General features: G+C 63.8%; 225 protein-coding genes, 2 tRNA genes, 1 other RNA gene, 3 pseudogenes and 1 riboswitch (1 of these 232 running past the window's edge). Of the genes and pseudogenes, 126 read left to right on the top strand and 105 right to left on the bottom strand.

The genetic code is table 11. The features are described from left to right. Positions 1-137: the 3' portion of a hypothetical protein gene (locus LB520_RS08165; protein ID WP_224637108.1), read on the top strand. The gene continues 160 nt to the left of window position 1, outside the view; the window shows 137 of its 297 coding nt (coding positions 161-297); its start codon lies beyond the left edge, outside the window; it ends in the stop codon at positions 135-137. A gap of 62 nt (positions 138-199) precedes the next feature. Here the strand turns inward: LB520_RS08165 and msrB are convergent, their stop codons facing one another. From msrB to LB520_RS08145, 4 genes are all read right to left on the bottom strand, one after another. After that, a complete protein-coding gene (msrB, locus tag LB520_RS08160) occupies positions 200-604 on the bottom strand; it encodes a peptide-methionine (R)-S-oxide reductase MsrB (RefSeq protein WP_224528136.1) in 405 nt (134 codons plus the stop codon). A gap of 93 nt (positions 605-697) precedes the next feature. Beyond that, entirely contained in the window at positions 698-1,888 is a 1,191-nt protein-coding gene (locus LB520_RS08155; protein WP_224637106.1) for a vWA domain-containing protein, read from the bottom strand. A 7-nt stretch (positions 1,889-1,895) separates the two neighbouring features. Further along, the gene (locus LB520_RS08150; RefSeq protein WP_224637105.1) at positions 1,896-2,342 is read right to left on the bottom strand and encodes a GNAT family N-acetyltransferase; all 447 of its coding nucleotides are present in this window, start codon (positions 2,340-2,342) and stop codon (positions 1,896-1,898) included. Between the two features lie 78 nt (positions 2,343-2,420). Continuing rightward, positions 2,421-3,260 (bottom strand): AAA family ATPase, encoded by an 840-nt coding sequence (locus tag LB520_RS08145; protein WP_224637104.1) that lies wholly within the window; start codon positions 3,258-3,260, stop codon positions 2,421-2,423. A gap of 161 nt (positions 3,261-3,421) precedes the next feature. On the opposite strand from LB520_RS08145, the gene ssrS reads away from it, so the two are divergent. The 6 genes from ssrS to LB520_RS08115 all read left to right on the top strand — a co-directional run bounded on the left by ssrS (position 3,422) and on the right by LB520_RS08115 (position 6,612). Continuing rightward, positions 3,422-3,577, top strand: a non-coding RNA gene (ssrS, locus tag LB520_RS08140) — 6S RNA. A gap of 145 nt (positions 3,578-3,722) precedes the next feature. Continuing rightward, entirely contained in the window at positions 3,723-4,304 is a 582-nt protein-coding gene (locus LB520_RS08135) for a 5-formyltetrahydrofolate cyclo-ligase (RefSeq protein ID WP_224637103.1), read from the top strand. A 59-nt stretch (positions 4,305-4,363) separates the two neighbouring features. After that, positions 4,364-4,630 (top strand): BrnT family toxin, encoded by a 267-nt coding sequence (locus LB520_RS08130; protein ID WP_224637102.1) that lies wholly within the window; start codon positions 4,364-4,366, stop codon positions 4,628-4,630. 25 nt (positions 4,631-4,655) lie between these two features. Beyond that, positions 4,656-4,943: a helix-turn-helix domain-containing protein gene (locus tag LB520_RS08125; RefSeq protein ID WP_224637101.1), complete on the top strand. Its 288-nt coding sequence runs from the start codon at positions 4,656-4,658 to the stop codon at positions 4,941-4,943. Continuing rightward, positions 4,940-5,764 (top strand): YmdB family metallophosphoesterase, encoded by an 825-nt coding sequence (locus LB520_RS08120; protein WP_095767248.1) that lies wholly within the window; start codon positions 4,940-4,942, stop codon positions 5,762-5,764. The genes LB520_RS08125 and LB520_RS08120 overlap by 4 nt, the downstream gene beginning before the upstream one ends. A gap of 80 nt (positions 5,765-5,844) precedes the next feature. Continuing rightward, a complete protein-coding gene (locus LB520_RS08115) occupies positions 5,845-6,612 on the top strand; it encodes a TerC family protein (protein ID WP_095767249.1) in 768 nt (255 codons plus the stop codon). A 25-nt stretch (positions 6,613-6,637) separates the two neighbouring features. On the opposite strand, the gene LB520_RS08110 is transcribed toward LB520_RS08115, so the two are convergent. The 4 genes from LB520_RS08110 to LB520_RS08095 are packed head-to-tail and all read right to left on the bottom strand — an operon-like array spanning position 6,638 to position 8,438. After that, positions 6,638-7,102 carry an SRPBCC family protein gene (locus LB520_RS08110; protein ID WP_224633575.1) on the bottom strand — a complete coding sequence of 155 codons (465 nt, stop codon included), beginning with the start codon at positions 7,100-7,102 and terminating at the stop codon, positions 6,638-6,640. 23 nt (positions 7,103-7,125) lie between these two features. After that, positions 7,126-7,488 (bottom strand): hypothetical protein, encoded by a 363-nt coding sequence (locus tag LB520_RS08105; protein WP_224633576.1) that lies wholly within the window; start codon positions 7,486-7,488, stop codon positions 7,126-7,128. Between the two features lie 30 nt (positions 7,489-7,518). Next, a complete protein-coding gene (locus tag LB520_RS08100; protein WP_224637100.1) occupies positions 7,519-7,911 on the bottom strand; it encodes a VOC family protein in 393 nt (130 codons plus the stop codon). A gap of 44 nt (positions 7,912-7,955) precedes the next feature. Beyond that, positions 7,956-8,438: an SRPBCC domain-containing protein gene (locus tag LB520_RS08095; RefSeq protein WP_224637099.1), complete on the bottom strand. Its 483-nt coding sequence runs from the start codon at positions 8,436-8,438 to the stop codon at positions 7,956-7,958. 51 nt (positions 8,439-8,489) lie between these two features. On the opposite strand from LB520_RS08095, the gene LB520_RS08090 reads away from it, so the two are divergent. From LB520_RS08090 to LB520_RS08080, 3 genes are all read left to right on the top strand, one after another. After that, entirely contained in the window at positions 8,490-8,813 is a 324-nt protein-coding gene (locus LB520_RS08090) for an ArsR/SmtB family transcription factor (protein ID WP_224637098.1), read from the top strand. 204 nt (positions 8,814-9,017) lie between these two features. Next, the gene (locus tag LB520_RS08085; RefSeq protein ID WP_140841722.1) at positions 9,018-9,767 is read left to right on the top strand and encodes a YebC/PmpR family DNA-binding transcriptional regulator; all 750 of its coding nucleotides are present in this window, start codon (positions 9,018-9,020) and stop codon (positions 9,765-9,767) included. 18 nt (positions 9,768-9,785) lie between these two features. Then, a complete protein-coding gene (locus LB520_RS08080; RefSeq protein WP_224637097.1) occupies positions 9,786-10,094 on the top strand; it encodes a SelT/SelW/SelH family protein in 309 nt (102 codons plus the stop codon). A 60-nt stretch (positions 10,095-10,154) separates the two neighbouring features. Here LB520_RS08080 and LB520_RS08075 read toward each other — a convergent pair whose 3' ends face one another. Continuing rightward, a complete protein-coding gene (locus LB520_RS08075) occupies positions 10,155-10,631 on the bottom strand; it encodes a DUF1772 domain-containing protein (RefSeq protein WP_224637096.1) in 477 nt (158 codons plus the stop codon). A 127-nt stretch (positions 10,632-10,758) separates the two neighbouring features. Between LB520_RS08075 and LB520_RS08070 the strand changes: the two genes are divergently transcribed. Then, positions 10,759-11,400: a TetR/AcrR family transcriptional regulator gene (locus LB520_RS08070; RefSeq protein WP_224637095.1), complete on the top strand. Its 642-nt coding sequence runs from the start codon at positions 10,759-10,761 to the stop codon at positions 11,398-11,400. A gap of 294 nt (positions 11,401-11,694) precedes the next feature. Here LB520_RS08070 and rpmE read toward each other — a convergent pair whose 3' ends face one another. Further along, positions 11,695-11,916 carry a 50S ribosomal protein L31 gene (gene rpmE, locus LB520_RS08065; protein ID WP_027166741.1) on the bottom strand — a complete coding sequence of 74 codons (222 nt, stop codon included), beginning with the start codon at positions 11,914-11,916 and terminating at the stop codon, positions 11,695-11,697. 206 nt (positions 11,917-12,122) lie between these two features. On the opposite strand from rpmE, the gene LB520_RS08060 reads away from it, so the two are divergent. Further along, the gene (locus LB520_RS08060) at positions 12,123-13,925 is read left to right on the top strand and encodes an ABC transporter transmembrane domain-containing protein (protein WP_224637094.1); all 1,803 of its coding nucleotides are present in this window, start codon (positions 12,123-12,125) and stop codon (positions 13,923-13,925) included. Positions 13,926-13,958: 33 nt separating this feature from the next. Here LB520_RS08060 and LB520_RS08055 read toward each other — a convergent pair whose 3' ends face one another. Next, complete coding sequence (locus tag LB520_RS08055) at positions 13,959-15,443, bottom strand: carboxypeptidase M32 (RefSeq protein ID WP_224637093.1); 1,485 nt, start codon at positions 15,441-15,443, stop codon at positions 13,959-13,961. 144 nt (positions 15,444-15,587) lie between these two features. Between LB520_RS08055 and LB520_RS08050 the strand changes: the two are divergent. Beyond that, positions 15,588-15,939, top strand: a pseudogene (locus LB520_RS08050) (DUF1304 domain-containing protein). A 91-nt stretch (positions 15,940-16,030) separates the two neighbouring features. Here LB520_RS08050 and LB520_RS08045 read toward each other — a convergent pair. The 8 genes from LB520_RS08045 to LB520_RS08010 all read right to left on the bottom strand — a co-directional run bounded on the left by LB520_RS08045 (position 16,031) and on the right by LB520_RS08010 (position 23,113). After that, positions 16,031-16,459 (bottom strand): hypothetical protein, encoded by a 429-nt coding sequence (locus LB520_RS08045; RefSeq protein WP_224627888.1) that lies wholly within the window; start codon positions 16,457-16,459, stop codon positions 16,031-16,033. Positions 16,460-16,710: 251 nt separating this feature from the next. Then, positions 16,711-17,739, bottom strand: coding sequence for a peptidoglycan -binding protein (locus LB520_RS08040; RefSeq protein ID WP_140841706.1), 1,029 nt, complete (start codon positions 17,737-17,739; stop codon positions 16,711-16,713). 1 nt (position 17,740) lies between these two features. Continuing rightward, on the bottom strand, positions 17,741-18,763 hold the full coding sequence (locus LB520_RS08035) for a MotA/TolQ/ExbB proton channel family protein (protein WP_095767261.1): 1,023 nt from the start codon (positions 18,761-18,763) through the stop codon (positions 17,741-17,743). 110 nt (positions 18,764-18,873) lie between these two features. Next, positions 18,874-19,566 carry a PAQR family membrane homeostasis protein TrhA gene (trhA, locus tag LB520_RS08030; RefSeq protein ID WP_224637091.1) on the bottom strand — a complete coding sequence of 231 codons (693 nt, stop codon included), beginning with the start codon at positions 19,564-19,566 and terminating at the stop codon, positions 18,874-18,876. A gap of 213 nt (positions 19,567-19,779) precedes the next feature. Further along, positions 19,780-20,580, bottom strand: coding sequence for an inositol monophosphatase family protein (locus tag LB520_RS08025; RefSeq protein ID WP_224602199.1), 801 nt, complete (start codon positions 20,578-20,580; stop codon positions 19,780-19,782). 23 nt (positions 20,581-20,603) lie between these two features. Next, positions 20,604-21,170 carry an elongation factor P gene (gene efp, locus LB520_RS08020; protein WP_095767538.1) on the bottom strand — a complete coding sequence of 189 codons (567 nt, stop codon included), beginning with the start codon at positions 21,168-21,170 and terminating at the stop codon, positions 20,604-20,606. A gap of 130 nt (positions 21,171-21,300) precedes the next feature. Then, positions 21,301-22,464 carry a tetratricopeptide repeat protein gene (locus LB520_RS08015; RefSeq protein ID WP_224637089.1) on the bottom strand — a complete coding sequence of 388 codons (1,164 nt, stop codon included), beginning with the start codon at positions 22,462-22,464 and terminating at the stop codon, positions 21,301-21,303. A 1-nt stretch (position 22,465) separates the two neighbouring features. Further along, positions 22,466-23,113, bottom strand: a complete 648-nt coding sequence (locus tag LB520_RS08010) for a thiamine phosphate synthase (RefSeq protein ID WP_095767264.1) — start codon at positions 23,111-23,113, stop codon at positions 22,466-22,468. Positions 23,114-23,341: 228 nt separating this feature from the next. Between LB520_RS08010 and LB520_RS08005 the strand changes: the two genes are divergently transcribed. Continuing rightward, positions 23,342-24,112, top strand: coding sequence for a sulfite exporter TauE/SafE family protein (locus LB520_RS08005; protein WP_224637087.1), 771 nt, complete (start codon positions 23,342-23,344; stop codon positions 24,110-24,112). Between the two features lie 160 nt (positions 24,113-24,272). On the opposite strand, the gene LB520_RS08000 is transcribed toward LB520_RS08005, so the two are convergent. Then, positions 24,273-24,824, bottom strand: a complete 552-nt coding sequence (locus LB520_RS08000; protein ID WP_224637086.1) for a DUF2269 family protein — start codon at positions 24,822-24,824, stop codon at positions 24,273-24,275. A gap of 553 nt (positions 24,825-25,377) precedes the next feature. On the opposite strand from LB520_RS08000, the gene LB520_RS07995 reads away from it, so the two are divergent. The 7 genes from LB520_RS07995 (at position 25,378) to LB520_RS07965 (ending at position 31,982) form a co-directional block, all read left to right on the top strand. Then, entirely contained in the window at positions 25,378-25,908 is a 531-nt protein-coding gene (locus LB520_RS07995; protein ID WP_140841690.1) for a DUF1465 family protein, read from the top strand. 287 nt (positions 25,909-26,195) lie between these two features. After that, positions 26,196-27,260, top strand: coding sequence for a glycosyltransferase family 2 protein (locus tag LB520_RS07990; RefSeq protein WP_140841685.1), 1,065 nt, complete (start codon positions 26,196-26,198; stop codon positions 27,258-27,260). A 104-nt stretch (positions 27,261-27,364) separates the two neighbouring features. Next, positions 27,365-27,874, top strand: coding sequence for a crossover junction endodeoxyribonuclease RuvC (ruvC, locus tag LB520_RS07985; protein ID WP_224608830.1), 510 nt, complete (start codon positions 27,365-27,367; stop codon positions 27,872-27,874). A 10-nt stretch (positions 27,875-27,884) separates the two neighbouring features. Then, positions 27,885-28,505: a Holliday junction branch migration protein RuvA gene (ruvA, locus tag LB520_RS07980; protein WP_224637084.1), complete on the top strand. Its 621-nt coding sequence runs from the start codon at positions 27,885-27,887 to the stop codon at positions 28,503-28,505. Positions 28,506-28,744: 239 nt separating this feature from the next. Then, positions 28,745-29,869, top strand: a complete 1,125-nt coding sequence (locus LB520_RS07975) for an RNA ligase (protein WP_224637083.1) — start codon at positions 28,745-28,747, stop codon at positions 29,867-29,869. 45 nt (positions 29,870-29,914) lie between these two features. After that, the gene (gene ruvB, locus LB520_RS07970) at positions 29,915-30,946 is read left to right on the top strand and encodes a Holliday junction branch migration DNA helicase RuvB (RefSeq protein ID WP_224637082.1); all 1,032 of its coding nucleotides are present in this window, start codon (positions 29,915-29,917) and stop codon (positions 30,944-30,946) included. 133 nt (positions 30,947-31,079) lie between these two features. Further along, positions 31,080-31,982, top strand: coding sequence for a metallophosphoesterase (locus LB520_RS07965; protein ID WP_224637081.1), 903 nt, complete (start codon positions 31,080-31,082; stop codon positions 31,980-31,982). Positions 31,983-32,006: 24 nt separating this feature from the next. Here LB520_RS07965 and LB520_RS07960 read toward each other — a convergent pair whose 3' ends face one another. Further along, the gene (locus LB520_RS07960; protein ID WP_224637080.1) at positions 32,007-33,257 is read right to left on the bottom strand and encodes a glycoside hydrolase family 5 protein; all 1,251 of its coding nucleotides are present in this window, start codon (positions 33,255-33,257) and stop codon (positions 32,007-32,009) included. 129 nt (positions 33,258-33,386) lie between these two features. Here LB520_RS07960 and ybgC point away from each other — a divergent pair, with 129 nt between their 5' ends. The 10 genes from ybgC to ftsH all read left to right on the top strand — a co-directional run bounded on the left by ybgC (position 33,387) and on the right by ftsH (position 43,846). Continuing rightward, complete coding sequence (gene ybgC / locus LB520_RS07955; protein WP_224627873.1) at positions 33,387-33,860, top strand: tol-pal system-associated acyl-CoA thioesterase; 474 nt, start codon at positions 33,387-33,389, stop codon at positions 33,858-33,860. Positions 33,861-34,166: 306 nt separating this feature from the next. After that, positions 34,167-34,877, top strand: coding sequence for a protein TolQ (gene tolQ, locus LB520_RS07950; protein ID WP_224637079.1), 711 nt, complete (start codon positions 34,167-34,169; stop codon positions 34,875-34,877). A 9-nt stretch (positions 34,878-34,886) separates the two neighbouring features. Further along, a complete protein-coding gene (gene tolR / locus LB520_RS07945; RefSeq protein WP_411967501.1) occupies positions 34,887-35,348 on the top strand; it encodes a protein TolR in 462 nt (153 codons plus the stop codon). A 7-nt stretch (positions 35,349-35,355) separates the two neighbouring features. Then, complete coding sequence (locus LB520_RS07940) at positions 35,356-36,510, top strand: energy transducer TonB (RefSeq protein ID WP_224637078.1); 1,155 nt, start codon at positions 35,356-35,358, stop codon at positions 36,508-36,510. A gap of 68 nt (positions 36,511-36,578) precedes the next feature. After that, complete coding sequence (tolB, locus tag LB520_RS07935; protein WP_224528395.1) at positions 36,579-37,871, top strand: Tol-Pal system beta propeller repeat protein TolB; 1,293 nt, start codon at positions 36,579-36,581, stop codon at positions 37,869-37,871. A gap of 52 nt (positions 37,872-37,923) precedes the next feature. Further along, a complete protein-coding gene (locus LB520_RS07930) occupies positions 37,924-38,301 on the top strand; it encodes a four helix bundle protein (protein ID WP_140841666.1) in 378 nt (125 codons plus the stop codon). Positions 38,302-38,543: 242 nt separating this feature from the next. Further along, positions 38,544-39,050, top strand: coding sequence for a peptidoglycan-associated lipoprotein Pal (gene pal / locus LB520_RS07925; protein WP_095767281.1), 507 nt, complete (start codon positions 38,544-38,546; stop codon positions 39,048-39,050). Positions 39,051-39,282: 232 nt separating this feature from the next. Then, positions 39,283-40,437, top strand: a complete 1,155-nt coding sequence (gene ybgF / locus LB520_RS07920; RefSeq protein ID WP_224637077.1) for a tol-pal system protein YbgF — start codon at positions 39,283-39,285, stop codon at positions 40,435-40,437. Further along, the gene (gene tilS, locus LB520_RS07915; RefSeq protein WP_224637076.1) at positions 40,431-41,789 is read left to right on the top strand and encodes a tRNA lysidine(34) synthetase TilS; all 1,359 of its coding nucleotides are present in this window, start codon (positions 40,431-40,433) and stop codon (positions 41,787-41,789) included. The genes ybgF and tilS overlap by 7 nt, the downstream gene beginning before the upstream one ends. A 122-nt stretch (positions 41,790-41,911) precedes the next feature. Continuing rightward, positions 41,912-43,846, top strand: coding sequence for an ATP-dependent zinc metalloprotease FtsH (gene ftsH / locus LB520_RS07910; protein WP_095767284.1), 1,935 nt, complete (start codon positions 41,912-41,914; stop codon positions 43,844-43,846). 196 nt (positions 43,847-44,042) lie between these two features. On the opposite strand, the gene LB520_RS07905 is transcribed toward ftsH, so the two are convergent. Both LB520_RS07905 and LB520_RS07900 read right to left on the bottom strand, forming a co-directional pair. Next, positions 44,043-44,501, bottom strand: coding sequence for a hypothetical protein (locus LB520_RS07905; RefSeq protein ID WP_224528015.1), 459 nt, complete (start codon positions 44,499-44,501; stop codon positions 44,043-44,045). 241 nt (positions 44,502-44,742) lie between these two features. Continuing rightward, a complete protein-coding gene (locus tag LB520_RS07900) occupies positions 44,743-45,591 on the bottom strand; it encodes a hypothetical protein (RefSeq protein ID WP_224549289.1) in 849 nt (282 codons plus the stop codon). A gap of 368 nt (positions 45,592-45,959) precedes the next feature. Here LB520_RS07900 and glmM point away from each other — a divergent pair, with 368 nt between their 5' ends. The 5 genes from glmM (at position 45,960) to serA (ending at position 52,361) form a co-directional block, all read left to right on the top strand. Further along, positions 45,960-47,312 (top strand): phosphoglucosamine mutase, encoded by a 1,353-nt coding sequence (gene glmM, locus LB520_RS07895; RefSeq protein WP_224637075.1) that lies wholly within the window; start codon positions 45,960-45,962, stop codon positions 47,310-47,312. A gap of 218 nt (positions 47,313-47,530) precedes the next feature. Then, positions 47,531-48,346: an outer membrane protein gene (locus LB520_RS07890; RefSeq protein WP_140841634.1), complete on the top strand. Its 816-nt coding sequence runs from the start codon at positions 47,531-47,533 to the stop codon at positions 48,344-48,346. A gap of 202 nt (positions 48,347-48,548) precedes the next feature. After that, complete coding sequence (locus tag LB520_RS07885; protein ID WP_224637074.1) at positions 48,549-49,325, top strand: outer membrane protein; 777 nt, start codon at positions 48,549-48,551, stop codon at positions 49,323-49,325. Between the two features lie 194 nt (positions 49,326-49,519). Beyond that, positions 49,520-50,695 carry a phosphoserine transaminase gene (locus LB520_RS07880; RefSeq protein WP_224637072.1) on the top strand — a complete coding sequence of 392 codons (1,176 nt, stop codon included), beginning with the start codon at positions 49,520-49,522 and terminating at the stop codon, positions 50,693-50,695. 64 nt (positions 50,696-50,759) lie between these two features. Continuing rightward, the gene (gene serA / locus LB520_RS07875; RefSeq protein ID WP_224637070.1) at positions 50,760-52,361 is read left to right on the top strand and encodes a phosphoglycerate dehydrogenase; all 1,602 of its coding nucleotides are present in this window, start codon (positions 50,760-50,762) and stop codon (positions 52,359-52,361) included. Between the two features lie 94 nt (positions 52,362-52,455). On the opposite strand, the gene LB520_RS07870 is transcribed toward serA, so the two are convergent. After that, positions 52,456-53,355 (bottom strand): DMT family transporter, encoded by a 900-nt coding sequence (locus LB520_RS07870; protein ID WP_224549297.1) that lies wholly within the window; start codon positions 53,353-53,355, stop codon positions 52,456-52,458. A gap of 322 nt (positions 53,356-53,677) precedes the next feature. On the opposite strand from LB520_RS07870, the gene LB520_RS07865 reads away from it, so the two are divergent. Together LB520_RS07865 and LB520_RS07860 are read left to right on the top strand one after the other, a co-directional pair. Continuing rightward, the gene (locus LB520_RS07865; protein WP_224637068.1) at positions 53,678-54,976 is read left to right on the top strand and encodes an adenylosuccinate synthase; all 1,299 of its coding nucleotides are present in this window, start codon (positions 53,678-53,680) and stop codon (positions 54,974-54,976) included. Between the two features lie 69 nt (positions 54,977-55,045). Further along, positions 55,046-56,866 carry a hypothetical protein gene (locus LB520_RS07860; protein ID WP_224637066.1) on the top strand — a complete coding sequence of 607 codons (1,821 nt, stop codon included), beginning with the start codon at positions 55,046-55,048 and terminating at the stop codon, positions 56,864-56,866. Positions 56,867-56,898: 32 nt separating this feature from the next. Here LB520_RS07860 and LB520_RS07855 read toward each other — a convergent pair whose 3' ends face one another. From LB520_RS07855 to LB520_RS07840, 4 genes are read right to left on the bottom strand one after another with little or no spacing between them, the layout of a single operon-like run. Then, positions 56,899-57,198, bottom strand: a complete 300-nt coding sequence (locus LB520_RS07855; protein ID WP_095767294.1) for a CcdB family protein — start codon at positions 57,196-57,198, stop codon at positions 56,899-56,901. Further along, positions 57,198-57,440 (bottom strand): type II toxin-antitoxin system CcdA family antitoxin, encoded by a 243-nt coding sequence (locus LB520_RS07850; protein ID WP_224637065.1) that lies wholly within the window; start codon positions 57,438-57,440, stop codon positions 57,198-57,200. The genes LB520_RS07855 and LB520_RS07850 overlap by 1 nt, the downstream gene beginning before the upstream one ends. A gap of 55 nt (positions 57,441-57,495) precedes the next feature. After that, positions 57,496-59,310, bottom strand: coding sequence for an ABC-F family ATP-binding cassette domain-containing protein (locus LB520_RS07845; protein WP_224637064.1), 1,815 nt, complete (start codon positions 59,308-59,310; stop codon positions 57,496-57,498). A 1-nt stretch (position 59,311) separates the two neighbouring features. Further along, positions 59,312-59,956 carry a thiamine diphosphokinase gene (locus LB520_RS07840; protein ID WP_224527976.1) on the bottom strand — a complete coding sequence of 215 codons (645 nt, stop codon included), beginning with the start codon at positions 59,954-59,956 and terminating at the stop codon, positions 59,312-59,314. 135 nt (positions 59,957-60,091) lie between these two features. Beyond that, positions 60,092-60,197, top strand: a riboswitch (TPP riboswitch). A 45-nt stretch (positions 60,198-60,242) separates the two neighbouring features. Here LB520_RS07840 and thiB point away from each other — a divergent pair. The 4 genes from thiB to LB520_RS07820 all read left to right on the top strand — a co-directional run bounded on the left by thiB (position 60,243) and on the right by LB520_RS07820 (position 65,513). Further along, entirely contained in the window at positions 60,243-61,253 is a 1,011-nt protein-coding gene (gene thiB / locus LB520_RS07835; protein WP_224637063.1) for a thiamine ABC transporter substrate binding subunit, read from the top strand. Positions 61,254-61,485: 232 nt separating this feature from the next. Then, positions 61,486-63,108 (top strand): thiamine/thiamine pyrophosphate ABC transporter permease, encoded by a 1,623-nt coding sequence (gene thiP / locus LB520_RS07830; protein ID WP_224637062.1) that lies wholly within the window; start codon positions 61,486-61,488, stop codon positions 63,106-63,108. Then, positions 63,105-63,893, top strand: coding sequence for a thiamine ABC transporter ATP-binding protein (thiQ, locus tag LB520_RS07825; RefSeq protein ID WP_224637061.1), 789 nt, complete (start codon positions 63,105-63,107; stop codon positions 63,891-63,893). The genes thiP and thiQ overlap by 4 nt, the downstream gene beginning before the upstream one ends. Positions 63,894-64,046: 153 nt before the next feature. After that, positions 64,047-65,513, top strand: a complete 1,467-nt coding sequence (locus LB520_RS07820; RefSeq protein WP_224637060.1) for a M48 family metalloprotease — start codon at positions 64,047-64,049, stop codon at positions 65,511-65,513. Positions 65,514-65,682: 169 nt separating this feature from the next. On the opposite strand, the gene LB520_RS07815 is transcribed toward LB520_RS07820, so the two are convergent. Both LB520_RS07815 and LB520_RS07810 read right to left on the bottom strand, forming a co-directional pair. After that, positions 65,683-67,824 carry a caspase family protein gene (locus LB520_RS07815; RefSeq protein WP_224637059.1) on the bottom strand — a complete coding sequence of 714 codons (2,142 nt, stop codon included), beginning with the start codon at positions 67,822-67,824 and terminating at the stop codon, positions 65,683-65,685. A gap of 167 nt (positions 67,825-67,991) precedes the next feature. Further along, positions 67,992-68,855, bottom strand: a complete 864-nt coding sequence (locus tag LB520_RS07810; protein WP_095767541.1) for an RNA polymerase factor sigma-32 — start codon at positions 68,853-68,855, stop codon at positions 67,992-67,994. A 303-nt stretch (positions 68,856-69,158) separates the two neighbouring features. On the opposite strand from LB520_RS07810, the gene LB520_RS07805 reads away from it, so the two are divergent. The 4 genes from LB520_RS07805 (at position 69,159) to LB520_RS07790 (ending at position 72,916) form a co-directional block, all read left to right on the top strand. Then, entirely contained in the window at positions 69,159-69,932 is a 774-nt protein-coding gene (locus tag LB520_RS07805; protein WP_140544634.1) for an amino acid ABC transporter substrate-binding protein, read from the top strand. 160 nt (positions 69,933-70,092) lie between these two features. After that, positions 70,093-70,773 (top strand): ABC transporter permease subunit, encoded by a 681-nt coding sequence (locus LB520_RS07800; RefSeq protein ID WP_140841602.1) that lies wholly within the window; start codon positions 70,093-70,095, stop codon positions 70,771-70,773. Beyond that, positions 70,770-71,540: an amino acid ABC transporter ATP-binding protein gene (locus LB520_RS07795; protein WP_224637058.1), complete on the top strand. Its 771-nt coding sequence runs from the start codon at positions 70,770-70,772 to the stop codon at positions 71,538-71,540. Before LB520_RS07800 ends, LB520_RS07795 begins: the two co-directional genes overlap by 4 nt. A gap of 83 nt (positions 71,541-71,623) precedes the next feature. Continuing rightward, positions 71,624-72,916, top strand: a complete 1,293-nt coding sequence (locus LB520_RS07790) for an ATP-binding protein (RefSeq protein WP_224637056.1) — start codon at positions 71,624-71,626, stop codon at positions 72,914-72,916. Positions 72,917-73,181: 265 nt separating this feature from the next. Here the strand turns inward: LB520_RS07790 and LB520_RS07785 are convergent, their stop codons facing one another. From LB520_RS07785 to LB520_RS07760, 6 genes are all read right to left on the bottom strand, one after another. Then, positions 73,182-73,763: a CarD family transcriptional regulator gene (locus tag LB520_RS07785; RefSeq protein WP_040991750.1), complete on the bottom strand. Its 582-nt coding sequence runs from the start codon at positions 73,761-73,763 to the stop codon at positions 73,182-73,184. A 371-nt stretch (positions 73,764-74,134) separates the two neighbouring features. Beyond that, entirely contained in the window at positions 74,135-74,473 is a 339-nt protein-coding gene (fdxA, locus tag LB520_RS07780; protein ID WP_095767304.1) for a ferredoxin FdxA, read from the bottom strand. A 202-nt stretch (positions 74,474-74,675) separates the two neighbouring features. Further along, on the bottom strand, positions 74,676-75,062 hold the full coding sequence (locus LB520_RS07775; protein ID WP_224602227.1) for an RNA-binding S4 domain-containing protein: 387 nt from the start codon (positions 75,060-75,062) through the stop codon (positions 74,676-74,678). Positions 75,063-75,213: 151 nt separating this feature from the next. Next, positions 75,214-78,522 carry a helicase-related protein gene (locus tag LB520_RS07770; protein ID WP_224637222.1) on the bottom strand — a complete coding sequence of 1,103 codons (3,309 nt, stop codon included), beginning with the start codon at positions 78,520-78,522 and terminating at the stop codon, positions 75,214-75,216. 719 nt (positions 78,523-79,241) lie between these two features. Further along, positions 79,242-79,964, bottom strand: a complete 723-nt coding sequence (locus LB520_RS07765; RefSeq protein ID WP_224637054.1) for a beta-ketoacyl-ACP reductase — start codon at positions 79,962-79,964, stop codon at positions 79,242-79,244. Between the two features lie 119 nt (positions 79,965-80,083). Further along, positions 80,084-81,271 (bottom strand): acetyl-CoA C-acetyltransferase, encoded by a 1,188-nt coding sequence (locus tag LB520_RS07760; RefSeq protein WP_095767307.1) that lies wholly within the window; start codon positions 81,269-81,271, stop codon positions 80,084-80,086. 304 nt (positions 81,272-81,575) lie between these two features. On the opposite strand from LB520_RS07760, the gene phaR reads away from it, so the two are divergent. Next, positions 81,576-82,169: a polyhydroxyalkanoate synthesis repressor PhaR gene (phaR, locus tag LB520_RS07755; RefSeq protein WP_095767308.1), complete on the top strand. Its 594-nt coding sequence runs from the start codon at positions 81,576-81,578 to the stop codon at positions 82,167-82,169. A gap of 253 nt (positions 82,170-82,422) precedes the next feature. Here phaR and LB520_RS07750 read toward each other — a convergent pair whose 3' ends face one another. Then, a complete protein-coding gene (locus LB520_RS07750; RefSeq protein ID WP_224637053.1) occupies positions 82,423-83,568 on the bottom strand; it encodes a citrate synthase family protein in 1,146 nt (381 codons plus the stop codon). 89 nt (positions 83,569-83,657) lie between these two features. On the opposite strand from LB520_RS07750, the gene LB520_RS07745 reads away from it, so the two are divergent. The 7 genes from LB520_RS07745 to LB520_RS07715 all read left to right on the top strand — a co-directional run bounded on the left by LB520_RS07745 (position 83,658) and on the right by LB520_RS07715 (position 92,982). Beyond that, entirely contained in the window at positions 83,658-84,758 is a 1,101-nt protein-coding gene (locus LB520_RS07745; RefSeq protein ID WP_224637051.1) for a citrate synthase/methylcitrate synthase, read from the top strand. A 490-nt stretch (positions 84,759-85,248) separates the two neighbouring features. After that, positions 85,249-86,379 (top strand): patatin-like phospholipase family protein, encoded by a 1,131-nt coding sequence (locus LB520_RS07740; RefSeq protein ID WP_224637050.1) that lies wholly within the window; start codon positions 85,249-85,251, stop codon positions 86,377-86,379. A 123-nt stretch (positions 86,380-86,502) separates the two neighbouring features. Next, positions 86,503-87,924, top strand: coding sequence for a coniferyl aldehyde dehydrogenase (locus LB520_RS07735; protein ID WP_224637049.1), 1,422 nt, complete (start codon positions 86,503-86,505; stop codon positions 87,922-87,924). Positions 87,925-87,986: 62 nt separating this feature from the next. Beyond that, complete coding sequence (locus LB520_RS07730; RefSeq protein ID WP_224627849.1) at positions 87,987-88,205, top strand: hypothetical protein; 219 nt, start codon at positions 87,987-87,989, stop codon at positions 88,203-88,205. Between the two features lie 86 nt (positions 88,206-88,291). Then, positions 88,292-89,476 carry an efflux RND transporter periplasmic adaptor subunit gene (locus tag LB520_RS07725; RefSeq protein WP_224637048.1) on the top strand — a complete coding sequence of 395 codons (1,185 nt, stop codon included), beginning with the start codon at positions 88,292-88,294 and terminating at the stop codon, positions 89,474-89,476. Positions 89,477-89,550: 74 nt separating this feature from the next. Continuing rightward, a complete protein-coding gene (locus LB520_RS07720) occupies positions 89,551-92,727 on the top strand; it encodes an efflux RND transporter permease subunit (protein ID WP_224637047.1) in 3,177 nt (1,058 codons plus the stop codon). A gap of 96 nt (positions 92,728-92,823) precedes the next feature. After that, positions 92,824-92,982, top strand: a complete 159-nt coding sequence (locus LB520_RS07715; protein ID WP_040991775.1) for a DUF3309 family protein — start codon at positions 92,824-92,826, stop codon at positions 92,980-92,982. 51 nt (positions 92,983-93,033) lie between these two features. On the opposite strand, the pseudogene LB520_RS07710 reads toward LB520_RS07715, so the two are convergent. Next, positions 93,034-93,249 (bottom strand): annotated as a pseudogene (locus LB520_RS07710) (oxidoreductase); the annotation flags it as partial. A 3-nt stretch (positions 93,250-93,252) separates the two neighbouring features. On the opposite strand from LB520_RS07710, the pseudogene LB520_RS07705 reads away from it, so the two are divergent. Continuing rightward, positions 93,253-93,429 (top strand): annotated as a pseudogene (locus LB520_RS07705) (LysR family transcriptional regulator); the annotation flags it as partial. Here the strand turns inward: LB520_RS07705 and LB520_RS07700 are convergent. The 3 genes from LB520_RS07700 to LB520_RS07690 all read right to left on the bottom strand — a co-directional run bounded on the left by LB520_RS07700 (position 93,387) and on the right by LB520_RS07690 (position 96,085). After that, complete coding sequence (locus tag LB520_RS07700) at positions 93,387-94,568, bottom strand: MFS transporter (protein ID WP_140841577.1); 1,182 nt, start codon at positions 94,566-94,568, stop codon at positions 93,387-93,389. The pseudogene LB520_RS07705 and the gene LB520_RS07700 sit on opposite strands and share 43 nt — an antisense overlap. Positions 94,569-94,955: 387 nt before the next feature. Continuing rightward, the gene (locus tag LB520_RS07695; RefSeq protein WP_095767315.1) at positions 94,956-95,264 is read right to left on the bottom strand and encodes a DUF1244 domain-containing protein; all 309 of its coding nucleotides are present in this window, start codon (positions 95,262-95,264) and stop codon (positions 94,956-94,958) included. Between the two features lie 23 nt (positions 95,265-95,287). Next, complete coding sequence (locus tag LB520_RS07690) at positions 95,288-96,085, bottom strand: N-formylglutamate amidohydrolase (RefSeq protein WP_140841575.1); 798 nt, start codon at positions 96,083-96,085, stop codon at positions 95,288-95,290. 205 nt (positions 96,086-96,290) lie between these two features. Here LB520_RS07690 and LB520_RS07685 point away from each other — a divergent pair, with 205 nt between their 5' ends. Then, positions 96,291-96,809, top strand: a complete 519-nt coding sequence (locus LB520_RS07685; protein WP_224637046.1) for a DUF1036 domain-containing protein — start codon at positions 96,291-96,293, stop codon at positions 96,807-96,809. Continuing rightward, positions 96,806-98,233 carry a pyruvate kinase gene (pyk, locus tag LB520_RS07680; RefSeq protein WP_095767318.1) on the top strand — a complete coding sequence of 476 codons (1,428 nt, stop codon included), beginning with the start codon at positions 96,806-96,808 and terminating at the stop codon, positions 98,231-98,233. Before LB520_RS07685 ends, pyk begins: the two co-directional genes overlap by 4 nt. Positions 98,234-98,306: 73 nt before the next feature. Here the strand turns inward: pyk and LB520_RS07675 are convergent, their stop codons facing one another. The 3 genes from LB520_RS07675 to ykgO all read right to left on the bottom strand — a co-directional run bounded on the left by LB520_RS07675 (position 98,307) and on the right by ykgO (position 100,382). Beyond that, a complete protein-coding gene (locus LB520_RS07675) occupies positions 98,307-99,368 on the bottom strand; it encodes an alpha/beta fold hydrolase (RefSeq protein WP_224637045.1) in 1,062 nt (353 codons plus the stop codon). Between the two features lie 119 nt (positions 99,369-99,487). Then, positions 99,488-100,111: a tetratricopeptide repeat protein gene (locus LB520_RS07670; protein WP_224637044.1), complete on the bottom strand. Its 624-nt coding sequence runs from the start codon at positions 100,109-100,111 to the stop codon at positions 99,488-99,490. A gap of 145 nt (positions 100,112-100,256) precedes the next feature. Further along, complete coding sequence (gene ykgO / locus LB520_RS07665) at positions 100,257-100,382, bottom strand: type B 50S ribosomal protein L36 (RefSeq protein ID WP_040974291.1); 126 nt, start codon at positions 100,380-100,382, stop codon at positions 100,257-100,259. 244 nt (positions 100,383-100,626) lie between these two features. On the opposite strand from ykgO, the gene LB520_RS07660 reads away from it, so the two are divergent. Beyond that, positions 100,627-101,049, top strand: a complete 423-nt coding sequence (locus LB520_RS07660; RefSeq protein WP_224637043.1) for a lysozyme inhibitor LprI family protein — start codon at positions 100,627-100,629, stop codon at positions 101,047-101,049. Positions 101,050-101,053: 4 nt separating this feature from the next. Here LB520_RS07660 and LB520_RS07655 read toward each other — a convergent pair whose 3' ends face one another. The 8 genes from LB520_RS07655 to LB520_RS07620 form a co-directional block, all read right to left on the bottom strand. Continuing rightward, positions 101,054-102,130: a 5-(carboxyamino)imidazole ribonucleotide synthase gene (locus LB520_RS07655; RefSeq protein WP_224637042.1), complete on the bottom strand. Its 1,077-nt coding sequence runs from the start codon at positions 102,128-102,130 to the stop codon at positions 101,054-101,056. After that, positions 102,127-102,624: a 5-(carboxyamino)imidazole ribonucleotide mutase gene (purE, locus tag LB520_RS07650; protein WP_224637040.1), complete on the bottom strand. Its 498-nt coding sequence runs from the start codon at positions 102,622-102,624 to the stop codon at positions 102,127-102,129. The genes LB520_RS07655 and purE overlap by 4 nt, the downstream gene beginning before the upstream one ends. Before the next feature lie 79 nt (positions 102,625-102,703). Further along, positions 102,704-103,909 carry an aminotransferase class V-fold PLP-dependent enzyme gene (locus LB520_RS07645; RefSeq protein WP_224637039.1) on the bottom strand — a complete coding sequence of 402 codons (1,206 nt, stop codon included), beginning with the start codon at positions 103,907-103,909 and terminating at the stop codon, positions 102,704-102,706. Positions 103,910-103,928: 19 nt separating this feature from the next. After that, complete coding sequence (locus LB520_RS07640; protein WP_140841559.1) at positions 103,929-104,390, bottom strand: RidA family protein; 462 nt, start codon at positions 104,388-104,390, stop codon at positions 103,929-103,931. A 37-nt stretch (positions 104,391-104,427) separates the two neighbouring features. After that, positions 104,428-105,219: an amino acid ABC transporter ATP-binding protein gene (locus LB520_RS07635; RefSeq protein WP_224637038.1), complete on the bottom strand. Its 792-nt coding sequence runs from the start codon at positions 105,217-105,219 to the stop codon at positions 104,428-104,430. Positions 105,220-105,222: 3 nt separating this feature from the next. Further along, complete coding sequence (locus LB520_RS07630) at positions 105,223-105,873, bottom strand: amino acid ABC transporter permease (RefSeq protein WP_140841555.1); 651 nt, start codon at positions 105,871-105,873, stop codon at positions 105,223-105,225. Position 105,874: 1 nt separating this feature from the next. Next, complete coding sequence (locus tag LB520_RS07625; protein WP_140841553.1) at positions 105,875-106,540, bottom strand: amino acid ABC transporter permease; 666 nt, start codon at positions 106,538-106,540, stop codon at positions 105,875-105,877. 117 nt (positions 106,541-106,657) lie between these two features. Continuing rightward, positions 106,658-107,530, bottom strand: a complete 873-nt coding sequence (locus tag LB520_RS07620; RefSeq protein ID WP_411969864.1) for a transporter substrate-binding domain-containing protein — start codon at positions 107,528-107,530, stop codon at positions 106,658-106,660. 122 nt (positions 107,531-107,652) lie between these two features. Here LB520_RS07620 and LB520_RS07615 point away from each other — a divergent pair, with 122 nt between their 5' ends. After that, entirely contained in the window at positions 107,653-108,453 is an 801-nt protein-coding gene (locus LB520_RS07615) for an IclR family transcriptional regulator (RefSeq protein WP_224637037.1), read from the top strand. A gap of 18 nt (positions 108,454-108,471) precedes the next feature. On the opposite strand, the gene LB520_RS07610 is transcribed toward LB520_RS07615, so the two are convergent. Continuing rightward, a complete protein-coding gene (locus LB520_RS07610) occupies positions 108,472-108,675 on the bottom strand; it encodes a YdcH family protein (protein WP_040985243.1) in 204 nt (67 codons plus the stop codon). Positions 108,676-108,914: 239 nt separating this feature from the next. Here LB520_RS07610 and LB520_RS07605 point away from each other — a divergent pair, with 239 nt between their 5' ends. The 5 genes from LB520_RS07605 (at position 108,915) to LB520_RS07585 (ending at position 112,968) form a co-directional block, all read left to right on the top strand. Then, a complete protein-coding gene (locus LB520_RS07605) occupies positions 108,915-109,094 on the top strand; it encodes a YdcH family protein (RefSeq protein WP_042641511.1) in 180 nt (59 codons plus the stop codon). A 238-nt stretch (positions 109,095-109,332) separates the two neighbouring features. Then, complete coding sequence (ispG, locus tag LB520_RS07600) at positions 109,333-110,583, top strand: flavodoxin-dependent (E)-4-hydroxy-3-methylbut-2-enyl-diphosphate synthase (RefSeq protein WP_140841545.1); 1,251 nt, start codon at positions 109,333-109,335, stop codon at positions 110,581-110,583. A 4-nt stretch (positions 110,584-110,587) separates the two neighbouring features. Beyond that, positions 110,588-111,448, top strand: coding sequence for a lytic transglycosylase domain-containing protein (locus tag LB520_RS07595; protein ID WP_224637036.1), 861 nt, complete (start codon positions 110,588-110,590; stop codon positions 111,446-111,448). A 66-nt stretch (positions 111,449-111,514) separates the two neighbouring features. Further along, positions 111,515-111,697 carry a phosphotransferase-like protein gene (locus LB520_RS07590; RefSeq protein WP_224637220.1) on the top strand — a complete coding sequence of 61 codons (183 nt, stop codon included), beginning with the start codon at positions 111,515-111,517 and terminating at the stop codon, positions 111,695-111,697. A 161-nt stretch (positions 111,698-111,858) separates the two neighbouring features. Continuing rightward, the gene (locus tag LB520_RS07585) at positions 111,859-112,968 is read left to right on the top strand and encodes a sterol desaturase family protein (RefSeq protein ID WP_224637035.1); all 1,110 of its coding nucleotides are present in this window, start codon (positions 111,859-111,861) and stop codon (positions 112,966-112,968) included. 235 nt (positions 112,969-113,203) lie between these two features. On the opposite strand, the gene LB520_RS07580 is transcribed toward LB520_RS07585, so the two are convergent. The 3 genes from LB520_RS07580 to LB520_RS07570 form a co-directional block, all read right to left on the bottom strand. Further along, positions 113,204-115,537, bottom strand: a complete 2,334-nt coding sequence (locus tag LB520_RS07580; RefSeq protein ID WP_224637034.1) for a response regulator — start codon at positions 115,535-115,537, stop codon at positions 113,204-113,206. Between the two features lie 182 nt (positions 115,538-115,719). Next, positions 115,720-115,938, bottom strand: a complete 219-nt coding sequence (locus LB520_RS07575) for a hypothetical protein (protein WP_224611154.1) — start codon at positions 115,936-115,938, stop codon at positions 115,720-115,722. A 14-nt stretch (positions 115,939-115,952) separates the two neighbouring features. Further along, positions 115,953-116,276 (bottom strand): hypothetical protein, encoded by a 324-nt coding sequence (locus LB520_RS07570; RefSeq protein WP_224545567.1) that lies wholly within the window; start codon positions 116,274-116,276, stop codon positions 115,953-115,955. Between the two features lie 95 nt (positions 116,277-116,371). Here LB520_RS07570 and LB520_RS07560 point away from each other — a divergent pair, with 95 nt between their 5' ends. Then, positions 116,372-118,375: a PAS domain-containing sensor histidine kinase gene (locus tag LB520_RS07560; RefSeq protein WP_224633406.1), complete on the top strand. Its 2,004-nt coding sequence runs from the start codon at positions 116,372-116,374 to the stop codon at positions 118,373-118,375. Here LB520_RS07560 and LB520_RS07555 read toward each other — a convergent pair. Next, positions 118,366-118,965, bottom strand: coding sequence for an HXXEE domain-containing protein (locus LB520_RS07555; RefSeq protein ID WP_224637033.1), 600 nt, complete (start codon positions 118,963-118,965; stop codon positions 118,366-118,368). The two genes, LB520_RS07560 and LB520_RS07555, sit on opposite strands and share 10 nt — an antisense overlap. A 244-nt stretch (positions 118,966-119,209) precedes the next feature. On the opposite strand from LB520_RS07555, the gene LB520_RS07550 reads away from it, so the two are divergent. Then, on the top strand, positions 119,210-120,184 hold the full coding sequence (locus tag LB520_RS07550) for an alpha/beta fold hydrolase (protein ID WP_224637032.1): 975 nt from the start codon (positions 119,210-119,212) through the stop codon (positions 120,182-120,184). A 76-nt stretch (positions 120,185-120,260) separates the two neighbouring features. On the opposite strand, the gene LB520_RS07545 is transcribed toward LB520_RS07550, so the two are convergent. After that, complete coding sequence (locus LB520_RS07545) at positions 120,261-120,479, bottom strand: tautomerase family protein (RefSeq protein ID WP_224611148.1); 219 nt, start codon at positions 120,477-120,479, stop codon at positions 120,261-120,263. 209 nt (positions 120,480-120,688) lie between these two features. Beyond that, positions 120,689-121,606 (bottom strand): polyprenyl synthetase family protein, encoded by a 918-nt coding sequence (locus tag LB520_RS07540; protein ID WP_411969863.1) that lies wholly within the window; start codon positions 121,604-121,606, stop codon positions 120,689-120,691. 76 nt (positions 121,607-121,682) lie between these two features. On the opposite strand from LB520_RS07540, the gene LB520_RS07535 reads away from it, so the two are divergent. The 3 genes from LB520_RS07535 to LB520_RS07525 all read left to right on the top strand — a co-directional run bounded on the left by LB520_RS07535 (position 121,683) and on the right by LB520_RS07525 (position 123,549). Continuing rightward, entirely contained in the window at positions 121,683-122,441 is a 759-nt protein-coding gene (locus tag LB520_RS07535; RefSeq protein ID WP_224637031.1) for a transglycosylase domain-containing protein, read from the top strand. 294 nt (positions 122,442-122,735) lie between these two features. Next, positions 122,736-122,918, top strand: a complete 183-nt coding sequence (rpmF, locus tag LB520_RS07530; protein ID WP_006203806.1) for a 50S ribosomal protein L32 — start codon at positions 122,736-122,738, stop codon at positions 122,916-122,918. 229 nt (positions 122,919-123,147) lie between these two features. Further along, on the top strand, positions 123,148-123,549 hold the full coding sequence (locus LB520_RS07525) for a hypothetical protein (protein ID WP_140545089.1): 402 nt from the start codon (positions 123,148-123,150) through the stop codon (positions 123,547-123,549). Here the strand turns inward: LB520_RS07525 and LB520_RS07520 are convergent. Continuing rightward, positions 123,541-124,059 carry a winged helix-turn-helix transcriptional regulator gene (locus tag LB520_RS07520; RefSeq protein ID WP_224637029.1) on the bottom strand — a complete coding sequence of 173 codons (519 nt, stop codon included), beginning with the start codon at positions 124,057-124,059 and terminating at the stop codon, positions 123,541-123,543. The genes LB520_RS07525 and LB520_RS07520 overlap by 9 nt on opposite strands. 87 nt (positions 124,060-124,146) lie before the next feature. Here LB520_RS07520 and LB520_RS07515 point away from each other — a divergent pair, with 87 nt between their 5' ends. The 4 genes from LB520_RS07515 (at position 124,147) to LB520_RS07500 (ending at position 126,566) form a co-directional block, all read left to right on the top strand. Continuing rightward, positions 124,147-124,974 carry an alpha/beta fold hydrolase gene (locus tag LB520_RS07515; protein ID WP_224637027.1) on the top strand — a complete coding sequence of 276 codons (828 nt, stop codon included), beginning with the start codon at positions 124,147-124,149 and terminating at the stop codon, positions 124,972-124,974. Positions 124,975-125,067: 93 nt separating this feature from the next. Then, complete coding sequence (locus LB520_RS07510) at positions 125,068-125,718, top strand: glutathione S-transferase family protein (RefSeq protein ID WP_224637025.1); 651 nt, start codon at positions 125,068-125,070, stop codon at positions 125,716-125,718. A gap of 6 nt (positions 125,719-125,724) precedes the next feature. Further along, positions 125,725-126,060, top strand: coding sequence for an ArsR/SmtB family transcription factor (locus LB520_RS07505; RefSeq protein WP_224637023.1), 336 nt, complete (start codon positions 125,725-125,727; stop codon positions 126,058-126,060). 11 nt (positions 126,061-126,071) lie between these two features. Continuing rightward, complete coding sequence (locus LB520_RS07500) at positions 126,072-126,566, top strand: SRPBCC family protein (protein ID WP_224637022.1); 495 nt, start codon at positions 126,072-126,074, stop codon at positions 126,564-126,566. A 61-nt stretch (positions 126,567-126,627) separates the two neighbouring features. Here the strand turns inward: LB520_RS07500 and LB520_RS07495 are convergent, their stop codons facing one another. From LB520_RS07495 to LB520_RS07485, 3 genes are all read right to left on the bottom strand, one after another. Further along, positions 126,628-126,903, bottom strand: a complete 276-nt coding sequence (locus tag LB520_RS07495; protein ID WP_140841513.1) for an ArsR/SmtB family transcription factor — start codon at positions 126,901-126,903, stop codon at positions 126,628-126,630. Positions 126,904-126,935: 32 nt separating this feature from the next. Beyond that, positions 126,936-128,183, bottom strand: a complete 1,248-nt coding sequence (locus LB520_RS07490) for an MFS transporter (RefSeq protein ID WP_224637019.1) — start codon at positions 128,181-128,183, stop codon at positions 126,936-126,938. A gap of 81 nt (positions 128,184-128,264) precedes the next feature. Continuing rightward, positions 128,265-128,459 (bottom strand): DUF1192 domain-containing protein, encoded by a 195-nt coding sequence (locus tag LB520_RS07485; protein WP_095767348.1) that lies wholly within the window; start codon positions 128,457-128,459, stop codon positions 128,265-128,267. A gap of 215 nt (positions 128,460-128,674) precedes the next feature. On the opposite strand from LB520_RS07485, the gene LB520_RS07480 reads away from it, so the two are divergent. The 3 genes from LB520_RS07480 to LB520_RS07470 all read left to right on the top strand — a co-directional run bounded on the left by LB520_RS07480 (position 128,675) and on the right by LB520_RS07470 (position 131,128). Further along, positions 128,675-129,685, top strand: a complete 1,011-nt coding sequence (locus tag LB520_RS07480; RefSeq protein WP_224637018.1) for an NAD(P)H-quinone oxidoreductase — start codon at positions 128,675-128,677, stop codon at positions 129,683-129,685. 355 nt (positions 129,686-130,040) lie between these two features. Next, positions 130,041-130,181 carry a DUF1127 domain-containing protein gene (locus tag LB520_RS07475; protein WP_095767350.1) on the top strand — a complete coding sequence of 47 codons (141 nt, stop codon included), beginning with the start codon at positions 130,041-130,043 and terminating at the stop codon, positions 130,179-130,181. Between the two features lie 254 nt (positions 130,182-130,435). Next, entirely contained in the window at positions 130,436-131,128 is a 693-nt protein-coding gene (locus tag LB520_RS07470; protein WP_224532567.1) for a DUF1013 domain-containing protein, read from the top strand. 167 nt (positions 131,129-131,295) lie between these two features. Here LB520_RS07470 and LB520_RS07465 read toward each other — a convergent pair whose 3' ends face one another. From LB520_RS07465 to LB520_RS07460, 3 genes are all read right to left on the bottom strand, one after another. Then, positions 131,296-132,015 (bottom strand): helix-turn-helix transcriptional regulator, encoded by a 720-nt coding sequence (locus LB520_RS07465; RefSeq protein ID WP_095767352.1) that lies wholly within the window; start codon positions 132,013-132,015, stop codon positions 131,296-131,298. Between the two features lie 18 nt (positions 132,016-132,033). Next, complete coding sequence (locus LB520_RS29115) at positions 132,034-132,159, bottom strand: hypothetical protein (protein ID WP_263483645.1); 126 nt, start codon at positions 132,157-132,159, stop codon at positions 132,034-132,036. A gap of 208 nt (positions 132,160-132,367) precedes the next feature. Next, on the bottom strand, positions 132,368-132,532 hold the full coding sequence (locus LB520_RS07460; protein WP_095767353.1) for a hypothetical protein: 165 nt from the start codon (positions 132,530-132,532) through the stop codon (positions 132,368-132,370). A 185-nt stretch (positions 132,533-132,717) separates the two neighbouring features. Between LB520_RS07460 and LB520_RS07455 the strand changes: the two genes are divergently transcribed. Continuing rightward, entirely contained in the window at positions 132,718-132,897 is a 180-nt protein-coding gene (locus tag LB520_RS07455; protein ID WP_224637229.1) for a hypothetical protein, read from the top strand. 41 nt (positions 132,898-132,938) lie between these two features. On the opposite strand, the gene LB520_RS07450 is transcribed toward LB520_RS07455, so the two are convergent. The 6 genes from LB520_RS07450 to tkt form a co-directional block, all read right to left on the bottom strand. Continuing rightward, entirely contained in the window at positions 132,939-133,679 is a 741-nt protein-coding gene (locus tag LB520_RS07450) for a DUF899 domain-containing protein (protein WP_224637016.1), read from the bottom strand. Positions 133,680-133,832: 153 nt separating this feature from the next. Then, positions 133,833-134,858, bottom strand: coding sequence for a class I fructose-bisphosphate aldolase (locus tag LB520_RS07445; RefSeq protein ID WP_224637015.1), 1,026 nt, complete (start codon positions 134,856-134,858; stop codon positions 133,833-133,835). 117 nt (positions 134,859-134,975) lie between these two features. Continuing rightward, positions 134,976-136,172 (bottom strand): phosphoglycerate kinase, encoded by a 1,197-nt coding sequence (locus tag LB520_RS07440; RefSeq protein ID WP_224637014.1) that lies wholly within the window; start codon positions 136,170-136,172, stop codon positions 134,976-134,978. Positions 136,173-136,332: 160 nt separating this feature from the next. Next, positions 136,333-138,222 (bottom strand): potassium/proton antiporter, encoded by a 1,890-nt coding sequence (locus LB520_RS07435; RefSeq protein ID WP_224637013.1) that lies wholly within the window; start codon positions 138,220-138,222, stop codon positions 136,333-136,335. A 262-nt stretch (positions 138,223-138,484) separates the two neighbouring features. Further along, positions 138,485-139,495: a type I glyceraldehyde-3-phosphate dehydrogenase gene (gap, locus tag LB520_RS07430; protein ID WP_095767356.1), complete on the bottom strand. Its 1,011-nt coding sequence runs from the start codon at positions 139,493-139,495 to the stop codon at positions 138,485-138,487. Between the two features lie 144 nt (positions 139,496-139,639). Continuing rightward, positions 139,640-141,631 (bottom strand): transketolase, encoded by a 1,992-nt coding sequence (gene tkt / locus LB520_RS07425; protein WP_224637012.1) that lies wholly within the window; start codon positions 141,629-141,631, stop codon positions 139,640-139,642. Between the two features lie 260 nt (positions 141,632-141,891). Here tkt and LB520_RS07420 point away from each other — a divergent pair, with 260 nt between their 5' ends. The 3 genes from LB520_RS07420 to LB520_RS07410 all read left to right on the top strand — a co-directional run bounded on the left by LB520_RS07420 (position 141,892) and on the right by LB520_RS07410 (position 143,379). After that, positions 141,892-142,164, top strand: coding sequence for a DUF4164 domain-containing protein (locus LB520_RS07420; protein WP_023763725.1), 273 nt, complete (start codon positions 141,892-141,894; stop codon positions 142,162-142,164). Positions 142,165-142,168: 4 nt separating this feature from the next. Next, positions 142,169-142,534 carry a cell division protein ZapA gene (locus tag LB520_RS07415; protein ID WP_095767358.1) on the top strand — a complete coding sequence of 122 codons (366 nt, stop codon included), beginning with the start codon at positions 142,169-142,171 and terminating at the stop codon, positions 142,532-142,534. A gap of 185 nt (positions 142,535-142,719) precedes the next feature. Then, positions 142,720-143,379, top strand: a complete 660-nt coding sequence (locus LB520_RS07410; protein WP_140847021.1) for a peroxiredoxin — start codon at positions 142,720-142,722, stop codon at positions 143,377-143,379. 260 nt (positions 143,380-143,639) lie between these two features. Here the strand turns inward: LB520_RS07410 and rpoH are convergent, their stop codons facing one another. Further along, positions 143,640-144,551, bottom strand: coding sequence for an RNA polymerase sigma factor RpoH (gene rpoH / locus LB520_RS07405; RefSeq protein ID WP_224637011.1), 912 nt, complete (start codon positions 144,549-144,551; stop codon positions 143,640-143,642). Positions 144,552-144,766: 215 nt separating this feature from the next. Beyond that, positions 144,767-145,837 carry an RluA family pseudouridine synthase gene (locus tag LB520_RS07400; protein ID WP_224637010.1) on the bottom strand — a complete coding sequence of 357 codons (1,071 nt, stop codon included), beginning with the start codon at positions 145,835-145,837 and terminating at the stop codon, positions 144,767-144,769. Positions 145,838-145,863: 26 nt separating this feature from the next. Here LB520_RS07400 and LB520_RS07395 point away from each other — a divergent pair, with 26 nt between their 5' ends. From LB520_RS07395 to LB520_RS07370, 6 genes are all read left to right on the top strand, one after another. Further along, on the top strand, positions 145,864-146,247 hold the full coding sequence (locus LB520_RS07395) for a fimbrial protein (RefSeq protein ID WP_140693096.1): 384 nt from the start codon (positions 145,864-145,866) through the stop codon (positions 146,245-146,247). Continuing rightward, positions 146,244-146,657 carry a VOC family protein gene (locus LB520_RS07390; RefSeq protein ID WP_224637009.1) on the top strand — a complete coding sequence of 138 codons (414 nt, stop codon included), beginning with the start codon at positions 146,244-146,246 and terminating at the stop codon, positions 146,655-146,657. The genes LB520_RS07395 and LB520_RS07390 overlap by 4 nt, the downstream gene beginning before the upstream one ends. A gap of 86 nt (positions 146,658-146,743) precedes the next feature. Beyond that, a tRNA-Glu gene (locus LB520_RS07385) sits at positions 146,744-146,818 on the top strand. Positions 146,819-146,961: 143 nt separating this feature from the next. Beyond that, the gene (locus tag LB520_RS07380) at positions 146,962-147,543 is read left to right on the top strand and encodes a VOC family protein (RefSeq protein WP_224602285.1); all 582 of its coding nucleotides are present in this window, start codon (positions 146,962-146,964) and stop codon (positions 147,541-147,543) included. Positions 147,544-147,566: 23 nt separating this feature from the next. After that, complete coding sequence (locus LB520_RS07375) at positions 147,567-148,415, top strand: glutathione S-transferase family protein (RefSeq protein ID WP_224637008.1); 849 nt, start codon at positions 147,567-147,569, stop codon at positions 148,413-148,415. Between the two features lie 291 nt (positions 148,416-148,706). Continuing rightward, entirely contained in the window at positions 148,707-149,069 is a 363-nt protein-coding gene (locus LB520_RS07370; protein WP_224637007.1) for a hypothetical protein, read from the top strand. Between the two features lie 152 nt (positions 149,070-149,221). Here LB520_RS07370 and LB520_RS07365 read toward each other — a convergent pair whose 3' ends face one another. Both LB520_RS07365 and LB520_RS07360 read right to left on the bottom strand, forming a co-directional pair. Beyond that, on the bottom strand, positions 149,222-149,443 hold the full coding sequence (locus tag LB520_RS07365) for a hypothetical protein (RefSeq protein ID WP_224637006.1): 222 nt from the start codon (positions 149,441-149,443) through the stop codon (positions 149,222-149,224). A 177-nt stretch (positions 149,444-149,620) separates the two neighbouring features. Beyond that, positions 149,621-149,968 carry a hypothetical protein gene (locus LB520_RS07360; RefSeq protein WP_224637004.1) on the bottom strand — a complete coding sequence of 116 codons (348 nt, stop codon included), beginning with the start codon at positions 149,966-149,968 and terminating at the stop codon, positions 149,621-149,623. A 200-nt stretch (positions 149,969-150,168) separates the two neighbouring features. On the opposite strand from LB520_RS07360, the gene LB520_RS29110 reads away from it, so the two are divergent. The 7 genes from LB520_RS29110 to phoB all read left to right on the top strand — a co-directional run bounded on the left by LB520_RS29110 (position 150,169) and on the right by phoB (position 159,206). Beyond that, positions 150,169-153,513: a response regulator gene (locus tag LB520_RS29110; protein ID WP_263483644.1), complete on the top strand. Its 3,345-nt coding sequence runs from the start codon at positions 150,169-150,171 to the stop codon at positions 153,511-153,513. A 494-nt stretch (positions 153,514-154,007) separates the two neighbouring features. Next, positions 154,008-155,066 (top strand): phosphate ABC transporter substrate-binding protein PstS, encoded by a 1,059-nt coding sequence (gene pstS / locus LB520_RS07340; protein WP_095767366.1) that lies wholly within the window; start codon positions 154,008-154,010, stop codon positions 155,064-155,066. Between the two features lie 64 nt (positions 155,067-155,130). Continuing rightward, positions 155,131-156,117, top strand: coding sequence for a phosphate ABC transporter permease subunit PstC (gene pstC, locus LB520_RS07335; RefSeq protein ID WP_095767367.1), 987 nt, complete (start codon positions 155,131-155,133; stop codon positions 156,115-156,117). A gap of 3 nt (positions 156,118-156,120) precedes the next feature. Beyond that, positions 156,121-156,972: a phosphate ABC transporter permease PstA gene (gene pstA, locus LB520_RS07330; RefSeq protein WP_095767368.1), complete on the top strand. Its 852-nt coding sequence runs from the start codon at positions 156,121-156,123 to the stop codon at positions 156,970-156,972. Further along, positions 156,969-157,772, top strand: coding sequence for a phosphate ABC transporter ATP-binding protein PstB (gene pstB, locus LB520_RS07325; protein WP_095767369.1), 804 nt, complete (start codon positions 156,969-156,971; stop codon positions 157,770-157,772). Before pstA ends, pstB begins: the two co-directional genes overlap by 4 nt. 20 nt (positions 157,773-157,792) lie before the next feature. Further along, the gene (gene phoU, locus LB520_RS07320) at positions 157,793-158,500 is read left to right on the top strand and encodes a phosphate signaling complex protein PhoU (RefSeq protein WP_224602296.1); all 708 of its coding nucleotides are present in this window, start codon (positions 157,793-157,795) and stop codon (positions 158,498-158,500) included. Positions 158,501-158,516: 16 nt separating this feature from the next. Beyond that, positions 158,517-159,206 carry a phosphate regulon transcriptional regulator PhoB gene (phoB, locus tag LB520_RS07315; protein WP_010911896.1) on the top strand — a complete coding sequence of 230 codons (690 nt, stop codon included), beginning with the start codon at positions 158,517-158,519 and terminating at the stop codon, positions 159,204-159,206. 332 nt (positions 159,207-159,538) lie between these two features. Here the strand turns inward: phoB and LB520_RS07310 are convergent, their stop codons facing one another. Continuing rightward, complete coding sequence (locus LB520_RS07310) at positions 159,539-160,780, bottom strand: ROK family protein (protein WP_224633384.1); 1,242 nt, start codon at positions 160,778-160,780, stop codon at positions 159,539-159,541. A 268-nt stretch (positions 160,781-161,048) separates the two neighbouring features. Between LB520_RS07310 and xylF the strand changes: the two genes are divergently transcribed. The 4 genes from xylF (at position 161,049) to LB520_RS07290 (ending at position 166,256) form a co-directional block, all read left to right on the top strand. Further along, positions 161,049-162,089 (top strand): D-xylose ABC transporter substrate-binding protein, encoded by a 1,041-nt coding sequence (xylF, locus tag LB520_RS07305; protein WP_095767551.1) that lies wholly within the window; start codon positions 161,049-161,051, stop codon positions 162,087-162,089. Positions 162,090-162,320: 231 nt separating this feature from the next. Next, positions 162,321-163,673 (top strand): sugar ABC transporter permease, encoded by a 1,353-nt coding sequence (locus LB520_RS07300; protein WP_140545901.1) that lies wholly within the window; start codon positions 162,321-162,323, stop codon positions 163,671-163,673. A 27-nt stretch (positions 163,674-163,700) separates the two neighbouring features. Beyond that, positions 163,701-164,501 carry an ATP-binding cassette domain-containing protein gene (locus LB520_RS07295; RefSeq protein WP_224637002.1) on the top strand — a complete coding sequence of 267 codons (801 nt, stop codon included), beginning with the start codon at positions 163,701-163,703 and terminating at the stop codon, positions 164,499-164,501. Between the two features lie 132 nt (positions 164,502-164,633). Next, a complete protein-coding gene (locus LB520_RS07290; RefSeq protein ID WP_224637001.1) occupies positions 164,634-166,256 on the top strand; it encodes a CHASE domain-containing protein in 1,623 nt (540 codons plus the stop codon). 77 nt (positions 166,257-166,333) lie between these two features. Here LB520_RS07290 and LB520_RS07285 read toward each other — a convergent pair whose 3' ends face one another. The 5 genes from LB520_RS07285 to LB520_RS07265 all read right to left on the bottom strand — a co-directional run bounded on the left by LB520_RS07285 (position 166,334) and on the right by LB520_RS07265 (position 169,551). Then, a complete protein-coding gene (locus LB520_RS07285) occupies positions 166,334-166,579 on the bottom strand; it encodes a YMGG-like glycine zipper-containing protein (protein WP_095767375.1) in 246 nt (81 codons plus the stop codon). Between the two features lie 257 nt (positions 166,580-166,836). Continuing rightward, complete coding sequence (locus LB520_RS07280) at positions 166,837-167,007, bottom strand: hypothetical protein (RefSeq protein WP_224636999.1); 171 nt, start codon at positions 167,005-167,007, stop codon at positions 166,837-166,839. Between the two features lie 220 nt (positions 167,008-167,227). Then, entirely contained in the window at positions 167,228-168,253 is a 1,026-nt protein-coding gene (locus tag LB520_RS07275) for a sensor histidine kinase (RefSeq protein ID WP_224636998.1), read from the bottom strand. Positions 168,254-168,422: 169 nt separating this feature from the next. After that, the gene (locus LB520_RS07270; RefSeq protein ID WP_018429836.1) at positions 168,423-168,587 is read right to left on the bottom strand and encodes a DUF1328 domain-containing protein; all 165 of its coding nucleotides are present in this window, start codon (positions 168,585-168,587) and stop codon (positions 168,423-168,425) included. A gap of 169 nt (positions 168,588-168,756) precedes the next feature. Next, positions 168,757-169,551 (bottom strand): response regulator, encoded by a 795-nt coding sequence (locus LB520_RS07265; protein WP_224636997.1) that lies wholly within the window; start codon positions 169,549-169,551, stop codon positions 168,757-168,759. Positions 169,552-169,770: 219 nt separating this feature from the next. Here LB520_RS07265 and LB520_RS07260 point away from each other — a divergent pair, with 219 nt between their 5' ends. Then, positions 169,771-169,974, top strand: a complete 204-nt coding sequence (locus LB520_RS07260) for a NepR family anti-sigma factor (protein ID WP_224527505.1) — start codon at positions 169,771-169,773, stop codon at positions 169,972-169,974. A gap of 3 nt (positions 169,975-169,977) precedes the next feature. Then, positions 169,978-170,529: an RNA polymerase sigma factor gene (locus LB520_RS07255; protein ID WP_040985057.1), complete on the top strand. Its 552-nt coding sequence runs from the start codon at positions 169,978-169,980 to the stop codon at positions 170,527-170,529. A 153-nt stretch (positions 170,530-170,682) separates the two neighbouring features. Here the strand turns inward: LB520_RS07255 and LB520_RS07250 are convergent, their stop codons facing one another. Further along, on the bottom strand, positions 170,683-171,066 hold the full coding sequence (locus LB520_RS07250; RefSeq protein ID WP_224636996.1) for a response regulator: 384 nt from the start codon (positions 171,064-171,066) through the stop codon (positions 170,683-170,685). A 149-nt stretch (positions 171,067-171,215) separates the two neighbouring features. On the opposite strand from LB520_RS07250, the gene LB520_RS07245 reads away from it, so the two are divergent. The 3 genes from LB520_RS07245 (at position 171,216) to LB520_RS07235 (ending at position 172,838) form a co-directional block, all read left to right on the top strand. Next, a complete protein-coding gene (locus tag LB520_RS07245) occupies positions 171,216-171,968 on the top strand; it encodes a Crp/Fnr family transcriptional regulator (protein WP_224636995.1) in 753 nt (250 codons plus the stop codon). Between the two features lie 72 nt (positions 171,969-172,040). Further along, positions 172,041-172,367, top strand: coding sequence for a YqjD family protein (locus LB520_RS07240; RefSeq protein WP_095767382.1), 327 nt, complete (start codon positions 172,041-172,043; stop codon positions 172,365-172,367). A 6-nt stretch (positions 172,368-172,373) separates the two neighbouring features. Next, entirely contained in the window at positions 172,374-172,838 is a 465-nt protein-coding gene (locus LB520_RS07235; protein ID WP_224636994.1) for a phage holin family protein, read from the top strand. Positions 172,839-172,853: 15 nt separating this feature from the next. Here the strand turns inward: LB520_RS07235 and LB520_RS07230 are convergent, their stop codons facing one another. Continuing rightward, a complete protein-coding gene (locus LB520_RS07230; protein WP_224636993.1) occupies positions 172,854-174,380 on the bottom strand; it encodes a sensor histidine kinase in 1,527 nt (508 codons plus the stop codon). A 157-nt stretch (positions 174,381-174,537) separates the two neighbouring features. Between LB520_RS07230 and LB520_RS07225 the strand changes: the two genes are divergently transcribed. Beyond that, positions 174,538-174,741, top strand: coding sequence for a hypothetical protein (locus LB520_RS07225; protein ID WP_224527187.1), 204 nt, complete (start codon positions 174,538-174,540; stop codon positions 174,739-174,741). Between the two features lie 8 nt (positions 174,742-174,749). On the opposite strand, the gene LB520_RS07220 is transcribed toward LB520_RS07225, so the two are convergent. After that, positions 174,750-175,670 carry a diacylglycerol/lipid kinase family protein gene (locus tag LB520_RS07220; protein ID WP_224527190.1) on the bottom strand — a complete coding sequence of 307 codons (921 nt, stop codon included), beginning with the start codon at positions 175,668-175,670 and terminating at the stop codon, positions 174,750-174,752. 243 nt (positions 175,671-175,913) lie between these two features. On the opposite strand from LB520_RS07220, the gene LB520_RS07215 reads away from it, so the two are divergent. Then, positions 175,914-177,272, top strand: coding sequence for a PRC-barrel domain-containing protein (locus LB520_RS07215; RefSeq protein WP_224637215.1), 1,359 nt, complete (start codon positions 175,914-175,916; stop codon positions 177,270-177,272). Between the two features lie 135 nt (positions 177,273-177,407). On the opposite strand, the gene LB520_RS07210 is transcribed toward LB520_RS07215, so the two are convergent. Beyond that, positions 177,408-178,961 (bottom strand): alkaline phosphatase family protein, encoded by a 1,554-nt coding sequence (locus LB520_RS07210; RefSeq protein ID WP_224636992.1) that lies wholly within the window; start codon positions 178,959-178,961, stop codon positions 177,408-177,410. Positions 178,962-179,174: 213 nt separating this feature from the next. Here LB520_RS07210 and LB520_RS07205 point away from each other — a divergent pair, with 213 nt between their 5' ends. The 4 genes from LB520_RS07205 (at position 179,175) to LB520_RS07190 (ending at position 182,395) form a co-directional block, all read left to right on the top strand. Continuing rightward, on the top strand, positions 179,175-180,107 hold the full coding sequence (locus LB520_RS07205; RefSeq protein WP_224636991.1) for a VOC family protein: 933 nt from the start codon (positions 179,175-179,177) through the stop codon (positions 180,105-180,107). Between the two features lie 4 nt (positions 180,108-180,111). Then, complete coding sequence (locus LB520_RS07200) at positions 180,112-180,741, top strand: alpha/beta hydrolase (protein ID WP_224636990.1); 630 nt, start codon at positions 180,112-180,114, stop codon at positions 180,739-180,741. A 1-nt stretch (position 180,742) separates the two neighbouring features. Then, a complete protein-coding gene (locus LB520_RS07195; protein ID WP_095767389.1) occupies positions 180,743-181,042 on the top strand; it encodes a GNAT family N-acetyltransferase in 300 nt (99 codons plus the stop codon). A gap of 294 nt (positions 181,043-181,336) precedes the next feature. Beyond that, a complete protein-coding gene (locus tag LB520_RS07190) occupies positions 181,337-182,395 on the top strand; it encodes a dipeptidase (RefSeq protein WP_224636989.1) in 1,059 nt (352 codons plus the stop codon). A 7-nt stretch (positions 182,396-182,402) separates the two neighbouring features. Here LB520_RS07190 and LB520_RS07185 read toward each other — a convergent pair whose 3' ends face one another. The 4 genes from LB520_RS07185 to LB520_RS07170 form a co-directional block, all read right to left on the bottom strand. Next, positions 182,403-182,660, bottom strand: coding sequence for a hypothetical protein (locus LB520_RS07185; protein ID WP_224527205.1), 258 nt, complete (start codon positions 182,658-182,660; stop codon positions 182,403-182,405). A 1-nt stretch (position 182,661) separates the two neighbouring features. Beyond that, positions 182,662-183,891: an aminomethyltransferase family protein gene (locus LB520_RS07180; RefSeq protein WP_224636988.1), complete on the bottom strand. Its 1,230-nt coding sequence runs from the start codon at positions 183,889-183,891 to the stop codon at positions 182,662-182,664. 211 nt (positions 183,892-184,102) lie between these two features. Continuing rightward, entirely contained in the window at positions 184,103-185,677 is a 1,575-nt protein-coding gene (locus LB520_RS07175) for a phytoene desaturase family protein (RefSeq protein WP_224636987.1), read from the bottom strand. Continuing rightward, on the bottom strand, positions 185,664-187,283 hold the full coding sequence (locus LB520_RS07170) for a phytoene desaturase family protein (RefSeq protein WP_224636985.1): 1,620 nt from the start codon (positions 187,281-187,283) through the stop codon (positions 185,664-185,666). The genes LB520_RS07175 and LB520_RS07170 overlap by 14 nt, the downstream gene beginning before the upstream one ends. 199 nt (positions 187,284-187,482) lie before the next feature. Here LB520_RS07170 and LB520_RS07165 point away from each other — a divergent pair, with 199 nt between their 5' ends. The 4 genes from LB520_RS07165 (at position 187,483) to LB520_RS07150 (ending at position 191,421) form a co-directional block, all read left to right on the top strand. Next, complete coding sequence (locus LB520_RS07165) at positions 187,483-188,277, top strand: class I SAM-dependent methyltransferase (protein ID WP_224636983.1); 795 nt, start codon at positions 187,483-187,485, stop codon at positions 188,275-188,277. Positions 188,278-188,283: 6 nt separating this feature from the next. Further along, positions 188,284-188,970: a transcriptional regulator BetI gene (betI, locus tag LB520_RS07160; protein ID WP_224527215.1), complete on the top strand. Its 687-nt coding sequence runs from the start codon at positions 188,284-188,286 to the stop codon at positions 188,968-188,970. A 73-nt stretch (positions 188,971-189,043) separates the two neighbouring features. Then, entirely contained in the window at positions 189,044-190,126 is a 1,083-nt protein-coding gene (locus LB520_RS07155; RefSeq protein WP_224527217.1) for an ABC transporter substrate-binding protein, read from the top strand. Beyond that, complete coding sequence (locus LB520_RS07150; RefSeq protein WP_224636982.1) at positions 190,123-191,421, top strand: flavin monoamine oxidase family protein; 1,299 nt, start codon at positions 190,123-190,125, stop codon at positions 191,419-191,421. The genes LB520_RS07155 and LB520_RS07150 overlap by 4 nt, the downstream gene beginning before the upstream one ends. Here LB520_RS07150 and LB520_RS07145 read toward each other — a convergent pair. The 3 genes from LB520_RS07145 to LB520_RS07135 are packed head-to-tail and all read right to left on the bottom strand — an operon-like array spanning position 191,385 to position 194,231. After that, positions 191,385-192,458 (bottom strand): ABC transporter ATP-binding protein, encoded by a 1,074-nt coding sequence (locus LB520_RS07145; protein ID WP_224637214.1) that lies wholly within the window; start codon positions 192,456-192,458, stop codon positions 191,385-191,387. The two genes, LB520_RS07150 and LB520_RS07145, sit on opposite strands and share 37 nt — an antisense overlap. 37 nt (positions 192,459-192,495) lie before the next feature. Beyond that, positions 192,496-193,317 carry an ABC transporter permease gene (locus LB520_RS07140; protein WP_140842946.1) on the bottom strand — a complete coding sequence of 274 codons (822 nt, stop codon included), beginning with the start codon at positions 193,315-193,317 and terminating at the stop codon, positions 192,496-192,498. Next, positions 193,314-194,231, bottom strand: coding sequence for an ABC transporter permease (locus LB520_RS07135; RefSeq protein WP_224636981.1), 918 nt, complete (start codon positions 194,229-194,231; stop codon positions 193,314-193,316). The genes LB520_RS07140 and LB520_RS07135 overlap by 4 nt, the downstream gene beginning before the upstream one ends. A gap of 292 nt (positions 194,232-194,523) precedes the next feature. On the opposite strand from LB520_RS07135, the gene LB520_RS07130 reads away from it, so the two are divergent. Continuing rightward, entirely contained in the window at positions 194,524-195,942 is a 1,419-nt protein-coding gene (locus LB520_RS07130; RefSeq protein ID WP_224636980.1) for an aminotransferase, read from the top strand. Positions 195,943-195,986: 44 nt separating this feature from the next. On the opposite strand, the gene LB520_RS07125 is transcribed toward LB520_RS07130, so the two are convergent. After that, positions 195,987-197,189, bottom strand: a complete 1,203-nt coding sequence (locus LB520_RS07125; protein WP_224636979.1) for an aromatic ring-hydroxylating oxygenase subunit alpha — start codon at positions 197,187-197,189, stop codon at positions 195,987-195,989. A gap of 479 nt (positions 197,190-197,668) precedes the next feature. Between LB520_RS07125 and LB520_RS07120 the strand changes: the two genes are divergently transcribed. Next, the gene (locus LB520_RS07120; protein WP_224633360.1) at positions 197,669-198,079 is read left to right on the top strand and encodes a hypothetical protein; all 411 of its coding nucleotides are present in this window, start codon (positions 197,669-197,671) and stop codon (positions 198,077-198,079) included. Positions 198,080-198,351: 272 nt separating this feature from the next. Here the strand turns inward: LB520_RS07120 and LB520_RS07115 are convergent, their stop codons facing one another. Together LB520_RS07115 and LB520_RS07110 are read right to left on the bottom strand one after the other, a co-directional pair. Further along, positions 198,352-200,454 (bottom strand): ATP-binding protein, encoded by a 2,103-nt coding sequence (locus tag LB520_RS07115; protein WP_224636978.1) that lies wholly within the window; start codon positions 200,452-200,454, stop codon positions 198,352-198,354. A 153-nt stretch (positions 200,455-200,607) separates the two neighbouring features. Next, on the bottom strand, positions 200,608-201,336 hold the full coding sequence (locus LB520_RS07110) for a response regulator (protein WP_224545631.1): 729 nt from the start codon (positions 201,334-201,336) through the stop codon (positions 200,608-200,610). A 93-nt stretch (positions 201,337-201,429) separates the two neighbouring features. Here LB520_RS07110 and LB520_RS07105 point away from each other — a divergent pair, with 93 nt between their 5' ends. Next, positions 201,430-202,131 (top strand): response regulator transcription factor, encoded by a 702-nt coding sequence (locus tag LB520_RS07105; RefSeq protein WP_224636977.1) that lies wholly within the window; start codon positions 201,430-201,432, stop codon positions 202,129-202,131. A 75-nt stretch (positions 202,132-202,206) separates the two neighbouring features. Here the strand turns inward: LB520_RS07105 and LB520_RS07100 are convergent, their stop codons facing one another. Continuing rightward, complete coding sequence (locus LB520_RS07100) at positions 202,207-202,371, bottom strand: hypothetical protein (protein WP_095767405.1); 165 nt, start codon at positions 202,369-202,371, stop codon at positions 202,207-202,209. Between the two features lie 31 nt (positions 202,372-202,402). Continuing rightward, on the bottom strand, positions 202,403-202,735 hold the full coding sequence (locus LB520_RS07095; RefSeq protein ID WP_140842958.1) for a hypothetical protein: 333 nt from the start codon (positions 202,733-202,735) through the stop codon (positions 202,403-202,405). A 348-nt stretch (positions 202,736-203,083) separates the two neighbouring features. Between LB520_RS07095 and LB520_RS07090 the strand changes: the two genes are divergently transcribed. Beyond that, positions 203,084-203,539: a L,D-transpeptidase gene (locus LB520_RS07090; RefSeq protein ID WP_224636976.1), complete on the top strand. Its 456-nt coding sequence runs from the start codon at positions 203,084-203,086 to the stop codon at positions 203,537-203,539. Positions 203,540-203,676: 137 nt separating this feature from the next. On the opposite strand, the gene LB520_RS07085 is transcribed toward LB520_RS07090, so the two are convergent. Then, the gene (locus LB520_RS07085) at positions 203,677-206,760 is read right to left on the bottom strand and encodes an efflux RND transporter permease subunit (RefSeq protein ID WP_224636975.1); all 3,084 of its coding nucleotides are present in this window, start codon (positions 206,758-206,760) and stop codon (positions 203,677-203,679) included. After that, entirely contained in the window at positions 206,757-208,109 is a 1,353-nt protein-coding gene (locus LB520_RS07080; RefSeq protein WP_411969867.1) for an efflux RND transporter periplasmic adaptor subunit, read from the bottom strand. The genes LB520_RS07085 and LB520_RS07080 overlap by 4 nt, the downstream gene beginning before the upstream one ends. Positions 208,110-208,203: 94 nt before the next feature. Here LB520_RS07080 and LB520_RS07075 point away from each other — a divergent pair, with 94 nt between their 5' ends. Both LB520_RS07075 and LB520_RS07070 read left to right on the top strand, forming a co-directional pair. Continuing rightward, a complete protein-coding gene (locus LB520_RS07075; protein ID WP_224602348.1) occupies positions 208,204-208,737 on the top strand; it encodes a TetR/AcrR family transcriptional regulator in 534 nt (177 codons plus the stop codon). 135 nt (positions 208,738-208,872) lie between these two features. Further along, positions 208,873-210,483 carry an inorganic phosphate transporter gene (locus tag LB520_RS07070; protein WP_224636973.1) on the top strand — a complete coding sequence of 537 codons (1,611 nt, stop codon included), beginning with the start codon at positions 208,873-208,875 and terminating at the stop codon, positions 210,481-210,483. Between the two features lie 151 nt (positions 210,484-210,634). Here the strand turns inward: LB520_RS07070 and LB520_RS07065 are convergent, their stop codons facing one another. The 3 genes from LB520_RS07065 to LB520_RS07055 form a co-directional block, all read right to left on the bottom strand. Next, entirely contained in the window at positions 210,635-211,471 is an 837-nt protein-coding gene (locus tag LB520_RS07065) for an MFS transporter (protein ID WP_224636972.1), read from the bottom strand. A gap of 185 nt (positions 211,472-211,656) precedes the next feature. Further along, positions 211,657-212,817 (bottom strand): patatin-like phospholipase family protein, encoded by a 1,161-nt coding sequence (locus tag LB520_RS07060; RefSeq protein WP_224636971.1) that lies wholly within the window; start codon positions 212,815-212,817, stop codon positions 211,657-211,659. Next, complete coding sequence (locus LB520_RS07055; RefSeq protein ID WP_224636970.1) at positions 212,810-213,598, bottom strand: acetoacetate decarboxylase; 789 nt, start codon at positions 213,596-213,598, stop codon at positions 212,810-212,812. Before LB520_RS07055 ends, LB520_RS07060 begins: the two co-directional genes overlap by 8 nt. A gap of 247 nt (positions 213,599-213,845) precedes the next feature. On the opposite strand from LB520_RS07055, the gene LB520_RS07050 reads away from it, so the two are divergent. The 8 genes from LB520_RS07050 to LB520_RS07015 all read left to right on the top strand — a co-directional run bounded on the left by LB520_RS07050 (position 213,846) and on the right by LB520_RS07015 (position 221,571). Continuing rightward, the gene (locus tag LB520_RS07050) at positions 213,846-214,634 is read left to right on the top strand and encodes a 3-hydroxybutyrate dehydrogenase (protein WP_224636969.1); all 789 of its coding nucleotides are present in this window, start codon (positions 213,846-213,848) and stop codon (positions 214,632-214,634) included. Between the two features lie 162 nt (positions 214,635-214,796). Next, positions 214,797-215,612, top strand: coding sequence for a chromate resistance protein ChrB domain-containing protein (locus LB520_RS07045; RefSeq protein WP_224636968.1), 816 nt, complete (start codon positions 214,797-214,799; stop codon positions 215,610-215,612). After that, positions 215,612-217,000 carry a chromate efflux transporter gene (gene chrA, locus LB520_RS07040; RefSeq protein ID WP_224636967.1) on the top strand — a complete coding sequence of 463 codons (1,389 nt, stop codon included), beginning with the start codon at positions 215,612-215,614 and terminating at the stop codon, positions 216,998-217,000. The genes LB520_RS07045 and chrA overlap by 1 nt, the downstream gene beginning before the upstream one ends. 246 nt (positions 217,001-217,246) lie before the next feature. Continuing rightward, positions 217,247-217,456 carry a hypothetical protein gene (locus LB520_RS07035; RefSeq protein WP_224602362.1) on the top strand — a complete coding sequence of 70 codons (210 nt, stop codon included), beginning with the start codon at positions 217,247-217,249 and terminating at the stop codon, positions 217,454-217,456. Between the two features lie 43 nt (positions 217,457-217,499). Then, a complete protein-coding gene (locus LB520_RS07030) occupies positions 217,500-218,042 on the top strand; it encodes a sigma-70 family RNA polymerase sigma factor (protein ID WP_224636966.1) in 543 nt (180 codons plus the stop codon). Further along, the gene (locus tag LB520_RS07025; protein ID WP_224636965.1) at positions 218,029-218,943 is read left to right on the top strand and encodes an anti-sigma factor family protein; all 915 of its coding nucleotides are present in this window, start codon (positions 218,029-218,031) and stop codon (positions 218,941-218,943) included. The genes LB520_RS07030 and LB520_RS07025 overlap by 14 nt, the downstream gene beginning before the upstream one ends. 199 nt (positions 218,944-219,142) lie before the next feature. Further along, on the top strand, positions 219,143-220,033 hold the full coding sequence (locus tag LB520_RS07020; RefSeq protein WP_224636964.1) for an adenylate/guanylate cyclase domain-containing protein: 891 nt from the start codon (positions 219,143-219,145) through the stop codon (positions 220,031-220,033). A 131-nt stretch (positions 220,034-220,164) separates the two neighbouring features. Beyond that, positions 220,165-221,571, top strand: coding sequence for an NAD(P)-dependent oxidoreductase (locus LB520_RS07015; protein ID WP_224636962.1), 1,407 nt, complete (start codon positions 220,165-220,167; stop codon positions 221,569-221,571). A 43-nt stretch (positions 221,572-221,614) separates the two neighbouring features. Here LB520_RS07015 and LB520_RS07010 read toward each other — a convergent pair. Both LB520_RS07010 and LB520_RS07005 read right to left on the bottom strand, forming a co-directional pair. After that, positions 221,615-221,691 (bottom strand) — tRNA-Arg (locus LB520_RS07010). A 138-nt stretch (positions 221,692-221,829) separates the two neighbouring features. After that, entirely contained in the window at positions 221,830-222,993 is a 1,164-nt protein-coding gene (locus LB520_RS07005; RefSeq protein WP_224527310.1) for a M20 aminoacylase family protein, read from the bottom strand. Positions 222,994-223,165: the final 172 nt, after the last annotated feature.

Raw genomic sequence — 223,165 nt, 5'->3', positions numbered from 1 at the left:
TGCATTTCCTCCCTGTTCCCTACACCATTTTTCTGACGGTCGCTGTCTGGCGGACCGCGGAGAAGGCCGGGGGTTTCAAGGCGCAGCTGATGATGCTCGGTTCCGCGCTCTGGCTGATCACAACGGTCATTGTGTAGAGCCGGATGGAGCATGAAAAAGGGCGGCCGAGGCCGCCCTTTGCGAAGACTGGAAGCCCAGATCAGACCGCAGGCTCGAAGCGCAGCGCCACGCCATTGATGCAGTAGCGCAGGCCGGTCGGCGGCGGGCCGTCCTCGAAGACATGGCCGAGATGGCTGCCGCAGCGAGCGCAATGGCATTCGGTGCGGACCATGCCGTAGCTGCGGTCGACGGTGGTCTCGATCGAGCCCGGGACCGGATCGTTGAAGCTCGGCCAGCCGGTGCCGCTCTCGAACTTCAGCTTGGATTCGAACAGCGGCTGGTCGCAGCCGACGCAATAGAAGGTGCCGGCGCGCTTTTCGTAGAGCAGGGCGCAGCTGCCGGGGCGCTCGGTGCCGTGATTGCGCATCACGGCATATTGCTCCGGGGTCAGCCGGGCGCGCCACTCGGCATCGGTGCGGGTGACGGGATAGGCATGGGTGTCCATGAAATCTCCTCGGCCTTGGCGGCTCGTTGTTGCTTGCAACGGTTATTCGCACAAACATAGGCATCTGTTACAAATGCCGCCAGTGAAAGCGAGCTAGTGCTTGCGCGACAACTGCCTGGTCGCAGCTTCAAGCCCGGCCAATGTCAGCGGGAACATGCGGCCGCCGAAGATGTCGCTGATCAACTGGATCGAGTGCGTGTAGCGCCAGTTCTTCTCAGCTTCGGGATTGAGCCATATCGCGTTCGGCCATTGCTGCAGCAGGCGGGCCAGCCACACACTTCCGGCCTCGGGATTCCAGTGCTCGACCGAGCCGCCGGGGTGGGCGATCTCGTAAGGGCTCATCGAGGCGTCGCCGACTACGATCACCTTATAGTCCGGCCCGTATTTGTGGATGAGATCGAAGGTCGGGATTGTCTCGGCCAGCCGCCGGTGATTGTCCTTCCAGACGCGCTCGTAAAGGCAGTTGTGGAAGTAGAAATATTCGAGCTGGCGGAACTCGGCGCGCGCGGCGGAAAACAGTTCCTCGACGCCGCGTATATGGTCGTCCATCGAGCCGCCGACATCGAAAAACATCAGAAGCTTCACGGCATTGCGCCGCTCGGGCCGGGTCTTGACGTCGAGATAGCCGTGCTCGGCAGTGGCGTGGATGGTGCCGGGCAGGTCGAACTCCTCCTCGGCGCCCTCGCGCACCCAGCGGCGCAGCCGCTTCAGCGCCACCTTGATGTTGCGGGTGCCGAGCTCGACGGTGTCGTCGAAGTTCCGGAATTCGCGCTTGTCCCAGACCTTCACCGCGCGGCGATGCCGGCTTTCATGCTGGCCGATGCGAACCCCTTCGGGGTTGTAGCCATAGGCGCCGAAGGGCGAGGTGCCGCCGGTGCCGATCCATTTCGAGCCGCCCTGATGCCGGCCCTTCTGCTCCTCGAGGCGCTGCTTCAAGGTCGCCATCAGCTTCTCGAAACCGCCAAGCGCTTCGACCAGCTTCTGTTCCTCCTCGCTCAGGTGCTTTTCCGCCAAACGGCGCAGCCATTCCTCGGGGATGTTGACGACATCGACGGCATCGGGGCTGCCGAGTGCCTCGACACCCTTGAAGACATGCGCGAAGACCTGGTCGAAACGGTCGATATGGCGTTCATCCTTCACCAGGGCCGAGCGCGCGAGGTAATAGAAAGCCTCGACGTCATAATCGACCAGCCCGGCCTCCAGCCCTTCCAGCAGCGACAGATATTCCCTGAGCGAAACAGGAACCCGCGCGGCTTTCAGTTCTAGGAAGAAGGGGATGAACATCAGTCCCTTATAGCAAATCGTACTCGATGAATCCGGTCCGCCGCGCCACATGGTCGTAGAGCCGGCGCGCCGTGGCGTTGGTCTTGTGCGTCATCCAGTAGACATTCTTGACGCCGATCTTGCCGGCCTCGTCCCGCACCGCTTTGATCAGCGCCGCGCCCACGCCTTTGCCGCGCACCTCCGGATCGGCGAACAGATCCTGCAGGTAGCAGTTGTTGACCAGTGACCAGCAGGAGCGATGGTAGAGGTAGTGGGTCAGCCCAACCGCCTTGCCGTCGAACGTGGCGATGAAACCTTTCGGCTCGAATTCGCCTGCCGTGAACAAACGCTTCCAGGTGACGTCGTAGACCTCGTCCGGCAGCTTGGTCTTGTAGAAGGTGAGGTAGGCAGTCCACAAGCGCCGCCAGTCGGCGTGGTCGGACTGCGCGAACGGGCGAATGGCGATCTCGGACATCTTTTCTCCTCCAGTGCTTTCGGTCCGAAGCTGCGGCAGCGACCGATTGCCGGCAACGGTCCACGGACGGGGAAAGCGCTATTGCTGCCGTCTGGCCATGAAGGCCAGCCGCTCGAACAGGTGCACGTCCTGCTCGTTCTTGAGCAGCGCGCCATGCAGCTTCGGCAGCATGTTCTTCGGATCGGCGCGCAGATCCTCGGGCGCGATGTCGTCGGCGACCAAAAGGCGGATCCAGTCGAGCGCTTCGGAGGTCGACGGCTTCTTTTTCAGGCCCGGCACATCGCGGATCTCGTAGAACTGGCTCAGTGCCGCCCGCACCAAATTCTGCTTGATTCCGGGGTAATGCACCTCGACGATCCGGTGCAGCGTGTCGATGTCGGGGAAGCGGATATAGTGGAAGAAGCAGCGGCGCAGGAAGGCGTCCGGCAGCTCTTTTTCGTTATTCGAGGTGATGATGACGATAGGCCGGAACTCGGCGCGGATCGTCTCGCCCGTCTCGTAGACGAAGAACTCCATCCGGTCGAGCTCCTGCAGGAGGTCGTTGGGGAACTCGATGTCGGCCTTGTCGATCTCGTCGATCAACAGCACAACCTTCTTTTGCGCAGCGAACGCATCCCACAGCTTGCCGCGCTTGATGTAGTTGGCGATGTCGTTGAAGCGCTCGTCGCCGAGTTGGCTGTCGCGCAGCCGCGAGACGGCGTCATATTCGTAGAGGCCCTGTTGCGCCTTGGTGGTCGATTTGACGTTCCATTCGATGAACTCCAGCCTGAGCGCCGAAGCCACCTGGCGGGCAAGCTCGGTCTTGCCGGTGCCGGGCTCACCCTTGACCAGCAAGGGCCGCTCCAGCGCAATCGCGGCGTTGACCGCAACCATCAGATCCTTGTCGGCAACGTAAGCCGCAGTGCCTTCGAAACGCATCTTTTCTCCTGTCCGTGCGGCGGACCGTAAGGAGGCTGGACGGGCCGCGCAAGGGCGGTTGCCGGACAGCTTCCCATGGGGACGGTCCGCAAGACGAATTATGCGCAAATGGTGACCCGTTTCTCTGGCGCACGGCTAATCATCGGCCTATATTTGTTGACGGCGGTCTGCGCTTCCCGGCAGGAGAAACTTATCCCCGGGGCCTTATCGATCCTTAGGGAGCTGTCCCTGGGAAGACCCGTGGGTTTTCTCACACGGCGCCCACCTACTTTGTAGGCACCCGGGATCGACCTCTCCACCGGTTGTGTGGATCGTCGCTCTCCCGTTTTGGGAGACAAGCGCCTTCTCTCCGTTTTGACGCAATTCCGGACGGAAAAACCGCGGCGCACTTTTTCTGGAATTGCGCTAGAAAGCGTCGCTCCTAAATCTCCATCCAAATCTGACCCTTTCTAGCGTCGGCGCATGTCACCTTCCAAAGACCTGAAAAAACAGCTTCGCAAGGAGGCGCTGGCGCGCCGCGATGCGCTCGACGAGTTCTGGCGCGTCGAGATCGCGCTCGAAATGGCCGAGACCGCGAAGGAAAAAATCGACTTTGAACCCGGCCGGGTCGTCTCCGGCTTCTGGCCGATGCGCTCCGAGGTCGATGTGCGGCCGCTGATGTTCGCGCTGCGCGAGAAGGGCGCAAGGCTCTGCCTGCCGGCGATCATCGACAAGACCACGATCGTCTTTCGCGAGCTGGTGCGCGGCGCACCGATGGTCGAGATGGGATTCGGCACGGTCGGGCCGCATGAAGAGGCGGAAGTGCTCGACCCGACGCTCATGCTGGTGCCGCTCGCCGCCTTCGACGGCCGCGGCCACCGTATCGGCTACGGCGCCGGCTATTACGACCGCGCCATTGCCAGGTTGGCCGACAAGGGCATCGCGCCGAGGCTGATTGGCATCGCCTTCGATTGCCAAGAAGTCGAGCGGGTGCCGGATGAGAACCATGACGTCATCATTCCGGAAATACTGACCGAGAGCGGGTTGCGCCGGTTCGCGACTTGACGCGGGCGCCACCTGGCAAATACTACTGAAATCCAGTAGGCTGGCATGCTTGAATTCGAATGGGACGACCAGAAGGCGACGAGCAATCTTGCCAAGACGGTGTGGCATTTGCGGATGCCAAACGCCTGTTCGACGACATCCGTGCTCTGCATTATTCGGATCGCTCCATGAATTACGAAGAGGAGCGCTTCATTGGCATCGGAATCGTCAATGGATTGGTGCTGACGGTGGTTTACACCGAACGCGGCGACCTAATAAGACTGATCTCCGCCAGAAAGGCGACGCGCCATGAGCAGAAAGCATATGATCAAGCACGCAGGGGCTGAATCCGATTGGGAGCGTCTGCGTAGCATGAGCGACGCGGAGGCGGAGGCCGGCGCTTTGGGGGACAAGGACAATCCACCGCTCAGCACGGATCGGCCGGGCATGGCGCGTGTCGCGCGTGTCAAAGTGATCCGCCGGGCCTTGCATCTTACCCAGGAGGAATTTTCCGTCCGCTATCGCATTCCGCTAGGCACGCTTAGAGACTGGGAGCAAGGAAGAACCGAGCCGGACCAAGCGGCACAGGCCTATTTGCAGGTCATCGCCAAGGAGCCGGATACGGTGTCGCGGGCGCTCGGTACGCGCAGCGCCGCATGAGACTTCTCTTCCTCGGCGACATGGTTGGCAAAACGGGGCGCACGGCAGTCTGGGAGCAGCTGCCGGGGCTGATTTCCGACTTCAAGCTGGACTTCGTCATCGTCAATGGCGAGAACGCGGCCGGCGGCTTCGGCATCACCGAAGAGATCTTTCGCGAGACGCTCGCGGCCGGCGCGGATGTCGTCACCACCGGCAACCATGTCTGGGATCAGCGCGATGCGCTGATCTTCGCGCCGCGCGAGGAGCGCTTCCTGCGTCCCTCCAATTTTCCCAGGGGCACGCCGGGCCGCGGCTCGGGCGTCTACATCGCCCGCAATGGCGCGCGCGTGCTGGTCGCCAACATCATGGGCCGCGTCTTCATGCATCCCGAGCTCGACGACCCTTTCCAGGCCGGCGAGCGTGAGCTTGCCGCCTGCCCGCTCGGCGAGCAGGCCGATGCGGCCATCATCGATTTCCACGCCGAGGCGACCTCGGAGAAGATGTGCTTCGCGCATTTCGTTGATGGTCGCGCCAGCCTGGTGGTCGGCACGCATACGCATCAGCCGACCGCCGACCATCAGATCCTCAATGGCGGCACCGCCTATATTTCAGACGCCGGCATGTGCGGCGATTATGATTCCTCGCTCGGCATGGACAAGGAAGAGCCGCTGAACCGGTTCCTTTCCAAGGTGCCGAAGGGCCGTTTCGAGGCGTCCTCAGGGCCCGCGACGCTCTGCGGCGTCGGCGTCGATATTTCGGACCGCACCGGGCTTGCCGAAAAAATCGCGCCGTTTCGTCGCGGGCCGCGGCTGGAAGAGACGGCTCCGTCCTTCTGGTCGTGACATTGATATAAGCGAGATCAATACCTAACTGGCGACGAAACCCGCGAAAACTGCTCTAGATCGTAGAGGGGACGACCTTCATGCAGCTTGTCGAATTTCTGGCGCCGCACTTTCATTTTGTTTCCGATCCGACCGCATGGGTCGCGCTTTTGACCCTGGTGGTGCTCGAGATTGTGCTCGGCATCGACAATCTGATCTTCATCTCGATCCTGACCAACAAGCTGCCGGAGGCGCAGCGCGCCCGCGCACGCCGGCTGGGCATTTCGGCGGCGCTGATCATGCGACTGATCCTCCTCGCCACGATCTCGATCATCGTGCAATTGACGACGCCAGTGTTCACCGCCCTCGGCCACGGCTTTTCCTGGCGCGACCTGATCCTGATCGCCGGCGGCCTGTTCCTGGTCTGGAAGGCGACCAAGGAAATCCATCACACGGTCGACCCGCAGGATCATCAGGACACGATGGTCGGCGGCACGCTGCAGATGAGCCTTGCCGGAGCGATCTTCCAGATCCTCCTGCTCGACCTCGTGTTCTCGATCGATTCCATCATCACTGCCGTCGGCATGACCGACGAGATCGCCATCATGTATATCGCGGTAATCGTGGCGGTGAGCGCGATGATGCTGGCGGCGACGCCGCTTGCCAATTTCATCGCCAGGAACCCCTCTATCGTTATGCTGGCGCTCGGCTTCCTTTTGATGATCGGCATGACGCTGATCGCCGACGGCATGGGCTATCATGTGCCCAAGGGATACATCTACGCCGCCATGGGGTTTTCCGCGCTGGTCGAAGGCCTCAACATGCTGGCGCGACGGCGTAAGAGGCAGGGGTCGGGCGAGGGGCACTGAGGCTCGCCACCACGCCGGCGAGCCGCTAGGCCGAAACACCCTTCGGGTGACGGTCGCCGATCAGGCCGAGCGTCAGGCCCTGTTCTAGCCAGGCCTTGGCGCCGGCAAGCACCAGCGCGAAGCCGCCGGTGGATTCGACCGCCTGCTTGACCTGTTCGTCGGCGGAACCGGCGAAGCCGAAATTGCGGATTTCGAGGAAGGTCGCTTCATCCGGCATCTCGGTGAATGCCCAGACGACGGTGGTCGGCGGATCGCTCCACTGCATGACGATCTTCTCGTTGGGGACGATCTCGCTCACCTCGACCTTGGTCGAGACGCCATACATGCGCCATTCCCATTCGACCAGCTTGCCCTCATTCAGGCGACCGCTGGAATGCGTAAACCAGAATTTCGTGGTGACCGCCGGATCGACGATCGCTTCGAACACCTCGGCGACCGGCCGACGGATCAGCATGGCGGTTTCGGCGATGGGAGATTCTCTGAGCTCCATACGGTTCTCCTTTCCGGCAGGATTCACCACGCGTCCGGCTCCCGCACCAGGTGAATGATGTTGGCCGGGTTGGTGATCCAGCCGCCACGAAAGCCTTCACTCAGAGGTTCTATTGCGTCGCAGCGCACGACACCGGCCCTGGCAAGATGCGAAGCCGCGCTCTTGAAGTTCGGTGTGAAAAGCTCCAGCCAGATTTCGGCCTGGCTCATCATCGGCGCCTCGTCGATCCAGAGGCGATTGGGACCGAGCTCGAAGCCGACCGCCGGCGCCTTGGCGGTGAACGGCTTCAGGCCGATGACGTCGCGATAGAAGGCGATCGTTGCCTCGTATTGGTGCGAGGGCACCTTCATGGCGATGTTGATGCCGCCGGTGATCTCGGTGTCCATTGCCGATCCTCTTGATTGCGTTGGATGCCGTTACGGCAGGTTGATCTGCCAGGAGACGCCGAACCGGTCGTTGAGCCAAGCGAAACGCTGGCTGAAGCCGTAATTGCCGGTCGGCATCAGGAAGCCGCCACCCACGGAGAGAACGCCGACGATCCGCTCGAGCTCCTCTTCCGACGAGCAGTCGACAAAGAAGGAAAAGGACGGCGTGAAGGTAAAGGCGTGGTGGACGGGGCTGTTGTAGATCCTGACCTCGACGCCGCCGATCAATGCGCGCGCCAGCTTGAGCGTTCCTTCCGCCCCGTCCTCGCCCGAGCCATGGCGCGTGATGTCGAGCACACGGCTCTCCGGAATGGTCTCGCAATAGAGCGTCACGGCCTCCTCGGCCTTTCCCTCGAACATCAGGAATGGCGTTGCTTTCGTCATCGGGCGACCTCCTCCTGCCGAATATCGGGACCTGAATGTCGGCCTCAGATGTTGGTCTCGTTGGCCGGCTCGCCGCGCAGCTCGCTGCGGTAATAGCCGTCGCGCAGATTGATGCCATATTCGAGATAGGCCTTCATACAGGCCAGCATCTGCGACCAGCCCTCGCAGTTGAGGTAGGATTTCTTCAGGCCGGCCTCGCCTTCGTGCCAACCTTCTTCAGCGATGGTGACGAAAGTGCCGCCGTCCTCAAGCGGCTCGAAATTCATCTCGATGCGGGTCTTGTAGGCGGGCTTGCCGTCGGCGTCTGTCGCGTCCCAGCGCAGCACGATGCGCTTGTCCTTCGTTACCTCGTCGACCTCCACCGGCACGGCCTTCCACCACGTGACGGTGGTGCCGGTGACAAGCGGAGCCGAGGCGCCGCCGATGGTGGTGAAATAGCCGCTGAGCTTTCTCGGATTGACGACCGCGTCGAAGACTTCGGCGACCGGTTTGCCGATGCGCCCGGAAATCCTGAAACCAAGGGACATATCCACAGCTCCTTCCTTGCTGCTTGAAACGATATGTTATAGAAATATAACATGTCAAGTCAAACCTCCGACGACCATGTTTTCAAGGCCTTGGCGCATCCGCGCAGGCGTGAATTGCTGGATCGTCTGAAGGATCAGCCGCAGACCACCGGCGCGCTGTGCGAGGCGTTCCCAGACATGGACCGCTGCACGGTGATGATGCACCTGAAAGTCTTGGAGGAGGCCGATCTGGTGGTGGCGAAGCGCGAGGGACGCGAGCGCTGGAACCACCTCAATGCGGTGCCAATCAAACAGATCCACGACCGCTGGATCAGCCAGTATGCCGGCCACGCCATCAGCATTCTCGATCGGCTGAAGTCCGATCTGGAGGGGTGAACGGCTCTCTTCGGCCTTGGCGTGATGGCGCGTCTGGACGAATTGAGCCGATTTATCTATAAGCCGGCCATTCCGACAAAGAGCGCCACGTGCCTTCGCAGGCATGCTTGGAGCGTTCTAAAAGATTGAATTCGAGCATTTTGCCGAAGACGCGGTGACGACACCTCGCTTCGAAATGCTCTAGCCGAACACGACAGGGGTGCCATGGCTGGCCATTCGCAGTTTAAGAACATCATGCACCGCAAGGGCCGCCAGGACGCGGTGCGGTCGAAAATGTTTTCCAAGCTGGCGCGCGAAATAACCGTCGCCGCCAAGACCGGCACGCCGGACCCGGCGATGAACCCGAGGCTGCGGCTTGCCGTGCAGAACGCCAAGGCGGTGTCGATGCCGAAGGACAACATCCAGCGCGCCATCAACAAGGCTTCCGCAGGCGACGCCGAAAATTACGAGGCCGTGCGCTATGAGGGCTACGGCCCCGGCGGCGTGGCGCTGATCGTGGAAGTGCTGACCGACAACCGCAACCGCTCGGCCTCCAATGTGCGCGCCGCCTTCACCAAGGCCGGCGGGGCGCTCGGCGAAACCGGCTCGGTGTCGTTCATGTGGAACCGTGTCGGCGAGATCTATTATCCGGCCTCGGCCGGCAGCGCCGACAAGGTGATGGAAGCAGCGATCGAGGCCGGCGCCGACGACGTGGAATCGGACGAGGAAGGCCACACCATCTATTGCGCCTTCGAGAATCTCGGCGAGGTTTCGAAGTCGCTCGAGGCGGCGCTCGGCGAGGCGGAATCGGTCAAGCCGATCTGGCAGCCGCAGAACAACGTCCCGGTCGACGAAGAGCGGGCGCAGTCGCTGATGAAGCTGGTCGCCACCCTCGAGGACGATGACGACGTGCAGAGCGTCTACGCCAATTTCGAGGTCGACGACGAGACGATGGCCAAGCTCAGCGCGGCCTGACCGGCCACGCGATACGATATGAGCGAGAAGCCGCTGCCCATCATCCGCATCACCTATTGCACGCAGTGCCAGTGGCTGTTGCGGGCCGGCTGGATGGCGCAGGAGCTGCTCTCGACCTTCGGCACCGATCTCGGCGAAGTGACGCTGGTGCCGGCCACCGGCGGCATCTTCACCATTTCCTGCAATGACGTGCTTGTCTGGGAGCGCAAGCGCGACGGCGGTTTTCCGGAGGCGGCAAGGCTCAAGCAGCTGGTTCGCGATGTCATCGATCCCGACCGCGACCTCGGCCACGCCGATCGCAAGGATCGCAAAAAAGACCCAGCCTGATTGAACTGACCCCCGAAAGTTGGACACAACCTTCGAGGTTGCATTCGCGGGCCGCGGTCTTCAGATCAATGCCATGATGAAGCAAGCCATCGCCACGATCGCAGTGACGGTGCGGACGTGATTCCACATCACCCACTCGCTCAGATGGTTTGCCCACACGGCGGCGCCGTTGGCGCTGGCAGGATCGACGGCGGCTAAGGCGTCATTGAGCGGCACGTTGAAGACCATGGTCACGATCGGATTGCCGACGAAATAGATCATGGCACCGGCAAGCAGCCAGTAGGAGCCGGACTGGCTCCAGCCGAAGAAAACGCTGGCAATCAGCACGAGGCAGATGAGGCCGGTGCCGAACAGCGCCGTCATGAAGGTCGGCGTGATCACAGTGACGTTGATCGAATTCATCGCGGCGATGCCGCTTGGGACGGGCAGCCGGGCAAGTGCTGCCATGACGAAATTCGAGAAGGCGAAGAAGACGCCGCCGACGACGCCGGAGCCGATCGCGGCGACAAAGGTGAGGGCGGGAAGAAGTTTCATCATCTCAGTTGCTCCAGATGCCGGGTTTTGCTCGATTTCAAAATGCGAGTAATCCTCACATTTGCAAAACGTGATAAACCCTCGTATTTTGTGAGTCAAGCCGGGTTCGGAGAATCGCCTGGAGAGAACCATGGATGAGAAAACCGCCGCGAGGCCAAACCAGGCGGATATTGCTTCGCCGCGCCGGACGCCGAGCCAGCAACGCAGCCGCGAGCGGGTCGAACGCATGCTCTCCGCCGCCTCGGCGCTAATTGCCGAGCAGGGCAGCGGCGCCATGCGCATGGGCGAGGTGGCGGAACGGGCCGGGGTGTCTATCGGCTCGCTTTACCAGTTCTTCCCGGACAAGCGGGCGATCGTCTGGGCGTTGGCCGAGCGCTACACGGCAGAGAGCCAGGCCTGCATTTCCGCGGCGCTGAAGGATGTCAGCGATGCTGAAGGCCTGCGCAGGTCGTTTTCGGAACTGGTCGATATCTATTATCGGCTGTTCCTGGCCGAGCCGGTGATGCGCGACATCTGGTCGGGCACGCAAGCCGACAAGGCGCTGCGCGAATTGGAGCTCGCCGACAGTCGCGCCAATGCCGGTTTCCTGGTCGCGGTGCTGAAGCGGATTCGCCCCGATGCCGATCCGATCGAATTGGAGACGGCCGCGTTTCTCGTCTGGCAGATGGGCGAGGCGGCGGTGCGGCTGGCTATCTCGGTCGAGCGGGACGAGGGCGACAGGCTGGTTGAGGCCTACAAGCGAATGGCGCTGAGAGAGCTGGTGGGCGAGTAGGAACGATTCCGCAGCGTCGCAAGACTTGGGTTCCTCGCCCCCGCCAGGGGCGGGGGAGAGGTGTCCGCGAAGCGGACGGAGCGGGGGCCTTCGTAGGGCGCTCCCCTCTCCGTCTCGGCTTCGCCGAGCCACCTCTCCCCACTTCGTGGGGCGAGGAACCTTGAACTTTCAAGCGCCGGCGCTGCCCCTCATCCGCCCTTCGGGCACCTCCCGTAGAACGGGGAGAAGAACGAAACTGGCAACAAAAAACCCGCCTCGAAGGCGGGTTTCTCGAAATCTGCCGATGTATCCGGCTTAGAGGCCGAAACCCTCGAAACGCTTCTTGAACTTCGACAGGCGGCCGCCGCGGTCGAGCAGGGTCTGCTGGCCGCCGGTCCAGGCCGGGTGGGTGGTAGGGTCGATGTCGAGGTTCATCGTGTCGCCTTCCTTGCCCCAGGTCGAACGGGTCTGGTATTCGGTGCCATCGGTCATGACGACCTTGATGGTGTGGTAGTCGGGATGGATATCGGCCTTCATTGTCGTGTTTCCTGGCTGCCGGCGCTGGCAACGGGCCTGAAGGCCTGCGTCGATGCGCCCCTTTTTAAAACTCGAAGCCGCAGCTAATGAAAAGCCACGGCTTCTAAAACGGTCGGCGAGCCTATACATCAGCCGGAATTGAATCACAAGGCCGCGGCGGGCGCATATTGGAGCGCGGTCCCGCCAAGCGGCCAGAGGAAACGCTCATGGCGGAAATCGGTGGCAGCGCAAGCGAGCGCAGACGCTCGGTCCGGCCGCTCCGCAGCCTCTTTCCCTACGTTACCCGCTACCGGAAGCTGGTAATAGGCGCCGTTATCTCGCTGATCGTGGCGGCGGTGACGACGCTTGCCTTGCCGATGGCCGTGCGGCGCATGATCGACCATGGTTTCCAGGCCGCTAGCTCCACCTTCATCGCGGAATATTTCGCGGCGCTGGTTCTGATGGCGGCTTTGCTGGCTGCCGCTTCGGCCAGCCGCTACTATTTCGTCATCACGCTCGGCGAGCGGGTCGTGGCCGACATTCGCCGCGACGTCTTTTCGCATGTCACCACGCTGTCGCCGGCGTTTTTCGATCGCGCGCATTCGGGCGAGATCGTGTCGCGGCTGGCCGCCGACACCACGCAGGTGAAGTCGGCGGTCGGCGCAACCGCCTCGGTCGCGTTGCGCAATGTCATTCTCGGCCTCGGCGCGGTGGCGATGATGGTGGTCACGAGCCCGAAACTTTCCGGCCTGGTGATTGCAGCCATTCCGGTGATCGTGCTGCCGCTGGTCGCCTTCGGCCGCTCGGTGCGGCGCAAGTCCCGGCAAGCGCAGGACACGCTCGCCGAGGCCACCGCCTATGCCAGCGAGCAGATCGGCGCGGTGCGCACGCTGCAGGCCTTCACCAACGAAAAGCTCGTCACCGGCCGTTTTGCGGACGCTGTCGACGCCGCCTTCGAGGCGGCGCGCGCATCGGTGTTCGCGCGCTCGTTCCTGACATTCTTCGCCATCTTCATGATCTTCTCCTCGGTAGTCGCGGTGCTGTGGTTCGGTTCGCGCGACGTGCTTGCCGGCACGCTGTCGCCGGGCACGCTCGGCCAGTTCCTGCTCTATTCGGTGTTTGCCGCCGGCGCGCTCGGCGCGCTGTCGGAGGTCTGGAGCGAGCTGTCGCAGGCGGCGGGCGCCGCCGAGCGGCTGACGGAGATCCTGGCAGAGACGCCGGCGATCCGGCCGCCGGTCGATCCGCTTCCCTTGCCGGCAACGGCCAAGGGCGCGATCAGCTTCGACAACGTGTCCTTCTCCTATCCGGCGCGGCCGGACCGAGCCGCGGTGCATGGCCTCAGCTTCCAGGTGAAGCCCGGCGAGACGGTGGCGATCGTCGGGCCCTCGGGCGCGGGAAAAAGCACCGTCTTCTCGCTGATCCTGCGCTTCTACGATCCCGAGACCGGCCGCGTCGTCATTGACGGCGTCGACGTGCGCGAGGCCGATCCGGCCGCGATCCGCCAACGCACCGCGATCGTGCCACAGGACGTGACCATCTTCGCGGCGAGCGTCCGCGACAATATCGGCTTCGGCAGGCAGGGCGCCAGCGGTGCCGAGATCGAGGCCGCGGCCAAGGCAGCGCTTGCCGACGAATTCATCGCCAGGCTCGACAAGGGCTATGACAGCCAGGTCGGCGAGCGCGGCGTGACGCTGTCCGGCGGGCAGCGCCAGCGCATCGCGATCGCCCGCGCCATTCTGCGCGACGCGCCGATCCTTCTGCTCGACGAAGCGACCTCGGCGCTCGACGCCGAGAGCGAGACGCTGGTGCAGAGAGCGCTGGAGCGGCTGATGCGCGGCCGCACCACCATCGTCATCGCGCACCGGCTGGCGACAGTGCTCAAGGCCGACCGCATTCTGGTCATGGACGGCGGGCGCATCGTCGAGGAAGGCACGCATCAGAGCCTGGTCGCCAAGGGCGGCATCTACACGCGGCTCGCCAAGCTGCAGTTCGAGACCGGAGCCAGCGCCTTCAAGGGCGCGGCGGAGTAGGCACGCCGCACCCAGCTGGTTTCGACCCGTGGGTCAGTTGCCGTAGCGCCTGCTCAAGTGCTCGGTGAAGTAAGCAGCGTTGAGCTTCTCGCCGGTGGCGCGTTCAAGCAGGTCGGGCGTCGACCAGCGCGAGCCCTGCGACCAGATCTTTGCGCGACGCCACTCGTTGATGGCGCTGAAATCGCCCTTGGCGAGATCCTGATCGGCGGACGGATGCTCCCTGGTCAGAGCCGCCCATTGCTGCGCGGCCATCATGGCGCCTAGCGTATAGGAGGGGAAATAGCCGAAGGCGGCACCCGGCCAATGCACGTCCTGCATCGGGCCGTCAGCCGGATTATCGATGGTCGAGAGCCCGAGATAATCGCGCATCTTGGCATCCCAGGCCTGGGGCAGGTCGGCGACCTCCAACTGGCCGGACACGAGCTCCTGTTCGAGTTCGTAGCGCAGGATGACATGCAGCGGATAGGTGACTTCGTCGGCGTCGACGCGGATCAGGCCGCGCTTGACATGGTGGACATGCGGCAGGATGTCGTCGATCGACCAGGCTTCGCCGAGATGTTTCTCGACCACCGGCAGCGCCCAGCGCCAGAAGGCCGGGTTACGGCCGATCTGCTTTTCGACAAACAGGCTTTGGCTCTCATGCACTGCCATGCCGCGCGCCTTACCGAGCGGCCAGTGCGACCAAGCCTTCGGCAGGTTCTGCTCGTAGAGGGCGTGGCCGGTCTCGTGCAGCACGCCCATCAGCGCCGACAGGAAGTCGGAGGTCTTGTATCGGGTGGTGATGCGCACATCGGTCGGCACGCCGCCGCAGAAGGGATGATGCGATACCGAGAGCGAGCCGTGGGTGAGGTCGAAGCCGACGGCCGCCATCATGGCAAGGCCAAGCTCGCGCTGCCGGTCAATGGCGTAGCTGCCGGAGAGCGGCTTCAGCGGGTGCTTCGCCAGCCGGGCATCCTGCACGGCCAACGCATGCGGCAGGAAGTCGCGCAGGAAGGCCTTCAGCTCCGCAAACACCGGCGTGATGTCGGCGGCGCGGTTGCCGGGATCGTACTGCTCCATCAGCGCGTCATAGGGGGCTAGGCCGAGCGCGTCGGCGCGCAGCGCCGCTTCCTCGCGCACCAAGGTCACGACGCCTTCCAGCGCCGGCAGGAAGCCGGCCCAGTCGTTCTTGGCGCGCAGGTCGCGCCAAAGCTGCTCGGAGCGCATGCGCGCCACCGTCTGGCGCTCGACGAATTCGACCGGCAGACAAGTGAGATTGGTGTATTGGCGGCGCAGTTCCCGCACCGCCGCCTGCTGCTCTTCGCCGAGCGGCTCGGCTTCGGCCGCTGAAATCCAGTCGCCGATCTCGGGCGCGGTGGCTTGGCGGTGCAGCATGCCGGCAAGCGAGGACATCGCCTCGGCGCGCTTCTCGCCGCCGCCGACCGCCATGTGCGTCGCTTCGTCAGCGCCGAGAATGGCTAAGGCGTGCTCCAGCGCTTCGAGCTTGTGGCCGAGTTGGTCGAGTTTCTGGAAGGACATGGCTGGTTCCGGCTGCAAAGGGGCTGGCGCGAAAAGATACCAAGGCGCGAAGCTTGGCAACCCTGGTTGGCGAGGCAGGGTCAGCCTATCTTGCGCGGCGGCGTCGACGTGTGGTCAATGCTTGTCCGAAGGGCGGAGGGGACAATGGTCGGCGATATCCTGGTCGGGCTGGTGGCGCTGATCCACTGCTATATCGTCTATCTGGAGATGGTGCTGTGGGATACGCCGCGCGGCCGCAAGGCGTTCAGCCTGACGCCGGAATTCGCCAGCGCCTCGAAGATGCTTCGCCAACCAAGGCCTCTATAACGGCTTTCTCGCCGCGGGCCTGATCTGGGGCCTCTATCTCGGCGCTGGCGGGTTCCAGATCAAGATGTTCTTCCTGCTCTGCGTCGCCATCGCCGGCCTCTACGGCGCCGCGACCGTCAGCCGCAAGATCCTGTTCATCCAGACGGCGCCGGCGGTGCTCGCCATCGTCGCGCTTTGGCTCGGTCTGTAATCGAAGCAGGGCGCGATCGAAAAAGGGCGCCCTCGGGGCCAGGTCCCGCGGGCGCCAGGTCGTCCCTTCCTCTGCGATCGGAGCAAATGCTCTAGCCGTTCGGGTAATTCCCGCCGTCGGAACCGTCGCCCATCATGAAGCTGCTGCCGGTGTCGTTCATCAGTCTCTGGTCGACATTGTCGAGCCTGCGCAGCAGCTCATGGTATTGCGGGGACGGTATCCTGCCGTGATCCGAAGCCGCGACATGTTCCGCGGCCTTGCTGATATGCGCGGCGCGCATATGCAGGTGCTGCGCTTCCGAGGCCGAGATGCTGTTCGCTTCGCGGGCGTCGGTGATGCCCTGGTTCACGCCCTGGATCTGCTCGATCAGGCTCGTCACGCGTGGTCCGGTCATAACGGTCGGATCGGGCGTGTCCAGGGCGCCGCCCCTGTGATGTCCGGCCGCATAGGCGCCGGCGAGCGGAGCCGCGATCAGAACCGCAGCGAGGGTTGCAGTCTTGAGAGATGTTGAAACGCGCATGGCGGCGCATCCTCCTACCAGGAAGAGAGCGGCCGCGCCGCTTCGTCTTCCGACCTTACGGGCCGTCCAGTTCCGTCGCGTCGCGATGCGGGGCATCGCCGGCGGACCCCGGCCCTGCGCGGCAAGTTAGGTGCGTCGATTTGCGATGTGTAATTAAAAAAAGATAATGTTTTCGGCGCTTGTCGCGGCGACTTGGTGCTCTAAGTATTCAGCCGACGAACAACTTCCCGTGACTTGGCGTGATAATTAGCTCACCGTTCGGTGAGCTTCAGTTCAATGCGGCGATTCTTGCTGCGCGCCTCATCAGTGTCGGCGGGATCAAGCGGCTGGAACTCTCCGAAGCCGGCGGCCACCAGCCGGTTGGCCGGCACGCCGTTCTCGATCAGGAACTTCACCACCGAGGTAGCGCGGGCGGTCGACAGCTCCCAATTGTCGCGATAACGGCCGGTGCCGGACAGCGGCTTGTTGTCGGTATGGCCGTCGACGCGCAGCACCCAGCTGATCTCGGGCGGGATTTCCTTCTGCAATTCGATGATGGCGTCGGCGAGCTTCTTCATCTCGACCTTGCCGGCGTCGTTGATCACGTCGGAGCCGGTCGGGAACAGCACCTCCGACTGGAAGACGAAGCGGTCGCCGACGATACGGATGTTCTCGCGGTCGGCGAGGATCTCGCGCAGCCGGCCGAAGAAGTCGGAACGGTAGCGGTTGAGCTCCTGCACGCGCTGCGCCAGCGCGACGTTCAGGCGGCGGCCGAGATCGGCGATCTTGGTGTTGGAGTCGCGGTCGCGCTGCTCGGAGACGTTGAGCGCGTCTTCCAGCGCGCCGATCTGCTTGCGCAGCGCCGCGATCTGCTGGTTGAGGATTTCGACCTGGCTCAACGCCTGCTGGCTGATCTGGCGCTGGTTGCTGAGCTCGCCCGAAAGCTGGTCCGCTCGTTTGTTGGCCGCGTCGCCGGCGCCGGCGCCCTGCGCCAGCAGTTGTTCGAGGCGGCTCTTTTCGGCTTGCGCCGCTGACAGCGACGCCTGCAGGTTGGCGAGCGAATCCTCCTTGTCCTGGCTGTTCGTGCGTTCCAGGGCGAGCAGCTGGGTCAGCTCGTTGATCTGCGAGTTGAGGCGGTTCAGCACCGCGTCCTTGCCGGAGATCTCGCGGCTGAGCAGGAACTGCGCCAGCACGAAGACGGTAAGCAGGAACATGATCGCCAGCAGCAGCGTCGACAAAGCGTCGACGAAACCCGGCCAATAGTCGATGCGGCGGTCGGCGCGCCGTCTTGCCAGCGCCACGTCAGTGGACCCCTTGCTTCTTCAGCGCGTCGGCGATCTTTTCCAGCGTGTTGCGCATGGCCTTCTGCTCGTCGGACTGGGCTTCGACCCAGTCGCGCATGATCTGCTGCTCGGAGCGCATGTTCTTCACCAGCCCCGAGATGCCGTCGGCAAGATTGGCCATGGCGGTGGCGACGCGCGGATTGGAGCCGCCGCCATTCTCCTGCAGGCTGCGCAGCCGCTCCGACAAGAGCCGGATGTCCTCGGAGGATTCGGCTGCTTTCGACGTCTCGGACACAACTATGTCCGACGACAGATCGGTGACCGAAGACAGCCAGTTCTCAAGCTCGGTGTAGAAGCGGGTCTGGGCGCGGCCGGCCTGCAGGTCGAGGAAGCCGAGCACCAGCGAGCCGGAAAGGCCGAACAGCGAGGACGAGAACGCGGTGCCCATGCCGGCGAGCGGCGCCGACAGGCCTTGCTTGAGCGCGTCGAGCACGGCGGCAGCATCGCCGGTGCCCGGGTCCAGCGCCTCGATCGTCTCGCGGATCGAGGCTATGGTGTTGAGCAGGCCCCAGAAGGTACCGAGCAGGCCGAGGAACACAAGCAGGCCAACCAGATAGCGCGAGGTGTCGCGGCTCTCGTCGAGCCGGGTGGCGATGGAGTCCAGCATGGTGCGCATCGACGAGGTCGAAAACGCGATCGTCGACGAGCGGCCGATCATCGCCTTCATCGGCGCCAAAAGCACCGGCTCGGTGGTTTCGGAGCCGGCGCGGAAGGAATTGACCCAGCGCACCTCGCGAAACAGCCGCCCGACCTGGGCGAAGGCAAGCAGGATGCCGACCGCGAGCACGCCGACGATCAATCCGTTGAGGCCCGGATTGCTGGAGAAGGCGGTCGAGATCTGGCGGGTGAGGATGGCGGCGATGAAAGCGACGATGATCAGGAAGATCACCATGGTGAGCAGGAAGACCTGCGGGCTCGACAGCTTGTGCGGATCATAGACCAGGACGTCCGATCGCCTGCCGAAGGATCTGAGAAAAGCCATCCGTGCCCCGTTTCCGATGCCACCGCCGCAGAATTGCCGCGACTCTAAACGGAATTGTGACCAAATTGAATGGCGCTTGGCAATATGGCCGATAGGCCCGCGCCACAGGGCTAAAACCGGTTAACGACGAGGCAGTCAACCATGGCGGCCAGATGGAAGCCGGCGCCGGCGACGACGAAGCCGTGCCAGACGGCATTGTGAAAGCGCAGGCCCTTCCAGGCGAAGAAGACGACGCCGCAGGAATAGACGATGCCGCCGGCGACGAGCAGCGCGACCGAGGTCGTCGGCAGCGTCGCGACCAGCGGACCGGCCAGCACGACGCCGCTCCAGCCGATGGCGAGATAGAAGACGATCGCCAGCCGGTCATACCGGCCGGGCAGGAACATCTTGATGGCGATGCCGGCCGCTGCCGCGCTCCAGACGATAACGATCATGGGGAGCGCCAGCGGCGAGTTGTCGAGCTGGGCGAGGAAGGGCGTGTAGGTCGCGGCGATCAGGAGATAGATCGCGGCATGGTCGAAGCGGCGCAGGATCCATTTCGCCGGCCACGAGACCGGCCACAGATTATAGGCCAGCGAAACCGAGAGCACGGTGAGCAGCGACACCACGTAGAACACCGCGGCGACATATTCGCCCGGGCCGGAGTGGAAGGCGGCCAGGGCCAGGAAAGTCGAGCCGGCGGCGATCGCCAGCACGATGCCCACCGCGTGAACGATGCCGTCGGCGATCATTTCGGCGCGCGAATAGTGCCAGCGCCCGACAAAGGGGATCTCAAGCTTTGTATCTGGATGCGCGTCGTTCATGAATGATCCTGCAACGCCTAATCTGGGCAGTCGCGGACCAGTATTTCAAGCTTCGGTTGCGGTTTTGCGACCAAAGCCGCGCGTCCTTTCGACGCAAAGAACGCCCTAAAGCGCGTCGCGCTGGACCGGATTGAGGCGACGCGCTCTAAGTTTTTGTTTTGATGCATGTCGTTGTCCCAGAACCGCTGCACACTTCTGGGCGACATGCATTGGTCAGCGAGCAGCCAATGGCTTCTTCACGGTTTTCAGCAACGCGCGCTGGATGAGCTCGTTGCCGGCGACGACCTCGCCGCTGTCCAGCATGCCCTGTCCGCCATCCATGTCGGAGACGAAGCCGCCGGCTTCGCGCACCAGAAGGATGCCCGCGGCGACGTCCCAGGACGACAGGCCGGTCTCCCAGAAACCATCCATGCGTCCGGCCGCAACATAGGCAAGGTCGAGCGCCGCCGAGCCCAGGCGGCGGACGCCGGAGACTTCGGCCATGACGTTGCGCAGCTCGATCAGGAAATTGCCGTGCTGGCCGCGGCCGAGATGCGGCACGCCGCAGCCGATCACCGCGTCGGTCAGCTTGGAGCGGCCGGCAACACGCAACCGCCGGTCGTTCATGAAGGCGCCGCCGCCGCGCTCGGCCGTGTAGAGCTCGTCCATCGCCGGATTGTAGACGACACCGGCGACGATCTGGCCCTGGCGCTCGAGCGCGATCGACACCGAGAAGAGCGGAATGCCGTGCAGGAAGTTGGTGGTGCCGTCGAGCGGATCGACGAGCCAGCGGTGCTGAGCGTCCTCGCCTTCGACGGCGCCGCGCTCCTCCATCAGGAAGGCGTAGCCCGGCCGCGCCTTGGAAAGCTCGGCGAAGACGATCTCTTCGGCCTTGCGGTCGGCCTGGCTGACATAGTCGCCCGGTCCCTTCATCGAGACCTGCAGGTTCTGCACCTCGCCGAAGTCGCGCGACAACGAGCGGCCGGCCTTCATCGCAGCCTGGACCATGACGTTGAGGAGAGCGGAACGCGCCATTTTTTCTTCCTGCTTTCTTGCCGTTAATCCGCGCGGCGCACGTAGGTGATTTCGTTGGTGTCGACGATGATGCGCTCGCCGGCCGAGATGAAGGGCGGCACCAGCACGCGGATGCCGTTCTCCAGCACCGCCGGCTTGTAGGAGGAGGCGGCCGTCTGGCCCCGCACCACCGGGTCGGCCTCCGTAATGGCCAGCGTCACCTGGTCGGGCAGCGAAATGCCGATCGGGCGCTCCTCGTAAAGCTGCACCGTCACCATCATGCCGTCCTGCAGGAAGGCGGCGCGCTCGCCGACGAAATCTTTCGCCAGCTCAAGCTGCTCGTAGCTTTCGGTATCCATGAAGACCAGCGCGTCGCCCTGCTCGTAGAGGAACGAAAAATCCTTCAGGTCGAGCCGGATCTGCTCGACGGTCTCGGCCGAGCGGAAGCGCTCGTTGAGCTTGGTGCCGTTGATCAGGTTCTTCAGCTCGACCTGATTGTAGGCGCCGCCTTTGCCCGGCTTGACGGTGTTGGTCTTGACCGCCACCCAAAGCCCGCCATCGTGCTCGATGACATAGCCGGGACGGATTTCGTTGCCACTGATCTTGGCCATGATGAACTGATCCGGAATGAGATTTTTCTGGCGCGGGTCGCGCTTTGGCGCCTCCAAGACCACAAATTGCACGTAGTAGCAAGGGAGGGAGCCCAAGGCGGTCCGGACATGCTGTCCGTGACGCCATGCGTCAAGGCAGACGATTTGCCTTCTGCAGCGCCTGCTTGGTCTGATCGTCGTCGAGGCCCTGCAGGAAATCGTCCATCTGCGGATCGATCAGCCCGGCGCGGCGGGCGACGATGTACCAGGCGCCGGCAAGGATCAGGTCCGGATCGGTGCCGATGCCGCTCATATAGAGCTTGGCGAGACGGTTCTGGGCGGCGACGTTGCCGCCTTCCGCCGCCCGTTTCATCCAGGCAAAGCCCGATTTCAGGTCGCGCCCGCCGCCGCGTCCCTCGATCATCCAGGCGGCGAGGTCGATCTGCGCGGTGTCGTAGTTCTGTCTCGCGGCCTGTGCCAGGAGAAGACGCGCCTGGGCGTCGTCATGCGGCTTGCCGCCGACGCCATTGGCGTAGAGCTGCGCCAGCGCATATTGCGCATCGGCAAGTCCGGTGGCGGCGGCGCGTTCGTAATAGGCGGCGGCCTTGACAAGGCCGTCGTCGCCGGGATCCTGCTGGACGAGCAACTGGGCGAAGTTGAACTGGGCAAGCCGGTTGCCGGCCTCGGCCGCGGCCTGCATCAGCGCGAAAGCGGCCTTTTCGTCCTTTTTCACATAGCGGCCGTCCAGCAGCGCCAGCGCATATTGGAACTGAGCCTCCGGCACGCCCTGTTCGGCGGCCAGCGCATACCATTTCGCGGCCTCGGCTGGATTGAGCGGCACACCCAGCCCGCGCGACAGGATTTCGGCCACGAGCGTCTCAGCCGCCGGATCGCCGTTTTTGGCTCGCTCCATGGCGAGGTTGTAGGCGGTCTTGTAAAGCCCGCGCTGGAAGGCGCCGTAGGCGGCGTCCGGCTGCTTGGCGCCGAAGCGGTCGGGATTGACGGCGTCGGCCGATGGCGGCGTCATGGTCGCCGGTTGCGGCAAGGCGTTTTGGATCGGCTTATCGATATGCGCGCCGGTGCCGAACCTGTTCGGATCCGGCGCGCCGGCGTCCGGCGCGGCTGTGTCCGGTTTGCCCTTATCCGGCGTGCCCTTATCCGGCGTGCTTGCATCCGGCTTGGTTGCGTCGGGTGCGCTCTTGTCAGGTGCGCTCGTCTCCGGCCGCGGCTGCGGCAGGGGGACGGTCTCAGCCGCCATCGCGGCCTGCGCAAACAAGCCGGCCAGAACCGTCAGGCAAAGGCCACGCAGGCGCATGTCAGTCCTCGAAACGCGGCGCGGTTTCATCGAGCAACGCGTTGGCGGCGGCGATCGCGGCGCGCGGGTCGCGTCCGTCGGCAAAGACGGCGCTGGACAGCGCCACGAACTCGGCGCCGGTCGCGGCCACCGTCTCGACGGAGGCAAGCTCGGAGCCGGCCATGACGATGCAGGGGATCGAAATCATCTCCGCCCACCATTCGCCCAGCGCGAGGTTGCGGTGGTGCGGCTCCGGCTTGTTGTCATAGCCGAAACGGCCGAAGAACATATAGTCGGGCCGCTCCTCGCCGAGGCCCAGCGCCTCGTCGCGCGTCTTGGCGCCGCCGGCGCCGACCATCATCTTGCCGGCCACGCGCTCGATCGTCTCGGCGAGTTCCGCGGGCTTCACTTCGACATGGATGCCATCGGCCTGGACGCGCCCGGCGATGCGGCTGTCGCCGGCGATGATGACGGCGACGCCGGCACTTTGAGCGATCGGCACGATCCTTTCGGCGAAGGCCTGGAAGGAGGCATCGTCCATGCCGTTGTCGGGAAGGATCAACGAGGCGACGTCGCCACCGTCGAACGCCGCGCAGATTTGCTCCGCCGGCACGAGCGGCGGCGCGATCAGCACGATGCGGCAGCGGTTGGGAGGAGTTGCTTCGTTCATTGGCCTTCGATCCCGGTTTCGCCTATGCCGGGCGAAGATGGTTGCATTGCGGCATAGAGCAAAGGGAGCGGCTTGAACAGTCGGCTATGCGGCGGATGAGGACTGGACGAGCATCGTCACGCACGTCGATATCGGGCCGGCAATAGCGGCGCCGGCATTAATGACTATCCCCGCGGCGCTGTTCTGCGCTATGGCTTAATTCCCGCCTTCTCCAACCTTCCTTTGCCGATGTCAGGCCTGCTCAGCGACCCGTGGTTCTATGCTGCCGCCATTCCGGCGGTGATCCTTGTCGGCCTGTCGAAAGGCGGCTTCGGCGGCGCTGTCGGTTTCGTCGGCGTGCCGTTGATGGCTCTGACCATCCGGCCGGTTCAGGCGGCCGCCATCCTGCTGCCGATCCTGTGCCTGATGGACGTGGTTTCAGTGTGGACCTGGTGGGGCGTCTACGACCGCAGAATGCTGGTTGACATGATGCCCGGCGCCGTCACCGGCATCGGGCTCGGCTGGCTGACCGCGGCGTTGGTCACAGAGGAGATGGTGCGGCTGATCGTCGGCGCCGTCGCGCTGGTGTTCGTGCTGCGCTGGATCTACCTGCAGTTCCGTCACGGCGCCGATCATGTGGCGGAACCGAACCGCATTGCCGCCGCTTTCTGGGGCGCTGTCGCCGGCTTCACCAGCTTCGTCGCCCATGTCGGCGGCCCGCCCTTCCAGGTCTATGCGCTGCCGATACGGCTCGATCCGAAAGTGCTGTCGGGAACGGCGGCGATCTTCTTTGCCGCCACCAATGCGCTGAAGCTCATCCCCTATTTCGCGCTCGGCCAGTTCGACACCGCCAATCTCACCGCTTCGGCGGTGCTGATGCCGCTGGCGCCGCTGTCGACCATCGCCGGTGCGTGGCTGGTGCGCCGCATGCGGCCGGAGATCTTCTATCCGTTCACCTACGCCACCGTCGCGGTGGTCGCCGTCAAGCTGCTGTGGGACGGCATTGCCGGCCTGATGTGAGGCGCGTCGATATTCAGGTGAGGCCGGCCTGCAAATGGCGATTTCCTGCGCTTCCGGTGCTCACGTACTTAAAGTACGCTCCGCTCCGGTTCTCGGAAATCACCACTTTCGACTCGGCCTGACCTGAATCTCAACGCGCCTTCGGGCGAGCGCCTTAATGTCACGCAGCGCTCGGCACCATCTGGCGGTTGCCGCCGAAGGCGAGCGCGGCGCCCAGCGCGACCATCATCGCCATGCCGGCAAGAATGCCGACGTCGTGCAGAGTGGGCTTCAGCACCATGTCGGCGATGATCACCAGCATCACCGCATAATCGAGGCGCGCCCAGTTCATCATGCGCTGGCCGATGGAGAGGGCGGCCGGCGTCACGCCCTGCTCGGCGATCATGGCGCCCATGCGCTCGCCGGTCGGCTTGAAGATCAGCATGCCGATCGAGAAGGTCGTGGCATAGCCGACGAGGCCGATGACGATCCACAGGTCGGCAAAGCCGACCCAGAAGCCGCACATGATGAGGCCAAAGACCAGCGTCAGCATCGACATCGGCGCGAAGAACCGGCCGCCGAGCTGTCCGCTGGCGCGTATAGCCAGCAGCTTGTTCTCGATGTTGCCGGCGCGCTCGGCCAGCACGCCGAGCAGGAACAGCACGAAGCCGCCGCCGACCCACAAAATAGCCGAGACGACGTGAAGAAATTTAACGATCGAATACCAATCCATGGTTTGCTCCGGATATCCTGCCTGATTTCAAGCGGCGCGGATTTGCGCGCCGCCTTTGTGGAGCGGCCTTTTGCGTGGCGCGTGTTTCGGAACGATGCCGCGGCAGCAGCAAACATGTTACGGCGCCATGATCGGCGCCCGAAATCCGGTGCTCGGACGATCCGGGCGGCGAAGCCGCTGTCCTGTTCCGGCACAGGAACGCGCGTTCGCTTAAAAAATCGCCGCCGCGTTAAGGGTTCATTAAGCTTTACAGGCGTTTACTACACCCATCCAGTTTTGCTGGATTCTTACCGAGTGGTTGGAGCCACTTTGTTTGACGCCTCCCTGTTAAACTCCTGAGAGCCGCCTTATCCGCGGCTCTTTTTTTATCCGCTGCCGGCTGGCTGATGCCATCCGCTTGCGGATGGCCGGAAGCGGCCCGGCGTTAACCGTTTGTTAAACATGCGCTTGCCTTCATTGGCATCGAAGCGCATTTTCAAGCCTCAGTCATTTAGGGTGCGGGCCGCGTCGGCAAGGATGCCGAATCGGCTTGCGGCAGTGCAGGGGCGTATCGATGAACGAGCCTTCGAAGGGCAGCGCGAAAACCATAAAACTGGCGGAGCGCCGGGTTTTCTCCCAATCCTTCAAGCCGCTTTACCAGGAAGGCATGGGGCTGGTCGAACAGGCCGCCGAATATCTTGATGGCAAGGGCAGGCTCGAAGCCAAGAAATTGTCGCGCACGGCGGCGACGCTCTATGCGGCCGAATCGATGCGGCTGACCACAAGGCTTATGCAGGTCGCCTCCTGGCTGCTTTTGCAGCGGGCGGCGAATTCCGGCGAGATGACGCGCGACCAGGTGGCTTCGGAGAAATCCAAGGTGCGTCTCGACACCGCCTCCGCGCATGACGAGGCGCTTGGCTGGAACGAGCTCCCCAAGGATTTTCTGGACCTCGTGACGCGCTCGCTGCGCCTGCAGTCGCTGGTGCGGCGCATGGACGAGGAAATCTATGGCGGCGTCATCAGCGAGACGCACGCGCCCGGTCGGCGTGCCAACCCGGTGTCCGACCAGATCAGCCTTTTGAATACGGCGTTCGCGCGCGGCTGAAACCGCGTTTGCAAAAAAACGATAGCGGTAGCGGCATATCCTTGATTGGGCGGTAATTTGGCCGTGGCTTTGGCTGCAGTTCAACGCTTGCGACTCCGGCCGCTCGTCGAACCTGCGGCAGCCATCGCCGTATTGAAGGCCATGCCGGCCTTCGCGGGAAAGATCACACTTGCCTTGAAGCGATAGGCCCCTAGTTGGAGCCGTTCGCCGCAGCCGGGTCGAGCCGAGCCGGTTCTGCAAGAAAACCACCGTCACTGTGACCAAAGCAGATTGCGAGGCTTGATCCCGTGCATTCGCCATTGGACCGCATCCCGGTATCGATCATCATCCCCAACTACAATTACGAACAGTTTCTAGGACGCGCCATCGACAGCGCGTTGGAGCAGGACCACCGAAATGTCGAGGTCGTGGTCGTCGACGACGCATCGACGGATGCATCGGTGGCCGTAATCGAATCCTACGGCGACAAAATCCGTCCGTGCCTGAGGCGCAGGAATGGCGGACATGCGGCTGCGTTCAATACCGGGTTCGAGGCGAGCACCGGGGAGATCGTCCTTTTCCTCGACGCCGACGACTATCTCTATCCGAACGCCGTTTCAGAGGTGTTGGACGAGTGGGATGCGGATGTCGCCCAGGCGCAATTCAGATTGCATCTCGTTGATGAGGACCAGCATATCAAGGATGTCTTTCCACCACCGGAACAGCCGTTCGATTCAGGCGACGTCGTGCCGGAATTGCTGCGCAAAGGGCGGTACCGTACGACGGTAACAAGCGGGCTGGCGTTCGACCGCGAAGCCCTGGAAACGATAATGCCGATGCCTGAAAGCGATTTCCGGCAAGGCGCCGACGGCTATCTCGCAACGCTGGCGCCGCTGCACGGAGAGGTGAAATCCATCGATACCTGCCTTGGCGCCTACCGCATCCACGGCTCCAATCATTCGATCTTTGCCGAAAAGCTTGCCGAGCGAGCGCGCTGGCGCGTGCAGCATGATTTCCGGCGCCTCGAGGCCTTGTCCGGCCGGGCGGCCGAGATCGGCTTGACCGTGCCGCCGGATGCCGGCCTTCGCGATCCAGTGCATCTGGAAGAGCGGCTGGCTTCGCTCTGCGTCGACGAGCCCCAGCATCCGGTCGCCACCGACTCCCGGCTGGGACTGGCAAGAGCGGGCGCCGCCGCCAGCCTGGAAATGAACGCATCCTGGCGGCGGCGGGCTGCTCTGGCGGCCTGGTTCCTTTGCATCGGAATCCTGCCGCGGCGCATGGGCAATGCAGTCCTGGCGTGGAAGCTGGTCGCATCGTCCAGGCCGGCATTTCTCACGCGGCTGTCGAAAACCATCCGCCGCGTGACGAATTAGGCATCTCGCTGTTTTACGGAAACGGCGCATAGCCGAGATTGCAATTGTTTCCGGTTTGTTCACATTTTGCTGGCATCGCTTGTCGCCACGGCTAGACTTGGCGCATGGGGGAAGCGATTCGCATCATCGGCATCGATCCGGGCCTGAGGCGCACCGGCTGGGGTATTATCGACAGCGTGGGCAATTCGCTGCGCTTCATCGCATCCGGCACGGTGCGGTCCGACGAGAAGGAGTCGCTGGCGACAAGACTCTGCCAGCTGCATGACGGCTTGGCCGAGGTGCTGCACCAGGCCATGCCACATGAAGCAGCGGTCGAGCAGACTTTCGTCAACAAGGATGCGACGGCGACGCTGAAGCTCGGCCAAGCGCGCGGCATCGCCATGCTGGTGCCGGCGCGCGCCGGGCTGGTGGTCGCCGAATATGCGCCCAATGCGGTCAAGAAGGCTGTTATCGGCGTCGGCCACGGCGAGAAGAAGCAGATCCACATGATGGTGAAGGTGCTGATGCCGAAGGCTGTCTTCGACACCGACGACGCCGCCGACGCTCTGGCCATCGCCATCTGCCATGCGCATCACCGCCCGAGCACAGCCTACCGCATGGCCGCGCTGGCGTGAGGGGACAATCATGATCGGCAAGCTGAAAGGCACGTTGGACGAGATCGACGAGGATAGCTGCCTCATCGATGTGCACGGCGTCGGCTATGTCGCCCATTGCTCGGTGCGAACGCTGGCCGCGCTGCCCTCGCCCGGCGAGGCGGTGGTGCTGTTCATCGAGACCTATGTGCGCGAGGACATGATCCGGCTCTATGGCTTCCAGACCGGGCTGGAGCGCGAGTGGTTCCGCCTTCTGATGAACAATGTGCAGGGCGTCGGCGCCAAGGTGGCGCTGGCCATCCTATCGACGCTGGCGCCGGCCGACCTCGCGAACGCGATCGCGCTGCGCGACATTGCCATGGTTTCCAGAGCGCCAGGCGTCGGCAAGAAGGTGGCGGAACGCATCGTCACCGAACTGCGCACCAAAGCGCCGGCCTATGCGGGCGCGGCCAGCGGTACGATCGGGCTCAAGCAGGAGCTTGGCGAAGGTGTCGCGGCCGCACCGATCACCGATGCGGTCTCGGCGCTCGTCAATCTCGGCTATTCGCGAGACATCGCGGCGAACGCGGTTGCCGCGGCGCTGAAATCAGCCGGCGAGGGTGCCGACGCTTCGAAGTTGATCCGCTTCGGCCTGAAGGAACTGGCGCGGTAAGTCTGTGAAACTCAGCGCCCGGATTGACTTCCAGAATAGTTTGGTTTCTTAAGTGCGCTTCTTTTTGCATGAGTAATCGACATGTGCCTTTTTGCGATCAATATCGAAGTGAACTCAGGATCGGTCGCGGCCGAGTCCGAACGTCGCGCGCGCTTGCGGCATTGTCGAAGATAGCTTCACACAGCAATCCACTCGTCAGGCCGCTTCATCGGGAGCGGCCTTTTTATTTGGAGCGAGCAATGTTCCCGGTAATCGAAACCGTAGCCGATGTTCTGCCGCACATTCAGGGGAACATCGGTTTCTTTCTGACCCGCTTCGATGACTATGACGTTATCGAATATGGATTTGTGGGCGACGATACGTTCCGCAGCCCGATGGCGCTTGAATGCCGTGGCTTGAAGTTTGACAAGGACGGGCGACTCATTGCCCGGCCGTTTCACAAATTCTTCAACCTTGGGGAGAGGCAGCGTCCGGAAGACATCGACTGGACAGTACCTCATGTCGTTTTGTCGAAGCTCGATGGCTCGATGGTTCACCCCTGCGTCGTTCGCGGTGAACTCGTGTTCATGACCCGAATGGGCGTCACGGCGCAATCGAGCGCCGCGTTGAAGCATGCCGACGAGGACATTCGCAGCCTCTCGAAATGGGCCGTCGAAGCAGGCATCACGGCGCTGTTCGAGTTCACGTCGCCCGAAAACAGGGTCGTCATCGCCTATGATCAGCCGTCGCTGACGCTGCTGGCCGCTCGTGACAACCGGACCGGGCGCTACTCAACCCATCAGGAGCTTCAATCGCTGGCCGATCAATTCGACGTGCCGCTGATCCCGTCGCTTCAGATGACGACTCCGACAAGGGATTTCGTTACGATTGCCCGAAGCGAAGAGGGCATCGAAGGCTATGTCATTGCCTTCGATGACGGTCATAGACTCAAACTCAAGACCGCATTCTATGCTTTACGGCACAAGGCGCTGTCTGGTCTTGCTTATGAAAAAAATATCCTTGCATGGGTGGCGGAAGGTGCTGTGGACGATGTGGTTCCGCTCCTTGCAGCCGACCTTGCCGAAGAGTTGAAAGCCTATCAGTTTGTGGTGGTCAGCGGGCTCAACAGGCACGTCGCCAATCTTGCAGCGTTCGTCGCCGAGTACTCTGGCCGGGAGCGGAAGGAATTCGCGGCGGCTGTCAGCTCCAATCTCGATAAGAGACTCCAGGGAGCCGCTTTTGCCATGTTCGATGGAAAAGACGGCAGCGAAGTGCTTAGGAAACAACTACTGTGGGCCAGCTACGGTGAGTCGCGGCTCGAGAGCATTCGCGATCTCTACGGGATGTCATGGAAGTCTCCTGCCGTGACCATCGAAGTCGGTTGACTGAAAGCGTTTGGCAATGCTCTGATTCAGGACGAGGATGGATTTGTGAACGACCGCCTCATTGCTCCCGACAAGCGCGGCGAGGATGCCGACCAGACGCTGCGGCCGCAGTCGCTCGATGAGTTCGTCGGCCAGGCGGCGGTGCGCGCCAATCTCAAGGTCTTCGTCGATGCCGCCAAGAGCCGCGGCGAGGCGCTTGACCATGTGCTGTTCGTCGGGCCGCCTGGGCTCGGCAAGACGACGCTGGCGCAGATCATGGCGCGCGAGCTCGGCGTCAATTTCCGCTCGACCTCGGGTCCGGTTATCGCCAAGGCCGGCGATCTCGCCGCGCTGCTCACCAATCTCGAGGAGCGCGACGTCCTTTTCATCGACGAGATCCATCGCCTCAATCCGGCGGTCGAGGAAATCCTCTATCCGGCAATGGAGGATTTCCAGCTCGATCTCATCATCGGCGAGGGGCCGGCGGCGCGCTCGGTCAAGATCGACCTTGCCCGTTTCACGCTGGTCGCGGCAACGACGAGGCTCGGCCTGCTGACCAATCCGTTGCGCGACCGTTTCGGCATTCCGGTCCGGCTCAATTTCTACACGGTCGAGGAACTGGAGCAGATCGTGCGCCGCGGCGCCCGTATCCTGTCGATGCCGCTCGGCGACGATGGGGCGGTGGAGATCGCGCGCCGCGCGCGCGGCACACCGCGCATCGCCGGCAGACTGCTGCGCCGGGTGCGTGATTTTGCTTCGGTCGCCGGGGCCGGTCATGTCGACAGGAGGATCGCCGACGAGGCGCTGACCAGGCTGGAGGTCGATGCGCTCGGCCTCGACGCGCTCGATCGCCGCTATCTGTCGATGATCGCGCGCAATTTCGGCGGTGGCCCGGTCGGCATCGAGACGATCGCGGCCGGGCTCTCCGAGCCGCGCGACGCGATCGAGGACATCATCGAGCCTTACCTGATCCAGCAGGGCTTCATCCAGCGCACGCCGCGCGGCCGCGTGCTGACCGCCAACGCCTGGCGCCATCTCGGCCTCGACCCGCCGAAGGATATCGCCCAGCAGCAGATCAGCCTGTTTCAGGAAGAGTAACGCAGATTTGTTCGCCGTTTCGGCGGCGCGATGGCCCATCTGCGCAGAATCTGCGCGCCTCGGCCCGACTGAGGGCGCAATTGCATCCTTTAAGATAGGCTATCTGACGCAATCCTAGGGCTTGGGGCGACCTATGATCACCAGACGCGCTTTCCTGCGCCTTGTCGGCGGCTCGGCCTTCGCCATGGTGTCGCTCAGCGCCTATGCGGTCGGCATCGAGCCGATGCTGCTCACCCATGTGAAGCGCTACACATTGACGCCGCCGCACTGGCCGGCCGGGCTCAAGCTGCGCGTCGTGGCGCTTGCCGATATCCACTCCTGCCGGCCCTGGATGACACCGGAACGGATCGCAGCGCTTGCCGAGGAGGCCAACGCGTTGCAGCCGGATCTGATCGTGCTGCTCGGTGACTATACCGCCGGGACAAAGCTGGTGACGGGCCGGGTGCGGGTGGAGGAGTGGGCCGAGGCATTGTCGGGGCTGAAGGCACCGCTCGGCGTGCTGTCGATCCTCGGCAATCACGACTGGTGGACCGATTTCTTCGCCCAGCGAGCGGAAGCCGGCCCGACCCAGTCGCGCAAGGCGCTCGAGCATGTCGGCATCCCGGTGCTGGAAAACGACGTCGTGCGGCTGGAAAAGGACGGCCATGGTTTCTGGATCGCCGGGTTAGCCGATCAACTCGCGCTGCTGCCGAACAAGGCCAAGGGACGCGACAGTTTCCAGGGCTTCGACGATCTCCCGGGCACCTTGGCCAAGATCCAGGGGAGCGAGCCGATCATCCTGCTTGCACATGAACCGGACATCTTTCCGAAGGTGCCCTGGCGGGTATCGCTCACCTTGTCCGGGCACACGCATGGCGGACAGGTGCGGCTGTTCGGCTATTCGCCGGTCGTACCTTCGGACTATGGCAATCGCTTCGCCTACGGCCATGTCGTGGAGAATGACCGCAACCTGATCGTGTCGGGCGGGCTGGGCTTCAGCATTCTGCCGGTTCGTCTCGGGGTGCGGCCGGAGATGCTGCAGATCGATCTGGGCTGAGGCGTGTCGCCCCGGCCCGCTGCCTCAGCGCAGCGACCTGATCACCTCCATCACGTCCGGCTCGGCCTTCTCGCCGTCGAAGGCGTCGATGACGCCGAAGGCGCCGCCATAGCTCCACACCGACCAGGAAAAGCCATGCGCCTCGGCGCGGGCGATCATGTCGTGCACATAGGCGGCGCGGTATGCGGCCGGCATGACGAAGCCGTTGCCGTATTCCTTGCGGATCATGCCGAATTCACCGAGCGTGATGTCCTGCGGCTTGATCCCGTTGGCCTTCGCCCAGGCGTCGACCGTCGCGAACGGCGCATCCATCACGCCAAGCAGCTTTTCAGGACTGTCCGTCGTCGCCACCTGCTCGTCGAGATAGCTAAGCAGGCCGCTTTGCCGCGCCCAGGGCGCCTCGGCCCTGATCCGGTCGCGGATCGCGTCCAGCGCCATGTCGAGTTGCGCCTTCGGGACAGCCGTCAACGGATAGGGCAGGCCGGTTGCGTAGGGGATGAAGTCGCCGGCCCAGCTTGCGCCCTGATGCGTCAAAAGGAACGGGTCGTAGGAATGGAAGGTCCAGATGATGTTGTCATCGGCGATCGTCTTGGGGTCGATCCTGGCCAGCGACTCCGCGTTCGAATAGCAGCCGCCGCTCAGCACCAGCGTGAGCCTGGTGGCGGAGGCGCGCGCGGCGGCGAACAGCTGCTTCTGGCGGTCGGGCCAAAGGTTGGTGCCGTTCGCCTCGCAATCGGCCAGCGGCTCGTTCATCAGTTCCAGCGCGACAAGCTTCGGATCCTCCTTGGCCAGCGTCCGCGCCATCTTGCGCACCAGCTCGGCATAGGCATCGAAGACGGCCGGGTCATGCATCACCTCGCTCATACCGATCTTGCGGTTGCCCCCGGCGGGGATCAGATGCAGGTCGACGATCACCTTCAGGCCGGCACGGTTGATCATGCGCGCGGAGGCCAGCACGCTGGCATAGAGGTCGTCGCGAAGGGCCGTGGTGCGGTCCGAAAAAAAGGGCGAGGGATCGACCGGCATGCGCAGGAAATCGAGACCGGCGCTCTTGAGCGCCTTGAGGTCGTCCTCCTTAAGGAACTTACGCCATTCCGGGTAAGGCAGGATTGCCTGGCGCTCGCCCCATCTGTCCTCGACCGGCCAGGTGACCCACTGGTCGAGATTGAGGCCGCGCTTCATCGAGAAGGTCGCCGCTGCGGCGGGCAACGCGAATGGGCCAAGCGCAAGCAGCGCGGCCATCAAGGTCTTGATCATCGTGCCCAACAATGCCATCCCGTTCCCGCGCGAAAACAGTGCGTGTCGCCTAAAAGTGTGCAGCGGTTTGGGACAACGACACGCACAGAAAAATGCCTAAAGCCCGAGGGCTTTAGGTGCCTGTTCGGGCCTGAAAAGGAAAGCGCGATGGACGATCATGGTGAATCGGCGGCGCTCGGCGCCGGGCTTTCCGGAGCGCTGACGGAGTTCGGCCACCGGCTGATGGCGAGGGTCTACTATGCCGACACCGATTTCTCCGGCGTCGTCTATCATGCGCGCTATCTCGAATTCCTCGAACGCGGGCGCTCCGACTATCTGAGACTGACCGGCGTCCACCACACCGAACTCCTGGACGGCAAGCATGGTGAGCGCATCGTCTGGGTGGTGCGGCGCATGGAGATCGACTTCCGTTCGCCGGCGCGTATGGACGATATCCTCACCATCGACACGCGCACCGACGATATTTCCGGCGCCCGCATCTTCATGGGCCAGCAATTGAAGCGTGGCGGCGATGTGCTGGTCGAGGCCAAGGTCGAAGCGGCGATCGTCGGCGAAAGCGGCCGGCCAAAGCGTTTCCCAAAGGAATGGATCGCGGCTTTCATGCCGAAGGCAAAAGCCTGAAGCTTCCACCCGAGGCCCATCTTGAAGGCTTCAACCGGACGGCTCCGGTTGCCGGCCGCCCCAGCCATGCGCGGCAATGCGTCGCGCCTGATCCCCTAACCCATCCTTAACCATAACGGTTCATGAAGGAATTGGCGAAGATTGGCGCAATCCGTGCGCCTTCCTTTCACCAATATTTGCCTCGAAAAGGCCGCGAAACGGTGCATTCGGGGCTATCCGCAAGCTTCTAGCTTCGCGCGATCGGACCAAAGGAATGCCCATGGGCCAGCCGCCAGCGATGCCCGGAAAATTTTAAGGACGTAAGTCATGGAAAATATCGCACTCGCCGAACCGGGCGCGCATCTGTCGCTCTGGGCCCTATTCATGCAGGCCGGCTGGGTGGTCAAGCTGGTCATGATCGGCCTGCTCTGCGCCTCGATCTGGACCTGGGCGATCATCATCGACAAGCTCGTCGCCTATAGCCGCATGCGGCTGGCGCTCAACCGCTTCGAGCAGGTGTTCTGGTCGGGCCAGTCGCTGGAGGATCTCTACCGCACGCTGGCCGATCGCAAAACCACCGGCATGGGCGCGATCTTCGTCGCCGCCATGCGCGAGTGGAAGAAGAGTTTCGAAAAGGGCGCGAAATCGGCGCTGGCGCTGCAGACCCGCATCGACAAGGCGATGGACCTGGCGCTGACGCGCGAGATGGAGAAGCTGGAGGGTCGCCTCGGCTTCCTCGCCACCACCGGCTCGGCCGCACCGTTCATCGGGCTGTTCGGCACCGTCATCGGCATCATGACTTCGTTCCAGGCGATCGCCGCCTCGAAGAACACCAGCCTTTCGGTTGTGGCGCCCGGTATCGCCGAGGCGCTGCTCGCCACCGCGATCGGCCTGCTCGCGGCCATTCCCGCGGTCATCGCCTACAACAAGCTGTCATCGGACGCGAACAAGCTCGGCATGCGCATGGAAGGGTTTGCGGACGAGTTCTCCGCCATACTCTCGCGCCAAATCGATGAAAAAGTAGCGCAGAAGGGCTGAGGATCGATCATGGGGATGTCTGCTGCAGGCGCAAGTGGCTCGGGGCGGGGCGGGCGCGGCCATAGGCGGCGTGGCCGTCACCATGCCCTGATGTCCGAGATCAACGTCACGCCGATGGTCGACGTGATGCTGGTGCTGTTGATCATCTTCATGGTCGCGGCGCCGCTGCTCACCGTCGGCGTTCCAATCGACCTGCCGGACACGCAGGCCAAGGCGATGAATGTCGACACGCAGCCGATCACCGTCTCGATTGACTCGACGGGCAAGATTTTCCTGCAGGAGACCGAGATCCCGATCGAGGAGCTGGTAGCCAAGCTGCAGGCGATCTCGAAGACCGGTTACGACGAACGCATCTTCATCCGCGGCGACAAGGCGACCGATTACGGCACGGCAATGAAGGTGATGGCCCGCATTTCGGCGGCCGGCTACAAGAATATCGGCCTGGTCTCGCTGCAGGAACAGGATCAGTAGACGCCAAATGCGGACCGGCCTCACCTCATCGGTGATCTTGCATACGGTGGCGCTGGCCTTCGGGCTGTTCACGCTGTCGTCGCCACCTGCCATGCCCGCGGCCGACGTGGAGTCGGTGGCGGTCGACATTGTGCCTATGGAAGCCGTGCCGCAGACGCTGCAGGGTGACAAGAAGTCGGTGATGCATGAAAAACCGGCGCCGCTGCCGACCAAGCGGCCGGACGTCGTGCCCAATGCACAGAAGGTCGGCGAGAACACCGTCGACACCGATAAGCCGGTGACGGACGAAGCCAAGCCGAAGCCGGTCGAGAAAACGGCGGCGCCGCCGCCCGCGCCGACGCCGACCGAGAAGCCGTCGGTCGAGGACGTGCCGAAGCCGCAGGAAAAGCCGAAGCCGACCCCGGCGACGGAAGTCGCGCCGACTCCGACGCCGAAGGAAGAGGTCAAGCCCGAGCCGGTCAAGCAGACGGAGCCCAAGCCGACGCCGGCCAAGCAGCCGACACCGACGCCGCCGAAGGACACGACCGCCGCTATTTCGAAGGACGAGGTGAAGCCCGACGCCGTCGCCGAGGCGATCGCCCAGCAGCAACCCACCGACGAGGCCAAGCTTCCGGACTCCGCGCCTGCGCCGGAAGCGCGGCCGAAGCCGCAGCCGGCCCAGGCCGAAAGCGCCAAGGCGCCGGACCGCAAGGACGCCGACAAGCCGGTGAAGGAAGCGTCTTCCAAGCCGAAGTCGGACGACAAGCAGTTCAATGCCGATGAGATTTCCGCCCTGCTGGACAAGCAGAAGCCGTCCGGCGGCGGCGCCAAGCGCTCGACGCAGCAGGCCTCGCTCGGCGGCGAAAAGGACCAGGGCCAGAAGCTGTCGAAGTCGGAGGAAGGGGCCCTGCGCGATCAGCTTGCGGGTTGCTGGACCTTCCCGGCGGGCATGGAAGCCTCGGACGATCTCATCGCCGTGATCTCGTTCAACCTCGACGCCTCAGGCAAGCTGGACGGCCGGCCTGTCGTCGAGAAATCGAGCGGAAACCGCCAGGTCGACGAAAGCGCGGTGCGCGCTATCCAGAAATGCAACATGGCCGGCCTGCAGGTTCCTCCCGGAAAACAGGACATCTGGGCGCAGATCAAGGTCACTTTCGATCCGAGGGAAATGCTTGGCCTCTGAGGCCTGCCCTCCGCACAATCAGCGAAGAGAAGCGAGAAGATATGAAATTCACCCTCAAGCCGCTCCTGATGGTCGCGACAATAGCACTGGGTTCTATCGTTGGCGCCGCCGCGCCGGCATGGGCTCTCGTCGAGATCAACGTCAACAAGGGCAATGTCGAACCGCTGCCGATCGCCATCACGGATTTTCAGTCGAATGATGCGCTGGGCGCGCAGATCACCGAGATCGTAACCGCCGACCTGAAGCGCTCCGGCCTGTTCGCGCCGATCGACAAGAGCGCTTTCATCGAAAAGATTTCCGGCCCGGACGCCACGCCGCGCTTCGACGACTGGAAGGTGATCAACGCGCAGGCGCTGGTCACCGGCAGCGTCGGCAAGGAAGCCGACGGCCGCATCCGCGCCCAGTACCGGTTGTGGGATACGTTTGCGGGCCAGCAGATGGCGGGCGAGCAGTTCTTCGCCAACGACGCCAACACCAGGCGCGTCGCCCATATCATCGCCGACGCCATCTATGAGCGGATCACCGGCGAAAAAGGCTATTTCGACACGCGCGTCGTCTTCGTCGACGAGTCCGGCGCCAAGAACGCCCGCAAGAAGCGTCTCGCCATCATGGACCAGGATGGCGCCAACATACGCTATTTGTCGGACGGTCGCGCGATCGTTCTGACGCCGCGTTTTTCGCCGAACCGGCAGGAAATCACCTACATGTCCTATGAAAGCGGGCAGCCGAAGGTTTATCTGCTGCAGATCGAGACGGGACAGCGCGAGCTGGTGGGCAACTTCCCCGGCATGACGTTCGCGCCGCGCTTCTCGCCCGACGGCCAGAAGGTGATCATGAGCCTGCTGCGCGACGACGGCAACTCCAACATCTTCGCCATGGATCTGAGGAGCCGCTCGACGACGCGGCTCACCGATTCGACCGCGATCGACACTTCTCCCTCCTATTCGCCGGACGGCTCGCAGATCGTCTTCACCTCCGACCGCGGCGGCGGCAGCGGCCGTTCGCAGATCTATGTCATGGGCGCGGACGGCTCAAATCCGCACCGCATCTCGTTCGGCGACGGCGTCTATTCGACGCCCGTCTGGTCGCCGCGCGGCGATCTCATCGCTTTCACCAAGCAGAGCGGCGGCGAGTTCCAGATCGGCGTCATGAAGACCGACGGCTCGGGCGAGCGCATCCTGTCCTCCGGCTTCCAGCAGGAGGGTCCGACCTGGGCGCCGAACGGCCGCGTGCTGATGTTCTTCCGCGACTCCGCCGGCGGCCCCAAGCTGGTCTCGGTCGATCTCACCGGCCGCAACGAGCAGCAGATTCCGACGGCGAACTATGCTTCGGACCCGGCTTGGTCGCCGTTGCTTGAGTGAGGGGGGCGGGGAACTGAGGAATTGAGGAATTGAAGAATTGAAGAATTGAAGGATGGAGAAAGAGGGTAGCTACATAAAGCGCGCGAAGGATCTGGAGGTCTATAGGCGTGCTTATGCAGTTTCCCTCGAGGTCCATAGAGCCACACTCGTTTTCCCGAAAATCGAGCAATACGCGCTGGCTGACCAAATGCGTCGATCCAGCAAGGCGATCTGCGCCAATCTGGCTGAGGGCTTCGCCAAACAGACCCATTCCAGGCCCGAATTCGCGCGGTTCATCTCGATGGCTCTGGGATCGTGCAGCGAAATGGAAACGTGGATTTCTTACGCGTTTGATCTTGGCTACATCACGCAGCGGCAACGCGACGAATGGCTGCAAGCCTATGCCCACATCTATGGAATGCTGGTGAATCTAAGGGAGAGATTGAAGTGACCCTTTTCGCCAATTCTTCAATTCCTCAATTCTTCAATTCCCCTTTTTCACAACCCGGTCGCGTTTTGGCCGCATTTCCGCCTAGGGTCCGCGCGCAGTGTCGCCCCTTCGTAAAGCGCGGGGCAAGCAGTCGCGGACGGCGGCTCGAAACCAAAAATTAACCGTGTTTCTTGAATGCCGGTTAACCCAAACGTGGTTACTGGGTGATCAACGAAATCACTCATATGCGAAGGAGAGGCGGCATGGGCCGTATCGCAGCACTTACCAGAAACCCAGCGATGATCGCTCTCGTGATGGCGCTCGCCATTACCGGTTGCGCCTCGAAGAAGACCCCGAACAGCGCGGCCGATCTCGGCCTCAACGGTGCCGGCGCCGCCACGCCCGGTTCGGCGCAGGACTTCACCGTCAACATCGGCGACCGCATCTTCTTCGATACCGATTCCTCGTCGATCCGCGCCGATGCGCAGACCACGCTGGCCCGCCAGGCGCAGTGGCTGAATCAGTACCGCCAGTATGCGATCGTCATCGAAGGCCATGCCGACGAGCGCGGCACGCGTGAGTACAATCTGGCACTGGGCGCCCGCCGCGCCGCCGCCACCCGCGACTTCCTTGTCTCCAAGGGCGTCTCCGCCGGCCGCCTGAAGACGATCTCTTACGGCAAGGAGCGTCCGGTCGCGGTCTGCGACGACATCTCCTGCTGGTCGCAGAACCGCCGCGCCGTCACCACGCTTTCCGGCGCCGGCTCCTGACGCATGATACCGAAGATCGGGGTCGATTTTCGGTAACGGCGCTCGGCGTCCCAGGCGACAAAAATACAACATCCCAAAAATGAAAGGCGGCCTCAGGGCCGCCTTTTTCCTTTGCAACAAACCGAAACAAAATTTGGCCGAAGTCTCGCGTCCTGCTATGAGCGCGAGGGCGCTTCCTCCCTTGTTTGATTTGGAAAGGCGCATCAGGCCAACACCCACCGCGAGAGACAGAATGCACTTCAGAACGGTCCTGAGCGGCACGCTTGCGCTGCTGCTCGTATCAAGCCTCCCAAGCCTTGCCGCGCCGGCCGACAGTGCCGGGCCGGCCGCCGACAGCGGGTTCACCTTCCATCTGCCCACGCTCGGCATCTTCGGCGACAAGAAGAAGCCGGAACAGGCGCAGGTCGCACAACAGGAGGGCGGCGCCGGCGTGACTGGTTTGGAAGACCAACTGCGCCAGCTGAACGGCAAGATCGAGGAGATGAATTTCCAGATCCTGCAGATGCAGGAACAGATCCGCAAGCAGCAGGAAGACAATGAGTTCCGTTTCCAGCAGCTGGAGGGCCAAGGAGGCGCCAAGCCGGCCGGGCAGAAGAAATCGGAAGCCGCGCCCCAGGACAACAATAACGGCAACACCAATCTCGGCGATGCCGGCACCGGTCAATCCGGCACCGGCGACGCCGGAGCCGACAATAGCGTTGCCCAGGCCCCGGCGACGCAGCCGCCGGCTGGCACCGGTGCGCAAAACGGCGGCAAAAGCGTTGGCGACGTCATCGTGGAATCGCAGACCGGCGATCCCGGCAAGCTGATCACCGGCGCGCCGCCGAAGAATTTCGGCACCATCACCGTCGACAAGAACGGCAACGTGGTCAATGCCGAGACCGGCCCGCAGGCCAGCGCGCCGGCGGAAGCTTCCGCGCCCACGGCAAGCGCTCCTTCCGCCGAAACGCCGGCCAAGAAGAGCAAGTCCGGCGGCACCGAAGTGGCGGCACTGCCGTCGACCAACAATCCCGACGAGCTCTATCGCAATTCCTACCAATTCATCCTGTCGGGCGATTATCCGACCGCCGAGCAGGGTTTTCGCGACCATATTTCCCGCTTCCCCAAGGACGCCAAGGCGGCTGATGCGCATTACTGGCTAGGCGAGTCGCTGCTCGGGCAGCAGAAATACCGTGACGCGGCCGAAGTCTTCCTCGCCGCCAGCAAGGACTATCCGAAGGCGAAGAAGGCGCCCGACATGCTGCTCAAGCTCGGCGTTTCGCTGGTCGGCCTGAAGCAGAACGACGTCGCCTGCGCCACCTTCAGTGAAATCGGCAAGCGCTATCCCGATGTTTCCGGCGCCCTCAAGGAACGCATCAAGCAGGAAAGGGCCCTGGCGTCGTGCTGACGCCCGACAGCAAACCTGACCTTTTGGACTGCCTTTTCTCCGACCTGGATCTTTCGACCGGCGCCATTGCTGCCGTGTCCGGCGGCAGCGACTCGACCGCCCTTCTCCTTCTCCTCAAAGATCACCTCGACCGGACGGCATCGGCCGCCAGGCTGCTCGCGGTGACCATCGATCATGGCCTGAGGCCGGACTCGGCCGCTGAGGCGCGGCTCGTTCAACGCTTCTGCGCCGAGCGCGGCATCGCGCATCGCATTCTTGCCTGGCGCGGCGACAAGCCCGCGACCGGTCTGGCGGCCGCCGCGCGCGAGGCGCGCTACCGGCTGCTTGCCGAAGCTGCCGGCGCCGAAGGCATCAAGCTGATCCTGACCGGCCACACTGCCGACGACCAGGCTGAGACGGTGCTGATGCGGCAGGCGCGCGACGATGAGGGCCGGGGCCTCGCCGGCATGGCGCCCGCCACGCTGTTCGACTGGCGGACATGGATCGTCCGGCCGCTACTTGGCACAAGGCGCGCGGCACTGCGCGAGATGCTGCGGGCTCGCGACATCGGCTGGATCGAGGATCCGACCAATGCCGATGCCCGCTTCGAGCGGCCGCGCGTGCGGGCGAAGCTCGCTCAGGGCGACGGCGAACAGCGTGTCGCGCAGGCGCTGGCACGAGCGGGCCAGGCGGCTCTCGAGCGCCGGGAAATCGGCCGCCGCGCCGCCATGCTCATCGACGCCTTTGCCGGCAGGCCGGTTCCGGGCCTCATCCGCCTCGATCGCAAGTTTGCCGGACATGAGGATGGCCAAGCCGCCATCCATGCGCTGCGCATCCTGTTGGCCACCATCGGCGGCGTCTCGTTTCTTGCCGACGAGACGCGCTGCGCTGCGCTGCATTCGCGCCTGCGGTCCGCTCCGTTTCGCGCCACATTGTCGCGGACGGTTATCGACGCGCGACGAACCGGCATTTTCCTTCGGCGCGAGAACCGCGACCTGCCTGCAGCCGCGCCACCGCAGCACAACCGGCTCTGGGACAATCGGCGGCGCATCACTTTGAAAGACGGGCCTGGCGATTTGGTGATCGCGCCGCTGGGGGCTGCCGCCGCCGGGAAAGCGCCCTTGAGTGAGGATATCCCGCCGAGCCTTTCGCGCGCCGCGCTTGCCGCGGAGCCCGCGCTGTGGTCCGCCAGCGAATGCCTTGGTTTTGCGGGCGGCAATGCCGGCTCGCGATCGGTCTCGATCGCTCCGGCGGTGGCTCCTTTCGAGCGCTTCCTGCCGTCCTTCGACATCGAGCCCGCCGCCGCCGCGGCGGCCCTGGTCGGCGCGCCGCCGTTGCCGGCACTGCCATTCCGCCGCCATGATGGTGGTTGAGGGTGGGCGAAAGCTTAACCGATACGTGCTGTTCTGCTTGGCAAGGGGGGGCGCTCTCCCTATGTTAGGCCCAAGCTAATCCATCATCGCGGGTCCGCGCGCGGACGCCAACGGGACAATAGATGAATCCGAATTATCGCAACCTCGCGCTCTGGGCGATCATAGCGGTCCTGCTCATAGCCCTGTTCAATCTTTTCCAGACGCCGCAGACGCGCGGCGCCACCACGGATATCGCCTATTCGCAGTTCCTGCAGGACGTCGCGTCGGGCCGGGTCAAAAGCGTGACCATCGCCGGCGCCCGCATCTTCGGCAACTACACGGACAACGCCAACGGCTTTCAGACCTATTCGCCCGGCGACCCGTCGCTAGTCTCCAGGCTGCAGGACAAAAACGTCACCATCACCGCAAAGCCCGAGACCGACGGCTCCAATTCGCTGTTCGGCTATCTGATCTCGTGGTTGCCGATGATCCTGATCCTCGGCGTGTGGATATTCTTCATGCGCCAGATGCAATCGGGCTCCGGCCGCGCCATGGGCTTCGGGAAGTCGAAGGCCAAGCTTTTGACCGAGGCGCACGGCCGCGTCACCTTCCAGGACGTCGCCGGTGTCGACGAGGCCAAGGAGGATCTCGAAGAGATCGTCGAGTTCCTGCGCGATCCGCAGAAGTTCCAGCGCCTCGGCGGCAAGATCCCGCGCGGCGTGCTCCTGGTCGGCCCGCCCGGCACCGGCAAGACGCTGCTCGCCCGCTCGGTTGCCGGTGAGGCCAACGTGCCGTTCTTCACCATTTCCGGCTCGGACTTCGTCGAGATGTTCGTCGGCGTCGGCGCAAGCCGTGTGCGCGACATGTTCGACCAAGCCAAGAAGAACGCGCCCTGCATCATCTTCATCGACGAAATCGACGCGGTCGGCCGCCATCGCGGCGCCGGCCTCGGCGGCGGCAATGACGAACGCGAGCAGACGCTGAACCAGCTGCTGGTCGAGATGGACGGTTTCGAGTCCAACGAGAGCATCATCCTCATCGCCGCCACCAACCGACCCGACGTGCTCGACCCGGCGCTGCTGAGGCCCGGCCGTTTCGACCGCCAGGTCGTGGTGCCGAACCCCGACATCGTCGGCCGCGAGAAGATCCTCAAGGTGCATGTGCGCAACGTGCCGCTGGCGCCCAATGTCGACCTCAAGGTGGTTGCGCGCGGCACCCCGGGCTTTTCCGGCGCCGATCTGATGAACCTCGTCAACGAATCCGCGCTGATGGCGGCGCGCCGCAACAAGCGGCTCGTCACCATGGCCGAGTTCGAGGACGCCAAGGACAAGATCATGATGGGCGCCGAGCGTCGCTCGTCGGCTATGACGCAGGCCGAGAAGGAGCTGACCGCTTATCACGAGGCCGGGCACGCGATCCTGGCGCTCAACGTGCCGTCGGCCGATCCGCTGCACAAGGCGACCATCATCCCGCGCGGCCGCGCGCTCGGCATGGTCATGCAGTTGCCGGAAGGCGACCGCTATTCGATGAGCTACAAGTACATGATCTCGCGGCTTGCGATCATGATGGGCGGCCGCGTCGCCGAAGAGTTCAAGTTCGGCAAGGAGAACATCACGTCGGGCGCCTCCTCCGATATCGAGCAGGCGACCAAGCTGGCGCGCGCCATGGTCACGCGCTGGGGCTTCTCCGACAAGCTCGGCCACGTCGCCTATGGCGACAACCAGGAAGAGGTCTTCCTCGGCCATTCGGTGGCGCGCACCCAGAACATCTCGGAAGAGACGGCGCAGATCATCGACGCGGAGGTGCGGCGCCTGATCGACGATGCCTATTCGACCGCCAAGACCATCCTGACCAAGAAGAAGAAGGAATGGATCGCGCTCGCCGAAGGACTGCTCGAATACGAGACGCTGTCCGGCGACGAGATCAAGCAGCTGATCGCGGGCAACAAGCCCGCCCGCGACCTCGGCGACGACACCCCGCCCAGCCGCGGCTCGGCCGTGCCGAAGGCCGGCACCGGCGGCCGCCGCAAGAAGGGCCCCGAGCCCGAGGGCGGCATGGAGCCGCAGCCGTCAAGCTGAGGTGGTGCGCGAAAGACTGATCGAGAAACGCCGCGGCTTGCTCCGCGGCGTTTTTGTTTGCATTGGAGACAAGACAAGGCTTCCCTCGTCCTGGCGCGTAGATATCGCCCAACAGCAGATCCCAGATACTCCCGAGGATGATGGCTCAACGTCTGCGGGAAAAACGGTGAACCGCTTTATCCGCCGTATTTGATTTTTATGATTCAGCTTTCAGCCGCGCATTGCAGAGGCTGTAGTAACCGCCGCCTTTCTGGATCCAGCGAAGGCCGTTCAACGTACCCGCTTCCTTGTTGTTGTGGTAACCCTGCAGGCAGGTCTTCATCCGGGCCTTAGCGGGCTTTTCGGTCTTGAACTCGGCGGCGAGGGTGGTTGGGAATGTCACGCCCGCCGGCGCTACCGTGGGGACGACCGCCGCGCTGGTTTCCGTTTTCTGCTGCTCCGCGGATGTGACCGGATCCGCGCTGACGCTCTCCGCGGCGGACGTCGCGCATTTCTCCTTGCGGAAAGCGGCCCAGTCCATGCCGTTCAGAGTGCCGCCTTCCTTGGCCGCCCGATAGGTCTCGCTGCATTCCTTCATCGTCAGCGCGCTCGCAGGTGAGGCGTTCCAAGCGACCAATGCCGTCACAGCCAACGCCGCCAATTTCAAACTGAACATTGAGACCCTCCTGATTGATGATAAGTTGGACATCTTTTGTATACTGTTTGTTCTCTATATGTTCAACCGGAATCTTTGCGAGCTCCCGACAAAACCTGGCGATGGGCAGTGTGGGCAAATTGACGATGCCGACAGTCCCGCCATATGCAGATGCGAGCAAGGCAGCGGGCGTCTTCGCCTGCAACAAAAGGCCCGCGCATCTTGCGACGCGCGGGCCTTTTCCCTTCGAATAATTAGGCGATCAGCTCTTCAGCTTGGCGTTGCAGAGGCTGTAGAAGCCGCCGCCTTTCTGGATCCACTTCAGGCCGTTCAGCGTGTTGGCATCCTTGTTGGCATAGTACTGCTCGAGGCAGGTATGCATGCGGCCCTTGGCCGGGGTCTCGTTGGCGAATTTCGGCGAGATGGCGGCCGGGAAAGTGACGCCCTTCGGAGCCGTCACAGTCGGCTTGGCCGGTTCCTTCGTGAAAGTCGCCTCAGTCGGCGCAGGCACGGTGTCGTCATCGTCGGCACCTGCGCCGCATTCGGCCTTGCGGAAGTCGTTCCACTTCATGCCGTTCAGCTTGTTGGCGGTCTTCGCAGCCTGGTACTTGGTGCTGCACTCGGCCATGGTCAGGCCCTTGCCGCCATCGGCAGCGGCGGTCGAGGTCTTGGTCGTCGTGGCGGTTTTGGTGGCGGGGGCGGTGGCAGCCGCAGCGGTTGCGCCAGGGCCGCACTCGGCCTTGCGGAAGTCGTTCCACTTCATGCCGTTGAGCGTGCCGGCGGATTTTGCGGCCTGGTATTTGGTGCTGCACTCCTTGGAGCTCAGGCCCTTGGCCGCGTCGTCGGCAGCGGCGGCCGCCTTCGTCTTCTTGGCGGGCTTGGTGTCGGCGGCCTTCGTATCGGTCGCGGCCTTGGTGTCGGTCGCGGTGGCGTCGCTGCCGCACTGGGCCTTGCGGAACTGGTTCCAGGTCTGGCCGGCGAGCGTTCCCGCATCCTTGGCCGCGTTATACTTGGTGCTGCACTCGGCCATGGTCAGCGCGTTGGCCGGCGCCGCCAGGAACAAGGTTGCGACGGCGATACCCGTCAAAGCTGCAAGTCTATGAATAAGCATGGCGTTTTCTCCCTTGCTGCCGCCAATAAGTGTCCCTATGCCAAATCAATAGCTCTCAATGTCCGGTTGCGCCAGATGCTTCCGGCACAGGCGCTCTCACAAAGTGTGTTATTCGCGATAAGGTGATGAATTGCCTGCCGGTTCGCCGCCAGCCAGGCTTTGCCGGGAACAGGGCGCCGACAAGCCTCGCACCGGCAGGTATAGCGCTGCCACGTCAAAGGTGGTGAAAGGCTGTCGAATCGCTTGCATCGCCCGCTACAATGTTTTTCTAAGAATTGGTAATATACAATCACGAAATTTGATGATCGGATGCGGCTCAATTTGTGGCAAAACGGGCGGCTGAAAAACCGACGGGGACTTTGAGACACATGGCAGGTCAGTATTTCGGCACCGACGGTATCCGCGGACGCGCCAACAAATTTCCGATGACGGCCGAGGTCGCCATGCGCGTCGGCATGGCCGCCGGGCTCTCCTTCCAGCGCGGCAATCATCGACACCGTGTCGTGCTCGGCAAGGACACGCGGCTTTCCGGCTACATGATCGAGAACGCCATGGTGGCGGGCCTGTGCGCCGCCGGGATGGACGTGTTCCTGCTCGGCCCAATACCCACGCCCGCCGTCGCCATGCTGGTGCGCTCGCTGCGCGCCGACATCGGCGTGATGATCTCGGCCTCGCACAATCCTTACTACGACAACGGCATCAAGCTGTTCGGTCCCGACGGCTACAAGCTTTCCGACGAGATCGAGGAACGCATCGAAGGCATGCTCGACAAGGAAATCGAGCTGGCGCTCGCCGATTCCGACGGGCTCGGCCGCGCCAAGCGCGTCGACGGCGTGCATGACCGATATATCGAATTCGCCAAGCGCACGCTGCCGCGCTCGATGTCGCTTTCTGGGCTGAGGATCGTCGTCGACTGCGCCAACGGCGCGTCCTACAAGGTGGCGCCCGAGGCGCTGTGGGAGCTCGGCGCCGAGGTGGTGGCGATCAATGTCGAGCCGAACGGCTTCAACATCAACAAGGAGTGCGGCTCGACCCATCCGGCCGGCCTGCAGAAGAAGGTGCACGAGGTGCGCGCCGATATCGGCATCGCGCTCGACGGCGACGCCGACCGCGTCGTCATCGTCGACGAGAACGGCACCATCGTCGACGGCGACCAGATCATGGCTCTGATCGCCGAGTCCTGGCACCAGAGCGGGCGGTTGGCCGGCGGCGGCGTCGTCTCCACCGTAATGTCCAATCTCGGGCTGGAACGCTTTCTTGGCGACATGAAGCTGCAGCTGCACCGCACCAAGGTCGGCGACCGCTATGTGGTCGAGCACATGCGCGCGCATGGCTTGAATGTCGGCGGCGAGCAGTCCGGCCATATCGTGCTGTCCGATTTCTCGACCACCGGCGACGGCCTGGTCTCGGCGCTGCAGGTGCTGGCCTGCATCAAGCGGCAGAACCGGCCGGTCAGCGAATTGTCGAAGAAGTTCGAGCCGGTGCCGCAGCTTCTGAAGAATGTCCGCATCTCCGGCGGCAAGCCGCTGGAGGAAGCTCCGGTCAAGGCGGCCATCGAGGATGCGCGCAACCGGCTTGGCAAAGCCGGCCGCCTGGTGATCCGTCCCTCCGGCACCGAGCCGCTCATCCGGGTCATGGCCGAGGGCGATGATCCGCAGCTGGTCGAAGCGGTCGTCAACGATATCGTCGGCATCCTGCAGGACACCCGCAGCGCCGCCTGAACGCCGTCCCGCAGTTCCTCTAAGTCCGCAAGCCCGCCGCCAGGCGGGCTTTTTGTCGCCGGGCGAGCAGATCGGACAACGGTGTTCGCTCTAAAATTGTATAGATTCGTGGTTAATCGGTACGGTTAAACGGCTTTTAACCTTTGCAATTCATTATCCAAACCCGAGGTCAATCATCTTCGGGCGATGTCGTCCCGAGGCTTCTTAGGGGTGACAGAATGTTCAAGACAGCAAGAATGGCATTGCTTGCCGCGCTGTTCGCGGGGATAGCCGGACCGGCTCTCGCCGCCGATCTCGCGGAACCGCAAATCGAAGAAGCTCCACCGCCGGTAGTCGAACCGCAGCCGATTGATGTCGGCGGCTGGTATATCCGTGGCGACATCGACTATCACAAGTCGACTTTGCGTGGCATCGACTACATCACGTACGGACCACCGCCCGGCACCAACGATTTCGATTTCGGCAAGCTAAAGGGTGGCTTCTCGCTAGGCGGCGGTGTCGGCTACAAAGTCAACGACTACTTCCGTACCGATCTGACTGCCGACTATTGGTTCAAATCGAACTTCAACGGCCAGACCTCGGACCTCACCACGACATCAACCGAAGTGTCGAGGATGAGCGCCCTGCTGCTGCTCGCCAACGCCTATGTGGATATTGGCACCTGGCACGGCATCACGCCTTACGTCGGCGCCGGCATCGGCGGCGCGCACATCAAGTGGGACACGGTCCACGATCCGAACACCACCGAGACCAATCCGGGGTCATCCAACTGGCGCTTCGCCTACGCTCTCATGGCGGGCGCTTCCTACTGCCTGACCGACAGGGTGATCCTCGATGCGGGCTATCGCTTCACCCACATCCAGGGCGGCCGCATGTTCGAGTTCGATTCGACCAGCTCCGGGCCGGGGTTCGATCATGGCATAAACACGCATGAAGTGCGCGGCGGCCTGCGCTACCAGTTCGGCGGCAACAATGGCTGCGCCGCACCAGTGGTCGCCTATCAGCCGGAACCGGAACCGATCTACACCAAGTAATCGCTTCCTGAATCCTGGAATTTCAAAGCCGCCCGGCGCTAGCCGGGCGGCTTTCGTTTATGCGTCGCCGATAAATGTTGATTGAAATCAATTCGGTAACCGGCCGTTATCCTTAACCGCCACTTAACCACTATGGTTAACAATGGCTCCTTGAAACGGCGCCCGCGTTCGCGGCTGGCGCCAATTTCAGGAGCCGGGGACCATGATATCAAGATCGCGTATCGCGTCAGCGCTTGCCGCAATCATCCTGTTGCCGATGACGCCGGCGCTTGCGGCCGACTACGATCCGCCGATCTATGTCGACCAGGCGCCGGACTACCAGCCGGTCGAGATCGGCTCGGGCTGGTACCTGCGCGGCGATGTCTCGTATCTGGCGAACAAGAGCTTCAAGAACGGGGATTTCACCTTCCCGTCGACGATCGCCAGCGAAAGTTTTAGCGAGAGCGAGGACGCGTATTTCGCGAGCATCGGCTTCGGATATCATTTCAACGATTACCTTCGCGCCGACATCAACCTCGGCTACCTGCCCGGCAACAAAGCCAGCTTCAGCTATGATGATTCAGGCGTCATTGCACCCGCAACAGTAGGAGATGGAAGCCTCAAGAACTATGCCTTCTCAGGCATATTGAACGGCTATGTCGACCTTGGCACATATGTCGGCGTCACGCCTTATGTTGGCGCAGGTATTGGTATCGTTCAAAGCAGATACAGTCTTTCGGCGGATTATTTCACCGACAACGGGGATGCAAGCGACGACTTCTCTCGGCGCAGCAGCAAAACAAAATATTCCTTGGCCTACACATTGAACGCCGGCCTTGCCTACCAGGTCTCGAAGAATGTTCTGATCGACCTTGGCTATCAGTATTTCTCCGCGCCCGAGGCCGAATATGTCACGGCCGCAAGCCTGAATTCCTTCCCTGTCCACAAGGGCATCAGCAATCATCAGATCAAGCTTGGGTTGCGTTACGATCTCTGGTGAGCCACGCAGGCTGAGAGGTTTCGACGGCGGGTCCTAAGGGCCCGCCGTTCTCCTTTCGGATCGAGCGCGAGTTGGAACGAATATCCCGTCCGCGACAAAAACTTTGCTCTTGACGCCGAAGCTCTGAGCGCATATCGCCGTCCGTGGGCCACCCCTCCCCAACGAGGGGCCACTATCTGGAAGGATAGACCACGATGACGACGCTTACCAAGCCCGGACTCCGTCCGGCAAACCCCAATTTCTCTTCAGGTCCCTGCGCAAAACGCCCCGGCTGGTCGGTCGAGGCGCTGAAAGCCGCCGCGCTTGGGCGCTCCCACCGCGCCAAGATCGGCAAGGCGAAGCTCGAGCAGGCTATCGAGCTGACGCGCGAAATCCTCAATGTTCCCGCCAGCTACCGCATCGGCATCGTGCCGGCGTCGGACACCGGCGCGGTTGAGATGGCGCTCTGGTCGCTGCTCGGCGAGCGCGGCGTCGACATGGTTGCCTGGGAAAGTTTTGGCTCCGGCTGGGTGACAGATGTCGTCAAGCAGCTCAAGCTCGCCGATGTCCGCAAGTTCGAGGCCGGCTACGGCGAGCTGCCCGATCTGGCGCAGGTCGACTTCGACCGCGACGTCGTCTTCACCTGGAACGGCACGACCTCGGGCGTGCGCGTTCCGAACGGCGATTTCATTCCGGCAAACCGCAAGGGTCTGACCATCTGCGACGCGACCTCGGCGGCGTTCGCGCAGCGGCTCGACTTCGAGAAGCTCGATGTCGTCACCTTCTCCTGGCAGAAGGTGCTGGGCGGCGAGGGCGCGCATGGCATGCTGATCCTGTCGCCCCGCGCCGTCGCGCGGCTGGAGACCTACAAGCCGGCCTGGCCGCTGCCGAAAATCTTCCGTCTGACCTCGGGCGGCAAGCTGATCGAGGGCATCTTCAAGGGCGAGACCATCAACACGCCGTCGATGCTGTGCGTGGAGGATTATCTCGATGCGCTCCGCTGGGCGAAGTCGATCGGCGGCCTGGAAGCGTTGATCGCCCGCGCGGACGCGAATGCCGCGGTGCTCGACCGGTTCGCTGAGAAGTCGACGTGGCTCGGCCACCTCGCCGTCGATCCGGCGACGCGCTCGAACACGTCAGTGTGCCTCTCCTTCACCGACGCGCAAGTGGCGGCGCTCGACGCCGATAGCCAGGCGGCCTTCGCCAAGGGGATCGTGTCCGCGCTCGACAAGGAAGGCGTCGCCTACGACATCGGCTCCTACCGCGATGCGCCGCCCGGCCTGCGCATCTGGTGCGGCGCCACCGTCGAGACCGCCGATCTCGAAGCGTTGCTGCCCTGGCTCGACTGGGCCTTCGCCACGCAGAAGGCGTCGCTCAAGGCAGCGGCCTGAGTTTCATGGCGGCCCGCGGGCCGTCAGTTCCCGACACATCCATTCCCACGTCAAGGAGGCCGCAATGGCGCCCCGCGTTCTCGTTTCGGATAAACTTTCCACCACCGCCGTGCAGATCTTCAAGGATCGCGGCATCGACGTCGACTATCTGCCCGATCTCGGCAAGGACAAGGAAAAGCTCGCCGAGGTGATCGGCCAATATGACGGCCTCGCCATCCGCTCGGCGACCAAGGTCACCGAGAAGCTGATCAATGCGGCAACCAGGCTCAAGGTCGTCGGCCGCGCCGGTATCGGCGTCGACAATGTCGACATCCCGGCCGCCAGCCGCAAGGGCATCATCGTGATGAACACGCCCTTCGGCAATTCGATCACCACGGCCGAGCATGCGGTGGCGATGATCTTCGCGCTGGCGCGGCAGATACCGGAAGCCAATGCCTCGACCCATTCCGGCAAGTGGGAAAAGAACCGCTTCATGGGTGTCGAGATCACCAGCAAGACGCTGGGCGTGATCGGCTGCGGCAATATCGGCTCGATCGTGGCCACGCGCGGCGTCGGGCTGAAGATGCATGTGATCGCTTTCGATCCGTTCCTGTCGGACAGCCGCGCCGAGGAGCTCGGCGTCCAGAAAGTCGAGCTCGACGAGCTCTTCGCTCGCGCCGACTTCATCACGCTGCACACGCCGCTGACCGACAAGACGCGCAACATCATCGACGCGGCGGCGATCGCCAAGATGAAGGACGGCGTGCGCATCATCAATTGCGCCCGCGGCGGATTGATCGTCGAGGCGGACCTGGTCGCGGCGCTGAAGAGCGGCAAGGTGGCCGGGGCCGGCATCGACGTGTTCGAGGTCGAGCCGGCCGAGAACAACCCGCTGTTCGGCATGGAGAATGTCGTGGCAACGCCGCATCTCGGCGCCTCGACCACCGAGGCGCAGGAGAATGTCGCGCTGCAGGTTGCAGAGCAGATGAGCGACTACCTAATCAAGGGCGCGGTCTCCAACGCCATCAACATGCCTTCGATCACAGCCGAGGAGGCGCCGCGGCTGAAACCCTTCGTCAAGCTTGCCGAAGTGCTCGGCGCCTTTGTCGGTCAGGTCACCGAGGATCCGATCAAGGAGGTCGAGATACTGTTCGACGGCTCGACCGCGACGATGAACACGCGCGCGCTGGTGAGCGCTGCCCTTGCAGGCCTCATCCGGCCGCAGGTCTCTGACGTCAACATGGTGTCGGCACCGATCATGGTGAAGGAGCGCGGCATCATCGTCGCCGAGGTCAAGCGCGACAAGTCGGGCGTGTTCGACGGCTATATCAAGCTCACCGTCAAGACCGAGCATATGACGCGCTCGATCGCCGGCACCTGCTTCTCCGACCACAAGCCGCGCTTCATCCAGATAAAGGGCATCAATCTCGATGCCGAGGTCGGCCAGCACATGCTCTACACCACCAATGCCGACGCGCCCGGCATCATCGGCCTGCTTGGCACGGTGTGCGGCGAGAACGGCGTCAACATCGCCAACTTCCAGCTCGGCCGCAACCGACCGGGCGGCGATGCGATCGCGCTGCTTTATCTCGATGCGCCCTTCCCGGAAAGTGTGCTGGAGCAGGTACGCGCGCACAAGTCGATCGACTCGGCAAAGCGGCTGCGCTTCGACGTCGGCAGCGAGTAACGTCCGGACGTGAAAACGCCCCGCTTGCATCAGCAGGCGGGGCATTCATGAGATGGCCGTCACCCGATGGCCGCTTGCCGGGAAGTTGAGATATTCACCCTGTCTGCAGCGCTGCTCGGCTGCCGCTGTACTCGGCAAGCGCAATGCCGCCGAGGACAAGCGCCAGCGCGAAGGCCTGATACGCCTGAAACTGCTCGCCGACGATCAGCACCGAAAGCAACGTGCCGAAGATCGGCACCAGATTGATGAACAGGCCGGCGCGGTTGGCGCCGATCAATTCGTTGCCCTTGATGTAGAGGACCTGCGAGACGACCGAAGCGCCAAGCGCCGTGTAGAGCGTGAGCGCCCAGCCACGGGCGTCCGGCACGATGACGCGGCCAGACGCGACCTCCCAGACGAAGAAGGGCAGGGAAACCAGCAGCGCGGCGATCGACAGCGCCAGCATGAAACTTTGCCAGCGGATTGCCGGCCTGAGGCGCAGTCCCACCGAATAGAGGCTGTAGCAAAGCACCGCCACAAGCATGATGGCGTCGCCGAAATTGAGCTCGAGCTTCAGCAGCTGGCCGAGGTCGCCATGACTTGCCGTCAGCGCGACGCCGGCGATGGTGAGCACGACGCCGACGATCTGCAGAGGCTGCACGCGCAGCCTGAACAGCACGAAATTGGCAAGGATGATGACGATCGGGATGGCTGCCTGCTCGATCGAGACATTGATGGCGGTCGTGTAGTTGAGCGCGGTGTAGAAGATGACGTTGAAGATGGTGAAGCCGCAAGCGCCGAGCCCGGCAAGCAGCCTCCAGTGCCTGCGCACTTCGGGCCAATCCTCGCGCAGCGTCCGCCAGCCGATGGGCAGCAGGATCAGCACCGCCATCACCCAGCGCAGGAACACCAGCGTCATCGGCGAGACATGGCCGACGGCAAGCTTGCCCGCCACCGAATTGCCGCCCCACAAGAGCATGGTCGACAGAAGGAACAGATAGGCGGCTCGGTGCATGGAGGTTCCGGCCCTGCGGGTGCTCGAGGGTTCGGCCCGGCCTAGAGTGGCGGCGGCGGCAAGTAAATGATGCGAAAGCCGGAATTTGTTGTGCCTGGACCAGGTTGACGTCTCGGCGTTGGCGTCATTTTGATCCAAGTCCTTGAGGGGCATGGTCACTTGCGGAAGCCGGTTCCCGCTTTTTGGGTTCGCCGACCTTCGGTTCGGGTCATGCTCCAACGATGGTTTCGGCGGCAAAGAAAGGGTCGCGCCAGCCTCCGCTTGACGCTATAGAGGCCTGTCGTTTCAGGCCGCCGGCGCGGCATTTCAAAGGGAAAAGAACATGGCCAATGTGGTGGTCGTCGGCTCGCAATGGGGTGACGAAGGCAAGGGCAAGATCGTCGACTGGCTGTCGGAACGGGCCGATGTGGTCGTGCGCTTCCAGGGCGGCCACAATGCCGGCCACACGCTGGTCGTCGACGGCAAGGTCTACAAGCTGTCGCTGCTGCCCTCCGGCGTGGTCAGAAAGGGCAAGCTTTCGATCATCGGCAACGGCGTGGTGTTCGACCCCCACGCCTTCGTCGCCGAAGCCAAGAAGCTCAAGGAGCAGGGCGTGGAGGTCACGCCGGAACGCCTGAAAATAGCCGAAAACACCGCGCTTATCCTGTCCCTGCACCGGGAGCTGGACGGATTGCGCGAAGACGCAGCCTCGAATTCAGGAACCAAGATTGGCACGACACGACGCGGCATCGGCCCCGCCTATGAGGACAAGGTGGGCCGGCGCGCGGTGCGGGTGATGGATTTGGCGGATCTGGAAACGCTGCCCTTGAAGGTCGACAGGTTGCTGACGCATCACAATGCGCTGCGCCGCGGGCTCGGTCATGCGGAAGCGACGCATGAGGCGATCATGCAGGAACTGACCTCGGTGGCCGCCGAGATCCTGCCTTATATGGACCGCGTCTGGAAGGTGCTCGACGACAGGCGTCGCGCCGGCGAACGCATCCTGTTCGAGGGCGCGCAGGGCACGCTGCTCGACATCGACCACGGCACCTATCCCTTCGTCACGTCGTCCAACACCGTGGCCGGGCAGGCCGCCGCCGGTTCGGGCGTAGGCCCCGGCGTCATCGGCTATGTGCTCGGCATCACCAAGGCCTACACGACGCGCGTCGGCGAAGGGCCGTTCCCGACCGAGCAGAAGAACGAGATCGGCGAGTTCCTCGGCACGCGCGGCCACGAGTTCGGCGTCGTCACCGGCCGCAAGCGCCGCTGCGGCTGGTTCGACGCCGTGCTGGTGCGCCAGGCCGTCGCTGTCAACGGCATCAAGGGCATCGCTCTCACCAAGCTCGACGTGCTCGACGGGCTCGACGAGATCAAGGTCTGCACGGGCTATCGCCTCGACGGCGAGACGATCGATTACCTGCCGGCCAGCCAGGGCGCGCAAGCGCGGGTCGAGCCCGTCTACGAGACGCTCGAAGGCTGGAAGGGAACCACGGCCGGCGCCAGAAGCTGGAACGATTTGCCGGCGCAAGCCGTCAAATATGTCCGCCATATCGAGGAGCTGATCGGTGCCCCCGTGGCGTTGCTCTCCACCAGCCCCGAGCGGGACGACACAATACTTGTGACCGACCCGTTTCAAGACTAGTTTCACAGCCCTTCCCGGCGCTATGGCTGATTTGCGGTCGGCGGGAAAAGAATGCAGGTCACCTGACGCATGGCAGATTTCGTTAGTGTTCTGAAAAAGCAGCTCGACAAGAAGGTCGACCCTTCGTTCGAGATGCGCAAGCAGATATACGACGGCGCCCGCGCGGTGCTGGCAAAGAAACTGGCCGAGTATTCCCCGCCGCTTGCGCCCGATGTCGTCAGCAAGCAGAAGCGCTCGCTGGAAGACGCCATTTCCAGTGTCGAGCGCGAGTATGTCAAAAGCGTTCCGGCCGAGGATCCGCTGGCGGAGCTGGAGCATATTTTCTCCTCCATCGACCGCAACAAGAACCAGTCGAGCCATTCCCGCCAGCCGGCGGCGCCGGAACCCGCCAAGCCGGATCCGTTCAAGTCCGAGCCGTTCAGGCCGTCGCCCGCGCCCGCCAGGACCGAACCAAGCTGGCAAAGCGGGCCGAAGGCGGAACCCGCGCGGCAAACCCCTGCGAAGGAAGAGCCAGTCTGGCAGAACACGGCAAGGACCGAGCCGAACTGGCAGACCGCGCCAAAGGCGGAACCAGCCTGGCAGAAGGCGCCGCCGCCGATGCCGTCGCCGCGCGAAGACGATGTAAGCCTGGCGGGCATGGACGATGCCGATGACGGCAGCGATGTCTTTGCGAATGACGAGCAGCCGGCGGCCGATACCTTCCAGCGCCTGCGGCCACAGCCGCAAAAGCGCAAGCGCAGCTATGGCGGCTTGATCGCCGCCGTCGTCGCGCTCCTGGTGCTGGCCGGCGGCGGCTACGGCATATGGCTGAACAAGAATGCGTTCGGGTCGCTCTTCGGCCTTGGCGGCGGTGGCAGCAAGACGGCCTCGACAGAGCCGCTGGTCAAGCCGGCTCCGGCCAAGCCGGCGACGGAGACGGCGGCCGCGCCGGCTGCGTCCGGCGGCGGCGAGGCGGCCGACACCAACAAGTTCACGCAACGCCTGACGCCCGAGGGCAAGGAGACGGATCCCGGCCCGGCCGGCGGACAGCCCACGATCGGCGAAGGCGAATCCGTCGCGGCGCTGACCTCGCGGCCGCCGGCGACGCCGGCGACGACCCCGCCTGCTCCGGCCACGCCTGCTCCGGCCACGCCGACGCCTGAGACGCCTGCCGCCGGGGCGCCGGCGACCGACGCTGCCAATCCACCGCCGCCCGCAGCCGGAACCACACCGCCGGCGGCTAACGCGGCAACACCGCCCGCGGCCGGCGCCACGCCGCCTGCGGCAGCGACAACGCCGCCGCCCGCGGGCACGACACCGGCTGCGCCGGCGCCTGCGACCGCCGAGGCAACGGTGCCAGTCGGGCAGAAGGCGATCTTCTATGAGGAGCGCACCAGCACGCAGCAGGGCACAGCTGAGCCTGGCAGCATCGTGTGGTCGCTCGTGCAGGAATCGCCCGGCGGCGACCTGCCGCCGGAACCGGCGATCCGCGCCGAGGCGACGATCCCGGGCAAGAATATCCAGCTGCGCATGACGATCCGGCGCAACACCGACCAGACACTGCCCGCCAGCCACATCATCGAGATGATCTTCCTGACGCCGGAAGGGTTCGATGGCGGCGGCGTCGACAATATCCTGCGCATCGCCATGAAGAGCTCCGAGCAGGACGCCGGCAGCCCGCTGATCGGCATCCCGGCCAAGATCGCCGACGGCTTCTTCCTCGTCGCGCTCAACGACACCAAGGCCGACGAGGACGCCAACCTGACGCTGCTGAGAGGCCAGGCCTGGATCGACGTGCCGGTGGTCTACAAGACCGGACGCCGCGCCCTGCTCACCATGGAAAAGGGCATCCCCGGCGAGAAGGTGTTTGACGAGGCGCTGAAGGCCTGGGCGGCGAAGACATCGGGGTGATGGCAGCAGCGGTGGCGCAATGGCGCCGCTGCTCAAAATCCCTGAAAAAGCATGTCGAGAGCGGCGACGATCTCGTCATGATGCCTGCCAAGGTTTCCTTCTGCCGCCCGCAATTCGGAAGCCGTCACAGCCGAAATGAACTGAGTGACCATAACGTGTTCCTTGCCATCGATCCTGAAGATCGGGTTCAGCCTGCGTGCCGGCAGCGGTGCGATGTTGGGGGGCAGAAGGGGAACGACGACGTTGGTATCGAGCTGTTCTAGTATGTCGGACTGGACATCGAGGAGATAACCGTCGCTTCCCGTGCTTCGGTAGAAATCGTAGCGAGCCATCAAAACAGCCGGTACTTGGCCAAAGGCAGACCGTTACGCTTGACGTATTCGTTAGAGCTTTCGAGCGCTTCCTTGTTCTCCTCCTGCCAGCGACGTGTCTTCTCGGCAGAAATCGCCTTGGCGATTCCTTGCTCCGCAGCACGGGACATGTTGATACCCAATGCCTTGGCCTCCTCGATCAATCTCGAATCGATCGAGGTGTTTACCGATTTGCGTTGCGGTTTCGCAGTTGATTGGAGCACGGCAGCCTCTCTATTCCATGCGCATAATATAAGCGCATAGAACGTGCAGGCAAGCCTACCCCTCCATCTCTTCGCGTAGCATCTCCAATTCCAGCCACTCTTCCTCGAGTGCCGCCAGCGTCGTGCGCTCCTTGTCGAGCGCGGCGATGGTCTTCTGGAACGAGGCCGGGTCGCGCTCGTAGAAGGACGGGTCGGCGATGTTGTTCTCCAGTCGCGAGATCGAGGCCGTCACCGCTTCGATCTTCTTAGGCAGCGAATCCAGTGCGAATTTCTGCTTGAACGAGAGCTTTTTCGCGGCGCCTTTGGGCGCCGCCGGTTCGGCTTTCGGTCCAGCCTCGCTCGCCTCGGTCTTGGACCTTGCCTTGCGGTCTTCCAGCCTGGAGCCGCCGCGCTGCGCCAGCATGTCGGAATAGCCGCCGGCATATTCGATCCAGCGGCCGCCGCCGTCCGGCGCGATCACGCTGGTGACGGTGCGGTCAAGGAAGTCGCGGTCGTGGCTGACCAGTATCACGGTTCCGGCAAAGCCCGCGACAAGCTCCTGCAGCAGCTCCAGCGTCTCCATGTCGAGATCGTTGGTCGGTTCGTCCAGCACCAGAAGGTTCGCCGGCCGGGCCAGCACGCGGGCCAAAAGCAGCCGCGCGCGTTCGCCGCCGGAAAGCTCGCGCACCGGCGTGCGGGCCTGCTCCGGCTTAAACAGGAAATCCTTCATGTAGGAGACGACATGACGCTGCTCGCCATTGACGACAAGGTTCTCGCCGCGTCCGTCGGTGAGGTAATGCGCCAGCGTCTCCTGCGGATCGACGGCCTCGCGCTTCTGATCGAGCGTCGCAATCTCGAGATTGACGCCAAGCCGCACCGTGCCGGCATCCGGCGCCAGCTCGCCGGTCAGCATCTTCAACAATGTCGTCTTGCCGGCGCCGTTCGGGCCGACCAGGCCGACGCGGTCGCCGCGCTGGATGCGGGTCGAGAACCCCTTGACCACGGTGAGATCGCCAAAGCTCTTGTCGATGTTCCTGGCCTCGATCACCAGCTTGCCGGACTCGGCGGCGTCGCTGGCCACCATCGTCGCGGTGCCCTCTGCGCCGCGATGGCTGCGGAAGCGCTGGCGCATGGTTTGCAACTCGCCGAGGCGGCGCATGTTGCGTTTGCGCCTGGCGGTCACGCCATAGCGCAGCCAATGTTCCTCGCGCACGATCTGGCGGCCGAGCTTGTGCTGGTCGCGCTCTTCCTCTTCCAGCACCTGGTCGCGCCATTCCTCGAAATGCGCAAAGCCCTTGTCCAGCCGCCGCGTCTGGCCGCGGTCCAGCCAGACAGTGGCGCGCGTGACGCGCTCGAGAAAGCGGCGGTCATGCGAGATCAGGATCACCGCGGAGGAGGTGCGGGCGAGCTCTTCTTCCAGCCATTCAATCACCGAAAGGTCGAGATGGTTGGTCGGCTCGTCGAGGAGCAGGATGTCGGGTTCCGGCGCCATGACGCGGGCAAGGGCGGCGCGGCGCGCCTCGCCGCCGGACAGGTCGTTCGGCCGCTCCTCGCCGGTCAGGCCAAGATGGTCCATCAGATAGGTGGCGCGATGCGGATCGTCGGCTGGGCCAAGGCCCGCCTCGACATAGGCGCGCACGTCGGCGAAGCCGTCCATGTCCGGCATCTGCGGCAGATAGCGGACCGTGGCCGAGGGCTGGCGGAACACCTCGCCATCCTGCGGCTCGATCATCCCAGCGGCGATCTTGAGCAGCGTCGACTTGCCCGAGCCGTTGCGTCCGACCAGCGCGATCTTCTCGCCGGCGGATGCGCTGAGCGCCGCGCCGTCGAGCAGCGGGGTGCCGCCGAAAGTCAGTTTAATGCCGTCGAGGTTGAGGAGTGGCGGCGCCATGTCAACTTTCTGGAAGAGGATAGGGGTGGGCCAGAAGCAGGGCCCGGCCGCGCTCCAGCGCGATGCCAAGCTGCCCTTTGACCTCATTTGATATAGTGAGCGAGGAACCGAACGCCACCTCGACGCGGTCGAGCGGCCATTTGGCGCCGGTGACCGTCAGGCCGGACAGGTCGGAAAAGCCGAGCACCGAAAACAAGGTGCCGTCGTCATAGTCGAAGCTGGCCTTGCTGGGCAGGATGGGAGCGCCTTCCTGCGCGCCACTGGTCAGCAGCACGGTCGTGCCAGCCTCGGCCAGCCGCACGGCCAGCGCCAGATGCAGGAAGGCATGGTCGGCGCGTTTGCCGCCAAAGGCGCCGGCCAGCACGAGGCTGGTGGCGCCACGCTGAAGCGCTTCCGCTATGGCCAGCTCGCCATCGGTCATATCCTTTTCGGCCGGAAAGACTTTTCGCGGCACGGCGGCGAGATCATCCGGCAGGTTCGCCGGCACCGAGTCGAAATCGCCGACCCAAAGTTCGGGGACAAGTCCAAGCATGCGGGCATGGCCGATGCCGGCATCGGCGGCGATGACGCGCGAGCCTTCGATCTGGCGTTCGAGCCGGGGCGTGCGGATAAGCTCGCCGCCAAGCAGGATGGTGAATGTGCCCATGGCCGTCGCCCTTACCAGCCCGTCGGGCGAAACGGAAGCGGGATGCCCAGCGCTTCTGTTGCGAGGCTACCGGCGACCATTAGCTGCCCGGCAAACTTCCGCTTGCGCGCCGCTTCGGCCGGGCCTATCTGTCGAAACGCTCTAACGGGGTGCCGGACGTGATCCGGCTGAGAGGCGATCAAGCCAACCCGCTGAACCTGATCCGGTTTGTACCGGCGGAGGGATTAGACGTTTCGGACCATCCGGCGCCTCAATTCCTTGTCACTCGAACGAAGGAGGCGCCGATATGCGCGCAATACTGTCCCATCTCATTCTCGCAACCGGCTTTGTTTCGCTTCTGGCGGGCGTAGCGCCTGCCGCTGCGAAGGACAAGCTCACCGTCTATACCTATGAAAGCTTTACCGCCGATTGGGGCCCCGGCCCGGCGGTGAAGAAGGAATTCGAGGCCGAATGCGGCTGCGATCTCGAATTCGTCTCGGTGGCCGACGGCGTGGCGCTCCTCAACCGCGTCAAGCTCGAAGGCGCCGGCACCAAGGCCGACATCGTGCTCGGCCTCGACACCAATCTCACCGCCGACGCCAAGGCGAGCGGACTGTTCGCGCCGCATGGCGAAGTCTCCGCCATCGACGTGCCTGGAGGCTGGAGCGACGACACTTTCGTGCCTTTCGACTACGGCTATTTCGCCGTCGTCTATGACACGCAGAAGCTTAAAGTCCCGCCGAAGAGCCTGAAGGAACTGGTCGAAGGCGCCGGCACGGACAAGATCGTCATCCAGGATCCGCGCACCTCGACGCCGGGCCTCGGCCTGCTCTTGTGGGTGAAATCGGTCTATGGCGACAAGGCGCCGGAAGCCTGGGCCAAGCTGAAATCGAAAGTGCTGACGGTGACGCCGGGCTGGAGCGAGGCCTATGGCCTGTTCACCAAGGGCGAGGCGCCAATGGTGCTTTCCTACACCACCTCGCCGGCCTACCACATGGTGGCCGAGAACACCGAGCGCTACCAGGCCGCCTCGTTCGAGGAAGGCGAATACCTGCAGATCGAGGTTGCCGGCATCACCACGACGGGCGCGAAGAACCCGCTGGCGCAAAAGTTCATCGCCTTCATGACCGGACCGAAATTCCAGGATGTCATTCCGGAAACCAACTGGATGTTCCCGGCCGCCAAGACCGACAAGCCGCTCAACCCGGCCTTCGACAGACTGGTGAAGCCGACCAAGACCTTGCTGTTCAGCCCGCAGGAGGTCGCCGCCAACCGCAAGGCGTGGGTGGATGAGTGGCTGGCGGTGATGAGCAAGTAGGAACGCTATTCGCGCAAGATGATCGCTCTACGGCGCCCCCCTCTGTCCTGCCGGACATCTCCCCCACAGGGGGGGAGATTGGCCGTCATCGGCGGTTTCGCCAACTGGCAACGTTGCAGTGATGAGCGAGGCGCGGGCGCTGCTGATCTCCCCCCTTGTGGGGGAGATGTCCGGCAGGACAGAGGGGGGCGCGAAGGAACGCGGCGTTTGCTGAATTCCACCACGGTGCAACGTGCAAGCCGCCGCGCACCCTGACTCCCGCATCACCGCCGGCGTCGTCGCGCTCGCGGCCATCGCCATCCTCATCGGCGGTGCCCTCGCCGGCCTCGCCGTCGAAGGCGCGCACGATCTCTCCGGCGCTGCCGCCGCCTTCGACAATTATCTCCTGCGCGTCGCCCGCTTCACGCTGTGGCAGGCGGCTCTCTCGACGCTGCTGTCGGTCGCGCCGGCGCTGCTCGTGGCGCGCGCCTTGTCGAGACACCCAAGTTTCCAGGGACGCCGCCTGATCCTGCAATTGTTCACCGTGCCGCTGGCCTTGCCGGCGATCGTCGCCGCGCTCGGCATTCTGGCGCTCTACGGTCGGGCCGGATATTTTGCCGGCGTCTTCGCCGGACTTGGCGGTGCGGATTGGCCGGGGATCTACGGCCTCTCCGGCATCCTTGTCGCTCATGTCTTCTTCAACCTGCCCTTGGCGACGCGCCTGTTCCTCGAGGCGCTGGGCACCGTTCCCGCCGACCAGTGGCGGCTGGCGAGCCAGCTCGGCATGGGTGCCTGGCCGGCCTTCCGGCTGATCGAATGGCCGGTGCTGCGCGCGGCCCTGCCGGGGATTGCCGGGTTGGTCTTCATGCTCTGCATCACCTCCTTCACCATCGTGCTGACGCTCGGCGGCGGTCCGGCCGCGACGACACTGGAAGTGGCCATCTACCAGGCGCTGCGCTTCGATTTCGATCCTACGCGGGCCGTAACACTGACGTTTCTTCAGATCGCGCTCACCTTCGTCGTGGTCGCAGCACTCACGCGGCTCGGCGCCAACACGGTCGGTGATGCCAATCTGCCGGTCGCGCCGCGCCGCTACCTTTCCGCGGGCCCGCTCGAAACCGTGCTGAATGCCGGCCTCATCGCGCTTACCCTGCTGTTCGTTGCCGGACCGATGGCGGCGACGCTGCTTTCAGGCCTGGAGGCCGATCTCGGCCGGCTGGCAGGCGAGGAAGCGGTGCGCCGCGCCACCCTCACCAGCGCGGGCCTTGCCCTGCTTGCAGCGCTTCTCAGCGTGACGCTGTCGCTGGCGCTGATCGCGGCACGGCGCGCGCTGGCCCTGCGGCGCCGAGCAGGCGGGGCCATGGGCCTGCTCGAATATGCCGCCGACACCGGCGCCGGCTTCGTGCTCGTCGTGCCGCCGATCGTGCTCGGCGCCGGCTGGTTCCTGGCGCTGCGCCACGTCACCGATGTCTTTGCCATCGCGCCGGTCATGGTCGTCGCCGTCAACGCGGTGATGGCGATGCCCTTCGCCATCCGCGCGATTCGCCCGGCCTATGACGCGGCGAGCGAACGCCATGAGCGGCTTTGCCTGGCGCTCGGCATAGCCGGCTGGAACCGGCTCAGCCTGATCGACTGGCCGTCGCTGAGGCGGCCCTTGGCCACCGGCTTCGCCTTCGCCATTGCGCTGTCGCTCGGCGATCTCGGCGTGATCGCGCTGTTCGGCAGCGATTCCGTGCAGACCTTGCCCTATCTGCTTTTGGCGCGCATGAGCAGCTACAGGACAGCCGACGCTGCGGGACTTGCCTTGCTGCTCGGCCTCGTCTGCCTGATGCTGGTGGTCGCCGCGGACTGGCTGGGGCGGGAAGGAAAGTCATGACGACGACCATCGACGGCACCGCCGCGCAAAAGGGCCTCGCCGTCGCGCTGAATGGCGTCTCGTTCAGCTATGGCGAGTCTTCGTTTCGCTTCGATGCCGAATTCGCGGCCGGCAGGATCACCGCCATCATGGGGCCGAGCGGTTCCGGCAAGTCGACGCTGCTCAATCTGATAGCCGGCTTCGAAGTGCCCGATGCGGGCAAGGTCCTGATCGGCGGCGTCGGTCTCGGAAACACGCCGCCTTCGACGCGGCCGGTGTCGATGGTGTTCCAGGAAAACAATTTGTTTGCGCATCTTTCCGTCGAAGCCAATGTCGGGCTCGGCCGCTCGCCGTCGCTGAAACTCGGCGACGCCGATCGCGCCGACGTCGCCGAGGCGCTGGCGCGGGTTGGTCTTGCCGGCAAGGAAAAGCGGCTGCCGCGCGAGCTGTCCGGCGGCGAGCGGCAGCGCGTGGCGCTGGCGCGCGTGCTGCTGCGCGACCGGCCCGTTTTGCTGCTCGACGAACCTTTCGCGTCGCTCGGCCCGGCGCTGCGCGACGATATGCTGGACCTTGTGGCTGGCATTCATGCCGAGCGCGAAATGACGGTGTTGTTCGTCACGCATCAGCCGGAAGATGCGCGCCGCATCGGGCAGGACGTGGCATTTCTCTACGAAGGCACGATCGCGGCAGCCGGGCCGGCCGAGGATTTCTTCGATCGGTCTGGACCGGATGCATTCAGACGCTATATCGGCGATCGAGGCGGCACCGTTGCCGGATCACAACATGTTGCCCGGAAGCGGACATAATTTATGGCCAAACCGGCAATGGGCGATCCGGCGTTTCCTTGCCTTGTCCGGGGGAGTATGGCTAGGTCCGGCCATGCTGGTCCGGATGGGCCGTGATTTGCCGAAAGATTTGGAAAGGAAGCCGACCTGTCGAGCGGCGCTGACAAGGTGTGGATGAAGCCGCTGGCACGATTTCTCGCGCTGGCGAGCGTCGCCGTGCTGGCGAGCTGCCAGATGTTCACGCCGCCGGACGTGCAGGAGAGCGGCTTCCAACCTTCCGACAAGCCGATCACCGTCGACAATGTCGTGGCCAACGCCAAGCTCGCAGAGATGGCGAAGGCGCAGCACCCGCGGATTCTCGCCACCTATGGCGGCGAATATTCCGACCCAAAGCTCGAACGCATGGTGGCCAAGGTCGTCGGCAATCTGACGGTGGTGTCGGCCAACCCGACCCAGACCTATCGCATAACCATCCTCAACTCGCCCAATGTCAACGCCTTCGCGCTGCCGGGCGGCTATCTCTATGTGACGCGGGGCCTGCTGGCGCTGGCCAACGATTCCTCCGAGCTTGCCGCCGTCATCGCGCATGAGATGGGGCACGTCACCGCGAATCACGGCCTGCAGCGGCAGCAGCTCGAAGCCGAGGAGGGCCTGGCGACCAAGGTGGTTTCCGATGTGCTCGGCGACAGCCCGACCGCCAAGGCGGCACTGATCCGCGGCAAGCTCAGGCTCGCGCAATTCTCGCGCAACCAGGAACTGCAGGCCGACGCCATCGGCATCAAGTCGATCGGCGAGGCGGGCTATGATCCCTATGCCGCCGGCCGCTTCCTGCAGTCGATGTCGGCCTATACGGATTTCCGCTCGGTGAGCGGCGCCACCGACGCCAGCCTCGACTTCCTGGCGACGCACCCGAACACGCCGCAGCGTATCGAGCTGGCGCAGCGGCTGGCGCGCAATTTCGGCCCGCCCGGCGTCGGCACGCGCGACCGCGACGCATTTCTGGCCGGCATAGACGGCCTGCTTTACGGCGACACGCCGGAAGAAGGCTATGTGCGCGGCCAGACCTTCATGCATCCCAATCTCGGCGTCTCGTTTACCGTGCCGGACGGCTTTGTCATCGACAATTCGGCGGCCGCCGTGACCGCGACCGGGCCGGGCGACATCGCCATCCGCTTCGACGGCGTGGCGATCGACAAGTCCGTGTCGCTCACCGATTACATCCGCAGCGGCTGGGTAGCGGGGCTGGAAGACGCCAGCGTGCGCCGGGACACGATCAACGGCAACGATGCGGCGACGGCGCATGCCAGCGCGCAAGGCTGGCAGTTCGACATCGCGGTGATCCGCGCCGGCGGCCAGGTCTACAGGCTGCTGACGGCCGCGCCCTCGGCCAGCACTTCGCTGGACCCGGTGGCGCGCTCGGTCAGCGGTTCCTTCCGCGTGCTGAGCCCAGCCGAGAAGGCGGCGCTGAAGCCGCTGCATATCAGGGTCGTCACCGTCCAGGCCGGCCAGACCATGGGCTCGCTCGCCGCGCAGATGGTCGGCGTCGACCGCAAGCTCGATCTGTTCCGGGTGCTCAACGCCATGTCGCCGGGCGCGACTGTGTCGTCCGGCGACAAGGTCAAGATCGTCACCGACAAATAATCCCGACGCCCCTTTCCGGCGGCTTCCGCTTGATGGTGATGGCGTTTCGTTGAATCGCCAGCACGATCCTTGTTGGAGCATGATGTCATCCGAAACCGGTTCCCACTTATCGGGATCATGCTCTCTCGACGCTGCCGTTCGGCTGGCTGCGTCCACGCCATCGCTGCTGCTATCTGATCCCGTCAGAGCCGCCGGTGCTGCCAGTATCAGTGCCGCCGGAATCAGTGCTGCCGGTGCTGCCAGTGTCGGTGCTGCCGGAGTCGGTGCTGCCGGGACTGCCAGTGTCGGTGCTGCCGGAGTCAGTGCTGCCGGTGCTGCCAGTGTCGGTGCTGCCGGAGTCGGTGCTGCCGGTGCTGTCACCGTCGGTGCTGCCGCTGTCAGATCCGCCGCCGCGGGGCTCGGGGTGATCGCCGCCATTGCCACGCCAAGATGCCGATCCGGTGCCGTTCGGTATGCGCTTGGCCGGTATCTTGGTGACCGGTGGCGGCGCTTTTGGCGCGGGGGTACGGACCACCTTTATCTTCGTGACCACTTTGGTCACCACCTTGGGCTTGCACACCGGGACCGTCTTTTCGCTTCGCTTGGGCGAGAGACCGAGAATGGCCATCGAATAAGCCTCCTGCCGGTCGATGCCGGCTCGGAGGAAAGCCAAGGCGCGGGCCGGGTCGGCGGGCACGCCGTTGCGGCCTTCCTTGAAGATCATCGCAAGGTCCTTGGTGGCATCGACATGCCCCATCGCCGCCGCCTGGAGCAGCAGGTCCAGTCCCTTGCCGGTGTCGCGCTGGACGCCGACACCGTCGAACAAAGCGCGCCCCAAGGCAGTCATGCCGTAGGGATCTCCCTTGTCCGACGCCTGCGCATAGAGACTGTTGGCTTTGGTCAAATCCGGAGCCGCGCTCATTCCGGATGCGGCGATGTAGCCGAGCTCGTACACGGCACGGACGTGCCCCTTATCGGCCGCCTCCTGGATCACATTCCTGGCTTCGTCAATCCGGCCCGACGCCAGCAGTGCCCGCCCCAACTCGTAGCGGAAGCGCGCAATGTCGGGATAGGACTTCACCGCTGCCTCGCAAGCTTCGACAGCTCCGCCGCCGATCTCGTTCGGCAAGCGGCCCGAGACAACGCCCTGCAGGTCGAGCGGCTCGCCGGCGGCTTGGTCGCAAGGGTCGACGCTCGGCGAGAGTTGCATAGTCGATCGCTTCGCGGCGCTGCCCGCGCGGATCTCGATGCCAACTTCGACGGGCGCGACCGAGCCGATCTGCGGCTCGTAGCGCAGTTTGTCGACCTCGGCGGCCGTCAACCTCGATTGCGGCGAAAGGACACGATCGGGCAGGGACAGCGTGCCGGCCGCCGGGTAGCTCGCAAGCTTAAGGCTGATAGAGGCATCCTTGGCCGGAAGCTCCAGTTTCAGCGGAACCGGACCGACGCCGAGCGGGACACGGATATCGAGACTTCCAATCGCTTCGGCGGCATCGGCGACTTGGATTCCGCGCTCCGCCACCTGCTCGTTCTGTTGCGTATCGGGCGATGGCGCTGGTTCCTCCGCCCGGCGCATCAGCACGACGTCGTCGATCAGCGAGGAGTTTTCCCACGGAACCTGCTTGCCGTTGGTGGCCTTGACCACGTCGCGGCGGACGGCCGCCATCACCGACCGTATCTCCTGGTCCGGCGTCAGCGCACGGCGGGAGAAGGACGACGAAAACGGGCTGAGGTCGCCGGACCCGTCATAGGCGACCGCCCCCGGCTCGGTGGCAAAGGCAATCAGCGTGTTCTGCGAACCCGTTACCTGCGCAAGACCGCCGCCGCCGGCGACGATCAACTGATCGCGCAGCCAATAGTCCTTGCGCGGGAAAGGATCGTTGCGGCAAGCGTCGAGGATGATCATCTGGACTTTCGATCTCGAGCGCAGCTGCCGCAATATGTCGTCGACCTTGATGGCCTGGACCTCCATGTCGGCCGCATCTTTCAGCGACGCATCGACCGGAATCAGGAAATTCTCTCCGCCGATCTGGAAGCCGTGTCCCGAATAATAGATGACCGCCAGATCGGCGCCGTCCGCCGCCGCCAGATAGTTGCGGAACCGCTCTTCGAACTGAAGCTTGGTCAGGTCCTTGGCGGCGAACACCTCGAAGCCGGCCAGCCGGAATGTCCTCGACACGTTTTCTGCGTCCTTGTCCGGGTTCTTGAGCGTCGGGATTTCGCGGTATTGCGAATTGCCGATCACAAGGGCAACCCTTCGCTCGGCATGCGCTTGAAACGTCGTGAGACCCACGAGGATCAAGAGTGCAATCAGCGCGCAGCATCGCAGCATGGCAAATCCCCCATGTGGTGTGATCTGGAGGAGTCAAAAAGCCGATTGCGGCGCAACAGTCTATTAAAGAGCTCACAATCCTAGTTATTACCGAGGAAAAATGGCCCCGATGACGGCGTGCTCTTATCAATAAAGTTCTTAATCTTTGAGCTTGGCCCGGACTAGCTTCAGGCGGCTTCCGCCAGGAATTCAGGATTTTGCTTCACCAGCGCCAGCTTCAGCTTTTCCATGGCGCGCGCCTCGATCTGGCGGACGCGCTCCTTGGAGATGCCGAGCTGCTCGCCAAGCGATTCCAGCGTGGCGCCGTCATCGCTCAGCCTGCGCTCCTCGATGATGCGGAGCTCCCGGGCATTGAGCGCGCCGAGCGCGCTCCGCAGCCAGATAGCGCGGCGCTGGACGTCGATCCTCTCGCCGACGATCTCGTCGGGAAGCGGGTCTTCGGAGACCAGGAAATCCATCCGCTCGGCAGCGCCGTTCTCGTCCGCCAAAGGCGCGTTGAGCGAGCTATCGGGGGAAGACAGGCGCGAATCCATCATCGCCACGTCGGCCTCCGGCACGCCCAGCGCCGCCGAGACCTCGCGGTAGAGCGAGGCATTGGAGAGCGGCTCGGCGCCGTTGGCGAGGCGCGCGCGCAGACGCCTGAGATTGAAGAACAGCGCCTTCTGCGCGGAACTGGTGCCGCCGCGTACGATCGACCAGTTGCGCAGGATGTAATCCTGCATCGAGGCGCGGATCCACCAGGTGGCATAGGTTGAGAAGCGTACTTCGCGCGCGGGTTCGAAACGGGCGGCCGCCTCGAGCAGGCCGACATGGCCCTCCTGAATCAGATCGCCGAGCGGCAGGCCGTAATGGCGGAATTTCGAGGCCATGGAGATCACAAGGCGCATATGAGCGACAGTGATCCTGTGCAGCGCGTGCTGGTCGTTCTCTTCCTTCCAACGAAGCGCAAGGACATGCTCCTCGTCGCGCTCGAGGTATGGAGCCTTCATTGCCGCCCGGACCAATGTCCGTCCTGCCGCGTCTTCGATCATGCCGGCTCCTTTTGCGACGATTGCGCGTATGGCGGTTGAAAAGATGCCGCCGCGCCCTACAACAGCCATGCAACGTGTCAGGCGCATGGATGGTTCCGCCGCCCGAGGGGGCAGATGGTGCCGGCGGAAACGTTCTGTTATCTACCGGGAAGGCCTTCTGGCGAATTCTCGGCGGTTTAGAGAATCAGATTTCTGGCAGAGCCGATTTTTGAAATCTGGTTCCTTATTTTGCTGCCTTCTATCTGCCAGTTTCCGGCTCGCACAATCGCGCCGGGACACCGGTCAAAACGGGATCACAGAAAAATGAAATGGCTCAAACCGCTTCTTATCGCCGGAACGCTGCAGGTTCTGGCGATCACCGCCGGCTATGCCGGCGCCAATCTCGACCAGATCAAGCAGGCCGGGGTGCTCAAGGTAGGCACTGAAGGCACCTATGCGCCCTTCACCTATCACGACGAATCCAACGCGCTGGTCGGCTTCGACGTCGAGATCGCCAAGGCCATCGGCGACAAGCTCGGCGTCAAGGTTCAATTCCTCGAAGGCAAGTGGGACGGCCTGATCGCCGGCCTCGACGCCAACCGCTACGACGCCGTCATCAACGAGGTCGGCATCACCGATGCGCGCAAGGCCAAGTATGATTTCTCCGATCCCTACATCGCCTCGAAGGCGGTGCTGATCGTGCGCGGCGACAACACCGACATCAAGACCTTCGCCGATCTCAAGGGCAAGAAGTCGGCGCAGTCGCTGACCTCCAATTTCGGCAAGCTCGCCGAGAAGAACGGCGCCGAGCTCGTCGGCACCGACGGGTTCGACCAGTCGATCCAGCTTCTGCTCACCGGCCGCGCCGACGCCACGATCAATGACAGCCTGTCCTTCCTCGATTTCAAGAAGCACAAGCCGGACGCCAATGTGAAGATCGCGGCGCAGGAAGAGAATGCCGATTATTCCGGCGTCATCGTGCGCAAGGGCGATCCGGAGCTGGTCGCGGCCATCAACAAGGCGCTGGCCGACATCAAGGCCGACGGCACCTACCAGAAGATCGCCGACAAGTATTTCGGCCAGGACGTTTCGAAGTAAGGCAATCGTCTCCTTGCTCGGATACCGGCGGGCCGTCTTCGACGGCCCGCTGTTTTTGCACGGCATTCATCGGGGTCGTCTTTGACGGCCCGCCGGTTTTTGCATGATAGTCGGTCCATACGGGGGACGCGCCGCCGTATCTGGAAGGGAGAAGCGCTTCGTGCCGCACTGGCTGCAATTGATGCTGGAATCGTTGCCGACGCTGTTGTGGGCGGCGCTGATCTTCACCGTGCCGCTGACGCTCCTGTCCTTCGCGCTTGGGCTCATCGCCGGACTGGTGACGGCGCTGATCCGGCTGTTCGGCCCGAAGCCGCTGGTCGCGATGGTGCGCTTCTATGTCTGGATTTTTCGCGGCACGCCGCTGCTCGTTCAGTTGTTCCTGATCTTCTACGGCCTGCCGTCGGTCGGCATTCTGCTCGATGCCTTTCCCGCCGCTCTGATAGGCTTCACGCTCAACATCGGCGCCTATACGTCTGAGATCATCCGGGCCGTCATCGGCTCGGTGCCGAAGGGGCAGTGGGAAGCTTCCTATTCGATCGGCATGACCTGGAGCCAGGCGATGCGGCGCACCATCCTGCCACAGGCGGGCCGCGTTGCCGTGCCGCCGCTTTCCAACACCTTCATCTCGCTGGTCAAGGACACCTCGCTCGCGGCGGCAATCACGGTGCCCGAGATGTTTCAGGCCGCGCAGCGCATCGTCGCGACCACCTATGAGCCGCTGATCCTCTATGTCGAAGCGGCCGCGCTCTATCTCGCGTTGAGCTCGGTGCTGTCGGCGCTGCAGGCGCGGCTGGAAGTGCGGCTCAACCGCTATGGCGGGTTCCTGGAGGCCAACGCATGATCGGCCTCAGCAACATCGAAAAGCGCTTCGGCGACAATCTGGTGCTGAAGGGCGTGACCGTCACCCTCGACGAGGGCAGCGTGACTGCGCTGGTCGGCCCTTCCGGCGGCGGCAAAAGCACGCTCTTGCGCTGCATCAACCTGTTGGAAATCCCGACGTCCGGTTCCCTGCGCATCGGCGACGAGACGCTTGCGTTCCATCCGGGCGGCAAGGTGCCGGCCAAGGATATTCAGCGCATCCGCCTGCAGACCGGCATGGTGTTTCAGAATTTCCAGCTCTTCCCGCATCGCACAGCGATCGAGAATGTCATGGAAGGGCTGGTGACGGTGCTGAAATGGCCTGAGCCGAGGGCGCGCGAGCGGGCGATGGCGCTGCTCGAAAAGGTCGGCATGGCTCACAAGGCCGATGACTGGCCGGCGACGCTGTCCGGCGGCCAGCAGCAGCGCGTGGCGATCGCCCGGGCGCTGGCGCCGTCGCCGCGCGTGCTGCTCTGCGACGAGCCTACCTCTGCGCTCGATCCGGAACTGGCGCAGGAGGTGGTCGACGTGCTCGGACAGCTCGCACGCGAAGGCACGACCATGGTGATGGCCACGCATGATCTCAGGCTCGCCTCCAAGATCGCGCAGGAGGTGGTGTTTCTGGACGCCGGCTCGATCGTCGAGAAAGGCCCGGCTTCGGTCGTGTTCGACAATCCGGAGCGCGAGCGAACCAAGCGCTTCATCGCCTCGCTCAGGCAAGAGGAGGCGCAGAAGGAAGCCGGCAGCTGAGCTCTTTACCTGAGGAGCGCTTCAAAAGCGTCTTGAAGAAGGTTGCGAAGTTACCCGTGCGTGAATTAGAGAAAAAGTGACACGTGAACGGGCGCACCCAAATGGCGGAAATTAAGGACCTCAAGTACAATCCGTTTCGACCCAACGATATTATCCATACGGGCATGTTTGTCGGTCGGATAGACGAACTAGATACGATCGAGAGATGCCTTTTCCAAGCTAAACACGGTAACCCCCTGCACTTTATCGCTCAAGGCGAGCGAGGCATTGGGAAATCGTCACTGCTGTTCATAGTGAAAATGCTTGCGAATGGCATGTTGCCTCCTGCGACTGCGGCGGAGCCGTTTCGGTTTCTCTCCGTCTCAGTAGACCTTGGTGGATGCTCCACTCAAATAGATGTCGTCAGAAAGATTGCTCGAGGTCTAAGGAAGGAGATCGCCTCCAGGCAAGTAATTAAAGAAAAGGCGAAGGCATTTTGGGATTGGATAACCAATTGGGAAGTGCTCGGAGTAAGCTACAATAAAGACTCTATCGCTTTCGACATGGAAGAGATCGTCGAGCAATTCGTAGAGAACATTGCTGTATTTTGCGATGCCGCTGAGTCGGATATCGATGGCATATTGTTCCTCATAGATGAGGCGGATAGGCCGCCTGTAGAGGCGGCGCTGGGCTCATACCTCAAGATGATTTCGGAGCGCCTGAAATGGCGCAGTTGCGAAAGGGTGATTTTCGGATTGGCGGGCCTACCAACTCTCCTCGGAAAGCTGAGAGAGAGCCACGAGTCGTCACCTCGTCTATTCCATACAATGCTCCTGGAGCCGCTGGAGATGGAGGAACGTAAGCGCGTCGTCCGCAACGGCATTGAGGAAGCCAACAAAAAGAATTCTATAGCGACAAAGATCACAGACGAGGCGGTCGATTTTCTCGCGGAACTCTCTGAGGGATACCCTCATTTCATCCAGCAGTTTGCATATTCGGCCTTCCAGCAGGATACGGACAACATTATCGATGACGAGGATGTTGGCAACGGCGCGTTTAAGGAAGGAGGTGCGCTGACGCAGTTGGGCGACAAATTCTTCAACGACATGTACCACGCTCGCGTGTCGTCCGAGGAATATCGACGGGTCCTAGATACGATGGCTGATCATGGCGATGGCTGGGTATCTCGAAAAACCATTATCAAAGAATCGGGCGTATCGGAGGCCAATGTAACGAATGCGTTAAGGGCCTTGAAAATGAAAGAGGTGATTATTCAAGACGAGTCTCAGCGCGGCTTATACCGCCTGCCTACCAACTCATTTGCCGCTTGGATAAACGCTATTCGGGCCGCTAGGGCTAAGAGTGATGTTGCGAAAGGTGCTCGATTCGAGGGCTAGGTTAATCAGAGTTCCATTAGCCTCCATTAGCTTCCATTAAGGTCCATTACGCTCCATTAGATGGTAGCATCCGCTGGGTCGGGCGATTTGCCCAAGCCGGATGGGCGAACGCCCGCTTGTAGAGGGGCGAGTCAACTACAGGAACCTGTAGTGGGTTTATTCATCTGGGCTTGTTGGAATAACCCCCATAGGGAAGGGTAGAGGGCTCAAAAACAAAAAACCCGGCGCGAGGCCGGGTTCTTCGTAAACTCAAAAGCGAAAAAGCTCAGGCAGCTTCTTCCTGCTCGGCTTCCTCGTTGTCGGCCTTGGCGCCGCGCTTCGGACCCTTGTTGAGGTTGACCTCGATGAGGCGCACCGCCTCGGTCTCCGACATGCGGTTCACCGCGGCGATCTCGCGGGCCATGCGGTCGAGCGCGGCTTCGTAGAGCTGGCGCTCGGAATAGGACTGCTCCGGCTGGTTGTCGGCGCGGTAGAGGTCGCGCACAACTTCCGAGATCGAGATCAGGTCGCCCGAGTTGATCTTAGCGTCATATTCCTGGGCGCGGCGCGACCACATGGTGCGCTTGATGCGGGCGCGGCCCTGCACGACCTTCAGCGCGCGGTCGACATAATCCTCTTCCGACAGCTTGCGCATGCCGATCGAGGTCGCCTTGGCGACCGGCACCTTCAGCCGCATCTTGTCCTTCTGGAAATCGATGACGAACAGTTCCAGCTTGTGACCCGCAACTTCCTGCTCGTCGATCGCCACGATCTGGCCGACGCCATGCGCCGGATAGACGATGAATTCGCCGGTCTTGAACCCGTGGCGAGCCGCGTTGGACTTCTTCTGCGGGGTGATCGTTGCCATTACGCCCTGAACTCCTTAAGTTGTGCAGCCGGCATCATGCCGACTCGAACCCACGAGGTCGGCAAAGCCGACCGTTAGCCGCGCACAGGATGAACCCACCGGAAAGCCAAGGGCCGGCATATCGCACGAATGCGACCGCCTGCCCCAGATCGCTCTGGTCCGGATCTAAAAGCTCACCTTTCAGTGATTTGGGGCGTTAGCGCCATAAATCGACGTTGTGTCACCGGCATGTTTCGTTGATGTAACACAAAAAGTCGGAAGAATCAAGGTTTTGCTGCATTCGCTAACGCCAAGCGGCAGCGCTGCCCGTCAAGACAGCAATTGTATCGGTCCGGTTACGCCGCGTCATGCCGGTGTTCCCGGCCGCTATATCAATCGCCTTCGCCGGGCTCCGCCGAGAAATATTTCTCGAACTTACCGGTCTCGCCGTCGAAGGTCTTGGCGTCCGCCGGCGGCTCCTTCTTGGCGGTGATATTGGGCCACTTCTCGGCGTATTCGGAATTGATCTGCAACCATTTGTCGAGGCCGCCCTCGGTGTCCGGCTTGATCGCGTCGGCCGGGCATTCGGGCTCGCAGACGCCGCAGTCGATGCACTCGTCAGGATGGATGACGAGCATGTTCTCGCCCTCGTAGAAACAGTCGACCGGACAGACCTCGATGCAGTCCATATATTTGCATTTGATGCAATTGTCGGTCACGACATAGGTCATTGCAGGCTCCGGAACGTCCCATTTTGCTGGGCTTTTCGGCTGAGGTAACGCCTTTGCCCGCCGCATGCAAGGGCAGGGATTGCAGGCGCAGCCGGTGTCGCGGAATGGAATTCCAGCCGGAAAGCTTCGGCCAAGTCCTCCAGCCCAACCGTTGCGCAGTTTTCCTGGAATTGCTGCAGCCGTGCCGCGGCCCGGCTATATCTCAGTCGTCGCCGAGCAGCCGGTCGGTCTGCCGCCGCTCGCGTTTGGTCGGGCGGCCGCTGCCGGCCTCGCGCAAGGCTGGAACGGCGTCCGGAACCGCCTCGCCTTTGGGTGTCGGCGCCGGCGACATGTCCTCGTAAAGCAGCCGCGCCTCGTCGGCCGGGCCGCGCCTGGCGCCACAGTTCAGCACCTTCCAGACGAGGATACGGCGCTCGAGCATGATGGTGAGCACGTCGCCGGGCTTGACCAGATCCGACGCCTGCGCTGCTTTGTCGCGATTGATGCGGACGCGTCCCGCGACGACGACCTTTGCCGCCAAGGACCGCGACTTCACCGCGCGCGAGAAGAACAGCCATTTGTCGATGCGCTGGCGGCCTTCTCCAACCATCGCGGCTAGCTTTGGTGGAGCATGATCTTATCCGAAAACCGGTTCCCACTTTTCGCTGACGCGGTCCTTCGGTTCGAGATCATGCTGGTTCTTTGATGGAGCATGATCTCGCCCGAAAACCGGGTCCCACTTTTCGGGATCATGCTCGAACCTATTTCTTCAGTTGGTCGCGCAAGGCGGCGAGCTTGGCGAAGGGCGAATCCGGATCGAAGCGCTGCGGGCGTTCCTCGCGCGGCTTGCCCTGGAAGGCTGGCTTGCCGCCCGGGGCGTTGCCCTTGCCGTCCTGCCTGCCGCCCTTCCAGTCCGGCCGGCCTTCGCGGCGTTCGCCTTGCGGCTTGCCTTCGCGCCGTTCAGCGCCCTCACGCCGGTCGCCCGTCTCGGGCCTCGGCTTGAACTTCGAGCGGTCGAAGCGCGGCTTGCCGGCGCCTTCGCGCTGCTCGCGGCGGCCTTCCTGGGCGGGCCGATCGCCGGGCTGACCGCTTGCGGCGCCTGCCTCGCGTGCGGGCTGGGCGCCGCGCGGGCGATTGTCGCGACGGTTGTCGTGGCGATGGCGCGGACGCTGATGGTCGAAACGCGCCTGGCGCCACAGGAGCACAGGTTTTGGTTCCTCGGCTTCGGCTGGCGCCTCGCCGCCGGCAGTACCCTCCACCTGGTGGTGGGGCGAGGTAAGAGCGTCGGCGCTTTCGGCCGGCTCGGGCGCTGCCGCAATGTCCACCGCTGCGGCGTCTTCCATAGCGGCGGCCTCTTCCGTAACCGCGGCCGGAGCTTCTGCCGGCTCTGCCGTGGCAGGTTCCACCGCCACTTCCGCGACGGCTTCGGCCGGAGCTTCGGCGGCAGCCGGCTCCGAGCCCTCGACGGTTACCTCCGCGACCGTATCAGTTGCCGCAGCTTGTGCCTCTGCCTCCCGCGCGGCGCGCGCGGCATTATCCGCGGCGAGCTTGGCCGCGGCCGCTTCGCGGGCGGCGTCGTCCAGCGCGTCGAGCTTCGCCTTAACCTCGGCAGCCGGCTTGGCCTCCGAGCGATAGCCGAGACCTTTCAGGATCTCCTCCATGTCGTCGGCCGTGGCGCCGAGGATCGACATCATCGGTGGCGTCACCATGAAGGCGTGGCCGTCATAGGCGCCGTCTGGACGCTGGCCGAGGCCGGGCTTCCAGTTGGTCGCCGGGCGGATGAGGTCGGCAAGCCGCTCGAGGATATCGACGCGCACGGCGCGACGGCCGAGATTGCGGTAGCCGGCGAGCTTGTAGAAGGTCTTGTCGAAGGCCGGGTCGATGACGACCGAAGTGCGGCCGGAAGCCAGCGCATGCACCACATCGCCGAAGCCGGGCTTGTCCTTGCCGTCGTTCTTCAGCGCCCACAGCAACGTCACCAGGCCAGCCGGCGCCGGCTTGATCAGCGCCGGCACGAAGACATGGTAGGCGCCGAAGCGGACGCCGAGGCGGCGAAGCGCTGCGCGGCCTTCCTGGTCGAGCGACTTCATCTCCTCCGCGATGTCGCGGCGATTGATCAGGCCGAAATGCTCGACCAGCTGGAAGGCGATGCCGCGGGCGATGCCGGCGAGCTGGTCGGCATTCTTCAGGTCGACCAGCGGCTTCAAAAGCGTTTCGATCTGGAAATTGACGAAACGCTCGGCGCGCGCCGCGACCTTGTCGCGGGCGGGGCCGGTCAGCTGCTCGTCGGCAAGCAGAACCAGGCGCGGTTTCAGCGCCTCGTCGGCGGCGACCAGCGTGCCGATCGGCGCGCCGATCCAGCGCAGGACGCCGTCCGAGCCCAAAGCCAGGTCGCCATTGGCGCAGGCGGCAAAGCGCTCGGCGCGCGCCTCGAACTCGGCCGCGAGCGCCTTCTGGGCGGCGGTGCGCACCGCCTTGGCGTCCTCGCCGCCGGCGCTCTGGTCGGCGGTGAAGCGGAACCCCTGCAACTCGCCGACGTGATGGCCTTCGACGAGGACGGTTCCGGACGGGCTGATTTCGGCTTCAGGCATGGTATTTTCTCTAAGGCGCCGCATGAGGACGGAAGTCCTGCGGTCTACGAAGCGTTTCGTCAACCGCTCATGCAGCGCATCCGACAATCTGTCTTCGATTTCGCGCGTCTTTTCCTGCCAGTGTAGCTGATCGGCCAGCCAGCCGGGGCGGTTGGAGACGAAAGTCCAGGTGCGGATCTGCGCGATCCGGTGCGACAGCGTGTCGATATCGCCTTCCGTCGTGTCGGCGCGCCGCACCTGCTCGGCCATGTAATTCTCATCGACATGGCCGTGACGCGCAAGGTCCATATAGATCGAGGCGATAAGATCGGCATGCTGTGCCGGCGCGATCTTGCGATAGTCGGGGAGCGCGCAGGCTTCCCAAAGCAGCGCCACGCGCTCCTTGCCGGTGGCCAAATCGCGGATGTCGCCGTCGCGCGACAGCTGTTCCAGCGCCTGCGCGTCGACGGTCGGCAGCGCGCGGGTCAAGCCTTCGACCGGCGCATTGGCCTCAATCGAGCGCTTCAGCGCATCGAGGCTGGAAAAGTCGAAATCGGCGGTGCGCCACTGCAGCACCTTCACCGGATCGAAATCGTGTCCCTCGATCTTGGCAACCAGTTCCTCGTCGAACGGGTCGACCTGGCCGGTGACGCCGAACGTTCCGTCGCGCAGGTGCCGGCCGGCGCGGCCGGCGATCTGGCCAAGCTCGGCGGCGGTCAGGTTGCGGTATTGATAGCCGTCGAACTTGCGGTTCTGAGCGAAGGCGACGTGATCGAGGTCGAGGTTCAGGCCCATGCCGATGGCGTCGGTGGCGACGAGATAGTCGACATCGCCGGACTGGAATATCTCCACTTGAGCGTTTCGGGTGCGCGGGGAAAGAGCGCCGAGCACGACGGCAGCTCCCCCCTGCTGGCGGCGGATCAGCTCGGCGATCGCATAGACCTCGTCGGCCGAGAAGGCGACGATCGCCGTGCGCCGCGGCAACCGGGTGAGCTTCTTCGAGCCGGCATAGGCAAGGTGCGACAGCCGCGGCCGCGTCACCACCGACACGCCCTTCAACAGGCGCTGCAGGATGCCATGCATGGTGGCCGCGCCCAGGAGCAGCGTCTCCTGGCGGCCGCGCAGATGCAGGATGCGATCGGTGAAGATATGGCCGCGCTCGAGATCGCCGGCGAGCTGCACCTCGTCGATGGCGACGAAGGCGGCGTCGGTCTCGCGCGGCATCGCCTCGACGGTGCAGACCGAATATTTCGCGCCGGCAGGCACGATCTTCTCCTCGCCGGTGATCAGCGCCACCTTATGGGCGCCGACCTTCTCGCAGACGCGCGCATAGACTTCGCGGGCGAGCAGCCTCAGCGGTAGGCCGATGACACCGGTTTCATGCGCGACCATGCGCTCGATGGCGAGATGCGTCTTGCCGGTGTTGGTCGGGCCCAGCACGGCCGTCACGTCGCGGCCCGAAAGGATCAGCGGGTGGGAGTGTTTCGGCTGGATGTTCATCGGCTCGGAAATAAGGTTTCTGCCGCCCGTAGTCTGAAGCACGGCGCTGCCGCCGCGTGTGACAGGCGACACATAGGGACTTCGGGCGTGAAGCGAAAGCGGAATGTTCCCTCGCGAACTGGCTATGCCGGAGGGAGCAGCCAAAATCGGCCGCTTGTTAACAGCTGGAACGAGTCTGGAACGAATCAGCGACGAATCGGTGACTCGTTCTGATTCAGGTTTTGTTCACGGCTATATGTGGATTTTTTGACGGTAAGTCTCACCACATGCTGAATCGCTGAACTGGCCCGATTCCTGCTTGGCCTCGGCCGGACCCGGGTCGTCGTTAACCTTTGCCGGGCAATGGTCAGATCCGACCTGAGCGCAGACTTCAACGGTATGAAATTGTTGATTTTTCTTAATCGCCTTTAATGAGTTCGGTGACGTTTGCACCGTCCACTGTTAACTTTCCGGCCAAAGCCGGAACGAATCGGCGACGAATCAGTGATCCGACGGTTTTCCCGGTTTGTTCACCCCTAGATATGGTGTTATCCACAGCTTGCCCACCGAGGATTCACAGCTTGTCGCAGCGGTTATGCACAGAGCGTGGCTGCGGCCGTTAACTTTTGCGTGCCGAATTGAGGCAAGGTGTCGCGCCGGCGTGCCGGCGAACAAAAAAGGCGGCTTCGGTGCCGGAGCCGCCTTTGGCGGTAAATGGTGTCGGGCGACCTACTGGGGTGTCAGGCGAAATACTGACCGCCATTGGCGGTGATGGTCGAGCCGGTGATGAAGCCGGCCTCATCGGAAGCCAGGAAGGCGACGCAGCGCGCGATCTCTTCCGGCTCGCCGAGGCGACCGACCGGGATCTGAGCGATGATCGACTCCCGTACTTTTTCCGGCACGGCCATGACCATGTCGGTGGCGATGTAGCCGGGGCAGACGACATTGACTGTGATGCCGGCGCGAGCCCCCTCTTGAGCCAGCGCCTTGGTGAAGCCGATATCGCCGGCTTTCGAGGCCGAATAATTGACCTGGCCCATCTGACCCTTCTGGCCGTTGATCGAGGAAATGGTGATGACGCGGCCGAACTTGCGGTCGCGCATGCCGCTCCACAAAGGATGCGTCATGTTGAAGACGCCGGACAGGTTGGTGTCGATCACTTCCTTCCACTGTGCGGGCGTCATCTTGTGGAACATGGTGTCGCGAGTAATGCCGGCATTGTTGACCAGCACGGAGACCGGGCCGAGATCGGCCTCCACCTGCTTGATGCCTGCGGCGCAGGCCTCGTAGTCGGCGACCGACCATTTGTAGACGGGGATACCAGTCTCGGCCTTGAATTTCTGGGCCGCCTCGTCATTGCCGGCATAGTTCGCCGCGACCGAATAGCCGGCGGTCTTCAAGGCGACCGATATCGCCGCGCCGATGCCGCGTGTTCCGCCCGTGACGATTGCTACTTTGGTCATGTGTGCTCCTCCCTGTTGATCGGAGGAGCGAATAGGGAGTAGCGAATAGCGAGTAGGGGATTGAAGCCTGCTGCGCCGACGCCGTTTTCCCTATTCGCTACTCCCTATTCGCTATTCGCTCAGTTCAGCGCTTCCACGCACATTGCAACGCCCATGCCGCCGCCGATGCACAGCGTGGCAAGGCCCTTCTTGGCGCCGCGGCGACGCATCTCGTAGACCAGCGTGTTGAAGACGCGGGCGCCCGAAGCGCCGATCGGATGGCCGATGGCGATGGCGCCGCCGTTGACGTTGACGATCGAGGGATCCCAGCCCATGCCCTTGTTGACGGCGCAGGCCTGCGCGGCGAACGCCTCGTTGGCCTCGACGAGGTCGAGGTCCTTGACCGACCAGCCGGCCTTCTCCAGCGCCCGCTTCGAAGCGGGAATAGGCCCCGTGCCCATGATTGCCGGATCGACGCCGGCGGTCGCCCAGGAGGCGATGCGCACCAGCGGGGTGATGCCGCGCCGCACGGCCTCGGCCTCGGTCATCAGCAGCGCGCCGGCGGCGCCGTCATTGATGCCCGACGCGTTGGCGGCGGTGACCGTGCCGTCCTTGTCGAAAGCAGGCTTCAGCTTGGTCATGGCGTCGAGCGTCGCGCCGTGCCGGATGTACTCGTCCTGGTCGACTGTTGTGTCGCCCTTCTTGCCCTTGATGGTGAAGGCGACGATCTCGTCCTTGAACTTGCCGGCCTTCTGCGCAGCCTCCGCCTTGTTCTGCGAGGCGAGCGCGAACTCGTCCTGGGTTTCGCGGGTGATCTGGAACTGGCGGGCGACGTTCTCGGCGGTGTTGCCCATATGGTAGCCATTGAAGGCATCCCACAGGCCGTCCTTGATCATGGTGTCGATCATCTTGTAGTCGCCCATCTTGACGCCGGCGCGCAGGTGCTCGGCATGCGGCGACATCGACATCGATTCCTGGCCTCCGGCAACGATCACCTTGGCGTCGCCGGTGGCGATCTGCTGCATGCCGAGCGCAATGGCGCGCAGGCCCGAGCCGCAAACCTGATTGAGGCCCCAGGCCGTGGTCTCCTTCGGCAGGCCGGCATTGATCGAGGCCTGGCGAGCCGGGTTCTGTCCTTGCGCAGCGGTCAGCACCTGGCCGAGGATGACCTCGTCGACTTCCGCCGCCTCGACGTTCGCGCGCGCCAGCAATTCCCTGATGACTACGGCGCCGAGTTCATGCGCCGGCGTGGCGGCGAAACTGCCGTTGAAGGATCCGACCGCGGTGCGAGCGGCGCTGGCGACGACGATGGAATTGGAAGCGGACATTTTCTTCTCCAGACTTCGAGGTGTCGTGTTCTAGGCTATCCTTGAAGACTTTCTTGCCGGTTCAGGCAGCCGAGTCAAACCGGAAATGGGCATGGCCGCCATGCGCGGCAAGCAGAGCGCGCGCCGGTTGTGGCAACATGACGTTGACCGCGCGGCGAATTTTGTCATGCCCTGCAGCATTAATTGATGCCGCAGTGCACAAACCGCTTGGAATTGTGAGGCTTTTGCGCGTATCCTCGATAAAGGGCGCAATCGTTACCGGCCGCTTACTCCTAGAGGTGCCGGTGTCCTGGGGAGGATACGGATGGCCGCAAAAGACGACCCGATCGTCATCAAGAAGTATGCCAATCGCCGGCTCTACAATACCGGCACGAGCACCTATGTGACGCTCGAGGACTTGGCCGAGATGGTCAAGAAGGGTGAGGAGTTCACGGTCCAGGACGCAAAGACCGGCGACGACATCACGCACCCGGTGCTGACGCAGATCATCTTCGAGCTGGAGAACAAGGACGGGCAGAACATGCTGCCGATCCCGTTCCTGCGCCAACTCATCTCCTTCTACGGCGATCAGATGCAGATGATCGTGCCGAGCTTCCTCGAACAATCGATGATCGCCTTCTCCAAGGAGCAGGAGCGGTTTCGCGAGCAGCTCAAGGGTACCTTCGGGAAAACGCCGATCGACATGATGAAGACGCCGATCAAGGCGCTCGAGGAACAGACGCGACGCAATGTCGAGATGTTCCAGAACGCCATGCGCATGTTCACGCCGTTCCCGCCCGCCGGCGGCAATTCAGCGCCGGCCGCCGAGCCCGCGAAGAAGGAAGAGAAGGGCGACGATCTGCAGGAATTGAAGGCGCAGATTGCGGCGATGCAGCGCAAGCTGGACACGATGTCCTGACGGGTGTGCCGCCGTTTGGCGGCGGTCGCGAACGCTGGAGATTGGCGCAAAGGCCCATCCCTTCGTCATCCTCGGGCTTGACCCGAGGATCCATTCCGTGACCGACGCCGTAGGGCGCAGCGGTGCAGAATTCTGTATACGTTGCAACGCCTTAGCGTCACGGAATGGATTCTAGGGTCTGCGCGCGTCGCTTCGCTCCTTGCTCCGCCCTAGAATGACGACCTCAAACGCGTTCCGGCTAATCTGCAAGTCATCATCCCGCGCTAATTGGCCCGTCGTAACGGGCGCGGGGCCTGATCGGCCTGTTGCTGGTCACCTGTTCGACGGCATGGGCCGTCCAACCGACGCTGCGGCCGAGCGCGAACAGGCGGAACGGCGCATCGGCCGGCAGGCTGAGGCTGCGCGTCATCGCGGCCAGCGCAAAATCGATGTTCGGATGCAGCCCGGTCGCGGCGAGCACGGCGTCGCGAAGATGGACGATCCCGTCATCGATCTCCAGGTCGGGCAGCAGTGCTTGCGCGCGCGGATCGCCTTCCGGGTAGAGCGGGTGGCCGAAGCTTGGCAGCGGCCGGTCATGAGCGAGCCAGCGTGCAATCGCCTCGTCCGGACCCAGCCGCCCGGCATCCTCGACAAGCGTGATCGCCGCCGCGCCGGCGCCGCCATGGCGCGGGCCGGTCAGCGTCGCAAGGCCTGCGAGCAGGCAGGCGGCGACCGGCGCGCCGGTGGAGGCCGCGACCCGGGCGGCGAAGGTCGAGGCGTTGAGCTCATGGTCGGCCAAAAGCACCAGCGCCTTGCGGATGAGATCGGCGCCGGCGGCTTCCACCGACCAGCCCTGCGCCAGCCTGATATGCACAGGTTCGGAGCCCGGCGACGCGCCGAGCGCGGTTGCCAGTGCGCTGGTCGCGGCGGCGCCATCCTGCTGCAGCATCGCCGGCCTGCGTCCGAGCGAGGACCAGCCTCCGGCGGCGAGCGCCGAAAGCCTGGCGAAGGCGGTGGGCGTGCCGCTTTGCCGGGCGGCCGAAGGGGTCAGCGAGGCGAACGATACCGGACGGGCGGAAGCCCACAGCAGTCCGGCGGTCTCCTCGAGCGTCGCCGTCGCCGAAAGCTCCACCGCGTCCCTGCCCCGATAGATGAGACGACCATGCAGCACCGTCGAGATCGAAGTGGGAATCGCCGGCTCGCCCCAGGCGATGGCGCTTTCGGCGATTGCCTGCGGGCTCCTTCCGCGGTCGCGGCGCGTGGCGAGCGCGGCGATGTCGTCGGCGCGGTACCGGCTGCGGCGCGGGTCTGCCTCGTCCGGCTTCATGCCGATGCGGCCGCGGCTGACATAGGCATAAAGCGTCTGCGGCCGGACGTTGAGCCGCTCCAGCGCCTCATCCCGGGTCAGCCATTCCGTCATTTGCCGCCTTACATTGATTATCTTGATCAAGATTGATGCATTGATTGCGCAGCATTAATTGTCATGCACCAAAGGTCAAGGAGACGATCATGGCAAATGGGCTCGATGATGTTGTGGCGGCAGACACGGTGCTTTCCGATGTCGATGGTGCGGGTGGGTACCTCACCATCCGAGGCCATTCGCTGATGGAACTGGCCGGCCGCCGGCGCTACGCGCAGGTGGTGCGTCTGCTGTTCGACGGCTTCTTCGACGACCTTCCGAGCGATGCCGAACTGGAGGAGGCGATCGGCAAGGCTCGGGTAGAAGTGTTCGATCGCGTCCAGCCGATGCTTGCCCAGCTTGCGCCGCTCGACGTCTACAGCGGCATGCGCGCCGGCATGGCCGTCCTGCCGGACGGCGACAGGCTTGCCGATGCGCTGCGGCTGGTCGCGGCGCCTGCGGTGCTGACGCCGGCCTTGCTGCGCCTTGGCCGGGGTAAGACGCCTATTGCTCCCGACGAAAAGGCCGATCATGCCGGCGACATGTTGCGCATGCTCTCCGGCTCCGCCTCGCCGGCGCTTGCCAAGGCGCTCGACAGCTATCTGGTGACGGTCTGCGACCACGGGCTCAACGCCTCGACCTTCGCGACCCGCGTGGTAGCCTCGACCCAGGCCGGACTGACCTCGGCGATCCTGGCCGGGCTCGGCGCGCTGAAAGGTCCGCTGCATGGCGGCGCGCCGGGGCCGGTGATCGAGATGCTGGACGCCATCGAGGCCAGCGGCGACGCCACGGCATGGCTGCGCAACGAGATCGCCCATGGCCAGCGCATCATGGGTTTCGGCCATCGCATCTACCGCGTGCGCGACCCGCGAGCCGACGCGCTGAAGACGGTCGTGCGGCAACTCGGTTCGCGCAACAAGACGAGCAGCAAGGAGATGGGTAGCAGGTTGGCCTTCGCCGAAACCGTGGAGCAGGCGGCGCTCGAGGTGCTCAGCATCGCCAAGCCGCAGCGCTCGATCCAGACCAATGTCGAATTCTACACCGCGCTCCTCCTGGAAGCGGTCGGCTTCCCGAAGGAGGCCTTCTCCAACGTGTTCGCCGCCGGCCGCGTTGCCGGCTGGATTGCGCACGCGCGCGAGCAGCAGGCGACCGGGCGGCTCATCCGGCCGCAGTCGCGTTATGTCGGGCCAGTGCCCGACCTGGTGGCTTGAGAGGTAGTTCCTCGCCCAACCTCGTCTACGGCATCCACCCATTTCCAAGCGGCTGGTCTTTGGCGATAGCGTGCATGGCAGCTTGGCGCATCCATTGTCTTATGCAGCGCTGGTCGACCCCCACTCCGTCTCGGCTGCGCCGAGCCACCTCTCCCCCGATCGACGGGGTAGAGGAAGGCGCCAAGCTTTTTGCCGTCAATGCTCGTCCAGCAACGCTCCTTCCTTTCCCTCCGGAGGGGGAAAGGTGGCGCTGCGAAGCAGCGACGGATTGGGGGAACCACCTGGCAATCAAGCTTCCCCTGATCAGTCGCGCCAGTCACAGCATGCCGTAGCCCACTTCGTGGGGCGAGGAAAATCCCATGATCACGCTTGTGTGTTCGTGTTCTTGCCTTGGTTCGCCCTTATATGCTGCGCTGCAACATAGGCTGACTGCGCCGTCTCCGTGCAAAATGAGGCAGCGGTAGGCCGGCGCATCGAGACAAGGAACGCCATGGCGAAGAACGGCAAGGCGGAGGAAAAGAAGAAGATCAACATCGCCCTCCAGGGCGGCGGTTCGCATGGCGCCTTTTCCTGGGGCGTGCTCGACCAGCTGCTGGAGGACGGGCGGCTGGAGATCGCGGCGGTGTCCGGCACCAGTGCCGGCGCCATGAACGCGGTGGCGCTGGCCGACGGCTTTGTCCGGGGCGGCGTGGAAGGCGCGCGCAAGAAGCTCGAGGACTTCTGGCGGGCGGTGGCCTCGAAGGGCCGTTTCAGCCCGGTGCAGCGCATGCCGTGGGACGTGGTCTGGGGCAATTGGTCGATCGAGAACACGCCCGGCTATGTCTTCTTCGACACGATGTCGCGGGTGTTCTCGCCCTATGTCGCCAATCCGCTCGGCCTCAACCCGCTGCGCGATGTGGTGGCGAAGGAGATCGACTTCGACAATGTGCGCGCCTGCAAGTCGATTGAGCTGTTCATCTCGGCGACCAATGTCGAAACCGGACAACTGCGCGTCTTCTCCGACGGCGAGATCGACCTCGACACAGTGATGGCTTCGGCCTGCCTGCCGCAATTGTTCCGCGCCGTCGAGATCAAAGGCGTGCCCTATTGGGACGGCGGCTATGGCGGCAATCCGGCGCTTTATCCGTTTTTCAAGACGGCGGCGACCGAGGACGTGCTTCTGGTGCAGATCAATCCGGTGGTGCGCGAAGGCACGCCGAAGAGCGCCAATGAGATCCAGAACCGCATCGACGAGATCACCTTCAATGCCGGGCTGCTGCGCGAATTCCGCTCGATCGCCTTCGTCAAGGAGTTGATCGCGGCCGGACGCCTGCCGCATGGCGAATATCGCGACATCCGCATGCACCGCATCGATGCCGACGAGGCTTTCAAGGACCTCTCCGCGTCGTCCAAGGTCAACGCCGAATGGGCTTTCATCGCCTATCTGCGCGACCTCGGCCGCAGTGCCGCCAGCGACTGGCTGGAAGAGAACTACGACGCCGTCGGCCAGAACGCCACGCTCGATCTTTCAGGCGAGCTAGACGACGGCTTCAAGCCACTGCGCGGCCCGGCACCCGGGCGTCGCGTCAAGGAGTTCCTGGCAGCGCACATCAAGCCGGAATCCGCGCGGCGGCGGGCCTGATGTCTTCCATACCTGTCAGCAAGTCCGCTCCGGCTGTCAGCATCTTCCCCAGCGGAACCGGGGCAATGCTGGATTCGGTTGTCGGGGCGATATAGCTTACCTGAACGTAAAGGGGAGGTCGCGATGCTGCAAACCAGACAAAACGCTCTCGGGGTCAGGTTTGAAGCGCAGTGCAGGGCCTTCGAGAAGGAGCCGTTCCCGACGCTGGACGTGCGCAAGGATCGGCTGAAGCGCCTGCTGGCGCTCACTGAAAAGCACGAGGCCGAGATCTGCGCGGCGATCGACAGCGATTTTTCCGCCCGCTCGGCTCAGGAGACGCGGCTTGCCGAACTGTTCGTCGTGCGCGCCGGCATCAGGCATGCGCTGTCGCATCTCGGCGCCTGGATGCGCGAGCGCCGCGTCGCCACCAGCCTGCCCTTCCTGCCCGGCCGCAACCGCCTCTTGCCGCAGCCGCTCGGCGTCGTCGGCATCGTCTCGCCATGGAACTATCCTTTCCAGCTCGCCATCGCGCCGGCGACCGCCGCTCTGGCCGCCGGCAACCGCGTGCTGATCAAGCCTTCGGAGCTGACGCCGAAATTTTCGGACCTGCTCGCCAGCCTGGTCGAAAAATATTTCGCCGCCGACGAGGTCAGCGTGGCGGTCGGCGACGCGGAGGTCGGCAAGGCGTTCGTGTCCTTGCCGTTCGACCACCTCCTGTTCACTGGCTCGACCGCCGTCGGCCGCCAGGTGGCACTGGCCGCCGCGGCCAATCTGACGCCGGTGACGCTCGAGCTCGGCGGCAAGTCGCCGGCAATCTTCGATCCCTCCTGCGATCTCGATGCGGCGGTCGCCAGCGTTGCCTACGGCAAATTGCTCAATGCCGGCCAGACCTGCATCGCGCCCGACTATCTGATGGTCCCGCAAGGCCAGGGCGCGGCGGTCGCGGCCAAGTTCGCGGCGGCAATCGCAAAGCTCTATCCGCGCCTCGGCGACAATCCCGACTATACGGCGATCGTCAGCGAGCGGCATCACCGGCGGCTGAGCGACATGATCGCCGAGGCGCGCGACAGCGGCGCCGACATTACCGAGATCAACCCGGCCAACGAGAAGCTCGGCATCAGCGACCGCAAGATGGCGCCGGTGCTGGTGCGCAATGCCGGCGAGACTCTGCGGCTGATGCGCGAGGAGATTTTCGGACCGGTGCTGCCGATCGTCGAATATGGCAGCGTGGACGAGGCTATCGATCATGTGAACCGGGGCGAGCGTCCACTGGCGCTTTACTGGTTCGGCAGCGACAGCGCCAATCGCCGCAGGGTCATGCGCGAAACCGTGGCCGGCGGCGTCACGGTCAATGACTGCATGATGCATCTGGCGCAGGAGCGGCAGCCCTTCGGCGGCGTCGGCGACAGCGGCATGGGCGCCTATCACGGCGAGTGGGGTTTTCGCACCTTCAGCAAGGAAAAGCCGATCTTCATCCAGTCGAAGCTCAGCGCCGGCGGCCTGCTGCGCCCGCCCTATGGCAAGACATTCGAGCGTCTTTTTCGGCTGCTGAAGCTCATCACTTGACAGCTTCAGTCCGGGAATGGCGGGGATGGGACCGCGGTCAACGCGGATGATCGGCGCTTCATATGGGAGCTTTCCGCATCATCCTGACGGCTGTTGCCAGTAACGTTAGGGAAGCCGTGGAAAACTATCGGCGCGCCGGAAAAAAGCGCAGCCGTCTGGCAGAAAAGCTTGGATTTGTCGAGGAACCACGTTCCACTTCGCAATGCTACCGCAACTTTTCCGACTATATTGCGCCGCAACTTTCAGGTAGAAGCTGCGCTTCGCCGATCACGGCAAATTGAACTAGGCCCCGCGCACACCCATATCGGCCGCGCGCCCGAAGTCGGAAGCGCCGACCTCGCCAGGTCCTGCAACGGAAAAAATGACGATGCCGAAAATCAGGTTTCACAAGCTTGCTGCCATTGTCGTGCTCATCGGATTCGCGGCCTGGATGGGCACGGGTGAGTTTTCGTCCGTCGGTAGCGCCGCCGACAAGTCGGTCGCCACCGACAAGCACGCCGACGCCGGCAAGCCCGCTCAGCCGGGGGCCACCAAGCCGGACGCCGCGCAAGCCGAGCCCAAGGCCGCGTTGCGCACGGTCGCCGTGGTGACGCCGCCGCGCAAGACCTATGCGCGCGCCATCCGCATCTCCGGCCTGACCGAGGCCGACAAGCGGGCCGTGCTGGCGACGCGCGTCGCCGGCGTCATCGAGAAGTTGCCGGTCAAGCAGGGCGATCGGGTCAAGACCGGCGACCTCGTGCTGATGCTCGCGGCCGAGGAGAAGATCTCCAACGTCGACAATGCCAAGCAATTGCTGGCGCAGCGCAAAGCCGAGCTCGATGCTGCCGAGCGGCTGGCCAAGACAGGCAATCTGCCGAAGCTGCAGCTCGATACCGCCCGCTCCAACCTGACGCTGGCGCAATCGCAGCTCGACACCGCGCAGGCGGAGCTCGACCGCAACGAGGTCAAGGCGCCGTTCGACGGCGTCATCGACCGCATCCCGGTGGAGCTCGGCAGCTCGGTGATGCAGGGCGGCGAGGTGGCGACAGTCCTGAAGCTCGATCCGGTCATCGCCCGGGGCGAGATCAGCGAGCGCGACCTGCGCTACGTCAAGATCGGCGACGAGGCCGATGTCCGCCTCGTCAACGACCAGAAGGTCACCGGCACCGTGCGCTACATCAGCCGCGATGCCTCGGCGCAGACCCGCACCTTCCGCGTCGAGGTGGCGATACCCAATCCCGACGGCTCCATCCCCGCCGGCATGACGGCCGAGATCGAGCTCAGCGCCGAGCCGACCAACGCGGTCATGCTGCCGCGTTCGGTGGTGACGCTGGGCGACAAGGGCGACCTCGGCATTCGCGCCGTCGGCAAGGACGACAAGGTGGCGTTCTTTCCGATCGACCTGGTCGACGACACGCCGCACGGCCTGGTGCTGGGCGGTATTCCGCAAGATGCGCGCATCATCGTCGCCGGCCAGGAGCTGGTGAAGGAAGGCGACCTGGTGAAGCCCGTCGAGGCCGACCAGGCGACCATCAACAAGCTGATCGGCGAAGCCACCGCCGGCACGCAGTAAAGCAGGACGCGTCCGTCGCCGGGCCAATCCGGCGATGGCAGTCCGCGGCCCCCGAAGCATAACAGGCCGAAGTCATGGATATCGTCAGACTCGCCATCAACAACGCTCGCCTCACCATATCGGCGCTGCTGTTCCTGGTCGTCGCGGGCTGGGTCGCCTACCAGTCCACGCCGAAGGAAGCAGAGCCCGACGTTCCGATTCCGATGATGTATGTCAGCCTGATCTATCAGGGCATCTCGCCGGAGGATTCCGAGCGCCTGCTGCTCAGGCCGATGGAAAGCAAGCTCAAGAGTCTCAAGGGGCTCAAGGAGATGCGCTCAGCCGCCTTCCAGGGCGGCGGCTATGTGCTGGTCGAATTCCAGCCGCAGACGGATCTCGCGACGGCGCTGCAGGATACGCGCAGCAAGGTGCAGGACGCCAAGGCCGACCTGCCGCAGGCGGCGGAAGAGCCGACCGTCAACGAGGTCAACGTCTCGGAATTCCCGGTTCTGGTCGTCACACTTTCCGGCGATGTGCCGGAGCGCGTGCTGACGTCGGCCGCGCGCGAGCTGCGCGACCGCATCGAGGAGGTGCCCGGCGTGCTCGAAGGCTCGCTGCAGGGCGCTCGCGACGACCTTGTCGAGGTGGTCGTCGATCCGGTGAAGCTTTCCTCCTACGGACTGCAGCTCGACCAGGTGATCCAGGGCGTCGCCTCCTCCAACAGCCTGGTCGCGGCCGGCAATCTCGAAGGCTCGGAAGGCAAATACGCGGTCAAGGTGCCGTCGCTGATCGAGACGCCCGAGGACGTCGCCAACCTGCCGGTGGTCGCCACGCCGAACGCCGTGGTCCAGGCCAAGGACATCGCGACCATACGCTCGACCTTCAAGGACGCCGAGACGGTCACTCGCCTCAACGGCAAGCCTGCGATCGCCATCGAAGTCAAGAAGCGCATAGGCGCCAACCTGATCGACACGTTGAACCACGTCAGGGAAGTGTCCGATACCTTTATCAAGACCATGCCCCAGGGCATGCATGTCACCTACACGCAGGACAAGTCGGTCTTCGTCAACCAGCTGCTGGGCGACCTGCAGAACCATGTGATGATCGCCGTCATCCTGGTGTTCATCGTCATCCTTTATGCGCTGTCGGGGCGGGCCTCGCTGCTCATCGGGCTTGCCATCCCGTCATCGTTCCTGATGGGCATCCTGCTGCTTGCCATGATGGGCTACACGATCAACATGATCGTGCTGTTCAGCCTGATCCTGGCCGTCGGCATGCTGGTGGATGACGCCATCATCGTCACCGAATTCGCGGAACGGCGCATGAGCGAGGGCATGCCGAAGGCGGATGCCTTCGCGCTGGCAGCCAAGCGCATGGCCGGCCCGGTCATCGCGGCGACGATGACACGCATCGCCGCCTTCTCGCCGCTGCTGTTCTGGCCGGGCATCATCGGCGACTTCATGAAATATATGCCGATCACGCTGATCGTGACACTGTCGGCCTCGATGCTCTACGCGCTGGTCTTCGCGCCGACTTTGGGCGCGATCTTCGCCAAGGCGCCGGAACATCACGAGGAAGGCAACCGCGACGGCTGGTACATGGCGGTGGTCAAGCAGGCGGTGCGCTTCCCGATCACGGTGATCCTGCTCACCGTCGGACTTCTGGTCGGCGTCGGCTTCGCCTATTCGAAATATGGCGCCGGCGTCGAGTTCTTCCCCAGCGTCGAGCCGGATTACGGCCTGCTCTATGTGCATGCCCGCGGCAATCTTTCGCTGGCCGAAATGGACGCCGCGACGAAGACGGCGGAGAACCGTCTGCTCGGCTGGCCCGGCGTGAAGTCGGTCTATACCCGCGTCGGCAAGACGCAAGGCGGCGGCCAGGACATTCCGGAAGACGTGGTCGGCGTCATCCAGTACGAGTTCGTCGATTGGCGCGAGCGCAAGTCTGCCAACCAGATCCTCGACGACCTGCGCGGCGTGATGGCCGGCATTCCCGGCGTCGATGTCGAAGTGCGCGTGCCGGAAGCCGGCCCGCCGACCGGCAAGCCGATCCAGATCAGGCTTTCGGCCGTCGACCCGGCCGGGCTCGACGATAAGGCGCGCGCGGTCGCGGCACGCATCGCCAAGATCCCCAATGTCATCGACATTTCGGACGGCCTGCCGCCGCCCGGCGTCGATTGGGCGATCGAGGTCGACCGCGCCAAGGCGGCGCAATACGGCATCAGCCCGACTTCGGTCGGCACGGTGGTGCAGCTGGTGACCAACGGCCTCAAGCTGTCGGAATACCGGCCGGCCGGCGCCGACGACGCGGTCGACATTCGGCTCCGCCTGCCCGAGGACCGGCGCACGCTGTCGACGCTCGACGAGCTCAGGGTGCAGACCTCGCAAGGGTCGGTGCCGATCTCGAACTTCGTCGTGCGCAAGCCGGAGCCGACCGTCGGCATCCTGAACCGCATCGACGGCGCGCGCACCGTGGTCGTGCAGGCCAATGTCAGCGCCGGCGCGCAGGTCGCGGCGGTGCAGGAGCAGGTGACCAAGGCCGTCAGCGATATGGATCTCGGCAGCGGCATCCGCTGGAAGCTCGCCGGCTCAAACGAGGACAGCGCGGAAGCCAGCGCCTTCCTCGGCAAGGCTTTCGGCGCAGCGATCTTCCTGATCTTCCTGGTGCTGCTTGCGCAGTTCAACAAATTCACCAGCGTGTGGCTCGTCCTGTCCTGCGTGATCATGGCGACGATCGGCGTGTTCCTCGGATTGCTTCTGACAGGCGAGGCCTTTGGCATCGTCATGTCGGGCATCGGCGTCATCGCGCTGGCCGGTGTGGTGGTGAACAACAACATCGTGCTCATCGACACTTACGACCGGTTGCGCGAGGAAGGCTGGGACAAGATGGATGCGGTGCTGCAGACCTGCCGCGAGCGCGCCCGTCCGGTGGTGCTGACGGCGGTGTCGGCCATTCTCGGCGTGCTGCCGATCGCCTTCGGGCTCGGTCTCGAAATCTTTCATCACGAGACGACGATCAACGCGCCGTCGACGCAATGGTGGATCTCGCTGTCCTCGGCGATCGTCTTCGGCCTGTCCTTCGCCACGCTGCTGACGCTGGTGGTGACGCCCTCGATGCTGATGGTGTTCACCCGCGCCAAGGTGAAGCCCGACCAGCGCCGCGGCTGGTTCAGCCGCCTGTTGCGGCGCGGCAAAGGCAAGGTCATGACCGACGAGCCGGACAGCGAGACGGGCGCGGGGCCGGCGGAGGCCTTCCCGAAAGCCGCGGAATAGAGCGTTTCACAACCCCAAGGAAAAAAGCCGCCCGGGAACAACCGGGCGGCTTTTTGCATTGTGCCTTCAAGTTCAACCAGACGGCGAGGGTTTCTCATGACGATCGGCACAATTCTCGTAATAATCTTGATCCTGATTTTGATCGGCGCGGTGCCGGCCTGGCCGCATTCGCGCTCCTGGGGCTACGGGCCGTCGGGGATCGTTGGCGTCATCCTGGTCGTGCTGTTGATACTCTTGTTGATGGGCAGGATCTGATCCAAACGAATTGCGGCCGGGCTTCAGCCCGGCCGGTTCATTTTGTCCTGATCAGGCGGCGAGGCGCGACGGCTCCGCGGCGACGCCGATATCCTGCAATGCTTCCTTCACCGCTTGGTCGAGCGGGGTGTGCGGGATTTCGCCGATGACCTCCTCCAGCCGCGTCGAGACCAGCCGGTGCGCTTCGAAGCGCAGATAGGACATCGAGACGATCTCGCGCCACATGGCCACGAACGGGCTGCCGGCGCGCAGCACCCACCAGGGCATGCCGATCCGAACCTGGAAAAACTGTTGCCCTATTTGCCCCCGCCGGTTCTGCCGGTCTGGCTTGCCATGCATCGAGACGTGCGCACCAGCATGCGCATCCGCCGCGTGGCGGATTTCCTGCACGAGGAACTGAAGCGCTATTCGGCTGGGACAGGTTCAGGTGCAAATTCGGCCCGGTGAGCGAGGCCGGCCATCAAGAGCACGACGACCAGCAGCGCGGACAGCGCGACGAAGATCGGGCCGAAGCTCGAATGCTCTGCGACGAAGCCGATTGCCGACGGCGCCACCAATATGCCGGAATAGCCCATGGTGGTGACGACGCTCATGCCGGTGCCGGACGACATGCCTTCCTGATTGCCGCCGGCCGAAAAGATGATCGGCACCATGTTGGCAATGCCGAAGCCGCAGAAAGCAAAGGCGGTTATGGCAAGGTAAGGCGAGGGCGAGAGGCCGGCGACCAGCATGCCGGCGGCGGCGACCAGCGCGGAGCCGCGCAAGGTCGACACCGCGCCGAAGCGGTTGCGCACGCCGTCGCCCAGGAAACGCATCAGCGCCATGACCCCGGAGAAGGCGGCATAGGCCAGCCCGGCGACCGCGAGATCGGCACCCAGCTCCTGGTGCAGGAAGAGCGCCGCCCAGTCGAGCACCGCGCCCTCCGAGATCATGGTGAGCAGCGCCATCAGCCCGACCAGATAGACGGCCATGTGCCGCGGCAGCGTGAACTTCTGGTGCTCGACCGCCTGCGGCCGGCCCTCGGCGATGAGATAACGAACGGCAAACGCGATGATGGCAAAGGCGATCACCGTCACCGCGACGGCATGGGCAAGATAGCCGTAATTCTGGATCGAGTAGCCGCCGAGCGCGCCACCGGCGAAGCCGCCGAGGCTCCAGAAGCCGTGCGACGACGACATGATCGCGCGCGAAAGCCGCCTTTCCACCACGACGGCATTCGAGTTCATCGCGACATCCATGCCGCCGATTGAGCCGCCGAAGACGAGCATGGCAATCGCCGCCAGCGGAACGTTAGGGGCGAGCGCCACGATCAGCAGGCCGAAGCTGCCGCAAACACCGAACCAGCGCGTCACGCTGCGCGAGCCGTGCCGGGAGATCAGATGGCCGCACCAGGTCATGGCGATGACCGCGCCGACGCCGAACAGGAGGATCAGCAGGCCGAGGGTGAATCGGGTGATGTCGAGCCGGGTGAGGAACACCGGGATCTGCGGCGCCCAGCTGCCGGTCAAGAAACCATTGGCGAGGAAAATACCGGCGACGGCCCAGCGGCCGCGCGCCGCGGCCTGCATCGTGGTTTGCACGCTCATCGTCTGAAATCCGCCATGCAAAGGATTCGCGCGGCAAATTAGATCGATTCAATTCGTAGTCAAGGACCGCAGCGGGGAAGTGCTTGGACCAAGGGCGCGATCGGGGGTCGGCGTCGTTCGCGGCAGGCTGCTGCTTTGACGATTGCTGCGACGCCTCTCCGTTCGTCATCCACGGGCGGAGCAAGGAGCGAAGCGACGCGCGTGGACCCGAGGATCCATTCCGTGACTTAGGAGCGCCGCTACCATGCAGAATGTTCCCGGGCGGCGCCGATGCGACGATATTCTGGATCGCCGTGCTCTTCGGCAGTCGTCACGGAATGGATTCCAGGGTCTCCGCTACGCTCCGCCCTGGAATGACGAAGTCGCGAAAGCGTGCGTCGTCGCTGCTTAGTGATCCTTTGGCCGTCGCGCCTCGAACTCGGCCTTCTTGGCTTCCGACGCCTCGGTCTGGTTGAGCGCCTGCCATTCGGCATAGGGCATGCCGTAGATGATCTCGCGCGCAGCGTCTTTCGACAATGCCACACCTTCGGCTTCGGCGGCTTCGCGATACCAGTTGGACAGGCAGTTGCGGCAGAAGCCGGCGAGGTTCATCAGGTCGATGTTCTGGACATCGCCGCGCTCGCGCAGATGCGCCACCAGCCGGCGAAACGCGGCTGCCTCGAAATCGCGTTTCTGGTCGTCGTTGAGCTCGGTCATGGGGAACTCCGCCGTCGGTCTCGTCACACAGGTCCGGTGCGCGAGCCGAACATTTTCACCTGATGAATATCGGGGCGCCGGTCGATGGCGTCAACGATCGGCGCCAAGCGTTCGGCCCAGGCCAAGGCGCCGGCGCGGTCGGCGATCAGGTCCTGACGGATTTCGATCAGAGCATGTGCGTAGCCGTTGACGATGGCATGGCGGAACATGGTGTCGCCGCGCAGCGCGCCGTCATAGGGTTCGTTGTCGCCGACGACGAGGGACTTGTCCTCGGCCAGCATGTCGATCAGCGGCCGCGCCACGCGGTCGTCTCGGTCCCACAGGACGCCGACATGCCAGGGGCGGACAAAACCCTGCATCGCCGGCGTGAAGGAATGCACGGAGAGGATGAACGGCGCCTTGCCCGAAGCATGGGCGACGGAGGCGATCATCGCCCCGACGGCGTCGTGATAGGGCTGGTAGAAACGGTCGAGCCGCCGCTCGCGCTCCTCCCGGGCAATCGGATAGTTTCCCGGCACCACGGTCCCGTCATAGAGCTGGCGGATCATGGTTGGGTCGTCCTCGCCCCGGTTGGGGTCGATCAGCAGCCGCGAGAAGCCGGCAAGCACCGCCGGCACGTCAAGCGCAGCGGCGAGCTCGCGCGTCACCGTCTCGACGCCGATGTCATAGGCGATGTGACGGTCGAATTCGGACGCCGGCAAGCCGAGACTGCCGTATTCGTCGGGGAGATCGCGGCGGGCGTGGTCGGCGAGAAGCACGACGCCTCTCTTGCGGTCGCCCTCGACTATGTCGAACGGCGTGAAAACTGTGGATCGGGTCATCGGCTGAAAAGGGGATGGCGGCTGCGATGTGCTATCGTCATTCCACGAAGAGGACGCCGGCGCAATGCCGTTGTTTGGCCAAGGTTTCCGCAAAAAATCCCCGACCGAGGGAGAATTTGCGCGACGGGCCCTTCTAAATCGATTGGAATTGAACAAAACGGCGCGTTGACATGCGCCCGGAGTTTGCTGAAAAGGGCTTCGAGAGATGCAAATGTGGTTCGCAAGGGGATCTGCGACGGGTTTTGCCGGTCGGTTGCGCAAGCGCCTGGCCGTGCCGTTGCTGATCGTCGGCGCGGGTTTTTTCGCGATAGCCGCGACCTCGCCGGCCCGGGCCGACTTCCGCGTTTGCAACGCGACGCAAAATCTGGTGGGCGTCGGCATCGGCTATCGCGCCAAGGCCGGCTGGATCACCGAGGGCTGGTGGCACATCGAAGGATCGACCTGCAAGACGCTGATCGAGGGTCCGCTGTCATCAAGGTTTTACTATCTTTATGCAGAAGACGCCGAACGTGGCGGGCGCTGGGACGGCCCGATCAACATGTGCGTCGCCGAAAAAGAGTTCAAGATAGCCGGCGTGAATGATTGCGTCGCCCGGGGCTTCCAACGCGCCGGATTTCAGGAATATGACACGGGCGAGCAGGCCAGCTGGATGGTCCAGCTGACCGACGAGCCCGCAACGGGAGGCGCGCCAGCGACCCCCGCTCCGGGAACAAACAGTCAATGAGACGTAGCCGCAAGGTCAAGATCCTCGCCACCATCGGTCCGGCTTCCTCCTCCGAGGAGATGCTGAGAAAGCTCTTCGAAGCGGGCGCAGATGTCTTCCGCATCAATATGAGCCATACCGACCACGAGCTGATGCGCACGCTGGTCGGCCGCATCCGCGCCGTCGAGGCGGCCGTCGGCCGACCGATCGGCATCCTGGCCGACCTGCAGGGCCCGAAGCTCAGGGTCGGCAAGTTCGCCAACGTCAAGGAAGCGCTGGCTGTCGGCCAGACTTTCACGCTCGACGACAATCCCGAAGCCGGCACGTCGAAGCGGGTATATCTGCCGCATCCCGAAATCCTGAGCTCGGTCGAGGCCGGTCACCGTCTTTTGATCGACGACGGCAAGCTGGAGCTGAAGGCGCTGAAGAGCGACGGCAAATCGATCACCTGCACGGTCGTCGCCGGCTCGGGCATTTCCGACAAGAAGGGCGTCAGCCTGCCCGACACCGACCTGCCGGTCGGCGCGCTGACCGAGAAGGACCGTGCCGATCTCGACGCGGTTCTTGCCACCGGCGTCGACTGGGTGGCGCTGTCCTTCGTGCAGCGGCCGGAGGACCTTGCGGAGGCCCGCAAGATCGCGCGCGGCCGCGCGCTGATCATGGCCAAGATCGAGAAGCCGCAGGCGGTGGCGCGGCTCCCCGAAATCATCGAGCTCTCCGACGCGCTGATGGTCGCCCGCGGCGATCTCGGCGTCGAGATGCCGCTCGAAGCCGTGCCTGGCATCCAGAAGCAGATCACGCGCGCGGCGCGCCGCGCCGGCAAGCCGGTGGTGATCGCCACGCAGATGCTGGAATCGATGATCACCGCGCCCGTGCCGACCCGCGCCGAGGTCTCCGACGTGTCGATCGCCGTCTTCGAAGGCGCGGACGCGATCATGCTTTCGGCCGAATCCGCGGCCGGCGCCTATCCAGTCGAGGCGGTCGCCATGATGAACCGCATTGCCACCAAGGTCGAAACCGACCCGACCTATGCCGGCATCATCAATGCGCAGCGCTCGGAGCCGGAAGCCACCGGCGCCGACGCCATCTCGCTGGCCGCGCGCGAGATCGCCGAAACGCTGAAACTGTCGGCGATCATCTCCTACACCGCGTCGGGCACCACCGGTTTGCGCGCCGCGCGCGAGCGCCCGCAGGTGCCGATCGTGGCGTTGTCGCCGATCGTCAACACGGCGCGCCGGCTGTCGCTCTTGTGGGGCACGCATTGCGTCGTCTCGCCGGACGCGACCGACCTCGACGACATGGTCGACCGGGCCTGCCGCATCGCGCTGGAGGAAGGCTTCGGCAAGCCGGGCGACCGCGTCATCATCACGGCCGGCGTGCCGCTGCGGACGCCGGGCTCGACCAACATGCTGCGGATTGCCTATGTGGGATCGGAGACTCACTAGAGCGTAGTCGATATTCGGGTGAGGCCGGCCTGACCCGAATCTCAACACGCCCTTGGCGCTTGAACCTCCGAGTTCAGCCCGGCGCGAGTTCTGCGTCTGGCACCCGGAGCTCAGGACATTTGCCGGCGCCCTGCGCGTCGCCGGCGATCCGGCCTTCCGCGGTCTTGGCGATCGCCTGCAAATCGATCTGCGCGCCGGCCACTTTCGCAATGGCGCCGACCACGAGGTCGGGCGCGATCCAGTCCGGCTTGTGGCCGAGATTGTGGATCCAGACCAGCTCGGCGCCGGGAATGTCGCGTTCCACGCCGATGGAATGGATTGTCGCGTAGACCACCTTGTCGCGATCGCCCGAGATGACGACCGTCGGCGCCTTGATTGCGCGATAGCCAGGCGAGGCGGCGCGAACATAGTCGTAGAGCTGGGCGACATCGCGGGCGTTGGCGCGGAAGGCGGACGGCCGCAGCACCAGCGGGATCGAGGCATTGTCGACGTAGGAGTCCGGCACAGCGTTCGGCGAGAAGACGCAAGACGTCGCGCCGCCGATCTGCAGCATGCCGGCCGGATAGGCGAGCGTTTCGGAAAACAGCCAGCCGATCGCCGGCGTGGCCGTGAGCTTGTAGTACCAGGCGGTCGCGCCGCCCGGCCAGGGATGCGTGGCGGGCGAAAGGAAGACGAGGCCAAGCGTTTTTTCCGGATGCTGACGGGCGAAGGCCGTGGTGATCGCGCCGCCGAAGGAATGGGCGACGATGACTGCGTCGCGGATTCCCAGCCGGTCCATCAGCGCGGCAATGGTATCCGCCTGCTTCGCCAACGTCTCATTGTCTCCGCGCTCCGACCAGCCGAGCCCCGGGCGGTCCAGGAACAGCATTTCGGCGCGACCCTCGAGGAGGGGCTTCAGCGGCAGCATCTGGTCCTTGAGATTGGCGCTGGCGCCATGGATGAAGACGACCGGCGGCAGGTCGGCGCCGGCGGGCGCCGGGATATGGACGTAATGGATGCGCGCGCCATCGATCTCGGCGAAGGCGCCGGCAGGCGGGCTGCGCCGCTCGACCAGCCAGACGCCGGCGCGGGTGACGCCGGCGAAGGCAAAGAGGAGAGCAACGAGGAAGAGGAGGGCGGCGCAGATGAGGTTCATGCGGGGAGATACGGGGTAGGGCGGAATTAGTTTAGGGCAGTAGGCAGTAGGCAGTAGGCAGTAGGCAGTAGGCAGTAGGTTGCTCTCTTTCCTATTGCCTACTGCCCAATTCCTACTGCCTAAATCCCCTCGCCGGCGAGCTCTTCCGAGAGCGTCGAGACCTGGTTCTGGGCGCTGCGCATCATCGGGTAGATCGCCAGCACCTTTTGCCAAGCCTCCAGCGCCGACTGCTTGTGGCCGGTTTCGGCCATGATCTGAGCGAGGCCCGAAAGCGCGCCGAAATGGCGCGGCTCGAGCTGCAAGGTGCGGTCGATGTCGGCCATCGACTTCCCGTAATTCTTCATCATGAAATGGACGGTGGCGCGGCGGTTCCAGCCTTCGGCATAGTCGGGCTGCAAGGTCACGACCTGGTCGAGGAAGTCGAGGGCGACGTCGAATTTCTGGTCTTCCGTCGCCTTCTGCGCCCATTGCATCATCAGGTCGATCGAGGCACTGCCCGACTGGTTCCACTCGTTCCAGATGCGGCCGGCGATGCGCTCGGCGGCCTTTTCATTGCGCTCGCGCTTCAGCTCGGTGAAGAGCTGGTCGAGGCGGCCCTGCTTGCTGGGAGCGGCCGGCGGGGGCGTGGCGGCGGCTGACGGCGCGGCATCTGGAGGCAGCGCACCGGGCACCTCTTCTGCTCCTGCAGGCAAAGCCGTGCCGGAAAGCAAAAAGGCGGTGAAAAATGCAAAAAGAATCCGCATCGCCGGAATCTAGTCCCGGACGGCGGATCGTCAAAGTGATTTTAGCGTGAGAGCGCCGGCGAACCGGCATTCGACATCAGCGCGGCCTGGTCTCCTTGCATGTCGCTTGCCTTTCGGGCGACATGCATCAGGCCGCGCGCAAGGCTCAGCCCTGGCGCGCCTTGTAGCGCGGAGCGGTCTTGTTGATGATGTAGATGCGTCCCTTGCGGCGAACCAGCCGGTTGTCGCGGTGACGCGCCTTGAGCGCCTTGAGCGAATTCTTGATCTTCATGGTCTTGCCTGTTCGGTCAGGGCCCGTCCCGGGCCGAATTTTAAAGGCGCGCCCGGAAAAAGCGCGCCCTTTTGAACTTGCGTGGCTCATAAACGAGGAGCCTTGCCCGTGTCAACCACATGCGCGTGGCCGAATGCCGCAAGTGGGCCGGCATATCAAATATTCGCCATCCCGGCGAAGCTGCATTGCGCGACTCAAGGGCGGCTGGAATGGTGCGATTTGCGCGAACGACCGGAGATTGCACATGCGCCGCCTGCTTCTGCCTGCCTGTCTGGTCTTGCTGGCGACGGCGCCGGCCGCTCGGGCGCAGGAATGCGACCGCAACGACGACAGCCAGTCGATGCTGAACATCTGCGCCGATGCCGACTACCAGGCGGCCGACGCCAAGCTCAATGCCGCCTATAAGAATATCGTCGGCAGCAACGATCAGGCCTCGAACAAGCTGTTGCAGGCGGCGCAACGCGCCTGGATCGCCTTTCGCGATGCCGAATGCGCCTATTCGACCGCCGACAGCGAGGGCGGATCCATCCATCCGATGGAGGTTTCGCAGTGCCTGACGAAGCTGACCAACGAGCGCACAAAGCAGCTCACCTCCGACGCCAGCTGCAAGCTGAGCGATCCGAACTGCGCCGGTTCGGACGCGGGCGACGATCAGGATATGCAATAGGGCGTTATCGCGACCTGATGAGACGCGTGAAATGACCCATCTTGCGGCCGGGACGCGACTCGGCCTTGCCATAGAGATGCAGCACCAGGTCGGGTTCGTTAAGCAGCGTCGGCACCTTCAGCATGTCGTCGCCGATCAGGTTTTCCATCACGCAGTCAAAATGGCGGGCGGGCGAACCAAGCGGCAGGCCGGCGACAGCGCGGATATGCTGCTCGAACTGCGAGACGACGCAGGCAGCCTCCGTCCAGTGGCCGGAATTGTGCACGCGCGGCGCCAGCTCATTGGCCAGAAGCGCGCCGTCGGCAAGAACGAAGAACTCGACGCCGATGACGCCGACATAGCCGAGCGCCGAAAGGATTTTCGCGGCGGCATCCTTGGCGGCGGCGGCCGTTTCCGGGCGGATGGCGGCCGGCAAAGTGGAGCTGCGCAATATGCCTTCGCGGTGGACGTTTTCGGCCGGATCGAAGACGGCGACTGAGCCGTCGAGCCCACGCGCGGCGATCACCGAAATCTCGCGCTCGAAGGCGACCAGCGATTCCAGGATCAGCGGCACATTGCCCATCGCCTCGCAGGTGCCGGCAAAGCCGCCGGTCTGCATGTTGCGGAAGACGCGCTGGCCCTTGCCGTCATAGCCCATGCGGCGGGTCTTCAGCACGCCGCTGCCGTTGAACGTTTTGAGGGCCTCGGTCAGTTGATCGTCATTGTCGACCGGACAGAACTCCGCCGTCGGGATGCCGATGCCGTTGAGAAAGCTCTTTTCGGTGAGGCGATCCTGCGCGACTTCGAGCGCATGGGCCGGCGGATAGACCGGGACCGTTGCAGACAGCGTTAGCGCCGCGGCGACCGGGACGTTCTCGAATTCGTAAGTGACGACGGCGCTGGCGCTGGCCAGATCGGCAAGCGCTGCCGGATCGTCATAGGCGGCGACGATCTGCCGGTTGGCGACCTGCGCGGCCGGGCAGTCGGGCTGGGGCTCCAACACGACGATGCGATAACCGAGGCGCGCCGCGGCCATCGCCAGCATGCGGCCAAGCTGGCCGCCGCCGATGATGCCGATGGTCGATCCCGGCGTCAGGCTCACGGCGCGTCCGCCGGCTCGGCGGCGACCTTGGCGGTCTGCGCCGCGCGCCAGGCGTCGAGCCGGGCAGCGAGCTTATCGTCGTTCAGCGCCAGCACCGCCGCTGCGAGAAGCGCTGCATTGGCGGCGCCCGCCTTGCCGATCGCCAAAGTGCCGACCGGGATGCCGGCCGGCATCTGCACGATGGAGAGCAGCGAGTCCTGGCCCGACAGCGCTTTGGATTCCACCGGAACGCCGAAGACGGGCAGCGGCGTCATCGCCGCCGTCATGCCGGGCAGATGCGCCGCTCCGCCGGCGCCGGCGATGATCACCTTATAGCCGGCCGCCTTGGCGCCCTTGGCGAATTCATAGAGGCGGTCGGGCGTGCGGTGGGCGGAGACGATCAGCCTCCTGTGCGGGATGCCCAACGCCTCCAGCGTTTCCGCCGCCTGGCGCATCGTCGCCCAGTCGGACTGGCTGCCCATGATGATGGCGACGTCGGCACGCTGATCGGTCAAGGTGTGGCTCCGCGGCGGCAAAGGCGCGCCTTAGCGGAATTCGCCGACAGCCGCAAGGATGTGGTGAATGCGCACCGAGCTAGCCCGGCCAACGCAGGGAGCCCGAAGAGTCCTTGCGCGCGATTTTCATCGCATCGGACGGACGCTCCTTCGCCGTCAACACGGCGCGCAGCTGCTCGGCGACGATCTCCGCCTCGCCGGGGTGCAAATTGCAGGGGTCGAGGAAGAAGTGGCCGCGCTCGACCTCGTGGTTGCGGACGATCACCGGCGGCGAGCCGGCGGCCAAAGCGGAAGCCAGGCCGGCGGCGGTGAAGCGGCTTTCCGGACGCACGAACACCTGCAGGCGGTCGAGAGGATTGTTCGTCGGGTCGGGAATGATCTCAGCGCCGATGCCGGGAATGCCTTGAAGTGAATCCTTCCACAGATTGAGCGCCGCCTCCTCGCGCCGGCGGATGCCGGCATGGTCGCGTTTCTCCCAGGCGTCGAGCGCCGCCATGGTACCGGCGATGCTTTCCTTGCCGACCTTCATGGCGCGCGCAACGCCGCGGTTCTGCAGATAAGCGGCGCGTACCAGGTCCTTGCGGCCGGTGACGATGCCGCTGGTCGGGCCCGAAAGGAATTTGTGGCCGCTATAAACGACGATGTCGGCGCCGCGCGCCAGGAAGCTGCGCAGGTCATATTCGGACGCGGCGTCAACGATCACTGGAATATTCTTGGCATGGCAAATCTCGCAGAATTCCTCCAGCGAGAGCATGCCGTATTGCACCGTATGGTGGGCAACGACGTAGAGAGCCGCCGCCGTCCGCTCATTGATCGCTTCGCGCACGTGATAGTCCTGGGTGACGCTGACGGTGCCCGCCGGAATGACCTTGGCGCCGGCGACGCGGATCGACTGGTCGATGGGCGCGCCATAGTTGACGATGTGGCCGAGCTGGATGACGACCTCGGACTTCAGCCCTTCGGTGTCGTCCGGCAGGCGTTCGATCGCGAGAAGGTTGTTGCCTGTCATTGCGCCGGCGATGGCCATGGTGATGCCCGAGGCGCAGCAGGCGGTGATGAAGCCGGCCTCGCCGCCGGTGAGGCGTGCGACCACCGCGCTCGCGGCGCGCTGCAAATCGTCCATCTCCACCCATTGCGAAGCGATTTCGGCCATGGCGCTGATCGCTTCGGGAACGATGATCGAGGCGCCCAGCGCCGTCATCGTGCCCGAGACATTGATGATTGGCCTCAAGCCCAGCCGCTCGCGGATGGTGGTGTTGGAGCCGGTGTCGGAATAGGTCTTCATGTGAGTGGACTCCGTTAAGTCAGGCGGCGATCTCCACAACCGCTTCGATTTCGACAGTGATATTGCGTGGCAGCGAGCCGACGCCGATGGCCGAGCGAGCATGGCCGCCAAGCTTGTCGAAAACATCGGCGAAGAGGTCCGAGCAGCCATTGACCACTTTGGGGTGGTCGCTGAAGGTCGGCGTGGCGTTGACGAAGCCGAGCAGCTTGACGACCCGCACAATGCGGCCGAGATCGCCCGCCGCGGCATGCATGACGGCGAGCAAATTGAGGCCGGTGAGGCGGGCATGCTCATAGGCCTGATCCACGGTCACGTCATCGCCGACCTTGCCGGTGCAAAGCGTGCCGTCGGCACGCAGCGGCCCCTGTCCCGAAAGAAAGATCAGCCGGCCGCTCTCGGCATGGGTGACGAAATTGGCGATGGGCGTCGGCGGCTCCGGCAACGTCAGGCCAAGCTCGGCGAGCCGTATGTAAGGCGACATGGAAGGGTACTCCCTGGATGGCCGAGGCCATCCGCTTTCAGAAATGCGAGGCGCGGAAACGCGCCAGAAATGCGCGGAGGCGCTCGTTGGTCGTTTCCGCCGCGAGCACTTCTTTCGGCGGACCGACGGCCGAGACACCGCCATCGGCCATGAAGACGATGCGGCTGGAGGCATCGCGGGCGAAGGCCATCTCGTGCGTGACCATCACCATGGTCATCCCGTCTTCGGCGAGGCTGCGGACCACCGCCAGCACCTCTCCGACGAGCTCCGGGTCGAGCGCCGAGGTGATCTCGTCGAGCAGCAGGATTTTGGGCTCCATGGCGACTGCGCGGGCAATGCCGACTCGCTGCTGCTGGCCACCCGACAATTCGGCGGGCAGGCTGTCTGCCTTGTGGGCGAGGCCGACGCGGCCCAGCCAATGCTCGGCAATCGAGCGCGCCTCCGTCTTGCTCTTGCCGCGCACCTTGGTCAGGCCGAGCATGATGTTGCCGGCGGCGGTCAGATGCGGGAAGAGGTTGAAGCCCTGGAACACCATGCCGGTTTCGGCCCGCATGGCTGCAAGATCGCGTTCGCTACGCCGCTGGCGCGCGCCGCCGTCGCGAAAGCCGACCTCCTTGCCGTCGATGCGGATCGAGCCCGAGTCATAGCTTTCGAGGAAGTTGACGCAGCGCAGCAGCGTGGTCTTGCCGCTGCCCGAAGGGCCGATAATGGTCACCACCTCGCCCTTCGCCACCTGCAAGCTGACCGAGCGCAGCACACTGACCGAGCCGAAGGATTTCGAGACCTCGGCAATGTCGAGAAGCGCTGGGTTGTCGTTCGAACTGGCCATCACTTAATCCCGGATGAAAGCGAAGCGCCGTTCCAGCCGCCGGCTGGCATAGGAAAGCGCATAATTGACGGCGAAATAGATGAGAGCGCCGAGGATATAGAGCGGCATCGCCTCATAGGTGCGGCCGATGACCTGGTTGATCGCCTGCATCAGATCGGTGATGCCGAGCAGCGAAACCAGCGCACTGCCCTTCACGGCATCGGTGACGCCGTTGATCCAGGGTGGCAGGAAGCGGCGGAAAGCCTGCGGGAAGATCACCGAGGTGAGGCGCTGGCGGAAGGTGAGGCCGATCGCCATCGCCGCTTCCGACTGGCCTTTCGGGATCGAGGCGACGGCGCCGCGCAGATATTCGACGACCTGCGCCGTCTTGAACAAGGTCAGCGCCAGCACCGCCGCCCAGAAGGACTGAAGGTGCACGCCGACCGCGGGCAGGCCGTAATAGACGAAGAACATCAGCACGAGGATCGGGATGCCGCGGATGGTGTCCGAGAAGATGCGCACTGCCCAACGCAGCGGCGCTGGCCCATAGACCAGGCCGACGCCCAGCAGGACCCCTGCGACCAAGGACAGGACCACGACCAGCAGCGAGACCCATAAGGTCACGGCGAAGCCTTCGGCAAGGAACGGCAGGGCGTAGAGGATCTGGCTCAGCATCTCAGCGCGCCGCCCTGAATCGGCGTTCGACCAGCCGCAGCGCAAACAGCAAGGTGTAGCCGGTCACCAGATACATCGCCGTCGTCACCAGATAGACCTCGACGATGCGGAACGTGTTGAAGTTGATCCACTGGGCGCCGTAGGTGAGCTCGGGCACCGAGATCACCGAGGCGATCGAGGTGTCCTTGAACAGCGAGATGAAGGTGTTGGACAGTGCCGGCAGCGTGATGCGCAGCATCGTCGGCAGGCGTACGTGGATCAGGCGCTGCCATGGAGTAAGGCCGATCGCCTTGCCGGCGTCGAGCTGACCGCGCGGCACCGCTTCCAGGCCCGAGCGGAACACCTCGACGAGATAGGCGCCGCTATAGACCGATAGCGTCAGGACAAACGAGGTAGGGGCGCTGTAGGCAAGGTCGACGACCGTCGGCAGGCCGTAGAAGACCAAATAGACCAGCAGGATCAGCGGTACGTTGCGGATGAATTCGACATAGGCGGCGATGATGGCGCGCACCACGCGTCCGGCCGAGACATACCAGACGGCCAACACCAAGCCGATGACGATGCCGATGGCGATCGAGATGACGGCAAGCTCGAGGCTGAGCAGCAAGCCACCCCACAGCTTATCGAAATGCCGCCAGATCAGGTTGAAATTGAGCGTATAGCCCATGCGTCCGTCTCAATGGCCCGCGGCGAACATAGCATTCATCATTCGCATGGGCCGGTGTGAGGAGAACAGGCGGAAGAACGGTTGCCTCGCCCTTCCGCCGGTTGGTCGTGTGGCGCGTCAGATGACCGGGAAGCCCGGGTGGCGCGGCGGCGGCTCCTGACCGAAATATTCCTTGAAGGCGGCATCGTAGAGCGCCGTCTCATGGCCGAACATGGCGATGGTGAAGGTCTGGTTGACGAAGGTCAGCCAGTCGAGGTCGCCTTGCCGGACCGCAGCGCCGTAAAGCATCGAGTACCAGCTCTTGCCGGCGTCGAAATACTTGTCGGGATTGCGCGAGGCGAGCCAGCGCACCGTCGACAGATCGACAGCGGCGGCGTCGGCGCGCTTGGATTCCAACGCCTGCAGAACGTTCGCCTGGGTATCGATCTGCAGCACCTGCGCCTGCGGCAAGGCAAAATGCACCGAGCTTTCGGCATCGACATTCTGCAGGATCGAGACGCGTGTGGCGGAACCGTTCGCCAGGAGCTTGTCGAAGGTCTTGTTCTCGGAGCCGGGCAGCGTCAGCAGCGCGACGCCTTCGACGTAATATGGCCGCGAGAAGTGGATCAGCTGCGAGCGCTGCGCCGTCATGGTCATGAACTGGATGGTGATGTCGACCTTGTTGGTCGTCACGTTCGGAATACGCTGCGCCGGATCCTGCATGACGAACTCGACCTTGGTCGGGTCGTCGAAAAGGCCCTTGGCAAGGATGCGGCCCATGGTGATGTCCATACCGACCAGCTCGCCGGCATCGTTTTCGAAATGCCACGGCGCGTTGGTGCTGCCGGTGCCGACGATCAGCTTGCCGCGATCGAGCGCGGTGCGCAGCACGCTGTCGGACGCGGCTTGCGCCGCCGCCTTCTCGGCGCTGATGGCGGTGAGCGCGCCGGCGGTGGCCAGCCCCGCCATTCCCAGTTTCAGAAAATCACGTCTGCCGGATGTGTCGTTCACGGCGACCTCCTTTGATGGTGTGTTCCCCAATGCAGCAGAGATACGCGTCGCAATCAGCGATTGTCTCTTACAAGAGACGTGTGTATCCTGTACAAGACAGATACTAGCACTAGGAATAAGCAATGCAAGAGAGTGAAACGCTGACCGGGTGGCCAAGCGACGGTGCGGATGAAGAGCGGCCGGCGGGCTCGCGCGAGAAGGGGCTCAACAGGGCTTTGAACATCCTGGAATTCCTGCACGCCAACCAGCGTGCGATCGGCATCGGCGACTTGGCCAAAGGGCTCAACGCGCCGCGCTCGACGACCTATACGCTGGTGCGCGAGTTGGTCGAAGCCGGGCTGCTGGAAATGGCTGGCGACGGCAACCGCGTCTATTTCGGCAAGAAGCTCTATCTCTATGGAATGGCTTATATGCGCGGCAACGACCTGCTCAGGCGCGGCCGCCAGGAGGTCGACACGCTGTCGCGCGAGACCGGCGAGACCTCCGAGCTCTGCATGCTGCAGAGCGGCCGCTACACGATCGTCCATTCGAGCCCGGGCACCAGGCCATTCCGCATCAGTTCGGCCACCGGCCTGCAGATCCCGCTGCCCTGGACTGCTTCCGGCCGGCTGCTGCTTGCCGGCCTCGATCGCGGCGGGATCGAAGCGATGGTCACGCGAGACGACCTCGTGCTGCCGGACGGCCGCAAGCTCGAACTCGACGATTTCATCGACGATATCGCGCGGGCGCGCATCACCGGCTATTGCGTCACGTCAGGCCTGGTCGATGCCTACACCAAATGCCTTGCGGCGCCGGTGTTCTCTGCGCCAGGCAAGGTCGAAGCGACCATGTGCCTTGTGGTGCCGATCGACACGTCCGAAGAACGGACCGGCGAACTTCTCGCGCTGCTGCGCGAACGCGCGGCACGGCTATCGATCTCTTGACGGCGCGGTGCGATCCGCTCAGGCAATGATGTCGGGAATGATGCGGTCTTCCAGCGCCGACAGCCGGTCTTTCAGCATCAGCTTCTTCTTCTTCATGCGCTGGATCTGAAGCGGGTCGCAGCCGGTGGCGATCATCGCGTTGATGGCGGCGTCGAAATCGGCGTGTTCTTGTTTGAGCCGGGAATATTCGAGGCGTATTTCAGCCTGTTCCTGTTCGGACATTATCTACCGTCTGCGTATGCATCGCCCAATCGGGCTGTTTGGGCGGGGCCGTGACTTGCGGGTTTGTGACCGGCGCGCAGCCCTTACCACATTTCACTTTGTCGTGGAATGCTACCACGTGGCATTCGACATCGAGATCGGTTGGTGGCAAACTGTCATGGTGCCGTCACAGTCGCAACCTGCGGTGGAGGCTCCTGCGACGGCTGCAATCGAGGAAACCATGAAAGGGAGAACCATTCATGTCTCTTGCATCCCATCTTGACGAGTTGCAGCGGAAACACGGTGATATCGAGCGCGAGCTCACCGATGCGATGAACCATCCTTCGGTCGACGACCTCGAAATCGTGAATCTCAAGCGACGCAAGCTGGCAATCAAGGACGAGATTGAAAAGCTGAAAGCTAGTCCGACGACACACTGAAGCTCTTCCAGGCACCATCATCGCAACCCGCTGCGGTGAATTTCTGGTGGCAAGAAATGCCACCGGGTCGGTGCTTTAACTGAAATTGACGGAAAGCTGGCCGCAAATCTTGCGGTCGGACCGGTTGTTATTTCCCGCACGGCTCTAGCCGATTTGCAGGCTGGCTCGCCGCTTGCCATTGACAAGCCATCTTTGCTCCGCCACCTCATGCCGAAACTCCCAAATAAAGGCGGCCGGCATGACCGGATATTTTTCTTCTCCCTTCCCGCGTCGCCGGTCGGTCGGCGTATCGGTCGGCGGCGTGATGGTCGGCGGCGGCGCACCGGTCGTCGTGCAATCGATGACCAACACCGATACCGCCGATGTCGACCAGACCGTCGCCCAGGTCGCGGCGCTGCATCGTGCCGGCTCCGAGATCGTGCGCATCACGGTCGACCGCGACGAGAGCGCGGCGGCGGTTCCGCGCATCCATGAGCGGCTGTTGCGGCTCGGCATCGATGTGCCGCTGGTCGGCGACTTCCACTATATCGGGCACAAGCTGCTCGCCGATCATCCGGCCTGCGCCGAAGCGCTGGCCAAATACCGCATCAATCCGGGCAATGTCGGCTTCAAGGACAAGAAGGACCGCCAGTTCGCCGCGATCGTCGAGATGGCGATCAGATATGACAAACCGGTACGCATCGGCGTCAATTGGGGATCGCTCGACCAGGAGCTTTTGACCCGGCTGATGGACGACAACCAGGCGAAGGGCTCGCCGCTCACCGCGCAGGAAGTCACGCGCGAGGCGATCGTACAGTCGGCGATCCTGTCGGCCGAGATGGCGGAAGAGATCGGGCTTGGCCGCGAAAAGATCATCCTGTCGGCCAAGGTCAGCGGTGTGCAGGACCTGATCGCCGTCTACACCGAGCTTGCCACCCGCTCCGACCATGCGCTGCATCTGGGCCTCACCGAAGCCGGCATGGGCACCAAGGGCATTGTCGCTTCTTCCGCCGCGATGGGCATCCTCTTGCAGCAGGGCATCGGCGACACGATCCGTATTTCGCTGACGCCGGAGCCGAATGGCGACCGCACCCGCGAGGTGCAGGTGTCGCAAGAGCTTCTGCAGACCATGGGCTTCCGGCAGTTCGTGCCGATTGTCGCGGCCTGCCCCGGCTGCGGCCGCACCACCTCCACTGTGTTCCAGGAACTTGCCCAGAGCATCCAGGCCGATATCCGCAAGAACATGCCGGTGTGGCGCGAGAAATATCCCGGCGTCGAGAACCTCAAGGTCGCGGTGATGGGCTGCATCGTCAACGGTCCCGGCGAATCCAAGCACGCCGATATCGGCATATCGCTGCCCGGCACCGGCGAGACGCCGACGGCGCCTGTCTTCATCGACGGCAAGAAGGCTGCTACGCTGCGCGGGCCCTCGATCGCGCAGGATTTCGAGAAGATGGTCGGCGACTATATCGAGCAGCGGTACGGGCACGGCAAAGCCGCCGCGGAATGAACCGATGCGGCGTTTCCTAGAGGCAACGCTGCTCTTGTTTTTCGTGCTGATCGCGGCGACACACGCATTCGCCGATCCGCCGCAGTCGAAGTCGGCCGCCAAGCGCCTGATTTCCCGCGTCTGCGATCTGATCGAGACCCAGGCCCAACAGAACGGGCTGCCCAAGGATTTCTTCGCCCGGCTGATCTGGAAGGAGAGCCGCTTCGATCCGGGCGCGGTGAGCCCGGTCGGCGCCGAAGGCATCGCGCAATTCATGCCGGGCACCGCGAAGATGCGCGGGCTCGCCGATCCCTTCGACATCGGACAGGCCATCCCGGCCTCGGCGAAATATCTCGCCGAGATGAAGGTCAGCTATGGCAATCTCGGGCTCGCGGCCGCGGCCTACAATGCCGGCGAGAACCGCGTGTCGCGCTGGCTGAGCTCGGGCGGCTTCCTGCCAATGGAGACGGAAAGCTATGTCTTCGACGTCATGGGCGAGCCCGTCGACAAGTTCTCGGACAGGTCCTATGCCGGCACCGTCCAGCCGCTCGACCCGAAGATGAGCTTCGCGCTTGCCTGCCGCCGGCTGCCGGTGATCATGTCGCGGACCGTCGCCATGGCTTCGATCAACGTGAAGCCGTGGGGCGTGCAGGTGGCGGGCAATTTCCGCCGCTCGGCGGCGATCGGCCAATGGCTGAGGGTCAAAAGCCGGTTCCCGGCCTTGCTCGCCAGCCGTGATCCGGTGGTGAGCCGGGTGCGCACGCCGATCGGCCGCCGCGGCATCTATGCGGTCAGGATCGGCGCCGACTCGCGTGGCGAGGCCAACGGCATCTGCACCAAGCTGCAAAGCGTCGGCGGCGCCTGCGTGGTGTTGCGCAATCGGTGACGCAACGCCAGGAGAGGGGGCCGCAAGAGGTGCTCGAAACGCGCGAAAGCCGGCGTTGCAGACCGACTGCCCGGACTTGCACGCTGGCAATTCGAACGCGTGCACCGGGGTGTCGCCTACGACCTTGAGCTCGACACCAGCCGGCTGATGCCGGCGAATGCGCCCGCCTCATCCAGCAGCGATTTAAATTGTAGCGACTTGCATTCCTGGCGGGGACGCGAGCTTCCCGGCCGTCAACAACGCCGATAGCCAATTGCTAATGTTGCGACGAGAATCCGCTTGTCAGGGCGGTGGCGTTCAAATCTTATTGCGCTTTGCCATAGTAAGAGCGGGCACAGTGTTTTCCAGGGCGCGTTTTTATTCGGATCATACAGGGGGAGCATCATGCCGGAGGGAATTTCCTTAAAAGGGTGATCGGTGAGCTCGAAACACCGCGCACCAAGCGGCCGTTCGGGTCCGGCTGGCTGTCCGGCTCGATCGCATTGCTTGCGGGCATCACCGCCCTCTTGATGGTCATCGTGTTGCGCTATCCATCGCTGACCTCGATGCCGGATCTGGCTCCGATCCACCAGATGCTGTTCTTCAAGCCGGTCCTCTATTTCGTGCTTATCTCCGGCTACATTCTGGCCATTCTGAGCATGATGCTGCGCAGGGAAAAGACACTTGGCGTGGCGGCGACGGTCACCGTGCTGTTGGCCTCGCTCATCGGCATGCTGCCGGTGCGTCACGAGTTGCGGATCGAGGGGGTGTTCTTCGGTCTCGACTTCTTCATCCTGAACGCCCTGTTCATGGGGGTTTTGTTCGTTCCGCTCGAGCGCATTTTTGCCCGCAACAAGGGCCAGACCGTGTTCCGCGACGAATGGCGCGAGGACCTGTTCTACTATTTGGTCTCGTCGCTGCTGGTGCAAATATTGACCTACCTGACGCTCGCGCCGTCCAATTTCGTCAATGCGCAAGGCGGTCTTGGGTCGGTGCGCGCCTGGGTCCACGATCTGCCTTGGATCGTGCAACTGCTGGCGGTGATGTTCCTGACCGATCTCGCCCAATATTGGGTGCACCGCGCCTTCCATCGCATCCCATTCCTGTGGAATTTCCACGCCGTGCATCATTCAGCCAAGTCGATGGACTGGATCGCCGGCGCGCGGATGCATTTCCTGGAAATCATCGTTCTTCGCAGCCTGACGGCGACGCCGATGTTCGTGCTCGGCTTCGATGAATCGGCGATCCAGGCCTATATCCTGATCGTCTACGTTTATTCGTCCTTCATCCATTCCAACATCGGAACCAGTTTCGGTCCGGTCGAAAAGATGCTCGTGTCGCCTCGCTTCCATCATTGGCATCACGGCCTCGAGAAAGAGGCGATCGACGTCAATTTCGCCATTCATTTCCCGCTGCTCGACCGGCTGTTCGGCACCTATCATCTGCCCGAGGGACGCTGGCCGAAGGGCTATGGCATTCACGGCCATCCGGTGCCGAAAGGATATTGGCGGCAATTCCTGTATCCGTTCCGGCGGGGCTGAAGGCTCGAAAAGAGCTGGTTCAGAGTCGGCGGGACAGCGCCCCCCTCTGTCCTGCCGGACATCTCCCCCACAAGGGGGGGAGATTGGCCGTCACGTTTGCTTTCGCCAATCTCCAACGGACGGACGAAGCGCCGGAACTGCTGATCTCCCCCCTCGTGGGGGAGATGCCCGGCAGGGCAGAGGGGGGCGCGAAGGAACTCGGCGGTGGCCGCCGAACGCACCTGGCGCCTGACGCTTAAGCCGTCTTCGCCGCCACGGTCTCGCTGAGCCAGGTGCCGATCTTGGCGCCGAGGCGGTCGGGCGAGACCGGTTTCGGCAGATAGTCGTCCATGCCTGCCTCGATGCATTTTTCACGGTCGCCCTTGAGCGCATGCGCGGTGACGCCGATGATCGGCGTGTGATCGCCGTTCTGCTCTTCGATGGCGCGGATGGCGCGGGTCGCCTCATAGCCGTTCATCTCCGGCATGGAGACGTCCATCAGCACCAGGCGCGGGCGCAACGAGCGGTACATCTCGACAGCCGTCCGACCATTGCCGGCTATGCGATAGCTGAGGCCAAAACCGTTGAGGATCTGGCCGAAGACCAGCTGGTTCACGTCATTGTCCTCGGCGATCAGGATATCGATCGGGCCGCTCGGCGCTGCCGTCGATTCCGGCGCCGCCGGCAAGGACACCGACGGGCCGCGGATGACGGTGAAGGCCGGCGGGGCCGCCTGGGCCGCGACCGGCTCGCGCACGAAATGCGCCTTGGCGCCTTGCGTGCGCGCCTTCTGGATGGCGGCGATCACGGTGCCCAGCAGCACCGCCGAACGCGCCGGCTTGGTGAGATGCGCGACGATGCCGAAATCGATCACCATGCGGCCGAAATCGACCTGGTCGACCGAGGTGAGCAGCACGACGGGGATGGAGGAGAGGCGGCTGTCGGCGGCGATGGCTCTGGCGACGTCGGCGCCGTTCATGCCGGGCATCTGGTAATCGAGGATGATGCAGTCGACCGAGGCGCCGAGCTGGCAGGCTCGGTCGAGGAAAGCGAGGCCGACCGCGCCGCTTTCGGCGGCCGCGCAGTCGAAGCTCCAGCTTCTGAGCTGCTCCAGCAGGATCTCGCGGTTGACCGGATTGTCGTCGATGACCAGGACACGGGCGCCGGTGACGTCGACCGGCACCAGCTCGTCACGCGCCTGCTGGCTATGCGCCGGCAGCGGCACGGCGAACCAGAACACGGAGCCGCGGCCGATCTCGCTTTCGACGCCGATCTTGCCGCCCATCAGGTCGACAAGCCGGGCGCCGATCGCAAGGCCAAGGCCGGTGCCTTCATGGCGGCGGGTCGAGGAGCCGTCGACCTGGGCAAATTTCTCGAACACGCTTTGCAGTTTTTCGGCCGGGATGCCGATGCCGGTGTCCTCGACGCGGACCTTGAGCTGGACCACACCGTTGACGACATCGCCGCCGACATCGATCAGGACATGGCCCTTCTCGGTGAATTTCACTGCGTTGCCGAGCAGGTTGGTGACGATCTGGCGGAAGCGCCCGGCATCGCCAACGACGAAGGCAGGCAGGCGCGGGTCGACGCGCACGATGAGCTCGAGGTTCTTTTCGGCAACGCGCGCCGACACCAGCGTCGCCACATCCTCGACCGCCTCCGCGAGGCGGAAAGGGGCGGGGTCGAGCGTCAGCTGGCCGGCATTGATCTTCGAGAAATCGAGGATGTCGTTGATGATGGTGAGCAGCGCGTTGCCGGATTTGACGATGACGTCGGTGAAGGTCTTTTGTCGCGGCGTCAGCTCGGTCTTGGCAAGCAGCTCGGCCATGCCGAGAACGCCGTTCATCGGCGTGCGGATCTCATGGCTCATATTGGCAAGGAATTCTGATTTGGCGCGGTCGGCGGCCTCGGCCTTGAACAAAGATGCGGCGGTCTCGGCGAAGGCGCGGCGGATCGCATTCTCCATCGGCCGGAATATCAGAAACGCCGCGATGGCGAGCACGGCGAACAGCAGGCCGCTCGCCCACAGGAGCAGCCGGTCGCTGGAAGCATCGGCGAGGCGGCGCTCCTCGTCGAGCGCGGTGCGCACCTTCACCAGCATCGGCTGGGCGAAAAGGTCGTTCTGGTTACGGATCTCGCGGTAGCTCCACTCGTCGACCTTCTGGGCGACTGCCATCAAGTTGAAGTTGCGCACCATATCGCGCGCCGACCAGAACAGGTCGTCATTGACCGAAGCAGTGTCCAGCGCGTTGACGGTGTTGTTCGACAGGCGCGGCCTGATCGCGGCAAGCTGGGCGTTCAGGATCCCGATCTCGCCCATCAGCCGTTCGGAATGGCCGCGCGCGGCGGTCGCCAACGCATCGCGCGTCTCGCTGCGCCAGGCGGTGCCGGTGGTCTCGGCGAAATTGGTGGCGTTGCGCAGGTCGCGGGCGAAGATGACGAAATTGCCGCTGAGAGCATCGACCTCGTGGCGGTACGAATTCACACGGTTGAGCGCGAACATGACGGCGGCCGAGGCCAGCGCGAAGACAAGCAATCCCGAAATGTAACGGATCCGGATCGACCGGAGGAAGGAAGAATATTCCGGCATGCGCAACCCCAACACATACGCACAATTTTAATGGTCGGGATTACGCTTGATTTACATTAAGATTTCGTTGGAGGGAGGGTGGCCTTGTCGCAGCTTCTGACAAGGCGACGTATCGCTGTCCGTGACAGACAGGGTAAGCGCACTCGAGTTCCGGACAGCGCCTCGAACCGAACGGCAGATCGTCAATCCGATGTATCGGAGAGGATCCCGTTTCCCTTGCGCAGCGTGATCCGCCGTCGAGGATGCTCGTCTCTCGCGGCTTGAAAAATGGCGCGGGCAAGCTGGGCCGTAGCGGCGCGTGCGAGGACCCGTTCGATGACCTCATGGCTGTCAGCGTGCCAGAGTTCGATACGATAGGGCAGCGCTTCGGCCGAACGGGAAGAGTTGGCGCTCCGTGTCATAGACAGGCCCCTGCCTAATTCGCCGGACCGTTCCATCTCGAAACGAAATTGTTCTTGTGCCGCAAGGTGACGTAGCGGTCCGGGTGCTCACGCGTCGCTGCGTAGTAGGCAGCGTAGCCGATGCTGGCATTTGCCGTGACGGCGAGGACTTGTTCGACACCGTTCTTGGCGGCGTTCCACAACTCGACCCTATACGGGAGTTCGTCATGCTCGGCAGAGCCGAGTTCGTGAGAGACGGGATTTTCCTCGTCATCTCCAGGCTCGTTTTCCGGAGCAAAGCTGTACAAATAACCCGGGTTTCTGAGATTGGCTGCGAGAGCGGATGAATATGTCGCCATTGATCCAAGCTCGTTGCTATGCAGGATAGGCACGCTTATGTTGCAGACGTGTCACCGGACGAACTGCCTGATGCGAGCGTAATGCGGGTTCGACAATGCCACTGACCACAGCCGACGCGCAACATCTTTCCGACAGCCGCCGCCTCGAACTCTTCATCGACGCTGTCGCCGACTACGCGATCTACACCCTCGATGCAGATGGCCTCATCACCAGCTGGAATGCCGGCGCCGAGAAGATAAAGGGCTACGCGGCTTCGGAAGTCCTGGGGCAGCATTTTTCCCGATTTTTCACAGTCGAAGATCAGGCGAATGGGGTTCCGAGCAGGATGCTTGCCGCGGCAAAGGCGGAGGGAAGATACGAGGCCGAAGGATGGCGGGTGCGCAAGGACGGAACCAGGTTCTGGTCGAGCGGCCTTGTTCAACGGGTACTGGACCGCAACGGCGTTCTTTTGGGTTACGCGAAGATCACGCGCGACATCACCGAGCGCGTCGCCGCGCATCAGTCGCTGCTGCAGAGCGAGCGACGCTTCCGCATCCTTGTCGACGGCGTGACCGACTATGCCATCTACATGCTCGATCCAAGCGGCATTGTCACCAATTGGAACGCCGGCGCCGAGCGGCTGAAAGGCTACGCTGCCGAGGAAATCGTGGGCCAGCATTTCTCCAAATTCTATACCCGTGAAGAACGCGCAAAAGGCACGCCGCTCCGCGTCCTCGAAGCAGCCGTGCAGAACGGGCGATATGAAGGCGAGGGTTGGCGCGTACGCAAGGACGGCAGCCGTTTCTGGGCATCGGTTGTCGTTACCCCGATCCATAACGACGCAGGCCGACTCGAAGGATTCGCCAAGGTCACGCGCGACATCACCGAACGCCGTGCGGCGCACGAAGCCTTGCGCCAAAGCGAGCGCCAGTTCCGCCTTCTGGTGAGCGGCGTGACCGACTATGCGCTCTTGATGCTTGACCCCAACGGGCTGGTGACCAGTTGGAACGCCGGCGCGGAGCGCATCAAGGGCTATGCGGCCGAAGAAATCATCGGTCAGCACTTCTCCCGGTTTTACACGGAGCACGACCGCGCCGCCGGTTTACCTGGCCGCGCGCTCTATACGGCAACACGGGATGGACGCTTCGAGACCGAGGGCCATCGCGTCCGTAAGGACGGGACGCTGTTCTGGGCGAATGTCGTGATCGATCCGATCCGCGACGAGCGGGGAGAGCTGATCGGTTTCGCCAAGATCACGCGCGACATCACCGATCGACGCGATGCTGAGATCGCACTCCGGCAGGCGCAAGCGCAACGCGTTCATACGCAGAAAATGGATGCGCTCGGCCAACTGACCGGCAGCATCGTGCATGATTTCAACAATCTGCTGACGGTGGTCGAAAGCTTTGTTCGACTGGGCAAGAAGGTCGGTGCCGATCCCGAAATGAAGCGCGCGACCGAATCCGTGGAGCTTGCGCTCCAGCGCGGCGCCGCATTGACACGCCAGTTGCTGGCCTTCTCGCGCAAGCAGGCTGCCCGCGCCGAGGTCGTCTCGCTGGCAGAGCGCGTGGAAGCCGTCCGCGCAATGATAGCGGGCTCCATGCGCAAATCGGTGAAATTGGTCGCCGCTGTCGGACCCGAAACCTGGCCAGTCAAGGTCGACCCCGGCGAACTGGAGCTTGGTCTCGTCAACATTGCCTTCAACGCGCGGGACGCCATGCCAGACGGTGGCCTGGTAACGATAACGGCGGAGAACGTGCTGTTGTCGAGCGAGGATAACGCAGCCGGCCTGCAAGGTGAATTCGTCGCGTTGCGGGTGACCGACACAGGCATCGGCATTGCGGCAGACGTGCTTCCGCAGGTTTTCGAACCGTTCTTCACGACCAAAGGGCCCGAGAAGGGTACAGGTCTCGGCCTCGCCCAGGTCTACGGCTTGGCGCAGCAGTCCGGCGGCGCGGTCACAATTGAAAGCGAAGTCGGCAAGGGCACGACGGTGACGATCTATCTGCCCCGGGCCGATATGGCAGTCGCCGCGCAGAGCGCCGAGCCGGAACAGCCGGCCAGCGCGAATGTGGTGCGGTTGAGGACAAAGGGCCGTTTTGCCGATGATCAAGACTGATGACGTCGCCGCCGATGCTGTGAGGTGACGACGAGAGAGCGGTATCGGGCGGCCACGACCGCAATGATCGCCAGGTGAAGCAGGATCGCGAGAGCTGCGCCGATCAATTGCGGGACAAAACCTCCCGTCCGGCCGATCATCCAGATCGTGGCGACGCTCAGCGGCAAAAACAAAATGACGCTGGTGACGAGGCCGGGATTGTATTTGCCGAGCCGCGCCGATGTGACGAGGTGCGCGAGCGCGTTGACGATCATGACATACGGGGCAACCAGGCCCCAGGCGGGTCCCCACAGGAATGCCGCATAAAGAGCCAGCAGGTTGATGCCCCAGACAAACGGCAGGTTGATGACGAGAACCGAGGCGACGGTAAGAGCGTCACGGCCGCCGAAAACATTTTCGTTCGCGAATTTGCGGAATCGGTCGCCGGCGTGCTCTTCGACCTGATGGACCATGTAAAACGGGCTGTGCAGGAAGATCAGGAACACCGGCAGCGGAAGCGATAAGACCGGCGCGGCCGCTATGAGCGATGCTGCCATGAACCCTGCGCCGATGACCCAATAATCGGCCAGCCAGGCTTTCAGCTTAAGCATTGGTTCCCCGCCTCCTCAGTCAGCGATCCTGCACGAATGGACGCGCATCGCCAGAACTATTCAAGTGCGTGGACGCCGTGGCGCTACTTGACCATGTCGCATATTGACTGCCGCGACCGCCCCTGAGACAGTCAATGGAAGATGCGCGCCTCCAAAACTTGGCACCCCGCTGGCTCGGCCACCCGTTGCGGCGTCTGGCCTTTCGCCATGGATCAGAGGTGGAACGCGAGCATGAGAAGCGGCCGTGAGCGAACCTATACAGCGGATAGTTGAGACCAACGGCATCCGCCTCAATATCGCGGAGCAGGGCGAAGGGCCGGTGGTGCTTTTGTGCCATGGCTTCCCTGAATCCTGGTATTCCTGGCGGCATCAGCTGGGCGCGCTCGCAGCGGCGGGCTTCCGTGCCGTCGCCCCCGACATGCGAGGCTACGGCAAGAGCGACCGGCCGGAAGCGATCGACCAATACACGCTCTTTCATCTGGTCGGCGACATGGTGGGTCTTCTCGACGCCCTCGAGGTCCCCAGCGCCGTCATCGTCGGCCACGACTGGGGTGCGGTGGTGGCCTGGCATGCCGCGCTGCTACGGCCGGACCGCTTCCATGCCGTCGTCGGCCTCAGCGTGCCGTTCCGGCCGCGCGGCAATGCGCGTCCGACCAGCCTCATGCCGCGAACGGCGGAGTCCCAGTTCTACCAGCTCTATTTCCAGCAACCCGGCATTGCCGAGGCGGAGCTGGAACGGGACCCTCGGGCCACGGTGCGCGCCATGCTTTACGCGGTGTCGGGAGACGCTTCGGATGGCGGCGCCAGAATTGCCATGGTCCCGCACGGCGGAGGTCTCCTGCAGGCCGCCGAGGTTCCTGCAAGTCTGCCGCACTGGCTCAGCGAAAGCGACAGCGATTTCTACGCCGGCGAGTTCCAGCGCACCGGCTTTGCCGGAGGTCTCAACTGGTACCGCAACATCGACCGGAACTGGGAACTGATGGCGCCCTTTGCCGGCGCGCGGATCAAGGTTCCCGCTCTCTACGCAGCGGGCGACCGCGACCTTGTGGTCGCCTTCCCCGGCATGGATCAACTGTTGGCCAATCTCAGGAACTTCGTCCCACAAATCCGCGATACGCTGATGCTGCCCGGCTGCGGGCATTGGACCCAGCAGGAGCGCCCAGACGAGGTCAACGCCGCGATGATCGATTTTCTGCGGAGCTTGCCGAACCGGGGCTGATCCAAGGGAAAGCGAGTATCGGCTCCGACACGGAAAGCTGGGCGTGCCGCTCGGCAAGCGACTCGCCCGGTTCAAGTCAGGCACTATCCTCGGCCCGGTAAGCGTCGGGAAGAATGAAGACCTCGTCGGCGCGGCCATAGCCTCCGTCGGGAACTTCTTCGATCAGCACCATGGTGTAGGGGCGTACACCTTCGCCGAAATAGTCGACGAACATCTGCGTGGTCTTGTGGACGAGGTCTTCCTTCTGCGCCTTTGAGAGAGCGGCCTCGGGCATCTTGAAGTTGGCAAAGGGCATTCCAGGTTCCTTCCGGTGGATTTCGGCTCTGGATGAAGGGCCGGGGCGGCGTCAGCGAACGGACCGATGATGTCCGTTCGTTGTCCTGGAGCGGATATAGACTGCTGCGGATGCCGGATAATCACCCGGCCATCGACAGCAGTATTCGAACATAGCGAACAATCGGAGCTGTTGTCGGCTTCGGCAATTGCCGCCCGCCGCGCCACAGTTCAGCTGCTGCGCGTCGCCACGAAGGTCGCCGCTTGCTTGAGCAGCTCAGCCCGCTCGCCATAGGGCTCAAGCAGGGCATGCGCCTGGTCGATGAGGCCGTGGAGCTGACCGCGCGCCCAGTCTGGACCGTGCAGTGCTGCGAGCGTCGCCTTGCCGGCGGCCGCATCCTTGTTCGTCGCTTTGCCCATCTGCTTTGCGTCGGCGGTCAGGTCGAGCAGGTCGTCGGCGAGCTGGAAGGCAAGGCCGATCGCCGAGCCGAACTCCGCTAGCCGCTCGCGGTCGGCAGCAGGCGCGCCGGCGACGATCGCGCCGGCCTCGCAGGCGAAGCGGATCAGCGCGCCCGTCTTCATCGCCTGCAGGGTGATGATCCCCGCCTCGTCCGGCCGTTCGCGCTCCGCTTCCAGGTCCAGCATCTGGCCGCCGACCATGCCGCCGGCACCGGCCGCGCGGGCAAGGGCGAGAACCAGGGTGGCGCGGCGCTCCGCCGCCAGCAACGTCGCGTCGTCGGCGACGACGTCGAAGGCCAAGGTCAGCAACGCGTCGCCGGCGAGGACCGCGGTCGCCTCGTCGAAGGCCCTGTGCACCGTCGGCTGGCCGCGCCTCAAATCGTCGTCGTCCATGGAAGGCAGGTCGTCATGGATAAGCGAGTAGCAATGCACGCATTCGAGCGCCGCGGCGACGCGCAGCGCCGCCTCGCTATCGGCCGAAAACAGCGCGGCACTTTCCATGACCAGAAATGGCCGCAGCCGCTTGCCGCCATTGAGCACGCCATGGCGCATGGCCGCCATCAGGCGCTCCGGCCGCACGATCTCACTGGTGAGCGGACGCGCGTCGAGGATCCGCCGCAGCTCGGTCTCGACCGCGGCGGCGCGCATGAAAAGCGCGGATTCGAAGGCGATCTGGTCGTCTTTGCCCATGGCCGGGACCGGTAGCCGACACTCAGACATTGCGCAAGCAGGCTCGCGCCTTTATGCCGGAGGAGGCGAGGCACGGGTGGACGGCTTGACGGAACCGATCGTCGACTATGAAAGCGAAGGGCTGGACATGGCGCGACGTCGGCGCCTGAACCGCGCCGGTCTCAAGCGGCTTGGCCGGCGTTGCCTGGTCGTGGCGCTCGTGCTGGCGGTCATACCGGTCGTGCTCACCTTCCTTTATCTGCCATTTTTCGTGCATCCGGTCTCGACGCTGATGCTGAAGGACCTCGTGACTTTTTCCAGCTACGACCGGCGCTGGGTTTCGATCGATGACGTGGCGCCGGTGCTGGCGCATTCGGTGATCATGTCGGAGGACGGGCAGTTCTGCTTTCATCGCGGCGTCGATCTGGGCGAGTTGCGCGGCGTGGTCGACGACGCGCTGGCCGGCGAGGCGACGCGCGGCGCCTCCACCATCACCATGCAGACGGTGAAGAACCTTTTTCTGTGGTCGCGCCCATTGGGCAGCGTGCGCAAGGTGGTCGAGCTGCCCCTGGCCGTCTATTTCGATGCTGTGATGTCGAAGCGGCGGATCATGGAAATCTATCTCAACATCGCCGAATGGGGGCCGGGCATCTACGGCATCGAGGCTGCCGCCAGGCATCATTTCGGCGTCTCTGCCAAGCAATTGTCGCGCCGGCAGGCGGCGCTGCTTGCCGTCAGCCTGCCCAACCCGATCGCGCGCAATCCCGCCAGGCCGGGGCCGGGCCTGCGGCGGCTGGCCTCGCTGATCGAGCGGCGCGCGAGCAGGTCAGCCGCCTATGTCGGCTGCCTTGACTAGGTGCATCGATATTCAAGTGAGCCCGGCCTGCGAACGGCGGCTACCTGCGCTTCCGGTGCTCACGTACTTTCAGTACGCTCCGCTCCGGTTCTCGGTGGCCACCGTTCTCGGCTCGGCCTGACTTGAATCTCGACACACCTAGTTCCTGTCCTCCTGCGGCAAAAAAATTCGCGCCGGCGCTGGCCAAAACGGCGCAAGGCGTGTATAGGCACCCGACTTTCTCAGATTATGGCCTCGATGCGGCCCTTTCGCGAGGGTTGCCGGGGCATTTTGACCATGTAGTGGAGCATATCCATGGCCGTTCCAAAAAGAAAAACCTCTCCGTCGAAGCGCGGCATGCGCCGCTCGGCCGACGCGCTCAAGGCCCCGACCTATGTCGAGGACAAGAATTCCGGCGAAATGCGCCGCCCGCACCACATCGACCTGAAGACCGGCATGTATCGCGGCCGCCAGGTTCTTGAGCCGAAGGAAAGCTGAGAAGCTTCCGCGGTTCGTGACGTTTCAAAAGACCGGCCTCTGGCCGGTCTTTTTGCGTGCGACCCTTGGCTGATGGAGGCCTGGATCTCGCAGGCTGCAGAAAAGCCGGTCAACCGGCTGACATTGTTATTTCATTAGGTCTTAGAGCGTGTTCGCCGCCGCCGGCAAAAAGCCTTGACGGCGCGCCTGCCGCGGATTTTACAAAAGGGGTGCCCATGGAGTCGCCCAGATGTTCGGTGCCATCCCGCTGCTGATCGTGCCCTTCGTACTCTACAATCTCGGTCTGCTGGGATTGTTCGGCGGCGGCGACGATCCCTGGACGACTGAGATGTTCTCTTTCCGCATGATGTCGGGCGGCGTGTTCTCGATGACGCTCGGTGGCCTGATGGTGCTGATCGGGCTGATCTTCCTGTTCGTCGAGATATCGAAATCGGTGCGCACCACCAATGCCTCGATCCTCGATCACCTTTTGTCGACGCTGGTCTTCATCGCCTTCCTGGTCGAATTCCTGCTGGTGAAGGGCGCGGCGCACTCCGTCTTCTTCACGCTGATGGTCATCGCGCTGTTCGACGTGCTGGCCGGCTTCTCGGTGTCGATGCGGTCGGCGAGCCGGGATATAAACTTAAATTGACGTTGCCTCAGCCTTTCGCGCGACCACTGCCTCATAGGCAGCGCGCAGTTGCTGGCGCACGGTCGGCGTGCCCGGCGGCGTCTTGGATGGTGCGCCCAGATGCTCGTGACGCAGTTCGTCCATGAATTGGTCCCATAGCGGCGGACCGCCCTTTTCGAGCAGCTCGGCTCGGATCGACAATTCTTCCGTGACCGGCAGCCAGACGCGTCCCCAGGCCCCGAGCTGCGCCAGGATGGGCACCAGCGTGATCGCCATCTCGGTCAGGCTGTAGATCGCCTTCTGCTTGTGACTGGGGTCGTCGGCCTTGGTCAGCAGACCGAGCTCCATCAGCCGCTTCAGCCGGTCGGCCAGGATGTTGGAGGCGATGCCTTCCAGCGAGCCGTTGAGCAACTCGCGGAAATGGCGCCTGCCGCCAAAGATCATGTCGCGCAAGATGATCAGGCTCCAGCGGTCGCCAAAGACTTCGAGCGACAGATTGATCGGGCAGCCGGACCGACGGTCGATGCTCATGGCACTCTCCAGAAAACCAGTTGCATTATGATATCGGTTTGATTATCGTGCAACTGATTGCAAAATGCAATCGGATAGGAGGAGCAGATGACCACCGCAGCGCAGCGCCCCGACATCGTTTCGGAAAGCTTCGGCAGTCCGAAAAATCCAGCGATTCTTTTGATCATGGGCGCCATGGCTTCGATGCTGTGGTGGCCGGAAGCCTTCTGCCGGCAACTTGCCGAGCGCGGCCGCTTCGTCATCCGCTACGACAACCGCGACACCGGCCTGTCGACGAAATATCCACCGGGCGCGCCGTCCTACACGTTCGAGGACATGGTGGACGACGCCATGCGCGTGCTCGACGACCATGGCGTCACCAGAGCGCATGTCGCCGGCATGTCGATGGGCGGCATGCTCGCGCAGAGCGTGGCGCTGAAATATCCCGAACGCGTCAGCGCGCTCACCGTGATCTCCTGTTCGCCGCTCGGCGTCGATACGTCCGCCCTGCCCGGAACGACCGAAGCCTACAAGCAGCACTCGGCCGAAGGCGGCAACGTCGACTGGTCGAAGCGGGAGCAGGTGCTCGACTTCATGGTCAAGGATGCCCGTGCCATTGCCAGCACTCGCCATCCGTTCGATGAGGGGCGGACGCGCAAGATGATCGAGGAGGATTACGACCGCTCCGGCGGTCTCGCCAGCGCGACCAACCATTTCCTGCTCAAAGGCGGCGGCTCGCAGCGGACGGTGCGGGATCTTCGCGTGCCGTTGCTCGTCATCCACGGCACCGCCGATCCGCTCTTCCCGATCGAGCATGGCCAAGCTTTGGCCGAAGCCGTTCCTGGCGCGAGGCTGGTCAAGGTCGAAGGCGGTGGCCACGAACTGCATCGCAACGACTGGCCACAGATCGTCGAAGCCATCGCCGCACACGGCTAGCGCCGGCAAGACGCCGGCTTGACTCGAGCCGTCCGCGACAATAGTGAAGTAGTTACTTCAGTATCGATTATCCGAATGCGAAAGAGAGCCGGAATGTCCCTGACGCTGCATTTCCACCCGCTGGCCTCGTTCTGCTGGAAGCCGCTGATCGCGCTTTACGAGAACGACACGCCATTCGAGCCGGTCATTGTCGACCTCGGCGACGAGGCTTCCCGCGCCGCATTCCTGAAAGTGTCGCCGACCGGCAAGATGCCGGCGCTGCGTGACGATGCGCGGGACCGCACGGTGCTGGAATCGACCATCGTCGTCGAATATCTCGCCGCGCATTACCCCGGGCCGGTCGAGCTCATTCCCGCCGATATCGATCTCGCCCTGCAGGTCCGCCAGGCAGACCGCTTCTACGATTTCTACGTGCAGCATCAGAAGATCGTCGGCGACAGGCTGCGGCCGACGGACAAGACCGATCCGTTCGGGGTCGAGGAGGCCCGCGCGCAGCTGGGCAACTCCTACGCCATTGTCGACGAGGAGATGGCGGCAAGGACCTGGGCCGTAGGCGAAAGCTTCACCATGGCCGACTGCGCCGCCTCGCCGGCGCTGTTCTACGCCAACAAGGTCGAGCCCTTCGGCGAAAAATTCCCGGCCTTGAAACGCTACCACGACCGGCGGCTCGCGCGCCCGTCCTTCGCCCGGGTGATCGAGGAAGCGAGACCTTATTTCAAGCTCTTTCCGTACAATAACGGCTAGAGCGAGATGCTCCACGATCCCGCCCAGCTCGACCTGATGTTCCAGGCGCTCGCCGACCCGGCGCGGCGGCAGATGGTGGACCGTCTGTCGCGCGGGCCGGCTTCGGTCAGCCAGCTTGCTGAACCGTTAGCGATGTCGTTGTCGGCCGTCGTCCAGCATCTCAACGTGCTTGAGGCAAGCGGCTTGGTGCGGACCGAAAAGCTTGGCCGGGTGCGGACCTGCCGGATCGAGCCGCAGGCGCTTCGGGCCGTCGAGCACTGGATCAACGAGCGGCGGCTTGCCTGGGAGCGTCGGCTCGACCGCCTCGGCGATTTCCTCGCTGAAACGAAAGATGAAACCTGAAGGGTCCCGTCATGAGCGAACGATCCGTCGTCCATTCCACCTTCGTCATCGAGCGCGTCTATCCGGCGGCGCCGGAGAAGGTCTATTTCGCGCTGAGCGATCCGACGGCGAAGAAGCGCTGGTTCTTTGACCCCGACAACCCCATGCCCAGCCGGCATGAGATGGATTTTCGGGTCGGCGGCAAGGAAGTGAATGCCGGCTGTCCCAGCGACGGACAGATGCATTTCTACAACGCGATCTATCACGATATCGTGCCCAACCGGCGCATCGTCTACAGCTATGAGCTTCTGTTCGGCGGAACCCGAGTCTCCGTGTCGCTTGCGACGATCGAGCTCATCGCCGAAGGCAAGGGAACGCGGCTCATCCTGACGGAACAGGGCGCCTTTTTCGACGGCATCGACTCACCGGCCACCCGCGAGCACGGCACCGGCGAATTGCTCGACGCGCTCGGGACGGCACTGGGAGCTGAGGGCTCCGGCCAAAGCGCATCGCGCTTTGGGTCTTGACGCCTGTCGTTGTCTCAGAACCGCTGCACACTTCTGAGCGACATGCATCAAACGCCAAAGGCTATTCCCCAGGCGCCGTTTCCCAGAACTGGTCGAGCCAGATATTGAGCCTGAGGAAGCCGGCGCTGCTGACAGTATAGACGCGCCTTGTGCCTTCGGGCTTGGCGTTGACCAGGCCGGCGTCCAGCAGGACCTTCAGATGCTGGGAAACCGCCGGGCGTGAGACGGGCAATCCGGCGGCCAATTCGTTCACCGTCTTTGGGCCGCGCCGGAGTTCTTCCAAGAGATAGCGCCGGTTGGGATCGGCTATCGCCATAAAGGCGTCAGAAAACATCATGCCTTTATTTGTGAGGCAAAGTCTCGCGAATCTCAACTATCGGTTTCAACCTTTCTGCGCGGATCGAGCCGCGTGGCCTCGGGCGTGACGGCGCGGTCCGCGGGCTGCGTCTTGAAGGCATCGCGGTCTTCGATCGGCACCGGCGCGCGGGCGCGGATGCGAAGCAGCGTGTAGCCGGCGAGGCTGAGATGCGCGAGCGCGGTTGCCAGGAAAAGCCCCTCCGGACGCACCCAGCCCATCAAGGCCGCGGCCAAAAGCGGGCCGATCATCGTGCCAAAGCCGTAGAGCAAGAGCAGACCGCCCGAAACCTTGACGAAGTCCTCGGAGCGGGCGTGGTCGTTGGCATGAGCGACGGCGATCGAATAGAGCGTATAGGCGAAGGCGCCGTAGGCGGCGGTCATCACGATGATGAAGACGCCTGAACGCGGCGCGATCAGGAAGATCAGCATCGCCACCAGGGCTGCGCCGAAGGCTGCGCCGGCCAGTACGAAGCGCCGGTCGGTTGTATCCGACAGCCGCCCGGCCGGTAGCTGCATGGCGGCACCGGAAATGACGACCAGGCTCATCATCAGTGCGATCTCGGCGGTCGATATGCCGACGCGCGCGCCATAGACGGCGCCCAGCGTGCCCCAGGCACCGTTGGCGATGCCGATCAGGAGGCAGGCCACCGCCGACACCGGCGAGTTGGCGTAAAGGCCTTTGACGTCGAGCTTGACGTCCTGCAGGGGCTTGGGATGCGACTGCGTCGACACGGCCGTCGGAATGAGCGACAGGCAAAACAGGATGCCGGTGATCATGAACAGCGAGGCCGACCGAACATCGCCGCCGGCGACGATCATCTGGCCGCCCATGATCGAGGCATAGGTGACCATCATATAGAGGCCGAAGACGGTGCCGCGGTTCTCGTTGGTGGCCTTCTCGTTCAGCCAGCTCTCGATCACCATGAAGGCCCCGGCCATGGTGAAGCCGGTGAAGGCGCGCAAAAGGATCCAGAAATATTCGTCGATGATGAGGCCGGTTAGCAGCGCGATGATCGCGCCCGACGCGGCGAAGGCGCCGAAAGCCCTGACATGGCCGGCGCGGCGCACGAGACGCGGCGCGAAGAAGCAGCCGGCGACGAAGCCGCCGGCCCAGGCCGTGCCCATCAGGCCGAGCGATGCGGTCGAAAAGCCTTCCACCTGGCCGCGCAGCGGCAGGAGCAGCCCGTGCAGGCCGGATGCGGCGAGCAGGAACGCGGTGCCGCGCAGCAGCGAGAGGATCGGTCTGTAGGTTGCAAACATCGCTTGATCCGGGTTCGAGACGCAGGGCCTGAAGACAGATGTATTCGGGCTTTTCGGCGGCGAGAGAGCACGCCGAACAATTTATCCGCGGCGGAACAGCGACTCGGCGGCGGATTTGGTGGCGCCCTTGGCGGTGCGCTCGGCTTCCAGCCTGGCGATCTCATCGCGCAGCAATGCGATGCGCTCGGACAATTCGTCGACGGACAGCAAAGACAGGTCCTGGCCGATCTCGTGCGGGCGCTGCTTTTTCCTGGGTTCGTCGTCGAAGATCGCCATCCGTCGCTCCTCCCTTACTCGGCCATTTGCCTGATTTGGCAATCGGCATACATAGAGCAATTCCGGGAAAAATGCGTAGCGGTTTTCCGCCCGGAATAGCGTAGGAACAAAGAGTTGGAGCAGGTTGGCGCTTCTTCAAGCGCCGAACTGCTCCAGGCGGGGGCGCCGATGCAAACGGGCGGCGATAGACCGGGATACAGGGAGAACACGATATCATGGCAAACGGACAGAAGATTCCGGCGAAGATGACGGCCATCGCGATCTCGCAACCGGGTGGGCCAAGGGTGCTCAAGCCGGAAACGCGCGACGTGCCGGTGCCCGGCCCCGGCGAAGTGCTGATCCGGGTGCACGCGGCCGGCGTCAACCGGCCGGACGTCCAGCAGCGCAAGGGCGCCTATCCGCCGCCGCCCGGTGCATCCGACTTGCCGGGCCTCGAAGCGTCGGGCGAAATCGCGGCGCTCGGCGACGAGATATCGCGCTGGCGCATCGGCGACCGGGTCTGCGCGCTGACGCCGGGCGGCGGCTATGCCGAATATGTCAAGGTTCATACCGGCAGCGTGCTGCCGCTGCCGGCGGGTTTCACGCATTCGGAAGCCGCCGCGGTTCCGGAAAACTACTTCACCGTCTGGCACAATGTATTCGAGCGCGGCGGCCTGAAGAAAGGCGAGACGCTGCTCGTCCATGGCGGTTCGTCCGGCATTGGCACCACCGCCATCCAACTCGCCTCGGCCTTCGGCGCCACTGTGATCACCACCGCCGGTAGCAAGGAGAAATGCGACGCCTGCCTGAAGCTCGGCGCCGACCGGGCAGTCAACTACCGCGAGGAGGATTTCGTCGCCGCCGTGAACGATGCGACCGATGGCAAGGGCGCCGACGTCATCCTCGACATGGTCGGCGGCGATTATGTCGGGCGCAATTACGATGCCGCGGCCGTCGAAGGGCGCATCGTACAGATCGCGGTGCAGGCCGGGGCCGTGGCCAGCGCCGACTTCTCCAAGATCATGGTGAAGCGGCTGACCCATACCGGCTCGACGCTTCGCCCGCGTACCGTCGAGTTCAAGGCGGCGATCGCAGCCGCGCTCGAGGCCCAGGTGTGGCCACTGCTCGGCACGCGCAAGGTGGCTCCTGTGATGGACATGATCTTTCCGCTGACCGAAGCCTGGCGGGCGCACGAGCGGATGGAAGAGGGCGAGCATATCGGCAAGATCGTCCTCGACGTGGAGTAGGATGGGTCGTTATTCAGGTGAGGCCGGCCTGCAAATGCCGGGCTTCTGCGCTTCCGGTGCTCACGTGGTTTCCAGCTGCCGCATGTCCTGATCGGAAAACCGGAAATCCACTTTTCCGGGACATGCGGAAGTACGCTCCGCTCCGGTTCTCGAAGTCCACCATTTTCGACTCGGCCTGACCTGAATCTCGACCCATCTTGGCGTCGGCGCGTGTCCGGTTCCAAGCTGAACGAAACCTTAATGCTGCATTGCACAAAACGCATTGCGGCCATGCAAAAGCGTCCGTTCAATTTGTGGGCAGGAGTGCCTATTTACGCGGCATCAAACGATTTGACCAAACGACTGGAGAACCATCATGAACCCGATCAGTGCTTTCCGTAAGTGGCGCATGTACAACGAGACCGTGCGCGAATTGAACAAGCTCAATGCCCGCCAGCTGAGCGACCTCGGCATCAACCGGGCCGACATCGAGCGTATCGCGCGCCAGGCGGTGTAATCAGACGCAGCCCGGCCTCGCGGTCGGGCTGCGACATGCAAGCCAGAGCCGTCGAGACGCTTGCTTTGTTTCCGGTTCCAAGCCCGCTGGACCTCGTCCAGCGGGTTTTGTCTTTTTAGGGCCTTGAATCGGCCCTTCCCAAAAACATTGCGAAAATTGGAGGGAGCGTTTATACAGGCCGCGAATTTCCCATTTTGGTGGCTCTAAAACCACCGCCCGCGCGGGAACGCGGGCGAACGAGAAGGATTTTTGATATGGCCAATTCGCTGCTGATGCCCAAGGCGACCGCCGTCTGGCTGGTCGACAACACCGCGCTCTCCTTCGAGCAGATCGCGCAGTTCTGCGGGCTGCATCCGCTGGAGGTCAAGGCGATCGCCGACGGCGAGTCGGCCCAGGGCATCAAGGGCATGGACCCGATCATCACCGGCCAGTTGACGCGCGACGAGATCGCGCGCGGCGAGAAGGACATCAACTACCGGCTGAAGCTGTCGGAGCCGAAGGTGCGGGTGCCGGAATCGAAGCGCAAGGGCCCGCGCTACACGCCTTTGTCGAAGCGCCAGGACCGGCCGAACGCCATCTTGTGGCTGGTGCGCAACCATCCCGAGCTCAAGGATGCGCAGATTGCTCGTCTCGTAGGCACCACCAAGTCGACGATCGAGCAGATCCGCGAGCGCAAGCACTGGAACTCGGCCAATCTGCAGCCGATGGATCCGGTGACGCTCGGCCTCACCTCGCAGATCGACCTGGACCTCGAAGTCAACCGCGCCTCGCGCGGCCGCGAGCCGGCGCAGCCCGTCGGCGACACGCTGCTGCCCGCCGCGCTCACCGAACGGCTGGTGCCGGCGCCGGAGAAGCCGAAGGATGAGGACCAGGAGCTCGATGCCAACGCCGTCTTCGCCAAGCTTTCGGCGCTCAAGTCGAAAGACAAGAACGAAGACGAGGAATGAGCGCTCTTACCTTCTCCCCTTGTGGGAGAAGGTGGATCGGCGCGATAGCGCCGAGACGGATGAGGGGTGTTCCAGCGGAGTGAGACGTCGGCGTTCCCTGGAACACCCCTCATCCGGCCGCTTCGCGGCCACCTTCTCCCACAAGGGGAGAAGGAGAAAAGCGCAAGTCACGTCCGCGCGGCGCGGTCGGGGGCCATGCCGTAATCCTCTGAGCGCTCGACGGCGCGGTAGAAATCGGCGAGCTGCTTGCCTCGCTCCGGCTTGAAGATGCGGCCGGCAATGACGACCGAGGCGATGCGGTCGATGCGGAAGGCGCGGAAATCGTCGCGCATCTCGCACCAGGCGACCAGTGTCCAGACCTTGCCCCAGAACCACAGCCCCAACGGCCTGATGTCGCGCGCGGTGCCGCGGCCGGCTTCGTCGGAATAGTCGATGGTCAGCACCTGGCGCTTCTCGATGGCGCGCTCGATCAGGTCGATCGCTTCCCGCGCGGCGTCGCTCACCACCCACATCGGCGTGTGGATCTCGGTGCGGGCGATGCGGTCCTTTTCGGTGTCGGGCAGCACGGCGCCGATCTTGACCAGCGCCTCGTCGGCGGCCCTCGCCATTGTGGCGCCGCCGAAGGCGCGCACCATGCGGGCGCCGGCAACCAGCGCCACGATCTCGTCACGTGTGAACATCAGCGGGGGAAGATCGAATCCCTCCCGCATCATGTAGCCGACGCCCGCTTCGCCATCGATCGGCACGCCGGTCGACTGCAGGTCGGCTATGTCGCGGTAAATGGTGCGCTCGGACACCTCGAGCCATGCGCCTAGCTTCTGCGCGGTGACCAGCCGGCCGCCCCGCAAATGCTGCACGATCTGGAAAAGCCTGTCAGCACGACGCATCGCTAGATCCCCCGAGGATTATGGCATAAGCCCTTCGCGCTTGCGCTGCGCGGCAATGAATTTCGCTCCGAAGGACAGTCGCGGCGACGGCTTGATGTGGTTGACGCCCGGTGCGTTCAGCTTGTCGTTCCAGCTTCTCACCATTGCGGATTACTCCGGATCGTCGAACCATGTTCGTTGCTGTCAGGATCGAAGCCGCTCCAATTACCGCATGCCTCCTGACAACATACTGTCAGGAGGCATGCGGCGAAGCTACCGGCAAACAAAGGCTTCTTTCCCTGAACTCAACATCGCTGGCCGCCATTACATCTGGGCGCGCTGCCGCCACAATCCAAGTCGCGGCAGCGAAATTTCAGTTTTCGCGTACGCGGCCCTGGTAAAGGTCCGGCCAGCCGATGTCCTTGCGGATGTCCGCCGGCAAGGTGTTCAGGAAACGCTGGGTGCGAATCTCGTTGCGCACGGTGCGGATTCTGCCGACATAATGCTGCACACTACGCAGAATTGTAAAACCGTTCATGACCTCACTCCTCTCTTGGATGGGAAGAGTATCTCACACCCCTCCTGACAGCAGTCTGTCAGGAAGTTGACAGGGTGCGGAGAAAGACGGTGCGGTGCCGCTCGCAGCGTTCGAATAGGCCCTATTTCTGTCAGGAATGCTCCGCCCGAGGGTGCGCTCGAGAACAGCTTTGACAGTCGCCATCGATGCTGGTCAAAGGCGGCATGACGAAACTGCTCGCCCTTGTCATCTGCGGCATCATGCTGATCCAGGTCATCAAGCCGCTGGGCTGGCCGGGGCTGAAGCGGCGCAGCGATTTTTGGAAGCTGGCGCTGCTTGCGATGGCCGCGATCTCGCTGGCGGCGGTGCTTGGACACTGGGTATAGGCCTGTTCGGGGGACCGCCCGCGAGTGGCGCGTCCTGCCGTTCACGCGCAGCAGTCCGACCGATCCTTGTCTTTGTCCCGATATTCGTCATGCAGGCGCACCCAGTCCATCAGGTTGTGATAGGGACCCGTCTCGCCGCGGCCCTTCGGCGTCATGTCGAGATAATGATAGGCGCCGATCAGCGCGTCGCCGCCGCGGGCGCGCGACATGAAGGTGAGGAAGATGTCGCCGCACTCGTTGCGATAGAAGATGCTGGTGCCGGGCAGGTCTTTCGAGCGCAACGGGCGCTTCTCGAAATTGTAGGTGGTTTCGCCCGCCGCGATCTGCCTGTCGGTGAAGGAGACCTGCAGGTCGAAGTTGAAATCGGACGCATAGGACGACACCCAGTCGAACTTCCAGCCCATGCGCTGCTTGTAAGGCAGGATTTCGGCCAGCGGCGCACGCGAGACGACGACCAGCGAGACGTCATGATGCTTCAGATGCCGGTTGGCGCCATCGATATGGTCGGCGAGGAACGAGCAGCCCTCGCAGCGGTGGTCGGAGCCCGGCGCCATCATGAAATGATAGACGATGAGCTGGCTCTTGCCGGCGAACAGTTCGGCAAGATGCTTCGGCCCCGCTTCGCTCTCGAAAACATAATCCTTGCGCAGTTTGAACCAGGGCAGTTGCCGCCGCTCCGCGGCGATAAGCTCGCGGAACTTTGTCAGCTCCTTCTCGCGCTCGAGATGCTTGCGATGCGCTTCGAACCAGTCTTCGCGCGAAACCACGGCATTGCGATGCATGACCATCTCCTGTCCTCTCCTGCCAAGGACGTTCGACATCGGCGCGATCCGACATGGTCGATAGCGGTCGGCGCCTGACAAGTGGGAAGGCGGCCCGCAAAAAGCAAAAACCCGGGCTGCCGGCCCGGGTTTATGCACTGCTCAGAGATGGCGTCAGGCGGCCTTTTCCAGCGCCGGCTGCCATTTTCCGAGCGCCGCCAGATGGTTCATGTGGGCCCGGTGAGTGAAGGCAGCCTGGCCGGCGGCAATGTTCGAGGCCTTGCCACTCCATGCCTTCTGCGGCGCGGCCTGCAGCGCGCGGCCATAGGAGAAGGTCAGTTTCCAAGGATGCGGGCCGATGGCGTTGATGGCATTGAGGTTGGCGGTCGCCTCCTCGTCCTCCTGGCCGCCGGAGAGGAAGGCGATGCCGGGCACTGCCGACGGCACCACCTCGCGGAACAGCTTGATCGTCTTCTCGGCGATTTCCTCCGGGCTGTCGGTCTTGCCCGACTTCTTGCCTGAGATGACCATGTTCGGCTTCAGGATCGAGCCTTCCAGCACGACGCGGGCCGCGTAAAGCTCGTCATAGAGCTTGATCAGCGTCGCCTTGGAGACGTCGTAGCAGGTGTCGATCGAATGCGCCCCGTCCATCAGCACTTCCGGCTCGACGATCGGCACGATGCCGGCTTCCTGGCAGAGCGCGGCATAGCGGGCCAGCGCGTGGGTGTTCGAGGCGATCGAATTGGCCGAGGGTACGCCTTTGCCGGTGTCGATGTCGATCACCGCGCGCCATTTGGCGAAATGGGCGCCAAGCTTGTAGTAGTCGGCGAGCCGCTCGCGCAGCCCATCCAGGCCCTCGGTGATGGTGTCGCCGGGAAAGCCGGCGAGAGGCTTGGCGCCGAGATCGACCTTGATGCCGGGAATGGCGCCGGACGCCTTGATGATGTCGACCAGCGGTGTGCCGTCGGCGGCCTTCTGGCGAATGGTCTCATCGTAGAGAATGACGCCGGAGATGTATTTTGACATCGCCTCCTTGGACCGGAACATCATCTCGCGATAGTCGCGCCGGTTATCGGCCGTGGATTCGACGCCGATGACGTCAAAACGCTTCTTGATGGTGCCGGAGCTCTCATCGGCCGCCAACAGGCCCTTGCCGCCGCTCACCATAGCGGCGGCGATATCTTCGAGACGTTCGCTCATGGGTGCTCTCCTACGCTGCGTTTATTCCGCGCTAGCAGAACACTACCGCCAAAGGAATGACGCCGGAAAGCTAGAATCGATTGAAAGCCGCGCGGGCTTTGCCTGGTCTCGGACTGTTTACCGCTTCAGCACCTCGACGCCGGGCAGCGGCTTGCCTTCCATCCATTCGAGGAACGCGCCGCCGGCGGTCGAGACATAGGTGAAGTCGTCGGCGACGCCGGCATGGTTGAGCGCGGCCACCGTGTCGCCGCCGCCGGCCACCGAGACCAGCTTGCCTTCCTTGGTGCGTGCGGCGGCATGCTTTGCCGCGGCCACCGTAGCGCGGTCGAAAGGCTCGATCTCGAAGGCGCCGAGCGGCCCATTCCAGACCAGCGTCGCGGCGCGGTCGATCCAGTCGTTGACGCTCTGCACGGTCTTTGCGCCGACATCGAGGATCATGCCGTCGGCCGGCACGTCCGAGATGGCGACGGTCTCGCTGGCGGCGCCCGCCTTGAATTCCTTGGCCACGACGCCATCGGCAGGCAGGATGATGGCGCAGCCGGCTTCCGCCGCCTCGATCATGATCTGCTTGGCGGTGCCGGCGAGGTCATGCTCGCAGAGCGATTTGCCGACATCGGTGCCGCGCGCGGCAAGGAAGGTATTGGCCATGCCGCCGCCGATCACCAGCGCATCGACCTTCTTCACCAGGTTCATCAACAGGTCGATCTTGGTCGAGACCTTGGCGCCGCCGACGATGGCCACCACCGGCCGTACCGGATCGCCGAGGCCCTTTTCCAGCGCGTCGAGCTCGGCCTGCATGGTGCGGCCGGCATAGGCCGGCAAATGATGCGCCAGACCCTCGGTCGAAGCATGCGCGCGGTGCGCGGCCGAAAAGGCGTCGTTGACATAGATGTCTCCATTGGCGGCGAGCTGTTCGGTGAAGGCCAGTTCGTTCTTCTCCTCCGCCTTGTGGAAGCGGGTGTTCTCGAGCAGCAGGACGTCGCCGTCCTTCATCGCCGCGACGGCGTCCGCGGCCTTGGCGCCGATGCAGTCGGCGGCGAAACCGACCGGGCGGCCGAGAACGTCAGCCGTGGCCCTGGCGATCGGCTCCAGCGAGAATTCGTCCGACGGGCCGTCCTTGGGGCGGCCGAAATGCGCAAGCAGGATGACCTTGGCGCCCTTTTTCGAGAGCTCGGCGATGGTCGGGCCGATGCGCTCGATGCGAGTGGCGTCGGTCACCTTGCCGTCGGCGACGGGAACGTTGAGGTCGACGCGCACCAGGACGCGCTTGCCGCTGACGGCGCCGATATCGTCGAGTGTCTTGAAGCCGGCCATGGTCGTTCCTTCCTGGTGCCTTGACGCAATCCGGACGGAAAACCGCCCACACTTTTCGTGAAATTGCTCTAGCGAAAACGCGGCGACCTTACTCGGCGCGAAGGACGATGCAAGGGCCGCGTCAATGGCGCGCGCGCAAAAATGATGTCGCCGTGAGATATCAGCCTTCGCCGGTTGCCTTCTGCCCGTCCGCTGCGGGCGCCACCGTGTCGACCGGCACGTCGTCGGCTGCCTGCTTCGCCGCCGGCCTGCGCCAGCTGCGGATCAGCGCCGCGATGCGGTCCCCGATCTCGCCGGCGCTCATGAACACCGGCACGCGCGCGACCGGCGCGGTCGGCTCGAAGGACAGGCCAAGGCCGGTGATCCTGCCTTTCTCGTCCACATCGCGCACGATCAGCTCGATCGGGCCGATCATCACACGGTCGGCATATTCGGCACGGCCGCCGAGCCGCTCGGTAACGAGCGCTGCAACGGTGAGCTTCTGCTCGGCCTCGGACAGGCCGGGGGCATAGGCGGCTTCCAGCTCCGCGGCCGAGCGGGCCGGATCGACGGCAAAGGCGCCGAAGAAGTCGGCATCCTCAGGATCGACCACGGCGCGGCTGGCAAAAAGCTTGTCGAGCAGGCGCGGGTAGCGGTCCGGTACGAAGATGTAGACCTGATCGCCGGCCGCCAGCCGGCCCATGTCCTGGAAGCGCATCGAGCGGCCGTCGCGCAGCACCAGCGAGGGCCTCGCCCAGCGCGGGATGCGCTCGCCCCGCGCCACCGGGCTGCCGGGTGCTACGCGATAGGCGAGCAGCTCATGATGTGCCGAGCCCGGCAATTCGAGCTCAACCTTGTCCAGCGGCCCAAGACGGGCCGGCACGATCAGCCCGAGGCGGCGCGCCAGCGGACCGACCGTCCAGCCCTGCACCACCAGCGACACCAGCACGATGATGAAGGCGGCGTTGAAGATCAGCCGGCCGTGCTCGAGCCCGCCGAGCAGCGGCGTTATGGCGAGCAGGATCGAGACCGCGCCGCGCAGGCCGACCCAGGAGACGAAGGCGACCTCTGGCCGCGGCAGCCGGAACGGGGTCAGGCAAAGCCAGACGGCGACCGGGCGGGCGACGAAGATCAGGAACAGGCCGAGCAGGATCGCCGGCACAAGGATTTCGGGGAATTGCGAGGGTGTGGCGAACAGGCCGAGGATCAGGAACATGATGATCTGCGCCAGCCACGACATGCCGTCCTGGAAACGCTTCAGGATGGTGACGGCGCGTATGTCGGAATTGCCGGCGATCAGCCCGGCAAGATAGACGGCGAGGAAACCCGAGCCGCCGACGGCGCCGGCTGCCGCGAACACCATCAGCGATAGCGTCAGCACGAAGATGGGCAGCAGGCCGTGATCGAGATTCAACCGCTCGACCAGACGCACGATGGCAAAACCGCCGAGCACGCCGATGACGGCGCCGAGCCCCATATTGGCGAGGAAGCCGAGCAAAAGGTTGGTGGCCAGCACGTTGGCTTCCGGGTTGGCATGCGCGGCGATGATCTCGACCAGGGTGATGGTGAGGAAGATGGCGATCGGGTCGTTGGTGCCGGATTCCACCTCGAGCGTCGCGCGCACGCGCTCGCGCAGATGGATCTCGCCGGCGCGCAGCAGGAAGAAGACGGCGGCCGCGTCGGTGGAGGCGACGGCAGCGCCAAGCAGGGAGGATTCCAGCCAGCTGAGCTTGAGAACATAGGAAGCGGCGGCGCTGAAGATGGCTGTGGTCAGGATAACGCCGATCGTGGCCAGCGACAGCGCCGGCCCGGCTGCTTGCCTGAGCGCGTTGAGCGGCGTGCCGAAACCGGAATCGAACAGGATCACGGCCAAAGCCAGTGAGCCGGCAAAATAAGCCAGCCGCGCATTGTCGAATTCGATGCCGAGGCCGTCGACGCCGGTGGCAAGCCCGATGCAGAGGAAGAGCAGCAGCAAAGGAGCGCCGAAGCGGAAGGCGATCAGGCTCGAAAACGCGGCGGCGACAATGAGTGCCGTGCCGACCAGCGTCACGAGATAGATCGCATGCTCCATCCGCTATTGCCCCTCCAAATCCCTCTGTTTGTGGCTTTACGGCAGAGTGGGGCGAAGACATGACCAGTGCAAGGCAACAGGATGTTTTTTGGGTTCAATGCTTCCAAACTTCGTCATTCCAGGGCGAAGCTCCGTCGCGGATTCTGGAATGACGACGCGACTGGTGTTCCGGCTAGTCACCATGGTGCGCGGATCCGCCGAGACTTAAACGAAAACGCCCGGCCGAAGCCGGGCGTTTTGAACTGCAAATTGACGGCAGCGATCAGCCGATGGTCTTGCCGAAGGCGACGGCGGTGTCGCCCATGCGGTTTGAGAAGCCCCATTCGTTGTCGTACCAGGACAGCACCGAGACGAAGTTGCCGTCCATCACCTTGGTCTGGTCGAGTGCCACGATCGAGGAATGCGGATCATGGTTGAAGTCGATCGACACGTTCGGGTGATGAGTGACGGACAGAACACCCTTCAGCTTGCCATTGGATGCGGCGATGACCGCTTCGTTGATCTCCTGAGCGGAAGTCGAGCGCTTGGCGATGAACTTGAAGTCGACAACCGAGACGTTCGGGGTCGGCACGCGGATCGAAATGCCGTCGAGCTTGCCCTTGAGCTCGGGCAGCACAAGGCCGATCGCCTTGGCGGCGCCCGTCGAGGTCGGGATCTGCGACAGCGCCGCGGCGCGGGCGCGGTAGAGATCCTTGTGCATGGTGTCAAGCGTCGGCTGGTCGCCGGTGTAGGAGTGGATCGTCGTCATCATGCCCTTCTCGATGCCGACGGTTTCGTGCAGCACGGCCGCCAGCGGCGCCAGGCAGTTGGTGGTGCAGGACGCGTTCGAGATGACGATGTGGTCCTTGGTCAGCTTGTCGTGGTTGATGCCGTAGACGACGGTGAGGTCGGCGCCTTCGGCCGGGGCCGAGACGAGCACGCGCTTGGCGCCGGCGGTCAGGTGCGCGGCCGCCTTGTCGCGGGCGGTGAAGATGCCCGTGCATTCGAGCGCGATGTCGACGCCGAGCTCCTTCCAGGGCAGCTGGGTCGGGTCCTTGATCGCGGTGACCTTGAACTTCTCCTTGCCGACCGAGATCTGGTCGCCGTCCACGGTCACTTCATGCGGGAAGCGGCCATGCACGCTGTCATAGCGCAACAGGTGCGCGTTGGTCTCGACCGGGCCGAGGTCGTTGACGGCGACCACGTCGATGTCCTTGCGGCCGGATTCATGGATGGCGCGCAGGATGTTGCGGCCGATGCGGCCAAATCCGTTGATGGCAACTCTGACGGTCATTGTTCTCTCCCTTGGGGCGGATGGGTCCGCAGTGTCATAACGGCGGAAGGCGCAAGAATCCAGCCGCAGAAGGTCGCATTTAAATCGATTAGGTTGGTCCAGCCCGGCAAAGCGTCAACCGACGTTGCCGGGCTGAGCCAATTCTCAGTCGCCGTGCAGCCGGGCTTCGACCGCCTTGGCCGCAGCTTCGGCGGTGATGCCGAAATGCGGATAGAGCTGCTCGATCGAGCCGGAGGCGCCAAAACCGTGCATGCCGACAAAAATGCCGTCGGTGCCGATCAGGTGATCCCAGCCCTGGCGGATGCCGGCTTCGATCGCGACCTTCACCTTGGCGTTGCCGATCGTCTTCTTGCGGTAATCCTCGCTCTGCTGGTCGAACAGCTCGAAGCAGGGCACAGAGACGACGCGGGTCGGATGGCCGTGCTTTTCCAGCAGGTCGCGCGCGCCAAGCGCGATCTCGACCTCGGAGCCGGTGGCGAAGATCGTCACCACGGCCTCGCCGCCGGCGGCGGCCAGCTCATAGGCGCCCTGGCTGGAGAGGTTCGTCGCCGAATGCTCCGTGCGCACGGTCGGCAGGTTCTGGCGGGTCAGCGCCAGCGTCGAGGGCGTCTTTTCGGATTCCAGCGCGATCTGCCAGCATTCGGCGGTTTCGACCGCGTCGGCCGGGCGGAAGACATTGTGGTTGGGGATGGCGCGCAGCGCCGCCAGATGCTCGACCGGCTGATGCGTCGGGCCGTCCTCGCCGAGGCCGATCGAATCATGCGTCATGACGAAGATCGAGCGGATGCCCATCAGCGAGGCAAGGCGCATCGACGGGCGGGCGTAGTCGGAGAAGCACAGGAAGGTGCCGCCATAGGCGATCAGGCCGCCATGCAGGGTCAGGCCGTTGATCGCCGCCGCCATGCCGTGCTCGCGAATGCCGTAATGGACATAGCGCTGGCCGTAATCATCGGGGGTGATGTTCTTGGTCTGGCTGGTCTTGGTGTTGTTGGAGCCGGTGAGGTCGGCCGAGCCGCCGATGGTTTCCGGCACCGCGCCGTTGATGACTTCCAGCGCCATCTCCGACGACTTGCGGGTGGCAACCTTCGGCTTGTCGGCCGACAGCTTCTTCTTGTAGTCGGCGATGACGGCGTCGAAGTTGGAGGGCAGCTTGCCGGCGAGGCGGCGCTCGAACTCGGCCTTGAGCTTCGGCTCGGCCTTCGCCAGGCGGCCTTCCCAATCGGCGCGGGCCTTGGCGCCACCCGTGCCGACGGCGCGCCATGCGTCGAGGATGTCGGCCGGAATCTCGAAGGGCGGCGAGTCCCAGTTGAAGAATTTGCGCGCGCCGGCGATTTCCTCGGCGCCGAGCGGCGAGCCATGCGCCTTGTTGGTGCCGGCCTTGGTCGGGGCGCCGAAGCCGATGGTGGTCTTGCAGGCGATCATCGTCGGCTTGTCGGAATGGCGCGCTGTCTCGATGGCATAGGCGATCGCTTCCGGATCGGTGCCGTCGATGTGACTGGCGTTCCAGCCCGAGGCCTGGAAGCGGGCGACCTGGTCGGTGTTGTCGGCCAGCGAGACCGGGCCGTCGATCGAGATGTTGTTGTTGTCCCAGAAGACGATCAGCTTGTTGAGCTTCAGATGCCCGGCCAGCGCGATGGCTTCCTGGGAGACGCCTTCCATCAGGCATCCGTCGCCGGCCAGCACATAGGTGTAGTGGTTGACGAGGTCGTTGCCGAAGGCGGCGTTCATGATGCGCTCGCCGAGCGCGAAGCCGACCGAATTGGCGAGGCCCTGGCCGAGCGGGCCGGTGGTGGTCTCGATGCCGGCGGCATGGCCGTATTCGGGATGGCCGGCGGTCTTGGAGCCGAGCTGGCGGAAATTCTTGATCTGGTCGATCGTCATGTCCTCATAGCCGGTGAGGTAGAGGAGCGAATAGAGCAGCATCGAGCCGTGGCCGGCCGACAGAATGAAGCGGTCGCGGTCGGCCCAGTGCGGTGCCTTGGCGTCGAATTTCAGGAAACGGCTGAACAGCACCGTGGCGATGTCGGCGCAGCCCATGGGCAGGCCTGGGTGACCGGAGTTCGCCTTCTCGACGGCGTCCATGGAAAGGAAACGGATCGCGTTGGCCATCCGATCATGTTGTTCACGCGAGGTCATGCTTCCTCCGGAAGTGAGTTGGAGCCTGGGGAGAACCCTTGGAAAAGGATGCCGCGACACATAGCAGGCACGGTCTTTTAGTCAACAAATCGGGATGGATTTTGCCGGGCTTGTGATGGCGCCCGGCGCCTACATTAGCGATAGCAGGGGACAGTCGCGAGAGCTTTGTTGACGCGCCCTTCACCCGGCGCCTAATCTTTCCCAGGTAACGCATTCTGAACGCGTGCGATTCGGTGATGGGCAGGGCATAGGACGAAGCCATGACCGGGGAAACGACCCTCAAGGAAGTCATCGCCAGGCTTGGCAAGGCCATGGAAGGGCTGGAAAACGCCGTGGCGGCGAAGCTCGAGCATGAGCGCGATTATTCGGAAGCCGAGGCCGAGGTGCAGCGCATGAACGCCGATCGTTCGCGCCTGGCGCAGGAGCTCGACAATTCCGAAGCGCGCGCCGAACGGCTGGAGGACGCCAACAAGGAAGTGTCGCGGCGGCTGGTGACCGCCATGGAAACCATCCGCGCGGTCCTGGACAGGTAAGGCAATGGCACAGGTCACGGTTTCCATCGACGGCAAACAGTATCGCATGGCCTGCGACGAAGGCCAGGAAGAGCATCTGATCGACCTTGCCGAGCGCTTCGACCGCTATGTCTCGCACCTGAAGGATTCCTTCGGCGAGATCGGCGACCAGCGGCTCACCGTCATGGCCGGCATCATGGTGATGGACGAGCTCTCGGAGCTCACCAAGCGTGTCAAAGGCATGGAGAGCGAAGTGCTGACCTTGCGCAAGACGCGCGACGAGGCGCTGACCAAGGCCGACAAGAGCGACAGCGTGCTCACGACCGCGCTCGGGGCGCTCGCGCAGCGCATGGAAGACCTCACGGCGACGCTCGCGATAAGGAAAGCCTGAGCGGCCCACCCTCTCGCAAAAGCGGAAAAATCCTGCCGAACGTCGCCGTGCTCGCCAAAAAAATATTTGGCTGCAGCGAGCTAGGTTATGGCTCCTGGCGTTTGACCGATGCCGCGATGGTGGTAGCTTAGAATGCTTGCCGGCCGCGCCGGCCATCGTTTCATAAAAAAGGGTAGGGATAGGTCATGAGTCTTCGTATCAACGATGTCGCGCCGGATTTCACGGCCGAAACCACGCAGGGCACCATCAAGTTCCACGACTGGATCGGCGACGGCTGGGCGGTGCTGTTCAGCCATCCGAAGAATTTCACGCCGGTCTGCACCACCGAGCTCGGCACCATGGCCGGCCTCGAAGGCGAGTTCAAAAAGCGCAACGTCAAGATCATCGGCATCTCGGTCGATCCGGTATCGAGCCACGAGAAGTGGCAGGCCGACATCAAGACCGCCACCGGCCAGACGGTGAACTATCCTTTGATCGGTGATAAGGATCTCAAGGTCGCCAAGCTTTATGAAATGTTGCCCGCAGGCGCCGGCGAGACCTCCGAGGGCCGCACGCCGGCCGACAACGCCACCGTGCGCTCGGTCTATGTCATCGGCCCGGACAAGAAGATCAAGCTGGCGCTGACCTATCCGATGACCACGGGCCGCAACTTCGACGAGATCCTGCGCGTCATCGATTCCATCCAGCTGACGGCCAAGCACCAGGTGGCGACGCCGGCCAACTGGAAGCAGGGCGACGACGTCATCATCACCGCCGCCGTCTCCAACGAAGACGCGATCAAGCGTTTCGGCGCGTATGAGACGGTTCTTCCTTACCTCAGGAAGACCAAGCAGCCGACGGCCTGAGCCTTTCCTTCTCCCCGTTCCACGGGGAGAAGGTGCCCGAAGGGCGGATGAGGGGCGGCGCCGCGGTCGAGGATCAGCGCGCCTGCCTCGCGAAGACAGTTGCTGGAAAAGACAACCTCGCAGCCTCGGCGCTGCCCCTCATTGACCTGCCGGGCATTTCTCCCCGTATAGTGACGGGGAGAAAGGGGCGCGCGACCGCTTTCGCCAAACAAAAAAGGCGGCGCCGAAGCGCCGCCTTATTGATTGATTCCTTGAGCTTGTTACGCCGCCGGCTGCGCCTCGATGGTCCGCAGCGCCTGGGTCTGACGCTTGGCGGCGGCCTTGACCGCGTCCTGCACCTTCTCGAAGGCACGCACCTCGATCTGGCGCACGCGCTCGCGGCTGATGTCGAACTCGGCCGAGAGTTCTTCCAGCGTCAGCGGCTCTTCGGCCAGGCGACGCGCCTCGAAGATGCGCCGCTCGCGGTCGTTGAGCACCGACAGAGCGCCCGACAGCATGGAGCGCCGGTTTTCCAGCTCGTCCTGCTCGATGAGCATCTCTTCCTGGCTCTCGTGGTCGTCGACCAGCCAGTCCTGCCATTCGCCGGACTCGCCTTCGCTCGCCCGGATCGGGGCGTTGAGCGAAGCGTCGCCCGAAAGGCGGCGGTTCATCGACACCACTTCGGCCTCGGAAACGTTGAGGCGAGTGGCGATCTCGGCGATCTGCTCGGGCTTCAGGTCGCCATCGTCGAGCGCCTGGATCTTGCCCTTCACCTTGCGCAGGTTAAAGAACAGACGCTTCTGATTGGCGGTGGTGCCCATCTTGACCAGGCTCCACGAGCGCAGGATGTATTCCTGGATCGAGGCCTTGATCCACCACATGGCATAGGTGGCGAGCCGGAAACCACGCTCCGGTTCGAATTTCTTCACGGCCTGCATGAGGCCGACATTGCCTTCCGAGATCACCTCGCCGATCGGCAGGCCGTAGCCGCGATAGCCCATGGCGATCTTGGCGACGAGCCGCAAATGGCTGGTGACGAGCTTGTGGGCAGCCGTGGTGTCCTGATGCTCGGCATAACGCTTTGCGAGCATGTACTCTTCCTGCGGCTGAAGCATCGGAAAGCGGCGGATTTCTTCCAGGTAACGGGCGAGACCGCCTTCACCGGAAACGATACTGGGTAATGATTGGGCCATGATAGCGCCCCTCTCTCTTTGGAGTGGATGCCCCCGAAACGCGGCGGGCATTCGTCACGGATGCCAAAGGCTCATCCGCGACAACCTGTGTATATAGGAACAAAACCAGAAAAGACAGGCATTTGTTCAACGCTAAACAGTCTGTCACGCTAAAGTGAACAACGCCGGTCAGGTTTTTTGATGGCTGGTTTGCAGCTTGTTCGTGGCGGGTCGGTTCAGAGTTTTCGGAAGTCGCCGACGAGTTCCTCCATGTCTCCTGGTATCGGCGCTTCGAACGTCATCGTTAGATGGGTGGTCGGATGCCGGAATTCAAGGAGCCATGCGTGCAGGGCCTGCCGGGGAAAGGCTTTGACCTTGGCCTTCAAGGGTTCGGGCAGCCGGTTGGCCTTGGTGCGGAAGGCCTGCCCGTAATCCGGGTCGCCGATCACCGGGTGCCCGATATGGGCCATGTGGACGCGGATCTGGTGGGTCCGGCCGGTCTCCAGCCGGCATTCGACCAGGCTTGCCGTGGCGAAAGCCTGCTGTCGTTCGCCGAAACGTTCGACAGTGCTGAAATGGGTGACGGCATGGCGGGCGTCGTCGCGACTTTCAGGCACTACCGCGCGGCGGACGCGGTCAGCGGCGCGACCCAAGGCAGCTTCGATGGTGCCGGTCGGCCGTTGCGGGATGCCCCAGACCAGCGCCAGATAGGCGCGCTCGAGGTCGCCGGTGCGGCCATGATCGGCAAAGGCTTCCGACAGCGCCTTGTGGGCGCGGTCGGTCTTGGCCACGACCATGACGCCGCTGGTTTCCTTGTCGAGGCGATGGACGATGCCAGGACGCCTTACGCCGCCAATGCCGGACAGGCTGTCGCCGCAGTGATGGATCAGCGCGTTGACCAGCGTGCCGGTCCAGTTGCCGGCGCCGGGATGGACGACCAGTCCCGCCGGCTTGTTGATGACGATCAGCTCTTCGTCCTCGTAAAGAATGTCGAGGGCAATGTCCTCGCCCTGCGGCTCTGCCGGCTCCGGCGCGGGCACCAGGATCTCGATCGTCTCACCGACCGCCAGCTTGCGCTTGGCTTCCAGCACCTTCCTGCCGGCGATGGAGACCGCGCCTTGCTTGATCAGCGCCTGCACGCGGCTGCGCGAGAGCTCCGGACCGAGCTTGGCGGCAAGCCACTGGTCGAGGCGCTGGCCGGCGGCGTCGGCGCCGGCTTCCAGCACGGTGGCTTCGCCTGCGGCCAACTCATCGTCCGTCGGTTCCTCCCCTATCAATGTCGAACTCTCTTCGTTATGAGCGCTCATCGAAACCCGTTGCGGATTGTTTAGCCATGGCCCGGCCGATCGCCGAAGAAGATGAGGAAAAGCCGCTCGATCCCGCGGCCGAGAATGTGCGCCGCAAGCTCGTCCGCTTCATGATCGTCAATCTCGGCCTTCTGTTCCTCGCCCTTATGGTGGTGATCGGGGCGCTTGTCTACAAAGCCCGCAACGCGCCGGTGGCCGGATCGGCGCCCGCCGGCGATGTTCAGGCTCCGGCCGGTGCGCCGCTCTCGGGCGACATCGTGCTGCCCGTCGGCGCCAAGGTGATCAGCCAGTCGCTCTCCGGCAACCGTCTGTCGATCGACGCCGAGCTTGCCGACGGCGGCCGTTCGATCTTCGTCTACGACATCGCCGAGCGCCGCATCATCGGCCAATTCGCGGTTCGCAACAAATGAGCGGTTTTGCCGAGCAGCGCAGCATTGCAACCGTCGCGCTCGTCGTCGGCAATTACGACGAGGCGATCGCCTGGTATGTCGAGCGGCTCGGCTTCGCGCTGAGCGAGGATGTCGATCTCGGCGGCGGCAAGCGCTGGGTCACCGTCGCGCCGGCGAAGGGCAAGGGGGCGAGGCTGCTCCTGGCGGAAGCATCCGGCGAAGAGCAGGCAAGCCGCATCGGCAGCCAGACCGGCGGCCGCGTCTTCCTGTTTCTCGAAACCGACGATTTTTCCCGCGATCACCAGGCGATGCTCGCCAAGGGCGTCGAGTTCCGCGAAGCGCCGCGCCACGAAGCCTATGGCACGGTGGCCGTTTTCGCCGATCTCTACGGCAATCTCTGGGACCTGATCGAGCCGAAACGGCAGCGCTGACCAGCAGCTTTGGGCAAAGCACGCAAAGTGCCGGAAACCCCAGTTGCTTTTTCCCAGCCGCCAGCCTATGTAGCCGGTTCTTGAGCGCGCCCATCGTCTAGCGGTCAGGACACCGCCCTCTCACGGCGGGAACAGGGGTTCGATTCCCCTTGGGCGTACCAAGCAACTCTCCTGTAGACCGAAAGACCAATCCCTGCTGGGTCCAATCCGGCGAGCGCCTGTTCGTCAGTTCTGGCGCGGCGCCTGCAGTTGCTTTAGCATTCCCTGTACAAAGCCTGCCGCAAGTGCGGGCGGGAGGAGTCCAATGCGGAAGCTGCAGTCGCAAGGCGTTCATCACATCACGCTGGTCGGCGCCGGGCGCCAGACCTCGATCGACTTCTGGGAGGGCGTGCTCGGCATGCCTTTCATCTTCGAGCAGCCCAATCTCGACAAGGCGAGCGAAAGCCATCTCTATTTCGATCCGGGCGACGGGCGGCTGATCACCGTCTTCACCGACGAGACCCGGGTCCCGGTCAAGCGGCGGACACCGACCGATATAGGCTGCGTCCATCACATCGCGTTCTCGGTGTCGCGGGTCACATTCCTGCAGGCAGTCGCGCGGCTCGACGAGCGCGGTATCAAGCACAGCGGCGTCAAGGATCGCGGCTTCATGGATTCGATCTATTTCGAAGATCCGCTCGGGCTGTTGATCGAGCTCGCGTCCTACCGCTTCGACCCGCCGGTCGGCTTCACCCATGCCGACGTGCTGATGGAGGCGCACAAGATCCGCGTGGCGCGCGACGACTACAACATCGCCGAATTGCACCTTGCCGACGCCATCCAGGCGCTGGTCGAGCGGTCACGCGCAACCCTGTCGGAAAACAGGGCGCCGAAGAATCCGTACTGAGCGAGCAAAGGGAGGGACATGAAATGGCAAAAGCCGCAACAAAGAGCGCGAAGAAACCCGCTGCCAAGGTAGCGCCGAAAGCCGCGGTAAAAGCCGCCGCGAAATCGGGCGCCAAGGCATCGGCGAAGGCGACTGCCAAAGCGGCCGCGACCTCGAAAGTGGCGAAGCCAGCTAAGAAGCCGGGCATAAAACTCAGCATGCTGAGGCCGAGCGTCAACAACATGACGGTGCGGGTGTTCGCGCGCGCGGCCGGGCTCGATCCGGCGGAGACCGATGCCTGGGGCCTTACGCGTTCGCCCGAATTCCTGGCGCGCAATCCGGCGCATCTGACGCCGATGATCGAGGACAAGGGCCTGCCGCGCGGCGTGCTGTGGGAAAGCTGCGCCATCATGCAGTATCTCGCCAACAAGCACGGGCTGGACAAGTTCTATCCGAAGGCGCCAGCAAAGCGGGCGATGATCGATAGCGCCATGTTCTACCTTGTCGGCACGCTTTATCCCTATGTCGCGCGCGCGACGTATCCGGCGCTCGGCTTTCCGCAATATGCCGGCGAGGTCGGCCACAGCGACGTCCATCCCGACAAGAAATCGGAAGCGCAAAAGGCGGCGATGGCTGCGATCGCCGAGCCGCTCGAGGTGTTTCACTCCTTCTTTCGCAACGGCAAACCATTCATCGGCGGCAACAACCCGTCGATCGCCGACATAAGGCTGGCGGCAACGCTCGAGTTCCTGGCGGTCATCGACTACGCGCTGCCCAGCTGGGCGAAGGAATACATGGCGGCCATGGAGAAGAAGCTCGGCAAGGCCTATGCGGAGCCGGCAGGCGACGTGCGCGGCTACATCGCGCATGTGAAATCGCAGGCCAGGGCCTAACAGCCGGCTCAGGTTAAGGTTTCATTTACCCAACGCCTGTCTACTGGTCACAGTCCTCGCCGCGACCACGGATGTACTGGCGCGAAGCGGAGGCGAAGGGAAAGGTCGGCCCAGCGCCGGCCTTTTGCTTTTCCGGCGGTTGTATCGCCTCCCACCGGCAATCACGACATGCGACTTATCCGGTGCCAGACCGGTTGAAATCCTATTGTCATCGGCGTGATTGATCCTACCATTACCTTGGGTCGACAGGTGCGAGCCGGGCAAAAAGCGACGAGGACTGCGATGAAAAGAATGGTGAAACTTTCCGCGGTCGCGAGCGCGCTCCTGGCGAGCGCCGCCATCACGGTCGAAGCCGCGCCGCTCAACGGTATGAACGAGGTTGGCGCCGCCCTGCTCGCCTGCTGGACGCCGCCGGCCAATTCCGACAATTCCTCGGTGACGCTCAGCTTCAGCTTCAAACGCGACGGCACGCTGATCGGACCGCCGAAAACAACTGCTATCCATGTCAGCGGCGACGACAAGGCGCGTAAGGCGTACATCGACGCTGCGACCAAGGCCCTGAACGATTGTCTGCCGCTCAGCCTTTCGCCCTCGCTGGCGCAAGGCATCGCCGGAAACGTCTTTACGCTGCAGTTCAACTCGCCGAAGAAGTAGGCCACGGCGAAGGCACCGAGCCTAAGGCGCGTCGCGATCTTTCTAGATTCGCTCCATGCGCTTTAGGTTTTTGGGCATGTCTCTATCCCGAAATCGGTTCCCACTTTCGGCAGGCATGCTTTAGCCGTATCGCACTTTTCCCGGAATTGCTTTCAGATCAAACCGCGTGTGCGCCTGATCTGGGCGTGCTTTTCCAACTCCGGCATCTCGAAGACATAATCGTTCCAGGCGGAGTCCGGGATCTGCCCGGCCAGGTAGCAATCCAGCAGAAGGTTTTGTTCGGGGGTAAGGGGTCTCAGCGCGTGCTCATGATCCAGCCCAAGCGAATGGATCAAGTTCCTGGTCAGGCCAGAGACGGTGAAGTGAAAGGACATCTTCAGTCTCCTCTGCGCAGCGCGCGTCACATCAACGCCAACAACGTCCGTCACCGGGCAAAGGTTTCATCAGCGATCCGTGATCGCGCCGCGGTCGCGGCCGGGCTGAATCTGTCGGGCTGTCTTTCTTCACGGGCAGTGGATCCAGCCGGCATCGACCGGCGGATCGAGGCAAAGCTACTCGCAGATGACGCGGTAGCGCTTGCCGGTTTCGCCGACATTCCTGCAGGTAAGAGCGGTCTGCTCGTCCGAAGACTGATCAGCCAGATTCTGGTTATATGAAGGCCTTGCCGGAGACCTGGAATAGCGCCGGACCGACGGGCCTTGCGGCGCGGCCGGCGGCGGCAAAGGAAACACGTCCGACGCGATCTGCCGCGACGCGGTCGTTCCCGGCGGCGCCTTGTCCCAGACACGCCTGACGTCCATCCGGCTCGGGACGATCACCGTGCCGTCGTCGCTGCGCGCGCAGCCGCCCGCCGCAAGCAGCGCCGGGCACAGGATGAAAGCCGCGATTCGACCAAACATTAGCAACACCTCAGGCACCTTATAATGCGCTGTTGCCCTCATCGCCAACGGGGCGGATCACCGCAGCCGGCGCCAGGGTCGGAAGCTGGCTCAACGGCACCGGGTGGCAGGCGGTTGCGATCATTATGGTTAGCGGATCGTTAATGCTTGTCGGGCACATTCCCCCGACGGACCGGCACAGTTCGGCCTTGGGGGTAGGAATGGCGGATTCGGACGGGACTGTCGAGGCGGACAACAAGGCGGACAGACGCGGCAACGAGGCCTTTCTCGGCGACGTCCACGATATGGCCGGGACCTCGGAGGCGCTTGCCAATCTCAGGCTGATGGTCGATTCGATGCCGATCGGCGTCATCGTTCTCGATGCCGAATTGCGGGCGGAGGTGGTCAACCGGGCATTTTACGACTTCTGGCAGATCGATCCGCGGCGCGCTCCGGCCGGCAGTCGCTTTCGCGACCTCATGGAAGCCAGTCGTGATGCCGATCCGTTCGGCGCCGAGGAACAGGCCTGGCAAAGCCATGTGGCCGAACGGGAGGCCGAAATCCGGGCTGGAAGCGCAGGGTCCAAGCAGTTGCCGCGCAAGGACGGCCGCACGCTGATCGCCTCGCTGGCGCCTCTTCCAGGTGGCAAGCGGCTGATCTCCTATGTCGACATCACCGACATGAAACAGCGCGAGAACGAGGCGGAGGATGCGCGCAAGAATCTCGTCACCGTGCTGGAGTCGCTGCCGGCGGGGGTCATCATCTACGATCGCGACGACCGCTTCGTCTTCGCCAACCGCAAGCTGCAGGATACGCTGCCGGCGCTGAAGCCGGCCTGGCAGCCTGGCCGCACGTTCCGTGAGGCATTGGCGCTTGGCCACTCCGTCGGCTATTTCCGCTCGAGCGGCGACCCCGGAATCGACAGCCTGTATGGCGTCGACACCGAGCGCTGGCTTGACGCCATGCTCAAGCGGTACCGTTTGCCGAGCTCGGCCTACGAACGCCTCAACGCCGACGGCCGCTGGTACCAGGTCTATGACATGCGCACCGACGACGGCACATTCATCGGCGTGCGTGTCGATATCACCGACATCAAGGCGCGCGAGAAGGCGTTGCGCGATTCCATGCGCCAGATCGACCTTTACCGGCATGTGATGGACGAATTGCCCGTGGCAGCCTTCATCAAGGCCGACGATCTCAGCATAGAATTCGTCAACAAGGCCTGGTGCGCGCTGACCGGACTGCCCAAGGACGAGGTGCTCGGCAAGACCGATCGCGAGCTTTTCGCGACCGAAGAGGCGGACGGTTTCAGCAATGACGACAACGAAGTCGTGGCGACCGGCGCGGGACGCGAGATCGAGGAAGCCGTCACCCACCGCGACGGCACGGTGCGCCAGCTGATGACGCGCAAGAGCCGGCTGGTGGCGATCGACGGGTCGGTGCATCTGGTCGGCTCCAGCACCGACATCACCGACGTCAAGGCGCGTGAGCAGGCGCTGCGGCAGAGCATGAGCGAGAACGAGGTGTTCCGCAGCCTCATCGACAATGTGCCGGTGTCGATCTACGCCAAGCGCTCGGACCTCAGGCAATTCTATGTCAACAAGGGCTGGTGCGATCTCACCGGCTTCAGCAGGGAAGAAGCGATCGGCAAGACCGATGTCGAGATTTTCGGCGCGGACGGCGAAGCCTTCGTCGCCGGCGACCTTGCCGTGCTTCGCACCGGCGAGACGCAGGAGATCGAAGAGACGGTGACGATGCCGGACGGCAGCGTCAGGCACCAGTTCGCGCGCAAGGGCGCGATGATTGCCTCGGACGGCTCGCTCTATCTCATCGGTTCCACCACCGACATCACCGAGCTCAAGCAGCGCGAGGCCGAGCTGAGCGAAGCACGCCGGCGCGCTGTGCTCGCCGACCGGGCCAAATCGGAATTCCTCGCCAATATGAGCCACGAGATCCGCACGCCGATGAACGGGGTCCTTGGAATGGCGGAACTGCTGGCAAAGTCGGACCTCGATCCGAAGCAGAAGACATTCACCGACATCATCGTCAAATCCGGCAATGCGCTGCTCACCATCATCAATGACATCCTCGACTTCTCCAAGATCGACGCCGGTCAGCTGGTGCTCGACCCGGCGCCCTTCAATCTCGCCGAGGCGATCGAGGATGTGGCGACGCTGGTATCGACGCGCGCCAAGGAGAAGGACCTCGAGCTCATCGTTCGCATCCAGCCGGGCCTCGACGGCCAGTTCGTCGGCGATGTCGGCCGTGTCAGGCAGATCGTCACCAACCTGGTCGGCAACGCGGTGAAATTCACCGACAAGGGTCATGTCCTGGTCGACGTGACGGGTGAGCGGGTTCCGGCGGGAACGAGGCTCACCATTTCCGTGACCGATACCGGCATCGGCATTCCGGAAGACAAGCTGAAGCAGGTTTTCGAAAAGTTCAGCCAGGTCGACACCTCCTCGACCAGGCGGCATGAGGGCACCGGGCTTGGCCTTGCCATCACCTCGCGGCTGGTCGAGATGATGGCCGGCGAGATCGGCGTCGACAGCGCCGAAGGCAAGGGTTCGACCTTCTGGTTCACGATCACGCTGCCCAAGGCCGAGCAGGGCGGGCAGCGCATCATGCCGGTCGACGTCACCGGCGCGCGCGTGCTCATCGTCGACGACAATGCCGTCAACCGCTCGATCCTCAGCGAGCAGATGGCGTCGTGGACGTTCGATTCCTGCGCGGCCGAAAGCGGCGCCGAGGGGTTGAAGGTGCTGATTGCCGCCGCCGCCTACGGCGTGCCGGTCGACTGCGTCGTGCTTGATTATCAGATGCCGGGCATGACCGGCGCCGAGATGGCGCGCATCGTGCGCAATACGGCGGGCCTGGCGCATACGCCCATCATCATGCTGACCTCGGTCGACCAGTCGCTTGCCGGCACGGCCTATCGCGACCTCGGCATCGATGCGCAGCTGATCAAGCCGGCGCGCTCCTCCATTCTCCTGGAAACGCTGGTCTCGACCATCCAGCGCCACCGCCACAGCAGCGCGGCGGCGCAACCCGCCATTGGCACCGCCAGTCCCCCGCGAGCCGCTCCGGCGCAGACGGCGGCATCGGAGCGCGCCATGCTGCAACCGCCCCCGGCGCGAGCGCGTCCGCGCCCCGCCGATGCCGAGCGCGAGCTCGACATCCTCGTCGCCGAGGACAATGAGGTGAACCAGATGGTGTTCACCCAGATTCTTGGCGAGACCGGTTACCGCTTCGAGATCGTCGGCAACGGCCGCAAGGCGCTCGACGCCTTCGGCAGGCTCAATCCGCGCATGATCCTGATGGATGTATCGATGCCGGAAATGAACGGGCTGGAGGCGACGGGCGCGATCCGCCGGCTCGAGGAGGACATGGGCACGCATGTGCCGATCGTCGGCGTCACCGCGCATGCACTGAAGGGCGACCGCGAACGCTGCCTGGAAGCCGGCATGGACGATTACCTGCCGAAGCCGATCAGTCCGCGGGCGCTGCTCGAAAAGCTCGAGCGCTGGCTGGGTTCGGACGTCGAGACCCGGCGCAACGCCGGTTAAAACGAATTTGGCGGGCAGGACGGCGGCAAGGGGCTGACGCATGCGTATGGTGCGATCGCACCATACCAAAGCAAGCGCCAAGCTCGGACAATCATGACATTGATTCCGCTCTTCGGTTACGGGCGGGAGCAGCGACCGCCGACAAGAAACAGCGTCGACTCTACCCCAACGGACCCTGTTTTCGGCGATGGCCAGGCCATGATCCGCTCTGGCTTACAGGCAACGCACTCTCGTCCGGATTTTATTTCCCGGCGGCCGTCATCCGGCCGCCGGGATAAATTTTGTTTCAAAAGTCAGACAAGTTGCTGATTTCCGCGGCAAACTCCGTCCGGCCCTTCGAGGCTGCTGCGGAACCCCTTCCGAGCATTCTCGTCCAGACGTTACCGGGCTGACACGAAACTGTCATGCGACTGTAATAATCGAGGGCTATTGCGCTGACCGGGCGCCGATACAACGGGTGCCGAAAGACCATCTTCCGAACAGGAGCAGGCCACATGAGACATTTCATCCGCTCGGCGGCCGTTGCAATTGCAATGGCTGCGGCATCAACCCTTAGCATGGCCGCCGCGATGGCAGCCGACATTTCCGGCGCTGGCGCCACCTTCCCCTATCCGATCTACGCGAAGTGGGCCGACGCCTACAAGAAGGAGACCGGCATCGGTCTCAACTACCAGTCGATCGGCTCCGGCGGCGGCATCAAGCAGATCAAGGCCAAGACCGTCACCTTCGGCGCTTCCGACGCGCCGCTGAAGGGCGAGGATCTCACCTCCACCGGCCTCGCGCAGTTCCCGATGGTGATGGGCGGCATCGTGCCGGTCGTCAACCTCGAAGGCATCAAGCCGGGCGAGCTGGTGCTCGACGGTCCGACGCTCGCCGACATCTTCGCCGGCAAGATCACCAACTGGAACGACGCGGCGATCAAGAAGCTCAACCCCAAGATCAAGCTGCCCGACCAGGCGATTGCCGTCGTCCACCGTTCGGACGGCTCGGGCACCACCTTCAACTTCAGCTACTACCTGGCCGACGTCAGCGCCGACTGGAAATCGAAGGTCGGCGTCAACACCGCGCTTGAATGGCCGGTGGGCATCGGCGCCAAGGGCAATGAAGGCGTCGCCAACAACGTGTCGCAGACTGGCGGCGCGATCGGCTATGTCGAATACGCCTATGCCAAGCAGAACAAGCTCACCTATACCGACATGGTGAACAAGGACGGCAAGAAGGTCGAGCCGACCGCGAAGGCGTTCTCGGCCGCCGCGGCCAATGCCGACTGGAGCTCGCAGCCGGGCTACGGCGTTATCCTGGCCAACCAGGCGGGCGCCGAATCCTGGCCGATGACTTCCGCCACCTGGATCCTCGTCTACCAGAAGCCCGATGATGCGGCAGCCACGGCCGAAGCGCTCAAGTTCTTCGCCTGGTCCTATGCCAAGGGCGACAAGATGGCTGCTGAGCTTGACTACGTTCCGATGCCCGACAAGGTCGTGAAGAGCGTCGAGGAGATGTGGGGCAAGGACATCGTCGACAAGGATGGCAAGCCGGTCTACTCCGGCATGTAATTCCCGCCGAATGAGGAGGGCGCCTCTAGCGCCCTCCTGTCTCTTTCGAAATGCGAGGGGCTAAATGACAGCCGTTTCCGAAGCCGCGACATCGTCCGCCCTGCGGACCAGAGAAGCGACGGTGCGCCGCTTCGCCGTCACCGACATGGTTTTCCGGACGGCGACGCGCCTTTCCGCCATACTCGTGCTCGTTCTGCTCGGGGGGGTCGCGATCTCGCTGGTCGCCGGATCGTGGGAGGCCCTGTCGAAGTTCGGCTTCTCCTTCCTGACCACCGAATCCTGGAACCCGGTCACCGAGAATTTCGGCGCGCTCGCGCCCATCTACGGCACCATCGTCACTTCGGCCATCGCCATTCTCATCGCCGTGCCGATCGGCATCGGTATCGCCATCTTCCTGACCGAGCTTTGTCCGCGCCCGCTCAGGCGTCCGATTGGCATCGCCGTCGAGCTGCTCGCCGGCATTCCCTCGATCATCTACGGCATCTGGGGCCTGTTCGTCTTCGCGCCGTTCCTGCAGACGACTGTGCAGCCCTTCATCATCAGTCTTTTCCACGGCATACCGGGGCTCTCCAGCCTGTTTGCCGGTCCGCCCTACGGCATCGGCTTGCTGACCTCGTCGCTGATCCTCGCCATAATGGTGCTGCCTTTCATCACCTCGATCACCAAGGACGTGTTCGACACGGTGCCGGCGGTGCTGAAGGAATCGGCCTACGGGATCGGCTGCACGACCTGGGAAGTGACCCGGCGCGTGACCATCCCCTATACCCGCATCGGCATCATGGGCGGCGTCATGCTCGGCCTCGGCCGCGCGCTCGGCGAGACGATGGCCGTCACCTTCGTCATCGGCAACGCGCACCGCATCAGCGCCTCGCTGTTTGCGCCGGGCACGACGATCTCGGCGACCATCGCCAACGAATTCACCGAAGCCGACGGCAACCTTTATACATCCTCGCTGGTATCGCTCGGCCTGATCCTGTTCATCATCACCTTCATCATCCTCGCGCTCGCACGCTACATGCTGTTGCGCATCGATAGCCGCACGGGAGCCTGACCGATGTCGACTGCCGCATCGCTTCACCAAAGCCGCAAGCGCAAGAATGCCGTGATGATGACGCTGTGCGTCGTCGCGGCGGGCATCGGGCTGGCCTGGCTGGCGCTGATTCTCGGCGCCCTGCTCTACAAGGGGCTTTCCGGGGTGTCGCTCTCCGTGTTCACGGAAATGACGCCGCCGCCCGGCGATGCCGGCGGCCTGCTCAATGCCATCTACGGCAGCATCGTCATGACGATCATCGGTATCGTCGTCGGCACGCCGATCGGCGTGCTGGCCGGCACCTACATGGCCGAATACGGACGCTTCTCGAAGCTCACGACGGTGGTGCGCTTCATCAACGACATCCTCCTGTCGGCGCCGTCGATCATCATCGGCCTGTTCGTCTACGAGCTGATGGTGCGGCCGATGGGGCACTTCTCGGCGATTGCCGGCGCGGTCGCGCTGTCGATCCTGGTGATCCCCGTCGTGGTGCGCACCACCGAGGACATGCTGAACCTTGTGCCCAACGCGCTGCGCGAAGCAGGCACCGCCATCGGAGCGCCGCGCTGGGTGGTGATCCGCTCGGTTGCCTATCGCGCGGCGCTGTCCGGCATCGTCACCGGCATCCTTTTGGCGATCGCCCGCATCTCCGGCGAGACGGCGCCGCTTCTCTTCACCGCGCTCAACAACCAGTTCTGGTCGAGCAATCTCAATGCGCCGATGGCCAGCCTGCCGGTAACCATCTTCCAGTTCGCTCTCAGCCCCTACGAGGAATGGCAGCAACTGGCCTGGACGGGCGCACTCATAATCACCCTGACGGTTCTCGGGCTGAGCATCATCGCCCGCAGCCTAACCGGACGCAGAGAGGACAGATGAAACCGATGTTGTCCACCGACCTGAACGCAGCCGACACGACCGTCGAGAAGGCCAAGATCGAGGTCAAGAACCTCAATTTCTACTATGGCCAGTCGAAGGCGCTGAAGGACATCAACCTGTCCCTGCCCGAGCGCAGCGTGACCGCCTTCATCGGCCCGTCGGGCTGCGGGAAGTCGACGCTGCTGCGCGTGCTCAACCGCATCTACGAGCTCTATCCGAAGCAGAGCGCCGAGGGCCAGGTGCTGCTCGACGGCAAGAACATCCTCGACCGCTCGCAGGACCTCAACCTGCTCAGGACCAAGATCGGCATGGTGTTTCAGAAGCCGACGCCGTTCCCGATGTCGATCTACGAGAACATCGCTTTCGGCGTCAGGCTCTATGAGAAGATCAGCAAGGCCGAGATGGACAGCCGCGTCGAGCAGGCGCTGAAGCGCGCAGCACTCTGGAACGAGGTCAAGGACAAGCTCAACGCCAGCGGCCTCAGCCTCTCGGGCGGCCAGCAGCAGCGCCTGTGCATCGCCCGTACCGTTGCTGTGAAGCCCGAGGTCATCCTGCTCGACGAGCCGGCCTCGGCGCTCGATCCGCTGTCGACCGCCAAGATCGAGGAACTGATCGACGAGCTGCAGGCCGACTACACGATCGTCATCGTCACCCACAACATGCAGCAGGCGGCGCGCGTGTCGCGGCAGACGGCGTTCATGTATCTGGGCGAGCTGGTGGAGTTCGACCGGACCGAGAAGATCTTCACCTCGCCCCGCGAAAAGCGCACGCAGGACTACATCACCGGCCGCTTCGGCTGAGCTCATACGAGGACATCATCATGGCCGAACATACCGTCGCTTCCTTCGACGAGGATCTGAGGCAGATCAGCCGGCTCATCAACGACATGGGCGATCTCGCCAGCTCGATGGTCGGCGCTTCGACCAAGGCTCTGCTTGAGACCGACAATGCCATGGCGCAGCGCGTCGTTTCCGACGATGCCATCATGGACGCGCGCCAGCGCGAGCTCGACGACCGCGCCATCACGCTGATCGCCAAGCGCCAGCCGATGGCCGACGACCTGCGCAATGTGGTTGGCTCGATCCGCATGGCGGGCGACCTCGAACGCATCGGCGACCTCGCCAAGAACATCGCCAAGCGCGTCGGCTCGGTCGGCGTCAGCGCCGCGCCGCGCGACCTCACGCATTCGATCGATTCCATGGCGCAGCTGGTGCTGATCCAGGTCCAGGCCGTGATCCAGGAATATACGGTGGGCGACGCCACGGCGCTGGCCAAGCTTCGCAACGACGACGAGCGCATCGACGTCAAATACACATCCGTCTTCCGGGAGCTCCTGACCTACATGATGGAAGACCCGCGCAACATCACCGCCTGCACGCATCTTCTGTTCTGCGCCAAGAATCTCGAGCGGATCGGCGACCATGTGACCAACATCGCCGAGAACGCCTATTATGTGCTGACCGGCACGCAATTGCCCGCGAATCGTCCCAAGCAGGACGAGACGACAATGTCGGCGCCGGCGGCCTGACGAAGGGTACCTGCCAATGATCGCGCCACGCATCATGGTGGTGGAGGACGAGGAGCCGCTTGGGGTGCTGCTCCGCTACAATCTCGAATCCGAGGGTTACCAGGTCGAAGTGGTGACCCGCGGCGACGAGGCCGAAATCCGCCTTCAGGAAAACGTTCCCGACCTGCTCGTGCTCGACTGGATGGTGCCGGCGGTTTCCGGCATCGAGCTCTGCCGGCGCCTCAGGATGCGGCCCGAGACCGAGCGGCTGCCGATCATCATGCTGACCGCGCGGGGCGAAGAAAGCGACCGCGTGCGCGGCCTCTCGACCGGCGCCGACGACTATCTGGTCAAGCCGTTCTCGACGCCGGAGTTCATGGCGCGCGTCAAGGCGCTGCTGCGCCGCGCCAAGCCGGAGGTGCTGTCCAGCGTGCTCAAGGTCGGCGACATCGTGCTCGACCGCGAGTCGCACCGCGTCTACCGCAAGAAGAGCGAGATCAGGCTCGGCCCGACCGAGTTCCGGCTGCTGGAATTCATGATGCGTCATCCCGGCCGGGTGTTCTCGCGCAGCCAGCTGCTCGACAATGTCTGGGGCGAGACGATCTATATCGACGAACGCACCGTCGACGTCCATGTCGGCCGTCTGCGCAAAGCGGTCAACAATGGCCGCATGCCGGACGTCATCCGCACCATCCGCGGGGCGGGTTACGCGATCAGGGAAGATTAGGGATAGGGGCTGAGACGCTGACGGGTTCTGTGTCTCCAGCATCGGATCGCGTGCATTGGCGGTTAGCCGAGACGCTTGTGCTTCGTCATCCACGGGCGGAGCAAGGAGCGCAGCGACGCAGCGCAGACCCGAGGATCCATTCCGTGATGTCGATGCGTTGCGACAGTCCAGAATTCTGTGCCGCTGCGCTCGACGCGTGAGATAGCGGCATGGATTCCAGGGTCTCCGCGACGGAGCTTCGCTCCTGCTCCGCCCTGGAATGACGAAGCTGCGGGGCCTTCCCTTCGCTAATTCAAGCGTCTGCTGCTGTCCCGGACCTCTTCAAGGCTGCCTCAGGCCACGTTCTTTCCCGTCCCCACTCTTGCCTGGCCTCCCGGCGCGAAAATCTCCTGGTCGACGAAGGTCAACGCGCGCATGGCGCAGCCTTCGCGGATCAGCGGCAACTCGTTCGGCTCGGTGTCGAAGGAGATCGATTCGGAGTGCTGGCCGCCGGCCGTCTGGGCGATCGCCTCGCGCAGCGCCGGCTCGATCAGGTCGAAGGCGGCCGCGCTGACGCCGACCATGGCTACAGGCGCCGGGTCGATGAGGGCGAACAGGCTGCCGAGACCGAAACCAAGCGCTTCGCCGGCCCGGCGGTAAGCCTCCCGTTCGGGGCCGTCCCTCTCGCGCGCCTTCGCGGCAAGGGCCCGCATGTCGGCGTCGCCGACGTCGACCGGCTCGGCGTCCTCGCTCATTTTCATGGCGCTGCGCCAGATCGCATAGTTGCCGGCATAGGCCTCGACGCAGCCGCGGCGGCCGCAGCGGCAAAGCGCCCCGCCCGGGCGGTGAATCATGTGGCCGAACTCGCCGCCGGAGGAATGCGTGCCGGTGAACAGCGCACCCTTGAGCACGAGACCCATGCCGATGCCGTGCGACAACAGGATGGCGATGAAGTCGTCACGATAGCGCTCCGGGTCGCGCCATTGCAGCGCCACCGCCATCATGTTGCAGTCGTTCTCCATGGTGGCGGAGATGCCGAACTCCTTCTCGAGAATGTCGGCGAAAGGAATGTCGGTCAGCGGCGTTATCGGCGACCAGAGCATGGCGCGTGCATTAGAATCGGTGATGCCCTGAATGCCCATGGCGATGCGGGCGACGCTGCCAATGTCGAGGTCGGGATCCTGCAGCCGGCGCCGCACGATCGCCACGCATTCGCCGATCAGCTCGTCGCGGGGCATGACAAGCGTGTCCAGGCGTTGCTGCTCCTCGGCGACAACCTGGCCGGCATAGTCGATCACGGCGACCGACAGGAAGTTCAGAGACAACACCACGGTCAGCACCGCGGCGGCTTCAGGGTTCAGCGCCAGGCCGATCTGCGGCCGGCCGCGCTTCAACGCCGTCGGCTCGCTGGCCTTGCTTTCGGTGAGAATGCCCTCCTGGATCAGGTCGGCGGAGATCGCCGAAATGGTCGAGTGGCTGAGCCCGGTGGTGGCGGCAATTTCGGTCCGTGATGGCTGACCGGCGCGGCGTACCGCCGAAATCACCATGGCGCGGTTGCGCCGGCGCAAATCGTCATGGCGGATTCCGACCGACATCGTTTCGCACGTCCTCCCCAGTCATCGCGGCCTTGTGATAATGCCATGGCCTGTCGCTGACACGCTAGGGATTGTGGCAGAAGCCAGGGGCCATGTCATTATTTATTGCGGATACCGAAAAAAATGCCTGAGCCCATCAAAACCCATCAGAATCTCGGTTGACAGCGCTGTTGTGCTGGACCACTATTTTTTTGAGGCTCGAAAAAAAGCCTCTGTGCCGGCCTTCGGGCCAGTCTGGGTCGCGCCGCACGGGCGCAGGGAGGATATCATGAAGAAATTTGCAGCCGCCATTCTGGCGGGCGTTGCCATGTCGCTGACGCTGGCGTCCGTCGCCGAGGCGAAGGACAAGGTGATCGGCGTGTCGTGGTCGAATTTCCAGGAAGAGCGCTGGAAGACCGACGAAGCAGCGATGAAGGCCGCCATCGAGGCCGCCGGCGACAAGTATATCTCGGCCGACGCGCAGTCCAATCCGGGCAAGCAGCTAACCGACGTCGAAAGCCTGATCTCGCAGGGCGCCAACGCGCTGATCATCCTGGCGCAGGATGCCTCGGCAATCGGCCCGGCAGTGCAGAAGGCGCTCGATGAAGGAATCCCGGTCGTCGGCTATGACCGCCTGATCGAGAACAAGGACGTGTTCTACCTGACCTTCGACAACAAGGAAGTCGGGCGCATGCAGGCCCGCGAGGTGTTCAAGGCCAAGCCGGAAGGCAACTATGTCTTCATCAAGGGCTCGGGCTCCGATCCGAACGCCGACTTCCTGTTCGCGGGCTCCATGGAAGTCCTGAAGGACGCCATCGACAGCGGCAAGATCAAGAATGTCGGCGAGGCCTACACGGACGGCTGGCTGCCGGCCAACGCGCAGAAGAACATGGAGCAGTTCCTGACCGCCAACGACAACAAGGTCGACGCGGTCGTGGCTGCCAATGACGGCACCGCCGGCGGCGTTGTCGCGGCGCTGACGGCGCAGGGGCTGGCCGGCACCGTGCCGGTCTCGGGCCAGGACGGCGACCACGCGGCGCTCAACCGCATCGCGCTCGGCACGCAGACCGTGTCGGTGTGGAAAGACGCGCGCGAGCTCGGCAAGAACGCCGCCGAGATCGCCTCGCAGCTCGCCGACGGCAAGAAGATGGGCGACATCGCCGGCGCCAAGGACTTCACGACGCCCGGCGGCAACACCGTCAAGTCGCTGTTCCTGACGCCGGTCGCGATCACCAAGGACAACCTCAACGTCGTCATCGACGCCGGCTGGATCAAGAAGGACGAGGTCTGCGCGGGCGTGCCCGCCGGCAGCGTCCAGGTCTGCAACTGAGCCTTGCCGACGTTCGATCAAAAACACCTGCGCCGCGGCCAGGAGCGGTTCAATGAACCGCTCCTGGTTTTTGTTGCCGCAATCCCGGACGGAAAACCGCTACGCACTTTCCTGGGATTGCCTTAAAGCCGCGGCGTTTTCTCAAAAGATTTTGCCGTTCTGCCTCAGGCGGATAGCTTCTAGGCTGAGTTCCGGCATCCGCGCCAGACGGCAAGCCGGTGGGAGGAAATCATGACCGACACGACGTCTACCCAACCGGCGGACACCGCGCGCGCGTCGGAACTCGGCACTGTTGCCCGGTTCCTGAAGGCGACCGAGCTCGACACCCGCATGCTGGGCATGATCGGCGCGCTGCTCCTCATCTGGATCGGGCTGCATGTGATTTCCAGCCTGCGGCTTGGCGTCAACCCGCTCGACTTCGACAGCCGCACGTTCCTGACGCCGCGCAATCTCTGGAACCTGTCGGTTCAGTCTTCGGCCGTGGCGATCATGGCCTCCGGCATGGTGCTCGTCATCGTCATGCGCAACATCGACCTGTCGGTCGGGTCGGCCGAAGGGCTGATCGGCATGGTCATGGGCTTTGCCCAGGCGCATTTCCTGGTTCGCTTCGTCGGGCTTGAACTGGGAAACCCCTGGATCTGGGTTCTGGCGTTGCTGATCGGCCTGGCGCTCGGCCTCATCATCGGCGCCTTCCAGGGCTTCGTTATCGCCTATCTCGAAGTGCCGGCCTTCATCGTCACGCTTGGCGGATTGCTAGTATGGCGGGGCGCTGCCTGGTGGGTCACCAGCGGTCAGACCGTTGCGCCGCTCGACGCCACGTTCCAGTTGATGGGCGGCGGCCCGGCGGGCTCGATCGGCGCCAAATGGAGCTGGGCCGTCGGCATCGTCGCCTGTCTGGCGGTTATCTTCATGCATTTCAACGGCCGCGTGCAGCGCAAGCGCTTCCGCTTCCCGCTGCGTCCGGTCTGGGCCGAGACGCTGCTTGCCACGGTCACCTGCGCGGTCATCCTGGGCGCGGTGTGGCTCGCCAACTCCTATCCGTGGCCGGTCGGCATCGTGAACCGCTACGCCGCGGCCAACAACATCACCGTGCCCGAAGGCGGGCTGTTCATCGCGCACGGCATCGCCATTCCGGTGCTGATGGCGGTCGCCGTCGGCCTGATCATGACCTTCGTCACCAAGCGCACTAGATTCGGCCGCTACGTCTTTGCCATCGGCGGCAATCCGGAAGCCGCCAATCTTGCCGGCATCAACACGCGCTGGATCACCATGAAGGTGTTCATGATCATGGGCGTGCTGGCGACGATCGCGGCGGCGATCTCGTCGGCCAGGCAGAACTCCTCGACAAACGCGCTGGGGACGCTGGATGAACTGCTGGTCATCGCCGCGGCGGTCATCGGCGGCACGTCGCTTGCAGGCGGTTCCGGAACCGTGCTCGGCGCCATGCTGGGCGCATTGCTGATGCAGTCGCTGCAATCCGGCATGGTGTTGCTCGGCGTCGATTCACCGCTGCAGAGCATCGTCGTGGGCGCCGTGCTGGTCGTGGCGGTGTGGCTCGACACCCTCTATCGCAAGCGCGTCTGAGCAAGGACTATAGGGAGGAAAGGGATCATGGCTGACAAGACCGCTCCCGCCGGCGTTCCGCTGGTCGACATGCGCAACGTTTCGATCGCCTTCGGCGGCATCCGCGCCGTCGACGACGCATCCGTCGATCTTTTCCCCGGCGAAGTGATGGCGCTGCTCGGTCACAATGGCGCCGGCAAATCGACGCTGATCAAGATCCTGTCCGGCGCCTATAAGCGCGACAGCGGACAGATATTCATCAATGGCGAGGAGGCTTCGATCTCCAATCCGCGCGACGCCAAGAAATACGGCGTCGAGACGATCTATCAGACGCTGGCGCTGGCCGACAATGTCGATGCCGCAGCCAATCTCTTCCTCGGCCGCGAACTGATGACGGGTTGGGGCACGCTCGACGACGTCGCCATGGAAGCCGAAGCGCGCAAGGTGATGGGCCGGCTCAATCCGCGTTTCCAGCGCTTCAAGGAGCCGGTTATCAAGCTGTCGGGCGGACAGCGGCAGTCGGTGGCGATCGCGCGCGCGATCCTGTTCAACGCCCGTATCCTGATCATGGACGAGCCGACGGCGGCGCTCGGCCCGCAGGAGACGGCGCAGGTCGGCGAACTGGTCAAACAGCTCAAGGCCGACGGCATCGGCATCTTCCTGATCAGCCACGACATTCACGACGTGTTCGAGCTCGCCGACCGGGTCTGCGTGATGAAGAACGGCCAGGTGGTCGGCACGGCGCGCACCACCGATGTCACCCAAGACGAGGTGCTCGGCATGATCATCCTCGGCAGATGCCCGCCGGGCGCCATTCCGGGCCCGGGGGCGCTGAAGATCGCAGCATGAAGTCGAACTGGTAGCCGGCTAATTAACGGCTGCGTGATGTACCAACCGCGGTGATGGTTTGACCGCGCCATTGTGTTGGCGCCGAGACTTGCCCATAAAGATCGTCGACCGTCCACGGGCCGCATCCTTGATTTGAAGAAGCTCTTTCCGATCCTTGCCTTTGTCGCCGTCGCGCTGATCAGCCTGACCATGGCAGGGTTCGCCTATTTCGCGACGCAGGAGGCGGCGCGGATCAAGTTCGAGGGCACGGCCGACGACGCGGTCAACCGCATCGAGAGCCGCGTCGACCTGCATCTGTCGCTGCTGCGTTCGACGCAGGCGCTGTTCGATGCCCGCAACGGCGACATCTCGCGCGGCGAATTCAAGGCCTTCTTCACCGCCCTCGACATCGACGACAATTTCGCCGGGCTGCGCGGCATCGGCTTCCTGAGGCTCGCCAAGACCGGCGACGAGGCGGCGGTGGAACGCGACATCCTGCACGACCATGGGTCGGCGCATCCGATCTATCCTGCCACGACGCAGCAATGGCGCACGCCCATCGTGCTGTTCGAGCCGCTCGCTGCCTCCAACCAGTCGATCATCGGCTTCGATATGTTCACCGAGCCGGTACGGCGCGCGGCGATCGAAAAGGCGATGGCAGACGACCGGCAGCATGCGAGCGGTTTGGTCCAGCTCGGCCAGGGCGCCGGCGTGGCGCAGACCTTCACCGGGTTCCTGGTTTTCGTGCGTCTGAACGTCGAGACCGCGCCAGATGTCATCAATGCAAGCCGCTCCTCGACGGCCGGCTTTCTTTACGCCGCGTTCCGCGCGCAGGACCTGTTCCAGGTCGCGCTCAGCCGTTCTCCGCTGCTGCCGGTCAATGTCGAGGTCTATGACGGCAAGCCCGAGGACGGCAATCTTCTGTTCCGTTCGGAGGCGCCGCCGGCAGAACGCATCGGGGCGACGCTTCTGGCGCGTCGCGATATCGTTGTCGCGGGCCGGCCCTGGACCGTGCTGTTCAGGCCGACAAGCGCCTTCGAACCGCCGTCCTCGCGCGCCATTCCGGTGATGCTCGGACTGTTCGGCCTGCTGCTTGCCGGCGCCATCGCGCTGGTGGCGCGTTACCAGGAGCGCGCCTATGAGGCGAAATCGGCGCTGCACGAGGCGACCGAGAAGAGCCTGCTGGAAAAGGATTTGATCCTGCAGGAGATGAAGCACCGCATCAAGAATTCGATCACCCGCGTGCTGGCGATCGCGCGACAGACGGCTTCGCAAGCCACCGACGTGAAGGAGTTTTCGGCTTCGTTCTCGGCGCGCCTGCAGGCCATGGCTGCATCGCAGGACATGCTGACCCGCTCGCGCTGGCAGAAGGCCGATCTTGGCGACCTGCTGCGCATCGAGCTCGGGCAGGTGTTCGGCAAGGACCTTCCCGACGGCGTGTTGTCAGGGCCGGAAGTGCTGCTGGACGAGACGACGACGCAGGCGCTAGGGCTGACCTTCCACGAACTTGCCACCAACGCGCTGAAATATGGCGAGGCCGGCAGTTCGGTGGGCGCCCTCAAGGTCGACTGGAGCGTCAACGGCCGCGGTCGCGAGCGAACGCTGGTTCTGAACTGGCGCGAGGCGGGTCAGAAGGAACTGGAAGCGCCAGTCAAGACCGGCTTCGGCACCAAATTGATAGATCTCAACGTCACGCGAGAATTGCGCGGCACGATCGCGCGCGACTACCACGCCGACGGATTGAAGGTGGAAATCAGGATCCCGCTGGGCGCGTAAGGCAAGACAGCGACTTGAATTTGAATTCAGAGCAAACCGGAGGCCGGCTGCCGGCCCCCGGTCTTTCCCGTGCTGAACTAGTTGCAGCGAGCCGTGTAGATCCGGCCGCGATGATCGCGATACTGGCAATAGCCGTTGCGCAGGTTGCGAACCAGAAGGCCCGACCCGGCGCCGACGGCCGCGCCGATCAGCGCACCCTTGCTGCCGCCGACCAAGCCGCCCACGCCGGCGCCGATCAGGCCGCCGCCGACGACGTCCTGCTCGGTCGTTGTGCAGCCGCTGACAGCGACCACGGCAACCATGGCAATCATCATCTTCCGCATAGAATTGCTCCTCACTTTTGTCCTCACTTTCGGCAGTGCCAGCAACCATTTAGCATGAAAAAAGGTGCTTTGCCTGCCCGATTTTACTGTTGCCTAACGTAGTGTTTTCGGCACGCTTGCCGTTCGACGCGACAAGCATGCCGGGCACCTCCCGCGTTGCGAATTGCGTGCCGTCGGGCCGCACGTTCCCGACGATCCGATCGCAGTCGTCCAGCGCGGGATCCATAGTGGCCGACAAGTCAAAGCCGCGTGCGGGGTCAGAACAATTGCCAGGCCGCGGTCAAGGCCACGGCGGCCAGAAGCGCGATCGCGCCCAGGCGGAGCGAAAGATGCGACGACCGCGGCGCCCGCGGCAGCTCGGCATCCTGGAAGCCGCTCATCGAGACGCGGGCGCCCTGCTCCAGCCTGTTCATGTCGGCAACCATCATTTCAGTCTCCCCAGGTCGCGCCGGGGCGCGGGTGGGTTTCCGGCGCATCGTCAGCCGGGAGCACAGGATCGGACTTTATGGTGAACAGCCGGTTAAGGGCTCCGCCGGCAAAGCGCTCCCATCTCCGTCTGACGAAATTGCGGACGGCTGCGGCGAAGCCGCCGAGCCTGACGGTTGCACATTTTTCCTGGAATTGCTCTTACCCTATCGGCGGCGGCTCTCAATCCGTCTCGAAATTCCCGTGCGGAACGGTGAGACGATATTCCATCCGGTCTCTGCCGATCTCCAGCGTCGCGGAGCCATTCAGCGACATCGGCACGACGCGTTCCAGCGCCACGCTGCCGAAACGCTTCTCATTGCGCTGCGCGTCGCCGACCGCCTCCGTCCAGGTCAGCAAGAGGTTGGGCGAGGTTCCGTCTTCAGCCTCGAGCTTGGCGCGCACCTCGACATGGCCGTCCGGCCGCGACAGTGCGCCATAGCTCACTGAGTTGACGGCCAACTCATGCATGGCGAGACCGATATGCAGGGCAGCGTTGGGGTTGAGGTAAGGATTTTCGCCCGCGAACCGCAGGCTTTGAGCCAGATCGCTGCTGTAGCGGCCGACCTGGCCGGATACGAGCTCGTGCAGCGCTGCTCCTCGCCAGTTGGAGGATGTGACGAGATCCTGCGAGGACGCGAGCGATTGCAGCCGGCCGCGAAACCGCGCCAGGAACTCGCCGAGCGTCTCCGTATACCGCCCGGTCTGAGTGGCGACGCTCTGGATGATGGCGAGCAGATTTTTCGATCGATGGCTGACTTCGCGCAGCAATGTCTTCAGGGTCTGCTCGCGGCGTTTCTGCTCCGTCGTCTCCACCATCGTCGTGACGACGCCGAGGACATCGCCGGCTTCCCCCTGGTCTGCATCGATCCAAAGCTGGAACCAGCGCACCCCCTGGTGCCCCGGAATGCTGAGCTCGAGCTGGTCCGGGTTGCCGGATTCGATCACCTTGAGTTTGGCGGCCCTTATGCGTTCGGCCTGCGCCGGCGAGAGCAAGTCCTTGCCGTCGGCTGTATCGGCGGCCCAGGGCGCGTTCATGTTGCGCGCCCAGACCGTTTCCATCTGCCGATCCTGGTAGAGAACCGAAATACCTGCATTGTGCAGGGCGTGAAGCAAGGCCCGCCCCACCTGCATCCCGCTTTCCGAGGGATGCATCGCGATCACTTCGCGCTTTTCGAACCTGTCTTGTGTGGGACCTTGGGAAGGCATCGGAAATCCCCCACTCGGCCCTTGAACGGCCCAATCCGCAACTTGTTCCGCACGAGTCGACACCCTGAAATTGGTCTTTCCAAAAACGGTCCGCCGGACGGTGCTCTTTCGAGGCGCCGTCCGGCGGTGGCTGGAAACCGTTTGAGGGGTGCGGCTTCCAGTGTTGCGGTCAGGCTCTTCTGAAGAGGCCTGCGATGAGCGAAATCACCAGGAAGGCGAGAAAGATGAAGAACAGGATTTGCGCGATGCCTGCCGAAGTGCCGGCGATGCCGCCGAACCCAAGCGCGCCGGCGATGATCGCAACTACGAGAAATACGAGCGCCCAGTACAGCATGATGCGTCTCCTTCTTATGTCGGGAAAAGAACGTGGCCAGATGCCGTTTGTTCCACCATTTGCTGAAAAAGACGATCCCCCAAAGCGAGCTTTTCAGACCGCACACAGCCAAGCATCACGCATGGCGCGAAGCCCTCGCATGACACTCGAGATCCAGCTTCGGAAGGGATCAGGCGGCGGCCTTGGCCTGACGGTCGAAGAACAGGGCCTGGCTGATCAAAGCCTTGACCATGTCGGGATTGAACGGCTTGGTGACCAGGAAGGCCGGCTCGGGCCGTTCGCCGGTCAGCAGGCGTTCAGGGAAGGCAGTGATGAAGATCACCGGCACAGGCGTCGAGGATAAAATCTCGTTGACAGCTTCGATGCCCGAGCTCCCATCGGCCAGCTGGATGTCGGCCAGAACCATTTTCGCCCGCGTCCTGCCGAACAAGGCCACAGCCTCGGCATGCGTGCGCGCCGTGCCGACGACGCGGTGGCCGAGGCTCTCGACCATCTCCTCGATATCCATGGCGATCAGAGGCTCGTCCTCGATGATCAGCACGTCGGTCGCAACTTGCCGGGAAATCTCGTTGCTCGCCTGGGCAAGCAGCTCCGAGAACTCATCCTCGTCGACGTCGAGGATCTCCGCCGCCTCGTCCTCGCTGAAGCCCTCGACGGCAACCAGAAGGAAAGCCTGCCTCGGCAGGGGCGCGATCGCATTCAGATTGGCCGCGGCCCGCTGCTCCCAGGCGGTCTGCGCCTGTTCCTGCGGCACGCGGATGGCCACGGAGGTGAACAGCCTGGCGAAAACCTTGTACAGCGCGATGCGGTCGCTCGAGGCTTCGGGGAAGATGTTGGTATCGGCGATAATGGCTTCCAGCATCGCGGCGACCAGCGCGTCACCGCTCTCCTGCGATCCCGAAACCGCGCGCGAGAAGCGGCGAAGGAACGGGAGATGCGGAGCGATGGTTGCGGACAGACTCATTATTGACGTCTCCCTCAGATGACGTTTCATATTCAAGGCCGCATTGGTTGCAAGCCCCTCTGCATCAAACGCCGGCTTCTGGAAAAAGTTCCGCCGGCCGCGGAACTAAATTAGCAGGCAAGCGTTTCGGATCCAGGGATGGGCAACCAGACGAGGGTTCCGCTTGCGTTGTGGTTTGAAGTCGAAGAGCGGCTCGGGTGCTGGAAATTAGGGCTATTTATGAAGGAAATGTCAAAAAAACAGATGGCTGATGCCGCAAGCAGGCATCGGAACGGGGATGGCAATCCGCTTGGTGCAAACTCCGAAATCGCTCGCAAGCTCAAGCAGTATTATGACGAACTGGTCTCGGATCGTGTGCCGGACCGTTTCGCTCAGCTGCTCAGCCAGCTGGAACAGACCGAACCTGCCCAGAAAAAGGACTGAGGCATGGCGGCGGTATCCCAGAGTTTCAAGACCGAGCTGCTCGGCGCGATCCCGAGCCTGCGGGCTTTCGCCGTGTCGCTCACACAGAATGCCGACCGGGCCGACGACCTCGTCCAGGAAACGCTGGTCAAGGCATGGGACAAGCATGAGAGCTTCCAGCCGGGCACCAATTTGAAGGCCTGGCTGTTCACCATCCTGCGCAACGAATTCTATTCGCAGATGCGCAAGCGCGGCCGCGAAGTGCAGGACAGCGACGGCATCATGACGGCCAGGCTTGCCGTTCATCCGGCTCAGCATGGCCAGCTCGATCTCAAGGATTTCCGCGGCGCGCTCGAGCAACTGCCCGAGGACCAGCGCGAAGCCATCATCCTGATCGGCGCTTCCGGCTTCTCCTATGAAGAAGCCGCCGAGATCTGCGGCTGCGCGGTCGGCACGATCAAAAGCCGCGTCAGCCGGGCGCGCGCCAGGCTGCAGGAGATCCTCAAGATTTCCGGAGAGGACGAGTTCGGACCCGACGCGATCTCAGCGCAGGTCACAGGTTCGAACGCGGCTTAACTTTCGGGACGCGAAGGCGACAAGTACCTGCTCGCGCATTCGGCGTCATCATTCGGCACGCTTGACGTATCCGGCATTTCCTTGGGAAACCCGGATTCGCACCGGCCATGATGTGAGCACGCAGGCGGCCTGAGATTGCCTCGGCGGCGACCGTCAGGCCGCCGGAGCGGGCCGTCCGCAGGCGATCGCCACGGCTTCGACGAGATCGTCGCCCGAGTAAGGCTTGGTCACCAGTCGAACGTCGGGGAACGAGTTCTTGACTTCGTCGGAATCCGAATAGCCGGAGGCGAATACGAACGGCACGCCCTCTGCGCGCAACCGCGCGGCGAAATCCAGGGTCGACACCCCGCCAAGCATCAGATCGACAACTGCCGCGTCGAAGCTCGAAGGCAGCGCCTGCCCGTCGATGTCGGCGATCTCGCGCGCGATCGTCACATCCGCGGCGCCGTGGTCACGGCAAAGCTGCTCGACATCCATCGCTATCAGGAACTCGTCTTCGAGGACGAGAATGCGCAATCCGTCAAGCAATGCTGTCACCCATGGGGTATCTCCTTGGCAGACGCACTCATGCGCGCAATCCGTCACGATGTCATTTAAAAAAGACATGGACATGACCCCGGCGGAACCGCTGCCCCCCTCAAACGTTTCCTTGCGCCCCTAGGGCAGGGATTTCGAAGAGGGGTCGAATGTCCGGACGTTTGGTTGCCACTCGCCAATATCCTTGTGAAAAATGCCCGCTGCGGGCGCTGCCGGCCTTCCGCGAATTCGACGAGCAGGAATTGTCCTTTATCGACACCTTCAAGCGTGGCGAATTGGCTGTCGACAGAGGTGCGACCGTGCTGGTCGAAGGCAGCCACAGCGCGCATCTTTACACGGTGCTGTCGGGTTGGGCGTTCCGCTACAAGCTTTTGCCCGACGGGCGCCGGCAGATCCTCAATTTTTCCATGCCTGGCGACCTCATCGGCCTGCAGGGAAGTCTGATGGGCGAAATGCAGCATTCCGTCGAAGCCCTGTCGCCGATGCTGCTTTGCGTTTTCGAACGCGATCAGCTGCAGGAACTCTATCGCAACCATCCCGGCCTTGCCTATGACATCACCTGGATTGCGTCGCGCGAGGAGCGCATGCTGGATGAGAACCTGCTCAGCATCGGCCGCCGCACCGCGCTTGAACGCGCCGCCTATCTTATCGCCTTCATCGCCCGCCGGGCTCGCGGCGCCGGTCTCAACGGCAAGACACCGGTGCAGATCCCGATCACGCAGCAGCACATCGCCGACACACTCGGCCTCTCGCTGGTCCATACCAACAAGACGATCCGCAAGCTGATGGACCGCAAGCTCATCATTTGGCGGGACGGCGGCTGCGAAGTGATCGACTATGACGGGCTGAAGAAGCTTGCCCGCTGGGAGGGGCTAGGCGAGGAATGCAGGCCGCTGATCTAGGTTGGCTTGCAACGACCGGAACCATGGCGCCGAAGGGGCGTTGAAACCAACGCAAACACAAGGAGTTAGAGAATGGCAACCGCCGCAGGCAAATCCGCCACAGACGAAGCAACCGCCGCCGATCTGGAGGCCGATATCGAGCAACTGAAAGCGGACATCCAGCGACTCACCGAGCAACTCGCCACGACCGGTCAACACGGCTACGGCGCGGCCCGTCGCGCTGCCGCGGACGGCGTCGAGCAATTGCGCGCGCAGGGCGAAGCCGCGTTCGAGAGCATGCGGGGAAGAGCCGAGGATATCGAAGCGCAGCTGATCGCCAAGGTGCGCGAGAAGCCGGTGACCTCGCTGGCCATCGCGGCGGGCGTCGGTTACCTGTTCGCCCTGCTTTCCCGCCGCTAACCGCAGATGGGGGCGCTTGTCTCGCTGATCTCGGCCCTCGCCTCGGGCGAGGCGATGGCCGCTTTGCACAGGGCGCGGACCGCGGCAATCCTTTACGGGCTTGCCGCCATTTTCGCCGTGTGCGGTGTCGGCTTCCTCATCGGCGCCGCCTACATCTGGCTGGCGGTCCGCTACGGACCGATGGCGACCAGTCTCGGCTTCGGCATCGGCTTCCTGGTGGTTGCCGGGCTCATCCTCGTCATTCACAAGCTGGCGGCCGGCATGCGCAGCAAGCGCCGCGCGCGGCGACGCCAGGCCAATATGACGGCGGCGGGCGTTACCGCAGCACTTGCCTTGCTTCCGGCCCTCGCCAAAAGCAAAGGCGGGCTTGGAGCCGTTGTCGCGCCTGCCCTGGCGGTCGTCGCGTATGCTATCTATCGCGAGAACACCAAGTCCGGGCCGTCGAAGCCGGACCCGGAAGACTTGCCTTGAGCAGTGCCGGAGCGCTCATTTCAAGGACGGCTCGAGCGGCATCGATATTTCGGCGAAGACGCCATCCGGGCGAAATTCGTGGATCACCTCGCTGTCGATGACCTTGGCGAGGCTGCGGCGGATCAGGATCGAGCCAAAACCCTGGCGATCCGGAGGCTCGACCCGCGGCCCACCGCTTTCGCGCCAGGTCAGCACCAGGCGGCGCGCGCCTTTGCGACCTTGCGTCTTCCAGTCGAGATCGACTTTTCCCGACGGCGCGGAGAGTGAGCCGTATTTCATCGCGTTGCTGGCGAGCTCATGCAGGAACAGGCCGAGCCCGACCGCTTGATCGGGCGAGAGCAGAAGCTCGGGACCCGAAATCGCGATACGCGGCTGGCGGCCCGTGTCGAAAGCCCTGACCTCGATGCGTGCCAATTCGCCGATGCCAATGCCGCGCCATTCGCGGTCGGACAGCAGGTTATGGGCGGCGCCGAGCGCCTGCAGCCTGGCACCGAAGGCCTCCAGGAACACACTCGGCTGGCGAGCGTGGCGGACGGTCTGCGTCGCCAGCGCCTGCACGGTCGCCAATGTGTTCTTGACGCGGTGGTTGAGCTCACGCAGCAAGAGGCGCTGCCGCTCGTCGCCGAGCTTGCGCTCGGTGATGTCGTAGTTGACGCCGAAGATCAGCGTCGGCTTGCCCTCGCCGTCGCGTTCGATCACGCGTCCGCGCGTGGCGATCCAGCGGGGTGGATGGACCCCCTTGACCCGGTACTCGCCAAAATAGTCGTCGCTGCCGCTCAGCGCGTCGCGGAAACGCGTCTCGGTCTGGTAGACGTCGCGCGGGTCGATGGCGCGCAGGATGTCGCGCGCCTTCAGCCGGTTCGAAGGCGGCAGGTTGAAAAGCTCGGCCAGAAGCGTGTCGCATTCGATCATGTCGGTGCGTATGTCCCACGCCCAGCTCGCCAGTGAGGCGGCGTCGAGCGCGATGGCGCGGCGCTTTTCCTCGCGCGCCAGTTCCGCCTTGGCGATGGCGCCGTCGCGGGTGGCGTCCTTCAGCGCGAACAGGCTGGCCGCGAGGTCGGCCAGCATTCTCAGCTTCGCCAGCTTTTCCTCGGCCGGAAACGGTCTCGGCTGGCGATCGAGCACGCAGAGCGTACCGATCCTGGCACCGGCCACCATCATCGGCACGCCGATAAAAAAACGGATGTGCTGCTTGCCCGTGACCAGCGGATTGTCGGCGAAACGCGGATCGAGCGTGGCGTCGGTCACCACCATGGGATCGTCACCGGCGGCGATGGCGTGGGCGCAGAAGGAAGTGCTGGCCGGCGTCTCCTTCTCGTCGAGGCCGATGCGCGCCTTTAATCGTCGGCGACTGCTGCCGATCAGGCTCACCAACGCGACAGGCGCTTCGGCAATTGCCGCAGCGAGACCGGTGATACGGTCCAAGTCCGGATCGGTTGCCGTATCCATGGCGCCCAGGCCCTGAAGGAGGGTGAGCCGCTCCGCATCGATCACGACGCGGCTGACGTCCGCTGGCAAACTATCCGCCTTGCTGCTCACCATTCCCTCAAAACGCCACGCAATCGGCCATCATATACACGCAATCGGTTGCCGCATGCTTGCGGGGCGTCTTTTCCGACACGGAACCTTCCCGAACAGGATCCGTTACCGACCATGTCGTGCCTGAAGCGCCCGCCGCCGCGCAGCATGGAGGCCAATCGTGACCAAGATCGTACCTGAAGACAAAGCTCGCCAGGGGCATTGGGGCTGGCACGCCCTCAGAATCCTCATCGCCGGGCTGCTGCTCGCCTTCATCGCGTGGGGCGCGGTCGAGATCTACGGCGAGCTGATCAAGTCGCCGACCACCCAGCAGAACGTGCCGACGGCGCCGCCCGCCGAGCAGAAATCCACTCAAGGCGGCTGATCTTTCCATCACGCCGCCTTCGCCTGCGCATTGCGGGACGGGACAAGCACGTTCAGGGCGCCGGGGTGAATCTCGACCGTGGTTTCCCTCTCAAGCCTGATCAATTCGCCGTCCAGCACCGCGCTGAACTTCCTGGTGGGCGAACGGATTTTCAGCACGACCTTGCCAGCCTGATGCACTTCGACATGCGCGCTCTGGCGCAACCTGCCGCGCAGCATGTCCAGCAGCAGCTTCGCCAGATGATGGCGCCGGCGCGCGACGCTGACATAGATGCCGAGCACGCCGCCAGCCGGGTTGTCGGCATAGGGCAGGTGGCCTTCGCCGAACAGATTGTTGGAGATGCCGATGCCGGTCGTGCGGGCGACGATCTCGGTCTTGCCGATGCTCAGGCTCACCTTGAGCGCCGGCGGGTTCTTGATAGCCGCCCACGCCGCGCGCACGGACGCCTGCATCTTTCCAACGCGCGAGCCGAAATCCATTTTCTCGCGCAACTGGACCATCTTGGCGTGCATGCCGACGGAGAACTGATGCACGAAGGGCTGGCCGTTGGCGCTCGCCATATCGACGGCGATCACCTCGCCGTCGGCAAAGGACTGCAACGCCGCGTCCAATGTCTGCGGGATGCCCAGGCCGCGCGCAAACAGGTTCATCGTGCCAGCCGGCAAGATGGCCAGGGCCTTCTTCTTGTTCATGAGGAGGGATGCCGCGGTGGAAATCGTGCCGTCGCCGCCTCCGGCGAGAACAACGTCGATATTTCGCCTGGCGATGACCTTTTCCAGCGCCGTGGCGACGTCGCGACCGGCAACGATGTCGATCTCGACCGAATGCCCCGCCGCTTCGAGGATCTGACGCAGCTTTTCGGAAAATGCTTCCATGTCGATGGTACGGAGGGTGCCGCCGTCCTGGTTCAGCACCGCAGCAAACCGCATATCGCGCTCCGTGTCCGGGTCACTTTGTGCCGGCAGACCCTCAGCCGCAGGCTGAAACGAGGAGGCCGCCGCAAAGGTTCCGCCGGGAGGTCAGCCATCCACGGACGCGTGAACGCGTTGCGGTTGGAACAACCCTCCGGTCACAACGTTGTGAACCTGTAGACATCGCCGCTTCCGACCTGCCGTCAAGAGGCTGGCCAAGGAGCGTCATGCACAGATCAGGCACGAGGAGAGACCATCATGATGATCCGCACTCTTTTTGCGACGACTGCGATCGCAACCCTTCTAGTAACCGGCGCTTTCGCGCAGACGACGCCCGCCCCGGCTCCACAGCCCCCAGCAGCCGAGAATCCGGCGCCGGTCCCGCGCGCCGATGGCGCCCTGATGAGCAATATTATCGGCGAGTCCGTCTATAACGGCACGGGAGACGATGCACAGAATATCGGCAAGGTTGACGATGTCGTCTTCGATTCCGGCGGCAAAGCCAAGTCCGCGATCATCGGCGTCGGCGGATTTCTCGGCGTCGGCAAGAAGGACGTCGCTTTCGACTACGGCAAGCTGGAATGGGCAGAGAAGAACGGCGACCGCTGGCTGGTCGCCAAGTCCACCAAGGATGAGCTGAACGCTCTGCCGGCGTTCGACCGCAAGCCTTACGATCCGGCGCAGTCTACCGACGCTACGCAGCCCGCCAACAACACGACAACAGCCCAGGCTCCCGCGGCCGCACCGGCCGAGCCGGTGAAGAAGGCGGAGGGCAACCTCGCCACCAACATCATGGGCGAGTCGGTTTATAACGGCACTGCGGACGATGCCCAGAAGATCGGCGACGTGAAGGACATCGTGCTTGCCAAGGACGGCAAGGCCGAGTCGCTGGTGATCGGCGTCGGCGGCTTCCTCGGCATCGGCACGAAGAACGTCACTTTCGACTTCGACAAGGCAAAATGGGCGGAGAAGAACGGCGACCGCTGGCTGGTGGCCGAGACGACCAAGGAGCAGCTGCAGGCCCAGCCGGAGTTCGACCGCAAGCCCTACGATCCGGCGCCCGGCACGACGACGGCCGCGAACAACGCGCCGGCAACGACCACGCCTGCGGTGGTCGCTTCGGGCACGACGTCCGATAAGGGAGCGAAGCCGGCAGAGCCCGCCAAGCCGACGGCCGAGAACAAGCCTGCGACGCCGCCAGCCCAGAGCACGGCTGAGAACAAGCCCGCCGATAACAGCGGCGCTGCCACCGACCAGACCAAGACCGCTTCCATCGACAAGTCGACACTGACCGAGATGCCGATGGGCAACATGCGCGTCGACGACCTCAAGGGCACGACGGTCTATGGCGCCAACGACGAGAAGATCGGTTCGATCGGCGACGTCGTGCTGACGCCCGACAACAAGCCGGACGCGGTCATCGTCGATGTCGGCGGCTTCCTCGGCATCGGCGCCAAGGAAGTGGCGATCGGCATGGATAAGCTCAAATTCATGACCGACAAGAACGGCAAGAAGTATCTCTACACCAACTTCACCAAGGAGCAGCTGCAGGCGCAAACGGCCTATGACAAGAGCAGTTATGCCGCCAACCGCGACCAGCAGCGGATGATTCTGAAGTGACGATCAGGCAGTAGGCAGTAGGAATTAGGCAGTAGGGAATAGGGAATAGGGAATAGGGAAAAGAGGCTATTGCCTCCGGCCATCCAACGCGGACCATCTCCTACTGCCTACTGCCTACTGCCTACTGCCTACTGCCTACTGCCCACTCACGTACCCCACCACTCCATCTTCCGTCAGTTCCGCCAAGGCAAGGGACTGATCGAGGTGAGCGCCGCGCCAGGCAAGCATCTTCTCGGCGAACTCGAGCCGTACCGGGAGATAGGCCGGGTCGTTCGCCACATTGTTCAGCTCGCCTGGGTCCTTCGATAGGTCGAACAGAAGCGCCGGCAGGCCGCCGCCGAAATGGACATATTTGAAGTCCGCCGCGCGGATAACGGCGAGGTTGCAGGCGTTCGACGCGATACCGAAATGGCGTTCGGCTTCGCCTTGGGCGACCGTGCGGAAATCAAACTCCCAATGCGCGGCGTCGCGCCAGGCTTCCGGTTCCGTTCCGTCCAGCCAGGGCGCGAGCGAACGGCCGTCGAGGTGGCGCTGCGGCGCGGCGCCGATCAGGTCGAGCATGGTCGGGAAGATATCGACGGCTTCAGTGAAGCGATCCACGGACAAACCGGCCGTGGCTTCCCGGCGCGGATCGCGGATGATCAACGGAATGTGGTAGCTGGCGTCGAAGAAGCCGCCTTTGCCGAGCATGAAGTGATCGCCCATCATCTCGGCATGGTCGGAGGTGAGCACGATCACGGTGTCGTCCCAGGCGCCCGCTGATTTGATGGCCCGCCAGATGCGGCCGAGCTGCGCGTCGACCTCGGAGATCATGCCGTAATAGATCGCGCGGATGCGGCGAAAGTTCTCCTCGCTCCAGTCGGGCACGTTGCCCTCGATGCCGGGGACGAATTTTGTCCGCTTTTGCCCGGCCAGATCGTAGGCGATATAGGGATGGCTGCCGGCCTCGGCCTGCCAACTTGCAGCGCGTTTGAACGCGGGACCTTCAGCCGGATCATACATGGTATTGTAGGGTTCGGGCACGATGAAGGGCGGGTGCGGACTGATAAGGGAGATATGCGCGAACCACGGCGCGCGCCTCTCCTGCTCGCCAAGCCAGCGGATGAATTCGCCGGCCAGGAACGCGGTCGGCGTCTGGTCTTTCGAATAGATCGGCGGCGCGTTGTTCACGTCGCGTTCCGCCTGGCCTCGGGCCGGACGGTGGATGTCGGGGCTGCCTGCACCGGTGTCGATGCCTTGGGTCCGCAGCCACGACAGCCATTGCTTCTGATGCTCGGGCAGGGCCTGGCGCACGGTGAAGCCCGGCAGCACGCCTTCATAGCTGCGCAGCCGCGGATCCCCGGCCGCCAGCTGGCGCGGATCGAGCGAGACATCGGTGTAGCCGAACAGGGTGGGATCATAGCCCGCGGCGCGCGCCGAAAGCGCGATGTTGCCATGGCGCGCGTCAAGCGGCGTGCCATTGCGGCAGACGCGATTGTTCATCTGGTAGAGGCCGGTGTAGAGGCACGCGCGGGCAGGCGAGCAGGGTGCTGCGCCGCCATAATGGCGGCGGAAAAGCACGCCTTCCGCGGCGAGAGCATCGACGTTCGGCGTCTTCACCACCGGATGGCCGGCCGCCGACAGGCAATCGCCACGCCACTGGTCGCAGGTGATGAGCAGGACGTTCGGGGGGTGCGTGCGATTGTCCAAGATCGTCTCCTTGTGGAAGCGTTCAGATGGAACGGAAATCATCCGCGTTGCAAGCCAAGCTTGGTGACAGATTGGTGAACATGTTTCGAGCAGTCGTTCACTTTCGTGATACAGTCCATTCTATGTTTGCCCGCTTGCCGCCGGCCCGCTCATCCTCATATTGGCGTGGACAGCGGCAAGGGCCGCACAAGGACAAAGGGAAGGAGCAGGATCATGCTCAATCAGATACAGGGGCTGCATCACGTCACCTCGATGGCGAGCGATGCACGCCGCAACAATGAGTTCTTTACGAAAAAGCTCGGCCTGCGCCGGGTGAAGAAGACCGTCAATTTCGACGCGCCGGATGTCTACCATCTCTACTATGCCGACGAGGTCGGCACGCCGGGTTCGGTGATGACCTATTTCCCGTTCCCCGATATCGCCAAGGGCCGGCACGGCGTCGGCGAGGTGGGCACAACGGTATTCTCGGTGCCGGAAGGCACCTTGGCCTATTGGGAAAAGCGCTTCGCCGATGAGGGCGTGGGCAATGTTGCCCGCACCGAAAGCTTCGGCGAAAAGCGGCTCACCTTCACCGGCCCGGACGGCGACAGTTTCGCGCTCGTCGAGGACATGACCGACAAGCGGGCGCCCTGGGTCAAGGGCGGTGTTCCCGGCGACGAGGCGATCCGCGGCTTTCACTCGGTCTCGCTGCGGCTGAAGGACGGCGGCGCCACCGAGGAGCTTTTGAAATTCATGGGCTATGAGGAGGTCGACAAGTCCGGCAATATCCGCCGGCTGGCGATCAAGAACGGCAACGGCGCCGACGTCGTCGACATCGAATCGCTGCCGGGCGCCGGCTTTGCCAATCTCGGCGCCGGCTCGGTGCACCATGTCGCCTTCGCGGTCGAGGATCGTGCCAAGCAGCTGGAAGTGCGCAAGGCGCTTGTCGACACGGGCTATGGCGTGACGCCGGTCATCGATCGCGACTATTTCTGGGCGATCTATTTCCGCACGCCGGGCGGCGTGCTGTTCGAGGTGTCGACCAACGAGCCGGGCTTCGACCGCGACGAGGACACCGCGCATCTCGGCGAGGCGCTGAGGCTGCCGGCGCAGCACCAGCATCTGCGGCCCTATCTCGAACAGCATCTGCAGAAGCTGGAAGACTGACGCCATGAGCAAGGACGCTTACATCCACAAGGTGCTGCCCGGTACGCCGGGCGGCCCGCTGCTCTTCGTCCTCCACGGCACTGGCGCCGACGAGAACCAGCTTCTCGGTTTCGGCCGCGAGCTTATGCCTTCGGCGACGATCGTCTCGCCGCGCGGCGATGTGTCGGAGCACGGTGCTCCCCGTTTTTTTCGCCGCACCGGCGAGGGCGTCTACGACATGGACGACCTGGCGCGCGCGACCTCGAAGATGGCGGGCTTCGTCAAGGCCCATGTCGAGACCGCAAAACCCTCGGCGGTGTTCGGCCTCGGCTACTCCAACGGCGCCAACCTCCTGGCGTCGGTGGTGTTCGCCGAGCCGGGCCTGTTCGATGGCGCGACGCTGATGCATCCGCTGATCCCGTTCGAACCCCGCGTCCAGGGCAGCCTTGCCGGCCGCCGCATCCTGATCACGGCCGGCAGGCGCGACCCGATCTGTCCGCCCAATTTGACGTCGCGGCTCGAGGCCTATTTGCGCGCCGACGGCGCCGATGTCACAGTGGAATGGCACGACGGCGGGCATGAGGTTCGGCCGAATGAAATCGAAGCGGCGCGGCGGTTTTTCGCGCCGGCGCCCGTTGCCGAAGGAGGCAAGTAACATGGCCGACCAACTGCCCGAGATCGAACTGGAAGACCGCGGCTCCAAGGGGCGTTACGTGCTGCGCGGCCCGGGCGGCGCCGAGGCCGAGATGACGTTCACCAAGATCGGCGAGCACCAGCTCATCATCGACCACACCGAGGTGCCGGATGTTTTTCGTGGCCAGGGCGCCGGGCTTCGGCTCGTCACCCGCGCGGTCGAGGATGCGCGTGCCGCCGGCAAGAAGATCATCCCGCTCTGCCCCTTCGCCAACGCCCAGTTCCGTCGCCACCCGGAATGGGCGGATGTGCTGAAGCGGTAGCACCGTCTTTTCCTTCTCCCCCTGTGGGAGAAGGTGGCCGCGCAGCGGCCGTATGAGGGGTGTTCCAGCGGAGTGAGACGTTCGCATTCCCTGGAACATCCCTCATCCGTCTCGGCGCTGTCGCGCCGATCCACCGCCCGGGGCGAGCCACGCGTCTCGCCCGTCCTTCGGACCCCACAAGGGGAGAAGGGGAAGCTCTTGGCATTTGCACCGCCCGGTCATCTTGCCTAAGTTGACGGTTCGCCCGGACGAAACCTGTCGTCCCGCCCATCTCCGATTTGAATGGCTTCCCTGATGACCGATACCGACCTGATCCCCGTTTTCGACGGACATAACGACACGCTGCTTCGGCTCTACCAGTCGAAGGAAGCCGACGTCGAAAAGCTGTTCATCGAGGGGACGCCGGGCGGGCATATCGACCTGCCGCGCGCCAGGAAGGGCGGCTTTGCCGGCGGCATGTTCGCGATCTTTCCGCCTCCGGTCGAAAAGTCGAAACGCAGCGCCGTGCCGCCGGCACCGAGCGACAATGAACCGCTGCCGCCGGAACTGCCGCAGGCCGAGGCGATCACCTCGACCATCGGCATGGCTTCGATCCTGTTCCGGCTGGAGCGCGCCGGCGCATTGACCGTCTGCCGCAGCGCCGGCGATGTGCGGGACGCGATGGCCAGGGGCTCGATCGCGGCGGTGTTCCACATCGAAGGCGTCGAGGCGATCGATCCCGGGCTTGCCATGCTCGATGTGCTGCACGCCGCAGGGCTGCGCTCGCTGGGCATCGTCTGGAGCCGCCCCAACGCCTTCGGCAACGGCGTGCCGTTCCGCTTTCCGTCCTCGCCCGACACCGGGCCAGGTCTCACCGATGCCGGCAAGGCGCTGGTCAAGGCGTGCAACCAGCTCAGGATCATGATCGACCTCTCGCATCTCAACGAGAAGGGTTTTCGCGACGTGGCCGAGCTTAGCGATGCGCCGTTGGTCGCGACCCATTCCAATGTGCATGCGATCTGCGGCCATTCGCGCAACCTGACCGACTGGCAGCTCGGCGCGATCCGCGAATCCGGCGGCATGGTGGGCCTGAACTTCGCCACCGGCTTCCTGCGCGAGGACGGCCGCATGAACGCCGACACCAGCATTGATATCATGGTGCGCCACATCGATTCGCTGTTGCAGGCGCTGGGTGAAGACGGGGTCGGGCTGGGCTCGGATTTCGACGGCGCCATGATCCCGGCCCCCATCGGCGACGTCGCCGGTCTGCCGAAGCTCATCGACGCGCTCGCCGCGCGCGGTTTCGGGCGCGCGCTGATCGAGAAGATCGCTTACCGGAATTGGTTGAGCGTGCTTGAGCGCACCATAGGCTAAGGCGGGTCTATCCGTCGTAGCCGATACGCTTCAGCCATTCCTTGCCGACGCCACGGTCGCGGATGATCGCCAAGGGGTTTTCCGCGTCGAGCCGGGCGCAAATGCGGTAGACCTCGAGCGTCTCGGCGTTCATTTCGCCGCGCTTGAAGAAATACATCGCCGCCGCGTAGCGAGTGCGGCCGGACCACATCTCGCCGAGTGGCGTGTTGACCAGTTGCCACTGCTCGGCGGCTTCCGCTTCCAGGTCTTCCGCTTCGCTTGCCATGTCAAAAGTCCGCGGGCGGGTTGGCGGTGCGGCGGTCGAGCTTGATGAAGGGCCTCGGCACCACCTTCGCCTTCTTCATCAGCTTCTGGTACTGCAACTCGCGCATGGCGTAAATCTCGACCCAGAGGTCGTCGACGATTGTTTCGCCATAGGGCCGCCGCAGCGAGGCGAGCGCGATGTTGCGCTTGGCCATGGGCGACCACATCGCCGCGCTGACCAGCCCAACCTCCTGGCTTTCCTTGTAGTAGACGATCGCATGCTCGGCCGGGATGTTGCCCTCGATCTCCAGGCCGACCAGCACATGGCGTAGCTTCTTCTTCCCCCGGGCGTCGAGGATGGCGCGGCGGCCGTTGAAATGGCCTTTGTCCGGATCGATCATGAAGCCGAGGCCGATCTCGTCCGGCATGCGCAGGCGGTCGGCGCGGATCGCGTGCTCGGCAGCTGTGAAATCGGCATTGGCGACGATCAGCCCCGCCTCCAGCCGGGCTCGGTTCAGCGCGGTATAGCCGATGGCGCGGATGCCGCGCAGCTCGCCCGCCGCCATCAGCCGGTCCCACAGGCTCAGCGCCTTGTCGGCCGGCACGAACAATTCGTAGCCGAGATCGCCGGTGAAGCCGGTGCGCGAGATGGTCACCGCAGCGCCGTCATGCGCGAACTCGGCAAGGTCGAAGATTTTCAGCCGCTCAACGCCGGCAAAGCCCGCTTCGCGCAGGATGGCGAAGGAGGTCGGACCCTGCAGCGCCAGTCCGGCGACCGCTTCGGTCTCTTCCTCGACACGGATCTCATAGCCGATCGCGCTGTCGAGCAGCCAAGGCAGATGGCGCTCTTGCGAGCAGAGACGGAAGCGTGTCGGCGACAGCCGGAACAAAGTGCCATCATCAAGGACAAAGCCATCGTCATCGCACCAGGCGGTGTAATGGACGCGGCCGGGTTTCAGCCTGGTCATGTCGCGCAGCGTGACGCGGTCGAGATAGGCTTCGGCATCCGGGCCCTCGATCCGGTATTTGGTCATCGGCGAGACGTCGAAGAGCGCCGCCTGGCTGCGGATGGCGAAATATTCGAGCTCCTCGTCCCACAACGAATGCGGCGCGCGGTAGCCGGCCCAGTTGTACCAGTCGTTCGTCAGCGCCAGCGCGTCGATGCGCGGCTGGAAGGGGGTGCCCATGCGCAAAGTGCGGAAGTGGGATTGGGCGAGGGTGCGGGCGGCGTCGGTTTTCACATGACGATTCATGACGGCGTTCCTTCGCGCCCCCCTCTGTCCTGCCGGACATCTCCCCCACAAGGGGGGAGATTGGACGTCACGCTGACTTTCGCCAATCTCCAACGTCGCAAGAAAAGCGCCGACAGATCGAGCTGCTGATCTCCCCCCTCGTGGGGGAGATGGCCGGCAGGCCAGAGGGGGGCGCCATGGAGCGCGACTTCAGCGATTTGCAAAAACATATTCACCCCCTCATCGCGATGATGCGGCGCGCGGCGTTGAGGCCGGGCGCGCCGGAGATGCCGCCGCCCGGATGCGAGCCGGCGCCGGCGAGGAACAGGCCTTCGAGCGGCGTGTCGTAGCCCGACCAGCCGGAGACCGGCCGCGACATCAGCATCTGGTCGGCCTGCAACTCGCCATGGTGCCAGTGGCCGCCAGGCATGCGGTAGCGCGCCTCGATGTCGGCGGGCGTCAAAAGCTCGGCGTGGCTGACCGTTGCGCCGATGCCGGGCGCATAGGTCTCGAGCTGCGCCATGATCGCCTTGAGGAAGCGCGGCTTGCCGGCGCCCCAGCCCTCTCTCAACGCATAAGGCGCGTACTGCACCACGGCCGAAAGCACGCAGGCGCCGAATGGGGCGAGCGATGGGTCGGCCAGGCTGGGCAGCGTGATTTCCATCACCGGCTCAGGCGAGAACTCACCATATTTCGACGGATTGAAGGCGCGCTCAACATGGTCGGGCGAAGGCGCGACGACGAGGCGACCTTTGTGGCCGGCGGCGTCGACGCCCGAAAATTGCGGCGGCCGGTCCAGCGCCAGATGCAGCTTGGCCGCATCGCCCTTCATGCGGATGTTCTTCACCTTGCGCACGAAGCCGGTATCGACGTCGCGCGGGCCGACAAGATCGAGGATGGTGGTCGCCGGGTTGATAGCGGAAACCACGCTCTTAGTCCGCAGCGTTTCGCCGCCCTGCGTGACGACGCCGACGGCGCGGCCCTTCTCGACGATCACCTTGGCGACTGGCGAAGCCGGGCGGATCGAAACGCCCGCCTTTTCCGCCGCCGCGCGGATGGCAGCGACGACAGCGCCCATGCCGCCTTTCGGCTGGACTTGCGCACCTGCAAGGCCGCCGATCTCGCCGGCAAGCCTGTAGTAGAGGCCGAGCAGCGAAGTCGGCGAGCGCGGCCCAAGATGCGAGCCGAGCGTCGCGTCGAACGCAAGCAGGCCCTTCAGCCGGTCGTCCGGGAGCTGCTCGTCGAGCAGGTCGTAGACATTCATCAGAAGCACGCGCAGGAAGTCGCGCATATCTTCCTTGCCGAGCCGCTTCAGCGCCAGCGCGGTCTGGCCGAGCCCGGTCATCTCGGCGAGCGACATGCCGCCAAGATCAGGCGGTCGGCGCGACAGGAAAGGCTTCAGCACGCCGGCATAGCGCAGCAATTGCGCGCGCAAATCTTTCCAGGCGGACTGTTCCGAAGGGCTGGCGCCCGTCAGCACCTCGCCATAGGCGCCGTGCAGCACCAGCGGACCGTCTCTCGACAGCGCAACCGACGGTACGAAGTCGCCGCGCTCGACCTTCAGGCCGTGGCGTTCCAGCTCCAGCGTCTTCACGACATCGGGATGCAGGCGGTTGAGCAGATGCGCGACCGTGGAGACGCGAAAGCCCGGCGCGAATTCCTCGGTGCGCGCGCCGCCGCCGACCTCGTTGCCGGCCTCGAGCAGCAGCACCTTGCGGCCGGATTTCGCCAGCGTGGCGGCGGCGACGAGGCCGTTATGGCCGCCGCCGATGACGATAACGTCCCAGTTCAAATCAGATGACGTCATGGGCCGGGCTCATATGCAGGGTTGGCTTGGCAAGATCGCGCAGGATCTCGGCGGCGGCGTTGCGTCCGGGCGCGCCCATGACGCCGCCACCCGGATGGGTCGAGGAGCCGCACATATAGAGCCCACTGAGCGGCGAGCGGTATTGCGCGTAGCCCGGCACCGGGCGGTTAAAGAGCAGCTGGTCGAAGGTGAGCTCGCCCTGGAAAATGTTGCCTTCGGTGAGGCCGACCTCGGCCTCGATCTCGCGCGGCGTGCGCACCTCCATGTGGACGATGCGGTCGCGGAAGCCGGGCGAATATTCAGCGATCTGCGCAATCACGCTTTCGGCGAAGCCGTCGCGGTCGGCGTCGGTCCAGTCCGCCCCTTTTATCTTCGGCGGTGCGTATTGCACGAAGCAGCTCATGAAATGCTTGCCCGGCGGCGCCATGGTTGGGTCGAGCGTGGTCGGGATCATCATGTCGAGGAAGGGATCGGCCGACCATCGTCCGGCCTTCCAGTCGTCATAGGCGCGCTCCATGCGCTCGATGGAATCGGTGAAATGCATGTCGGCGCGGTAGACAGGCGAGTCCTTCGGCAAAGCCGGGAATTCGGGCAGGGAATCGAGCGCGATGTTGACCTTGCCCGACGAGCCGCGGATCTTGAAGTTCCTGACGCGGCGCAGGAAGATGTCGGGCAGCTCCTTCTCCTCGACCAGCTTCAGGAAGGTGCGCTTGACGTCGGCATTGGAGATGACGAGCTTGCCGTCGATCTCCTCGCCGCCGGCAAGCACCACGCCCTTGGCCTTGCCGTTCCTGATCAGCAAATGATCGACCTCGGCGCCGGTGCGGATGGTGCCGCCACTGGCCTTGAAGGAGGCGGCCAGCGCCTTGGTGACCGCGCCCATGCCACCTCGCGCGTAGCCCCAGGCGCCGACCGAGCCGTCGACCTCGCCCATATAATGATGAAGCAGCACATAAGCCGTGCCGGGCGACATCGGGCCCAGCGCCGTGCCGATGATGCCGGACAGCGCGAAGTTCGCCTTGATGACGTCGGTCTCGAAATACTCGTCGAGGAAGTCCGAGATCGACATCGTCCAGAAGCGCAAGGTCAGCGCCATCTCCTCGGCCGAGAGGCCGGCGAATTTCTTGCCGAGATAAAGCAACTCGCCCAGGTCGCGCGGCCTGAAGCTCGTCGGGTCGGGCGCGGTGCGCATCAAGAGCGGCTGGATGAAGCGGCACTGCCTCGTGACGTCGCGCGAATAGCGGTCGTAGGCCTCGGCGTCGCGCTTCGAAAAGCGGGCGAACTCACGGCGATGCGCGTCATGATCGCGGTAGTTGGCGAGGTAGTCGCCGTCGCGCGTGAACACCGCGCCGCCTTCATAGGAGATCACCTGCAGGCCGAAGCGCGGCAGCTCCAGGTCGCGCATGATCTCGGGCCGAAACAGCGAGCAGACATAGGAACAGTTGGAATAGAGGAAGCCCAGCGTCAGCTCGCGGCTGGTGGCCGCGCCGCCGACCCAGTCGTTCTTCTCGACCACCAGCACGTCCAGCCCGGCGCGCTGCAGATAGCAGGCGGTGACCAGCCCGTTATGGCCGCCGCCGATGACGATCGCGTCCCATGCCTTCATGCGCGCTCACCCTCCATCCGGCCGCCCTTCTTTTCGGCGCGCTTTGTTCCCCGATTGCCCGAATTTGACACGGATCACAGTTTTTTGTCCAGCCATTTTGAATGAATGTTCAACAAATGATGTTGCGTTTTCCTTTTGATGCGCTAGGCTTTGGCAGCATTCTGGACTGATCCACATCGGCATTTGGGCTAAGGATTCGATGATCGAAACGGCTGACGCCGAGCCGGAATATGACGACACCGCCATCCGCTTCCTCGAAGCGCTGTGGGGCGAGGGTTACCTGTCGCCGGGCGGCCCGGACGAGGTCGACCGTGTGGTCGAAGGTCTTTCCCTCAAGGATAAGACGGTCCTCGATATCGGCTGCGGCGCCGGCGGCATCACGCTGCATCTGGTCGCGACGCACGGCGCGGCTCAAGCCACCGGCTTCGATGTCGAGAAGCCGGTGATCGAGACGGCGAGGCGAGGCGCGATCAGTCAGGGCCTCGAAGACCGTGTCAGCTTCGTCCAGGCGCCGCCGGGGCCGCTGCCTTTCACGGACGCCTCTTTCGACGTCGTCTTCTCCAAGGACGCGCTTTTGCATGTGCCGGGCAAGGACGCGCTGTTCGCCGAGATCTTTCGCGTGCTGAAGCCTGGCGGGGTGTTTGCGGCGTCGAACTGGATGATTTCGCATGATGGCGAGCCGTCGCCTCAGATGAAGGCCTATGTCGCGGCCGAAGGGCTCTCCTTCGCCATGGCCTCGCCGGCGCGCTATGCCGAGGCGATGCGGCGCGCCGGCTTTACCGACATTACGGTCCGCGACCGCAATCCATGGTACCGCGAGGTCGCGCGCGAAGAGCTTTCGCGGCTCAAGGGACCGCTCTACGCGCGGGCCGCGGCAGCGGTCGGCGCGGCCTATGTCGACAAGAACATCAAGACCTGGGAGGCGATGCAGAAGGTGCTTGACAGTGGCGAGCACCGCCCCACTCATCTGCGCGGTTGGAAGCCGGTCGGATAGCCGGCAATGCTGGAGACCGTCACACCCATGAAGACTGCAGAGGCGAGCGATGCTCTCCCCGAAACGGCGCGGAAAGGCGATGCCGAAAAGCGTGGCCGCAAGGCCTCGAAAGAGGTCCGGCGGCTGCAGCTGATCGAGGCGACGATCGATTCCCTGGCCAAGCGCGGCTATGCCGAAACGACGATGGCGGACGTGGCCGACGGCGCGGGCCTGTCGCGCGGCATCGTCAACTTCCATTTCGAGAGCAAGGAAAAGCTGCTGATCGCCACGCTGCAGCACATGTATGACGAATATTCGGCGCATTGGCGCACTTCCCTGCAAAAGGCGGGCGACGATCCGGCGCGGCAGCTGCAGCATCTGGTATGGGCCGATTTCGACCGTTCGATCTGCAACAAGCGCAAGCTTGCCGCATGGCTCGCCTTCTGGGGCGAAGCCAAGTCGCGGCCGACCTACCAGGCGCTGAGCAGTTCGCGCGACGCCTATTACCAGCAGGTCTTCATCGATCTCTGCACGACGCTCAAAGTGAGCGGCAACTACACCTATGACCCGCAGGTCATAGCGCTGGCGCTCAGCGCCATGCTCGAGGGCTTGTGGCTGCGGCTGATGATGGGGACTGAGGACACCACGCGAGAGACCGCATTGCAGGCGGCGAATGCGTTTTTGGCCGCCGCCTTCCCGAAACACTTTGGCTAGCGAGAACTGGAGCTAGCGAAAGCCGGGTTAGCAACAGCCGGCCAACAAGACCGGCAAAAGAGGATGGAACATCATGAAGAAACTCAGCCGACGCCTGACATTGACCCTGGCGCTTGGGAGCGTGCTCGCCGCTTCGGCGGCGGCGTTCGCGGTCGCCGCCGACAAGGATCTGATCGTCTTCGACTGGTCAGGCTATGAGGATCCGAGCTTCCACGGCAAGTATGTCGAGAAGAACGGCGATTCGCCGACCTTCGCCTTCTTCGGCGACGAGGACGAGGCCTTCGAAAAAATCCGCTCCGGCTTCAAGTCCGATCTCGGCCATCCCTGCTCGCAGAGCGTGGTGAAATGGCGCGAGGCGGGGCTGCTGCAGCCGCTCGACACGTCCAAGATCGCAGGCTGGAAGGATCTCAACCCCGGCATCATGGCGATGAAGGACCTTGCCACGACGTCCGACGGCAAGGCCTGGTTCATGCCGTGGGACTGGGGCAATACCCAGCTCACCTACAATTCCGACAAGATCGCCGAAAAGGACGTGCAGTCGCTGAAGGCGTTCGCCGATCCGAAATACAAGGGCAGGGTTTCGATCGGCGACAATGTCGACGACGCCTACGCGTTGGCCAGCCTCGCCATCGGGCTCAAGGACTGGACCAAGATGACGGACGACCAGTTCAAGCAGGCATCCGATTTCCTGCGCCAGGTGCACAAGAATGTGCGCTCCTACTGGACCGACACCACCGACATCGTGCAGCTGCTTTCCGGCGGCGAGGTCGACCTCGCCTGGGCCTGGAACGATGCGACCGTGCAGTCGGTCAAGGCCGGCGTGCCGATCAAATCCAAGAAGGACACCGACGAAGGCATCTCGACCTGGGTCTGCGGCTACGTGCTGTTCAAGGACGCGCCCGGCAACGTCGACAAAGCCTATGACTACCTCAACGCCGTCAACGATCCGGAAGTCGCCAAGGTGCTGGTGAAGGATTGGGGCTACGGCCAGGCCAATGCCAAGGGCATGGCCGGCGTCGATCCGGCGGTCCTGAAGGAAAAGGGCTACGACAACGTGGAAAAATGGGTCGACAAGACGCTGTTCCAGCAGCCGCTGCCCTCGGAGCTCAAGCTCAAGATGATCGCCGAATTCGAGAAGATCAAGGCCGGCTATTGAAGAGCATCATCGAAAGGACCGACGTCGTCATCGTCGGCGCCGGCTTCACCGGTCTGTCCGCCGCACTCGAATTGAAGCGCGCCGGTATCGATTTCCTTGTGCTCGAGGCGCGCGACCGCGTCGGCGGCAGGGTAGAGGCTGTGCGCAATGGGCTCGGCGAATTGATCGACAGCGGCGGCCAGTTCTTGTGCGTGGACATGCCCGAAGTGATGGCGCTGGCGAGGGCCTACGGCAAGAGCTTCGTCGAGACCTATGTCGAGGGCGAATTCATCACCTATCCGTCGATGACGCCAGCGCGGGCGGAGCGGACCTATCATGTCGCGATGGCAATCCGCGAGCGCATGAACGGGATCGAGCCGGACGATCCGTCGATCGCCGGGTTGACCGTGGCGACATGGCTCGAGCGCCAGGCGGACGCGGCCGACGCCAAGGCAGCCTTCCGTTCGATGATCGAGGGCCTGTGGTGCCTGCCGCTGGACAAGGTGCCGTTGTGGTACCTGATCGACAATGATCGCCGCATCACCAACGAAGTCTTCGAGCTGCAGTATTTTCTGCGCGAGACGATGCAGTCGCTGGCCGATGATCTGGCAGCAGATCTCGGCAACCGCCTGCGGCTGGGAGAAGCCGCAACGCGGATCGAGCGCGGGCGGCAAGGCATTCGCGTCGTCTCGACCGGCGGCGTTGTCGAAGCGGGCGCAGCGCTGGTCGCCTTGCCGCCGGCGACGGCCGCGAAGCTCGACTTCGCGCCGCCTTTGCCGACTGAACTGGCGAGTGCGCTCGGCGTCTGGGAAAGCGGCGCGGTGATCAAGATCCTGGTGCGTTACGCAAAGCCTTTTTGGCGCGAGCGCGACCTGTGCGGCATGGTCATGTGGCGCGACCAGCCGGGGCTGTTTGCCTGCGACGCCAGCACGGATGCCGACCATGCCGCGCTTGTCGTCTTCGTTGGCGGGCCGCTGGCGCTGCGCTGGCACCCGCTCGGCGAGGCGGCCTTGCGTGCGGAAATCATCGCGAGGCTTGTCCAGGCGCTCGGCCCGCGGGCCGCCGACGTCATCGATTTCAGCTCGCGCGACTGGACGCATGACCGCTGGAGCGGCGGCGCCTATAGCGACCTCATCGTCGACGTCACCGCGCGGCATGCCGAGCGCGTGATCCTTGCCGGCGCGCCGCCGGTCTTTTTCGCCGCTTCGGAAGTGTCGCCGTCATTTCCGGGCTATGTCGAAGGCGCGATCGTGGCGGGGCGCGTCGCTGCTGCAAAGATTCAGTCCGCCATCGCCACCAGCGCCTCGGGGTCGTAGGCGAGACGGATCGGCGCGCCGATCGGAATGTCGTCGGCGCCGAAATCGTTGGTCTCAGTCACCGAAAGCGGCTTTTCCAGTCCGGGGATCTCGACGATCAGATGCGTGATCTCACCGAAATAGTGGCGCTCGACGACCTTGCCGGCGACCTCGAATTTTGCTGACGCGTTGTCCCACAAAACACGCAGGCGTTCGGGCCGGATGCCAAGCGTCGCCGCGCCGCCATTGCGCACGAAAGCCCTTGGCTTGTCGGTCCTGACGCGGCCGAAGCCCAGCGTGTCGAGCACCAGCGAAGCGCCGTTTTCCTCGACGATCTCGGCTTTTACGAAATTCATGCCGCCGAGGAAGTCGGCGACCTGGCGATTGACCGGGCGCTGGTAGATTTCCTTTGGCGAAGCGACCTGCGCGATCTTGCCGCCGAACATCACCGCGATGCGGTCCGACATCGCCAGGGCCTCGTACTGATCGTGCGTGACCAGCACGAAGGTGATGCCGACCGCCTGCTGCAAGCGGCGCAGTTCGACCTGCATCTGCTCGCGCAGCTTCTTGTCCAACGCCGAGAGCGGCTCATCGAGCAGCAGCACCTTGGGCCGCATGACCAGCGCGCGGGCCAAAGCGACGCGCTGGCGCTGGCCGCCGGAAAGCTCGGTGGCGCGGCGCTTGCCGAGACCGGTAAGCGAGACCTGCGCCAGCGCTTCCTCGACGCGGCGCTTCTCCGCGCCGGCGTCGAGCTTCAGCCGCTTCAGGCCGTAGGCGACATTCTGCTCGACATTGAGATGCGGGAAGATCGCATAGCTCTGGAAGACCATGTTGGTCGGCCGGCGGTTGGCGGGAATGCCGTCCATCGGCTGGCCGTCGACGGCGATGGAGCCGCTGGTCGGCGTGTCGAAACCGGCGATCATGCGCAACAGCGTGGTCTTGCCGCAGCCCGAGGGCCCGAGCAGGGAGAAGAACTCGCCCTCCCTGATCGCCAGCGAGGCATTATCCAGCGCCTTGAACGATCCGTAGCTGCGGGTAACGTCGCGGATCTCGATCATGGTGCGATCGGTTTGGGTGCGCTCGGACTGGACCCGCTCAAGCATAGAGGCCTCCCTCGTTCTGGGTGCGTCTCGCCGCGCGGCGGCGCAGGATTTCGGCAATCGTCATCAACAGGAAGGACGCGAAGAGCAGCAAGGTGCCGAGCGCCAGCACGCCGGGAAGCTTGGCCGCAAACCGCAACTGGCCCCAGATGTAGATCGGCAGCGTCGCCTCGGTGCCGGTGAGGAAGAAGGCGATGATGAATTCGTCGAGCGAGATGGTGAAGCAGACGAGCAGGCTGGAGATGATCGCCGGCGCGACCATCGGCAACGTCACGCGCCGGAAGGTGCCGAACGCGCTCTCGCCGAGATCGGCCGAGGCCTCCTCGAGGCTGCGATCGAAACCCTCGAAACCGGAGGTCAGCACGGTCATCGAATAGGGAATGCAGACCAGCACATGGCCAAGCACCACCGTGAACAGCGACAGGCTTAAGCCCAACTGCAGCATGACCAGCAGCATCGAGATGGCGACGATCACCTCCGGCAGCACCAGCGGCGCCATGATCAGCCCGTTGATGGCGCGGCGGCCCGGGTAACGGTAGCGGGTGATCGAGCGGGCGGCGAGGATGCCCAGCACCGTCGACAGGATCGAGGCGGAGATGCCGACGATGAGGCTGTTCCAGGTGGCGTCGATCAGCGCCGGCGTGCGCGGCAGGTCTTCGTACCAGTGCAGCGTGACGCCCGAGAGCGGGAATTTGGGCGTCGCCGCCGCGTTGACCGAGAAGATCGGCAGGAACACCACCGGCAGGTAAAGGAACAGCAGATAGAGGACGGCATAGCTCGACAGCCAGCCGGGCAGGTAACGTCTGATCGCCGTCATCGTGCCAGCCTCTGCAGGGCGCGGAAGACCAGCACAGTGGCGCCGGCCATCAGCGAGACGATAATCATCGTGGTGACGGAAAGTGCTGCACCCAGCGGCCAGTTCGACGCCTTGCCGAATTGCGCCTGGATGGCGTTGGCGATCATGACGCCGTCCTTGCCGCCGACGAGCTTCGACGTGACGTAGTCGCCGACGGTCGGGATCATGACGATCAGCCCCGCCGAGATGATGCCGGGCGCCGACAGCGGCAGGGTGACGCGCAGGAAGGAGCGCAGCGGCCCGTCGCCGAGGTCGGTCGCCGCTTCGACCAGGGTCCGGTCGACCTTCTCCAGCGAAACGAAGATCGGCAGGATCGCGAAGGTCGCCCAGGCATGGGTCAGCGTGATGATGACGGCGGTGGAATTATAGAGCAGCGCCGTCGACGGCTCGTCGATGATGCCGAGGCCCATAAGGCCGGAGTTGAGCACGCCGTTATAGCCGAGGATCACCTTCCACGACATCACGCGCAGCAGGTAGCTGGTCCAGAACGGGATGGTGATGAGGAACAGCCACAGGCTCTTGTGGCGGCCGCCATGGAAGGAAATGAAATAGGCGATCGGATAGGCCAGAGCCACGGTCAACAGGCTGACGGTCAGCGAGATGTAGAGCGAGCGCCAGAGCAGGTCGCGGTAGATCGGCTCGGTCAGCGCGATCCGGTAGTTCTCCAGCGTGAATGTGTGATCGATGGTGAGATAGTTCTGCGTCCAGAAGGAATGGGCGATGACGACCAGGATCGGCAGGACGAGGAGAATGAGAGCGTAGACGAAGGTGGGACTGATCAGGCCAAAGCCCTGGACGGCTTCCGATTGCAGAAAGGGACTTCGTCTCGATCCCGCCATGCGCAACGGGGGCGACCCTTCCGCGGCAACCGTCATTGCAGCGCTCCGGGCGTGATTTCGGTAGCTGGCTCGGACTGTCCCGCCATGCGCCTTCCCATTCGTGGCGCCGGCTGCCTGTTCCCGAATTATGCTTGGAGCGCGATCGCTCCCTGGCTTGCCGGCTTTCTTTCATCATGAGCGCATCCGCCGATTGAAATCAAGCGCTATTTCTGAGATATTGATTGAACGGATATTCAAAATGACGTGATGAAAAGCTGAATTTCCATGGTTATCCGCGCAATTTGATATCCGGTGGAAATTCAAAAACCCCTGGCAATGCGAGGCGAAAATGGCGGCTCAAAGCAAGATCAAGGCAAGCGAACTCATCGATGCCGGTGATGACGACGCGGTCGAGCTCGCCAAGCGCCATCTCTTGCAGCCCTGGCCCTATGCCGGCTCGGTCGGCAACGAGGCGCGCGCGCTGATCGGCGAGGGTGACGGCATCTACATCACCGACGCTTCCGGCAAGCGCCTCATCGACGGCCCGGCCGGCATGTGGTGCATCAATGTCGGCCATCGCCGCGAGGAGTTGGCCAAGGTCATGTACGACCAGGCGATGGCGCTCTCCTACAACACGCCTTGGTATACGATGAACGCGCCGTCGGCCGAACTTGCCCGGCGCATCGCGGACGCAGCGCCCGGCGACCTCAGCCACACCTTCTTCACCACCGGCGGCTCTTCGGCGGTGGAGACCGCGCTGCGCTTCATGCAGTTCTACAACAATGTGCGCGGACGGCCGGAGAAGAAGCTGATCCTCAGCCGTGGCGCCGCCTATCACGGCTCGACCTATCTGTCGGCCTCGCTCAACGGCCGGCCGCGTGACCGCGACTGGATGGACGGCGCCGACGATCTGGTGGTCAAATTGTCCTCGCCCGACCCCTTCCGGCGGCCGAAGGAGATGAGTATCGCCGCCTTCACCGATTTCCTGGTCGACCAGTTCCGCGACACCGTCGCGCGCGTCGGCGCGGAGCGCATCGGCGCCTTTGTCGGCGAACCGGTGCAGGCTTCCGGAGGCGTCATCGTGCCGCCGGACGGGTACCTGAAGCGTATCCGCGAGATCTGCCGCGAGAACGACATCCTCTATGTCTCGGACGAGGTGGTGACCGGCTTCGGACGGCTCGGCCATGTCTTTGCCTCAGGCGACGTGTTCGGCATCGATCCGGACATGATCACCTTCGCCAAGGGCGTCACATCGGGCTATTTCCCGCTCGGCGGCGTCATCATCTCCGAGCGCCTGCTCGAAGAGCTGCGCCGCTCCAACCATCCCGATGCGCTGTTCGGCCATGGGCTCACCTACACCAGCCATCCGATCGGCTGCGCCGTCGCGCTGAAGAATCTCGATCTTCTGGAAGAGGGCGTGCTCGCCCACACGCGCGAGATCGCGGCCTATTTCCAGGCGCGACTGAAGACGCTGGAAGAGTTGCCGCTGGTCGGCGAGGTGCGTGGCATCGGGCTGATGGCTTGCGTCGAATGCGTCGCCGACCGCGACAGCAAGGATCCGCTGCAGCTCGACAAGAATGTGGGCAAACGCATCGATGCGCATTGCCACGAGCTCGGCCTTCTGGTGCGGCCGCTGATCAACATGTGCGTGATGTCGCCGCCGCTGATCATCAGCCGCGAGCAGGTCGACGACATGGTGGCGATCCTGCGCGAAGGTATTTCACGCACCATGGATGATTTAAGGAAGGAAGGGGTCTGGCGGGGGTGACGGCCCTTTTCCTTCTCCCCGTCGAACGGGGAGAAGGTGAGAGCTCATCCCCTCGACCTCAGCGCGTCGTTCAATCCCCACATGTCCTTTTCCTCGGGTGCCGTCTCCAGGTTCAGAACCGGGATCTGCCTGCGTAGGTGGTCGTGGTGGGTGCGCACGCCGTATTCGAGGTCGGAGAGGTAAAAGCCCTCGAAGGCTTCCGACAGCATGGATTCGTTCGACCACACCGAGAGCTGCACGTCTTCGTTCATGGTGTCGCGGTCGATGCGATAGGCGAGGTAGCGTGCCGCCGCCTGTTCGCGCGTCTCGTCCTTGTAGCGGTAGATGGCGCCGCGCAGCAGCGTCTCGCCGGTCGACAGCGGGAACTCCTGATAGAACTGGACGGATTCCGGCATGATCGACAGCGCGTTGTTGGGAAAGATGCCGTAATAGATCCAGGCCTTGCGCAGATGTTCCGGCAGATGCGTGGCCTCGGGCGCGAGCTTGATGTACTCGCGAACGCTCCAGCGCCGCCCGGCATGCGGATTGTAGGTGGCGAGGGACCGCGACACGCCGTTGATGAAGGGCTCGTCAAAATAGGTCGCGCCATAGAGGTCCTGCAACGCGGGATGCGCCATGGCGACGTGGTAGCCTTCATTGTCGACGTCGCGCACCGACTTCCAGTTGACCGGCGATTTCTGAGTCCAGATGCCCCAGGACGGGACCATGTCGGCGACATTGTAATGCGCCATCTCGGCCTCGATCGGCTTCAGCAGCTCGGCCACCGAAGGCTGCGGGCCGCCCTTGCGGAAGCGGATGAAAATAAAGCCCATCCAGATTTCGAGGTCGAGCGGCATCAGGCCGAACTCGGTCTTGTCGAGCTCGGGGAGCGAGCCCGGACGGGCAGCGCCGCGCAGCGTGCCGTCGAGATTGTAGACCCAGCCATGGAACGGGCACACCAGCGCGTTCTTGCAGGTGCCCTGGCTGTCGGCGACGACGCGGCTGCCGCGGTGGCGGCACATGTTGTTGAAGGCGCGCACGATGCCGTCCTTGCCGCGCACGATCAGGGCGCGCTCGCCGATGACATCCATGGTCAGATAGTCGCCCGGATTCGGCACGTCGGAAACGTGGCCGGCGATCTGCCAGTGGTTGCGGAAGACGTACTCCTTCTCGAGCTCGAGAAGGGCGTTGGAATGGTAGCTCCACCCCGGCAAACCCCGCCGGTCCCAATCGTTGGGGATCGCCACGTCACGAAGGTGCGGGTTCATGGATATATTCTGCTTTTTTGTTGAATACTCATTCAATATAAGCATATTTTGCATTGAAATGCAATGGCTTGCGTAAATATGAAAATTCCATGGCGGCAAATCCGGCCCCGCCCGGGCTGGAAAAATCCCGGAAAATCCGGGTCTTAATTGAGGAAGCGGAAGGGTAATTCAGAAGGCGGATACCCGTCTCGGAGAAGGCCTGTTTCGACGGTCACGGGCGTGCGTAGACAGTGGCGGAGCGCTCGATTCAGGCGTTGCTGTGTGAGGCTGTTTACAGTTGGGCCGGCACGGCGGGCGCATATTTGAGCTGACCATTTCGATGGCCGCTCGAATGGTTGCCTCGGATTGGGAAGGCTGGCGCGTTCGGGGTCTGTTTCAAATCCTGTTACACAGGCAATCATCGCCGACCATCCGGCAGTTACCTGGTGCGATTATGTTCGTTTCATAGCAAAAAAGAAAGACAACGAAGGGAGCAACCGATGTTTGCGAAAGTTCGCACCACCGATGCCAATCGCCGCCTGAGTGGCCCGGAACGCAATGACCGCCGGCCGAAGCTTGCGCTGCGGCAGCGCGCCAGCGACCATCCGATGGCGATGTTCATGCTGATCGGCGCCTGCGCCTTTGTCGCCATGCTGGCCGCGCCTGCCTCAGGGCCGGCTTTCGCCTCGATCAATCCGCCGGCCAATGTCGTCGAGGGCGCGCAGACCACGCTCAAGACCGCCCGCCTGCCGGAATCCACAATCGACTTTGCCTGCAAGGGTCAGAACTGGGGCGCCGAGAGCCTTGAGTGCCTGCGCGCCATCGCCGAGCAATCCGGCCAGCACAGGGAGCGCGCGGTGCGCATGATCGCCAACGCCGCGCCGCTCACCAACACGCCGAACGTTTTTTAAGACCTCCCCTGAGCGCGCCCTCCTGCGCTCCAGTCAGGCTCCCGCCGTGGAAATCGGTCGGGAGCCTCTTTTTTGGGGCCTGTCGATATTCAGGTGAGGCCGACCTGCGAAGGGCAGCTTCCTGCGCTTCCGGTGCTCACGTACTGAAGTACGCTCCACTCCGGTTCTCGGAAGTCACCATTTCGACTCAGCCTGACCTGAATCTCGACGAAGCCGGCGACGGCGAGTTTAGGTTTAGATTCCGCCTACCTGGTGGTCCCAGGCTAACCTGCTCAGATATGGGCGCCGTTGTCGGCGGCGGCTTCGTCGGCAATGGTCGAGAGGATGCCGCGGACGTCGAGCGTCGAGAATGGCTTTTCCAGGATGTGCGGGCGCTGCTGCGGCGGCAGCGCTTCGATTTCCGCCTTAGCGCCGATCAGATCGCCGGTGACCAGCACGAAGCGCTGCGCCAGCGCGGGCCGCTGAGCAAGCAGTTCGCGGTAGATCGCAATGCCGCTGATGCCCGGCATGCGCAGATCGGAAAAAACGATGTCCGGCGGCATGTAGCCGTTCAACACGTCCGCCGCCGATGTCCAGCTTGCCACGACGCGCGACTTCACGCCCATCAGTTCGAGTATGTCGGACAACGAGCCGGCGACGTCCGGCTCGTCGTCGATCACCAGCGCGTGGCGCAGCCCGCTCGAACGCGCCGGACTTTCGCCGGGCGCGGCGCTGCCGCCCGCGATCGCCGGCAACTGCACGACGAAGCGCGCACCTTGCGGCTCGACCTCCTCGAACCAGATGTTGCCTTTGTGGCGCTCGACGATCGATTTCGAGATCGACAGGCCGATGCCGGTGCCGACGCCGACCGGCTTGGTGGTGAAATAAGATTCGAAGATGCGCGAGCGGATCGCCGCGGGGATGCCCGGGCCGTTGTCCTCGACGGAGAAGCCCGGATTGCCGTGCTCGTTGCGGAACGTCCGCACCTTGATGCGCCGCTCGCCGGCGATGCCGGCAAGCGCATGCTGGCTGTTGATGAGGAAGTTGGCCGCCACTTGGGTGATATGGTCGGCATCGGCCATGGCAAGCAGCGGCCCGTTGGCAAAGTCGGTGTCGATGATAATGCCGCTGGAGCGCGCCCCATAGGCGGTGACTTCGAGCGCCGAGCGCATCACCTGGTTGAGATCCGTCTCGGCCTGCTCGGTCGGATGCAGCCGCACCATCGACAGGAAGCTCTTGACGATGCGGCCGCATCGCTCGGCGGCGGCGCGCACCTTCTCGGCCCGCACCTTGGTTTGCGGGTCGCCGGCGAATTCATGCAGCAGCGTCGACTGCGCCACCACCACCGCCAGCGGATTGTTGAGCTCATGTGAGACGCCGGCAAGCAGCGAGCCCATCGCCGCCATCTTTTCGTTCTGGTGCAGCTTCTCGCGCTGACGATTGATCTCTTCCTCGGCCTGCAGCTTTTCGCGCAAGTCGCGGATCGAGCCGAAGATCAGGCGGCGGTCGGCAACCCGCATCTCGGTCGCCGTCAGCTCGATCGGGAAAATCTCGCCGGCAGCGTTCTGCGTGACGGTCTCCAGCCGCTGGCCGACCATCGGCGCGCCGCGGCCAGCCATGTATTCGGCGCCAGAGGCATAGCCTTTGCGGTAGTATAGCGGAACGATGGTATCGAGCAGGTCCTTGCCAAGGATTGCGCTGCGCTGGAAGCCGAACATCTTCTCGGCGGCCGGATTGAATTCGATGATCGAACCCGTCTCGTCGATGACGATGATGGCGTCCAGTGAGGCCTGCAGCATGGTGCGGCGGATCACTTCACTGGCATGCGCTTCCGATGGCGAGCGCTCGATGGCGTCGCCGATCGCCAAAGCGATGATGTGCAGCGTCGCCTCTTCCTCATCCGTCCATTCGCGCTCAGCGATGCAGTCATTGATGGCCAGCGTGCCCCAAAGGTGGCCATGCGCGAACACTGAGACGGACAGGAACGACTTGATGTTCTGCTTCTCGAAATCGGCCCGCAGGAAACCCTCGAGGTCGCGCGTGTGGCCGGAGAAAATCTTGCCTTGCCGCTCGTCCTCCTGCAACTGCTCCAGCAGCGAGTCCGAGTTGATGATCGACTGCATGATCACCGTGGGCGAGGCCAGCTCGCCGCCGAAGTCAGGGTCGATCCAATAAGCGGCGACGGACTGGGCGAAGCCTTCGCCCGGCAATTCACGCAGGCGGAAAAGGATGCCGCGCTGGCAATCCATCTTGCGGCACATCGTCGCCAATATGTCGTCCATCTCGCGCTGCCAGTCGCCTGCCTCGCGCAGGCGGCGCACGACATGGACAGCCGCCATGGCGGCGCCGCCCGGACGCGAGCCATTCGTATCGGTGCGTGCTGCATCAGCAGTCATGGTCATCCAAGGCCCGGACGTCGGTCGTTCAGAGCGTCCCTCCGTTCCACGGAAACGGCGAACCGCTCTACCGCTTTGTTTTGACGCAATTCCGGACGGAAGGCTACGGCCAAGGCGCCGAGCCTAGCCGTTTCATGCCATTCCCGGAATGCTCTAGTTGGCGTCGCCGCTCGGCAGCGAGAAGATATAGCCTTCGCCGCGCACCGTGCGCAGGAATTTCGGATTGGCGGGGTCGGCCTCGATCTTCTTTCGCAACCGCATGATGCGGATGTCGACCGCGCGCGAGGATTCCGGATCCTCGACGAAGCCGATCGCTTCCGAAATCGCCGCTCGCGTCAGAAGCCGGTTGGCGCGGGTGAGAAAAACCTCGAGCACGTCGAACTCGCTTTTGGCCATCTCGATCACCGCGCCATTGGCGCCGATGACCAGACGGCCGTCGAAATCGGCCTGGAAGCCGCCGAAATTCACGAAACGGCGATTTGCGGTTTCGGCCTTCGCCGGCTGCGGCTCGGCCGGCTGCGGCACGCGGCGCAGCACGCTGCGCACCCGCGCCAGCACCTCGCGCAATTCGTACGGCTTAACGATATAATCGTCGGCGCCGAGCTCCAGCCCGACGATGCGGTCGAGCGCCGTGCCGGCGGCCGTGGCGTAGATGACGCCGATCTGCGTTTTCGAGCGCAGCCAGCGGCCGAGCGACAGCCCGTCCTCGCCGGGCATGGCGATGTCGAGGATGGCGAGGTGGAAGGACTGCGCCTCAAACAGCGCGCGCGCGGCGGCAGCATTCTCGGCCGTGACGACGTCATAGCCGCTGGCGCCGAGATATTCGGCCACAGCCTCCCTCAGATCCGGTTCGTCCTCGACGACGATGATGCGTGCCTTCACGACGAGCTCGCTCCCGCTTTCAGCAGAAAGTAGATTGGGTATAAACATGATGTCCAGCACTCATCTCGAGTTGTCTGTGGCGGGGTGAAGAAAATGGCCGCACGATCCGTCATTGCGCTTGTGTCCGTCGCCGAGGTGGTGGCCAAAAATCTTGCCGACCATCTCGAACGGCGCGGGCACGATGTGCGCCAGGCGCGCCAGCCCTGGGAGGCGGAGACGCTGCTTTCGGCCGGCGGCATCGATGTCGTAGTCGTCGGCGACGACGTCACCCAGGCCGAGGGCCGCGAACTGCTCAGGCGTTACAGCAGCCAGGGCGGGGGTGGCGAGGGCGGTCCCGACTTCATCCTGATCTGCCGGCCGCGCGACCTCGTCGACAAGGTGCTGGCGCTCGAGTTGGGTGCCGCCGACGTCATCGAAAGCCCGCTCAACGTGCGCGAGCTTGCCGCGCGCATCGGCGGCCTGCTGATGAGACGCGGCAGGGCCGGCGGCGAGCTGATCGTGCTGGAAAACGCCACCGTCGACCTGCGGTCGGCCATGGTGATGCATCGCTCGGGCGCGGAGGAGCAGCTTTCCCCGGGCCAGGTGGCGCTGCTCAAGCTGTTCCTGGCCAGCCCGCGCAAGGTGCTGACGCGCGACGATATCATTGCCGCGGCGCCGGCGGAGAATGCCGACGCTTTCGACCGATCGATCGATTCGCGCATCGTGCGGCTGCGCCGCAAGCTTGACACCGAAACCATCACCACCATCAGGGGCGCCGGCTATCGTTTCGATCCGCCGGTTCCACGCAAAGAGTAAGCTTTGATCAGCGAGGCTTTTGAGCATCGGCTTCCCCAAAGCGGTGGTCATTTTGGGTCCGACAACGCCTGGCGTTCAGCGCACGACGATGACCGAGGGTCCAGTTGGAACGTTCGCGCTGACGGTTATCTCGGCCTGGGCGCGCTCCTTTAGCAACACCGTCGCAAGAGCGGCAAAGCCCAGCAAACCTTGCGCGTAAAGCAGCGCTGAAAGCACCGAGGCGGCAAGTTTCGTCTTCATCTCTTCAAATCCTCGATCTCGAAATCGGGCTTCAGGAAACTCCCGAAGCGCCCGCGCCGCTGACGGAGCCCCCCGCTGCGGCGCGGGCCTTCGGTCCTCTCGGCAGCAAGTAGCCGGAGGGGCCGCGCGTCCTCATCAACCGGAGGCCGACCCGCCAGAAGGCCTTCAGCCGGTGGACGCGCAGGCTGGACAAAATCCAGACCGTGGCGATGAACAGAGCCATGTGCAGCGTCGAAACCTCGCCGGAAGTCATCGCCGCCAGCGTCGTCGCCGGCTTGCCGGCTACCGAGCCGGCGCCGCCGAGCACGATCGCCGCGACGCTGATCCTGAGAAACCAGGAGCGGAGTTTCGATTTCCTGCCCATTTTCGTTTGTGGATGTCTGTTCCCGTTGCGTCAAATTTGATGCCGGCCTGTATCCAAATCATGCCGCCGCAGATGCATTTTGTTGCAGATCGGTTTCGAAAGTGGGTCCTAGTCTTTCATATACATATAAAATGAACTTTCGTTTCTGGCCGAAGCCGATTGTGCGACGCCTGACCGCCACCTCTCGCAAAGGTCCGCGGTACTGCTCAACCGGCCTCGCTGTTAATTTGCAGAAACGAATTCGAAACAGAAACGAGTATTAAGCGAAATAGGTCTGAAACGGACGAGCACGATAAGGCCCCATCGAAATTGAAGCCGGACACAACGGCAAAAAACAGAGGGATCGTCATGCGCACCGCCATTTCGGCCAAGCTTATCCATATCACCGCCGCCGCGCTCACCGGCGCGGCGCTTCTGTTCGGCGCCGGCAATGCCGCCCACGCCAACCAGCTCGTCGCCAAGGTTTCGCTGTCGCAGCAGATCATGGAAGTCACGGTCGATGGCCGCCCGACCTACATCTGGAAGGTCTCGACCGGCAGCAGAGGGCACATCACGCCGACTGGCTCGTTCAAGCCGACCCGCTTGCACGAGATGTGGTATTCGAAAAAATACGACAACGCGCCGATGCCGCATTCGGTCTTCTTCAGAGGCGGCTATGCCGTCCACGCCACCTATGCCATCAGCCATCTCGGCCGTCCCGCTTCCCATGGCTGCGTGCGGCTGCATCCCGATGCGGCGGCCGATTTCTATCAATTGGTCGAGGCCTTCGGCCCCGGCAACACCAGCATCGTCATTGTCAAGTAACGCCCTGGCCAAGCAACCGGCTAGGTAAGAGTAGCAGGCAGGTTGCCGCCTTCCACCGATCGAGAAGCCGTGAGGCAGCCGCCAAAAAAAGAGGCCGGAATTTTCCGGCCTCTTTGTTTTTCGCTTCGGTTGCCGTCTCAGCTCGGCAGCGCCGGCATCAGCTTCGGATCGGGCTTCTCGGCGAGATGCGGCAGGTCCTTGCTGGCGATGAAAGTGTAGAACATCGGCACGACGAAGAGCGTGAACATCGTGCCGACCAGGATGCCGGTGAAGATGACCAGGCCCATCGAATAGCGCGCGGCAGCACCGGCGCCGCTGGAGACGATCAGCGGCACGACGCCGAGCGCCATGGCCGCCGTGGTCATCAGGATCGGCCGCAGGCGCACCTTGGCCGAAGCGATGATGGCGTCGCGGCGCCGCATGCCATGGATTTCACGCTGCTGATTGGCAAATTCCACCAGCAGAATGCCGTGCTTGGTGATCAGGCCGATGAGCGTGATCAGGCCGACCTGGGTGTAGATGTTGAGCGTCCCCAGGCCGATGTTGAGCGGCACGATCGCGCCGAAGATCGACAGCGGCACCGCCATCATGATGATCAGCGGATCGCGGAAGCTCTCGAACTGGGCCGCCAGTACCAGGTAGATGACGATCACCGCCGCCGCGAAGGCGATCAGGATGGTGTTGCCCTGCTCCTTCTCCTGCCGCGACTGGCCGGAATAGTCGACGAAGAAGGTGTCGGGCAGGGTCTCCTTAGCGAGATCCTCCAGCACCTTCAGTCCGTCGCCGGTGGTCACGCCAGGCAGAGGCAAGGCCGAGATCGTCGAGGAGTTCAGCTGGTTGAACTGCTCGATGGCCGCCGGCGAGGCATTGGTCGAGATCTTCACGACCGCCGACAGCGGCACCATCTTGCCGTCGACACTGCGCACGAAATACTCGCCGAGCTTGTCGGGATTGTCGCGGAATTCCTGCGGCACCTGCGGGATGATGTCGTAGCTGTTGGAGTCGCGGTCGAACTGCGCCACTTCGGAGCCGCCCACAAGCAGCGTCAGCGTATTGCCGATATCGGCGATCGGCAGGTTCAATGCTGCTGCGCGCTCGCGATCGATGGTCACGGTCACCTGCGGCGCATCGTAAGACATCGAGTTCTGCACGACGATGAAGCGGCCGGAAGCCTGTGCCTTGCTCTTGATCTTCTCCGCCTGCTCGAAGACCTCCGAGGGAGCTCCGGTGGAGCGCACCACCATGGAAATCGGCAGGCCGCCGCCGGAGCCGGGCAGCGTCGGCGGCGCGAAGACGAAGGCTTCGACGCCGGCGACCTTGGCGAGGCGGCCCTGAATGTCGGCCTGGAGCTCCTTCGAACTGCGCTTGCGCTCTGCCCAATCCTTGAAGGCGAAGCCGACGAAGGCACCGTTGGTCGCGCCGCCGAAGGCGACGGCAGAGAATTGCGCCCTGGTCTCCGGAATGTCCTTCACAAGGCCAAGCATCTGATTGACGTAGGCCTCGGTGTAATCCGATGTCGCATAGCGCGGCGCGGTGACGATCGAGAGCAGGAAGCCCTGATCTTCTTCCGGCGCCAGCTCCGTCGAGGTCTTGGTGAACATGAAGCCGGTCAGCGCCACGAGAGCGACGACGATGATCAGCGTCACTGGGCGGTTCCTGAGCGAAGCGGTGACCGCCCGTTCGTAGACGCGCTCGACGCGGCTGAAGGTTCCGTCGACGATCCGCTGGAAGCGGCCGTGCTGGCCCGGCTTCAGCAGGCGAGCGGACATCATCGGCGTGATGGTCATGGCGATCACGCCCGACAACACCACGGAGCCGGCCAGTGTCACCGCGAATTCGCGGAACAGCGCGCCGGTCAGGCCGCCGGTGAAGGCAAGCGGGGCGAACACGGCGGCCAGCGTGATGGTCATCGCCACGATGGCCGTCGCGATCTCGCGCATGCCGTTGAAGGCCGCCTGCATCGGCGACATGCCGTCTTCCTCCATGTGGCGGTGGATGTTCTCCACCACCACGATGGCGTCGTCGACGACAAGGCCGATCGCCAACACCATGGCCAGCAGCGACAGAAGGTTGATCGAATAACCGACCGCAAACAGGATGAAGCAGACGCCGATCAGCGATAGCGGGATCGTCACGATCGGCATCATCACCGAGCGGAACGAGCCCAGGAACAGGAGGATGACCACGATGACGATGGCGACGGCTTCGCCGATGGTCTTGAACACTTCCTCGATCGAGGCGCTGATCTGGCCAGTGGCGTCGTAGACGACCTCGATCGTCATGCCTTTCGGCAGCGTCTCCTGGATCTGCGGCACGAGCCGGGTGACCGCGGCGGCGGTCGTCAGCGGGTTGGCCGCAGGCGTCGGGAAGATGGCCAGGAAGGTTCCCGGCTTGCCGTTGAAGCTCACCCTGGTGTCGGTGTTTTTCGCGCCGAGCTCGACATGCGCGACGTCGCGCAGGCGCACCACCTGGCCATCCGTCGAGCGTATCGGGAGCTGGGCGAAGGCCTCAGGCGTCTGCAGGGTCGAATGCACGGTGATCGAGGAGACCACATATTCGTTCTCGGTGTTGCCGGGCGCCGACAGGAAGTTCGAGTTGTTGATCGCGGTCAGCACGTCCACGGCGGTGGCGCCGCGGGCGGCAAGCCTGATCGGGTCGATCCAGACGCGCATGGAATATTCCTGGGCGCCGAAGATCTGGACGTCGGCGACACCTTCCACGGTCGAGATGCGAGGCCGGATGACGCGCTCGATATATTCGGTGAGCTGCTCCTTCGTCATGTTCGGGTTCTGCATCGAGATGTACATCATCGCGAACTGCTGGCCGGTGCCCTTGACGATGACCGGATCCTTGGAGGCGTCCGGCAAGGTGCCGCGCACGCCCTGGACCTTGGACAGCACCTCTGCCAGCGCGACGTCCGGATTGGAGCCGAGCTTCATCTGTACCGTGACCGTGCTCGAGGACGGACGGCTGGACGAGGTGACGTAATCGATGTTTTCGGTCGAGGCGACGGCGCGCGCGATCGGGGCCGATATGAAGCCCTGGATCAGGTCGGCACTGGCGCCGGGATAGGCCGTGGTGATGGTGATCGCCGTCTCGTCAACCTTAGGATATTGGCGGATCGACAGGCCGAAGATGCCCTGGAAACCGAGCAGCAGGATCAGGCAGGCCAGCACCGTCGACAGCACGGGCCGGCGGATGAAAAGGTCGGAAAAGCTCATTGCTGAACCTGTTTGTTCGCCGATTTGCTGGGATCGATGGTGTTGTCGACGGCAACCGACATGCCGTTGAAGAGCCGGTTCTGGCCGGCCGTGACGACCTGGTCGCCGTCCTTGAGGCCCTCGACGATCTCAACCATGCCGTTGTTGCGGCGGCCGAGCTTGACGAAGACCTGCGAGATGGTGAGCGCAGGCTGCTGCGCGGCCTCGGCCGGCTTGGCGGCGTCGCCGGCCGCTTTGTCGGCCGGCTTCGCGTCCGCCGGCTTTGCGGCGTTGTCGGCTGGCTTGGTGGCGTCCGCCTGCGGCTTGGCGGCATCGCCGGCCGCCTTATCGGCGCTGGCCTTCTGCTCATCCGGCTTCGCCGGCGCGGCAGCGGCTGCGGGCTTCGCCGGCTCGACCACGAAGACATAATCGCCATAGAGGCTGGTCGTCACCGCCGTCTGCGGCACGGAAATGACATTGTTTTCCTGCGGCAGCTCGACACGGATCTGGACGAACTGGCCAGGCGTCAGCTTGCCTTCCGGATTGGCGACCTCACCGCGAATCGAGACCAGCCGGCTGGCGGGATCGATCTTGGGGTCGATGCCGCGAATGGAGCCGGCAAAGGACATATCGGCGAGATTGGTGCCGAGCTTGATGGTCTGGCCGATCTTGAGCAGCGGCAGCTGCTGTTCGGGTACCGTGAAGTCGACCCGCATCGTGTCCAGGTCCTGGATCGTCACCACCGCATTGCCTGGCGCCAGATACTGGCCGATGTCGATCTTCGGGATACCGACCGTGCCGCCGAAGGGTGCGGATAATTGCTTCTGGTCGAGCACCGCCTGCAACTTGTTGACCTGTGCGGCCGAGGCGTCCGCCGCGGCACGCGCAGCGTCAAGCGTCGCGTCGGTGCCAACGCCGCGCCGCTGCAATTCGATCGCGCGGGTCAGCGCCGCCTGGTCCGAGGCGGCCTGCGCCTTCTGCGCCACCAGATCGGCTTTCTCGACGGCATCGTCGAGCTGCACCAACACTGCGTCGGCGGCAACCTTCTGGTTGGCGTGGAAAAGGATGTCCCTAACGATGCCGCTCGTCTCGAGGGTGAGATCGACGCCGCGCACGGCGTTGACGGTGCCGATAGCCTCGATGCCGGGGGTCCATACCGAAGGCTTGACCATCACTGTCGAGACCGTCGCGGCCGGCGGCTTCATGGTGGCGAAATACTGCTTGATGCCGGCATCGCGCATGAAGTTGAAGCCAACAATGCCGACGCATACCAGCGCAAGCAGCAGCAAGAATCCGGCGATGATGAAAAAGCGCTTCACGGACAGTCCCCTCGAGCCGGCAACCGGCAAACAATCGATGCCGGGACACATATCGACGATAAGTCCCGATTTCAAATCGGCGCGCTTTACTGTACCGGCTGGACGGTCTTGTCAATTCCGCCTAAGCTAATGTACGGGGAGCGGGATGAGAGTACCTAGGGCGAACTCACGCGAAAAGATACTTGCCGCCGCCGCCGATGTGGCGCGCGAGGCTGGTCCGGGAAGCCTGTCGCTCGAGGCCGTCGCCAGCCGCGCCGGAGTGTCGAAAGGCGGCCTGCTCTACAATTTCCCAACCAAGGCCAAGCTGATGCAGGGCCTGGTCGAAAGCTATCTCAGCGACTTCCAGAAGGCGCTGGAAACACGCGCCACCGAGGCCGGCCACGAGAGCGTCCTCTCAGCCTATATCAAGCTGTCGGCCGACGACTGCGAGCGGCCGAAACCGTCGGCGTCCTGGATGTTCTCCGCGATTGCGGAGGATCCCGATTTTCTGACACCGATCAAGGCCTTCAAGCGCCAGCTGTTCGAAAGGCTGAAGGGGGAGACGGACGACCTCGGCTCGCTGCTGGTCTGCTTTCTCGCCATCGAAGGGATGCGCAGCATGAATCTGTTTGATTCAGACGTGCTCTCAGAAGACGAGCGCAAGCTTCTGGTGTCCTCGCTCCTGAAGATAGCCGGATAGGTCACCAACGGTTTGGTGGTGACCAAACGGCTTGGTAGTGGTGGTGACCAAACGGTTAAGAGCGTCACACCAGCTTCATTCTAGGGACATAGCGTCCTTCCCGGTTCTTTGCTGCAATGCAAAAGGAGTGGGACAATGGTGGACGTAGTTTCGAGTGAGTCGGGGATCCCGAGACCGGATCATCCCCTGGAACAATCGGGCGGTGCCAAATGGTTCCTGCCGACTTTCGGCATGCTGGTGCTCGTCGGCATCGTCTATGTCGGCTATGCGCTCAGCCAGGATCTGGCCATCGCCAAGACGGTGCCCTGGATCCTGCTTGGCATCGCGCTTCTGATCGCGCTGGGCTTCGAATTCGTCAACGGCTTCCACGATACCGCCAACGCGGTCGCCACCGTCATCTACACGCGCTCGCTGCCGGCCGAATTCGCCGTCATGTGGTCGGGCGTCTTCAATTTCCTCGGGGTGCTGACCTCGAGCGGCGCGGTGGCCTTCGGCATCCTGTCGCTGCTGCCGGTCGAGCTCATCCTGCAGGTCGGCTCGTCATCCGGCTTCGCCATGGTGTTCGCCCTTCTGGTCGCCGCCATCCTGTGGAACCTCGGCACCTGGTTTCTCGGCCTGCCGGCTTCGAGCTCGCACACGATGGTCGGCTCGATCATCGGCGTCGGCCTCGCCAACCAGTTCATGGCCCCGGCCGGAAGCGCCACCAGCGGCGTCGACTGGGGGCAGGCGACCAATGTCGGCATCACCTTGCTGGTCTCGCCGATCGTCGGCTTCTTCGCCGCCGCCATCCTGCTCTATGCCATGAAGCTCCTGGTGCGCAATCCGGCGCTCTATGAAGCGCCGAAGGGCAATGCGCCGCCGCCATGGTGGATTCGCGCGCTGCTGATCTTCACGTGCACCGGCGTCAGCTTCGCGCACGGCTCCAATGACGGCCAGAAGGGCATGGGACTGATCATGCTGATCCTGATCGGCGTGGTGCCGACGGCTTACGCGCTCAACCGCACGCCCGACATCAACTATCTTGACGCCTACAAGGCGGCCTCGGTGTCTGTCGAGCAGGCTCTGGGCAAGTACGTCAAGCCTGGCGTTGCTGTCGCCGATGCCAATGCTGCAAAGGCTGCCGTGCAGGAGGCCGTGCGCAGCAAGAGCTGGAATGATCAGACCACGATTGCGCTGCAGACCTATATCCACAACACCACCGCCGGGCTGCAGCCTTACGCCTCGGTCGATAACGTGCCGACCGACCTTGTCAGCAACGCGCGCAACGACATCTACCTGATCGGCGAAGCGCTGAAGCTGATCGACAAGAAGAAGCTGCTGCCGATGCAGGAAGCCGATCTCAAGGCGGTCACCGATTATCACAAGGCGGTCGACAACGCGACGAAGTTCATCCCACTGTGGGTGAAGATCGCCGTGGCGCTGGCGCTCGGCCTCGGCACCATGGTCGGCTGGAAGCGCATCGTCGTCACCGTCGGCGAGAAGATCGGCAAGAGCCACCTGACTTATGGTCAGGGCGCCGCCGCCGAGCTGGTCGCGATGATCACCATCGGCATGGCCGACCGTTTCGGCCTGCCGGTGTCGACGACGCATGTGCTGTCGTCCGGCGTCGCCGGCACCATGGCAGCCAACGGCTCCGGCCTGCAGTGGTCGACCGTGCGCAACCTGCTGCTGGCCTGGGTGCTCACGCTGCCCTGCTCGATCGCGCTGGCCTTCGTGCTGTTCGTGATCCTCCGCCACGTTTTCTGAGCGGGAAGGCCTTCAAGGAAACGGCGCGGCTGGCGGCGCCGTTTCTTTCTATCGCCGCGCAATTTCCGCCCTGCTAGAGCGGTTCACCGTTTCACGGAAACGGCGAACCGCTCTATCTCTTTGTTTTACGCAAAGCCGGACGGAAAACCGCTCACACTTTTCCTGGAATTGCTCTAAGGCGGCGCAGCTGGCGTAGCGACAGAAGATGCAGCAAGATTGAGCTTGGCACCACGAAAGCAGGGGTCAGCACACCCGGATAATCGCCAGCGCCGATGCTCAGCACATCCGGACCGATCAACTGCCACGGGCCGGGCGAGGTGACTATGCCCATGGTGATCGCGACAGCGAAATCGGCAAGGCCGAGGATATTCCAGAGAGCCCTCCGGCCCCCGGCTGTGCCGGTCGCCACCGCGATCGTTGCCGGCAACGCGAACAGCCCTGTCAGCACGTCGCCGATGCCTGCCGGCACCGCGAATACGCCGGGCAGCGCACCATGCAGCCACGCCGCGAGCGCCCAACTGCCGAATACGCGGTAGAGCTGAACCGCGACGAGCCAGCTCGCCGGCATTGCATCGAGCACCTGCCCGACCCGCCTGGAGAACAGCAACAGCGGCGCACCGATGATCACCGGCAGGAAGATGGCCGATGGCAACGCCGGTAAAGCCGTGGCGTCCGGATGGAAGATGCCATTGATCGCGGCGCTCCAAGCGACGGCGAACCACAGCGTATCCGGGATCATGATTGCCAGCCAAGTCGCGCGACGTTGACCCGGTGTCAGGCTCGTATGTTCGAGGCCGAGCCACAATCCCAGGGCGATGAGCCCGTGGGCCGCGAGCTGGTGGAACGTGGTCGGAACGCCGCTCTCCGGGATCGCCGGCCAACGATAGATCAAGAGTAGCCACAGCGTTGTGAGCGGCACAAACCACAGCAGGCCTCGCCAGGCATCCCGCAATGGAACGACGGCAGGGGAAACAGCTTCGGCGGTCATCGGCGGTACTCCATTGAGCCCAGCGCATTTTGCTGACGCCCAGATGTAAGCCCGCTCTCCGCGAGGCGGCTATCCGCGACAATGTTGATGGCCTGTGAAGCAGAGCTTCACAGTTTGCGGGCTCCCAGGCGAGCGGCCGCTGGGACTTTTTCCCGAGATTGCTCCGCTTGTGGCGGATGCAAATATCAGGTCGGATCTTCGCGATGCAGGTCGTGGATGGTCACGCCGTCAGCATTGTCGGGCAGCATCAGCCACTTCTTGTGACGCAGCGTGCGCTCGGTGTCTTCCAGGCCCATTTCCCAGTGCTCGCGCATCGAGGTGCCGGAGAACTCGTAGTCCTTCGCGTGGCCTTCATAGCCTTTGTGCTGATAGATCAGGTGGACGATGTTGACCACGCCTGCGTCGGAATAGTCGGCTATCAATTCCTTCTCGCCATCGTTGAGCTGGTCCGGCGGCACGCGCTTCAGCGCGTCGAGCAGCTTCATCTTGAGCGCATGGATGCGCTGGAAGTTGTCGGTGTTCTGGCGCGTGCGGCTGGAATACATGATGTCCTTGTGGCGCGACAGGACGTCGGCCAAGCCGCGCGGCAGCACGCCGCGGGCGCTGAACAGATCGACCTGGAACACCAGCGAGGAGCGGTCCTCCTCCTGGTCGAGCAGATATTGCAGCGGCGTGTTGGAGACGATGCCGCCGTCCCAGTAATACTCGCCTTCGATGCGGATCGAGGGGAAGGCCGGCGGCAGCGCGCCGCTCGCCATGATGTGCTCCGGCCCGATGCGCACCTTGTCGGTGTCGAAATAGACAAAATTGCCGGTCCTGACATTGACCGCGCCGACGCTCAGCCGCTTCTTGCCGTCGTTCAGCACGTCGAAGTCGATCAGGCTTTCCAGCGTGTCCTTGAGCTCGGCGGTGTCGTAGAAGCTGGTGGCGCCTTCCGCTCCCGCCAGCTGGAACCAGGGGTTGGGATTGCGCGGCTTGAAGAAGCCGGGCTGGCCCATGGTCATCGTCATCAACGACGAGGTCTGGTTGCGGATGTCGCGATAGATGTCGCCTTCGGGCGTATAGGCCCAAATCTTGCGGCCCGAGATCGTCTGCCAGAACTGCTCCAGCCGCTGCAGGCGGCGGCTCGGCTCATTGCCGGCGATGATCGAGGCGTTGATGGCGCCGATCGAGACGCCGGAGAGCCAGGTCGGCTCGCAGCCGGCGTCGGCAAGCGCCTGATAGACCCCTGCCTGATAGGCGCCGAGCGCGCCGCCGCCCTGGAAGACCAGGGCGATGCGGTCATATTGCGCCGTGATTTCCTGGATGGTGGCGGCGGCCGCCTTGTTGCGGGTACGCTCAAGCACCGGCTTTCTCCAGTTCCTTCGCGCCGGCAGCCGATCGGACGCGGTCCGCGAGATAATCATGCACGACTTCGCCGAGACCCAGCGTCAGGTCGGCGGTGAAGTGAACGGCCGAGACGATGTCGAGCACCGGCAGCTTGGCGACATCGGCCATGACATGCGGGCGAAGGTCGAGCGCGGCGGGCGCCGTCCAGGCTTCCTTCAGCGTGATATCGGTGAGGTAGTAGCGGACCAGCTCGCAGATGCGTGGGCTGCCGTCGACATGCGGGATGATCTTGATGAGGAAATTGGGCGCGGCGAGCGAGGCGAGCACCTGGTCGTGGTCGGCTTCGCTGTGCTTGTAGCCCATGGTGCCGGTGGCGCAGAGCACGCTGCCATAATGCAGCGTGCCGACCACCACCTCGCCCTCATGCACGATCTTGGGGTTGGCGAGCTTTTTTGGAAAACCCCAGAGCTCGCGGCCGCCGGCGATCGGCGCGTCGTCGTCGAGATACATGGAATGCACGTAGCCGCCGTGCTGGCCCTTGTAGCGCACCGGAATGACCTGGCCGGTCTCGGTGTAGTCGCCGAAACCGGTCGAGTCCGGCATGCGGATGAATTCGTATTTGACCAGCGGCTCGTCGATCTCGAGCGGCGCCGGCACGACGGCTTCCAGCGCCTCGCGCGTCGTGCGGTAGGTGATGATGATGTATTCGCGGTCGAAGAAACGATAAGGGCCGGGCGGGAAGGAGGGGTTGGTGAGCGGCATGGCATAGGCGCGCTTCACGACATCGGCGATTTCCATGGCTGGCGCCTCAGTAAGTTTGAAATGACCCCGCGCGAATGCGCTGGCAAATATGTTGCATGGCAGCATGACAGTGCCGTGTCAGCGGCAAGACGGCGCTTCCCGGAGCCGGCAAATGCCGTCGTGGAGCTGTAATGGCGCGGACATATGGGTGTGGCATTGTGATGCTGCGGCGCACAAATCATGTGCCTTCCCGGTTGTCTGCCTTCATACTCTTCCCTCCTGTCCTCCTGTTGCGAGATCTCCCATGGGTTCCCTGTCTTCGAAGAATGCGCTCGTCACCGGCTCGACCAGCGGCATCGGCCTTGCAATCGCCCGTGCCTTCGCCGCAGAGGGCGCCAACATCACCATCAACGGCCTGGGCGATGCGGCGGCGATCGAGCAGGAGCGGGCCGGCAACGAAAAGGATTTCGGCGTCAAGTGCCGTTACTCGGGCGCCAACATGATGGATGGCGCCGCCGTCACCGCCATGATCCACGAGGCCGAGGCGGCATTCGGCAGCCTCGACATCCTGGTCAACAATGCCGGCATCCAGCATGTCGCGCCGATCGAGGAATTTCCCGACGACAAATGGGAAGCCATCATCCGCATCAATCTTCTCGCCGCCTTCTACGCCATCAAGGCGGCGGTGCCCGGCATGAAGAGCCGCAAATGGGGCCGCATCATCAACACGGCTTCGGCGCATGCGCTGGTCGCCTCGCCGTTCAAGTCGGCCTATGTCTCGGCCAAGCACGGCATCGCCGGCCTGACCAAGACGGTGGCGCTGGAAGTGGCGCAGGACGGCATCACCGTAAATGCGATCGCGCCCGGCTATGTCTGGACGCCGCTGGTCGAGAAGCAGATTCCCGACACGATGAAGGCGCGCGGCATGACCGAGGAACAGGTCAAGCACGACGTGCTGCTTGCGGCGCAGCCGACCAAGGAATTCGTCACCGTCGAGGAACTGGCGGCGCTGACTTTGTTCCTGTGCTCGGACGCCGCCAGGCAGATCACCGGCACGACCCTGCCGATGGATGGCGGCTGGACGGCGCAGTAAGCGCAACGGCGATCGCAAAACGAAGGCGGTCGGAGGCAACGCCTTCCTTGACAATCGGCGGTGATCGTTCCAGCATTCCGGCAAGGGGTTCCCCGCGACGACCCCGTGAGGCGTCAGCCCAACGATCGCGTCCAAACTCTCTTTGCTCAGGAGGTGGACGCTATGCCGTCAACAACCGCAATCACCGTTCCGCAGCTTTCCCGTCTCGTCGGCTTGCCCGATGCGCCTTGCCTGGTCGATGTGCGCATCGACGAGGACTATGAAGCCGATCCGCGCCTGTTGCCGGCGTCATGCCGGCGCGATTTCAGGACTGTCTCAACCTGGGCGTCGGAATTTTCGGGACGCAAAGTCGTCGTGATCTGCCAGAGGGGGCAGAAACTCTCGCAAGGCGTTGCCGCGTGGCTGCGCCACGAAGGCATTCCGGCGGAATCGCTTGAAGGCGGCTTCGAGGCCTGGGTCGCCGCCAGGGCGCCGTTGGTCAGCGCCGGCGCGATCCCGCTCCGTGACGAGAAGGGCCGCACCGTATGGGTCACGCGTTCGCGGCCGAAGGTCGACCGCATCGCCTGCCCCTGGCTGATCCGCCGCTTCATCGATCCCGAGGCGGTTTTCCTGTTCGTCGATCCAGCCGAGGTGCCTCTTGTGGCGGACCGCTTCGCAGCGGTTCCCTTCGACATAGAAGGCGTGTTCTGGAGCCATCGTGGCGATCGCTGCACTTTCGACACGATGATCGAGGAATTCGGCCTGCGCGTCGAAGCGCTCGATCGCCTGGCGCTGATCGTGCGCGGCGCCGATACGGCGCGCCTCGACCTCGTGCCGCAGGCGGCCGGGTTCCTCGCCGCCTCGCTCGGCCTATCGCGCATGTTCCGCGACGACCTCGAGCAGCTCGAAGCCGGCATGCTCCTCTATGACGCCTTCTTCCGCTGGTGCCGCGATGCCGCAGACGAGACGCACAACTGGCCGGCAGGAGGCAAGGCGTAATGACAGCACTCGCCAAGAACGACGCCGCGCCGCTGGTCGATGTCCCGACCGTGCCGAGCTTTCGCGAGGCGACGCGGCTGTGGGCAAAGATCGGCCTGCTGTCCTTCGGCGGGCCGGCCGGGCAGATCGCGCTGATGCACAAGGAACTGGTCGAGGAGCGCCGCTGGATCGGCGAGGAGCGGTTCCTGCACGCGCTCAACTACTGCATGCTCCTGCCCGGGCCCGAGGCGCAGCAGCTTGCCGTCTATATCGGCTGGCTGCTGCATCGGACGGCAGGCGGTCTCATCGCCGGCAGCCTGTTCGTGCTGCCGGGCGCGCTGGTCATGCTGGGCTTGAGCAGCTTCTACATGCTCTACAACGATGCACCGGTCGTCGAGGCGCTGTTCTTCGGCGTCAAGGCGGCGGTGCTTGCCGTCGTCGTCGAAGCCGTGATCCGCATCGGCAAGCGGGCGCTGAAGAACCGGGCCATGATCGTGATCGCGGTGGCGGCCTTCCTCGCCATCTACGTCGCCAGAATGCCGTTCCCGCTGATCGTGCTTGCGGCAGGCCTCATCGGCTGGATCGGCAATCGATTTGCGCCACGGCTGTTTTCTGGCTCGGCGCACGGCAAGGGCAGCGCCGCTGCCGACAGAAGCGGCGTGGTCGACCTGATGTTCGAGCGCGGCGAGCTCGGCCACACCATGCCGACGAGATGGCATGCGGTCCGCACCACCGCCATCTGGCTCCCGGTCTGGCTCGGGCCTGTAGCACTGGTCGCCTTGCTGGCGGGGCCGGGCAGCGTGTGGGCGCAGGTCGGCGGTTTCTTCAGCCTGATGGCCGTGGTCACCTTCGGCGGCGCCTATGCTGTGCTCGCCTATGTCGCGCAGGCGGCGGTGACCTCTTTCGGCTGGCTATCGGCGGGCCAAATGGTCGACGGGCTGGGGCTTGCCGAAACGACGCCCGGGCCGCTGATCCTGGTGCTGCAATTCGTCGGCTTCGCCGCCGCCTATCGCCATGCCGGTGCAATCAATCCTTTGCTTGCCGGATCGCTCGGGTCGGCGCTGACGCTCTGGGCCACTTTCGTCCCGTGCTTCTTCTGGATATTTTTGGGCGCGCCCTACATCGAGCAGCTCAGGCAGAACAAGGCGCTGGCAGCGGCGCTCGGCGCGATCACCGCGGCGGTGGTGGGCGTCATCATGAACCTTGCGCTGTGGTTCGCGCTGCATGTCGTCTTCGGCAAGGTCGCAAGCGTCGGCTGGGGCGTGGAGGTGCCGGTTCTGTCCTCGCTCGACTGGCGCGCCGCGCTTCTGTCGGCGGCGGCGATGGTCGCCATGTTCAGGCTGAAACTCGGCATGCTGCCGACGCTGGCGGGATCGGCTCTGGCGGGGCTTGCGCTGCAGGCGCTGTAGGCCCGCACGCCGTTCGATCAAGCTGGCGTTAACGAAAAAGCCGACCGGCCGGGAATAAACCGCCCGGTCTGCGGGTCTCCAGAGCATGCGCCATTTGTGCGCAACAGCAGGAGAGCGACCATGAAGCGGCGCGAAGACGAATACGCATGTGAACAAGGCGAAGGCGTCAGCCGCCGGCGTCCTATGGAGCGGATGAGCCGGGCGCATCCGGTCCGGGCGATACCGCCTCGCCGCCGGCCCTGATCCGTGCCGATCGCAACCATCGAGATCCACGACCATGACGGCGACCGCCCCTTTGCAGCCAGCGATGCGCCATCCTCTTCCGAGGCACGCCTTGCTTCCGAGACACTTGACTCCGGTGACACCAATGCCTTCTCCTCCCTCGAAGCAGGCGCCATCGCCTGCGGTCGCGATCTTCACCCACACGAGCAGGGACAGATCGTCGCCTCCCGCTGAGGGCGGCAAACCCATTGCGGGAGCGCCCGACGGCGGAACGGTGTTGAGCGAAAAGATGCTGGCAGCGCGTTTTGCCGAAGTGGTGCTGCCGCATCTTGGCGACGCGCTGTCGCTTGCCCGCTGGCTCACGGGCAATCAAGCCGACGCCGAGGATGTGGTGCAGGAGGCCTGCCTCAAGGCGCATGCGGGCATTGCAGGGTTCGCTGGGGGAAATCCCCGCGCATGGCTGCTCACCATCGTGCGCAACGCTTCCTACACATGGATGGCGCGCAACCGCCCGCGCAGCGTGGTCGCCGTCGGCGACCTCGGCGATCTCGACGACGTGTCGCCGCCGCCCGACACTGACACCGACAGCCCGGAGGCGGCGCTGATCGCCAAGGCCAATTCGGCGGCGGTGGAAGCGGCGATCGCCAGGCTGCCGCAAGCCTTCCGCGAAACACTTGTGCTGCGCGACATCAACGGTCTCAGCTACCGCGAGATCGCCGCCATGCTCGGAGTGCCGCAAGGCACGGTGATGTCGCGGCTGGCACGAGCCCGCGGCCTCTTGATGACGGAACTCGGAGGGCGCCACCATGAGCCCGCATGAAAATCGCCCGCGTGAGGATGGATTGCCGCAAGACCCGCAGGATATGAAGCTGATGATCCACGCCCTTGTCGATGGCGAGCTCGATGCCGCGGCCGCTTTGGCGGTCGAGCGGCGCATGGCCGCCGATCCGGAGCTGGCCGCCGAACACGCGCGCCTGGTGGCGCTGCGCGGCGCTGTCGCGAATGTGCCGCGCCAGGCGGTCCGCGACGATTTTCTGGCCCGCATTGCGGCCATCGCCGAGGTGAGTGGGGCCGACGAAGCCGTCCAATCCACAGCCGTGAAGGCGCAGTCACAGCCGCAACAGCAGCAAGGCAATGTCGTCGAGATGCGGCCGCGCGCGGCACGCTGGTTCAACTCCTTCGACTGGCGCCAGATGGCGGCCTCGATCGTGCTGACGGCGTTTCTGGCCAGCGGCGCGACGCAGTGGCTGGCGACGGCGGACAATGGGGCCGACAGCTTCGCCGTGGCCGTCGCCAACGGCCATCGCCGCAGCCTGCTTGCGGCGACTCCGGTCGACATCGTCTCGTCCGACCGCCATACGGTGAAGCCGTGGCTCGACGGCCGCATCGGCGTGTCGCCGCCGGCGCCCGATATGGCCAAGGACGGCTACGCCCTGCTCGGCGGACGCGTCGAGGTGATCGGCGACAGGCCGATGCCGGCGCTGGTCTACCGCCATCATGAGCATCTGATCACGCTGGTGGCGGCGCCACGGCAGAACGAGGCCAAATCGGTGCCGGTGGCGGACGATCTGTCGGCAGGTGGCTTCCTTCTGGTCCACTGGACCGACGACGCCTTCTCCTACTGGGCGATCTCGGATGCCGAACGCCCGGCGCTGGACGATTTCGTCGCCCGCTTCCGGGCGGCGATCATCGCCAATCCGGCGGCCGGTAGCCCGGGTTAGTGAACAAAACTTCTTTCGCCGCTATTTTTTTGAGGCGATAACCCGTTTGGCGGGATGAGCGAAGGCAGATGCCTGTCCGTGCGAGATAATCGCGCCAAAGCACTTGCCCAGTTGCGCCGGCCCTTTGGCGCGCACGTAGATAAATCAAAGTCGACTTTGGTATGTTATACACGCTGCATTCTCGGGCGGATACGAGTCGATGGATCAGGAAAGACTTTTAGCCGCGGTCCTCTTGGCTGATGTCGTGGGCAGCACGCCGCTCTATGAGCGCATCGGCGACGATGCCGCTTTGCGGCAGGTCTCGGATTGCCTCGACGCGATACGCGAGATCGTCGCCCAACACGGCGGCGACTTCATTTACTCGAAGGGTGATGATGTGCTCAGCCTGTTCGAGAGCTCGGAGGCGGCGCTGATGGCGGTCTGCCAAATCAGCCATCAACTGTCGAAAAAGCCCTTGATCGCCCGGATCGGATTGCATTTCGGGGCGGTCATTCGCGCGCGGGACGCGGTATTCGGCGACGTTGTCAATGTCACCGCAAGGTTGTCCGCCACGGCCAACCCCGGGGAGGTCCTGATCAGCCAGAGCTTCTTCGAAGCCCTTTCCGCGGGCAGCCGCAGTACCTTGCGGCTCCTCGACAAGATGGCCTTCAAGGGCAAGCAAGAACTCTTCGATGTCTATACGCTGCGAAGCGACAATGAGGCCCTCAGCACGCACATCGCCAACCGAGGTACCTTTGTCGATAGGCGCTCTGCCCCGCCGCCGCAGGTCAATCTGATCATCCATTATGGAGATCAGTCGCGATCCTGCCGAAACAACGAACTGGTGACGATCGGCCGATCTCCGGAATGCAATATCGTCGTCCAGCGGCCCTGGGTTTCAAGGCACCACGCGACCTTCACCATTTCGAATGGTAAAGCGCGCCTTGTCGAGCGAAGCTCGTCGGGCACATTTGTGTCGATGGGACCCGGCCATGAAGTGTTCATACGCCGCGAAGATATTCTACTCTTCGGCTCCGGCGTCATCTCGCCCGGACGCAGATCGTCCCTCGGCGACGCCCAGATCCTTCACTACGAAATTATCTCAGGCTGACCTCGCTGGCGCCGACAAGTTTTAGCTTCCTTACGGCGATCTCTCGCTTGCGACCCGGATATGCCGTTTCGCGCGATCCATCGGATCACGGATTGGAGTAACTGGAGACAGCTGCAGGGAAACCACGCTCCATGACATCAGCCAATATTCTGATCTGCGATTTTGTCGGGCTGCGCTTTGGCGCGGACGGCAATCCCGACCACAGCGAGGTCAAGGCCTATATCGAAGCCAAGGGTGGCGTGTTCCACCAGACAGGCATCGCCGAGGCCGGCCCACTTGATCCCGACAGGCTGCATTTCTTCTACCTGCCGCAATTGAGCACGCGTGACGAATTGCTGGCAGAGGCCGGTGACGGCCGCTACGACGCCGTCATCGCCGCCGCGACCTTCATTCCGGCGGAGACCAGGTTCCGCCTTGGCGGCGTGCGTATCGGCGCCGGCACCGGCAATATGGGCTCGGCATCGTGGGGCGGAGGCAGCGGGGAAGGCGGCGAAGCGCCGTTGATGAACACGCCGGGCATCAACAGCCGCGCGACCGCGCAAATGGCGATGAAGGCGCTGCTGAAAGTCAGGCCGGATCTTCCCGTGGACAGGCTCAACGCCCTGGTCGCCGGCGGGCAGTTCGATACCGGAAAAGATCTGCGGCATTATCCGACCGAGAAGCTCGAAGGCAAAAGGCTGGCGGTGATCGGCTACGGCAATATCGGCCGGGAATTCGCCAGGCTCGGCCAAGCCTTCGGCATGCGGGTCACCATCCATGCGCGGTCCCGTCACCGCAAATGGATCGAGGCGGAAGGCTTCGACTATGCCCAGACCATGGAAGACGCCGCGCGCGGCGCCGACGCGCTTTCGGTCCACTTAGGCCTCGGTCCCTTCGATGCCGGCCAGCAGCGATACGCCAATGCCGGACTGATCGGAGATGAAGTCCTCTCCCTCCTCAACCACGGCGCGGTGCTCATCAACTACGATCGCGGCGAGCTGGTCGATGTGGCAGCACTGGAGCGAGCGCTGGCGTCGGGGCGCGTTTCCCATGCGGCGATCGATGCGGACCTGTTCAAGGACGGCAGCACGCTTTCGGGACCAATGCTGCCCTATCTCAGACTGGTCGAGGCTTATGGCCAGCGCCTGGAACTCCTCCCTCACGCCGCGGCCGACACCGACCACCCCTCCCGTGTCGCCGGCGCCAAGCAGGCCGTCGACCAGATCTACGCCGCCATCGTCGAGCATCGCGTCCACAATCTGAAAGGATCGCTGCCTCCGGGCTTTCTCGACATGGGAGCGAAAGTGCCGCCCGGCATCGGCGGCATTACATCTCGGCATTTGGCGGCGCTGGCCGCCGATCAGGCCGTGGCCGCCGACCTCGCGCGGTCGAGCGGACTCATAGCCGCATTCTGGGAACGCATCCTGGCAGCGTCCGAGCAGGAACGACCGGCACTGATCGCTTCCGGAGGCGAAGCGTTCGCCGAGGCCGCGAACCACCTCTCCACACTTATGCGCAGGCACCATCTTTCGGGGCCGTTCACTTCAGGATCGTCCTGACGCCCACGATGTAGCGACCTGCTCGCCAAGCCATTGGAAAACTTGGTGATCCCGACAGGAATCGAACCTGTGACCTACAGATTAGGAATCTGCCGCTCTATCCTACTGAGCTACGGGACCACGCGGCCCGACACATAAACGCTTCGGGCCGGTTCGCCAAGAGGCATGCTGTCCTCCCCTTGGGCTGTAACTCATCTCGGCGGGCCGGGCGGGCCAAGCCGTTTTGGCAGGACGCTCGCCGCCTTCGCCTGCGTGCGCTCAGGTGGCGAGCGCGGTCTCGGCCAGCTTCACCCAATAGCTCATGCCGTGCGGGATGACCTCGTCGTTGAAGTCGTAGGCCGGGTGATGCAGGCCGGCGGAGTCGCCGTTGCCGATGAAGATGAAGGCGCCGGGGCGGGCTTCCAGCATATAGGAAAAATCCTCGCCGCCCATCACCGGCTGGATGGCGCGGTGAACGTGGCTGTCGCCGGCGATGTCGGCGGCAATGTCGCCCGCAAACACGGTTTCCTCGGCATGGTTGAAGGTGACAGGGTAATTGGCGTCGTAATCGACCTCGATGGTAGCGCCGAAGGCGGAGGCGAGGCCGGCGCAGAGTGCGCGAATACGCTCCTCCGACTTCTTGGCCACTTCTTTCTTCAGCGTGCGCACGGTGCCGGCGATCTCGGCGCTTTCGGGGATGACATTATAGGCGTCGCCGGCGTGGAACTTCGTCACCGACACCACCACCGACTCGACCGGATCGGTGCTGCGCGAGGCAATGGTTTGCAGCGCGCCGACCAACTGGCTGGCGATGACGATCGGGTCGATCGTGCCGTGCGGCATCGCGGCATGGCCGCCGCGGCCCTTGACGGTGATGGTGAATTCGGCGGTCGCGGCCATGATCGGGCCGGGCTTGATGGCGAACTGGCCGACCGGCAGGCCCGGCATGTTGTGCATGCCGAACACCTTTTCGATGTCGAAGCGCTCCATCATGCCGTCCTTGACCATTTCGTTGCCGCCGCCGCCGCCTTCCTCGGCCGGCTGGAAGATCACCGCCACGGTGCCGGCGAAATTGCGCGTCTCGGCCAGATATTTGGCGGCGCCCAAGAGCATGGCGGTGTGGCCGTCATGGCCGCAGGCATGCATCTTGCCGGGCACGGTCGAGGCCCACGGCTTGCCGGTGATCTCGTCGATCGGCAGCGCGTCCATGTCGGCGCGCAGCCCGATGGTCGGGCCATCGCCCTTGCGGCCGCGGATGATGCCGACGACGCCGGTCTTGCCCAGTCCCGTCACCACCTCGTCGCAGCCGAAGGCCGTCAGCTTCTCGGTGACGAAACCGGCGGTCTGGAAGACGTCGAAATTCAGCTCCGGTGTCTGGTGCAGATGTCGTCGCCAGCCGGCAACTTCTTCCTGCATTTGCGCGGCGCGGTTCAGAATCGGCATGGTCGGTCCATCTCTTGGTTGACTGGCGGCAGTCGGTTCAGGGCCACTGCTCAGCAATTGTGAATATATGGCACTTTGCCATTTTGGCGTCACATAGGGTAAATAGCACCGCAACAATGCGGCCCGGGGTCGAGGGTCGGGCCGCATTATGCTGGCGATGGGTAACGAAATC

Origin of the sequence: Mesorhizobium sp. CA12, assembly GCF_020165255.1 — a bacterium.
Lineage (GTDB): Bacteria > Pseudomonadota > Alphaproteobacteria > Rhizobiales > Rhizobiaceae > Mesorhizobium.
Note: the sequence above shows the minus strand (reverse complement) of the source record. Positions and strands in the feature narration are given on the sequence as shown.

Coding starts and splice junctions, on each gene's coding strand:
- LB520_RS07450 (WP_224637016.1), bottom strand. CDS start 133,679: ATGCATCGCAATGCCGTGGTTTCGCGCGAAGACTGGTTCGAAGCGCAT.
- LB520_RS07055 (WP_224636970.1), bottom strand. CDS start 213,598: ATGGAAATCGCCGATGTCGTGAAGCGCGCCTATGCCATGCCGCTCACC.
- LB520_RS07695 (WP_095767315.1), bottom strand. CDS start 95,264: ATGACCGAGCTCAACGACGACCAGAAACGCGATTTCGAGGCAGCCGCG.
- LB520_RS07480 (WP_224637018.1), top strand. CDS start 128,675: ATGGCAAACGGACAGAAGATTCCGGCGAAGATGACGGCCATCGCGATC.
- LB520_RS07205 (WP_224636991.1), top strand. CDS start 179,175: ATGCTCAATCAGATACAGGGGCTGCATCACGTCACCTCGATGGCGAGC.
- LB520_RS07370 (WP_224637007.1), top strand. CDS start 148,707: ATGGTGAAACTTTCCGCGGTCGCGAGCGCGCTCCTGGCGAGCGCCGCC.
- rpmF (WP_006203806.1), top strand. CDS start 122,736: ATGGCCGTTCCAAAAAGAAAAACCTCTCCGTCGAAGCGCGGCATGCGC.
- LB520_RS07635 (WP_224637038.1), bottom strand. CDS start 105,219: ATGGCCAGTTCGAACGACAACCCAGCGCTTCTCGACATTGCCGAGGTC.
- LB520_RS07670 (WP_224637044.1), bottom strand. CDS start 100,111: ATGCGGATTCTTTTTGCATTTTTCACCGCCTTTTTGCTTTCCGGCACG.
- rpoH (WP_224637011.1), bottom strand. CDS start 144,551: ATGGCCCAATCATTACCCAGTATCGTTTCCGGTGAAGGCGGTCTCGCC.
- phoU (WP_224602296.1), top strand. CDS start 157,793: ATGGCCGAACATACCGTCGCTTCCTTCGACGAGGATCTGAGGCAGATC.
- LB520_RS08005 (WP_224637087.1), top strand. CDS start 23,342: ATGTCAGGCCTGCTCAGCGACCCGTGGTTCTATGCTGCCGCCATTCCG.
- LB520_RS07740 (WP_224637050.1), top strand. CDS start 85,249: ATGGCGAAGAACGGCAAGGCGGAGGAAAAGAAGAAGATCAACATCGCC.
- LB520_RS07630 (WP_140841555.1), bottom strand. CDS start 105,873: ATGCTGAGCCAGATCCTCTACGCCCTGCCGTTCCTTGCCGAAGGCTTC.
- LB520_RS07515 (WP_224637027.1), top strand. CDS start 124,147: ATGACCACCGCAGCGCAGCGCCCCGACATCGTTTCGGAAAGCTTCGGC.
- LB520_RS07485 (WP_095767348.1), bottom strand. CDS start 128,459: ATGGCGATCTTCGACGACGAACCCAGGAAAAAGCAGCGCCCGCACGAG.
- pstC (WP_095767367.1), top strand. CDS start 155,131: ATGACAGCCGTTTCCGAAGCCGCGACATCGTCCGCCCTGCGGACCAGA.
- LB520_RS07095 (WP_140842958.1), bottom strand. CDS start 202,735: ATGGGCAGGAAATCGAAACTCCGCTCCTGGTTTCTCAGGATCAGCGTC.
- rpmE (WP_027166741.1), bottom strand. CDS start 11,916: ATGAAGGCCGATATCCATCCCGACTACCACACCATCAAGGTCGTCATG.
- LB520_RS07975 (WP_224637083.1), top strand. CDS start 28,745: ATGTTCCCGGTAATCGAAACCGTAGCCGATGTTCTGCCGCACATTCAG.
- LB520_RS07360 (WP_224637004.1), bottom strand. CDS start 149,968: ATGTTTGGTCGAATCGCGGCTTTCATCCTGTGCCCGGCGCTGCTTGCG.
- ybgC (WP_224627873.1), top strand. CDS start 33,387: ATGGACGATCATGGTGAATCGGCGGCGCTCGGCGCCGGGCTTTCCGGA.
- LB520_RS08080 (WP_224637097.1), top strand. CDS start 9,786: ATGAGCGAGAAGCCGCTGCCCATCATCCGCATCACCTATTGCACGCAG.
- LB520_RS07575 (WP_224611154.1), bottom strand. CDS start 115,938: ATGACACGGAGCGCCAACTCTTCCCGTTCGGCCGAAGCGCTGCCCTAT.
- LB520_RS08045 (WP_224627888.1), bottom strand. CDS start 16,459: ATGCGCGTTTCAACATCTCTCAAGACTGCAACCCTCGCTGCGGTTCTG.
- LB520_RS07180 (WP_224636988.1), bottom strand. CDS start 183,891: ATGAATCGTCATGTGAAAACCGACGCCGCCCGCACCCTCGCCCAATCC.
- LB520_RS07440 (WP_224637014.1), bottom strand. CDS start 136,172: ATGGCCGGCTTCAAGACACTCGACGATATCGGCGCCGTCAGCGGCAAG.
- LB520_RS07130 (WP_224636980.1), top strand. CDS start 194,524: ATGGCGGCTCAAAGCAAGATCAAGGCAAGCGAACTCATCGATGCCGGT.
- LB520_RS07605 (WP_042641511.1), top strand. CDS start 108,915: ATGTCTCTTGCATCCCATCTTGACGAGTTGCAGCGGAAACACGGTGAT.
- pal (WP_095767281.1), top strand. CDS start 38,544: ATGGGCCGTATCGCAGCACTTACCAGAAACCCAGCGATGATCGCTCTC.
- LB520_RS07715 (WP_040991775.1), top strand. CDS start 92,824: ATGACGATCGGCACAATTCTCGTAATAATCTTGATCCTGATTTTGATC.
- LB520_RS07810 (WP_095767541.1), bottom strand. CDS start 68,855: ATGATCGAAGACGCGGCAGGACGGACATTGGTCCGGGCGGCAATGAAG.
- ybgF (WP_224637077.1), top strand. CDS start 39,283: ATGCACTTCAGAACGGTCCTGAGCGGCACGCTTGCGCTGCTGCTCGTA.
- pstB (WP_095767369.1), top strand. CDS start 156,969: ATGAAACCGATGTTGTCCACCGACCTGAACGCAGCCGACACGACCGTC.
- LB520_RS07700 (WP_140841577.1), bottom strand. CDS start 94,568: ATGAGCGTGCAAACCACGATGCAGGCCGCGGCGCGCGGCCGCTGGGCC.
- LB520_RS07140 (WP_140842946.1), bottom strand. CDS start 193,317: ATGACGGCGATCAGACGTTACCTGCCCGGCTGGCTGTCGAGCTATGCC.
- LB520_RS07880 (WP_224637072.1), top strand. CDS start 49,520: ATGACGACGCTTACCAAGCCCGGACTCCGTCCGGCAAACCCCAATTTC.
- LB520_RS07410 (WP_140847021.1), top strand. CDS start 142,720: ATGAGTCTTCGTATCAACGATGTCGCGCCGGATTTCACGGCCGAAACC.
- LB520_RS07085 (WP_224636975.1), bottom strand. CDS start 206,760: ATGAGCTTTTCCGACCTTTTCATCCGCCGGCCCGTGCTGTCGACGGTG.
- phaR (WP_095767308.1), top strand. CDS start 81,576: ATGGCCGCAAAAGACGACCCGATCGTCATCAAGAAGTATGCCAATCGC.
- LB520_RS07145 (WP_224637214.1), bottom strand. CDS start 192,458: ATGATCGAGATCCGCGACGTTACCCGCAGCTACGGATCGTTCAAGGCG.
- LB520_RS08075 (WP_224637096.1), bottom strand. CDS start 10,631: ATGATGAAACTTCTTCCCGCCCTCACCTTTGTCGCCGCGATCGGCTCC.
- LB520_RS07475 (WP_095767350.1), top strand. CDS start 130,041: ATGAACCCGATCAGTGCTTTCCGTAAGTGGCGCATGTACAACGAGACC.
- LB520_RS07175 (WP_224636987.1), bottom strand. CDS start 185,677: ATGACGTCATCTGATTTGAACTGGGACGTTATCGTCATCGGCGGCGGC.
- LB520_RS08095 (WP_224637099.1), bottom strand. CDS start 8,438: ATGTCCCTTGGTTTCAGGATTTCCGGGCGCATCGGCAAACCGGTCGCC.
- LB520_RS07445 (WP_224637015.1), bottom strand. CDS start 134,858: ATGAGCGAACGTCTCGAAGATATCGCCGCCGCTATGGTGAGCGGCGGC.
- LB520_RS07255 (WP_040985057.1), top strand. CDS start 169,978: ATGGCGGCGGTATCCCAGAGTTTCAAGACCGAGCTGCTCGGCGCGATC.
- LB520_RS07860 (WP_224637066.1), top strand. CDS start 55,046: ATGGCAGATTTCGTTAGTGTTCTGAAAAAGCAGCTCGACAAGAAGGTC.
- LB520_RS08120 (WP_095767248.1), top strand. CDS start 4,940: ATGAGACTTCTCTTCCTCGGCGACATGGTTGGCAAAACGGGGCGCACG.
- LB520_RS07460 (WP_095767353.1), bottom strand. CDS start 132,532: ATGAACGGTTTTACAATTCTGCGTAGTGTGCAGCATTATGTCGGCAGA.
- trhA (WP_224637091.1), bottom strand. CDS start 19,566: ATGAACGACGCGCATCCAGATACAAAGCTTGAGATCCCCTTTGTCGGG.
- LB520_RS07805 (WP_140544634.1), top strand. CDS start 69,159: ATGAAATGGCTCAAACCGCTTCTTATCGCCGGAACGCTGCAGGTTCTG.
- LB520_RS07995 (WP_140841690.1), top strand. CDS start 25,378: ATGAACGAGCCTTCGAAGGGCAGCGCGAAAACCATAAAACTGGCGGAG.
- LB520_RS07865 (WP_224637068.1), top strand. CDS start 53,678: ATGGCCAATGTGGTGGTCGTCGGCTCGCAATGGGGTGACGAAGGCAAG.
- LB520_RS07245 (WP_224636995.1), top strand. CDS start 171,216: ATGTCCGGACGTTTGGTTGCCACTCGCCAATATCCTTGTGAAAAATGC.
- LB520_RS07285 (WP_095767375.1), bottom strand. CDS start 166,579: ATGCGGAAGATGATGATTGCCATGGTTGCCGTGGTCGCTGTCAGCGGC.
- LB520_RS08035 (WP_095767261.1), bottom strand. CDS start 18,763: ATGGCTTTTCTCAGATCCTTCGGCAGGCGATCGGACGTCCTGGTCTAT.
- tkt (WP_224637012.1), bottom strand. CDS start 141,631: ATGACCTCGCGTGAACAACATGATCGGATGGCCAACGCGATCCGTTTC.
- LB520_RS07420 (WP_023763725.1), top strand. CDS start 141,892: ATGACCGGGGAAACGACCCTCAAGGAAGTCATCGCCAGGCTTGGCAAG.
- LB520_RS07540 (WP_411969863.1), bottom strand. CDS start 121,606: ATGGGCAAAGACGACCAGATCGCCTTCGAATCCGCGCTTTTCATGCGC.
- LB520_RS07520 (WP_224637029.1), bottom strand. CDS start 124,059: ATGAGCATCGACCGTCGGTCCGGCTGCCCGATCAATCTGTCGCTCGAA.
- LB520_RS08100 (WP_224637100.1), bottom strand. CDS start 7,911: ATGACGAAAGCAACGCCATTCCTGATGTTCGAGGGAAAGGCCGAGGAG.
- gap (WP_095767356.1), bottom strand. CDS start 139,495: ATGACCGTCAGAGTTGCCATCAACGGATTTGGCCGCATCGGCCGCAAC.
- LB520_RS07415 (WP_095767358.1), top strand. CDS start 142,169: ATGGCACAGGTCACGGTTTCCATCGACGGCAAACAGTATCGCATGGCC.
- LB520_RS07595 (WP_224637036.1), top strand. CDS start 110,588: ATGCGGCGTTTCCTAGAGGCAACGCTGCTCTTGTTTTTCGTGCTGATC.
- LB520_RS07090 (WP_224636976.1), top strand. CDS start 203,084: ATGCGCACCGCCATTTCGGCCAAGCTTATCCATATCACCGCCGCCGCG.
- LB520_RS07615 (WP_224637037.1), top strand. CDS start 107,653: ATGCAAGAGAGTGAAACGCTGACCGGGTGGCCAAGCGACGGTGCGGAT.
- thiB (WP_224637063.1), top strand. CDS start 60,243: ATGCGCGCAATACTGTCCCATCTCATTCTCGCAACCGGCTTTGTTTCG.
- LB520_RS07900 (WP_224549289.1), bottom strand. CDS start 45,591: ATGCTTATTCATAGACTTGCAGCTTTGACGGGTATCGCCGTCGCAACC.
- LB520_RS08105 (WP_224633576.1), bottom strand. CDS start 7,488: ATGGACACCGAGATCACCGGCGGCATCAACATCGCCATGAAGGTGCCC.
- LB520_RS07455 (WP_224637229.1), top strand. CDS start 132,718: ATGCTGGTCAAAGGCGGCATGACGAAACTGCTCGCCCTTGTCATCTGC.
- LB520_RS07760 (WP_095767307.1), bottom strand. CDS start 81,271: ATGTCCGCTTCCAATTCCATCGTCGTCGCCAGCGCCGCTCGCACCGCG.
- ruvA (WP_224637084.1), top strand. CDS start 27,885: ATGATCGGCAAGCTGAAAGGCACGTTGGACGAGATCGACGAGGATAGC.
- LB520_RS07845 (WP_224637064.1), bottom strand. CDS start 59,310: ATGGCGCCGCCACTCCTCAACCTCGACGGCATTAAACTGACTTTCGGC.
- LB520_RS07770 (WP_224637222.1), bottom strand. CDS start 78,522: ATGAACATCCAGCCGAAACACTCCCACCCGCTGATCCTTTCGGGCCGC.
- LB520_RS08055 (WP_224637093.1), bottom strand. CDS start 15,443: ATGTCCTTCCAGAAACTCGACCAACTCGGCCACAAGCTCGAAGCGCTG.
- LB520_RS08125 (WP_224637101.1), top strand. CDS start 4,656: ATGAGCGACGCGGAGGCGGAGGCCGGCGCTTTGGGGGACAAGGACAAT.
- LB520_RS08155 (WP_224637106.1), bottom strand. CDS start 1,888: ATGTTCATCCCCTTCTTCCTAGAACTGAAAGCCGCGCGGGTTCCTGTT.
- LB520_RS07745 (WP_224637051.1), top strand. CDS start 83,658: ATGGCAAATGGGCTCGATGATGTTGTGGCGGCAGACACGGTGCTTTCC.
- LB520_RS07165 (WP_224636983.1), top strand. CDS start 187,483: ATGATCGAAACGGCTGACGCCGAGCCGGAATATGACGACACCGCCATC.
- LB520_RS07465 (WP_095767352.1), bottom strand. CDS start 132,015: ATGCGTCGTGCTGACAGGCTTTTCCAGATCGTGCAGCATTTGCGGGGC.
- LB520_RS07795 (WP_224637058.1), top strand. CDS start 70,770: ATGATCGGCCTCAGCAACATCGAAAAGCGCTTCGGCGACAATCTGGTG.
- LB520_RS07750 (WP_224637053.1), bottom strand. CDS start 83,568: ATGACGGAATGGCTGACCCGGGATGAGGCGCTGGAGCGGCTCAACGTC.
- LB520_RS07295 (WP_224637002.1), top strand. CDS start 163,701: ATGGCTGACAAGACCGCTCCCGCCGGCGTTCCGCTGGTCGACATGCGC.
- LB520_RS07380 (WP_224602285.1), top strand. CDS start 146,962: ATGCGGAAGCTGCAGTCGCAAGGCGTTCATCACATCACGCTGGTCGGC.
- LB520_RS08015 (WP_224637089.1), bottom strand. CDS start 22,464: ATGCGCCTGCGTGGCCTTTGCCTGACGGTTCTGGCCGGCTTGTTTGCG.
- tolB (WP_224528395.1), top strand. CDS start 36,579: ATGGTCGCGACAATAGCACTGGGTTCTATCGTTGGCGCCGCCGCGCCG.
- LB520_RS07080 (WP_411969867.1), bottom strand. CDS start 208,109: ATGTGTCCCGGCATCGATTGTTTGCCGGTTGCCGGCTCGAGGGGACTG.
- LB520_RS07570 (WP_224545567.1), bottom strand. CDS start 116,276: ATGGCGACATATTCATCCGCTCTCGCAGCCAATCTCAGAAACCCGGGT.
- LB520_RS08085 (WP_140841722.1), top strand. CDS start 9,018: ATGGCTGGCCATTCGCAGTTTAAGAACATCATGCACCGCAAGGGCCGC.
- LB520_RS07275 (WP_224636998.1), bottom strand. CDS start 168,253: ATGCCTTCCCAAGGTCCCACACAAGACAGGTTCGAAAAGCGCGAAGTG.
- LB520_RS07490 (WP_224637019.1), bottom strand. CDS start 128,183: ATGTTTGCAACCTACAGACCGATCCTCTCGCTGCTGCGCGGCACCGCG.
- LB520_RS07395 (WP_140693096.1), top strand. CDS start 145,864: ATGGCCCGGCCGATCGCCGAAGAAGATGAGGAAAAGCCGCTCGATCCC.
- LB520_RS07720 (WP_224637047.1), top strand. CDS start 89,551: ATGGATATCGTCAGACTCGCCATCAACAACGCTCGCCTCACCATATCG.
- LB520_RS07675 (WP_224637045.1), bottom strand. CDS start 99,368: ATGAACCTCATCTGCGCCGCCCTCCTCTTCCTCGTTGCTCTCCTCTTT.
- LB520_RS07050 (WP_224636969.1), top strand. CDS start 213,846: ATGGGTTCCCTGTCTTCGAAGAATGCGCTCGTCACCGGCTCGACCAGC.
- LB520_RS07820 (WP_224637060.1), top strand. CDS start 64,047: ATGAAGCCGCTGGCACGATTTCTCGCGCTGGCGAGCGTCGCCGTGCTG.
- LB520_RS07045 (WP_224636968.1), top strand. CDS start 214,797: ATGCCGTCAACAACCGCAATCACCGTTCCGCAGCTTTCCCGTCTCGTC.
- pstA (WP_095767368.1), top strand. CDS start 156,121: ATGTCGACTGCCGCATCGCTTCACCAAAGCCGCAAGCGCAAGAATGCC.
- fdxA (WP_095767304.1), bottom strand. CDS start 74,473: ATGACCTATGTCGTGACCGACAATTGCATCAAATGCAAATATATGGAC.
- LB520_RS07365 (WP_224637006.1), bottom strand. CDS start 149,443: ATGTCCTTTCACTTCACCGTCTCTGGCCTGACCAGGAACTTGATCCAT.
- LB520_RS07785 (WP_040991750.1), bottom strand. CDS start 73,763: ATGGCAACGATCACCCCGCAGAAGAAGTCCAACGCGGCTCGCCACGGG.
- LB520_RS07495 (WP_140841513.1), bottom strand. CDS start 126,903: ATGATGTTTTCTGACGCCTTTATGGCGATAGCCGATCCCAACCGGCGC.
- LB520_RS07685 (WP_224637046.1), top strand. CDS start 96,291: ATGCAAATGTGGTTCGCAAGGGGATCTGCGACGGGTTTTGCCGGTCGG.
- LB520_RS07190 (WP_224636989.1), top strand. CDS start 181,337: ATGACCGATACCGACCTGATCCCCGTTTTCGACGGACATAACGACACG.
- LB520_RS07890 (WP_140841634.1), top strand. CDS start 47,531: ATGTTCAAGACAGCAAGAATGGCATTGCTTGCCGCGCTGTTCGCGGGG.
- LB520_RS07625 (WP_140841553.1), bottom strand. CDS start 106,540: ATGGGCTATACGCTCAATTTCAACCTGATCTGGCGGCATTTCGATAAG.
- LB520_RS07505 (WP_224637023.1), top strand. CDS start 125,725: ATGCTCCACGATCCCGCCCAGCTCGACCTGATGTTCCAGGCGCTCGCC.
- LB520_RS07545 (WP_224611148.1), bottom strand. CDS start 120,479: ATGCCCTTTGCCAACTTCAAGATGCCCGAGGCCGCTCTCTCAAAGGCG.
- LB520_RS08135 (WP_224637103.1), top strand. CDS start 3,723: ATGTCACCTTCCAAAGACCTGAAAAAACAGCTTCGCAAGGAGGCGCTG.
- LB520_RS07195 (WP_095767389.1), top strand. CDS start 180,743: ATGGCCGACCAACTGCCCGAGATCGAACTGGAAGACCGCGGCTCCAAG.
- msrB (WP_224528136.1), bottom strand. CDS start 604: ATGGACACCCATGCCTATCCCGTCACCCGCACCGATGCCGAGTGGCGC.
- LB520_RS07940 (WP_224637078.1), top strand. CDS start 35,356: ATGCGGACCGGCCTCACCTCATCGGTGATCTTGCATACGGTGGCGCTG.
- LB520_RS07005 (WP_224527310.1), bottom strand. CDS start 222,993: ATGCCGATTCTGAACCGCGCCGCGCAAATGCAGGAAGAAGTTGCCGGC.
- ispG (WP_140841545.1), top strand. CDS start 109,333: ATGACCGGATATTTTTCTTCTCCCTTCCCGCGTCGCCGGTCGGTCGGC.
- LB520_RS08025 (WP_224602199.1), bottom strand. CDS start 20,580: ATGGCGCGTTCCGCTCTCCTCAACGTCATGGTCCAGGCTGCGATGAAG.
- LB520_RS07885 (WP_224637074.1), top strand. CDS start 48,549: ATGATATCAAGATCGCGTATCGCGTCAGCGCTTGCCGCAATCATCCTG.
- LB520_RS07120 (WP_224633360.1), top strand. CDS start 197,669: ATGTTTGCGAAAGTTCGCACCACCGATGCCAATCGCCGCCTGAGTGGC.
- LB520_RS07025 (WP_224636965.1), top strand. CDS start 218,029: ATGAGCCCGCATGAAAATCGCCCGCGTGAGGATGGATTGCCGCAAGAC.
- LB520_RS08090 (WP_224637098.1), top strand. CDS start 8,490: ATGTCAAGTCAAACCTCCGACGACCATGTTTTCAAGGCCTTGGCGCAT.
- LB520_RS07645 (WP_224637039.1), bottom strand. CDS start 103,909: ATGAAGACCTATTCCGACACCGGCTCCAACACCACCATCCGCGAGCGG.
- LB520_RS07220 (WP_224527190.1), bottom strand. CDS start 175,670: ATGCGGTTTGCTGCGGTGCTGAACCAGGACGGCGGCACCCTCCGTACC.
- LB520_RS07965 (WP_224637081.1), top strand. CDS start 31,080: ATGATCACCAGACGCGCTTTCCTGCGCCTTGTCGGCGGCTCGGCCTTC.
- LB520_RS07840 (WP_224527976.1), bottom strand. CDS start 59,956: ATGGGCACATTCACCATCCTGCTTGGCGGCGAGCTTATCCGCACGCCC.
- LB520_RS08110 (WP_224633575.1), bottom strand. CDS start 7,102: ATGGAGCTCAGAGAATCTCCCATCGCCGAAACCGCCATGCTGATCCGT.
- LB520_RS07470 (WP_224532567.1), top strand. CDS start 130,436: ATGGCCAATTCGCTGCTGATGCCCAAGGCGACCGCCGTCTGGCTGGTC.
- LB520_RS07525 (WP_140545089.1), top strand. CDS start 123,148: ATGTTCGGTGCCATCCCGCTGCTGATCGTGCCCTTCGTACTCTACAAT.
- LB520_RS07960 (WP_224637080.1), bottom strand. CDS start 33,257: ATGGCATTGTTGGGCACGATGATCAAGACCTTGATGGCCGCGCTGCTT.
- phoB (WP_010911896.1), top strand. CDS start 158,517: ATGATCGCGCCACGCATCATGGTGGTGGAGGACGAGGAGCCGCTTGGG.
- LB520_RS08060 (WP_224637094.1), top strand. CDS start 12,123: ATGGCGGAAATCGGTGGCAGCGCAAGCGAGCGCAGACGCTCGGTCCGG.
- LB520_RS07905 (WP_224528015.1), bottom strand. CDS start 44,501: ATGTTCAGTTTGAAATTGGCGGCGTTGGCTGTGACGGCATTGGTCGCT.
- LB520_RS07815 (WP_224637059.1), bottom strand. CDS start 67,824: ATGCTGCGATGCTGCGCGCTGATTGCACTCTTGATCCTCGTGGGTCTC.
- tolR (WP_411967501.1), top strand. CDS start 34,887: ATGGGGATGTCTGCTGCAGGCGCAAGTGGCTCGGGGCGGGGCGGGCGC.
- LB520_RS07660 (WP_224637043.1), top strand. CDS start 100,627: ATGCGCCGCCTGCTTCTGCCTGCCTGTCTGGTCTTGCTGGCGACGGCG.
- pstS (WP_095767366.1), top strand. CDS start 154,008: ATGAGACATTTCATCCGCTCGGCGGCCGTTGCAATTGCAATGGCTGCG.
- thiQ (WP_224637061.1), top strand. CDS start 63,105: ATGACGACGACCATCGACGGCACCGCCGCGCAAAAGGGCCTCGCCGTC.
- LB520_RS07555 (WP_224637033.1), bottom strand. CDS start 118,965: ATGCTTAAGCTGAAAGCCTGGCTGGCCGATTATTGGGTCATCGGCGCA.
- LB520_RS08150 (WP_224637105.1), bottom strand. CDS start 2,342: ATGTCCGAGATCGCCATTCGCCCGTTCGCGCAGTCCGACCACGCCGAC.
- tolQ (WP_224637079.1), top strand. CDS start 34,167: ATGGAAAATATCGCACTCGCCGAACCGGGCGCGCATCTGTCGCTCTGG.
- LB520_RS08130 (WP_224637102.1), top strand. CDS start 4,364: ATGGGACGACCAGAAGGCGACGAGCAATCTTGCCAAGACGGTGTGGCA.
- glmM (WP_224637075.1), top strand. CDS start 45,960: ATGGCAGGTCAGTATTTCGGCACCGACGGTATCCGCGGACGCGCCAAC.
- LB520_RS07400 (WP_224637010.1), bottom strand. CDS start 145,837: ATGAGCGCTCATAACGAAGAGAGTTCGACATTGATAGGGGAGGAACCG.
- LB520_RS07230 (WP_224636993.1), bottom strand. CDS start 174,380: ATGGTGAGCAGCAAGGCGGATAGTTTGCCAGCGGACGTCAGCCGCGTC.
- LB520_RS07765 (WP_224637054.1), bottom strand. CDS start 79,964: ATGACCAAAGTAGCAATCGTCACGGGCGGAACACGCGGCATCGGCGCG.
- LB520_RS07375 (WP_224637008.1), top strand. CDS start 147,567: ATGGCAAAAGCCGCAACAAAGAGCGCGAAGAAACCCGCTGCCAAGGTA.
- LB520_RS07115 (WP_224636978.1), bottom strand. CDS start 200,454: ATGACTGCTGATGCAGCACGCACCGATACGAATGGCTCGCGTCCGGGC.
- LB520_RS07390 (WP_224637009.1), top strand. CDS start 146,244: ATGAGCGGTTTTGCCGAGCAGCGCAGCATTGCAACCGTCGCGCTCGTC.
- LB520_RS29110 (WP_263483644.1), top strand. CDS start 150,169: ATGGCGGATTCGGACGGGACTGTCGAGGCGGACAACAAGGCGGACAGA.
- LB520_RS07065 (WP_224636972.1), bottom strand. CDS start 211,471: ATGACCGCCGAAGCTGTTTCCCCTGCCGTCGTTCCATTGCGGGATGCC.
- LB520_RS07070 (WP_224636973.1), top strand. CDS start 208,873: ATGGTGGACGTAGTTTCGAGTGAGTCGGGGATCCCGAGACCGGATCAT.
- LB520_RS07280 (WP_224636999.1), bottom strand. CDS start 167,007: ATGATGGTTGCCGACATGAACAGGCTGGAGCAGGGCGCCCGCGTCTCG.
- serA (WP_224637070.1), top strand. CDS start 50,760: ATGGCGCCCCGCGTTCTCGTTTCGGATAAACTTTCCACCACCGCCGTG.
- LB520_RS07855 (WP_095767294.1), bottom strand. CDS start 57,198: ATGGCTCGCTACGATTTCTACCGAAGCACGGGAAGCGACGGTTATCTC.
- LB520_RS07435 (WP_224637013.1), bottom strand. CDS start 138,222: ATGGAGCATGCGATCTATCTCGTGACGCTGGTCGGCACGGCACTCATT.
- LB520_RS07735 (WP_224637049.1), top strand. CDS start 86,503: ATGCTGCAAACCAGACAAAACGCTCTCGGGGTCAGGTTTGAAGCGCAG.
- LB520_RS08070 (WP_224637095.1), top strand. CDS start 10,759: ATGGATGAGAAAACCGCCGCGAGGCCAAACCAGGCGGATATTGCTTCG.
- LB520_RS07300 (WP_140545901.1), top strand. CDS start 162,321: ATGACCGACACGACGTCTACCCAACCGGCGGACACCGCGCGCGCGTCG.
- LB520_RS07170 (WP_224636985.1), bottom strand. CDS start 187,283: ATGAAGGCATGGGACGCGATCGTCATCGGCGGCGGCCATAACGGGCTG.
- LB520_RS08115 (WP_095767249.1), top strand. CDS start 5,845: ATGCAGCTTGTCGAATTTCTGGCGCCGCACTTTCATTTTGTTTCCGAT.
- LB520_RS07265 (WP_224636997.1), bottom strand. CDS start 169,551: ATGAGTCTGTCCGCAACCATCGCTCCGCATCTCCCGTTCCTTCGCCGC.
- LB520_RS08010 (WP_095767264.1), bottom strand. CDS start 23,113: ATGAACGAAGCAACTCCTCCCAACCGCTGCCGCATCGTGCTGATCGCG.
- xylF (WP_095767551.1), top strand. CDS start 161,049: ATGAAGAAATTTGCAGCCGCCATTCTGGCGGGCGTTGCCATGTCGCTG.
- LB520_RS07610 (WP_040985243.1), bottom strand. CDS start 108,675: ATGTCCGAACAGGAACAGGCTGAAATACGCCTCGAATATTCCCGGCTC.
- LB520_RS07200 (WP_224636990.1), top strand. CDS start 180,112: ATGAGCAAGGACGCTTACATCCACAAGGTGCTGCCCGGTACGCCGGGC.
- LB520_RS07100 (WP_095767405.1), bottom strand. CDS start 202,371: ATGAAGACGAAACTTGCCGCCTCGGTGCTTTCAGCGCTGCTTTACGCG.
- LB520_RS07500 (WP_224637022.1), top strand. CDS start 126,072: ATGAGCGAACGATCCGTCGTCCATTCCACCTTCGTCATCGAGCGCGTC.
- LB520_RS07155 (WP_224527217.1), top strand. CDS start 189,044: ATGAAGAAACTCAGCCGACGCCTGACATTGACCCTGGCGCTTGGGAGC.
- LB520_RS07215 (WP_224637215.1), top strand. CDS start 175,914: ATGATCCGCACTCTTTTTGCGACGACTGCGATCGCAACCCTTCTAGTA.
- LB520_RS07560 (WP_224633406.1), top strand. CDS start 116,372: ATGCCACTGACCACAGCCGACGCGCAACATCTTTCCGACAGCCGCCGC.
- LB520_RS07240 (WP_095767382.1), top strand. CDS start 172,041: ATGGCAACCGCCGCAGGCAAATCCGCCACAGACGAAGCAACCGCCGCC.
- LB520_RS07580 (WP_224637034.1), bottom strand. CDS start 115,537: ATGCCGGAATATTCTTCCTTCCTCCGGTCGATCCGGATCCGTTACATT.
- LB520_RS07725 (WP_224637048.1), top strand. CDS start 88,292: ATGCCGAAAATCAGGTTTCACAAGCTTGCTGCCATTGTCGTGCTCATC.
- LB520_RS07510 (WP_224637025.1), top strand. CDS start 125,068: ATGTCCCTGACGCTGCATTTCCACCCGCTGGCCTCGTTCTGCTGGAAG.
- LB520_RS07730 (WP_224627849.1), top strand. CDS start 87,987: ATGGGAGCTTTCCGCATCATCCTGACGGCTGTTGCCAGTAACGTTAGG.
- LB520_RS07270 (WP_018429836.1), bottom strand. CDS start 168,587: ATGCTGTACTGGGCGCTCGTATTTCTCGTAGTTGCGATCATCGCCGGC.
- LB520_RS07690 (WP_140841575.1), bottom strand. CDS start 96,085: ATGACCCGATCCACAGTTTTCACGCCGTTCGACATAGTCGAGGGCGAC.
- LB520_RS07125 (WP_224636979.1), bottom strand. CDS start 197,189: ATGAACCCGCACCTTCGTGACGTGGCGATCCCCAACGATTGGGACCGG.
- LB520_RS07775 (WP_224602227.1), bottom strand. CDS start 75,062: ATGGTTGGAGAAGGCCGCCAGCGCATCGACAAATGGCTGTTCTTCTCG.
- LB520_RS07015 (WP_224636962.1), top strand. CDS start 220,165: ATGACATCAGCCAATATTCTGATCTGCGATTTTGTCGGGCTGCGCTTT.
- LB520_RS07640 (WP_140841559.1), bottom strand. CDS start 104,390: ATGTCGCCTTACATACGGCTCGCCGAGCTTGGCCTGACGTTGCCGGAG.
- LB520_RS07870 (WP_224549297.1), bottom strand. CDS start 53,355: ATGCACCGAGCCGCCTATCTGTTCCTTCTGTCGACCATGCTCTTGTGG.
- LB520_RS07260 (WP_224527505.1), top strand. CDS start 169,771: ATGAAGGAAATGTCAAAAAAACAGATGGCTGATGCCGCAAGCAGGCAT.
- LB520_RS07235 (WP_224636994.1), top strand. CDS start 172,374: ATGGGGGCGCTTGTCTCGCTGATCTCGGCCCTCGCCTCGGGCGAGGCG.
- LB520_RS08000 (WP_224637086.1), bottom strand. CDS start 24,824: ATGGATTGGTATTCGATCGTTAAATTTCTTCACGTCGTCTCGGCTATT.
- LB520_RS07075 (WP_224602348.1), top strand. CDS start 208,204: ATGAGAGTACCTAGGGCGAACTCACGCGAAAAGATACTTGCCGCCGCC.
- LB520_RS08145 (WP_224637104.1), bottom strand. CDS start 3,260: ATGCGTTTCGAAGGCACTGCGGCTTACGTTGCCGACAAGGATCTGATG.
- ftsH (WP_095767284.1), top strand. CDS start 41,912: ATGAATCCGAATTATCGCAACCTCGCGCTCTGGGCGATCATAGCGGTC.
- LB520_RS07930 (WP_140841666.1), top strand. CDS start 37,924: ATGGAGAAAGAGGGTAGCTACATAAAGCGCGCGAAGGATCTGGAGGTC.
- ykgO (WP_040974291.1), bottom strand. CDS start 100,382: ATGAAGATCAAGAATTCGCTCAAGGCGCTCAAGGCGCGTCACCGCGAC.
- LB520_RS07105 (WP_224636977.1), top strand. CDS start 201,430: ATGGCCGCACGATCCGTCATTGCGCTTGTGTCCGTCGCCGAGGTGGTG.
- efp (WP_095767538.1), bottom strand. CDS start 21,170: ATGGCCAAGATCAGTGGCAACGAAATCCGTCCCGGCTATGTCATCGAG.
- pyk (WP_095767318.1), top strand. CDS start 96,806: ATGAGACGTAGCCGCAAGGTCAAGATCCTCGCCACCATCGGTCCGGCT.
- LB520_RS07310 (WP_224633384.1), bottom strand. CDS start 160,780: ATGTCGGTCGGAATCCGCCATGACGATTTGCGCCGGCGCAACCGCGCC.
- LB520_RS07135 (WP_224636981.1), bottom strand. CDS start 194,231: ATGACGGTTGCCGCGGAAGGGTCGCCCCCGTTGCGCATGGCGGGATCG.
- LB520_RS07185 (WP_224527205.1), bottom strand. CDS start 182,660: ATGGCAAGCGAAGCGGAAGACCTGGAAGCGGAAGCCGCCGAGCAGTGG.
- LB520_RS29115 (WP_263483645.1), bottom strand. CDS start 132,159: ATGGTGAGAAGCTGGAACGACAAGCTGAACGCACCGGGCGTCAACCAC.
- chrA (WP_224636967.1), top strand. CDS start 215,612: ATGACAGCACTCGCCAAGAACGACGCCGCGCCGCTGGTCGATGTCCCG.
- ruvC (WP_224608830.1), top strand. CDS start 27,365: ATGGGGGAAGCGATTCGCATCATCGGCATCGATCCGGGCCTGAGGCGC.
- betI (WP_224527215.1), top strand. CDS start 188,284: ATGCTGGAGACCGTCACACCCATGAAGACTGCAGAGGCGAGCGATGCT.
- LB520_RS07020 (WP_224636964.1), top strand. CDS start 219,143: ATGGATCAGGAAAGACTTTTAGCCGCGGTCCTCTTGGCTGATGTCGTG.